The sequence below is a fragment of the Pseudomonas sp. QD4 genome, assembly GCF_049199125.1.
Classification (GTDB): domain Bacteria; phylum Pseudomonadota; class Gammaproteobacteria; order Pseudomonadales; family Pseudomonadaceae; genus Aquipseudomonas.
On sequence record NZ_JBLZOM010000002.1, the window covers coordinates 565762 to 780199 of the forward strand.

Annotated in this window: 207 protein-coding genes and 2 tRNA genes (1 of these 209 cut by a window edge); 95 read left to right on the forward strand and 114 right to left on the reverse strand. The window is 62.5% G+C overall.

Translation table 11 applies throughout. The features are described from left to right. The 4 genes from ACOZJV_RS13475 to ACOZJV_RS13490 form a co-directional block, all read right to left on the reverse strand. Nucleotides 1-1304: the start of a DUF5906 domain-containing protein gene (locus ACOZJV_RS13475; RefSeq protein WP_421547838.1), read on the reverse strand. Its footprint begins 1393 nt before the window's first position; only the first 1304 of its 2697 coding nucleotides appear in the window; the start codon lies at nucleotides 1302-1304; the stop codon falls past the left edge of the window. Then, the gene (locus ACOZJV_RS13480) at nucleotides 1301-1507 is read right to left on the reverse strand and encodes a TraR/DksA C4-type zinc finger protein (RefSeq protein ID WP_253166853.1); all 207 of its coding nucleotides are present in this window, start codon (nucleotides 1505-1507) and stop codon (nucleotides 1301-1303) included. The genes ACOZJV_RS13475 and ACOZJV_RS13480 overlap by 4 nt, the downstream gene beginning before the upstream one ends. Beyond that, complete coding sequence (locus tag ACOZJV_RS13485) at nucleotides 1500-1988, reverse strand: phage regulatory CII family protein (protein ID WP_253166852.1); 489 nt, start codon at nucleotides 1986-1988, stop codon at nucleotides 1500-1502. The genes ACOZJV_RS13480 and ACOZJV_RS13485 overlap by 8 nt, the downstream gene beginning before the upstream one ends. A 140-nt stretch (nucleotides 1989-2128) precedes the next feature. Next, nucleotides 2129-2377 (reverse strand): transcriptional regulator, encoded by a 249-nt coding sequence (locus ACOZJV_RS13490; protein WP_421547839.1) that lies wholly within the window; start codon nucleotides 2375-2377, stop codon nucleotides 2129-2131. A 106-nt stretch (nucleotides 2378-2483) separates the two neighbouring features. On the opposite strand from ACOZJV_RS13490, the gene ACOZJV_RS13495 reads away from it, so the two are divergent. From ACOZJV_RS13495 to ACOZJV_RS13555, 13 genes are all read left to right on the forward strand, one after another. Then, on the forward strand, nucleotides 2484-3251 hold the full coding sequence (locus ACOZJV_RS13495; RefSeq protein ID WP_421547840.1) for a S24 family peptidase: 768 nt from the start codon (nucleotides 2484-2486) through the stop codon (nucleotides 3249-3251). A 337-nt stretch (nucleotides 3252-3588) separates the two neighbouring features. Continuing rightward, nucleotides 3589-4161: a deoxynucleotide monophosphate kinase gene (locus ACOZJV_RS13500; RefSeq protein WP_421547841.1), complete on the forward strand. Its 573-nt coding sequence runs from the start codon at nucleotides 3589-3591 to the stop codon at nucleotides 4159-4161. A gap of 10 nt (nucleotides 4162-4171) precedes the next feature. Further along, nucleotides 4172-4447, forward strand: coding sequence for a phage antirepressor KilAC domain-containing protein (locus ACOZJV_RS13505; protein WP_421547842.1), 276 nt, complete (start codon nucleotides 4172-4174; stop codon nucleotides 4445-4447). Beyond that, nucleotides 4444-4818 carry a hypothetical protein gene (locus tag ACOZJV_RS13510; protein WP_421547843.1) on the forward strand — a complete coding sequence of 125 codons (375 nt, stop codon included), beginning with the start codon at nucleotides 4444-4446 and terminating at the stop codon, nucleotides 4816-4818. The genes ACOZJV_RS13505 and ACOZJV_RS13510 overlap by 4 nt, the downstream gene beginning before the upstream one ends. Beyond that, complete coding sequence (locus ACOZJV_RS13515) at nucleotides 4815-5057, forward strand: pyocin activator PrtN family protein (protein ID WP_421547844.1); 243 nt, start codon at nucleotides 4815-4817, stop codon at nucleotides 5055-5057. Before ACOZJV_RS13510 ends, ACOZJV_RS13515 begins: the two co-directional genes overlap by 4 nt. A gap of 53 nt (nucleotides 5058-5110) precedes the next feature. Continuing rightward, nucleotides 5111-5455, forward strand: coding sequence for a hypothetical protein (locus ACOZJV_RS13520; protein WP_421547845.1), 345 nt, complete (start codon nucleotides 5111-5113; stop codon nucleotides 5453-5455). 33 nt (nucleotides 5456-5488) lie between these two features. Then, complete coding sequence (locus ACOZJV_RS13525; RefSeq protein ID WP_421547846.1) at nucleotides 5489-6310, forward strand: YfdQ family protein; 822 nt, start codon at nucleotides 5489-5491, stop codon at nucleotides 6308-6310. Nucleotides 6311-6382: 72 nt separating this feature from the next. Then, nucleotides 6383-7024, forward strand: a complete 642-nt coding sequence (locus ACOZJV_RS13530) for a hypothetical protein (protein ID WP_421547847.1) — start codon at nucleotides 6383-6385, stop codon at nucleotides 7022-7024. After that, entirely contained in the window at nucleotides 7021-8097 is a 1077-nt protein-coding gene (locus tag ACOZJV_RS13535) for a phosphohydrolase (RefSeq protein ID WP_421547848.1), read from the forward strand. The genes ACOZJV_RS13530 and ACOZJV_RS13535 overlap by 4 nt, the downstream gene beginning before the upstream one ends. Beyond that, a complete protein-coding gene (locus ACOZJV_RS13540; protein WP_421547849.1) occupies nucleotides 8090-8986 on the forward strand; it encodes a hypothetical protein in 897 nt (298 codons plus the stop codon). Before ACOZJV_RS13535 ends, ACOZJV_RS13540 begins: the two co-directional genes overlap by 8 nt. Nucleotides 8987-9038: 52 nt before the next feature. Next, nucleotides 9039-9350, forward strand: a complete 312-nt coding sequence (locus tag ACOZJV_RS13545; RefSeq protein WP_421547850.1) for a hypothetical protein — start codon at nucleotides 9039-9041, stop codon at nucleotides 9348-9350. After that, entirely contained in the window at nucleotides 9347-9577 is a 231-nt protein-coding gene (locus tag ACOZJV_RS13550; protein ID WP_421547851.1) for a DNA-binding protein, read from the forward strand. The genes ACOZJV_RS13545 and ACOZJV_RS13550 overlap by 4 nt, the downstream gene beginning before the upstream one ends. After that, the gene (locus ACOZJV_RS13555; protein ID WP_421547852.1) at nucleotides 9574-10791 is read left to right on the forward strand and encodes an Arm DNA-binding domain-containing protein; all 1218 of its coding nucleotides are present in this window, start codon (nucleotides 9574-9576) and stop codon (nucleotides 10789-10791) included. The genes ACOZJV_RS13550 and ACOZJV_RS13555 overlap by 4 nt, the downstream gene beginning before the upstream one ends. A 112-nt stretch (nucleotides 10792-10903) precedes the next feature. Here the strand turns inward: ACOZJV_RS13555 and ACOZJV_RS13560 are convergent. The 5 genes from ACOZJV_RS13560 to dapA all read right to left on the reverse strand — a co-directional run bounded on the left by ACOZJV_RS13560 (nucleotide 10904) and on the right by dapA (nucleotide 14593). Continuing rightward, a tRNA-Ser gene (locus ACOZJV_RS13560) sits at nucleotides 10904-10993 on the reverse strand. Nucleotides 10994-11076: 83 nt separating this feature from the next. Then, a complete protein-coding gene (gene purC, locus ACOZJV_RS13565; RefSeq protein ID WP_078473194.1) occupies nucleotides 11077-11790 on the reverse strand; it encodes a phosphoribosylaminoimidazolesuccinocarboxamide synthase in 714 nt (237 codons plus the stop codon). Between the two features lie 28 nt (nucleotides 11791-11818). Continuing rightward, complete coding sequence (locus ACOZJV_RS13570) at nucleotides 11819-12577, reverse strand: MBL fold metallo-hydrolase (protein ID WP_020300482.1); 759 nt, start codon at nucleotides 12575-12577, stop codon at nucleotides 11819-11821. A 4-nt stretch (nucleotides 12578-12581) separates the two neighbouring features. Continuing rightward, nucleotides 12582-13697, reverse strand: coding sequence for an outer membrane protein assembly factor BamC (gene bamC / locus ACOZJV_RS13575; protein ID WP_078473193.1), 1116 nt, complete (start codon nucleotides 13695-13697; stop codon nucleotides 12582-12584). Between the two features lie 17 nt (nucleotides 13698-13714). Continuing rightward, nucleotides 13715-14593: a 4-hydroxy-tetrahydrodipicolinate synthase gene (dapA, locus tag ACOZJV_RS13580; RefSeq protein ID WP_421547853.1), complete on the reverse strand. Its 879-nt coding sequence runs from the start codon at nucleotides 14591-14593 to the stop codon at nucleotides 13715-13717. A gap of 327 nt (nucleotides 14594-14920) precedes the next feature. Between dapA and ACOZJV_RS13585 the strand changes: the two genes are divergently transcribed. Together ACOZJV_RS13585 and ACOZJV_RS13590 are read left to right on the forward strand one after the other, a co-directional pair. Next, entirely contained in the window at nucleotides 14921-15481 is a 561-nt protein-coding gene (locus ACOZJV_RS13585; RefSeq protein WP_020300479.1) for a glycine cleavage system protein R, read from the forward strand. A 10-nt stretch (nucleotides 15482-15491) separates the two neighbouring features. After that, complete coding sequence (locus tag ACOZJV_RS13590; RefSeq protein ID WP_201129898.1) at nucleotides 15492-15965, forward strand: peroxiredoxin; 474 nt, start codon at nucleotides 15492-15494, stop codon at nucleotides 15963-15965. Nucleotides 15966-16019: 54 nt separating this feature from the next. Here ACOZJV_RS13590 and ACOZJV_RS13595 read toward each other — a convergent pair whose 3' ends face one another. Together ACOZJV_RS13595 and ACOZJV_RS13600 are read right to left on the reverse strand one after the other, a co-directional pair. Continuing rightward, entirely contained in the window at nucleotides 16020-17090 is a 1071-nt protein-coding gene (locus ACOZJV_RS13595; RefSeq protein WP_078473190.1) for an AI-2E family transporter, read from the reverse strand. Between the two features lie 41 nt (nucleotides 17091-17131). Beyond that, nucleotides 17132-17371 carry a sulfurtransferase TusA family protein gene (locus ACOZJV_RS13600; protein WP_078473189.1) on the reverse strand — a complete coding sequence of 80 codons (240 nt, stop codon included), beginning with the start codon at nucleotides 17369-17371 and terminating at the stop codon, nucleotides 17132-17134. 97 nt (nucleotides 17372-17468) lie between these two features. On the opposite strand from ACOZJV_RS13600, the gene ACOZJV_RS13605 reads away from it, so the two are divergent. After that, entirely contained in the window at nucleotides 17469-18902 is a 1434-nt protein-coding gene (locus ACOZJV_RS13605; protein WP_078473188.1) for a M48 family metalloprotease, read from the forward strand. A 76-nt stretch (nucleotides 18903-18978) separates the two neighbouring features. On the opposite strand, the gene ACOZJV_RS13610 is transcribed toward ACOZJV_RS13605, so the two are convergent. The 4 genes from ACOZJV_RS13610 to rpoE all read right to left on the reverse strand — a co-directional run bounded on the left by ACOZJV_RS13610 (nucleotide 18979) and on the right by rpoE (nucleotide 22822). Further along, nucleotides 18979-20406, reverse strand: a complete 1428-nt coding sequence (locus ACOZJV_RS13610) for a DegQ family serine endoprotease (protein WP_043230965.1) — start codon at nucleotides 20404-20406, stop codon at nucleotides 18979-18981. A 247-nt stretch (nucleotides 20407-20653) separates the two neighbouring features. Then, nucleotides 20654-21613, reverse strand: a complete 960-nt coding sequence (locus tag ACOZJV_RS13615) for a MucB/RseB C-terminal domain-containing protein (protein ID WP_078473185.1) — start codon at nucleotides 21611-21613, stop codon at nucleotides 20654-20656. A gap of 8 nt (nucleotides 21614-21621) precedes the next feature. After that, nucleotides 21622-22209 (reverse strand): anti sigma-E factor RseA C-terminal domain-containing protein, encoded by a 588-nt coding sequence (locus tag ACOZJV_RS13620; RefSeq protein ID WP_078473184.1) that lies wholly within the window; start codon nucleotides 22207-22209, stop codon nucleotides 21622-21624. A gap of 31 nt (nucleotides 22210-22240) precedes the next feature. Beyond that, the gene (gene rpoE, locus ACOZJV_RS13625) at nucleotides 22241-22822 is read right to left on the reverse strand and encodes an RNA polymerase sigma factor RpoE (protein ID WP_019692537.1); all 582 of its coding nucleotides are present in this window, start codon (nucleotides 22820-22822) and stop codon (nucleotides 22241-22243) included. A 570-nt stretch (nucleotides 22823-23392) separates the two neighbouring features. Between rpoE and nadB the strand changes: the two genes are divergently transcribed. Next, a complete protein-coding gene (gene nadB / locus ACOZJV_RS13630; RefSeq protein WP_421547854.1) occupies nucleotides 23393-25009 on the forward strand; it encodes an L-aspartate oxidase in 1617 nt (538 codons plus the stop codon). Here the strand turns inward: nadB and ACOZJV_RS13635 are convergent. Both ACOZJV_RS13635 and ACOZJV_RS13640 read right to left on the reverse strand, forming a co-directional pair. Next, the gene (locus ACOZJV_RS13635; protein ID WP_421547855.1) at nucleotides 24978-25430 is read right to left on the reverse strand and encodes a protein YgfX; all 453 of its coding nucleotides are present in this window, start codon (nucleotides 25428-25430) and stop codon (nucleotides 24978-24980) included. The genes nadB and ACOZJV_RS13635 overlap by 32 nt on opposite strands. Further along, on the reverse strand, nucleotides 25414-25668 hold the full coding sequence (locus ACOZJV_RS13640; protein ID WP_017127583.1) for a succinate dehydrogenase assembly factor 2: 255 nt from the start codon (nucleotides 25666-25668) through the stop codon (nucleotides 25414-25416). The genes ACOZJV_RS13635 and ACOZJV_RS13640 overlap by 17 nt, the downstream gene beginning before the upstream one ends. A 150-nt stretch (nucleotides 25669-25818) precedes the next feature. On the opposite strand from ACOZJV_RS13640, the gene ACOZJV_RS13645 reads away from it, so the two are divergent. Together ACOZJV_RS13645 and ACOZJV_RS13650 are read left to right on the forward strand one after the other, a co-directional pair. Beyond that, nucleotides 25819-26760, forward strand: a complete 942-nt coding sequence (locus tag ACOZJV_RS13645) for a YgfZ/GcvT domain-containing protein (protein WP_201129880.1) — start codon at nucleotides 25819-25821, stop codon at nucleotides 26758-26760. Nucleotides 26761-26797: 37 nt separating this feature from the next. Continuing rightward, on the forward strand, nucleotides 26798-27619 hold the full coding sequence (locus tag ACOZJV_RS13650; RefSeq protein ID WP_201129878.1) for an HDOD domain-containing protein: 822 nt from the start codon (nucleotides 26798-26800) through the stop codon (nucleotides 27617-27619). A gap of 28 nt (nucleotides 27620-27647) precedes the next feature. Here the strand turns inward: ACOZJV_RS13650 and ACOZJV_RS13655 are convergent, their stop codons facing one another. Both ACOZJV_RS13655 and ACOZJV_RS13660 read right to left on the reverse strand, forming a co-directional pair. Then, entirely contained in the window at nucleotides 27648-29033 is a 1386-nt protein-coding gene (locus tag ACOZJV_RS13655) for a sensor histidine kinase (protein ID WP_078473179.1), read from the reverse strand. Continuing rightward, a complete protein-coding gene (locus tag ACOZJV_RS13660) occupies nucleotides 29026-29697 on the reverse strand; it encodes a response regulator (RefSeq protein WP_201129876.1) in 672 nt (223 codons plus the stop codon). Before ACOZJV_RS13660 ends, ACOZJV_RS13655 begins: the two co-directional genes overlap by 8 nt. A gap of 233 nt (nucleotides 29698-29930) precedes the next feature. Here ACOZJV_RS13660 and ACOZJV_RS13665 point away from each other — a divergent pair, with 233 nt between their 5' ends. From ACOZJV_RS13665 to ACOZJV_RS13685, 5 genes are all read left to right on the forward strand, one after another. After that, on the forward strand, nucleotides 29931-31223 hold the full coding sequence (locus ACOZJV_RS13665; RefSeq protein ID WP_421547856.1) for an OprD family porin: 1293 nt from the start codon (nucleotides 29931-29933) through the stop codon (nucleotides 31221-31223). A gap of 73 nt (nucleotides 31224-31296) precedes the next feature. Then, nucleotides 31297-32283 (forward strand): Bug family tripartite tricarboxylate transporter substrate binding protein, encoded by a 987-nt coding sequence (locus ACOZJV_RS13670; RefSeq protein ID WP_201129872.1) that lies wholly within the window; start codon nucleotides 31297-31299, stop codon nucleotides 32281-32283. A gap of 58 nt (nucleotides 32284-32341) precedes the next feature. Next, the gene (locus tag ACOZJV_RS13675) at nucleotides 32342-32800 is read left to right on the forward strand and encodes a tripartite tricarboxylate transporter TctB family protein (protein WP_078473176.1); all 459 of its coding nucleotides are present in this window, start codon (nucleotides 32342-32344) and stop codon (nucleotides 32798-32800) included. A 1-nt stretch (nucleotide 32801) separates the two neighbouring features. After that, nucleotides 32802-34316 carry a tripartite tricarboxylate transporter permease gene (locus ACOZJV_RS13680; RefSeq protein ID WP_421547857.1) on the forward strand — a complete coding sequence of 505 codons (1515 nt, stop codon included), beginning with the start codon at nucleotides 32802-32804 and terminating at the stop codon, nucleotides 34314-34316. Next, a complete protein-coding gene (locus tag ACOZJV_RS13685; protein WP_201129868.1) occupies nucleotides 34309-35346 on the forward strand; it encodes an AbrB family transcriptional regulator in 1038 nt (345 codons plus the stop codon). Before ACOZJV_RS13680 ends, ACOZJV_RS13685 begins: the two co-directional genes overlap by 8 nt. Nucleotides 35347-35360: 14 nt before the next feature. On the opposite strand, the gene ung is transcribed toward ACOZJV_RS13685, so the two are convergent. Beyond that, nucleotides 35361-36053, reverse strand: a complete 693-nt coding sequence (ung, locus tag ACOZJV_RS13690; protein WP_020300458.1) for a uracil-DNA glycosylase — start codon at nucleotides 36051-36053, stop codon at nucleotides 35361-35363. A 133-nt stretch (nucleotides 36054-36186) separates the two neighbouring features. Between ung and ACOZJV_RS13695 the strand changes: the two genes are divergently transcribed. Beyond that, nucleotides 36187-37299 (forward strand): enoyl-CoA hydratase/isomerase family protein, encoded by a 1113-nt coding sequence (locus tag ACOZJV_RS13695; RefSeq protein WP_020300457.1) that lies wholly within the window; start codon nucleotides 36187-36189, stop codon nucleotides 37297-37299. A gap of 62 nt (nucleotides 37300-37361) precedes the next feature. Here ACOZJV_RS13695 and ACOZJV_RS13700 read toward each other — a convergent pair whose 3' ends face one another. Both ACOZJV_RS13700 and ACOZJV_RS13705 read right to left on the reverse strand, forming a co-directional pair. Beyond that, entirely contained in the window at nucleotides 37362-37784 is a 423-nt protein-coding gene (locus ACOZJV_RS13700) for a hypothetical protein (protein ID WP_421547858.1), read from the reverse strand. Between the two features lie 260 nt (nucleotides 37785-38044). Next, on the reverse strand, nucleotides 38045-38278 hold the full coding sequence (locus ACOZJV_RS13705; RefSeq protein WP_020300455.1) for a hypothetical protein: 234 nt from the start codon (nucleotides 38276-38278) through the stop codon (nucleotides 38045-38047). A gap of 236 nt (nucleotides 38279-38514) precedes the next feature. Here ACOZJV_RS13705 and ACOZJV_RS13710 point away from each other — a divergent pair, with 236 nt between their 5' ends. From ACOZJV_RS13710 to ACOZJV_RS13750, 9 genes are all read left to right on the forward strand, one after another. Continuing rightward, nucleotides 38515-40002: a sensor domain-containing diguanylate cyclase gene (locus ACOZJV_RS13710; RefSeq protein WP_421547859.1), complete on the forward strand. Its 1488-nt coding sequence runs from the start codon at nucleotides 38515-38517 to the stop codon at nucleotides 40000-40002. Continuing rightward, nucleotides 39995-40213 (forward strand): cysteine-rich CWC family protein, encoded by a 219-nt coding sequence (locus tag ACOZJV_RS13715; RefSeq protein WP_020300453.1) that lies wholly within the window; start codon nucleotides 39995-39997, stop codon nucleotides 40211-40213. The genes ACOZJV_RS13710 and ACOZJV_RS13715 overlap by 8 nt, the downstream gene beginning before the upstream one ends. A 32-nt stretch (nucleotides 40214-40245) precedes the next feature. After that, nucleotides 40246-40938 (forward strand): pseudouridine synthase, encoded by a 693-nt coding sequence (locus ACOZJV_RS13720; RefSeq protein WP_421547860.1) that lies wholly within the window; start codon nucleotides 40246-40248, stop codon nucleotides 40936-40938. 330 nt (nucleotides 40939-41268) lie between these two features. Continuing rightward, on the forward strand, nucleotides 41269-42153 hold the full coding sequence (locus ACOZJV_RS13725) for an alpha/beta fold hydrolase (protein ID WP_078473168.1): 885 nt from the start codon (nucleotides 41269-41271) through the stop codon (nucleotides 42151-42153). 165 nt (nucleotides 42154-42318) lie between these two features. After that, a tRNA-Gly gene (locus ACOZJV_RS13730) sits at nucleotides 42319-42392 on the forward strand. 495 nt (nucleotides 42393-42887) lie between these two features. Then, the gene (locus ACOZJV_RS13735) at nucleotides 42888-43430 is read left to right on the forward strand and encodes a hypothetical protein (protein WP_421547861.1); all 543 of its coding nucleotides are present in this window, start codon (nucleotides 42888-42890) and stop codon (nucleotides 43428-43430) included. Nucleotides 43431-43745: 315 nt separating this feature from the next. Then, nucleotides 43746-43928, forward strand: a complete 183-nt coding sequence (locus ACOZJV_RS13740) for a type II toxin-antitoxin system HicA family toxin (RefSeq protein ID WP_078473166.1) — start codon at nucleotides 43746-43748, stop codon at nucleotides 43926-43928. 34 nt (nucleotides 43929-43962) lie between these two features. Beyond that, nucleotides 43963-44370, forward strand: coding sequence for a type II toxin-antitoxin system HicB family antitoxin (locus ACOZJV_RS13745; protein ID WP_020300448.1), 408 nt, complete (start codon nucleotides 43963-43965; stop codon nucleotides 44368-44370). A 148-nt stretch (nucleotides 44371-44518) separates the two neighbouring features. Next, nucleotides 44519-45436 (forward strand): SGNH/GDSL hydrolase family protein, encoded by a 918-nt coding sequence (locus ACOZJV_RS13750; protein WP_421547862.1) that lies wholly within the window; start codon nucleotides 44519-44521, stop codon nucleotides 45434-45436. An 18-nt stretch (nucleotides 45437-45454) separates the two neighbouring features. Here ACOZJV_RS13750 and ACOZJV_RS13755 read toward each other — a convergent pair whose 3' ends face one another. Then, complete coding sequence (locus tag ACOZJV_RS13755; protein ID WP_421547863.1) at nucleotides 45455-47233, reverse strand: sensor domain-containing phosphodiesterase; 1779 nt, start codon at nucleotides 47231-47233, stop codon at nucleotides 45455-45457. Nucleotides 47234-47724: 491 nt separating this feature from the next. On the opposite strand from ACOZJV_RS13755, the gene ACOZJV_RS13760 reads away from it, so the two are divergent. Next, a complete protein-coding gene (locus tag ACOZJV_RS13760; RefSeq protein WP_421547864.1) occupies nucleotides 47725-49263 on the forward strand; it encodes a DUF1800 domain-containing protein in 1539 nt (512 codons plus the stop codon). A gap of 33 nt (nucleotides 49264-49296) precedes the next feature. Then, nucleotides 49297-50493: a DUF1501 domain-containing protein gene (locus ACOZJV_RS13765; protein WP_421547865.1), complete on the forward strand. Its 1197-nt coding sequence runs from the start codon at nucleotides 49297-49299 to the stop codon at nucleotides 50491-50493. A 78-nt stretch (nucleotides 50494-50571) separates the two neighbouring features. Here ACOZJV_RS13765 and ACOZJV_RS13770 read toward each other — a convergent pair whose 3' ends face one another. After that, nucleotides 50572-50913, reverse strand: coding sequence for a YXWGXW repeat-containing protein (locus ACOZJV_RS13770; protein ID WP_421547866.1), 342 nt, complete (start codon nucleotides 50911-50913; stop codon nucleotides 50572-50574). 457 nt (nucleotides 50914-51370) lie between these two features. Between ACOZJV_RS13770 and ACOZJV_RS13775 the strand changes: the two genes are divergently transcribed. Both ACOZJV_RS13775 and ACOZJV_RS13780 read left to right on the forward strand, forming a co-directional pair. After that, nucleotides 51371-51751 (forward strand): hypothetical protein, encoded by a 381-nt coding sequence (locus tag ACOZJV_RS13775; RefSeq protein WP_078473160.1) that lies wholly within the window; start codon nucleotides 51371-51373, stop codon nucleotides 51749-51751. 176 nt (nucleotides 51752-51927) lie between these two features. Next, the gene (locus ACOZJV_RS13780) at nucleotides 51928-54096 is read left to right on the forward strand and encodes a TonB-dependent receptor (protein ID WP_421547867.1); all 2169 of its coding nucleotides are present in this window, start codon (nucleotides 51928-51930) and stop codon (nucleotides 54094-54096) included. 159 nt (nucleotides 54097-54255) lie between these two features. Here the strand turns inward: ACOZJV_RS13780 and ACOZJV_RS13785 are convergent, their stop codons facing one another. Continuing rightward, complete coding sequence (locus ACOZJV_RS13785; RefSeq protein ID WP_421547868.1) at nucleotides 54256-55269, reverse strand: Ldh family oxidoreductase; 1014 nt, start codon at nucleotides 55267-55269, stop codon at nucleotides 54256-54258. A gap of 299 nt (nucleotides 55270-55568) precedes the next feature. Between ACOZJV_RS13785 and ACOZJV_RS13790 the strand changes: the two genes are divergently transcribed. The 5 genes from ACOZJV_RS13790 (at nucleotide 55569) to ACOZJV_RS13810 (ending at nucleotide 59960) form a co-directional block, all read left to right on the forward strand. Further along, entirely contained in the window at nucleotides 55569-56501 is a 933-nt protein-coding gene (locus ACOZJV_RS13790; RefSeq protein WP_078473157.1) for a 4-hydroxyproline epimerase, read from the forward strand. Continuing rightward, nucleotides 56498-57619, forward strand: coding sequence for an NAD(P)/FAD-dependent oxidoreductase (locus ACOZJV_RS13795; protein ID WP_078473156.1), 1122 nt, complete (start codon nucleotides 56498-56500; stop codon nucleotides 57617-57619). The genes ACOZJV_RS13790 and ACOZJV_RS13795 overlap by 4 nt, the downstream gene beginning before the upstream one ends. Beyond that, on the forward strand, nucleotides 57616-57849 hold the full coding sequence (locus tag ACOZJV_RS13800; RefSeq protein ID WP_078473155.1) for a (2Fe-2S)-binding protein: 234 nt from the start codon (nucleotides 57616-57618) through the stop codon (nucleotides 57847-57849). Before ACOZJV_RS13795 ends, ACOZJV_RS13800 begins: the two co-directional genes overlap by 4 nt. Then, a complete protein-coding gene (locus ACOZJV_RS13805; protein WP_421547869.1) occupies nucleotides 57846-59090 on the forward strand; it encodes an FAD-dependent oxidoreductase in 1245 nt (414 codons plus the stop codon). Before ACOZJV_RS13800 ends, ACOZJV_RS13805 begins: the two co-directional genes overlap by 4 nt. Before the next feature lie 93 nt (nucleotides 59091-59183). Continuing rightward, nucleotides 59184-59960 carry an AraC family transcriptional regulator gene (locus tag ACOZJV_RS13810; RefSeq protein ID WP_078473153.1) on the forward strand — a complete coding sequence of 259 codons (777 nt, stop codon included), beginning with the start codon at nucleotides 59184-59186 and terminating at the stop codon, nucleotides 59958-59960. A gap of 21 nt (nucleotides 59961-59981) precedes the next feature. Here ACOZJV_RS13810 and ACOZJV_RS13815 read toward each other — a convergent pair whose 3' ends face one another. Beyond that, on the reverse strand, nucleotides 59982-60755 hold the full coding sequence (locus ACOZJV_RS13815; RefSeq protein ID WP_421547870.1) for a GNAT family N-acetyltransferase: 774 nt from the start codon (nucleotides 60753-60755) through the stop codon (nucleotides 59982-59984). A gap of 209 nt (nucleotides 60756-60964) precedes the next feature. After that, nucleotides 60965-62056, reverse strand: coding sequence for a type I restriction endonuclease (locus ACOZJV_RS13820; protein ID WP_201129842.1), 1092 nt, complete (start codon nucleotides 62054-62056; stop codon nucleotides 60965-60967). Nucleotides 62057-62261: 205 nt separating this feature from the next. Between ACOZJV_RS13820 and ACOZJV_RS13825 the strand changes: the two genes are divergently transcribed. Next, nucleotides 62262-62672 (forward strand): low affinity iron permease family protein, encoded by a 411-nt coding sequence (locus tag ACOZJV_RS13825; protein WP_020297437.1) that lies wholly within the window; start codon nucleotides 62262-62264, stop codon nucleotides 62670-62672. Between the two features lie 45 nt (nucleotides 62673-62717). Here the strand turns inward: ACOZJV_RS13825 and ACOZJV_RS13830 are convergent, their stop codons facing one another. From ACOZJV_RS13830 to yiaY, 7 genes are all read right to left on the reverse strand, one after another. Further along, a complete protein-coding gene (locus ACOZJV_RS13830) occupies nucleotides 62718-63626 on the reverse strand; it encodes an SDR family oxidoreductase (RefSeq protein WP_421547871.1) in 909 nt (302 codons plus the stop codon). A 105-nt stretch (nucleotides 63627-63731) separates the two neighbouring features. Continuing rightward, nucleotides 63732-64235 carry a DUF4142 domain-containing protein gene (locus ACOZJV_RS13835; RefSeq protein ID WP_020297438.1) on the reverse strand — a complete coding sequence of 168 codons (504 nt, stop codon included), beginning with the start codon at nucleotides 64233-64235 and terminating at the stop codon, nucleotides 63732-63734. Between the two features lie 243 nt (nucleotides 64236-64478). Next, on the reverse strand, nucleotides 64479-65825 hold the full coding sequence (locus ACOZJV_RS13840; RefSeq protein WP_421547872.1) for a diguanylate cyclase domain-containing protein: 1347 nt from the start codon (nucleotides 65823-65825) through the stop codon (nucleotides 64479-64481). 104 nt (nucleotides 65826-65929) lie between these two features. Beyond that, nucleotides 65930-66568, reverse strand: coding sequence for a LysE family translocator (locus ACOZJV_RS13845; protein ID WP_078473148.1), 639 nt, complete (start codon nucleotides 66566-66568; stop codon nucleotides 65930-65932). A gap of 244 nt (nucleotides 66569-66812) precedes the next feature. Then, entirely contained in the window at nucleotides 66813-67550 is a 738-nt protein-coding gene (locus tag ACOZJV_RS13850) for a hypothetical protein (RefSeq protein WP_421547873.1), read from the reverse strand. 25 nt (nucleotides 67551-67575) lie between these two features. Continuing rightward, nucleotides 67576-68310: a hypothetical protein gene (locus tag ACOZJV_RS13855; RefSeq protein WP_421547874.1), complete on the reverse strand. Its 735-nt coding sequence runs from the start codon at nucleotides 68308-68310 to the stop codon at nucleotides 67576-67578. A 148-nt stretch (nucleotides 68311-68458) separates the two neighbouring features. Then, the gene (gene yiaY / locus ACOZJV_RS13860) at nucleotides 68459-69607 is read right to left on the reverse strand and encodes an L-threonine dehydrogenase (protein WP_078473145.1); all 1149 of its coding nucleotides are present in this window, start codon (nucleotides 69605-69607) and stop codon (nucleotides 68459-68461) included. Nucleotides 69608-69755: 148 nt separating this feature from the next. On the opposite strand from yiaY, the gene ACOZJV_RS13865 reads away from it, so the two are divergent. After that, on the forward strand, nucleotides 69756-70775 hold the full coding sequence (locus ACOZJV_RS13865) for a DUF4917 family protein (RefSeq protein WP_421548320.1): 1020 nt from the start codon (nucleotides 69756-69758) through the stop codon (nucleotides 70773-70775). 184 nt (nucleotides 70776-70959) lie between these two features. Here ACOZJV_RS13865 and ACOZJV_RS13870 read toward each other — a convergent pair whose 3' ends face one another. Then, nucleotides 70960-71499: a helix-turn-helix domain-containing protein gene (locus tag ACOZJV_RS13870; protein ID WP_020297446.1), complete on the reverse strand. Its 540-nt coding sequence runs from the start codon at nucleotides 71497-71499 to the stop codon at nucleotides 70960-70962. 159 nt (nucleotides 71500-71658) lie between these two features. On the opposite strand from ACOZJV_RS13870, the gene ACOZJV_RS13875 reads away from it, so the two are divergent. After that, nucleotides 71659-72441: an aldolase gene (locus ACOZJV_RS13875; protein ID WP_421547875.1), complete on the forward strand. Its 783-nt coding sequence runs from the start codon at nucleotides 71659-71661 to the stop codon at nucleotides 72439-72441. A gap of 29 nt (nucleotides 72442-72470) precedes the next feature. After that, entirely contained in the window at nucleotides 72471-73358 is an 888-nt protein-coding gene (locus ACOZJV_RS13880; protein WP_421547876.1) for a dihydrodipicolinate synthase family protein, read from the forward strand. 69 nt (nucleotides 73359-73427) lie between these two features. On the opposite strand, the gene ACOZJV_RS13885 is transcribed toward ACOZJV_RS13880, so the two are convergent. From ACOZJV_RS13885 to ACOZJV_RS13955, 15 genes are all read right to left on the reverse strand, one after another. Next, complete coding sequence (locus ACOZJV_RS13885; RefSeq protein ID WP_421547877.1) at nucleotides 73428-73961, reverse strand: hypothetical protein; 534 nt, start codon at nucleotides 73959-73961, stop codon at nucleotides 73428-73430. Beyond that, nucleotides 73961-74605 carry a hypothetical protein gene (locus tag ACOZJV_RS13890; protein WP_421547878.1) on the reverse strand — a complete coding sequence of 215 codons (645 nt, stop codon included), beginning with the start codon at nucleotides 74603-74605 and terminating at the stop codon, nucleotides 73961-73963. Before ACOZJV_RS13890 ends, ACOZJV_RS13885 begins: the two co-directional genes overlap by 1 nt. Nucleotides 74606-74802: 197 nt before the next feature. Then, the gene (locus tag ACOZJV_RS13895; protein WP_421547879.1) at nucleotides 74803-75147 is read right to left on the reverse strand and encodes a YegP family protein; all 345 of its coding nucleotides are present in this window, start codon (nucleotides 75145-75147) and stop codon (nucleotides 74803-74805) included. A 77-nt stretch (nucleotides 75148-75224) separates the two neighbouring features. Further along, nucleotides 75225-76655 (reverse strand): MFS transporter, encoded by a 1431-nt coding sequence (locus ACOZJV_RS13900; RefSeq protein WP_421547880.1) that lies wholly within the window; start codon nucleotides 76653-76655, stop codon nucleotides 75225-75227. 162 nt (nucleotides 76656-76817) lie between these two features. Next, a complete protein-coding gene (locus ACOZJV_RS13905; RefSeq protein WP_020297453.1) occupies nucleotides 76818-77567 on the reverse strand; it encodes a tRNA-dependent cyclodipeptide synthase in 750 nt (249 codons plus the stop codon). Between the two features lie 4 nt (nucleotides 77568-77571). Next, the gene (locus ACOZJV_RS13910) at nucleotides 77572-78348 is read right to left on the reverse strand and encodes a 2OG-Fe(II) oxygenase (RefSeq protein WP_020297454.1); all 777 of its coding nucleotides are present in this window, start codon (nucleotides 78346-78348) and stop codon (nucleotides 77572-77574) included. 280 nt (nucleotides 78349-78628) lie between these two features. After that, nucleotides 78629-79543, reverse strand: a complete 915-nt coding sequence (locus ACOZJV_RS13915) for an aliphatic sulfonate ABC transporter substrate-binding protein (protein ID WP_078473251.1) — start codon at nucleotides 79541-79543, stop codon at nucleotides 78629-78631. A gap of 87 nt (nucleotides 79544-79630) precedes the next feature. After that, nucleotides 79631-82099 (reverse strand): TonB-dependent receptor plug domain-containing protein, encoded by a 2469-nt coding sequence (locus ACOZJV_RS13920; RefSeq protein WP_078473137.1) that lies wholly within the window; start codon nucleotides 82097-82099, stop codon nucleotides 79631-79633. A gap of 25 nt (nucleotides 82100-82124) precedes the next feature. Then, a complete protein-coding gene (locus ACOZJV_RS13925) occupies nucleotides 82125-82622 on the reverse strand; it encodes a RidA family protein (protein WP_078473136.1) in 498 nt (165 codons plus the stop codon). 90 nt (nucleotides 82623-82712) lie between these two features. Next, on the reverse strand, nucleotides 82713-84290 hold the full coding sequence (locus ACOZJV_RS13930; RefSeq protein WP_078473135.1) for a flavin monoamine oxidase family protein: 1578 nt from the start codon (nucleotides 84288-84290) through the stop codon (nucleotides 82713-82715). A gap of 228 nt (nucleotides 84291-84518) precedes the next feature. After that, nucleotides 84519-85712, reverse strand: a complete 1194-nt coding sequence (locus ACOZJV_RS13935) for a dipeptidase (RefSeq protein WP_078473134.1) — start codon at nucleotides 85710-85712, stop codon at nucleotides 84519-84521. 184 nt (nucleotides 85713-85896) lie between these two features. After that, nucleotides 85897-86865, reverse strand: coding sequence for an ABC transporter substrate-binding protein (locus tag ACOZJV_RS13940; protein WP_020297460.1), 969 nt, complete (start codon nucleotides 86863-86865; stop codon nucleotides 85897-85899). Between the two features lie 10 nt (nucleotides 86866-86875). Beyond that, nucleotides 86876-87685, reverse strand: a complete 810-nt coding sequence (locus tag ACOZJV_RS13945) for a class II aldolase/adducin family protein (protein ID WP_421547881.1) — start codon at nucleotides 87683-87685, stop codon at nucleotides 86876-86878. A 105-nt stretch (nucleotides 87686-87790) separates the two neighbouring features. Next, nucleotides 87791-88729, reverse strand: coding sequence for a D-isomer specific 2-hydroxyacid dehydrogenase family protein (locus tag ACOZJV_RS13950; protein ID WP_421547882.1), 939 nt, complete (start codon nucleotides 88727-88729; stop codon nucleotides 87791-87793). Beyond that, a complete protein-coding gene (locus tag ACOZJV_RS13955; RefSeq protein WP_421547883.1) occupies nucleotides 88726-89943 on the reverse strand; it encodes an acyl-CoA dehydrogenase family protein in 1218 nt (405 codons plus the stop codon). The genes ACOZJV_RS13950 and ACOZJV_RS13955 overlap by 4 nt, the downstream gene beginning before the upstream one ends. A gap of 415 nt (nucleotides 89944-90358) precedes the next feature. Here ACOZJV_RS13955 and ACOZJV_RS13960 point away from each other — a divergent pair, with 415 nt between their 5' ends. The 5 genes from ACOZJV_RS13960 (at nucleotide 90359) to ACOZJV_RS13980 (ending at nucleotide 96926) form a co-directional block, all read left to right on the forward strand. Continuing rightward, the gene (locus tag ACOZJV_RS13960; protein ID WP_078473130.1) at nucleotides 90359-90988 is read left to right on the forward strand and encodes a cysteine dioxygenase; all 630 of its coding nucleotides are present in this window, start codon (nucleotides 90359-90361) and stop codon (nucleotides 90986-90988) included. Beyond that, nucleotides 90985-92568, forward strand: coding sequence for a rhodanese-related sulfurtransferase (locus ACOZJV_RS13965; RefSeq protein ID WP_421547884.1), 1584 nt, complete (start codon nucleotides 90985-90987; stop codon nucleotides 92566-92568). Before ACOZJV_RS13960 ends, ACOZJV_RS13965 begins: the two co-directional genes overlap by 4 nt. Before the next feature lie 175 nt (nucleotides 92569-92743). Continuing rightward, the gene (locus tag ACOZJV_RS13970) at nucleotides 92744-93280 is read left to right on the forward strand and encodes an RNA polymerase sigma factor (protein ID WP_078473128.1); all 537 of its coding nucleotides are present in this window, start codon (nucleotides 92744-92746) and stop codon (nucleotides 93278-93280) included. Beyond that, nucleotides 93277-94242, forward strand: coding sequence for a FecR family protein (locus ACOZJV_RS13975; protein WP_078473127.1), 966 nt, complete (start codon nucleotides 93277-93279; stop codon nucleotides 94240-94242). The genes ACOZJV_RS13970 and ACOZJV_RS13975 overlap by 4 nt, the downstream gene beginning before the upstream one ends. A 119-nt stretch (nucleotides 94243-94361) precedes the next feature. Further along, a complete protein-coding gene (locus ACOZJV_RS13980) occupies nucleotides 94362-96926 on the forward strand; it encodes a TonB-dependent hemoglobin/transferrin/lactoferrin family receptor (protein ID WP_421547885.1) in 2565 nt (854 codons plus the stop codon). 132 nt (nucleotides 96927-97058) lie between these two features. Here ACOZJV_RS13980 and ACOZJV_RS13985 read toward each other — a convergent pair whose 3' ends face one another. From ACOZJV_RS13985 to ACOZJV_RS14020, 8 genes are all read right to left on the reverse strand, one after another. After that, nucleotides 97059-98270 carry an ABC transporter substrate-binding protein gene (locus ACOZJV_RS13985; protein ID WP_201129808.1) on the reverse strand — a complete coding sequence of 404 codons (1212 nt, stop codon included), beginning with the start codon at nucleotides 98268-98270 and terminating at the stop codon, nucleotides 97059-97061. Beyond that, nucleotides 98270-99274: a CobW family GTP-binding protein gene (locus tag ACOZJV_RS13990; protein ID WP_421547886.1), complete on the reverse strand. Its 1005-nt coding sequence runs from the start codon at nucleotides 99272-99274 to the stop codon at nucleotides 98270-98272. Before ACOZJV_RS13990 ends, ACOZJV_RS13985 begins: the two co-directional genes overlap by 1 nt. After that, on the reverse strand, nucleotides 99271-99570 hold the full coding sequence (locus tag ACOZJV_RS13995; protein WP_020297472.1) for a hypothetical protein: 300 nt from the start codon (nucleotides 99568-99570) through the stop codon (nucleotides 99271-99273). The genes ACOZJV_RS13990 and ACOZJV_RS13995 overlap by 4 nt, the downstream gene beginning before the upstream one ends. A 13-nt stretch (nucleotides 99571-99583) precedes the next feature. After that, nucleotides 99584-100333, reverse strand: coding sequence for an SDR family NAD(P)-dependent oxidoreductase (locus tag ACOZJV_RS14000; RefSeq protein ID WP_421547887.1), 750 nt, complete (start codon nucleotides 100331-100333; stop codon nucleotides 99584-99586). Between the two features lie 151 nt (nucleotides 100334-100484). Then, nucleotides 100485-101246, reverse strand: a complete 762-nt coding sequence (locus ACOZJV_RS14005; protein ID WP_421547888.1) for an SDR family NAD(P)-dependent oxidoreductase — start codon at nucleotides 101244-101246, stop codon at nucleotides 100485-100487. A gap of 14 nt (nucleotides 101247-101260) precedes the next feature. Then, nucleotides 101261-102601, reverse strand: coding sequence for an MFS transporter (locus tag ACOZJV_RS14010; RefSeq protein ID WP_201129802.1), 1341 nt, complete (start codon nucleotides 102599-102601; stop codon nucleotides 101261-101263). 28 nt (nucleotides 102602-102629) lie between these two features. Continuing rightward, nucleotides 102630-103511, reverse strand: coding sequence for a polysaccharide deacetylase family protein (locus ACOZJV_RS14015; protein ID WP_078473120.1), 882 nt, complete (start codon nucleotides 103509-103511; stop codon nucleotides 102630-102632). A gap of 47 nt (nucleotides 103512-103558) precedes the next feature. Further along, the gene (locus ACOZJV_RS14020) at nucleotides 103559-104920 is read right to left on the reverse strand and encodes an amidase (RefSeq protein WP_421547889.1); all 1362 of its coding nucleotides are present in this window, start codon (nucleotides 104918-104920) and stop codon (nucleotides 103559-103561) included. Nucleotides 104921-105288: 368 nt separating this feature from the next. Here ACOZJV_RS14020 and ACOZJV_RS14025 point away from each other — a divergent pair, with 368 nt between their 5' ends. Beyond that, nucleotides 105289-106290: a GntR family transcriptional regulator gene (locus ACOZJV_RS14025; RefSeq protein ID WP_078473118.1), complete on the forward strand. Its 1002-nt coding sequence runs from the start codon at nucleotides 105289-105291 to the stop codon at nucleotides 106288-106290. 845 nt (nucleotides 106291-107135) lie between these two features. On the opposite strand, the gene ACOZJV_RS14030 is transcribed toward ACOZJV_RS14025, so the two are convergent. Together ACOZJV_RS14030 and ACOZJV_RS14035 are read right to left on the reverse strand one after the other, a co-directional pair. Beyond that, nucleotides 107136-107759, reverse strand: coding sequence for a hypothetical protein (locus tag ACOZJV_RS14030; RefSeq protein ID WP_421547890.1), 624 nt, complete (start codon nucleotides 107757-107759; stop codon nucleotides 107136-107138). Beyond that, nucleotides 107756-110287 (reverse strand): hypothetical protein, encoded by a 2532-nt coding sequence (locus ACOZJV_RS14035; RefSeq protein ID WP_421547891.1) that lies wholly within the window; start codon nucleotides 110285-110287, stop codon nucleotides 107756-107758. Before ACOZJV_RS14035 ends, ACOZJV_RS14030 begins: the two co-directional genes overlap by 4 nt. 634 nt (nucleotides 110288-110921) lie before the next feature. Between ACOZJV_RS14035 and ACOZJV_RS14040 the strand changes: the two genes are divergently transcribed. Beyond that, on the forward strand, nucleotides 110922-111266 hold the full coding sequence (locus tag ACOZJV_RS14040; RefSeq protein ID WP_078470216.1) for a DUF6124 family protein: 345 nt from the start codon (nucleotides 110922-110924) through the stop codon (nucleotides 111264-111266). Nucleotides 111267-111338: 72 nt separating this feature from the next. Here the strand turns inward: ACOZJV_RS14040 and ACOZJV_RS14045 are convergent, their stop codons facing one another. Both ACOZJV_RS14045 and ACOZJV_RS14050 read right to left on the reverse strand, forming a co-directional pair. Continuing rightward, entirely contained in the window at nucleotides 111339-111644 is a 306-nt protein-coding gene (locus tag ACOZJV_RS14045; protein WP_020299022.1) for a ribbon-helix-helix domain-containing protein, read from the reverse strand. A gap of 15 nt (nucleotides 111645-111659) precedes the next feature. Beyond that, nucleotides 111660-112241 (reverse strand): DJ-1/PfpI family protein, encoded by a 582-nt coding sequence (locus tag ACOZJV_RS14050; RefSeq protein ID WP_078470215.1) that lies wholly within the window; start codon nucleotides 112239-112241, stop codon nucleotides 111660-111662. A gap of 229 nt (nucleotides 112242-112470) precedes the next feature. On the opposite strand from ACOZJV_RS14050, the gene ACOZJV_RS14055 reads away from it, so the two are divergent. Further along, nucleotides 112471-113370, forward strand: coding sequence for a DMT family transporter (locus tag ACOZJV_RS14055; protein ID WP_078470214.1), 900 nt, complete (start codon nucleotides 112471-112473; stop codon nucleotides 113368-113370). A 63-nt stretch (nucleotides 113371-113433) separates the two neighbouring features. Here the strand turns inward: ACOZJV_RS14055 and ACOZJV_RS14060 are convergent, their stop codons facing one another. The 11 genes from ACOZJV_RS14060 to ACOZJV_RS14110 form a co-directional block, all read right to left on the reverse strand. After that, the gene (locus ACOZJV_RS14060; RefSeq protein WP_421547892.1) at nucleotides 113434-114648 is read right to left on the reverse strand and encodes a class I SAM-dependent methyltransferase; all 1215 of its coding nucleotides are present in this window, start codon (nucleotides 114646-114648) and stop codon (nucleotides 113434-113436) included. Nucleotides 114649-114871: 223 nt separating this feature from the next. Continuing rightward, nucleotides 114872-116326 (reverse strand): NAD(P)-binding domain-containing protein, encoded by a 1455-nt coding sequence (locus ACOZJV_RS14065; RefSeq protein ID WP_421547893.1) that lies wholly within the window; start codon nucleotides 116324-116326, stop codon nucleotides 114872-114874. Next, nucleotides 116323-117030, reverse strand: a complete 708-nt coding sequence (locus ACOZJV_RS14070; protein ID WP_078470211.1) for an ABC transporter ATP-binding protein — start codon at nucleotides 117028-117030, stop codon at nucleotides 116323-116325. The genes ACOZJV_RS14065 and ACOZJV_RS14070 overlap by 4 nt, the downstream gene beginning before the upstream one ends. Next, on the reverse strand, nucleotides 117027-117779 hold the full coding sequence (locus tag ACOZJV_RS14075) for an ABC transporter ATP-binding protein (RefSeq protein WP_078470210.1): 753 nt from the start codon (nucleotides 117777-117779) through the stop codon (nucleotides 117027-117029). The genes ACOZJV_RS14070 and ACOZJV_RS14075 overlap by 4 nt, the downstream gene beginning before the upstream one ends. Next, a complete protein-coding gene (locus tag ACOZJV_RS14080) occupies nucleotides 117779-118783 on the reverse strand; it encodes an ABC transporter permease subunit (RefSeq protein ID WP_201129788.1) in 1005 nt (334 codons plus the stop codon). The genes ACOZJV_RS14075 and ACOZJV_RS14080 overlap by 1 nt, the downstream gene beginning before the upstream one ends. Then, nucleotides 118776-119735 carry a branched-chain amino acid ABC transporter permease gene (locus tag ACOZJV_RS14085; protein WP_078470208.1) on the reverse strand — a complete coding sequence of 320 codons (960 nt, stop codon included), beginning with the start codon at nucleotides 119733-119735 and terminating at the stop codon, nucleotides 118776-118778. The genes ACOZJV_RS14080 and ACOZJV_RS14085 overlap by 8 nt, the downstream gene beginning before the upstream one ends. Before the next feature lie 57 nt (nucleotides 119736-119792). After that, a complete protein-coding gene (locus ACOZJV_RS14090; RefSeq protein ID WP_421547894.1) occupies nucleotides 119793-120920 on the reverse strand; it encodes an ABC transporter substrate-binding protein in 1128 nt (375 codons plus the stop codon). 720 nt (nucleotides 120921-121640) lie between these two features. Continuing rightward, nucleotides 121641-122255 (reverse strand): TPM domain-containing protein, encoded by a 615-nt coding sequence (locus ACOZJV_RS14095; RefSeq protein WP_078470232.1) that lies wholly within the window; start codon nucleotides 122253-122255, stop codon nucleotides 121641-121643. 29 nt (nucleotides 122256-122284) lie between these two features. Beyond that, nucleotides 122285-123058, reverse strand: a complete 774-nt coding sequence (locus ACOZJV_RS14100) for a TPM domain-containing protein (RefSeq protein ID WP_078470206.1) — start codon at nucleotides 123056-123058, stop codon at nucleotides 122285-122287. 27 nt (nucleotides 123059-123085) lie between these two features. Then, complete coding sequence (locus ACOZJV_RS14105) at nucleotides 123086-123997, reverse strand: TPM domain-containing protein (RefSeq protein ID WP_421547895.1); 912 nt, start codon at nucleotides 123995-123997, stop codon at nucleotides 123086-123088. Then, a complete protein-coding gene (locus ACOZJV_RS14110; protein WP_078470204.1) occupies nucleotides 123997-124605 on the reverse strand; it encodes a LemA family protein in 609 nt (202 codons plus the stop codon). Before ACOZJV_RS14110 ends, ACOZJV_RS14105 begins: the two co-directional genes overlap by 1 nt. Before the next feature lie 238 nt (nucleotides 124606-124843). On the opposite strand from ACOZJV_RS14110, the gene bglX reads away from it, so the two are divergent. Then, entirely contained in the window at nucleotides 124844-127165 is a 2322-nt protein-coding gene (gene bglX, locus ACOZJV_RS14115) for a beta-glucosidase BglX (protein WP_421547896.1), read from the forward strand. A 103-nt stretch (nucleotides 127166-127268) separates the two neighbouring features. Here the strand turns inward: bglX and ACOZJV_RS14120 are convergent, their stop codons facing one another. The 9 genes from ACOZJV_RS14120 to ACOZJV_RS14160 all read right to left on the reverse strand — a co-directional run bounded on the left by ACOZJV_RS14120 (nucleotide 127269) and on the right by ACOZJV_RS14160 (nucleotide 136635). After that, entirely contained in the window at nucleotides 127269-128426 is a 1158-nt protein-coding gene (locus tag ACOZJV_RS14120; RefSeq protein WP_078470202.1) for a phospholipase D-like domain-containing protein, read from the reverse strand. Nucleotide 128427: 1 nt separating this feature from the next. Then, nucleotides 128428-129018, reverse strand: coding sequence for a YceI family protein (locus tag ACOZJV_RS14125; RefSeq protein ID WP_078470201.1), 591 nt, complete (start codon nucleotides 129016-129018; stop codon nucleotides 128428-128430). Between the two features lie 171 nt (nucleotides 129019-129189). Continuing rightward, on the reverse strand, nucleotides 129190-129960 hold the full coding sequence (locus ACOZJV_RS14130) for an IclR family transcriptional regulator (protein ID WP_201129782.1): 771 nt from the start codon (nucleotides 129958-129960) through the stop codon (nucleotides 129190-129192). Between the two features lie 85 nt (nucleotides 129961-130045). Further along, a complete protein-coding gene (locus ACOZJV_RS14135; protein WP_421548321.1) occupies nucleotides 130046-131512 on the reverse strand; it encodes an amidase in 1467 nt (488 codons plus the stop codon). Then, the gene (locus tag ACOZJV_RS14140) at nucleotides 131512-132822 is read right to left on the reverse strand and encodes a citrate-proton symporter (protein ID WP_201129780.1); all 1311 of its coding nucleotides are present in this window, start codon (nucleotides 132820-132822) and stop codon (nucleotides 131512-131514) included. Before ACOZJV_RS14140 ends, ACOZJV_RS14135 begins: the two co-directional genes overlap by 1 nt. A 96-nt stretch (nucleotides 132823-132918) precedes the next feature. Beyond that, nucleotides 132919-134094, reverse strand: a complete 1176-nt coding sequence (locus ACOZJV_RS14145; RefSeq protein WP_421547897.1) for a M20 aminoacylase family protein — start codon at nucleotides 134092-134094, stop codon at nucleotides 132919-132921. A gap of 157 nt (nucleotides 134095-134251) precedes the next feature. Further along, nucleotides 134252-134578, reverse strand: a complete 327-nt coding sequence (locus ACOZJV_RS14150; protein ID WP_421547898.1) for an amidase — start codon at nucleotides 134576-134578, stop codon at nucleotides 134252-134254. Continuing rightward, nucleotides 134575-135675, reverse strand: coding sequence for a serine hydrolase domain-containing protein (locus tag ACOZJV_RS14155; protein ID WP_421547899.1), 1101 nt, complete (start codon nucleotides 135673-135675; stop codon nucleotides 134575-134577). The genes ACOZJV_RS14150 and ACOZJV_RS14155 overlap by 4 nt, the downstream gene beginning before the upstream one ends. Nucleotides 135676-135741: 66 nt before the next feature. Further along, nucleotides 135742-136635: an acyl-CoA dehydrogenase gene (locus ACOZJV_RS14160; protein WP_421547900.1), complete on the reverse strand. Its 894-nt coding sequence runs from the start codon at nucleotides 136633-136635 to the stop codon at nucleotides 135742-135744. 141 nt (nucleotides 136636-136776) lie between these two features. On the opposite strand from ACOZJV_RS14160, the gene olsB reads away from it, so the two are divergent. Together olsB and ACOZJV_RS14170 are read left to right on the forward strand one after the other, a co-directional pair. Further along, a complete protein-coding gene (gene olsB / locus ACOZJV_RS14165) occupies nucleotides 136777-137532 on the forward strand; it encodes an L-ornithine N(alpha)-acyltransferase (protein WP_078470194.1) in 756 nt (251 codons plus the stop codon). Then, nucleotides 137532-138326, forward strand: coding sequence for a lysophospholipid acyltransferase family protein (locus ACOZJV_RS14170; protein ID WP_078470193.1), 795 nt, complete (start codon nucleotides 137532-137534; stop codon nucleotides 138324-138326). The genes olsB and ACOZJV_RS14170 overlap by 1 nt, the downstream gene beginning before the upstream one ends. An 81-nt stretch (nucleotides 138327-138407) precedes the next feature. Here ACOZJV_RS14170 and ACOZJV_RS14175 read toward each other — a convergent pair whose 3' ends face one another. Next, nucleotides 138408-138992 carry an ACP phosphodiesterase gene (locus ACOZJV_RS14175; RefSeq protein WP_421547901.1) on the reverse strand — a complete coding sequence of 195 codons (585 nt, stop codon included), beginning with the start codon at nucleotides 138990-138992 and terminating at the stop codon, nucleotides 138408-138410. Between the two features lie 153 nt (nucleotides 138993-139145). Here ACOZJV_RS14175 and ACOZJV_RS14180 point away from each other — a divergent pair, with 153 nt between their 5' ends. The 3 genes from ACOZJV_RS14180 to ACOZJV_RS14190 are packed head-to-tail and all read left to right on the forward strand — an operon-like array spanning nucleotide 139146 to nucleotide 141709. Further along, nucleotides 139146-139448 carry an ArsR/SmtB family transcription factor gene (locus tag ACOZJV_RS14180; protein ID WP_020299051.1) on the forward strand — a complete coding sequence of 101 codons (303 nt, stop codon included), beginning with the start codon at nucleotides 139146-139148 and terminating at the stop codon, nucleotides 139446-139448. A 17-nt stretch (nucleotides 139449-139465) separates the two neighbouring features. Continuing rightward, entirely contained in the window at nucleotides 139466-140632 is a 1167-nt protein-coding gene (locus ACOZJV_RS14185) for an MFS transporter (RefSeq protein WP_421547902.1), read from the forward strand. Between the two features lie 27 nt (nucleotides 140633-140659). Continuing rightward, complete coding sequence (locus tag ACOZJV_RS14190; RefSeq protein ID WP_201129771.1) at nucleotides 140660-141709, forward strand: alkene reductase; 1050 nt, start codon at nucleotides 140660-140662, stop codon at nucleotides 141707-141709. A gap of 324 nt (nucleotides 141710-142033) precedes the next feature. Here the strand turns inward: ACOZJV_RS14190 and emhR are convergent, their stop codons facing one another. Continuing rightward, on the reverse strand, nucleotides 142034-142666 hold the full coding sequence (emhR, locus tag ACOZJV_RS14195; protein ID WP_078470190.1) for an efflux system transcriptional repressor EmhR: 633 nt from the start codon (nucleotides 142664-142666) through the stop codon (nucleotides 142034-142036). A 252-nt stretch (nucleotides 142667-142918) separates the two neighbouring features. On the opposite strand from emhR, the gene emhA reads away from it, so the two are divergent. The 4 genes from emhA to ACOZJV_RS14215 all read left to right on the forward strand — a co-directional run bounded on the left by emhA (nucleotide 142919) and on the right by ACOZJV_RS14215 (nucleotide 150254). Then, nucleotides 142919-144076: an efflux RND transporter periplasmic adaptor subunit EmhA gene (gene emhA / locus ACOZJV_RS14200; protein WP_020299056.1), complete on the forward strand. Its 1158-nt coding sequence runs from the start codon at nucleotides 142919-142921 to the stop codon at nucleotides 144074-144076. Between the two features lie 3 nt (nucleotides 144077-144079). After that, nucleotides 144080-147229: an efflux RND transporter permease subunit gene (locus tag ACOZJV_RS14205; RefSeq protein WP_078470189.1), complete on the forward strand. Its 3150-nt coding sequence runs from the start codon at nucleotides 144080-144082 to the stop codon at nucleotides 147227-147229. Then, the gene (gene adeC, locus ACOZJV_RS14210) at nucleotides 147226-148686 is read left to right on the forward strand and encodes an AdeC/AdeK/OprM family multidrug efflux complex outer membrane factor (RefSeq protein WP_078470188.1); all 1461 of its coding nucleotides are present in this window, start codon (nucleotides 147226-147228) and stop codon (nucleotides 148684-148686) included. The genes ACOZJV_RS14205 and adeC overlap by 4 nt, the downstream gene beginning before the upstream one ends. A gap of 302 nt (nucleotides 148687-148988) precedes the next feature. Beyond that, nucleotides 148989-150254, forward strand: coding sequence for an OprD family porin (locus ACOZJV_RS14215; RefSeq protein WP_078470187.1), 1266 nt, complete (start codon nucleotides 148989-148991; stop codon nucleotides 150252-150254). Between the two features lie 93 nt (nucleotides 150255-150347). Here the strand turns inward: ACOZJV_RS14215 and pcaC are convergent, their stop codons facing one another. The 11 genes from pcaC to pcaR all read right to left on the reverse strand — a co-directional run bounded on the left by pcaC (nucleotide 150348) and on the right by pcaR (nucleotide 161298). Further along, nucleotides 150348-150743, reverse strand: a complete 396-nt coding sequence (gene pcaC, locus ACOZJV_RS14220) for a 4-carboxymuconolactone decarboxylase (protein WP_078470186.1) — start codon at nucleotides 150741-150743, stop codon at nucleotides 150348-150350. A 10-nt stretch (nucleotides 150744-150753) separates the two neighbouring features. After that, nucleotides 150754-151554, reverse strand: a complete 801-nt coding sequence (gene pcaD, locus ACOZJV_RS14225) for a 3-oxoadipate enol-lactonase (protein WP_421547903.1) — start codon at nucleotides 151552-151554, stop codon at nucleotides 150754-150756. A gap of 11 nt (nucleotides 151555-151565) precedes the next feature. Beyond that, nucleotides 151566-152930: a 3-carboxy-cis,cis-muconate cycloisomerase gene (locus ACOZJV_RS14230; RefSeq protein WP_421547904.1), complete on the reverse strand. Its 1365-nt coding sequence runs from the start codon at nucleotides 152928-152930 to the stop codon at nucleotides 151566-151568. A 48-nt stretch (nucleotides 152931-152978) separates the two neighbouring features. After that, a complete protein-coding gene (locus ACOZJV_RS14235; RefSeq protein ID WP_421547905.1) occupies nucleotides 152979-154274 on the reverse strand; it encodes an MFS family transporter in 1296 nt (431 codons plus the stop codon). 127 nt (nucleotides 154275-154401) lie between these two features. Next, complete coding sequence (gene pcaG, locus ACOZJV_RS14240; RefSeq protein ID WP_201129767.1) at nucleotides 154402-154968, reverse strand: protocatechuate 3,4-dioxygenase subunit alpha; 567 nt, start codon at nucleotides 154966-154968, stop codon at nucleotides 154402-154404. 1 nt (nucleotide 154969) lies between these two features. Beyond that, on the reverse strand, nucleotides 154970-155674 hold the full coding sequence (gene pcaH, locus ACOZJV_RS14245; RefSeq protein WP_078470181.1) for a protocatechuate 3,4-dioxygenase subunit beta: 705 nt from the start codon (nucleotides 155672-155674) through the stop codon (nucleotides 154970-154972). A gap of 116 nt (nucleotides 155675-155790) precedes the next feature. Further along, complete coding sequence (pcaF, locus tag ACOZJV_RS14250; RefSeq protein ID WP_201132119.1) at nucleotides 155791-156996, reverse strand: 3-oxoadipyl-CoA thiolase; 1206 nt, start codon at nucleotides 156994-156996, stop codon at nucleotides 155791-155793. Beyond that, on the reverse strand, nucleotides 156993-157775 hold the full coding sequence (locus ACOZJV_RS14255; protein WP_421548322.1) for a CoA-transferase subunit beta: 783 nt from the start codon (nucleotides 157773-157775) through the stop codon (nucleotides 156993-156995). The genes pcaF and ACOZJV_RS14255 overlap by 4 nt, the downstream gene beginning before the upstream one ends. Further along, nucleotides 157772-158629: a CoA transferase subunit A gene (locus ACOZJV_RS14260; RefSeq protein WP_078470178.1), complete on the reverse strand. Its 858-nt coding sequence runs from the start codon at nucleotides 158627-158629 to the stop codon at nucleotides 157772-157774. Before ACOZJV_RS14260 ends, ACOZJV_RS14255 begins: the two co-directional genes overlap by 4 nt. Nucleotides 158630-158821: 192 nt before the next feature. Next, a complete protein-coding gene (locus ACOZJV_RS14265) occupies nucleotides 158822-160168 on the reverse strand; it encodes an MFS transporter (RefSeq protein ID WP_201129762.1) in 1347 nt (448 codons plus the stop codon). Between the two features lie 287 nt (nucleotides 160169-160455). Continuing rightward, entirely contained in the window at nucleotides 160456-161298 is an 843-nt protein-coding gene (pcaR, locus tag ACOZJV_RS14270) for a pca regulon transcriptional regulator PcaR (RefSeq protein WP_078470176.1), read from the reverse strand. A 697-nt stretch (nucleotides 161299-161995) separates the two neighbouring features. Between pcaR and ACOZJV_RS14275 the strand changes: the two genes are divergently transcribed. Next, a complete protein-coding gene (locus ACOZJV_RS14275) occupies nucleotides 161996-162196 on the forward strand; it encodes a hypothetical protein (RefSeq protein WP_421547906.1) in 201 nt (66 codons plus the stop codon). A 377-nt stretch (nucleotides 162197-162573) separates the two neighbouring features. Then, entirely contained in the window at nucleotides 162574-164049 is a 1476-nt protein-coding gene (locus tag ACOZJV_RS14280) for an inorganic phosphate transporter (protein WP_078470175.1), read from the forward strand. 160 nt (nucleotides 164050-164209) lie between these two features. On the opposite strand, the gene ccoM is transcribed toward ACOZJV_RS14280, so the two are convergent. The 3 genes from ccoM to ACOZJV_RS14295 all read right to left on the reverse strand — a co-directional run bounded on the left by ccoM (nucleotide 164210) and on the right by ACOZJV_RS14295 (nucleotide 165115). Continuing rightward, nucleotides 164210-164326 carry a cytochrome c oxidase subunit CcoM gene (ccoM, locus tag ACOZJV_RS14285; protein WP_015634423.1) on the reverse strand — a complete coding sequence of 39 codons (117 nt, stop codon included), beginning with the start codon at nucleotides 164324-164326 and terminating at the stop codon, nucleotides 164210-164212. A gap of 143 nt (nucleotides 164327-164469) precedes the next feature. Further along, on the reverse strand, nucleotides 164470-164631 hold the full coding sequence (locus tag ACOZJV_RS14290; RefSeq protein WP_020299074.1) for a hypothetical protein: 162 nt from the start codon (nucleotides 164629-164631) through the stop codon (nucleotides 164470-164472). A gap of 142 nt (nucleotides 164632-164773) precedes the next feature. Then, on the reverse strand, nucleotides 164774-165115 hold the full coding sequence (locus ACOZJV_RS14295; RefSeq protein ID WP_078470174.1) for an aspartate-semialdehyde dehydrogenase: 342 nt from the start codon (nucleotides 165113-165115) through the stop codon (nucleotides 164774-164776). Between the two features lie 218 nt (nucleotides 165116-165333). Here ACOZJV_RS14295 and rapA point away from each other — a divergent pair, with 218 nt between their 5' ends. Then, a complete protein-coding gene (gene rapA, locus ACOZJV_RS14300) occupies nucleotides 165334-168180 on the forward strand; it encodes an RNA polymerase-associated protein RapA (protein WP_078470173.1) in 2847 nt (948 codons plus the stop codon). A gap of 310 nt (nucleotides 168181-168490) precedes the next feature. Here the strand turns inward: rapA and ACOZJV_RS14305 are convergent, their stop codons facing one another. Continuing rightward, the gene (locus ACOZJV_RS14305) at nucleotides 168491-168931 is read right to left on the reverse strand and encodes a hypothetical protein (protein ID WP_078470172.1); all 441 of its coding nucleotides are present in this window, start codon (nucleotides 168929-168931) and stop codon (nucleotides 168491-168493) included. 226 nt (nucleotides 168932-169157) lie between these two features. Beyond that, nucleotides 169158-170507, reverse strand: coding sequence for a spinster family MFS transporter (locus tag ACOZJV_RS14310; RefSeq protein ID WP_421547907.1), 1350 nt, complete (start codon nucleotides 170505-170507; stop codon nucleotides 169158-169160). Between the two features lie 293 nt (nucleotides 170508-170800). Here ACOZJV_RS14310 and ACOZJV_RS14315 point away from each other — a divergent pair, with 293 nt between their 5' ends. Both ACOZJV_RS14315 and ACOZJV_RS14320 read left to right on the forward strand, forming a co-directional pair. Continuing rightward, complete coding sequence (locus ACOZJV_RS14315; protein WP_078470170.1) at nucleotides 170801-171169, forward strand: YkgJ family cysteine cluster protein; 369 nt, start codon at nucleotides 170801-170803, stop codon at nucleotides 171167-171169. A 143-nt stretch (nucleotides 171170-171312) separates the two neighbouring features. Continuing rightward, nucleotides 171313-173598, forward strand: a complete 2286-nt coding sequence (locus ACOZJV_RS14320) for a putative bifunctional diguanylate cyclase/phosphodiesterase (RefSeq protein ID WP_421547908.1) — start codon at nucleotides 171313-171315, stop codon at nucleotides 173596-173598. On the opposite strand, the gene ACOZJV_RS14325 is transcribed toward ACOZJV_RS14320, so the two are convergent. Next, the gene (locus ACOZJV_RS14325; RefSeq protein ID WP_078470168.1) at nucleotides 173486-174385 is read right to left on the reverse strand and encodes an NAD(P)-dependent oxidoreductase; all 900 of its coding nucleotides are present in this window, start codon (nucleotides 174383-174385) and stop codon (nucleotides 173486-173488) included. The genes ACOZJV_RS14320 and ACOZJV_RS14325 overlap by 113 nt on opposite strands. A 195-nt stretch (nucleotides 174386-174580) precedes the next feature. Here ACOZJV_RS14325 and ACOZJV_RS14330 point away from each other — a divergent pair, with 195 nt between their 5' ends. Next, nucleotides 174581-176764, forward strand: a complete 2184-nt coding sequence (locus ACOZJV_RS14330) for a hypothetical protein (protein ID WP_078470167.1) — start codon at nucleotides 174581-174583, stop codon at nucleotides 176762-176764. A gap of 321 nt (nucleotides 176765-177085) precedes the next feature. Here ACOZJV_RS14330 and ACOZJV_RS14335 read toward each other — a convergent pair whose 3' ends face one another. Next, a complete protein-coding gene (locus ACOZJV_RS14335) occupies nucleotides 177086-177391 on the reverse strand; it encodes a DUF2288 domain-containing protein (RefSeq protein WP_043230208.1) in 306 nt (101 codons plus the stop codon). 349 nt (nucleotides 177392-177740) lie between these two features. Between ACOZJV_RS14335 and ACOZJV_RS14340 the strand changes: the two genes are divergently transcribed. From ACOZJV_RS14340 to ACOZJV_RS14360, 5 genes are all read left to right on the forward strand, one after another. Beyond that, nucleotides 177741-178868, forward strand: a complete 1128-nt coding sequence (locus tag ACOZJV_RS14340) for a branched-chain amino acid ABC transporter substrate-binding protein (RefSeq protein WP_020299083.1) — start codon at nucleotides 177741-177743, stop codon at nucleotides 178866-178868. Nucleotides 178869-179100: 232 nt separating this feature from the next. Next, a complete protein-coding gene (gene livH / locus ACOZJV_RS14345) occupies nucleotides 179101-180024 on the forward strand; it encodes a high-affinity branched-chain amino acid ABC transporter permease LivH (RefSeq protein WP_078470166.1) in 924 nt (307 codons plus the stop codon). Next, the gene (locus tag ACOZJV_RS14350) at nucleotides 180021-181277 is read left to right on the forward strand and encodes a high-affinity branched-chain amino acid ABC transporter permease LivM (protein WP_078470165.1); all 1257 of its coding nucleotides are present in this window, start codon (nucleotides 180021-180023) and stop codon (nucleotides 181275-181277) included. The genes livH and ACOZJV_RS14350 overlap by 4 nt, the downstream gene beginning before the upstream one ends. Beyond that, nucleotides 181274-182041 (forward strand): high-affinity branched-chain amino acid ABC transporter ATP-binding protein LivG, encoded by a 768-nt coding sequence (gene livG / locus ACOZJV_RS14355; RefSeq protein WP_020299086.1) that lies wholly within the window; start codon nucleotides 181274-181276, stop codon nucleotides 182039-182041. The genes ACOZJV_RS14350 and livG overlap by 4 nt, the downstream gene beginning before the upstream one ends. Beyond that, nucleotides 182042-182743, forward strand: coding sequence for an ABC transporter ATP-binding protein (locus ACOZJV_RS14360; RefSeq protein ID WP_078470164.1), 702 nt, complete (start codon nucleotides 182042-182044; stop codon nucleotides 182741-182743). Between the two features lie 98 nt (nucleotides 182744-182841). Here ACOZJV_RS14360 and ACOZJV_RS14365 read toward each other — a convergent pair whose 3' ends face one another. Continuing rightward, a complete protein-coding gene (locus ACOZJV_RS14365; protein ID WP_421547909.1) occupies nucleotides 182842-183750 on the reverse strand; it encodes a LysR family transcriptional regulator in 909 nt (302 codons plus the stop codon). 105 nt (nucleotides 183751-183855) lie between these two features. Here ACOZJV_RS14365 and ACOZJV_RS14370 point away from each other — a divergent pair, with 105 nt between their 5' ends. The 3 genes from ACOZJV_RS14370 (at nucleotide 183856) to ACOZJV_RS14380 (ending at nucleotide 186932) form a co-directional block, all read left to right on the forward strand. After that, nucleotides 183856-184455 (forward strand): short chain dehydrogenase, encoded by a 600-nt coding sequence (locus tag ACOZJV_RS14370; protein WP_201129750.1) that lies wholly within the window; start codon nucleotides 183856-183858, stop codon nucleotides 184453-184455. Between the two features lie 72 nt (nucleotides 184456-184527). Then, nucleotides 184528-185208 (forward strand): COG3650 family protein, encoded by a 681-nt coding sequence (locus ACOZJV_RS14375; protein WP_421547910.1) that lies wholly within the window; start codon nucleotides 184528-184530, stop codon nucleotides 185206-185208. 110 nt (nucleotides 185209-185318) lie between these two features. Beyond that, nucleotides 185319-186932, forward strand: coding sequence for an NAD(P)/FAD-dependent oxidoreductase (locus ACOZJV_RS14380; protein WP_078470160.1), 1614 nt, complete (start codon nucleotides 185319-185321; stop codon nucleotides 186930-186932). Between the two features lie 59 nt (nucleotides 186933-186991). Here the strand turns inward: ACOZJV_RS14380 and ACOZJV_RS14385 are convergent, their stop codons facing one another. Continuing rightward, entirely contained in the window at nucleotides 186992-188086 is a 1095-nt protein-coding gene (locus tag ACOZJV_RS14385) for a PLP-dependent cysteine synthase family protein (protein ID WP_421547911.1), read from the reverse strand. 319 nt (nucleotides 188087-188405) lie between these two features. On the opposite strand from ACOZJV_RS14385, the gene nhaA reads away from it, so the two are divergent. Next, complete coding sequence (gene nhaA, locus ACOZJV_RS14390; RefSeq protein ID WP_078470158.1) at nucleotides 188406-189593, forward strand: Na+/H+ antiporter NhaA; 1188 nt, start codon at nucleotides 188406-188408, stop codon at nucleotides 189591-189593. Nucleotides 189594-189668: 75 nt separating this feature from the next. Here nhaA and ACOZJV_RS14395 read toward each other — a convergent pair whose 3' ends face one another. Further along, nucleotides 189669-190133, reverse strand: a complete 465-nt coding sequence (locus ACOZJV_RS14395; protein WP_078470157.1) for a glycine zipper 2TM domain-containing protein — start codon at nucleotides 190131-190133, stop codon at nucleotides 189669-189671. A gap of 171 nt (nucleotides 190134-190304) precedes the next feature. On the opposite strand from ACOZJV_RS14395, the gene ACOZJV_RS14400 reads away from it, so the two are divergent. Beyond that, nucleotides 190305-190541 (forward strand): hypothetical protein, encoded by a 237-nt coding sequence (locus ACOZJV_RS14400; RefSeq protein WP_201129742.1) that lies wholly within the window; start codon nucleotides 190305-190307, stop codon nucleotides 190539-190541. Between the two features lie 9 nt (nucleotides 190542-190550). Here ACOZJV_RS14400 and pdxH read toward each other — a convergent pair whose 3' ends face one another. The 5 genes from pdxH to dinG form a co-directional block, all read right to left on the reverse strand. Further along, nucleotides 190551-191198 (reverse strand): pyridoxamine 5'-phosphate oxidase, encoded by a 648-nt coding sequence (gene pdxH / locus ACOZJV_RS14405; protein WP_078470155.1) that lies wholly within the window; start codon nucleotides 191196-191198, stop codon nucleotides 190551-190553. 23 nt (nucleotides 191199-191221) lie between these two features. Continuing rightward, nucleotides 191222-192529, reverse strand: coding sequence for an OmpA family protein (locus tag ACOZJV_RS14410; RefSeq protein WP_421547912.1), 1308 nt, complete (start codon nucleotides 192527-192529; stop codon nucleotides 191222-191224). A gap of 139 nt (nucleotides 192530-192668) precedes the next feature. Next, a complete protein-coding gene (locus ACOZJV_RS14415) occupies nucleotides 192669-193814 on the reverse strand; it encodes a serine hydrolase (protein WP_201129738.1) in 1146 nt (381 codons plus the stop codon). A 178-nt stretch (nucleotides 193815-193992) separates the two neighbouring features. After that, nucleotides 193993-196422: a beta-agarase gene (locus ACOZJV_RS14420; RefSeq protein WP_421547913.1), complete on the reverse strand. Its 2430-nt coding sequence runs from the start codon at nucleotides 196420-196422 to the stop codon at nucleotides 193993-193995. A gap of 93 nt (nucleotides 196423-196515) precedes the next feature. After that, nucleotides 196516-198660, reverse strand: a complete 2145-nt coding sequence (gene dinG, locus ACOZJV_RS14425) for an ATP-dependent DNA helicase DinG (protein ID WP_078470151.1) — start codon at nucleotides 198658-198660, stop codon at nucleotides 196516-196518. Between the two features lie 98 nt (nucleotides 198661-198758). On the opposite strand from dinG, the gene ACOZJV_RS14430 reads away from it, so the two are divergent. Continuing rightward, nucleotides 198759-199223, forward strand: coding sequence for a CopD family protein (locus tag ACOZJV_RS14430; protein ID WP_421547914.1), 465 nt, complete (start codon nucleotides 198759-198761; stop codon nucleotides 199221-199223). Between the two features lie 78 nt (nucleotides 199224-199301). Here the strand turns inward: ACOZJV_RS14430 and ACOZJV_RS14435 are convergent, their stop codons facing one another. From ACOZJV_RS14435 to ACOZJV_RS14445, 3 genes are all read right to left on the reverse strand, one after another. Continuing rightward, nucleotides 199302-200060, reverse strand: a complete 759-nt coding sequence (locus ACOZJV_RS14435) for a collagen-like protein (RefSeq protein ID WP_421547915.1) — start codon at nucleotides 200058-200060, stop codon at nucleotides 199302-199304. Then, entirely contained in the window at nucleotides 200053-200331 is a 279-nt protein-coding gene (locus ACOZJV_RS14440; protein WP_421547916.1) for a DUF1145 domain-containing protein, read from the reverse strand. The genes ACOZJV_RS14435 and ACOZJV_RS14440 overlap by 8 nt, the downstream gene beginning before the upstream one ends. Before the next feature lie 197 nt (nucleotides 200332-200528). Next, complete coding sequence (locus ACOZJV_RS14445; RefSeq protein WP_078470147.1) at nucleotides 200529-201221, reverse strand: OmpA family protein; 693 nt, start codon at nucleotides 201219-201221, stop codon at nucleotides 200529-200531. 193 nt (nucleotides 201222-201414) lie between these two features. Between ACOZJV_RS14445 and ACOZJV_RS14450 the strand changes: the two genes are divergently transcribed. From ACOZJV_RS14450 to ACOZJV_RS14465, 4 genes are all read left to right on the forward strand, one after another. After that, a complete protein-coding gene (locus ACOZJV_RS14450) occupies nucleotides 201415-201912 on the forward strand; it encodes a DUF6231 family protein (protein WP_201129732.1) in 498 nt (165 codons plus the stop codon). A gap of 4 nt (nucleotides 201913-201916) precedes the next feature. Continuing rightward, complete coding sequence (locus ACOZJV_RS14455) at nucleotides 201917-202393, forward strand: YchJ family protein (RefSeq protein ID WP_421547917.1); 477 nt, start codon at nucleotides 201917-201919, stop codon at nucleotides 202391-202393. Between the two features lie 72 nt (nucleotides 202394-202465). Next, nucleotides 202466-202951 carry an LEA type 2 family protein gene (locus ACOZJV_RS14460; RefSeq protein WP_421547918.1) on the forward strand — a complete coding sequence of 162 codons (486 nt, stop codon included), beginning with the start codon at nucleotides 202466-202468 and terminating at the stop codon, nucleotides 202949-202951. A 5-nt stretch (nucleotides 202952-202956) separates the two neighbouring features. Continuing rightward, nucleotides 202957-203169, forward strand: a complete 213-nt coding sequence (locus ACOZJV_RS14465) for an SEC-C metal-binding domain-containing protein (RefSeq protein ID WP_043229401.1) — start codon at nucleotides 202957-202959, stop codon at nucleotides 203167-203169. 71 nt (nucleotides 203170-203240) lie between these two features. On the opposite strand, the gene ACOZJV_RS14470 is transcribed toward ACOZJV_RS14465, so the two are convergent. Continuing rightward, on the reverse strand, nucleotides 203241-203789 hold the full coding sequence (locus ACOZJV_RS14470; protein WP_078470143.1) for a cysteine hydrolase family protein: 549 nt from the start codon (nucleotides 203787-203789) through the stop codon (nucleotides 203241-203243). Nucleotides 203790-203934: 145 nt separating this feature from the next. Between ACOZJV_RS14470 and ACOZJV_RS14475 the strand changes: the two genes are divergently transcribed. From ACOZJV_RS14475 to ACOZJV_RS14515, 9 genes are all read left to right on the forward strand, one after another. Then, a complete protein-coding gene (locus ACOZJV_RS14475; protein ID WP_421547919.1) occupies nucleotides 203935-204573 on the forward strand; it encodes a glutathione binding-like protein in 639 nt (212 codons plus the stop codon). Nucleotides 204574-204750: 177 nt separating this feature from the next. Next, nucleotides 204751-207180, forward strand: coding sequence for a penicillin acylase family protein (locus ACOZJV_RS14480; protein ID WP_421547920.1), 2430 nt, complete (start codon nucleotides 204751-204753; stop codon nucleotides 207178-207180). Between the two features lie 135 nt (nucleotides 207181-207315). Next, a complete protein-coding gene (locus ACOZJV_RS14485) occupies nucleotides 207316-208347 on the forward strand; it encodes a ligase-associated DNA damage response exonuclease (RefSeq protein WP_421547921.1) in 1032 nt (343 codons plus the stop codon). Beyond that, nucleotides 208344-210023, forward strand: coding sequence for an ATP-dependent DNA ligase (locus tag ACOZJV_RS14490; RefSeq protein WP_421547922.1), 1680 nt, complete (start codon nucleotides 208344-208346; stop codon nucleotides 210021-210023). The genes ACOZJV_RS14485 and ACOZJV_RS14490 overlap by 4 nt, the downstream gene beginning before the upstream one ends. A gap of 214 nt (nucleotides 210024-210237) precedes the next feature. Beyond that, nucleotides 210238-211020 carry a transporter substrate-binding domain-containing protein gene (locus ACOZJV_RS14495; protein WP_020297207.1) on the forward strand — a complete coding sequence of 261 codons (783 nt, stop codon included), beginning with the start codon at nucleotides 210238-210240 and terminating at the stop codon, nucleotides 211018-211020. 55 nt (nucleotides 211021-211075) lie between these two features. Then, on the forward strand, nucleotides 211076-211804 hold the full coding sequence (locus ACOZJV_RS14500; RefSeq protein ID WP_078470138.1) for an ABC transporter permease: 729 nt from the start codon (nucleotides 211076-211078) through the stop codon (nucleotides 211802-211804). After that, nucleotides 211801-212511, forward strand: a complete 711-nt coding sequence (locus tag ACOZJV_RS14505; protein ID WP_020297209.1) for an ABC transporter permease — start codon at nucleotides 211801-211803, stop codon at nucleotides 212509-212511. Before ACOZJV_RS14500 ends, ACOZJV_RS14505 begins: the two co-directional genes overlap by 4 nt. A 9-nt stretch (nucleotides 212512-212520) precedes the next feature. Further along, on the forward strand, nucleotides 212521-213639 hold the full coding sequence (locus ACOZJV_RS14510; RefSeq protein ID WP_201129720.1) for a succinylglutamate desuccinylase/aspartoacylase family protein: 1119 nt from the start codon (nucleotides 212521-212523) through the stop codon (nucleotides 213637-213639). Between the two features lie 13 nt (nucleotides 213640-213652). Then, the gene (locus tag ACOZJV_RS14515; protein WP_078470136.1) at nucleotides 213653-214417 is read left to right on the forward strand and encodes an ABC transporter ATP-binding protein; all 765 of its coding nucleotides are present in this window, start codon (nucleotides 213653-213655) and stop codon (nucleotides 214415-214417) included. Nucleotides 214418-214438 lie beyond the last annotated feature (21 nt).

The window sequence follows — 214438 nt, forward strand, 5'->3', positions numbered from 1 at the left end:
CTGACTCGCGCCTCAAACGCCGACTTCTTCATCGCCCGCGCTTGATCGCAATCCCACACGTGCGTGGTGCCCTCGATCAGGGCAAACCGCCGCAGCACCTGGTCAAACGTCAACGCCTCCCCCGCTCCCCCCATAGGAGCCGGAGCGGCCTCGCTGGGCGTTATGTCGCCGCCTTGGCTCGGCCCGCTCATGTCATCAGAAGGGGGCGGGGGAAGGTCTCGGGGATCGGGCCGCGACGAATGCTGCATGCCGAGCAAACGCGCCGCCTCTTTCACGGCCCGGGACTGATCGCCGCCATGTTCCAGCAGGCAATACACCTCAAAGGCATCATTCTGGTGACCGTTAGCCAGCGGATCGGCGCCATGGTGCGAATAGACCTTGCGCTCCTTGACCGTGATACCGGGCATGCCGGTGCTACTTTGCGCATACAGCCACTTACTGCCCCGCTTGATATAGCCATTGGCGCGCAGCAGCTCCTCGACATCGTGACAACGGTTGAACTCGTCGATCACCGACGGCTGGTCACCTTTGGGGGCCAGTCGCTTGATTGCCTTGCCTGGGTCCTTCTTGGGTTTCGGCGCCCAGGGGCAGGCCACCTCGGCGTCACGCTTGAAGATGTCCCAGTTGTTCCAGATCGTCAGCAACTCTGACGGCAGCACAGGGAAGCCATCGGCTGCATTGGGCTCTGTTCGCCAGAAATAGGGCTTACCGGTGCCTGGGTGGATCGATGGCGGTAGTAGGTCCTGCACTAGGCCGGCGCGCAGCTCCAGCACCGTGAAGCGCTGATACAGTTGCGCCTCGGCCTTGGCAGCGGCCTCCCCGGCTAAATCTCCAGCCGCCTTGGCTGCCCTGGCCTGGGCCGTCAATCGCTTATAGATCGAACCATCAGGGTCATTTTCATTCGGCCACGACAGAGAATGTCGGGTCAGATCAACGCCATCCGGCACCTGGAACATTACCCGGAAGCGCGCCGGGTTACCGACCACGGTCGGGAACACCAGCGCCATTGCATCCAGATCGATGCCTAACAGCTCGTAAAGTACGTGGCGGGTCCATTGCACATCATCGACATCAAGCGAGCAGGCCCGGCTCGGGCCCAGGACCACGCCGAGATTGTGCTCTGGGCTCTTCTGCCAGAACGCATCGGCTTTGGCGGCCTCTGTAAAGTAACCGCCGGGCTTGTTCCACCCCAGGCCCTTGGGGCCTTTCTCGCCGGGTTCGATTGGCACAAGGGCCAGACCGAAGTCTTCAATGTAGCGCCGCGCCCACTCTGCAGTGGGCGCTCCATTGGCCTGCTTACTCATCTGCGCCGCTCCCGCAACTCCTGGCAACTGACGCAGGTCTGGCAACCTTGTTTCGCCTGTTGACGAAGTAACGGGATCGGATCGTCGCAGTCTTCACAGAACTCTGCGCTGGCGGCGGTCGACGCTTGGCGCTGGCGGCGGTCCAGCGCCACCTGCAGGAAGTAGTCGGCCTGGTCGTTGGCAATATCGATGATGTCAGCCATGGTTACGGGCCTCCATCGCTTCCCTGGCCCCGGCCATGATGCCCAGCACCGCACGAATCACATCTGCTCCGTGCTTTTCCAGGCTCTCGACTTCGTGCAGCTCCCAGATGTTGTCGGCCGCCCCCTCATGCATGCTGGAGACAAACAAACCAGTCTTGTGCAGCACCTTGCTCACTGCCAACAACGCTTCTTTAGTCGGTGCCGCCGCTTCAGGCTTATACCAAACCATACCCGCCGGGCGCATAAGTGCATCCAACAGCAACGGATTGCCCGTCAACCGGATCAGCTCTTCAAGTTCATCAGGGTCAAGCCAGCGCTGTTCGAAGTCGTGCTTAACCTTCTTCTGCAGCCCGTCGTAGTCCATCACCATATCGAGCGCCAAGGCGGTTACACCGCCCCGGTAATCATGAGCTGCTCGATAGATGGCCTTGCGAAGCGAAAGAACCGGCGCAGCGGCCGGTGATTGATCTGTGCGACTCATAACCGTAAATACCCCATTTACGGTCTAGTCATAGAAACGGGCACGCCCTATCCTACGACCACGACCGATGTGCATGTGCTGTGTATCGTCGTAGCCGGGCTGGGGGAATCTTGTGGTGAGAGGCCCCAGTCCGGCACCCTTTAAGCTGCTTGCAAGTCGCTTGGCATCAAAAAGACATCTGGCCGCAGCTCGTCGCGCGGCACCCCAGTCAGTTTCTCCACCCGCAAGACCAACTCTGCAGGCAGCTCGCCTTTTCGTAACCAGTAGGAAACAAGCTGCTGCGAGACCGGCCGCTCGTCAGTTGAAACCAGTACCGCGAAAGCAGTCTGACCACCGGCTAGTTCGATAGCCTTCGCGAGGGCCAATCGCATGGATTCGGAAATACTCATAACAACCTCTGAACGATAGGTTCGAGGGCAAATTACAATAATACTTGTAAACACTCAACGCTTTTTAGCGTTTGATAAAATACAAAACCTTTTGTAGCCTCGGGCAATGACTGAAACTATCCCCGTACCAAGCCGCCTCGCTCTTTCGTTCAAGGCTCGTCGTGAAGAACTGAACCTGACGCAAGAGGATGTGGCTAGCCGCGTCACAGCCCTGCTGACTCCACCAGGAAAGCTGACCCAGCAGGTGTATGCTGCCTTTGAAAAGGGGAGGTCTCAGAGCACTAGGTACGCCCCCGCAATAGCGAAAGCTTTAGACCTTCCTATTGAAGTACTAGAAGAAGAGTGGGCATCCGCCGCCCCAGCTGAGTCATCACGCCGACCAATCCTTGCTAATGCCAAATACATCGAAGAGCCGATAGCGCTATGGGGTGACGAACCTCCATTTGGAGACGTAGTAGAGGTACCCATGCTCAAGGAAATAGCGCTGTCCGATGGCTCCGGACAAATGTCAGTAGTAGAGCAAGGCAAGGTGAAGCTGGGTTTCAGCAAGAGCGCCTTGCTCTCCATGGATATCGACATTGCAAACGTTGTCTGCATAACGGTTTCGGGCAACAGCATGGAACCTGTTATTCCCGACGGCGGAAGAGCAGGCGTAGATAGAGGCCGGACAGAGGTGAGAGATGGAGACATTTTTGCCATCAACCATGACGGCCAACTCAGGGTGAAAGTTTTGTACCGAACCCCGAGAGGCGGGCTTCGTATGCGCAGCTTTAATCGGGATGAACACCCCGACGAGGAATATTCCGCCGAAGGAATCCGAAGTGAAAACATAGAAATTATAGGGCGGGTGTTTTGGTATTCGGTCCTTAGGTAACAACAAAAACTGTCAGAGAAAGCCCGCCGAGTGCGGGTTTTTTTGTTTGCAAAGAAAGTAATTACAAGAATTGCTGTTGACCTCCTTACAAATAAAAGCGTACCGTTTGCACCGTACATCTCTCACCACGAGTACGGATCATGCAAACGACTACACAGCACAGCCCCACCCGCTGCCCGGTGTACCTACACCCGGCAGCATGCACCAGCCCCGCAGCCGTTGAAGCAATTCAGCAGCGTACCGGGCTGCTGGTGATCATCACTCCCGACCGCCGCACCGCGACAGCGGCCGCTCAACCGGCAGCCTTCGAACCCGGCCCGTTCGGGGGTGACGCAGCATGAAGCCTCTTCTGATTGGCCTCGCCGGCCCTGCCCGCTCGGGCAAATCAACCGCAGCTGACCACCTGGTGCGCAACCACCTACTGGAGCACTACGCCTTCGCTGACCCTCTGCGCTCCGGGCTCATGGAGATCTTCAACCTCGACCCGGACGACTTCGAAGGCGAGCGTAAAGAGCAGCAACTGCCCTGGCTGGGCCGTTCACCGCGTGAACTGATGCAGTCCATGGGCACCGAGTGGGCCCGCCAAATGGTTAACCCGGACGTCTGGGTGAATATCGCCGAGCAGAACCTCAACTACCTGCAGAACTCACTGTCGAGCGTCGTCGGGTTTGTCATCAGTGATGTGCGCTTCGAAAACGAAGCCGAGCTCATCCGGAAGCGGGGCGGCGCGATCATCCACATTCACCGTCCTGATGCTCCAGCAGTAAACGCACACGCCAGTGAGGCCGGCGTCTTGATACGGCAGGACGACCTGGTTGCACGCAACACATCCTGCCTGTCCTCACTGCGGGCGCAGATCGACACCTGCGTGGAGATCATCCGTTACCGCGCCCAGCGCCCAGCAGCCTGAGGTCGCCGCCATGAACCGCACCCTGGACGAAACAGCGGCAGTGCTCGGGATCAAGCCCCGCGCCTTCCGCGCAAAACTCCGCGAGCTGCGCATTCTCTCCAAGGATGGCGACCTGGCGAGCCACCACCGCGACCAAGGCCATCTGTACTCGGATCCTCGCAGCGTGCAGATCGGTAAACCCGGGAGCTACAAGCATTACGCCGTGGTGATGGTCACCGAGGCCGGCGTGCAGTGGCTGGCGAAGAAGCTCGACATCACCATCACCCATAAGGACGCCGCAGCATGAAACAGAGCGCAATCAACTCCGCTGTAGGCGCCTTGAAGCTGGTGCCGATGTACCTCAATCACCCGACAGTGATCAGCCGCGCCACGCTGATTGGCGCATCTGCTGAGGCTGTCGACCTGCTGGAGGCCCTGCCCGCCATTTCCGTCGAACTGGCTGAAGTCTTCCGCTGTGTCGATGCCGTCATTGGGCCCGACCAGGTTGCCTATGTGACCCCCGTCAAATGCCCTGAATACCCCTATGGCGCGGTCGTGGCAGACATCAAGGGCAACGTGCTCGCGGCGGCCAAGGGCAAGAGCAAAGAAGGTCTCGCCGAATTGATCCGCCTCAAGCTGCAGCCCGCCGAAGTGGGGGCCGGGGAGACAAGCACATGAGCGACACCCTCGACCAACTGCGCCGCCAGTTCGCAACCCCATGCCCGACGCTTGCTGCCGTGCGCCAGGAGTACTTCCCGCACATCCATACCGATAAGTACCTGCTCGAAGAGATCAAAAAGGGCCGGATCACGCTGAAGGTCCAGCGTGTTCACCAGTCGGTACGGGCTCCCCGGGTTGTTTATCTGTACGACCTGGCCGCCTACCTCGACGCCCAGGCAAAGAAAGAAGCGGCCTGATTCAACGGTGCCCCCTGCCGTCCAGGGGTAACTCAAGCCATGAGACACAGCACATGAGCAACGCACGACCCTTTATCGACACCCTTCGCGACATCGAAGCCGGCGGCCTACTTGATGAACTGAGCGATGCGCAGTTCGGCCTGATCGATGCCATACGCCTTTCAGGCAAAGGTGGAAAGCTTGTCATCGAACTGACCTACAAGCCCGACGGGCGCGGCCAGATGAACATCAAGGCAGACGTGAAGGTGAAAGAGCCGACCCTTTCCCGGGGTACATCGCTGTTCTTCCTGACACCGGAAGGCAACCTCACCCGGCGCGACCCCCGTCAGCAGGATCTGCCACTGCGCCCCGTTCTCGACGACGAAGGCCCAGCCAATCTGCGCAACGTTTCGCAGTAACCACCTCTCACCACCAAGACTGGAGCACATCCAATGCAAGAAGCCATTCAACACCTCGTCAGCCTGTCACAGGCGCTGGGCAAGCCTTTTGACCATCCGGGCTTGCATGCCCCGGTTGCTCTGGTTCCCGATGGCGTAACGGTAATGGACCTGGAGAAGCTGCTGCCCTCTCCCAGCCGTATCCGCCAGAAAGTGACCCTGCTGGATGCCGATAGCTTCATCGAATACGTAAATCGCTTCTCCACTTCTGCCACGTCAGTTTTCTGCAATGGGCCTGAAGGCCGCACCTTCTCAGCCGTTCTCGACTACCACCAACCCAACAGCCCAGCCTGGAGCGAGCACACGGCCAGCTACTGCTGCCCTATCACCGTTGAATGGGGCCGCTGGAAGGCAGCAGACCGCAAGAAGATGGATCAGGCGTCGTTTGCCGAGTTCATCGAAGACAATGTGAAGGACATCACCCAGCCCCAGGACTTCACAGCTGCACCCAGCGCGGCAGACATGCTGGAAATCAGCCGCACGTTGGAAGCGAAGAAGAACATCAGCTTCCGCCAAGGCACCCGTCTCGATAACGGCCAGGTCCAGCTGACCTACAACGAGGAAATCGACGGCCGCGCCGGTGAGTGCGGGCAACTCAACATCCCTGAACAGTTCTTCATCGGCGTTAAGCCCTTCCTGGGCGGCGATGGTTTCTGCATCCCGGCACGCTTCCGCTATCGCATCGCCGAGGGTCGCCTTGTGATGTGGTTTGAACTGATCCGCCCGGAAAAAGTGCTTGAAGAGGCATACAACGCCGTCCGCGCCAAGATCAAGGGCGCAATCCACGAAGTACCGCTGTACGAAGCCACCCGCTAAATAAGCTGCAACACCCCGCCGCCGTCCTCTCACCACGTATCCGGCGGCGGGCTCTAACGAGGATCACAGCACATGCAAACACAACACTTGATCATCACCACAGCTGGCCTAGCCATTGGCCTGCTGCTGATCGCCCACTTCATCCGCAAAGCGGTCCTCAAGGCCTTCGCCAGACTTGAGGCCGGCCATATCCGAGCACAGACGGAAGCTCGCCAGCGGATAGACGCGCTGAACCAGGACATCATCCGACTAAACGGCATCCGTGAAGCGCAAGACACTGAGCTCCAGGCATACCAGGAGAAAGCGCTGTTCCTGAAGGCCACCCCCTTCACCATGACCGACCATCAAACGTTGATGGATATCGCCCATATGCTGCACCTGGCTCACGACACCTGGAGGGCTATCCCAGGCACCGAAACCACCCAGGCAAAAGCTGCCACGCTGATCAAGCACGCCCAGACCCTGGCCTATAGAACCTTCAGCCACGTCACGGCAGCGAACACATTGATCGTCGACCCCCTCGACACTCAACTGATCGAATGGTTGAACAAGACGGGCGACCTGTCCGGCGATCTGGCGCAAAGCACTATTACCTTCCGCCACGAAGCAGATACCGCGGGCTATAGCCACTTGCGTGACGCGGTTCGCGAAGCATATGAGCAAGACGAGAAGTTCTATACACCAGGCCAGGCCCAAGCGGAGGCAGCAGAATGACAACACCAAAAGAAGCAACTCTCTGCATCTACCACGGTAACTGCGCCGACGGCTTCGGCGCGGCCTGGGTCGTACGCAAGGCCCTGGGGCCCGACGTTGAATTCCATGCTGCACACTATGGCGACCCAGCCCCTGACGCCACAGGCAAGAACGTCATCATTGTCGACTTCTCTTACAAGTACGACACACTGGTCGCACTTGCAGAACAAGCCGCGTCGGTTCTGGTTATCGATCACCACAAGTCAGCAATGGCCGACTTAGCCGATGTACCGCAGGCAGAGCTGCACTACGAGGCGAACAAAAAAAACAGCACCGGGAAACTTCACGCACTCTTCGACATGAATCGATCGGGCGCCGGTCTCGTTTGGGATTTCTTCTTCCCACAGCAACAGCGCCCAAGCCTGATCAGCCACATCGAGGACCGTGACCTTTGGCTTTTCAAGCTCGAAGGTACTCGCGAGATCATGGCGGACCTATTCAGCTACCCGCAAGATTTCGCGACCTGGGATATGCTCTTCGACTGCAGCACCATCGGGCTACGGCTCGACGGTGAAGCCATCAATCGCCAGCACCAAAAGACCGTGGCCGACTTGGTGCGCGCCACCAAACGCCGCATGGTCATCGCCGGGCACGATGTACCCGTCGCAAATCTTCCATACATGTTCGCCAGCGATGCCGGACATGTGATGGCTGAAGGTGAACTCTTCGCAGGCTCCTACTTCGATACTCCCGAGGGGCGAACCTTTAGCCTGCGCAGCACAGATGCCGGCATGGACGTGTCCGAGATCGCCAAACAATACGGTGGGGGCGGACATCGCAACGCCGCCGGGTTTCGGGTTTCTTTCGATCACGCCCTGGCAAATCCCGAAAGAGGCATCCGCGAAGCCGGGCAGTACGCCCCGGTCAATGAGCGAGCGGATGTGCTGGAGGGGTTGCTGTTCAGCCTGCCTGAAGACTTGAAAGCCCTGTCGGGCTGCGAGAACACAGTAGGGGTATACGCCTGCATCGACTACATCGAGCAGTGCATTGCGGGGCTTCAGCAGGTCACCGCCGAAGGCGCAAGCCATGAGTAACTTGATCAGCGTGCCGCGTGAGCTACTGGAACGAGCCTTGACGATACTGGCGCTATCGCCTTCGGGCCTGTACGGCGAGCTGCGCGCCCTTCTCGCCAAGCCTGCACCTATTCCGGTCCCTGCGGCCTGGATGCGTTTCGATCTCGACCAGAAGGCGATATTTACTCGGGGTAAACGTAGCGATGACTCGGAGCCGTTATACCCGCACCCTACCGCGTACCGCATGCCCAAGCCAGCCGCCCAGCACCAGGGCAATGCAGTAGCGGCCCGGGTATGCGCCTACACGCCAGGTTTGGGACAGGTTGAGCTGAAACTATCCGTGACCCTGCCGCAGTGGCTGGAGCTTGGCGAGGTGGTAACCGTGCTGCATGGCGCCGCCCAGCACCACGCCGCCCAGTGGCCAAAGCTCGACAAGCCGGCGCTGGTGGGCGCTGGACGATTCAGCGCCGGCTTGTCCGCTCGCCTAGTAGTCGAGGCTGCGCAGCGGCATTACGAGTACGAAATAACGTCAGAGAACGAAACACTGCGTATTGCAACAGGCGAAAACTTCCTGGCGCTGCTCGCACAACTCGAGCAACTGCGGGGGTTGCGACCGGCGTTACCTCCTCGCCCACCGGAAGGCAATGGATTGCCCCGCTATGGCCTGCGATGGAACGGCCCCCAGCAGCCACTCGCGACACCGATGGACGACGGCTACTGGACGCCGTGGCACCTGGCCAACGAGATGCGTAAGGATGGCGAGCGGTACCGGTGGCTGCGCTCCCGAGACCTGGAAACCATCAACCAGGGCGGCGTGTTCGCAGGCATAACCCCACAGAACATGGTTCTCAATGAGGAAACCCTTGACGAGGCTGTTGATGCAGCCATGGCCAAGGAGGTTCAGCCATGATCCTCCCCGCCCTGCTATATCTCGCCTGGCACATCTATTCAGGGCCAAAACCATGAGCCAAGCCACCGACTACCTGAAAGCCAGCATGCACCGCGCCATCAACCAGGGTGACAAGTCGCTAAGCATCTCAACACTCGACCTGAAAGACCTGCTGGCCGAGCTGGAGAGCTTACGCACCCGCCAGGATCCGAAGCGACCCGGCGAGCCACTGGTTGGCTGGGCCGATCCCGCGAAGATTCAGCAGATGCGCCAGGGCCAACGCCGCTATCTCACCGTCAGCCGCAAGAAAGGCGAGACATTCACCCAGCAGGTCTGCGCCTCATCTGCGCAGCAGAGCAGCGATAGCACAAAGGAGGCAGCATGAGCGCCGCAGAGAAATACGAAATCGAACTTGAATACAACTTCATCATGCCTGGCGCCTGGTTCCGAGCCCAGCTACTGCCGACGATCTTCGGCATCAGCACCGAAGCCGCCAGAAAGTACCGTGATCGCGGCAAATGGCTGGAGGGCAAGCACTACCGCACGGACCCGGCCAACGTGCTCGTCTACAACAAGGAAGCAATTGAAAGATGGATGGCCGGTCAACCATGAAGGAGAAAATGCCGCCAGGCGTCGAGATGAACGGAAAGCAACTACGCATTGCGTTCATGCTACACGGGCAGCGGTGCCGCGAACCGCTGCCCGGCATAGTTGCCGTCAACAAAGCTTCGATTGCCTATGCCGACAACAAGCGCCGGACGATCCTTACAGAGATCAAAGAGGGACGCTTTGACTACGCCGCCCACTTCCCCGACTCACCGAGGGCGGCCATGTTCTCGGGTACCGGCGGCCACTCGACGAAACGAACTGTGCAGGAAGGCATAGATAGGTGGCTAGAGGTACAGCACGCACTTCGAGCCTCAAGCACAGTCGCGAACTACGCAAGCAAATCGAAACACGTCGGCGCCAAATTCGGCAAACGGCGCATTGTCGATATCAGCAAAACCGATATCGAACTGTTCCAGGCGCAACTGCTCAAGCAGAACCTGTCCCCGAAGACCGTAAACGATATTTTCACCGTAGTCCGCGGGGTCTGGGCCGACGCGTTTGGCGACGGAATACTAAAATCAAATCCCCTAGAGCGGATCAGCAATGTCGGTACCGATTCCGACTCGGAACACGCTGACCCTTTCAGCCGCGAGGAAATCGAGCTAATTGCGACGGGCGACCCAGAGCGGCTGGAGGATGCCCGCATGCTCGCCTTCAACTGCTGGACCGGCCTGTCAATGTCCGAAATCATCGCCCTGGCCCTGGAAGACGTAGACCTCGCCGCCGGCACCGTTCACGTGCGCCGCGCCCTAGTCGTGGGGGAATTCAAAGTCCCCAAGGAACGATCACGGATACGAATCGTCGAGCTGATAGATCCGGCCCTCGACCTGATGCGCGAGATTGTTGCTGCAGCACAGACAGCACCGGCAGTTGAGATCAAAGTTATGCAGCGCGATAACATCACAGCGAAGAAACAGAAGGTCCGCTTCCTTTTCCGCAATTCAAGAAGCGCCATGCTTTGGAACGGCAAAACCCTGAGCAAATGGTTTACCGTCCATCTGAAAAAGATCGGAGTCCGGCACCGTGGCGCCAACCAATGCCGCCACACGTTCGCGAGCCAGATGCTATCGAGTTACGTTCCTGTCGAGTGGGTGGCGCGCCAGCTGGGCCACGCGGACACAACCATGGTACGAAAGCACTATGGCCGCTGGATACCCAAGGACACCAAGAGCATGGCGGGCATCGTGTCGAAAATGCTCGGGTTTCGAGCGGCCTAGAGCGGCCCGGCAGGCAGCATCTTTTGCCCTAAAAATGCCCTAACAAATACTACAGAAACGAAAAAGCCCCCGTAATCTTCAACGATTACGGGGGCTTAGTCTTGTTCAATAATGGCGGAGAGATAGGGATTCGAACCCTAGGTACCGGTGAAGGTACAACGGATTTCGAATCCGTCCCATTCGGCCACTCTGGCATCTCTCCAACGGCGCGCATCATAACAACACTTTTGCCGGAAGCGAACCCCCTAGGCGAAATTTTTCCGTGCTATCAGATGCTTGCGTCGGTTAAAGCGGTACGCCAAGACGGTTGGCGACTTCTTCGTAGGCTTCGATAACGTCACCGAGGCCCTGGCGGAAGCGATCTTTGTCCATCTTCTTCTTGGTGTCCTTGTCCCACAGGCGGCAGCCGTCCGGGCTGAACTCGTCGCCCAGGACGATGGAGCCGTCACGGAACACGCCGAATTCAAGTTTGAAGTCGACCAGCAGCAGGCCGGCATCGTCGAACAGTTTGCTCAGGACTTCGTTGACCTTGAGCGACAGTTCTTTCATGCGCACCAGTTGCTCGGCAGTGCCCCAACCGAATGCCACGACGTGGGATTCGTTGATGAAGGGGTCGCCCTTGGCGTCGTCCTTGAGGAACAGTTCGAAGGTGTAAGGATTGAGCTTGATGCCCTCTTCCACGCCCAGGCGCTTGACCAGGCTACCGGCAGCGTAGTTACGCACCACACACTCGACCGGGATCATGTCGAGCTTCTTCACCAGGCACTCGTTGTCGCCCAGCAGCTTGTCGAACTGAGTCGGCACGCCGGCCGCTTCGAGTTTTTGCATGATGAAGGCGTTGAACTTGTTGTTCACCATGCCTTTGCGGTCGAGTTGTTCGATGCGCTTGCCGTCGAACGCCGAGGTGTCGTTGCGAAACAGCAGGATCAAGCGGTCGGCGTCGTCGGTCTTGTAAACCGACTTGGCTTTGCCGCGGTAGAGTTCTTCACGTTTTTCCATGATGGGCTCCGCTTGCTAGGTAGGTGGGCTAGGCGATGTGTCGCCAGTCGAGCCCTGAATCTTGATCGGCCAATTGCAGCCAGTCCGGGTCGCACCCGAGGGTGTCGACAAAACATTGCCGGGCCAGCTGCGGCAGGTTGTTCTTGCTGCTCAGATGAGCCAGGACCAGGTGTTGCAGGTCTTGCCAGCCCAACTCGGCCACCAGGTTTGCGGCCTGGTGGTTGTTCAGATGTCCTTCTTGCCCACCGACCCGCTGCTTGAGAAAGGTCGGGTAATGCCCACGTGCGAGCAGGTCACGGCAGTGATTGGCCTCGATCATCAAGGCATCCAGGCCGCTGTAGCCCTCCAGCACGCCGGCGCAGTAAGACCCCAGGTCGGTCAGCAGGCCAAAGCGCCGCTGACCGTCACTGAAGACAAATTGCGTAGGTTCCTGGGCGTCGTGGGCGACGGCGATCACGCCGATGCTCAACGCACCGATCTGCAACTGCTCGCCACCGGCCAAAAAGCCCGCGACCTCAACCGGCTTGCGCATCCCGCGCAAGGTACCGCGACTGAGGTAGACCGGTAGATTGTAGCGCCGAGACAGCAAACCCACGCCATGCACGTGGTCGGCATGTTCGTGGGTCACCAGAATCGCACTCAGCTGCGCGGGGTGAACCCCCAGGCGCAGCAGGCGCCGCTCGGTTTCACGCAAGGAGAAACCGCAATCCACCAGCACATAGGTGTCATTGCTGACTATCAGCGTGCCATTCCCTTGGCTACCACTGCCGAGAACGGCAAAACGCATTTGATCAGCCCAGGTTGTCCTGAATCACGCCCAATACTTTGCGCGCCACATCAGCCGGCGCCACAGTGTTGATGTTTTTCTCGACGGTGACCTGGACGTTCTCGCCTACCTTGCTCAGGCGAACCTGATAACGCTCGGCGCGAGCTTCGATTTCTTCCTTGGCCGGCTTGCTGCCGAACAACTTGCCGAAGAAACCTGGCTCGTCGTTTTTCTTCTCGGCTTTTTCGGCGAGGTTGATGTAGTACAGGCCCAGGCTGCGGTTGATGTCTTCAACCCGCCATTCGCCCTGCTCCAGGGCACGGCCGACGCTCGACCAGGCACGGTCCAGGTCTGCGCCCAGGTTCAGCACCGGGTTGCCGCTGCCGTCTTCGCTGAGGCTGACACGGCTTGGGGTATCGAAATCACGCGCAGCCAGCAGGGACACCGAACCGCCCTTCTCGGAAATGCGGCTCATGCTGGCGAGCATGTCGTCGACCAGCGCGGCATCCAGACCGGTATTGACCGAACGGTTGGTGAATTCGACGTCGGCTGTGCTGCCGGCAGGACGCTCGGCGCTGACCACGTAGACTTCACTGGTATTGCGCTGCACGCCTGGCTCGATGCGGACCCGCACGCGGGTTTCGCTGTCGGCGCCGACACCGGCGCTGCTCATGCGCTTGGCCACGGAGGCCGAAAGCTCGTCGGAACGCTGCCAACTGGTGCTGAACTCGCCCGTCTGCGGACGCTGCTGATCGAGACGGAAACCGTTGTCCTGGAAGAACTGCACTGCCACGGGCCAGACTTCAGCCGGTGGATGCTGAGCCATGACCCAACGCGAGTCGCCGCTTTTCTGCAGGGTGTAGTCGCCGGCATCGGCCACGGCCGACAACGGCTGTGGACGCGGAACCACGTACTCGCCCTTGACGCTGTCGTCAGCCACGTTGCGCGGGATCGGCAACAGCGGGTCGAGGCGCTTGGCAGTCTTGACGTCAGGTGGCAATTGCATCGGTGCTGTCTGTTGCGCTTCCAGGTAGTCGCTACCACGGTCACGGAAGTAGCCTTCCGGGCCCCAAATCCAACCACAACCGCTGGTGCTGGAGATAATCAAGGCAAGTGCGGAAAGTCCGGCCATTCGCTTCATGCGTAGTACTTCCTCAATTAAACCAATACGCCGGACTGGCGCATGGCCTGCCGCAGCGGTTCGTGACAGGCAGCACTGAGCCAGGTGAGCGGCAGACGGATACCGTCCGGCATCAAGCCCATCTCGTGCAGGGCCCATTTCACGGGGATAGGGTTGGATTCGATAAACAGGGTTTTATTGAGCGGCATCAGCGTCTCGTGGATCGCCCGGGCCTTGACGGCGTCGCCAGCCATAGCCGCGGCGCACAGGTCGCTCATGGCACGCGGGGCAACGTTGGCGGTCACCGAGATATTGCCCTTGCCACCCAGCAGGATCAGTTCGACGGCAGTGGCGTCATCACCGGAGTACACCAGGAAATCGCTGCTCACACCGGCCAGGATGTCTTGGGCCCGCTGCAGGTCGCCAGTGGCTTCCTTGATCCCGATGATGTTTTTCACGGTCGACAGACGGATCACGGTCTCGGCCTGCATGTCGCAAGCGGTGCGGCCAGGCACGTTGTAGAGGATCTGCGGGATATCGACAGCTTCGGCGATGGTCCGGAAATGCTGATACAAGCCTTCTTGCGTCGGCTTGTTGTAATAAGGCGTGACCAGCAGGCACGCATCGGCGCCGGCGGTTTTCGCATTGGTGGTCAGTTCGATCGCTTCACGCGTCGAGTTGGCGCCTGTGCCGGCGATCACCGGAATACGCCCTGCAACTTGAGCTACCACGCGACGAATCACTTCAATGTGTTCGTTCACGTCCAGGGTGGCCGATTCACCAGTGGTGCCGACCGCCACAATGGCGTTGGTGCCCTCTTGCAGGTGGAAGTCCACCAGTTTGCTCAGGCTGTCCCAGTCGAGACGACCCTGTGCATCCATGGGTGTGACCAGTGCCACCATACTGCCCGCAATCATGCAACCGCTCCTGCCGGAAAAAGAGAGCGGTAATGGTACTGGCGCCAAGATGCTTGCACAAGCGAAGTACTGTGCTTGCGCCATTCCCCTTGGCGATGGTTTTCGCTACCCTTCAGGCTTTGATCGGTACTGATAAGCTTGTACGCCGGGTTCCTGCCTCCCTTTTCAGCATCCGAAGCCCCTGTCCTGCGCGGCTGACCAGCGTTTCCCTCTTTAGTGGAGCTTGTCGCAGCCTGCGGATTCCGGGACTTTGAATACGCATCCGGACGTTTGCCCAGTACGCGAGCCTACGAAAGTATCGACCGCTCATCGCTTTAGGAATGCTGCATGTCCACCCCCACAGTTCGCGAACAATTCCTTGTCATCAGTGCCCTCGGCGCCAACCCCATGGAGCTGACTAACGTCCTGTGCCGCGCCAGCCATGAAAATCGCTGCGCCGTGGTGACCTCGCGCCTGACTCGCCATGGCGAGTGCAGTGCGCTGGTCCTGCAGATTTCCGGCAGCTGGGACGCCCTGGCGCGCCTCGAGACCGGCCTGCCCTCGCTGGCCAAGAAGCATGCCTTCACGGTCAACGTGGTGCGCAGCGCCGCCCTGGAGAACCGTCCCCAGGCCCTGCCCTATGTCGCCTATGTCAGTTCTGCCTACCGTTCGGACATCGTCAACGAGCTGTGCCAGTTCTTCATCGACCATCAGGTCGAACTGGAGAACCTGACCTGCGACACCTACCAGGCCCCGCAGACCGGCGGCACCATGCTCAATGCCACCTTCACCGTGACCTTGCCCGCCGGGACCCAGATCAGCTGGTTGCGCGACCAGTTCCTGGATTTCGCCGACGCAATGAATCTCGATGCGCTGATTGAACCTTGGCGCCCACAGAACCCAATGTAAGGAAGCTTTCATGGCCGTTGCTATCGACCAGCCCATCGCCGATTTCGAAGCCCCAGCCACCAGCGGGCAGACCGTCAGCCTTGCTGCACTCAAGGGCAAGCAAGTGGTGATCTACTTCTACCCCAAGGACAGCACGCCGGGCTGCACCACCGAAGGCCAGGGCTTTCGTGACCAGTACGCCGCATTCAAGGCCGCCAACACCGAGATTTTCGGTGTCTCCCGCGACAGCCTGAAGTCCCATGAAAACTTCAAGTGCAAGCAGGAGTTTCCCTTCGAGCTGATCAGCGACAAGGACGAAGCCGTCTGCCAGCTGTTCGACGTGATCAAGCTGAAGAAGCTCTATGGCAAAGAGTATCTGGGCGTGGATCGCAGCACGTTCCTGATCGACAAGGACGGTGTACTGCGTCAGGAATGGCGTGGTGTGAAAGTGCCCGGCCATGTCGATGCGGTACTGGCTGCCGCCCAGGCGCTGAACAAGGCCTGAGCTTGAGCACCCGGGGCGGCCATTTGCACCGCCCCGTCATTGACCCCGATCACTTCAAAGCAATGGCGCGACCACCGGCTCCTGCCGTGGCCAGGCATCCAGCACCGCCTTGAACAGGGTGGCCAGCGGGATCGCGAAGAACACCCCCCAGAAGCCCCACAACCCGCCAAACAACAGAACCGCGCAGATAATCGCCACCGGGTGCAGGTTCACCGCCTCGGAGAACAGCAGCGGCACCAGCACGTTGCCATCCAGGGTCTGGATGATGCCGTAGACCGCCATCAGGTAGATAAACTGATCGCTCCACCCCCACTGGAACAGGGCAATCAGCGCCACCGGCACGGTCACCACCACGGCGCCGACGTAGGGCACCACCACCGAGACACCCACCAGCAGGGCCAGCAGCGCCGCGTAATTGAGGTCCAGGGCAACAAACGCGATGTAGGTCACGCCGCCGCAGATCACGATCTCGATCACCTTGCCGCGGATGTAGTTGGCGATCTGACGGTTCATTTCCTGGGCCACCCGCGTGATCAGCGCGCGCTCGCGCGGCAGGTAGCCGCGCACCCATTGACCGATCATTGCCCGGTCCTTGAGGAAGAAGAACACCAGGATAGGCACCAGCACCAGGTAGATCATGATGTTGACCAGCAACGGCAAGCTGGACAGGGAAAAGGTCAGCGCCCACTGGCCGAATTTTCCAATCTCGCCCCGCGCCACTTCGATGGCCTGCAGCACCTGCTCATCGGACACCAGATGCGGGTAGCGCTCCGGCAACAACAGCAGCAGCGACTGCCACTTGGCGAGCATGCCCGGCAACTCATTGAACAGGGTGATCAACTGATGCCAGAGCAAGGGCACCACCACCACGATAAACACCAGCAACAGCCCCATGAACAAGGCAAACACCAGCCCCACCGCCGCGCCGCCCGGCAGCCGCAGGCGCTCCAGGCTGACCACCAGTCCCTGCATCAGGTAAGCCAGGACCATGCCTGCCAGCACCGGCGCCAGCATGCCGCCCAGGGTTAGCACCGCGGTAAAGGCCAGGAACAACAGCACGGCCAGCACCACAGCCTCCTCGTCGGAGAAGTAGCGCTGAATCCAGTCGCGTAACACCTTGAACATCAATGATCCTTAAATAGCAGCACGGCAATTGCGAGAGGCTCTCAGGCCTTTTTCAACCAGTAGCGATAAACCCCGGCTTCGTCTTCTTCACGAAGCAGGGTATGACCGGCCAAACGGGCAAAGGTGCGAAAGTCGCGTTGCGAACCGGCGTCCGTGGCAATCACCTTGAGCACCGCGCCGCTGGCCAGGCGATTGAGTTCCAGCTTGGCCTTGAGCAAGGGCAACGGGCAGTTCAGACCGCTGGCATCCAGCTCGGCGTCATGGGCTACAGCGTCGATCATCGGGGCACTCCGGTCATGTGTTTGAGTTGCCTAGAATATCTGGTCGCAGGCCAAGTGTCCGGCTACAGTAGACTCTTTGTCGACTAAGGCTTTGTGCATGACTTTTTTGCGCCCTACCCTGCTGACGCTCGCTTGCCTGCTCGCCTCACCGGGCTTCGCCGACGACCTGCCATCACTCGGTGACGCCAGTTCTGCCATTGTCTCGCCGCAACAGGAATACCAGTTGGGCCGCGCCTGGCTCGCCCTGCTCCGTAGTCAGGTCGCGCAACTCAACGACCCGCAGCTCAAGGATTATGTTGAAACCAGTGTCTATAAACTGGTGGAAACCAGCCAGGTCAATGACCGGCGTCTCGAATTCATTCTGATCGACAGCCCGCAACTCAACGCCTTCGCCGCACCCGGCGGGATTATCGGGGTCAACGGCGGACTGTTCCTCAACGCTCAGACCGAAGGCGAATATGCCTCGGTACTGGCCCACGAATTGGCTCACTTGTCCCAACGCCACTTCGCCCGAGGCGTCGAAGCCCAGCAACGCATGCAAGTGCCGATGATGGCAGCCTTGCTGGCCGGCATCGTGATCGCTGCGGCCGGTGCCGGCGATGCCGGGATCGCCGCCATTGCCGGTACCCAGGCTGCAGCCATTCAGGAGCAACGGCGCTTCTCCCGGCAGAACGAACAGGAAGCCGACCGCATCGGCATCCTCAACCTGGAGAAGGCCGGCTACGATCCGCGCTCGATGCCGAGCATGTTCGAACGCCTGATGCGCCAGTACCGCTTCGATGCCAAGCCGCCGGAATTCCTCCTGACTCACCCGGTCACCGAATCGCGGATCGCCGACACTCGCAACCGCGCCGAGCAGGCCAAGCCCGGCGGCACCGAAGACAGCATGCGCTATCAGCTGATTCGCGCGCGGGTGCAACTGACGTACGAAGATTCGCCGGGCCTGGCAGCCAAACGCTTTCGCGCCCAACTCGACGAAAACCCGAAAAACGACGTGGCACGCTATGGCCTTGCCATCGCCCAGATCAAGGGCAGCCAATGGAACGACGCGCGGGAAAACCTCAAGCAGTTGCTGGCCAAATCGCCCAACGACATCACCTATAACCTGGCGCAGATCGAGCTGGACATCGCCAACAACCGCCTGCCCGATGCACAAGCCCGGGTCGACCGGATGCTGACCCAGTACCCAAACAACTATCCGCTGAATCAGGTTCGGGTCGACCTGCTGCTCAAGCAGAACCGCGCCGCCGACGCCGAAAAAGCCCTCGAAGGCCTGCTCAAGAGCCGCCCCGACGATCCGGACGTCTGGTACATGGTGGCGGAAACTCGCGGCCTGTCCGGCAATACCATCGGCCTGCACCAGGCCCGCGCCGAGTACTTCGCCCTGGTAGGTGACTACCGTCAGGCCATCCAGCAACTGGACTTCGCCAAACGTCGCGCCGGCAGCAACTTCCCGTTGTCCTCACGGATCGATGCCCGCCAGCGCGAGTTGATGGACCAGGAGCAAATGGTCAAGGACATGATGCGCTGACGCTTCAAGCGCACACAAAAAAGCCCGCCTCTTTCAAGGCGGGCTTTTTTATGGGGCGGATAACCTTCGCGGCAGGTTATTCAGCCAATTTGAAGGTGATGAAGCTGGCACGGCCCTGACGCAGGACGCGCATCGACACCGAACGATTCTTCGGCAAGGCCTGGGCAATCTCGGTGAAGTTCTTGGTCGAAGTGATCGCCTGATTGTTCAGGTGAGTGATCACATCGCCCGGTTGCAGGCCGATAAGAGCCGCAGGACCGTCTTGAACTTCCTTGATCACCACGCCGCCCTTGAGGTCGAAGGTCTTCTTCTGCTCATCGGTCAGCTCGGCCACGGCAACGCCCAGACGGTTGCTGCTGCGCTCGACACCGGATTTGGCCAGGGTGCCCAGCTCCTTGTCTTCTTCAGGGATCGCGCCAACGGTCAGCTCGACATTCTTGCGCTTGCCCTCGCGGATCACTTCGAGGTTGGCCTTGGCACCAGCCTTGAGCGCGCCTACCAGATGCGGCAGGTCTGCCGACATGACAATCGGCTGGCCGTTCATGCTGAGGATCACGTCGCCCACTTGCAGGCCGCCCTTGGCTGCCGGACCGTCATCCTGGATCTGTGCCACCAGGGCACCGGCCGGTTTGTCCAGGCCGAAAGACTCAGCCAGGTCTTTATTCACTTCCTGAATCACCACACCCAACCAGCCACGGCTGACCTTGCCACCGCTTTTCAGCTGGTTGGAAACGTCCATTGCCACATCGATCGGGATGGCGAACGACACGCCCATGAAGCCGCCGGAACGGGTGTAGATCTGCGAGTTGATACCCACCACTTCACCCGCCAGGTTAAACAGCGGGCCACCGGAGTTGCCCGGGTTGATTGGCACGTCGGTCTGGATGAACGGCACATAGTTTTCATTCGGCAGGCTGCGCCCGATGGCGCTTACAATGCCCTGGGTCACGGTGTGGTCGAAACCGAACGGCGAACCGATGGCAACCACCCACTGGCCGGCTTTCAGGTCCTGGGATTTGCCGAGTTTCAGTACGGGCAGATCCTTGCCATCGATTTTCAGCAAGGCCACGTCGGAACGAGGGTCGGTCCCGATCAGCTTGGCTTTGAGTTCGCTGCGATCGGCCAGGCGCACGAGAATTTCGTCGGCATCGGCAATAACGTGGTTGTTGGTCAGGATGTAGCCATCAGACGAGATGATGAAACCCGAACCCAGGGACTGCGCCTCGCGCTGACGATCGCCACGGGGCGAGCGCTGCTGGGGCATACCGCGTTCGAAGAACTCCCGCAGCATCGGCGGCAGGCCTTCAAGATCGGGCATCTGCTGGTTGGACACCTTGCGATCAGGAAGCTTCTGCGTGGTACTGATATTGACCACGGCAGGGGAAGCCTGCTCGACCAGCTGCGTAAAGTCGGGCAGTTCCGCCGCTTGCACGGCAACTGCCTGACCGAGCACAAGCACGGTGGCGAATATGGAGAGGTAAGACTTCAAGCGTGGTATCGACATACGGCTCCCGTTACAACGAGCATGATTAAGCGATATGGAGCAACAAGTAGCGAGCGGCAAGCGCCGGTACTTTTGTTCCGGGAACGACAAACAAGGCCAGAACCGAGGGGCTCTGACCTATAGAAAAAAAACCGGGGTTTTGCAAATGAAATTGCTCACCAAACATTTCATCTTCTCAATTGTGGAGTGGGCATTGCTGACCTCTTGCACAACCAATAAAGGGTCTGGTGAATGCCATGGCAGTCTGTCACTGCTTGGCGTTGGCCGTGTCGGAGCGCATGGATAGCGCAATCCGTTCAGCGGTACCAATAGGGATCTCGCCCACCACGGTGACCATCATCTCGCCTTCCGGAGTGGTCAGGCGCCGAGACACGGCAACGGTCGGGCCAAGCTGGGTGCGGGTATCGGTGACCACGGCGCCATTGAGCGGCTCGAGAAACACCGAGAAACGGGCCAGGCCATCGTCATACATCAGGCTGTTGACCATGGACTTGGTGTCCGGGTCCTTGCGCGCGGTGCTGCTGGTCAGCTCGAACCCTGGCGGCAGCCAGTCCGAGTGCCAGACCTGAGCAGCTTTCACCGCTGAAGCCTTGTCGCTGTTGATGACGACCGGGCGGCATTCAGCACTGGGCTGCAGCTCGCTGTCCTGTGGCACATCGGCAGTGTCGAGGCGGGTGAACTGGAAGCGCTCGAGCAACTGCCCCTTGTCGTTCAGCAGCAACGACTTGAGCGGCAGCCCGGTCTCGCGATCCAGGTGCAATTCGAAACCATAGCGATGTTGATCACGGGGAGTCAGCGAAACGATGACCGCCTGACGCCCAGCCACGCGCGACTTGCCGATGACGGCAAGGTCGTACCAATTCTTGAGCTTTTGCGGATCGAGGGCGCGAGCGGCAGAGTCCGGCGCGTCTCCAAGGCCTGCGACCAACTGGCCGCTGACACATTGGGTACGTCCGTCGATGCGCACCACCTCTTGAGCGGATCCATCGAGCTGAACCAACCGCTCGCGGACCTTACCATCCTGGACGCGATGCCAGATGTTGTGGGTAGAAAAACTACCGTTACGCTCATATACAAAGGTGCCCTGAAAGCTTTGCTGCTGCTCCGCTTGCCCAAGACGCTGCAACCAGTCCTGGGCTTCATCGGCATGGGCTGGAACTACAAACCAGCCACTGAGCAGAAGCGTAAGTAGAGGTATGGCGCGCATGATCCTCCTTAGCGGTTTTCCAGGCTTGCTGCACGAGCGTAAGGCAGCGCGCTTTCAGTGCCTTTGAGGGCAGCTTGTTGCGCATGCTGACGCAGGTAGCTTGGCAGACGCTGATCATGCCAGCCTTGCTGGCCTTGCAACACGCCGTTGGCCATAGGACCGGTGGCTTCGGAACTTTCGCTGTAGCCAGCCAGGACCGCAGGGCCCTTGACTTGTGGAACAGCCAGGGTCTGCTGACCCGATTGCTGAGCCAGTTCAACACCAGCAATCTCGTCCTGGTTATACAGGCGAACACCTGCCAGCACGGCCACAGTTACCGAGGCAGCAACGGCCAGGCGGCCCAGGCTGCGCCATGGGCTGCGGGAGGCCTTGGCCGGCACGGCTTCGTCAGCCAGTGCGGCAGAAACGGCCGCAGCAATGTCCAGACGTGGAAGCAGCAGTTCCTTGTGCATGGCTGCCCGAGCGATTTGATAACGAGCCCAGGTTTCACGGGCTTCAACTTCGTCGACGGCATTCAATACCCGACGCAATTCCAGTTCGTCCGCTTCGTTATCCATCACTGCGGACAGCGATTCCTGCAGGGCTTCACGACTCATGGCGGTTCCTCTCTTGGCTGTCGCCGCTGTCTCAGGATTCCTGCAACAACGGCTGCAGGGCTTTATCGATGGCTTCCCGAGCGCGGAAAATCCGGGAGCGCACGGTACCCACCGGACATTGCATGACGCTCGCAATGTCCTCGTAACTCAGACCATCGAATTCACGTAAAGTTAAAGCTGTACGCAAATCTTCTGGAAGTTGCTGGATGGTTCGATGGACAGTGCCTTCGATCTCATCCCGCAGCAGCGCCCGCTCTGGAGACTCAAGGTCCTTGAGGCCATGATCGCCGTCGTAGAACTCCGCATCTTCAGAACTGACATCGCTATCCGGCGGCCGTCGGCCGCGTGAAACCAGATAGTTTTTCGCCGTGTTGATGGCGATACGGTACAGCCACGTATAAAACGCACTGTCACCGCGGAAATTACCAAGTGCACGGTAAGCCTTGATAAAGGCTTCTTGTGCGACATCCTGGGCTTCATGGGTGTCGTGCACGAATCGCACGATCAACCCGAGAATTTTGTGCTGATATTTCAGCACCAGCAGATCGAACGCTCGCTTGTCGCCGCGTTGCACGCGTTCGACCAGCTGCTGATCCTCTTCCTGGGTTAGCATGAACACTCCTCGATAAGCTCGGAGGAAGCTTGCATCACTAATCGATCAGGCTTGCAAACATAGACTCGGGCTTTTCGCAAAAGTTCTCCCCCTCCAAGCAAGTTTCCTGCGGGCTCTGATTTGGCACGCACGAAAAACGCAGCGCGGGCAAGGCCGGCTGCGCGAATAATCCTGTCGTCGATTCCAGCGGCAAAGGCCGTGACTCAAGCCCTGCATGTCGCCGACGCTGTCCCTTCTTTCAGGCAACCTTCTATTGAGTTTGGGCCCTTGGCAAAAGTTCCCAATCTTTATAGCCGTGCAGAACGAACATTGTGTAACCGTGAAGAGAAAAAGGGTGCTACATCTTCGATACAGTCGCCACAGCGGTAAATCGGCCGCAAAACGACCTGGCGAACATGAGCTGCAAATACCCCTCTTCTGGTCACCGTAGTCTCACAATGCCACGAAGGCTCGGCTATTGTGCCGATCCACCCCTCTATATACTAGTGGGCTGTGTGGCCGCCCTGATTTGCCGAACCAGGCATCACTGTGCCATCTCCAATCTGGGTCGCTTTGAGCGGAATACTCCTAATGAGCCAACAGTTTCAACACGATGTTCTGGTGATTGGCAGCGGCGCTGCCGGCCTGAGTCTTGCGCTGACCCTCCCTGCCCATCTGCGCATCGCCGTGCTGAGCAAAGGCAACCTGGCCAATGGTTCGACATTCTGGGCCCAGGGCGGCGTCGCGGCGGTGCTGGACGACACCGACACCGTCGAGTCCCACGTCGAAGACACCCTGAATGCCGGCGGCGGCCTGTGCCATGAAGACGCGGTGCGTTTCACCGTCGAGCACAGCCGCGAGGCCATCCAGTGGCTGATCGACCAGGGTGTGCCCTTTACCCGTGACGAGCAGTCCGGCACTGAAGACGGCGGTTTCGAGTTCCATCTGACCCGCGAGGGCGGTCACAGCCATAGGCGCATCATCCACGCCGCCGATGCCACCGGCGCGGCCATTTTCAAGACCCTGCTGGCCCAGGCGCGGCTGCGACCGAACATTGAATTGCAGGAACAACGGGTCGCCATCGACCTGATCACCGAGAAACGCCTGGGCCTGGATGGCGATCGTTGCCTGGGGGCCTACGTGCTCAACCGCGGCACCGGCGAGGTCGACACCTACGGCGCACGCTTTGTGATCCTCGCCTCCGGCGGCGCAGCCAAGGTCTATCTGTACACCAGCAACCCGGACGGTGCATGCGGTGACGGCATCGCCATGGCCTGGCGTTCGGGCTGCCGGGTGGCCAATCTGGAATTCAACCAGTTCCACCCTACTTGCCTGTACCACCCCCAAGCCAAGAGCTTCCTGATCACCGAAGCCCTGCGTGGCGAAGGCGCCCACCTCAAGCTGCCCAATGGCGAACGCTTCATGCAGCGTTTCGACCCACGGGCCGAGCTGGCACCACGGGACATCGTGGCCCGCGCCATCGACCATGAGATGAAGCGCCTGGGCATCGATTGCGTGTACCTGGACATCAGCCACAAGCCGGAAGAGTTCATCAAGACCCACTTCCCGACGGTGTATGAGCGTTGTCTGGAGTTCTCCATCGACATCACCAAGCAGCCGATCCCGGTGGTACCGGCGGCGCATTACACCTGCGGCGGGGTGATGGTCGACCAACAGGGCCGCACCGATGTCCCGGGCCTGTATGCCATCGGCGAAACCAGCTTCACCGGTTTGCACGGCGCCAACCGCATGGCCAGCAACTCGCTGCTGGAGTGTTTTGTCTACGCTCGCTCGGCCGCGGCCGACATTCTTGCGCAATTGCCGCAAATATCAGTCCCTGCTGCCCTGCCCGTATGGGATGCCAGCCAGGTTACGGATTCCGATGAAGACGTGATCATTGCGCATAACTGGGACGAGCTGCGGCGCTTCATGTGGGACTACGTGGGTATCGTGCGCACCAACAAGCGTCTGGCACGGGCCCAGCACCGGGTGCGGCTGCTGCTGGACGAGATCGATGAGTTCTACAGCAACTATAAAGTCAGCCGCGACCTGATCGAACTGCGCAACCTGGCCCAGGTCGCCGAGCTGATGATTCTGTCTGCCATGGCGCGCAAGGAAAGCCGCGGCCTGCACTACACCCTCGACTACCCGCAGATGCTGCCCGAGGCGCTGGACACTATTCTGCTGCCGCCCACCTACGCCGACTGAACTTGAGCCGCACCCGCAAACGCCGGTGGATGGCCGGCGCCAGCGCATCATGGGGCACGCAGAGCGAACGCACGCGGCGCTCGCCCCGCAGGCGAAACCGCAGCACGACCATCATCGGCAAGGCCAGGCTGTCCGGACGCAATTGCACCGGCTGCCAGCCTCGCGCGCTATTGAATAGCTGCCAGCCTTCGGCATTGAGGCGCAAACCGGTGAACGCGTGGGGGTGACTCAGGAGGATCTGCCGCGGCACGACCCAACCGGCATGAACCAGGCAAGCCGCCACTGCAGTGATGCAGGACCAGACGGGAATATCGAGTACCAGCAGCGAGCCCAACGCAATCAGCTGGGCCAGGAGATAAGCCGCCAGCAAGCGCCGAGAGGCACGCCAGCGGCATTCGAAGGCGCTACTTGGGCTGGACACGGTCCAGGATCATGCGAACCATGCGCTGCAATTCCGGGTCTTCAGACTCACTGCGTTCCATGAACCAGCCGAACATGTCCTGATCCTCGCATTCGAGCAGCTTGCGATAGCATTCGCGGTCTACATCATTGAGATGGGCATACACCTCCTTCACGAACGGCACCAGCAACACGTCTAGTTCAAGCATGCCGCGACGGCTGTGCCAGTAGAGGCGATTCAGTTCAACATCTTCGACCATGGAGCGCTCCTCAAATAGAGCGCAAGTATACAGCCCGAAGAAGGCGAGAACAGTCGGCTTTGGTCGGGCACCACCGACCTTTTGTGAACTACCCATTTCAGGGGCGCCCCCTTATGATGTGCCCCAGACCCTATTACCCTGCGATGACTCATGGCTGATTCCGCTTTTTTCTGCACGCTGTCCCACGAAGGCATCCTCGCCGTACGCGGCCCTGACGCCAGCAAGTTCCTTCAGGGTCAGTTGACCTGCAACCTCAATTACCTCAGTGACACCCAGTCCAGCCTGGGAGCCCGCTGTACGCAAAAAGGCCGCATGCAGTCCAGCTTTCGCATCCTGCTGCAAGGTGACGGGGTGTTGCTGGCCATGGCCCACGAGCTGCTGGAGCCGCAACTGGCGGACCTGAAGAAATACGCAGTGTTTTCCAAAGCCAAACTCAGCGATGAAAGCGCCCAATGGGTGCGTTTCGGCCTGGGCGATGCCGGTGCCGCCCTGCTCAGCCTGGGCCTTGAGCTTGGCGAAGAAGCCGGCAACCTGGTGCGCAACAACGATTTGATCGCGGTGCGGGTCTCCCCCGGGCGCGCCGAATTATGGGCCCCGGCCGATCAGGCCGACACCCTGCGCGGCCAACTGGCGGCGCAACTGCCTGAAGGCGAGCTCAACCAGTGGCTGTTGGGCCAGGTCCGCGCCGGAATCGGCCAGGTCATGCCTGCCACTCGCGAGCTGTTTATCCCGCAGATGCTCAATCTGCAGGCCATCGGCGGCGTCAGCTTCAAGAAAGGCTGCTACACCGGCCAGGAAATCGTCGCGCGCATGCAATACCTGGGCAAGCTCAAGCGCCGCCTGTATCGCCTCTGCCTGCCGGCCGGCGACCTACCTGAACCGGGCACCCCGCTATTCTCCCCGACCCATGGCAGTTCCATTGGTGAAGTGGTGATTGCCGCACGGGCCGAGCAACAGATTGAACTATTGGCGGTGCTGCAAGCCGAAGCCGCAGAGGGGGGTGACATCCACCTCGGGACACTTGAAGGGCCAGGCCTGCAACTGCTCGATTTACCGTACCAACTGGACCGTGATCGCGAGATCCAGCGCTGATCGTCAGCACCCCTTGGCAACACCCTAGAGAACAGAAATGAGCAAGCTGGCGGATAAGGTCCAACAGGATTTAGTTGAGGCCATCGATAACGATGACCTGGTTCTGCCAACGTTACCGGAGGTGGCCCTGCAGATTCGCCGGGCCGCTGAAGATCCGGAGATCAGCGTCAGCACCCTGAGCAAAGTGATTGGCCGCGATACGGCGCTCTCGGCGCGCCTGATCAAAGTGGTCAACAGCCCCTTGTTGCGCGCGACCCAGGAAGTCACCGACCTGCACACGGCCATCACCCGCCTGGGCGTCAACTACAGCAGCAACCTGGCCATCGGCCTGGTCATGGAGCAGATTTTCCACGCCCGCTCCGAAGTGGTCGAAAAAAAGATGCGCGATGTCTGGCGCAAAAGCCTGGAAGTCGCCGGTATCAGCTACGCCCTGTGCCGCAGCTACTCTCAGCTCAAGCCGGACCAGGCGGCACTGGGCGGCCTGGTGCACCAGATCGGCGTGCTGCCGATCCTGACCTACGCCGAAGACCACTACGAGCTGCTGGCCGACCCGGTCAGCCTGAACCACGTGATCGAACATATTCATCCGCTGCTGGGCGATAAATTGCTCAAGGTCTGGGATTTTCCGGAAAAACTGGCCCTGGTGCCCGGGCAATACCTGAACCTGCAACGCGACTCGACCAAGCTCGACTATATCGACCTGGTCCAGGTGGCCACCCTGTATTGCCACAAAGGCACCGACCATCCCCTGGCGCGCATTGACGTCTCTGAGGTGCCGGCGTTCAAGAAACTGGGAATCGACCTGGACGATGAAGTGCTGTGCCGCGACCTGGAAGAGTCGCGCTCGCTCCTTTACTGATCCGCTCGGCGACGCTCAGCGTAACTGGCTAGCTCGCAATAAAACTCACCCGCACCTTCAAGCCCCGTTGCGCGCCATCGTGCAGGCTGATCTGTGCCAAGTGTGCGCGGCAGATTTCGCCGACGATCGCCAGGCCCAGCCCGGACCCCGCCACCTGCTGATTACGCCGGTAGAAGCGTTCGAACACCCGATCCCTATCTTCCAGGGGGATCCCCGGGCCGTCGTCCTCGACTTCCAGCACCCCTGGCGGCGACACACGCAAAATCACATTGCCGCCTGGCGGGGTATGGGCCAGGGCGTTATCCACCAGGTTGCTCAGCAGCTCATTGAGCAGGCTCGGCTCACCGCGCAGCCACACCGGTTCGTCGGCCTCCAGGGCCAAGGCCACGCCGCGAGCGTGGGCCAGGGGAGCCATGGCCATGCCCAGTTCACGGGCCAGTTGGCTGAGGTCGAGCGACTGCGCACCGCCCTCGGCAATCGCCCGGGCGCCGTTTTCAATGCGCGCCAGGGACAATAGCTGATTGGCCAGGTGGGTCAGGCGATCAGTGCCCTGGGCCGCGCTTTCCAGAGTGGCGCGCCAGGTCTGCGGGTCCGTGGCCCGCTGGCCCAGTTCCAGCCGCGCCTTGAGCGCCGCCAACGGCGTGCGCAACTCATGGGCAGCATCGGCGATAAACTGCGCCTGGCGCTCGAACTGGCCGCGCAGGCGTTCGGTGAAATGGTTGAGCGCCCGCACCAGCGGCCACAACTCGCGCTGCACCTCCACCAACGGCAAGGGCCGCAAGTCGTCAGGCTGACGCTCCTCGACCGCGCTGCGCAGGCGCTCCAGCGGACGCAGGGCGGCACTCACGGCAAACCACACCAGCACCAGCGCGCCAATCGCCAGCATCCCCAGGCGCAGCAAGGTGTCGGCCATCAGACTGCGGGCCATGGTTTCACGCGCCTCGTCGGTCTCCGCCACGCGAATTTCCGCCATGCCGTTCATGTTCGGCTCGCTGACCGCCTTGAGCAGGCTGACCACACGCACGTTCTGTCCCAGGTAGGAGGCATCGTAGAACCGCGCCAACGCCGGATAATCATCGGTACGCGGGGTGCCCGGCGGCGGCCCGGGGAGGTTTTCGTAACCGGAGATCAACTGCTGGTGAATGTCGTTGACCTGGTAGTAGATACGTCCGGCGCTGTCGTAGGCAAAGGTGTCCAGGGCCACATAAGGCACATTGGCACTCAGGCTGCCGTCGCGCTGGGACAAACCGGCGGCGATGGTCCGCGCCGAGGCCAGCAGAGTCCGGTCATAGGCGGTGTCGGCGGCCTCGCGCCCGTTCCAGTAGGCACTCAACCCGCTGGCCAGCATCAGCACCACTAACAGCAGCGCCAGGTTCCACAACAACCGCCAACGCAGGCTGCTGGGCTTATGCATCGCGGCTTTCCAGGAGGTAGCCGAGGCCGCGGAAGGTTACGATGGCCACCGCATGCCCATCGAGTTTCTTGCGCAGGCGGTGGACGTAGATTTCGATGGCGTCGGGGCTGGCCTCTTCATCCAGGCCGAACACCTGGGCCGCCAGTTGCTCCTTGCTCATCACCCGTCCCGGACGGGCGATCAGGGCTTCGAGCACCGCCTGCTCGCGGGAGGTCAGGGTCAGCAGCTCATCGCCCAGGGTGAAGCGCCGGGTGTCCAGGTCATAGACCAGCACCCCGCAGCGCTGCTGGCGTTCGCCGCCGAGCACGCTGCGCCGCAGCAGGGCCTTGACCCGCGCTTCAAGCTCGGTGAGTTCGAAGGGTTTGGCCAGGTAATCGTCGGCCCCCAGGTTCAGGCCATGGACCCGATCCCTGACGTCGCTGCGCGCAGTCAGCATCAGCACCGGCAGGTTCTTGCCGCGGCTGCGCAGGCGCGCCAGCACCTCGAAACCGTCCATGCGCGGCAGGCCGACATCGAGGATGACTACCGCGTACTCCTCGCTGCCCAGGGCCAGGTCCGCTGCCACGCCATCGTGCAGCACATCCACCGTCAGGCCGATGCTTTTCAGCGCCTGGGCGACACTTTCCGCCAGTTGCAGATGGTCTTCGACAAGCAGAACGCGCATGGATTGCTACCTCATTCGGGGAGGGTCGACGCCACTCTTTGGCGCGGAGTTTACAGCCGCAACCGCCGCTGTGAAGCCCGAAAACATTGAAAGTCCGCTGAAAGGTTAGCGAAAGGTTGGCCCATTAGAGTCCTGCCACGGACAGTCCCGACTGCCGTGGCCGTCACGGCCGCTTGCCCGAAAAACGCCTCGAAGCGTTTTCGCCAATAAGAACAATAACGGAGTACCACACGATGCTGTCCATGCAGCCTCAGGCTTGCCCGCCTGTTCGTTTTTCCCTTCTGCGCCAGACCACCCTTGCCAGTGCCGCCGCCCTCGCCGGTTTTTCGCCGCTTGGCCAGGCCGCGTTCTTCGAAGACAGCAGCGCCACCCTCGAAACCCGCAACATGTACTTCAACCGCGACTTTCGCGACGGCACCAGCGCCCAGCAATCCAAACGCGACGAATGGGCCCAGGGTTTCATGCTCAACCTGCAATCGGGCTACACCGAGGGCACCGTCGGTTTCGGCGTGGACGCCCTGGGCATGCTCGGCATCAAGCTCGACTCCAGCCCCGACCGCACCGGCACCGGCCTGCTGCCGACCCACGATGACGGCCGCGCAGCCGACGAATACTCCAAGCTCGGCCTGACCGGCAAGATGAAGATCTCGGCCACCGAACTGAAAGTCGGCAGCCTGATCCCCGAACTGCCGATCCTCAAGCCCAACGACGGACGCATCCTGCCCCAGACCTTTGAAGGCGGCCTGCTGACCTCCAGGGAAATCAAGAACCTGACCTTCACCGGTGGTCGCCTGTCCCGCGCCAAGGACCGTGACGACAGCAACTACGAGAACATCGCCCTCAACAATAAGAACAGCCGCTTCAGCAGCACCGCCGAGGGCAAGCATTTCGATTTCGGCGGCCTGGACTACAAGTTCACCGACAAGATCACCGGCAGCTACCACTTCGCCCAGCTGGGCGAGGTCTACAAACAACACTTCCTCGGCCTAGTAGCGTCGCGGCCCATGGGCCCTGGCACCTTTGCCGCCGACTTGCGCGCAGCCATCAGTGATGACCAGGGCCAGGCCCGTGGCGGCAAGATCGACAACAAATCCCTCAACGGCCTGGTGAGCTATGCCTTGAACGGGCATAAGCTCAGCGCCGGCTACCAGCACATGTCCGGCGACAGCGCCTTCCCTTACGTCGATGGCAGCGATCCCTACCTGGTCAACTTCGTGCAGATCAACGATTTTGCCGGCGCCCAGGAGCGCTCCTGGCAAGCACGCTACGACTACGACTTCGGCAAACTCGGGATCCCCGGCCTGAGCTTCATGAGCCGCTACATCAGCGGTGACAACATCGCCCTGAAAAACGGCGACACCGGCAAGGAATGGGAACGCAACACCGAGATCAAGTACGTGGTGCAAAGCGGCACCCTCAAGGACGTCGCGGTGCGCCTGCGCAATGCCACCTACCGCTCCAACTACTCGGCACGGGACGCCGATGAAGTGCGGCTGCTGGTGAGCTACAGCGTGGCCCTCTGGTAATTGGCCTCTCAGTTAACACACCAGGGTCGAGGACGGCCCTGGCATACCTACAACAACTCCTGTGGAGACGATCATGGACTTATCACTGCGTAAACTCGCCCTCGCCGCCGGCTGTATGCTGTTCGCCGGCCAACTGCTGGCCGCCGGTGCCGAACCCAAGCGCCCGGAATGCATCGCCCCGGCCTCCCCCGGCGGCGGCTTCGACCTGACCTGCAAGCTGGCGCAAAGCGCGCTGGTCAACGAAAAACTGCTGTCCAAGCCGATGCGCGTGACCTACATGCCCGGCGGCGTCGGCGCGGTGGCCTACAACGCGGTGGTGGCCCAGCGCCCGGCCGATGCCGGGACCCTGGTGGCCTGGTCCAGCGGCTCGCTGCTGAACCTGGCCCAGGGCAAGTTCGGGCGTTTCGATGAAAGCGCGGTGCGCTGGCTGGCGGCCGTCGGCACCAGCTACGGTGCGATCGCGGTCAAAAGCGATTCGCCCTACAAGAACCTCGACGACCTGGTCCAGGCCCTGAAAAAAGACCCGAGCAAAGTGGTGATCGGCTCCGGCGGCACCGTCGGCAGCCAGGACTGGATGCAGACCGCGCTGATCGCCAAGGCCGCCGGGATCAACCCGCGTGACTTGCGCTACGTGGCCCTGGAAGGCGGCGGTGAAATCGCCACCGCCCTGCTCGGCGGGCATATCCAGGTCGGCAGTACCGACATCTCCGACTCCATGCCGCACATTCTCGCCGGCGACATGCGGCTGCTGGCGGTGTTCTCCGACCAGCGCCTGGACGAGCCGGAAATGAAAGACATCCCGACCGCCAAGGAGCAGGGCTACGACATCGTCTGGCCGGTAGTGCGCGGCTTCTACCTGGGGCCAAAAGTCAGCGACGAAGACTACGCCTGGTGGAAAGACGCCTTCGACAAGCTGCTGGCGTCCGAAGAGTTCGCCAAGCTGCGTGACCAGCGCGAGCTGTTCCCGTTCGCCCTGACCGGCCCGGAGCTCGACACCTACGTCAAGAAACAGGTCGCCGACTACAAGACCCTGGCCAAAGAGTTCGGCCTGATCCAGTGATCGTCCCGGTCTAGCCGCCCGGCCCTCGCCCATCGAGGGCCGGGCCCAGGAGTTCCCCATGCTCTTACAACGCATTTTTGCCTCGGTGTTGCTGCTGGCCTGTGCCGGTCTGGCACTGATGGCCTGGCCGTACCAGGCGGCTTTTTCCTACGAACCGGTCGGGCCCCGGGCCTTTCCCCTGCTGATGCTGGGGTTGATGAGCCTGGGCCTGATTTACATGTTGTTTCGCCCGCAGCCGACCAAGCACACCGAAGAGGAACCGGCGCTGGACCGCGAAACCCTGATCAAGATCGGCGTCTGCGTGACGCTGTTGATCGTGTTTGCCGGCACCTTCGAACCCCTGGGTTTCATCCTCAGCAGCATGCTGGTGGGCATCCCGATGGCACGTCTGTATGGCGGCCGCTGGTGGCCCAGCGTGGTCATCGTCAGCTTGATGGCCGTGGGCCTGTATCTGTTGTTCGACAAAGCCATGGATGTACCGCTGCCCCTCGGCCTGCTTGAAGTTCTGGAGAACTGATATGGATACTTTCAGCTATTTGGGCCAGGGCTTCGGCGTCGCGCTGAGCCCGTACAACCTGGTGACCGCCCTGTGCGGCACCCTGATCGGCACCGTGGTCGGCCTGCTGCCGGGCCTGGGCCCGATCAACGGCGTGGCGCTGCTGATCCCGATTGCGTTTGCCCTCGGCCTGCCACCGGAGTCAGCGCTGATTCTGCTGGCAGCGGTGTACCTGGGCTGCGAGTACGGCGGCCGGATCAGCTCGATCCTGCTCAACATCCCGGGTGAAGCCTCCACCGTGATGACCACCCTCGACGGCTACCCCATGGCCCGCAAGGGCCTGGCGGGCGTGGCGTTGTCACTGTCGGCCTGGAGTTCGTTCATCGGCGCCTTTATCGCCACCTGCGGCATGGTGCTGTTTGCCCCCCTGCTGGCGAAATGGGCGATCGCCTTCGGCCCGGCGGAATATTTCGTGCTGATGGTGTTCGCGATTGTCTGCCTGGGCGGCATGGCCGGTGATCGGCCGCTGAAAACCTTTATCGCCGCGCTGATCGGCCTGTTCCTGTCCAGTGTCGGTATCGATGCCAACAGCGGCGTTTACCGCTTCACCGGCGACAACATCCACCTCACCGATGGCATTCAGTTCGTGGTGCTGGTGCTGGGCCTGTTCTCCATCAGCGAGATCCTGTTGCTGCTGGAGAAAACCCACCGTGGCCAGGAAGCGGTCAAGGCCACCGGGCGCATGATGTTCAACGTCAAGGAAGCCTCGGCGGTGTTCGTGGTCAACATCCGCTGCGGCCTGCTGGGCTTCATCATGGGCGTGCTGCCGGGTGCCGGCGCGACCCTGGCCAGTGCCGTGGCCTACATGACCGAAAAACGCATCGCCGGCGCCAAAGGCACCTTCGGCCAAGGCGACATGCGCGGCCTGGCGGCGCCGGAAACCGCCATCGGCGCTTCGGCCTGCGGCGCCCTGGTGCCGATGCTGACCCTCGGCGTGCCGGGCTCGGGCACCACTGCGGTGATGATTGGCGCGCTGTCGCTGTACAACATCACCCCCGGCCCGCTGCTGTTCCAGCAACAAGCGGATATCGTCTGGGGCCTGATCGCCTCGCTGTTTATCGCCAACATCATGCTGGTGATCCTCAATATCCCGATGATCCGCATCTTCACCCGCATCCTTGCCGTGCCGAACTGGGCACTGGTGCCGGTGATCGCGATCATCACCGGGATCGGCGTCTACGCGGTGCACGCCACCACCTTCGACCTGTTCCTGATGGTGGGCATCGGTATCTTCGGCTACATCCTGCGCAAGCTGGACTTCCCGCTGTCGCCGGTACTGCTGGGCTTTATCCTCGGCGGCCTGATGGAGCAGAACCTGCGCCGGGCGCTGTCGATTTCCAACGGTGCGCTGGAGATCCTCTGGTCGAGCCCGATCACCCTGGGCGTGTGGATTCTCACGGCCGTGATGCTGCTGATGCCGATCCTGCGCATCTGGCGCAAGCGTTCCGTGCAGCGCCGTGCCGTGGCCGATGTCTGAGGTCAGCTTCAAACAGTGGTGGGGAACCCCACTGGTCGGGCTGGTGGGGGGTTACCTCGCCAGCCAGATCGGCTGGCCGCTGCCGTGGATGGTCGGCTCGTTGCTGGCGATCATCCTGGTGCGCTGCCTGACGCCCTGGCAACTGGCGGAAATCCCCGGCGGCCGCAAATGCGGGCAATGGGTGGTGGGCATCGGCATCGGCCTGCACTTCACCCCGGTGGTGATGGAGCAGGTGATGAGCCACTTCGGCCTGATCTTCTTCGGCGCGCTGGTCACCAGCCTGTCGGCGGTGGTGGGTGTTTGGTTGATGCGACGTACCGGGGAAGACCGGGCCACGGCGTTCTTCTCCAGCATGCCGGGCGGCTCCGGGGAGATGGTCAACCTGGGGGCGCGCAATGGCGCGGTGCTCAGTCGCGTCGCGGCCGGGCAAAGCCTGCGGGTGCTGGCGGTGGTGCTGTGCGTGCCGGCGGCCTTCAAGTACCTGCTCGGCGAGGGTGTGCCGCAGGCGCATCCGGCGACGGTCGATTGGCCATGGTTGGCGTTACTGTTTCCGGCGGGCGCCCTGCTCGCCTGGATCTGGCAGCGCCTGCGCCAGCCCAACCCCTGGCTGTTCGGCCCGCTGCTGGTGGCGGCCACCGTGAGTATCAGCTGGAACCTGCACATCGGTCTGCCCGACGGTGCCAGCCAGATGGGCCAATGGCTGATCGGCAGCGGCCTGGGCTGTCACTTCAATCGCCAGTTCTTTCGGCGCGCGCCCTCGTTCCTGGGCCGCACCCTGCTGGGCACGGCGCTGACCATGCTCATCGCCAGCCTTGCGGCATTGGGCCTGAGCGCCCTGACCCACCTGGACCTGCGCTCGCTGACGTTGGGCATGATGCCCGGTGGTATCGCGGAAATGAGCCTGACGGCCGAGACCCTGCAACTGTCGGTGCCCTTGGTGACGGCGATGCAGGTGATGCGCTTGCTGTTTGTGCTGTTTCTGGCAGAGCCTTTGTTCCGGCACTGGAACAAAGACCCGGACCTCGACTGACCGGCAACCCAGGCTTACAAGGGCGGCAGGCGCCACTCGATGGGGGTCTCGCCATTTTGCTCGAGGTATTTGTTGGTACGGCTGAAGTGCCCGCAACCGATAAACCCGCGATAGGCCGACAGCGGTGACGGGTGCACCGAGGTCAGCACCAGGTGCTTGGTGGCGTCGATCAGTTTCTGCTTGCCCTGGGCATGGGCGCCCCACAGCAGGAACACCAGGTGCGGCTGGTGCTCGCTGACCACTTCGATGATCCGATCGGTAAAGAACTGCCAGCCCTTGCCCGCATGGGCGTTGGCGTTGGCGCGCTCCACGGTCATGGTGGTGTTGAGCATCAGCACGCCCTGCTCGGCCCAGCTTTGTAGGTAGCCGTGGTTGGGAATGTCGATGTTCAGGTCGCGCTTGAGCTCTTTATAGATGTTCACCAGCGACGGCGGCGCGGGAATCCCCGGTTGCACCGAGAAGCACAGGCCGTGGGCCTGGCCCGGGCCGTGGTACGGGTCCTGGCCGAGGATCACCACCTTGACCTTGTCCAGCGGGGTGGAATTGAGCGCGTTGAAAATCATCGGGCCCGGCGGATAGATTTCCTTGCCGGCGGCGTGTTCCTGACGCAGGAACTCGCGCAGCTGGGCCATGTACGGCTGTTCGAATTCGGCACGCAGCGCCTCCTTCCAGCTCGGTTCGAGTTTGATACGGTCGTCGGAGGTCATGGGGGTACCCGCAGAAAAACAATGGGCGCACCCTAGGAAAGCCGTCCGGGCTTGTCAATTGGTCTGACGCAGAACCAGCACTTTCTCAGGACTGGGATCATACTCAACCTTCAATTTTCTGATCGAGGTCACGATGAATCTGCACTTCGAAGAGCTGACCGGCACCGATGGCGCGCGCATTGGCATCGCCAGCCTGGATGCCGAAAAGTCCCTGAATGCCCTGTCCCTGCCGATGATCCAGGCCTTGGGCGAACGCCTCGATGCCTGGGCCAAAGACCCGCAAATCGTCTGTGTGCTGCTGCGCGGCAACGGCGCCAAGGCGTTTTGCGCCGGCGGCGAAGTGCGCAGCCTGGCTCAGGCCTGCCTGGCGCACCCGGGCGAAGTCCCAGCCCTGGCCGGACAGTTTTTTGCCGAGGAATACCGCCTCGACTACCGCCTGCACACCTACCCCAAGCCGCTGATCTGCTGGGGCCATGGTTATGTGCTGGGCGGCGGCATGGGCCTGTTGCAGGGCGCAAGCATCCGCATTGTCACCCCGAGCAGCCGCCTGGCCATGCCGGAAATCAGCATCGGCCTGTACCCGGACGTGGGCGCCAGCTGGTTCCTCTCGCGGCTGCCAGGCAAGCTCGGCCTGTTTCTGGGTCTGACGGGTGCCCATATGAACGCCCGGGATGCCCTCGATCTTGACCTCGCCGACCGCTTCCTGCTGGACGAACAGCAAGAAGAACTGGTCGAAGGCCTGCTGCAATTGAACTGGCAGGAGCAGACGCCCATGCAGCTCAACAGCCTGCTCAAGGCCCTGCAACAGGAAGCCGTGGCCCAATTGCCCGAGGCCCAGTGGTTGCCGCGTCGGCCGCAGATCGACCAATGGCTGGATGTCAGCGATGTACGCTGCGCCTGGCGCGCCATCAGCCAACTGCGCGAGCACAGTGACAGCCTGTTCAGCCGCGCCGCCAAGACCCTGAGCGAGGGCTGCCCGCTGACTGCGCACCTGGTCTGGGAACAGATCCGGCGGGCGCGCCATCTGTCCCTGGCCCAGGTGTTTCAGATGGAGTACACCCTGAGCCTGAACTGCTGCCGGCACCCGGAGTTCAGCGAAGGGGTACGGGCACGGTTGATCGACAAGGACCAGAAGCCGCATTGGCATTGGCCGGACATCAATACGGTGCCCGATGCCGTGGTCGAGGCGCATTTTCACAAGGCCTGGGAGGGCCGGCACCCGCTGGCGGACCTGTCGGACTACTAACCCCGGCACGACCGGCAGGCAAAAAAAAGCGGCGCTCGATGCGCCGCTTTTTCATTGTCGGTTCAGCGGTTGTGGCCGCCTCGGCCGTTGTCGCCGCGATCATGGTTTCCACGGTCATGATCGCCACGCCCACCGCGGTTATCGCGCCCGCCATGGCCGCCGCCGTCTCCCCAGCTCTGACGGTTATGGCCGTCCCAGCCACCGTTCGGATAAGGCCGGTACGCCGCTCGTGGCGGGGCCTGGTAATAGCGTGGGGCCGGCTGGTAATAGCGCGGCGACGCCTGGTAGTACCTGGGCGCAGGTTGGTAGTAACGCGGCGCGGAATAGCTGCGGCCCGACGAGTAGTAGCCACCACCGGAGTAGTAGGCCGGCGCCGGCGTGCTGTAGACCTCGGAACTGTAGTAGCTGGAACCTCCGTCGTAATAGGGAACGCACGCAGAAAGAGTCAAACCCAGGAACGCAGTGAGTAGAAGTCGACGATACATGGCGGCCTCCTGGACCGCGAAAGAGCCATGCCAGCGACGCTGGCCGGCGGCAGTCAAATAATGTTCTGACTGACGAGGCATCTGACCGCGAAAACCGAATCTGGTGCGACACATGCAATACATTGATACAAGTCACCCAGGCGTTTCAGCGGAGCATAAAAAAAGCGGCGCCTGATAGCACAACGCCGCTACTTTCAAGGAGCAGTCTGATCGCGACCGGCGTCCATTCAGGCCATGACCGCACTGACGATTCTTGTGACCTAATGGTGCCCGCGGCGGTATCCGCCGTAATAGTGCGGGCCGTATCCCCCGTAGTAAGGGTGGTAATAACGTGGGCCGTAATAGCCGCCATAGTCATACGGGGAGTAACCGTAGTAATAAGGCGCCGGCACCCTGTACACGTCCGTACGGTAATAGCCCGGCCCGACGTAGTACGGCACGCACGCAGACAGGCTCGATCCGAGCACAATGGCAAACAGCATTCGACGCAACATGGCGGCCTCCTGGACCGCGGGAAGCCACACCAGCGACGCTGGGCGGCGTCAGTCGAAACGGCAGGGCTGACACTGTTTAAGACCGTAAAAATTCGACCCGGTGCCCAGTGGCCCCAGGTCTCCGACAAGTGGATTTGCGCTGCGCAAAAGGGCCTGGGGCCCGCCAATAAATGACGCAGTTATTTCCGGGCAGTGCCACTAGAATGCGTGCACCGGTCATCGCCAACGGAATCGTCATGCCGCTCCGCTCGCCGCTGTATTCACAACGCTCGTTGATCATCACGCTGATTGTCTTGCTCGGGTGCGGTTTCCTCGCCACATCCTTCTTGAGCTATTACGCCTCGCGCACCTCGATCCGCGACAACATCGTCAATACCGAGCTGCCGCTGACATCCGACACCGTGTACTCGGAGATTCAGAAAGACCTGGTACGGCCAATCCTGATTTCCTCGATGATGGCCCGCGACACCTTCATGCGGGACTGGGTGGTGGCCGGCGAACATGACCCGGGGCAGATGACCCGCTACCTCAACGAGGTCATGACCCACTACGGCGCCTACACCGCGTTCTTCGTGTCCAACAGCACCCTGACCTATTACCAGGCCAAGGGCGTGCTGAAGAAGATCAAGACCGACGAACCCCGCGACACCTGGTACTTTCGCGTGCGCGACATGACGACCCCGTACGAGATCAACGTCGACCCGGACCTGGCCAACCAGGACAGTCTGACCTTCTTCATCAATTACAAGGTCCACGACTACCAGGACAACTTCATCGGCGCGGCCGGCGTCGGCCTGACCGTCGACGCGGTGATCAAGCTCATCGACAAGTACCAGCAGCGCTATCAGCGCAGTGTGTATTTCGTCGACACCTTTGGCCGCATTGTCCTGACCGGGGCCGACGGCGGCCCTCAAGGGGCCCGGGCCGGGCAGTCGCTGCACGACCTGGAAAGCATGAAAGAACTGCAGGCCAAGCTGCCCAAACCCCACAGTGGCAGCTACGAATACCTGGCCCAGGGCCAGGGGCACTTTCTCAATGTGCGGTTTATTCCTGAGCTGAACTGGTACTTGTTCGTCGACAAGCGCGAGGACGGCGCCCTCAGCGAAATCCGCCAGTCGCTGTACCTCAACCTGCTGATCTGCCTGCTGGTGACCCTGGTGGTGGCGGCCCTGCTGAGCCGGGTCGTCGGTCGCTACCAGCGGCGGATCGAAACCCAGGCCACCCTCGACAGCCTGACCGGCCTGCCGAACCGGCGCGGCTTCGACCTGCTGGCGGCCCAGGCCATCCAGGAAGCCCAGCGCGAGCCCAAGCCGCTGAGCGCGCTGCTGCTGGACCTGGACCGCTTCAAGCACCTCAACGACAACTACGGGCACATGGCCGGCGATCAGGTCCTGCGCGGTTTCGCCCGGGACCTGGAGAGCTGCCTGCGTCAATCCGATATCATCTGCCGCTGGGGCGGCGAAGAGTTCATCGTGTTGCTCAAGGACACCGACAGCGAGACCGCCCTGAAAATCGCCGAGAAGATCCGCCTGCTGATCGAACAGCGGCGCTACACCTATGAACACCATGAGTTGCAGCTGACGGTCAGCATCGGCCTGACCACCCTGCACACCGACGACACACTGCATGGCCTGCTGTCGCGCGCCGACCAGGCGATGTACCGGGCCAAACACACTGGCCGCAACCGAACCTGCGTGGAAATGCCTGACCCCAACCATGAATAAACCAGAACTCTGCCCGGCCTGCGGCGCACGCAACGACTGCAGCCTGGCCGACCCACGCAGCGCGACCAAGGCCTGCTGGTGCTACGGCGTCAGCATCGACCCGGCGGTGCTCCAGGCCCTGCCGCCGGAGCTGCGCAATCTGTCCTGCCTGTGCCCGCGCTGTGCCCAGGTCGAAGCCCAGTTGCAAGCAGCCGCCCGGCCTATCGAGTAAAATGCCCGCCCCTTGCCGACCTGCACCTGTCCATGCGCCTTGATCGATTCCTCAGTAACCTGCCGCGCTTCAACCGCCAACAGGTACGCCTGCTGCTGGTGCAAAAACGCATCAGGATCGACGGGCTGACGATCAGCGATCCCCATGCACAGGTGCGAGAGTTCAGCCGCGTGGAACTGGATGACGAGTTGCTCCAGGCCGGGACCCCACCGCGCTATTTCATGCTGCACAAACCTGCGGGCTGCGTCAGTGCCACCCGCGATCCGGAGCACCGTACCGTGCTCGATCTGCTGGATGAACCGGACAAGGAACACCTGCACATCGCCGGGCGCCTGGACTACAACACCACGGGGTTGTTGCTGATCACCAACGACGGCAGCTGGTCCCGCCGCCTGACCCAGCCGCAGACCAAACTGCCAAAGGTCTATTACGTCGAGACCGAACAGGAACTCGGCCCCGAGTACATCAGCACCTTTGCCCAGGGCCTGTATTTCGCCTTCGAAGACCTCACCACCCAGCCCGCCGAATTGCTGATCCTCGGCCCGCGCCGTGCACGCCTGGCGATCGTCGAAGGGCGCTATCACCAGGTCAAGCGCATGTTCGGCCACTTCAACAACAAAGTCGTGCGCCTGCACCGCGAACGCATGGGGCCGCTGGTTCTGGACGACGCGCTTGCCCCCGGCCAGTACCGGGCGCTGACCGAGGCCGAAATCAACCAGGTCTGAGCACTGCTCCCGGGCCTGAATGACCATTGGGCAGAACGTGTCGAACAATTTACCGGCGGCACTTGCGGGTTCGTCCTCGGCCTGCTTGAATCAGACCGTCGGCCAAAATGTGACCGATGAGTCACCACCATACTTCTAAGAAACCTTTTGCCGGCAGTGAGCCCTCAGGCTCCGCCTTCCCACCGGCAGATGCCCGCCTATAACAACACCCGTCGACCTGCCTTACCGGATCGACATGGGCCCCCCAAGATTCCCAGGCGTATGCCTACCTGTCACAAATCACGTGCAAGCTCTATTGCGCGCATACCCGCTTGCCAGGAGTCTTATGACATGAGGCCAGAAATCGCTGTGCTGGATATACAGGGTCAGTATCGGGTTTACACGGAGTTCTATCGCGCAGACGCCGCAGAAAAGACCATCATTTTGGTCAACGGCTCGATGGCCACTACTGCGTCGTTTGCCCAGACGGTGAAAAACCTGCACCCGCAATTCAATGTGGTGCTCTACGACCAGCCCTATGCCGGTCGCTCCAAGGCCCACAACCGCCATGAAAAAATGCTCACCAAGGAAGCCGAAGGGCAGATCCTGCTGGAGCTGATCGACCACTTTGCCGCCGAGCACGTGATGTCCTTTTCCTGGGGTGGAGCCGCCACCCTGGTGGCCCTGGCGCACCGCCCACGGCGCATCGAAAAGGCCGTGATCAGTTCGTTCTCGCCGGTGATCAACGAACCGATGCGCGACTACCTCGAACGCGGTGTCGATTACCTCGGCAGCCGCGACGGTCATCGGGTCGGGCACCTGGTCAACGACACCATCGGCAAGCACCTGCCATCACTGTTCAAGCGCTTCAACTACCGGCACGTCAGCACCCTGGCCGAACACGAGTACGGGCAGATGCATTTTCATATCAGCCACGTGCTCAACAGCGATCGCCTGTGCTACCTCAAGGCGGCAAAAGCCATCGACGTGCCGGTGCTGTTCATGAACGGCGAGTGGGACGAGTACACCGCGGCCAGTGATGCCAAGCTCTTCGCCAACCACGTGCAGCACTCAAGCTTCAGCACCATCCAGGCCACCGGGCACTTCCTCGACATGGAGCATAAAGCTGCCTGCCGAGACAGCCGCCAGGCACTCATGGGCTTCCTCAAGCCTTCTCAGCACGAAAGCCGTGCGCGCTATCACTACGTACAGGACCACCATGCACTGGCGATCTGAAACAGCGTCATCGCAGGCAAGCCCCCACTCCTGAGCCGCTCACCGCCGCCCCAGGAGCCGGCTTGCCCGCGATAGACTGCTCGCTGGCATTTCACGCAAATGCACGTTCTGCAAAGAAAAACTTCAAATCCGTTGCCACATCTGGTAAAAAGTCAGCCGTTCCGAGCGGGTGTCGTATAATGGCATTACTCCAGCTTCCCAAGCTGATAACGAGGGTTCGATTCCCTTCACCCGCTCCACTTCTCTTCTAACTCGCTGCTCCCCTGAATCTGCCGGGTACAGAGCGAGACCGTCACGCAGCCCTGCTCAGGGTTCATCCACGTGACGCAACACAACCACCACTGCTTATCGAACGCGGCCTGAGTCTTTCGCCACTCAGTCGCAAGCCATGCACTGCGCGCTTAAAACGGCTCGGGGCATTTGAATTGCCACCCATGGATGTTCATATCCGTGATTGCTTCATCGGTGGTGGCAACGCTCGGGCTAGGGCGTTGGCGCGCCGTTTGCTGGCGACGCAGAGTATCGACCCAGAGGGCTGAACCCATCGCTTCAAGAAAACTGATTGCACGTGGAGGGCTGATGAACTGGGGGGTCTGGATCGACCCGCCAGATTTCGACCATTTTGTGCACCTGGATCGATTGCTGTCCTGCCATCCACGCGTTGTAATAGCGCTCGCCAAAACGGCCGAGCGATCACGCTAGCCGTCTGATTCCCCCCCACCTCAGGACACGCAATGAACACAGCTCGTCTTTCCATTCAAAACTACGTGCTGGCAAAGGATGGCAATCGTCCGTACCTGCTCAACTCGGCCTTTATGCCCCAGGCCGTACTGGACATGGTGGTGAAAACAGGTTCGATTTCATTCCCGCCCCATGTCGAAGGCCTGGAGGGCATTGCCGAGGTGCTGGTCAGTCGCTTCGGCCAGACGTTCGAAAACGTCTACACCTTCTGCCTGGGCCGCCCGCCCCAGGCCGATGCCGAGACCTTCGACTGCACCTGGCTGGTGGGCATGTCCGACAAGAGCACCGGGCAGGTGCGGGTTGGCTGCGGCCTGTATCAGTGGCGCTTCCACGGGCAATCGAAACGCGTCGAGCAGTTGACCATCACCATCGAACACATGGAAACCCTGCCCGCCAGCGACCTGCCGGCCGTGATGGATTGGTTGTCGGACCTCAACTACCCCTGGAGCAACCCGGAAGAACTGGCGCGCTCCGCCCCCAGCCTCGATGCGCTGAAGCCGGTGCTCCGGTACGTACTGGATGGCGAGGCCAGCTGATAACAGCGCCCGCCATCGGTCTTGAGTCAGCCAGCACCGCGCAGTGAAAAACGCGGCCCTGGCTGATTTGCCCCAACTCCCCGCCTCCTCCAGCGGCTGCACCTGACCCGGTCGGCCGCTTCGCGCCTTGAGCCGCCGTGACCCACGCCCCTGTCCATGGCGCCCGCCATGAAGGATTCGGCAATACAGCCAGCAGCCGTCCCCGCCGGAAGTTGCCTACCCTTGAACTGCCCGCTGCAAGGCGCAGTAGTTATGGTGTTAATCATTAATATTTTGTGGGTACAGTAACCACCACTCACACCACAAGGAGGTGCTGTGAACAGTCGGTATCTGATCGGTCAGATCGTTGCGGATGGCGGGTACCTGGTGCGTATTCGAGGCAGCCACCATCACTTCAGGCACCCGAGCAAACCCGGGGTGGTGACGATCCCTCATCCGAAAAAGGACCTGCTGAAAAAGACCGCCATCAGTATTTTGAAACAGGCGCTGCTGATGTGATTCCAGCCAGCAACGCCTAGGGAGGACCTGACTCATGCTGTACCCGATTGCGATTTCCAGCGGTGATGAGCAACACGCCTGGGGCGTGGAAGTACCGGATATTCCCGGCTGTTTTTCGGCCGGCGATGACCTGGACGATGCCATGGCCATGGCCCGCGAAGCCATCGAAGGCCACTTCGAGATCCTCGCCGAAACCGGCGCCGCCATACCGGTGGCGAACAAGGTCACCCTGCATGCCAGCAACCCGCAGTACGCCGGTTGTACCTGGGCGCTGATCGATATCGATGTACACAAATACCTGGGCAAGGCCCAGAAGCTCAACATCACCCTGCCCGGCTACCTGCTGAACCGCATCGACGACTATGTATTGCATCACCCCGAGGAAAAAAGCCGCTCGGGGTTCCTGGCTTCTGCCGCGCTCAAGGTGTTGCAGCAGGCTTGAGCACTCGGCACGCCGGCGGACCGCCACCGGACCGTGTCGCCGGTGGATACCTCCCGGCGAGCACAACTACGCCCAGGTCGTAACCAGCGCAGGGGCGGGGGCAGAACCTTCTACGATAAAACCTCGCCTCCTACCGTAGACCTCGCCCATGCGCCCTTCCCTGCTCGCCCCCTTGCTTGTCCTCTCGCTGGCCGCCGGCAGTTGCCTGGCCAGCCCCCGGTTCGATCACCTCTACGCCTTCGGTGACAGCTATTCCGATAACGGTGCCAGCGACCAACTGACCCGGGAGATGCTGGCGCAGCAAGTCAAGGACGCCCAGCGCCTGCCCGGTGATCTGTACTGGAAGGCGCGCTGGAGCAATGGCCCGACCGCTGTGGAAGTGCTGGCCCAGGAGCTTGATCTGGCCCTGAGTGACTTCGCCGTCGGCGGCGCAAAAAGTGGCCACAACAACTACTACGCCTGGATGACGCCCTACCGCGACACCGGTGTTTCCGGGCAGATCGATGCCTACCTGACCAGCGCCCAGGGCGGCAAGGCTGATCCCCAGGCGCTGTACTTCATCTTTATTTCCGCCAACGACTTCTTCGAATACGCCGACTTCGCCCACAAGGAACCTGTCGCCGATCTGGCCGCCAGCAGCATCGACAATATCCGCAGTGCCGTCGGCCGCTTGGCCAAGGCCGGGGCCAGGCATTTTCTGGTGGTGGGCAGCACCGACCTGAGCCATGGCCCGGCGGTGGTCGCTGGCGGCCAGGCCGAGCAGGCCCGAACCTATCAGCAGCTGTTGCAACAACAATTGCCCGGCCGGCTGGTTGCCGATGGCAAGCAATGGGGAGTCGATATCACCTACTTCGACCACATCGCCTTCAGCGACCGGTTACGCCGCAATGCGGCGGCAGAAGGCCTGAGCCAGCTCGATCAACCGTGCCAGCCGACCTACCCGCAAGTGCAAACCGCATGCAGCCGGCCAGATGCCTATTTCTATTGGGATGAATGGCACCCGACCCGCAAGGTCCATGCCCTGGCCGGTAAGGCCATGGCCAAGGCGCTGGGCCAGGCCCAATAAGCGCCCCGGCAGCAGCCCTTAAAAGCCCCGGCCCAGGGGGAAACGATCAGCCCCGCTCCAGGCCAGGAACCGCTCCTGTTGCATCGGCCGGGCGAGAAAATAGCCCTGGGCCTCGTCGCAGCCAAATGAGCGCAACATCTGCAGGCATTTGAAGCTTTCGATGCCTTCGGCCACGGTGCGGTAACCCAGTTCGCGGGCCAGGCTGATCACCGAACGGGTGATTTTCTGGTGCTGCGCGTTGCTTTCGATGTCGGTGACCATGGACTTGTCGAGCTTCACCACATTGGCCGGGATCTGATGCAAATAGGCGAAGTTGCTGTAACCGGAGCCGAAGTCATCGATGGCCACGTCCATGCCCAACTCACGAATCTTGGTCAGTTGCGCCAGCACCCGCGGGTTGGAGCGCAGCCAGGCGCCTTCGGTGATTTCCACCTCAAGCCGCTGCGGGTCGATGCCGTGGCGTTCGCAGGCATGCCTGAGGACTTCGGCGATGTCCTGGTCTTCAAAGTCCTTGGGCGACAGGTTGATCGACAGCTTGCTGACCTGGGTCAGGCTCCAGCACTGCAACTTGCTCAACACCGCATCGATCACCCAATGGGTGACGCGGTGGATCAGCGCGTTGCGCTCCATCACCGGAATGAACTCGGCCGGCGAGATCAGGCCGAGGCGCGGATGCTCCCAGCGGATCAGCGCCTCGGCACTGACCTGCGCCCCATCAGGCAGGGCAAAGCGCGGCTGGAACATCAGGTAGATCTGGCCCGTTTCCAGGGCTTCGTTGATGTCCGACGCCAGGTTGAATGCCCGGCGATACGCCTGGTCGCGCACCACATCGTAGTGGGCCCAGCACGTGCGGCGCATGTTCGCCAGTTCCAGGGCGAACATGGCCTTGCGCAACGCATCCTGGACCGATGGCGAGTCGATGCCGAACTCCACCGTACCGGCACAGACGCCTGGCACGATCGGCAGATCCAGCTTCGGCGGCCGTCGCCGCAGGCGGCTGACCAGGGCATCGAGAAACTGATCAAGGCTCGCTGTACCCGCTGGCAGCAGGAAACCGAAGCGCTTGACCGACACGTGATAAATCCGCACGTGGCGCCCCAGGTAATTCTGCAACTGCTGCGCCACGAAACGAACGATGGTCTCGAACGGCGACATGCCCATCGCCAGGGTCAACTCGTGGGCCAGGGCCATGTCCACCGCATCGATCAGCACCAGCACGCGTTTTTCGCCGGGATGCTGCTCGACCAGGTCCAGCAGGTCACTATGGAACTGCTCGCGATTGGGCAGGCCGGTCACCGGGTCAAGGCGGCGCAGGCGCTGGCGCAGCTCGATCTGCTCCATCACCATCGAGGCCAGGTCACGCAGTTGCTGACGCTCGGCAGCGTTGAGCTGCTGTGGCGACTTGTCGATCACGCATAAACTGCCAATCGCATGCCCCGAGGACGTCAGCAACGGCGCGCCGGCATAGAAGCGAATGCCCGGCTCCTCGGTAACCAGCGGGTTATTGAAAAAACGCACATCGCGGTAGGCGTTCTCCACCTCGAACACCTCCCGCGCATTCACCGTGTAAGCGCAGAACGACTGTTCGATCGGGGTCTCATCGACCGTGAACCCCACCCGTGACTTGAACCACTGCCGGTCACGGTCCACCAGGGTAATCAGGGCCATGGGCACCTTGAAATACTCGGCGGCCATACGGCAGATCCGATCAAAATTCTCGCAACGGGCAGTGTCCAGCAATTCCAGAGCATAGAGAGCAGCCAGCCGCTGCTCCTCGGCCAGAGCCTTATCGGGCATACAAGCGCTTGGACAGGGATAAGCGGATTTTCACGACAAAAACCTATCTCGCAGGGGTGCCAGGTTGGCACTGGGAAAGGGGAGCAATAGTGTTGCGGTAATGGCATTGCGATACTAGCCGACAGGATGCCGCAGTCACCTAAGCTTGCCAATTCCGTCCGTCGGACCGACGGTCTTTTTCCGCCCCTGGGGCACAGGCCTGAAACACAGGTTCCAGACCCTTCGCCAGAGCCCGGGCCGGCTGAAAAATCCTTGGCGCAACACCGTCAAAACCGGCAACGCCTTGAAAACCGTGCCTTGCATCAAACAAGCCGTATTTCAATCTGGCGCCTGACGCTTATGGAGCAACCAATCACTCGCCTTGCCGAGGCGTTACTCAAGCCCCGGTACGCACGTAAATAAATAGTCGATCTTCAGCAACGCGTCAGCCCGGGAGGTAGACACTGAACGGGCGGGTGTCGATGTCTTCTCCAGCCTGGGAACGGCCTACTATGCATGTGCCATTACTGATCAAGCAGGCCCTGAGCCGGACGGCCTGCCTGCTGCTGATACTCCCCACCCTGGCCCTGGCCAGCCAGCCCGCGGCCCTGAGCGCGGACGATATTGCCTGGCTGCGGCGCGACGGTTTCGACCTCGACGCCGCCAACCTCAAACGCTTGCACAGCCTCGGGCGCCAGGGCCTGCTGGAGGCCCAGTTGGCCGACCGGATCAACGACCCGCTGCCGGCCCCGATCAATGATCTGCTGCGCAGCTACCCGGCGTTGACCACCCCGGCGGCGGAGCTGTTGCAAAACTACATGGAGCGTCAGGAGCAGCTCAAGGCCCTGCCCGATGGCGACGCCAAAATCGCAGCCCGGAAGGCCGACCAGCAGCAGGCCAATGCCCTGGCCGAGCAGGCGCGCGCTGGCGTGCTGCTGCACGCGATCTATGGCCCCAACCAGCTCAAGGAGCAGTTGGTGGTGTTCTGGCTCAACCACTTCAGCGTCTTCCAGGGCAAGGGCCAGGTGCGGATCCTCAGTGCCGATTACGTCGAAAACGCCATTCGCCCCCACGCCCTGGGGCGCTTCCAGGACCTGCTGCTGGCCACCCTGAAAAGCCCGGCCATGCTGCAATACCTCGACAACGCACAAAACGCCAAGGGCAAGGTCAATGAAAACTACGCCCGCGAACTGATGGAGCTGCACACCCTGGGCGTCGGCGCCGGCTACAGCCAGCAGGACGTCCAGCAACTGGCGCTGATTCTTACCGGTGCCGGCCTGACTCCGCTGGACGGTCGGCCGCAAAATTTTCCGCCACGGCTGCAAGCGCTGCTGGTGCAACAAGGCCTGTTTCAATTCAACCCGCGACGCCATGACTTCAGCGACAAGCTGCTGCTGGGACAGCCGATCAAGGGCCGCGGTTTCGACGAGATTACCCAGGCCGTGGAACTGATCACACGCCAGCCTGCCTGCGCGCGTTTTATCTCCCAGCGCCTGGCCGAATACTTCGTCGCCGACAGCCCACCGCCCGCGTTGGTGGCACGCATGGCCAAGACCTTTGAAGACAGCGACGGCGATATCGCCCAGGTAATGCGCAGCCTGTTTCAGGCCCCCGAACTGCTGCACAGCGCCGGTGGCAAGTTCAAGGATCCGCAGCAATTCGTGATCTCCGCCGTACGCCTGGCCTACGACGGCAAACCTCTGGCCAATGCCCGGCCTTTGATCAACTGGCTCAACCAGTTGGGCCAACCGCTGTTCGGGCGGGTCACGCCCGATGGCTGGCCCCTGGTTGCCAGCGCCTGGTCGAGTTCCGGGCAGATGTCCAAGCGCTTCGAGATCGCCCGCGCCATCGGTCGAGGCGACAACAAGTTGTTCACCGCCGAAGGCAGCACAGTCGCCGGGCCCGGTTTCCCGCTGATCACCACCCCGTTGTTCTACGAGGCGATGGCGCCGCGCCTTTCCCGGGCAACCCGCGATGCCCTGGACAAGGCCGTCTCGCCGCAGGAATGGAACACCTTCCTGCTGTCCTCGCCCGACTTCAACAATCGTTGACTGCCAGCCGATCAGACCTGATCAGGAGCCGCCATGAACCGTCGAGAATTGCTGCTGGCCGCTATCGCCAGCGCCACCCTGCCAAGCCTGTCGTTTTCCGCCCGATTATTTGCCGCTCCCGCCAGCACGCCACGCCTGCTGGTGGTGTTTCTCCGGGGTGGCTACGACTGCAACAACCTGCTGGTGCCTTACGCCAGCGACTTTTATTACGAGTCTCGGCCCAGCCTGGCGATTGCCCGCCCGGACCCCGCCAACCCCGACAGCGCCATTGCCCTGGACGGCCACTGGGGCCTGAACCCGGTGCTGCGCGACTCGCTCTACCCACTGTGGCAACGCAAGCAATTGGCCTTCGTGCCCTTTGCCGGCACCGACGATCTGTCCCGCAGCCATTTCGAAACCCAGGACAACATCGAATCCGGCGAACCGACCCGGCAACGCGGGGGCTACGACTCGGGTTTTCTCGGCCGCCTGGCACGACTGATGCCGGACAGCGCGCCCATCGCCTTCACCGATGCAATGCCCCTGAGTTTCCAGGGCGCCAGGGACATTCCCAACCTGTCGCTGCGCGGCGTGTCGAAGCCGGCCTTTGACGATCGCCAGGCGGCGATTCTTTCGGCCATGTACAAAGACACGCCTTATGCCGCTTCGGCCGCCGATGGCCTGGAACTGAGGCAGAAAGTCTCCCGGGAGTTGCAGGCCGAGATGCTCGCGGCCAATCGCGGCGCGGCCAATGCCCAGGACTTCGCCACCCAGACCCGGCGCATGGCCAGCCTGATGCGCGATCAATACCGATTGGGTTTCGTCGATGTCGGCGGCTGGGACACCCACGTTAACCAGGGCAGTACCCGGGGGCCGCTGGCCAGCAACCTGGCCAACCTCGGCCAGGGCCTGGCAGCTTTTGCCGACGCCCTCGGACCGCACTGGCAGCAGACCACGGTGGTGGTGGTTTCCGAGTTTGGGCGGACCTTCCGCGAAAACGGCGCCAAGGGCACTGATCACGGGCACGGCACGGTGTACTGGGTGCTCGGCGGGCATGTGCGTGGTGGGCGGATCGCCGGTGAGCAAGTCGCGGTCAACCCGCAAAGCCTTCTGCAAAACCGCGATTACCCAGCGCTCAACAACTACCGCGACCTGCTCGGCGGCGTGCTGGCGGGGACTTGGGGGCTGTCTGCGGCCCAGGTGCAAACGGTATTCCCGGGAGCCCGGCCCAACGCCCTGCAACTGGTCTGAGGCGAGCCTGTCGCCCGGTGCGCAGGCACAAAAAAAGCGATCCCGGGATCGCCTTTTTTGCTCACGCCCAACCTGGGCTCAGTTGACCCAGACCCCGACCCGCAGATGCCAGCCATCGTTGCGCTGTTCCCAATGCGGGTGCACATAGCGATAGCCGGCGCGTACCGGTTCCCAGTGACCATGCACGGCGACGTAGCGCCGACCGTCCCAATGCCAGTAGCCGCGCGACCAGACGTAACCCGGGCGGCCCATGGGTTCGACCTCGACGATGCGCTCCGGCGGCGGCTGTGGCGCCACCACTTCGACGTACTGGGTCGGCGGCGGACGCTCGACCACCCGCCGCTCATGCACCACCCGTTCCTGGACACACCCGGAGGCCATCACGACCACCGCCAGCAAAGCTGCGTAACGTAACACCATGCTGCCTCCTCGGCGCCAATGGCCAAGACTTCTGTGTAACAACGCCCCCTTGTTTCCACCCTGCTCCTGCCGGGTATAAATCTTGTAACAGCTGCGAACTGTCTGATTGCTGAACCTGATGCCGACAGACACCCCGGCCGCTGAAAGTGAGGCGCACGGGCAGGTGCATCCGATCAGCGGCCAAACAACCCCGCGCAGACACTTGGTAACGAACTCGCCGCTTCCAGCCATTTAAAATTGGCATAATTTTTGCTATGGTCCGCCATCGCAATTCAGCCACGGCGCGCTCGCCCGAGAGAACGCCCTTCCAGGTGTGGCCAGCTTGATGCCCCACCTGATACCGCTGCCTGATTGAGTGCCTCTCCCTGCCAACCGCTCGACCCAACATCGACGAGGCAGGGGTACAAACCGGGTGGGCCCTCCCAGGCAGGAGCACTGATGAGGTGATCCGATCAATATGAGCAGTACCGCACACATCTATAGCGCTGGATGGATCCTGGTGTTTCTGGCGGGGTTCCTGTCCCTGGCCATTCAGGTTTACCTGGCCTGCTTCAAGCTCGACGAAATGCTCGCCCACCTCAGCCGCTGCCGCGCGGTGCTGGTGCGCAAACCACTTCTGGGCAACGACCCCCTCAGCCGTTATTTCATGCTGACCTGCATTGGCAGCCTGTTCGCCCTGCCCCACACCTTCCTGCGCAATGGCGGCCTCAACGTCAAGGACTACAAGCGCTTCCCGCTGGGGCTCAAGTACCTGATCACCAGCTTTCAACTGCTGGCCGTGATCGCCGGCCTGACCTGGCTGGCTCTGTGGCGCATGGGCCATTACCTGGTGCCCTGATCCCCCACCAAAGGCACGTTGATGGACCTGGATCGAGCGCCAGCCACGCGCCACTGGTTGGCCAAGAGTGCGCAGAATCATTTACAGATTCATGGCTGGCACTGATCAGATTCGTCTGATTGTTTGGCCCCTAAATGCAGATGAGAATCGCTTCCAAATAAATGGAGGCACTTTGAATGTCCAAGCAAACCCGCTCGCAAACCTGGCGCCTGTGGTCCACCTCGTTGGGGCTGATGGCCGCCAGCCAGGTCGGTGTCGCAGCCGAAGCCAACGAATCGATCTCAGGCAAGAAACGCTCCTCGCCGGCACTGACCCTGGAGGCGACCGATGTGGTCGGCGAGCACCGTGAAGGCTACAAGCGCGATAGCGCCAGCTCGCCGAAATTCACCGCGCCACTGCGTGAGACCCCCAGGTCGATCACCATCATTACCGAAAGCCTGATGCAGGACCGTGCCGTGACCTCCCTGGCCGACGCCCTGCGCACCACACCGGGCATTACCTTCGGCGCCGGCGAGGGCGGTACACCACTGGGGGACCGCCCCTTCATTCGAGGTTATGAGGCCAGCACCGACATCATGATCGACGGCATTCGTGACGTCGGCCGCATGACCCACGAAGTCTTCAATATCGAGCAGGTCGAGATCCTCAAGGGCCCGGGCTCGGCCTACTCCGGACGCGGCTCGACCGGCGGCAGCATCAACCTGGTAAGCAAGGCTGCCCAACAGGAAGACTTCATCGCCGGCAGCCTCAAGCTCGGCACCGACCAACTGCGCCGCAGCACCCTCGACATCAACCAATACCTGCCTGAGCAGAACATGGCGCTGCGCCTGAACGCGATGAAGCACGAAGCCGACACCCCGGGCCGCGACCATGTCGAAGTCAGCCGCTGGGGCATCGCCCCTACCTTCTCCTTCGGCCTCAATACCGACACCCGCGGCACCCTCAGCTACTACCACATGCAGAGCGATGACATGCCCGACCTGGGCCACCCGTTTTCGCCAAGCCGCAACAAGCCGGCCAAGGTCGACCGCGACAACTTCTACGGTTTCACCGGCCGCGATTTCCGCAAGACCTCAAGCGACCAGGCCAGCCTGCAACTGGAGCACGATTTCAACGAACACCTGACCCTGCGCAACACCACCCGTGGCGGGCGCGGCATGCAGGACTACATCATGACCCGGCCCTTTATCGACACCCCGGCCCAGGAACAAAGCAACCAGGTGATGCTCGCCTCCCGCGCGCGCAATGTGGTCAACACCTCACTGATCAACCAGACCGATGTCTTCGGCAAGTTCCAGACCGGTGCCATCGGCCATAGCTACAGCGCCGGGGTCGAGTTCTCCCGCGAGCGTATCGACAACAAGGCGCGCTATGGCTCGGTGCGCAACCCGGACAAAGGCAACCTTGCAGACCCCGACACGCATGCCCGCTATACCCCGGTGCCGGCCGGCGACGGCAGCCATACGGTGGTCAAGCACAACAACCGCGCACTCTATGCCATGGACACCCTGGCCCTGCACGAGCAGTGGGACCTGAACCTGGGGCTGCGCTACGACAACTACCACGCGCGTAATGCCACACAGAGCAACCGCGCCAACCTGTGGAGTTATCAGGCCGGCCTGGTGTTCAAGCCAGTGCACTACGCCAGCATCTACCTGAGCTACGGCACCTCGTTCAACCCGTCCGGGGAAACCGCCGGGCAATCTGGCGGTGCCGACGGTCCTGCCGGGGGTGGCTTGAAAGCCCAGAACCTGGATCCGGAAAAAAGCCGCAGCCTGGAACTGGGAACCAAGTGGGACCTGCTCGACGAAAAACTGTCGCTGACCGCCGCCGTGTTCAAGACCGAGAAAACCAACGCCCGCTCCTACGACCCAGTCACCGGTGAAGTGGCCCTGACCGGCAATAACGAGGTGCAAGGCTTTGAAGTCGGCGCTACCGGGCACCTGAGCGAACGCTGGGAAGTGATGGCCGGCTACACCTACCTCGACGCAAAAACCACCCGATACGCTGATTCCACGGCGAACTTCGACGGCAACCGCTCCAAGTTCATCGCCCCCAACAGCGCCAGCCTGTGGAGTACCTACATGCTCACCGAGCGCTGGAAGGTCGGCGGCGGCGCCACCTACATGGACAAACGTTATGTGGACGACGCCAACCTCAAGAGCCTGGATGCCTACTGGCGTTACGACGCCATGGTCGCGTACCGGGTGAACAAAAACCTCGACCTGCAATTCAACGTGCTGAACCTGACCGACGAAACCCTCTACGACGCCTCCCACGTCGGCATCTTCGCCACCGTGGCACCCGGTCGTTCGGCGGAAATGACCGCTAACCTGCGGTTCTGAAACCCCACTGTTGCCTCGCAACCTGTAGCCGCTGCCTCAGGTTCGGGCGGCGTTCGGACGCGGGCCCTAAGCAGCGATACAGAGCTCCCGGACTAGCGGCGCCTGTTAGGGGCAGCGCAGCCTCTCGGTGCTCGGCAGCGGCTACGGGCGATCTTTGCGCTACCCCAGCAACGCCTGAATATCCCGATACAACGCCTGCGGAATCTGCACCCCGTGTCGCTCGCTTCGCTTCCGCGCCTCGAAGCGCCGTTGCGAAGGCAGGCGCGCGCCTTGCCCGGTGATCGCCTGGAACAACCCTTCGGCACGGGCCAGGCCCTGCTCGTAATCCGCCCCCAGAAACACCTTGGGATCGAACGCCAGGATCAACTCGCCATGGCAAGGCGCAGCGCCGACGCCTTCGTCGAACGCCATGGACTCGGCGCTGGTGAGGTCGCCGATCAGTGCCCCGGCCAACAACTCGATCATCGCTGCCAAGGCTGAGCCCTTGTGCCCGCCGAAAGTCTGCATGGCACCCTGCAACGCAGCCTTGGCATCAGTGGTGGGCTGGCCCTGGGCGTCTATGGCCCAGTGCTCGGGGATGGGCTTGCCCTGGCGGGCGTGGAGTTCGATATCACCGCGGGCGATGGCGCTGGTGGCAAAGTCGAACACAAACGGATGGCCGCCCGGTCGCGGCCAGGCGAAGGCCAGGGGGTTGGTGCCGAACACCGGCTGCTTGCCGCCCGCCGGGGCCACCCAACTGTGGCTGGGGTTCATCGCCAGACCCACGAGCCCGGTGGCGGCAACGGCCTCGACTTCTGGCCACAAGGCCGAAAAGTGAAAACAGCGCTTGATCACCATCGCCGCAATGCCCTGGCTGCGGGCCTTTTCGGCCAGCAAGGGCAGGCCGGTCTTGAAACTCAGCAGCGAATAGCCGTAATGCGCATCCACCTCCAGCACCCCGGCGCTGATGTGGCGCACGCTGGGTTCGGCCTGGGGGTCGACCTTGCCTTCGCGCACCGAACGCACGCAGCCGAGCAAGCGATAGACGCCATGGGAGTGGCACTCATCGCGCTGGCCCTGGGTCACCACCTCGGCAATCGCCTGCGCGTGGGCCTCCGACAGCCCGTGGCGGGCCAGCACCTGCAGCGACAGGGCGTGGACTTGATCCAATGACAAGGTGACGTGTTCAGACATGGCAGGGCCTCATGACCTGGGAACGGTGGTCCCGGCCTAGGGACCAGGGCGCCGTGATGAGCGGGGCTCGCGTGAGCCGGCGAATGCAGCAAAAGACACAGGGTCGCCGTTTCCCCCAGAACGGGCTTGAGCCTTTTCGCCCCTATCAGTGACGAAATCAGCACAGACCCTGGCTCGATGGGGAGGTGTCGGCCCGAGCCTGAAACTATGCCGATTTCGTCATCAACAGCGATGAAAACCCACAAGCGACCACACCCGATCGCGGCTCACTCTGTAGGCCTTTCTTGCCAGGTGATGCCATGAAACGAATTACCGTCATCGATTCACACACAGGGGGCGAACCCACTCGCCTGGTTATCGACGGCTTTCCCGAACTGGGCAATGGCTCGATGGCCGAACGCCTGGCGCTGTTGCAACGCGAGCACGACCACTGGCGCACCGCCTGCGCCCTGGAACCTCGGGGCAGCGACGTGCTGGTGGGCGCGCTGCTGTGCGAGCCGCAGGCGGCCGACGCCTGTGCCGGGGTGATCTTCTTCAATAACAGCGGTTACCTGGGCATGTGCGGCCACGGCACCATCGGCCTGGTGCGCTCGCTGCATCACCTGGGGCGCATCGAACCTGGCGTGCACCGCATCGAAACCCCGGTGGGCACCGTCGAGGCCACGCTGCACGACGACCTCTCGGTCAGCGTGCGCAACGTCCCCGCCTACCGCCATCGCCAGGCTGTGGCGCTGGACGTGCCCGGGCACGGGCGGATCCATGGCGATATCGCCTGGGGCGGCAACTGGTTCTTCCTGATCAGCGACCATGGCCAGCGCATTGCCCTGGATAACGTCGAAGCCCTGACCCAGTACACCTGGGCCGTGCGCGAAGCCCTGGAGGCAGCCGGAATCCGTGGCGCCAATGACGGGCTGATCGACCATATCGAACTGTTCGCCGACGACCCCGATGCCGACAGCCGCAACTTTGTGCTGTGCCCCGGCAAGGCCTATGACCGCTCGCCCTGCGGCACCGGCACCAGCGCCAAGCTGGCGTGCCTGGCGGCCGACGGCAAACTCGCCCCCGGCGCTACCTGGCGCCAGGCCAGCGTGATCGGCAGCCAGTTCAGCGCCCACTATGAGCAGGCCGGCGAACAGATCATCCCGACCATTCGCGGCACCGCCCATATCAGTGCCGAAGCCACCCTGCTGATCCAGGCCGACGATCCCTTCGGCTGGGGCATCCTGCCGTGACCCAAGCGGCCCAGGCCGATGTGATCGTGATCGGCGCCGGGATCATCGGCGCCGCCTGTGCCCATGAATTTTCCCGGCGCGGCCTGCGGGTGCAGGTGCTGGACAACGCCAGCGGTGGCGCCACCGGCGCCGGCATGGGCCACCTGGTGGCGATGGACGACAACGCCGCCGAACTGGCCCTCAGTCATTACTCCATAGGCCTCTGGAGCCAACTGCGCGAGCACCTGCCGGCCGCCTGCGCCTATCGCAATTGCGGCACCCTGTGGCTGGCTGCCGATACCGGGGAAATGGACCTCGCGCGCAGCAAGCAACGAACCCTGGCCGAACATGGGGTGGCCGGCGAACTGCTCGGTGCAGACCAATTGGCTGAACTCGAACCCATGCTCCGCAAGGGGCTGGGCGGCGCCTTGAAGATTCCCGGCGACGGCATCCTCTACGCACCGGCCACCGCCAGCTGGCTGCTGCACAACCACCCAAGCATCAGTCGCCAGGTCGCCACGGTGACAGCGGTCGCGGCCAATCGGGTCGAGCTCGACGATGGCCGCGTGCTGCACGCGGAATACGTGGTGCTGGCCAACGGCTTTGCCGCCCGGCAACTGCTGCCCGAATTGCCCCTGCGGCCGAAAAAGGGCCACCTGCTGATCACCGATCGCTACCCCAGCCAGGTCACGCACCAATTGGTGGAACTGGGCTATGCCGCCAGCGCCCACGCCAGCGACGGCACCTCGGTGGCGTTCAACGTGCAGCCGCGCCCCACCGGGCAATTGCTGATCGGTTCGTCGCGCCAGTTCGACACCCTGGACCCGGCTGTCGAACCGGCGGTACTCGCGCCCATGCTGCAACGGGCGGTGGATTACCTGCCGGCGCTGGCCGAACTCAACGGCATTCGCGCCTGGACCGGCTTTCGCGCCGCCAGCCCCGACGGCTTGCCGCTGCTGGGCCAGCACCCCAGACAAGCAGGCCTGTGGCTGGCCCTCGGGCATGAAGGCCTGGGCGTGACCACCGCCCCCGGCAGCGCGCGCGTGCTGGCAGCGCTGATGCTCGGCGAGACATCGCCCATCGACCCTCGTCCCTATTTGCCCGAACGCTTCGGCGTACTGACCGGAGACCCGCGATGATCATCTACCTCGAGCATCAGGCCCTCACCGTGCGCGATGGCCTGACCGTCGCCGCGGCCCTGGCCCACAGCGGCGATGAGCGCACTCGCCGCTCATGCAGCGGTGCCCCGCGCGCGCCGTTCTGCGGCATGGGCATTTGCCAGGAATGCCGTATGACCATCGACGGCCGGCGCCAACTCGCGTGCCAGACCCTGTGCCGCGAAGGCATGCACGTGGAGCGCAGCCTATGACCGAACAACGACTGGACTGCGACATCCTGATCGTCGGCAGCGGCCCGGCCGGTCTCGCCGCCGCCCAGGCCGCCAGCCGCAGTGGCGCCTCGCTGGTGGTGATCGACGACAATCCGCGCCCCGGTGGGCAGATCTGGCGCAACGGCCCGGACACCCGGCTCGATCCGGCCGTGCGCGAGCGCTTCAAGGTGCTGGACTCGCCGCAACTGCGCTACCTCAGCGGCACCCGCATCATCGGCGCCGCCGGCCCTCAGGCGCTGCTGCTGGAGGATGCCGAACACGCCTGGATCATCGATTACCGACAACTGATTCTGTGCTGCGGCGCCCGTGAGTTGCTGCTGCCCTTCCCCGGCTGGACCCTGCCCGGGGTCACGGGGGCCGGGGCCTTGCAGGCGCTGCTGAAAAACGGCCTGCCGCTGCGCGGTGAGCGCGTGGTGGTGGCGGGCAGCGGCCCGCTGCTGCTGGCCAGCGCCGCCAGTGCGCGTCAGGCCGGCGCCCGGGTGATCCGGGTCCTGGAACAGGCGCCAAGCGCTGCGTTGGCCGGCTTTGCCACGGGCCTGTGGCGCTGGCCGAGCAAAATCCGCCAGGCCCTGACCCTGGCCACCCCGGCCTATCGCAGCAATGCCCATGTAATGGAAGCCCTGGGCGAGCAACGGCTGGAAGCGGTGCGCATCCGCCAGGGCGAGCGCACCCTTGAACTGCCCTGCGAGCGTCTGGCCTGCGGCTTTGGCCTGGTGCCCAACACCCTGCTCGCCAGCCACCTGGGCTGCCAGTTACACGAACACGCCATCGCTGTCGACCACCAGCAACGCACCAATGTCTCCGGGGTCCTGGCGGCGGGTGAATGCACCGGGGTCGGCGGCAGCGAGCTGGCGCTGATCGAAGGCGAAATCGCCGGGCTGGTCGCCAGCGGCCAGGACGCCGCCGCGGCGGCGCTGAGTCAGCGGCGCCAGCATTGGCAGGCGTTTGCCGATCAGGTTCGCAGCACCTTCACCTTGCGGCCGGAGGTGCTGCAACTGGCGCGCCCGGATACCCTGCTGTGTCGCTGCGAAGACGTGGCCTTTTCCGCCATTGCCGAGCAACCCGGCTGGACCGCCGCCAAGCTGCAATCGCGATGCGGCATGGGGGCCTGCCAGGGCCGGGTCTGCGCCACGGCGGCGCAAGCCCTGTTCGGCTGGGACCCGCCCCGACCACGCACGCCCCTGGTGCCGGCGCGCATCGGGACTCTGCTCAAGCGCTAGCCGAGCGGCATGCGGGTCGCCGCCCTTGCCACAGCCCGGTGCCTCGCCATAATGAGCAGCGGCTGACAGCCAGGTCATTCAAGGAACGGCAGCATGATCGAACCCGCCACCCTGCACCGGCTGCCCGCAGCCCTGGCGCGCCAGCGCCCCGAAGACATCGAGAGCCTGCTGGGCAGCATGGCGCTGATTGCACCACTGCTCGACACCATTGCCAACGCGGTGTTTTTCATCAAGGACCTGCAGGCCCGCTACCTGATCGCCAACCTGACCCTGGCCCAGCGCTGCGGCTTCAAGAACATCGAGCCGCTGCTGGGCAAGACGTCCGCCGAGGTATTCCCGGCGGTGCTCGGCCCGGTCTATACCGAGCAGGACCAACGGGTGCTGCGCCACGGCATCAGCATCAAGGGCCAACTGGAACTGCACCTGTACGGCAGCCGCGAACCCGGCTGGTGCCTGACCCATAAATTGCCCCTGCACGGGCGCGCGGGGCAGATCATCGGCATGGCCGGCATCTCCCTCGACCTGCAGGCGGCCCACGATACCCACCCGGCCTATGAACGCCTGGCGGCAGTGGACCGCTATATCCGCGAACACTACAGCGAAGCGATCCGCCTCGAGCAATTGACCGAAATTGCCGACCTGTCGATTGCCCAGCTGGAACGCTACTGCAAGCGCATCTTCCACCTCACGCCACGGCAGATGATTCACAAGGCACGCCTGGAACACGCCTCGCGCCTGCTGCTGGGCGAGTTGCCCATTACCGAGGTGGCGCTGCAATGCGGCTACACCGACCACAGCGCATTCAGCCGCCAGTTCAAGGCCCTGACCGGCATCAGCCCAAGGCAATTTCGCCACAACGCCACACGCTAGCCAGCGGGCCCGGGTGATCTGTCACTCGCGGCAAAAGGTGGTGTATTCAAACAGGGTGGCAAAGCCCGCCCGACGGTAGATCGACAAACCGTCGATCGAAGCCTCAAGCACACAACGCTGCGCGCCCTCGACCTTGGCATACGCCAGGGCGTGCTGGATCAATGCACTGGCATAACCCCGATGCTGGTACTCGCGTTGGGTGCCGATGTCATCGAGCCGGGCCACCCCAGGCCCCAGGGACAAGGTCAGCGAACACACCGGCAATTGCTCGACATACAGGCTGAAATGGCGCAACGAGCGCCCCGCCGCCAGCGCCGCCCGATGCCGTGCCAGGTATTGGCCAATGCCCTCCTCGCCCGACTCGAAAGCACTCGCCACCGGCCGCGACCAGTCATCCAGGTGCTGGTCGGTGCAACGGATATCGACCTGGCCGGGGGCCGCCCCCGCCGCCTGCCAGGTTGTGAGGTCCAGGTGCATGCAGGTGGTCTGGTCGTTCGCCAGCAGCTGCTGTTGCTGCAACTGCTCATGCACCTGCGCCACCAGCGTGTCACGCACCACCACGCAGAACGGCATCTGCGTGCGTTGCAGAAAGTCGATGCCCTGGGCCAGCTGCGACGCCAGCTCGGGGTCGGCCTGCTTCACCAGCAGCAGGTTCAGGCTGCTGGCCTCGACCCCGGTGCAGTAAGCGCTGAGGCTGCTGCCGAACTGTCGATACAACTGGGAAATGGCGACGAAGAAATCATCCTCCGCCTGGTGATAAAGCTCGATAACCGAAGTATCCGCGCTGGACCTCATGCCTGCCTCCCTGAAACCGTCGCCCCATCATCGGCGCGACAGGCCACACGGTAAGCCCGCAGCCAGGGCGATTCCAGCCTTGCCCTGTTTTATTGTGCGAAGAAGTATTTTCATCTGTAAGCGCAGTTCAACTGCTGAACCCCAGAGTTGCCAATATCCACCAGGCTCATCCCTGACGCCCGTTGCAGGCGTCAGGAGCAATGCCGGCGTTATTCGTAATAGCCGATGGTCTTTTTCAGGGAATCCGAATACTCGTAGATATCATCGATGGAGTTGAGCGGATGGCGGGTTTCATTTTTGTCTTGGTCGAAAATCCCGATGTACTTTTGTGAGCGATTGAAATGCAGGCGGCAGATGGGTTTGCGGTTGTTGTCATCGAGCAATATGCCGAAGTAGCTCTGGGTATCTCGCTGCACAATGCGCTTGGCATCGACCACAGAACGCACTACTGCACGCACGATGTGGTAACCCTCCAGTTCCTCCAAGGTGGTAAACACCTTGTCCTCGATCTGGTCGAGTTCCTCTTCCTCCGCGCCCCCAGCAGCCCTCCCGGTAGTGGCCATGACAGCAATCGGCGGTTGAATCGCGCCACTCATTGCCGACTTGAGCCGATCGTTGATCTGGTCATTGAGAAATTGCCCCAGGGCCTTTCTCGTCAGCTCATAAAACTGCTCGCGAACCTTCTGGGTAATCACCCCGTCATAGACCCGCGAAGCAAAGACTTTGACAAAGTCGTCGTCGGGTTTGCTGACCTGCGAAGCGATGACCTTTTTAATCTGACTGACATACTTCAACTCCCCCGCTGCATTGATGATCGACTCGACATCAAAGGCTGACTTGGTGAGTTTTGTCAGTTCCGGCACCGCGTATTCATCGATATCCAACAGGTCGAGTTCGAGAAACGGTTTCTCGTCCATCTTGTTCGGCGCATCCAGGTCCGTAAAAAATTTGTAGACCTGACCATTGGTCAAAATGGATATCCGCGCACTGGTCACGTGAAAGTAGCGAAAGAGTTGCGAGGCATGATTGATATGCAAAGGCTCGCCGATCTTTTTGCACTCGATCAAGATCTGGACTTCACCTTCCTTCATAACGGCGTAATCGATTTTTTCGCCTTTTTTGGTCCCGATGTCACACACGAACTCAGGGGTCACTTCCGTTGGATCGAATACGTCGTATCCCAGCACCGTACTGATGAAAGGCATGACAAAGGCATTTTTTGTCGCCTCCTCAGTTTGAATGGCAGCTGCTTGCAAACGTACCTTGGCAGCGAGACTGGCTAACTTTTCGAAGAATTCCATGGGTGACCTCTTACCTTTTCCGATCCGTGTATGAACATGCTGGCAATTTGCCGGCCAACTGATACTAGACACAAACCGACACAAAGAAAGATTTCCCCTCATATAGCGCTGCAACCTAGGGCCGCTAGGCCTCGCGCAGTTAAAAGAAATTCCGCCACCGCGCTGCGGTCAGAAGTTCAGGTCCATTCTGATAAGGAATCCGCTCATGAAGTTTTCCAAGATCTCGCAATCGTTGTCGATGTGGGCCGGGAGCCCGAAGACGTTTCTGGTGGCGGTCGGCCTGATTGTGCTGTGGGGGCTGAGTGGGCCGATTTTCCATTTCAATGACACCTGGCAGCTGATCATCAACACCTCGACCACCATCATCACGTTTCTGATGGTGTTCCTGATCCAGAACACCCAGAACCGCGACAACGACATTTTGCATATCAAGATCGATGAGTTGCTGCGCGCCACCCAGGATGCGCACAACGCGGTGCTGAGCCTCGATGGGCTGGACCTCAAGCAGTTGGAGAAACTGCGCAGCCAGTACAAGGAAATCGGCCGTGGCGATTCCCTCAACCTCGACGCCTCGGGCGCCGAAGACGGTCGCAAGACCGATTTGAATCAGTGCTGAATTCGCCCCGGGGCTGGTCAGCGACCGGCCCCGAAGCGCTGGGGCTTATGGCAGTGGATTGCCGCCGGTGACGCCGAACACTTCGCCGGTGATGTAGCTCGACTCCTGGGACGCCAGCAGCACATAGAGCGGCGCGCACTCTGCCGGTTGGCCGGGGCGTTTCATTGGGGTTTGCAGGCCGAATTCGGGAATTTTATCCCGCGGCTGGCCGCCACTGGGCTGCAGCACGGTCCAGATCGGACCGGGTGCCACCGCGTTGACCCGGATCCCCTGCTCGATCACTTGCTTGGCCAGGGCCTTGGTGAAGGCCACGATCGCCGCCTTGGTGGTGGCGTAGTCGAGCAAGGTGGCCGAGGGCTGATACGACTGGATCGACGCGGTGTTGATCACCGTGGCCCCGGCCGGCATCAGCGGCAACGCCGCCTTGCAGATCCAGAACATGGCGTAGACGTTGGTTTTCAGGGTGGCGTCGAACTGCTCGGTGCTGAGTTCGGCGATGTGTTGCTGCGCCACCTGCTTGCCCGCCACATTGACCAGGATGTCCAGGCCACCCAGTTGCTGATGGGCGCTGCGCACCAGTTCCAGGCAGAAGGCTTCGTCGCGAATATCGCCGGGCAGCGCCACAGCCTTGCGCCCCTCGGCCTGGATCAGTTCGATGACCTGGCGCGCGTCCCGCTCTTCCTCGGGCAAATAGTTGATCGCCACATCGGCGCCCTCCCGGGCATAGGCAATGGCGGCCGCCCGACCAATGCCCGAGTCGCCGCCGGTGATCAGTGCCTTGCGTCCCTTGAGTCGGCCAAAACCCTGGTAGCTCTGCTCACCGTGGTCCGGCCGGGGCGTCATGTTCTGGTCGATACCGGGGGCGGTTTGTGGCTGATCGGGAAATTTCGGCTGTGGGTACTGGGTCAGGGGGTTTTGCATTTCGTACTGATTGCGCACGTGTTGAGTCGACATCGCCGGTCTCCTTGGAAGGGCTGATCAAAATCTGACAGTGGGCTGGGGGCCTGGAACAGGTAGCGGGTGAGCGGCCAAGGCGGCTCACCCACAGGCCTCAGGAAATCAACGGCTGGCTTGCAGGGCCCGGGCCATTTGCAGGTGATTTTCCAGCTTGGGCAGGGTTTCCTCGGCAAACGCCTGGAGCTCGGGAACCTCGCTGGTCTGGGCCTGCTGCTGGATCTGCTCGATGGCTTCTTCAGTGGCCTTGACCTGGCTGGCGGCGTAGGCGGCGTCGAAGGCTTCGCCTTCGGGCACCTGCGGCATCATGGTTTTGGCCTTGCTCAGCACTTCTTCACGGGGCGCCACCGGCAGGTCCAGTTGCTTGGCGATCTTGGCCAGGTGCTGGTTGGCTGTGGTGCGGTCATTGATCACCACGATGGTGTAATCCTTGACCTCCTTGGACGAGGTTTTCTGGTGCGCCATGCGGCTGGCTTCAATGTCGGCGATGCCCTTGGCCGAGGCGTCGTCGATAAATGCGGCTGGCGACTGCGCGAAGGCGCTGGTCGCGCCCAGGCTCAGCAGCAGTGCCAGGCTGGCAGTGCGTAATGGGTTGGCCATGCGGCTCATGGTTTCGCCCTCCTTACTCAGGGGTGAACAACTCAGGGTGTGATAACGCGACTCGGTAGTGCCGCCTGTATGGCATGTGAAATTTCGCGGCGACAAAGGTTTAGAAAAATCCCCCTTGCCGCGACGAACGGTGCCTGGCCGCGCCGCCCAACACCCGCCAATCGCCACGCGAACCGCGGACACAGGATGGGCCCCAGGTGCAGGGGCCAGCCACCTCGGGCAAGGTGCTTCAGGCGGCGGCAATCACGCTCGGGAGTGGGCCTTGCGCGCCCGCTTGGCCCGGTACATCGCGTCGTCGGCGTGCTTGAACAGTGACTGTTCTTCCAGGCCATGCTCGGGGTACAGGCCGATGCCGATGCTGGGCCGGATGCTCAGGGAGTGGCCGTCCAGGCGCAGTGGGTCGCCCAGCACCTGACAGATTTTGTCGGCCACGGTGTCGGCGTCCGCGGCCGCCTGCATGCTTTCAAGCAGAATCACGAACTCGTCGCCGCCGATCCGCGCCACGGTATCGCACTCACGCACACAGCCCTTGAGCCGGCTGGCAACGGCCTGCAGCAGCATGTCGCCGACGGCATGGCCGTAGGTGTCGTTGACCTGCTTGAACTGGTCGAGGTCGATGTACAGCAGGGCCATGCGCCCCGATTCGCGCCGGGCCCGGGCCAGTGAATGGCGCAGGCGCTCCTTGAGCAGCTCGCGGTTGGGCAACTGGGTCAACTGGTCGTATTCGGCCATGTATTGCAGGCGGGCCTGCAACTGCTGGCGTTCGATGGCGGTGGTCAGTTGGGCGCAGACGTACTGCAGCAGTTCCTGGTCCTGCTCGGTATAGCGTTCGCCCGGCGCGCTCCTGACCACCAGCGCTCCGATGGTGCCTTTCTGCGAGTTGAGCGGCACCCCGAGCCAGCACGTGCTGTCCGGCTCCGGCATGGGTGGGAAAGACTCCGGCAGCGGCTCGCCGGAGTCTGGGGTCAGGCGCAACGGCAGGCCGCTGCGGATCACTTCGGCACACACCCGGCCGGTGAAACTGCCCGTGCGTTCCGGCTGCTGCTCGCTGGGGTCGACATGGTAGGCAAAGCTCATGGCCTGGGAGTGCGGGTCCTGCAGGGCCACTGAAAAATTCAGTGCCGGCAGCCATTCACCGATGATCCGATGCACCCGCTGGAACAGGCCGAGCAGGTCTTCGGCGCCCTGGGCCGCTTCGGAAATCGCATACAGCGCAGCCTGCCTGGACTCGGCCAGCTTGCGCTCGGTGATATCCCGGGCCACGGCAATGCGCAGTTGATCGACCTCCGACCAGCGCGCCGACCAGAGGATATGGGCGATGCGCCCATCCTTGCGCAGGTAGCGGTTTTCGAAATTGGGCATCGGCACCCCGGCCATGATCTCCCGCGCGGCCTGCAGGGTGCGCTCGCGATCTGCCGGGTGCACCAGTTCGATCATGGCAGTGCCCACCAGCTCTTCGGGGGTGTAGCCGAAAATCCGCTCGCAGGCGGCGCTGACAAAGACGAAGCGGCCGTTGCTGTCCACCGCACACACGGCATCCAGCAACAGGTCGATAAAGCTGGCCAGAGGCGCTGAATTCTTGGTTGCCATCAGGGAAGGGACTGCCTTGCAAATGAAACGCCGAGTATCAATCCCTGGGCCTGGTCAAACGGCATCGGCCGCTGACGCTTCGCTGCTGCAGCCTTGCAGCGCGGTTATCCCTTGTTGCTGATCAGCCCCGGCAGCGCATGCACCAGGGCATTGATGGCGAAGCCGATGAACATTACTCCGCAAACCCGCGTAATAGCCAGCTCATGGCGCTGGTACAGGGTGCGTATCTGACGGGCACCGACCACGCCGATCAGGATCGCGTAGGCCACCACACCGCCCAGGAAACTCAGCAGAATCAGCCACGGCAGCATCGACCAGGTCAAGAGCTCGGCGCGGCTGGAGAGCAGTGCGGTAAAGGTCGCCACCGCCACCGGGTAGGCCTTGGGGTTGGTCAGGCCGAACAGAATGCCGTGCCAGAACGGTTGCCGCGCCGCGCCCTGGGGGGCGTCGCTGCCGGTACTGCGGGTGCGGATCGCACGCAGGCCGAGCCAGAACAGGTACAGGCCGCTGAGCACGCCCAGTACATCAAAGGCACTGCTGCCGATCTCACGGGCGCCGACAATGGCGACCAGCGCGGTGCTGCACCAGACCACATCCCCCAGCAGATGGCCACAGAGAAACCCGGCCCCGGCCCGTCGGCCCCGGGCGGCGCCAATACCGAACACCGCCAGCACGCCCGGGCCGGGGGTGATGCCATAGATAAAGCCGGAAGCGAGCACGGCCAGCAACAGTGATGCAGTCATCGACAAAACTCCGCAATGTGCCCCGCAGACAATGCCTGGCACAGAATCAAGGGGGGGATTCTGCACGAAGCCTGGCGCTGATCACCAGCCGGTTCGATCAAAAGACCAGGTCCGGCCGGTAGACCGCAACGCCCTCCTTCGCGACTCGGGCTGGGGCATCAACCCGGCCTCGGCGTCGAGCGCCAGCACGGCCGCGAGCCGGCCGTGGATCGGGCAGGCACCACGCATGGGTTCGCCGCAGCCCTCAGCGCCAGGCCTTCAGACCTGGGGGCACGCTGTAGCGCTGGCCGTCATAACGCAAGGTGGTGGTGGCGGTACGGGTGTGGCTGGAGGCCGTGGTGCAATCGGCGCCCTGTTCAAGGGCTTCGCTGTCGGTGGCCACGGTGGTGACGATCAGGTCGGCGTACCCCTGACTGCGGGTCTTGGCCACGGCCACGGTACTTTTGCTGTCGGAGAAATGCCCGTTGCAGCGGGTATCCCATTCACCACTGGAAGACTCCACCACCAGCTTCTCCAGGATCGGACGCAGCGTCTTGCCATCGCGCACGTACAGGGTCAGCCAGGTTTCGCCATCGGGGTTGGCGCGGGAGGTGCCTTCGAAAAAACTGCGGATGCCAAAGGCCCGCACCTGCTCGTTCAAGCGATAGCGCGCCGTGTCGATACCCAGGCCACGGAAGGTGCTGGTGTCGGAAAGAATCGCCGCAGGCAGGGAGTAAGACGCCTGGACGCTGCCGTCGCGGCTGGACACCAGCGCCAGCTGCAGCTCATAGCTGCCGGGCTCTTCGGGCGGCAAGGCCTGTTGCGGATGCTCCAACCGCGCCTGCCCGGTGATTCGGGTGCCGGGGTAGGCTGGCCAGTCCTTGCACACCTCATACAGCACCTCGGCCCCGGAATAGGCACTGGCTCGGCATTCGGCCGCAGCCTGGACGGCGACGCCACACAGGCCCAGCGCGATCACGCCACGCAGGCAAAACCGCTTCATGTTCATCCACACCTCTTGAAAATGTTCATTCGTCACGCAGGCCCTGAGGCACCACGTAGCGTTGGCCGTCGTAACGCAGGGTGACCTGGCTGACCTGTGGCGGGCTGTTTTTTTCCAGGCATTGGTCGCCGCGCTGGGTGGCTTGGCGCTTGACCACAGAGGTCTTGACGATCAGGTCGGCGAAGCCGTGGCTGCGGGTGGTGGCCATGGCCAGGGTACGTTTGCGGGTGCTGAATTGGCCCTGGCAGCGACCTTCGCTTTCGCCCCCGTACTGATACACGTTGAGGTCGCTTAACAGCGGGCGCAGTGCTTGCCCCTGGACCACGAACAGCGAGAGGTTTTCACTGGCGAACGGGTTGTACATCGATTCGTGGCTGAAATGGCTGCGAATGCCGAAGGCGCGAACACCTTCGCCCACCTGATAACGCGCGGTGTCCACGGACAACCCATCGAAGGCCACGGCATCGGAGCTGATGGCTTGTGTCTGCGTGTAAGACGCCTTGACCTGCTGGCTGCCGGCATCGACCAGGGTCACGAGCAGGTCGAACAGGCCGGCCTGCGTTTCGCCCGTGACGTTATCGGGCGCGGTGGCCAGGGCGCGGATCTGCACCCCGGCCTGGGCCGGCCAATCCTTGCACGCCCTGTACCCCAGGGTGCCCGGTGGCAGCGGCGGTTCCTGGCATTGCGCGTGACTCTGGCTGGCCAACAGCAGCAGGCCACTGGCGGCCAGGCCTGTCAGCAAAGGGTGGTTGAAGATCATGCCTGCTCCCTGCGTTACCCAAAAAAGCCCGTTTCGGCGGCGCACTATCGCCGCTCAGCCGATTGCTTTCAATGGTGCAGGCCAGGGAGTGTGAGGGCAGGCCGGCCCCTGAGGTTCAGGGGCCGGCGTGGGGTGCGGGGTCAGCGGATCAGAAGGCGCTGCGGAAGATTTCTTCGATCTGCCGTTGGTCCGCCGCCCGAGGGTTGGTCAGGCCGCAGGCGTCTTTCAGGGCGTTGGCGGCGAGGATCGGGATGTCCGGCAACTTGGCGCCCAACTGGCGCAGGCCGGCCGGGATGTCCACGTCCCGAGCCAGGCTGCGAATCGCGGCGATGGCCGCCTGGGCGCCCTCTTCCGGGCTGAAGCCGCGAATGTCGGCGCCCATGGCGTGGGCCACATCGGTCAGGCGTTCGGCACAGACCGAGGCGTTGAAACTCTGCACATGGGGCAGCAACACCGCATTGCACACACCGTGGGGCAGGTCATAGAACCCGCCCAACTGGTGCGCCATGGCATGCACGAAACCCAGGGAGGCATTGTTGAAGGCCATGCCGGCGAGGAACTGGGCGTACGCCATGTTCTCCCGGGCCGTGAGGTCGGAGCCGTCGTGCACCGCCTGGCGCAGGTTGTTGCTGATCATGTCGATGGCTTTCAACGCACAGGCGTCGGTGATCGGGTTGGCCGCAGTCGACACATAGGCTTCGATCGCGTGGGTCAGGGCGTCCATGCCGGTGGCGGCAGTCAGGCCCTTGGGCATGGCGACCATCAGCGCCGGGTCGTTGACCGACAGCAGCGGCGTGACGTTGCGGTCGACAATGGCCATTTTCACGTGGCGCGCTTCGTCGGTGATGATGCAGAAGCGGGTCATCTCGCTGGCAGTGCCGGCGGTGGTGTTGATGGCGATCAGCGGCAGCTGCGGTTTGGCCGACTGGTCGACGCCCTCGTAGTCACGGATATGCCCGCCATTGGTGGCGCACAGGGCAATGCCCTTGGCGCAGTCATGGGGCGAACCGCCGCCCAGGGAAATCACGAAATCGCAGTTGCCCTCGCGCAGGCGCAGCAGGCCCTGTTCGACGTTATCAATGCTCGGGTTGGGCTTGGCGCCGTCGAACACCAGCGAGTCGATGTCCTGCATCGCCAGCTTCTCGGCGATCATGCTCGCCACCCCGGCTTTGGCCAGGCCGGCATCGGTGACGATCAGCGCCTTGCGAAAGCCGTAGTTGCGAATCGCGTTCATGGCCTCGTCGAGACAGCCAATGCCCATGATGTTGACCGCGGGAATAAAAAACGTGCTGCTCATGGAAAATCCTCTTGGCTGGGCCGAACCGCGAAACGCCAATTCAGCAAATGCCTACAGGATCGACCCATCGGTCACCGCCGATCTTGACCTGGCTCAACAGTCGGTCGTGATAAAGTCGGCGCCCTGTGCCTTGAGACGACGAACCGCGATGATGGATTTCCAGGAATTTGACGCCAACCTTGGAGACTGGGAGGCCTTGCGCGCCAGCACGCCGATTGCCGGGCTGCTGATCGGCAATGGTGCCAGCCGTGCGGTCTGGGACGATTTCGCCTATGACTCGCTGTTCGAAAACGCGCGCACCGTCGAAGAAAAACCCTTGAGCCAGTCCGAACTGAGTGTGTTCGACGCCCTGCAGACCCGCAGCTTCGAACAGGTGCTCGGCGCCCTGAAGACCACCAGCCGGGTCAACAAGGCCCTGGCCGTGAGTTCGGCAGCGCCGCGCAATCGCTACTACGCGATCAAGGAAGCGCTGATCAACACCGTGCACGCGGTGCACATCCCCTGGCGCCTGGTGCAACCGGCGAGCCTGGCCTTGATCAATCAGGAACTGCGCCGCTATCGCACGGTGTTCACCACCAATTACGACCTGCTCAACTACTGGGCGATCCAGCATGACAACCCGGGTATCGACGACCTGTTCCACGGCAGCGAACCGATGTTCGATGTGCGCGATACCGCCAGCAGCGACACGCGCTTTTTGTACCTGCACGGGGGCCTGCACCTGGTGCGCAACGTCGACGGCAGCGCACGCAAACTGACCTCCACCGAGGGCACGCTGCTGGGCAGCTTCGCCATCAACAACACCATCAAGACCCTGGATGACGTGCCGCTGTTCGTCACCGAAGGGCCGCTGGCAGACAAGCTCAAGACCATTCGCAGCAGCGATTACCTGTCGTTCTGCTACGAGCAACTGCTGGGCCACGGCGACGCCTTGTGCATCTTCGGCCACAACCTCGGCCCCCAGGACAACCACCTGGTGCAAGCCATCCGCCAATCCGGGAGCAAGACCCTGGCGATCTCGATCCACCCGCGCAGCAAGGCCTTTATCCAGCACCAGAAACGCCACTACGCCACGCTGTTCGACGGCATGGACGTGACGCTGCGTTTCTTCGATGCCAAGAGCCATGCGCTGGGCAATCCGAAACTGTCGGTGCCTGTCGAACGTTGAATGCGTAACCCCGCGCATCCCCCTGTAGCCGCTGCCGCAGGCTCGGAGCCGCGTTCGGACGCTGGCCCTTACCGGCGCCGTGAGGCGTCAGGCAAATGGAGGTCGTTGCAGATGGCCTGCGCAGCCTCGCACGCTCGGCAGCGGCTACAACGCTCAACGACGGCGTTGTGTGTCATGCAGGTCGCTACTGCTCCCCGCTATGCACCACCACCAGCAACTGCGCCTGGACCTCGCCCACCGAGCGGATGCGGTGGGGTTTCTGGGCGTTGAAGTGCAGGGCGTCGCCGCGATTGAGCAGCACCCGTTCGTTCATGAAGTCGACTTCGACCTGGCCTTCGTGGACAAACAGAAACTCCTCCCCCAGGTGCTCCTTGAAGGTCTTGTCGCTGAACTCCCTGGCCGGATAAATGATGAACGGCAACAGGCTGCGCTCGCTGACCTGATGGGCCAGCACCGCATATCCCGGCTGGTCGCCGGCCGCCAGGGACTGGCGCTGGTCGCTGCGTACCAGGCTGTAGCTGTCGAGGCTGACGGCGTCTTCGGCGAACAGTTCCTCGACCTTGACGTTCAATGCCTTGGCCAATTTCAGCGCCGCGGCAATCGATGGCGTGTTCAGCCCGCGCTCGACCTTGGACAGGTAACTCTTGGTCATCCCGGATTTTTCAGCCAGGGCCTCCAGAGTCACGCCAAGTTTTTTTCTGAGTAATTTCAAACGGATAGACATGTAGAGCGGTTAATCCATTGAGGAGGCGACGATTTGTGCTTGCCAATGACACAAAGTGTCATATAGCCTCTTTAGTGTCATTTGCTTTAACCCAACGACCTCGCGAGCAGCGGGGGCTGGCAAATCCGACGTCCAAAAGACTCAGTAAAGGACACCGATATGGCCAAGACATTAGCACTACCCAAAGAGCAACTGGTCAAGCAGGCGCTGACCCAGATGCAAAACACCCTGGCGGATAATACGTGGACCGACCGGCAAAAGCTGGCCCTGACCTGCCGCATCCTGTTCGAGAACGGCCACGACTCCGGCCTGGCCGGGCAGATTACCGCCCGCGGCCCGCAACCCGGGACCTACTACACCCAGCAATTGGGCCTGGGTTTCGACGAAATCACCGCCAGCAATCTGTTGCTGGTCAACGAAGACCTGGAGGTGCTCGAAGGCCACGGCATGCCCAACCCGGCCAACCGTTTCCACAGTTGGGTGTACCGTGCGCGGCCGGATGTGAACTGCATCATCCACACGCACCCGACCCACGTCGCCGCGCTGTCGATGCTGGAAGTGCCGCTCGAGGTGTCGCACATGGACCTCTGCCCGCTGTATGAAGATTGCGCGTTTCTCGAAGGCTGGCCGGGGGTGCCGGTGGGCAATGAGGAAGGCGAAATCATCGCCTCGGCCCTGGGCGACAAGCGCGCCATCCTGCTCTCGCACCATGGCCAACTGTCCAGCGGTGCGAGCATCGAGGAGGCCTGTGTGATCGCCCAGTTGATCGAGCGTGCGGCCAAGTTGCAGCTGCTGGCCATGGCCGCCGGCCGCATCAAGCCGATCCTTCCGGAACTGGGGCGCGAAGCCCATGACTGGATTTCCCGGCCCAAACGCCACGCCGCCGCCTTCAACTATTACGCTCGGCAGAACCTCAAGCAGCACGCCGATTGCCTGAACTGAAACCACCCGGACATTAAAGGAGCGACCCCATGTCGACCCCACGCATTCACGGCATCATCGGCTACACCATCACCCCCTTCAGCGCCAACGGCGAACAACTGGACCTGGACGCCCTGGGTCGCTCCATCGACCGCCTGATCGACAGCGGCGTGCACGCCATCGCGCCCCTGGGCAGCACCGGCGAAGGCGCCTACCTGAGCGACGCCGAGTGGGACCAGGTCAGCGAGTTCAGCATCCGCCACGTGGCCAAGCGCGTACCGACCATCGTCAGCGTGTCCGACCTGACCACCGCCAAGGCCGTGCGTCGCGCGCGCTTTGCCGAGCGCCACGGCGCCGACGTGGTGATGGTGCTACCGGCGTCGTACTGGAAACTCAGCGCGGCGGAAATTCTCGCCCACTACCAGGCCATCGGCGCCAGCATCGGCGTGCCGATCATGCTCTACAACAACCCGGCCACCAGCGGCACCGACCTGCCGGTGGAGCTGATCCTGAAAATCTTCCACGCCGTGGAAAACGTGACCATGGTCAAGGAGAGCACCGGCGACATCCAGCGCATGCACCAGCTGCAATTGCTCGGTGAAGGCCAGGTGCCGTTCTACAACGGTTGCAATCCCCTGGCGCTGGAAGCCTTCGCCGCCGGTGCCGCCGGCTGGTGCACCGCCGCGCCGAACCTGATCCCCGAGCTCAACCTGGCGCTGTACCAGGCGGTGCTGGCCAACGACCTGAACCAGGCCCGCGCGCTGTTCTACCGCCAGTTGCCGTTGCTCGACTTCATCCTCAAGGGCGGCCTGCCGACCACCATCAAGGCCGGCCTGGAGCTGACCGGGCTGCCCGTCGGCGAGCCGCGCCGGCCGCTGTTTGCCCTGGACGACGCCGGGCGCCACCAGTTGCAGCAGTTGCTCAACACCCTGGGTTGAATCCAGGCCGAAAAAAAACCCGGGCGCATCTGCGCTCGGGCTTTTGCCTGGGCGATGGCCAGCCACTGCTCAGTGGCTGTTCAACGCCGCCGCCGGCACCGGCTTGAAGATCGGGTCCTTGAGCATCTGCGCGATAAAGTCATCGGTGATGCGCTGCACGTGCGGGTACTGGCCGCCATCGAGATTGACCCAGCCGCGCCAGGAGCTGGTGTGATTGCTGATCAGGTATCGGGCCAGCGGCTGGTCGCCACGGCTGACATGAAAAACCACCTGGCTGTCCCAAGTAGCCGGGGCCGGCACGATAAACAGGGTCAGGGCGCTGAGCAGGCCCAGGGGGATATTCTGCCAACCGAAGTAATCACTGTTGGCCGCCACGATCACGTTGTAGCCCTCGGCGCTGTGGCCATCGAGCACCTGTTCGAAGGTGCCACGGCGCCGCAGTTCATTGCGGATCAGCGCACCGGGAATGGGGCCGATCACGCTGACATTGATCGGCGGCAGCGACTGGCGGTAATCGACCTCGGCCGGCTTGAGGCTGTGAGTGGTCTGGCATCCGCCGAGGCCCAGCATCAGCAGCACCCACAAGCAAAACGTACTGCGCATCACAGGTCTCCCGACAGCATGGCTTTAAGCATCGAGGCCTTGGGCCCCTGCTCCTTGACGATCAACGGCGTGGCTTCTTCCATTTTCTCCAGGTCGACCCGTTGCAGGCTTGGCACCTGCGGGTACTTGGCCCGCACCAGGGCGGCATCGCGCTCCAGATGATCGCTGTGCAGGAAGATGCATTTGGCGCCACCAGCCGACAGACACCCGGCGCGGAAATCACCGACGTAATAGGCCTTGCCGGCTTCCAGCTCCAGGGGGATGGAGAAGTCTTCACGGCTCCAGGAGGTGGCGTTGCCGCGATCGAAATGCAGGTTGTAGATCTCATAGCGCCCGGGCTTGAGCGGCATCACGAACAGGCTGCCGATGCCGTGCCAAGTCTCGCGCACATCACGTGGGGTACGGGCATAGAACTGGTTGTACAGACGCGCGGTGGCAAAACCGTCGCCACCCCGTGGACGGATCAGCAGCATCTGTTCGTTGGCGGTGTACAAAGCCTGCGGCCAGATACCGACCACACCCACCACATAAGCCACGCCCGACTGCGGGTCGGGGTTCATGCTGTCGGCAATTTTGGTGGGAGACAGGCTGTAGCAGCCGCTCAGGGCCAGCAGCGCGGCGAGTAAGACGAGAGGGCGAATCATGAGGTCGCAGGTCCCTTGGACGATGATCGATAACGTCAGCCAGGGCACCAGGCATCCCCACTTCCCTGTGACGGGCGCGGAGGATAAAGCAAGCGATAGCATTTCGCCATAATTCGGTCGTCAAACCGCTGACGGTTTATCTCGAAGACAGCCAGGCTGCGCCGCCCCTGGGAGCGGCGAGCCTGTCAGGACGCGGCCTACAGCGCCGGCACGGTCTTGTCCTTGATCGGACCGACGGGGCCATTGGCCTTGACGCTGGCGATGCCTTTTTCCAGCGCAGCGCTGGAGGAATAGGCCTCGCCGTTGCCGATGACCTGGTGGTTGGCGGCCTTGAGGTTGAAGTACGGATGACCGTCCTTGGTGGTCTTGCGTTCGTAGCGCTCATCCAGTGCGCTGTTGGTGCGTACCGCAGCGATGCCATTTTCGGCAGCGCTGCGGGTGGTATACAGCTCGCTGGTGAGCAGGGTTTCGGCATTGGCCGCCTTCAGGACAAAACGGAACTGGCCATTGCTGCTTTTGCTCAACTCGTACCATCCGGACATAAACGTGCTCCTTGGGTGATCAGGCAGTGAAGGTGCCTTGAGAGTAAAGACCCTGGCCAAACTTTAGCCACCCGCCCTCAACCACCCCTCGCGCCCTCCTCCACCACGCCCAGGCCCTGGGGTTGACGCTGGCGCAGCAGCACACTCACCGCCGCCCACACCGCCAGGGTCACACCGGCCAGAAACAGCATCACGGCGCGGTAACCGTTGAGAAAGGCAGCGTGCCCATCGTCCACCGGGGTCGCGGAAAAGTGGTGATACAGGCCCACCCCCAACGCCAGGCCCAGGCCGCCGCCGACGTTGTGCAAGGTCATCAGCGAGCCCATGGCCACCGAGCCGACCTCCTGGGGCACCGAGGAAATCCCCAGTACCGTCGACGGTCCGAGAATGCTCGCCCAGCCCAGGCCCATGATCACAAAGGCGGCCAACAGGTACGGCAGCGAGGTCTGGCCATCGAAACCGGCCTGCAACAGCGCCGACAACACAAACAACAGCAACCCGGTCTTGATCAGCAGCGCCGGGCCCTTGCGGTCCACCAGGCGTCCCACCAGGGGCGAGAGCACGGCCACGCCGAGGGTGGTGGGCAGCAGCAGCCAGCCGCTGGCCTGCACGCTTTCGCCACGGATCAACGCCAGGTACAGCGGCATGACAAAGAACGCCACGCAATAGAACACCGCCAGGCCAAAGCTGGCCAAGACCCCGGCGACAAAGCGCCGGTTGGCGAACAGTTTGAGGTCGATGATCGGCGCCGCGACCCGTTGCTCCACCGCCACAAAGGCCGCCAGGGCCAATACGGCAATGGCGATCAGCGCCAGGGTGGTCGACGACTCCCAGCCCCAGGCCGCGCCCTGGACGATCACCAGCACCAGGCTCGGCAAGCCGATCAGCAACAGCAGCGCCCCCAGCCAATCCAGGCGTGCCCCGCTGGCGGGTGCCCGCGATTCGTCGACGCTGACGCTGCAAATGGCCAGGCTCAGGAGCACGAATGGCACGTTGATCAGGAAGATCCACTGCCAGCCAAAGGCGCTGGTGATGACACCGCCAAGCACCGGCCCGATGGCCAGGCCCACGCCGTTGACCCCGAACAGCACGCCAAACGCCTTGCCCTGTTCGGCGCTGTCGAAGGTGCTGGAGACAATCGCCCCCGACGCGGTGTAGAGCACCGCGCAGGCCAGGCCCTGGACGATCCGGGCGACGATCAGGCCGTCGATCCGGCTGGCCAGCCCGGCCGCCAATGACGCCAGGCCAAACACCGTCAGGCCGATAAACAGCACGCGCTTGCGCCCATGCAGATCAGCCAGGCGCCCCACCAGCACCATGAAACTTGAAAGGGCGAGGATAAAACCGTTGATCACCCATTGCAGGCTGTCGACCGAGGCGCCGAGGTCGGTTTGCAGTGCCGGCAGCGCGGTGTTGACGATGGTGAAATCGACACACCCGAGAAAACTGGCAATGCTCACTCCGAGCAGTGCCCACCATTTGCGTTGCTGTTGCGCAAAAACGCTCATGGAAACTCCTTAGCGAAAAATCATGGAAATCTGCTGCCGCTGCGGCCGGCCGGGCGGGCCCTGGGCTGGACGATGGGCGGTTGGGCCGAGATCGTCCGGGGGCTGAGGGCCAGCGCAGCCTCGTACCTTGGCAGCGGCTACAGATTGCGGGTTGCAGGGGGGCTAGATGGCGATGGCTCCACTGGACCAGTTGGGGTGGATGACGCCGGGCAAGGTGAAGGGGATCGGGATCCCGCGTTTCTTGAACTTGAGCGGCAGCCAGCGCACCCGGTCCGGGCTGTGGGGCTCGATCAACAGGTCGCGGCTGGTGGCCATGGCGGCGGTCATCTGCTGCGGGTACAGCACGTAGTCATACCCCTCGGCCGCCCACAGCGGCAGGATGATCGGGATTTCCTCGAGGATGTATTCGCGGCACTGGGCCGCCGCGCGCTCGATGTCGGCGTGTTCGTCCCGTAGACGCAAGCGATCGGTAAACACCGCGATGGTGCTTTCAATCGCTTCGCGCAGTTCGTGGCGCTCGTGGTAGACCAGGTTCAGTTGCTGGCGCAGTTCGGCGTAGTGATCGCTGGCCAGTTCCTGGTTCCAGCGGGTGATCTGGTACGGCACCCGCAGGCCATCGAGGATGCTCTGGTTGCGCGCCAGCCAGGCATCGCCGTCGCGGATCGAGGCCGACAGCGCTTCGCCCGGGGATTTGCCGTGCTTGTTGTGGCGCTGCAAGGTGTCGGCCACCACCACTTTGACATGGCTGAAGCCGGACTGATTGATCAGGTGAATGGTCGAACGCAGCTTCTGGTCCTCGTGGTATTCCTGGCCGACGCTGACCGCCAGCACCACACGCTTGCCTTCGAACTCATGTTCTTCGCCGCCCTTGTTGAAGTAGGCCTTGAGGTTGATTTCCTGCACGTTGCTCATGGGGTTAGCTCCAGTAGGCCAAAGGCTGGTGTTCGCCGTAAAAACCGATAAAGACGCCGAGGGTGATCCGGGTGCTGCTCGCCGAAGGGCGGACCGCGTGGATCAGCCGTGGGTTGAGCAGGATCAGGTCGCCCGGTTCCGGCTTGATCACAAAATCCGGGGGCGGCAGCAGGTGGCGTTCGATGCCGTAGGCGCGCTCGCCGCGCAGGCGGTTGTATTCCTCCTCGTCGGGCTCGATGCCCCAGATCTCCAGCTCGCCGCCGTCTTCAGGTATCTCCAGGTAAATGTTGGTCGACAGTTGGCTCAGCAGCGGCTGGCTATGGCCCTCGGGCGCATTGCGTTCGAGGTTGTCGGTGTGCGGCGTCAGGTCCACGCCGCTGCCCTGGAAACGGGCGATGCCGACGAAGCATTTCTGCCCGTCCACCTGCAACAGGTGCGCGCCCTGGGGCCAGACTTCGTCCAGCAACAGGCGCAACTCGTCGATGGGTGAGGCCAGCGGGCGGAACACCTGGCGGATCTTGCGGATATTGCCCAGCGCCTGGGCGTGGTACTCGGCGCGGCTCTGCTCGTCCTGGATTTCGATGTAGGCCTTGCCGATGCGCACGAATTCCTTTTGTTCGCTGAAGGCGCTGCGCAGCTCGTGCTGGTACAGATGATCGCGCGCCACCTGCAAGGTATCCGGTGGGCAGAAACCTTTGAGCTGCACCCCATAAGAGCGCTTCTCCACGACATCGAGGATATGCCGTGCTTCAAGTTGATCGGCAGTAATGACTGTAAACATGCAAGCTCCCTTATTCCCTGGAAGTAGTGCGAAGAGAACAACGTAATATTTTGTTGCAAAGCCACCTTAGTCAGCCAAAAGTCCGTTGTGAAATACCCTTTACCTCTATTATCCAAACTTAAAAATGTATTGAAAAAAGAGCGCAAAAGGCCCTGCAACAGCCTTTACAGGCCGAGCAACAACATACTTTCAAATACACTAAGAGCGCACGAGCAAATAACTTCATTCGCCGCACATAACAGCAAAACTCCCGAATTTAATTAATGAAGGCTTCATCTTCTTACTTCACTTCATTGAAGCGGTCATCAAAGTAGGCCGGTGCATCGAATGTGCTCTGGATAATGCCCTCCTCGCGATACAGATCGGCGGTGTGCTGGACGTCCTCGATCACCGCCGGGCCGATGGCGATCCGTTGCGGTCGTGAATAACGATTGGAACGTTCGTGGATTTCCACCGGCAGACCGCTGTACACCGCCTGGATCCGGGAGAACTCTTCCTGGTGCTGGTCGGCCCAGACATAGGCCCGCGCCAGGCGCCGCAGGAAATCGTCGATCTGCGGCGCCTTGTCCTGGATCGCCTGATCGCTGGCCACCAGCAACATATGCCCGGCGAACAAGCCCTCGCCGCTGATCAGCACCCGGGTTCCACCGGCCATCTGCACCATGCTGGTGTAGGGGTCCCAGGTCGACCAGGCATCGGCCTGACCGTTGGCCAGCACGCTGCGCGAGTCGCCGGGCTGGAGGAAAATAAACTGCGCATCGGTGCCATGCAGGCCCACCGAGCGCAGGGCCGCCAGGGCCAGGAAATGGCCGATGGAACCGCGGGTAGTGGTGATGCGCCGGCCCTTGAGGCTGGCGGCGTCGGTCAGGGGCGAATCCTGGTTGACCACGATTGCCACCGCGGTCGGCGTGACCTTGAGTTTGATCACCCCGACGGTCTTCATCGCCGCCCCGGCCGCCGCCGCAAACACAAAGGGCGCATCGCCCAGGGCACCGATGTCCACCGCCCCCGCCGACAGTGCCTCGGCGGTCGGTGCCGCGGCGGCAAAGGAGGCGAATTCGATCGGGTACGGCACCTGCTCCAGCTCGCCGGCGGCCTGCAGCAGAATCTTCAGCGACTGCTTCTGGCTGGAGACCCGCAACCGGTTGTCGGCCTGGGCTGCGGTGCCCAGCAAACACAGAATCAGCAACAGCATCCTGTAGCCGCTGCCGAGCCCGCGAGGCTGCGCCGGCCCGGCCAGGCACCGCAACGCAGCACGCACACCCCACTGCATACCCACCCCTTAAAACGCCAGGCTGACGCGGCTGTAGTAATAACCACCGCCCAGCCCATACGGCGAAAACATCCCGTACTCATAGGTCCCGGCCCACGCCTTGAGGCCGATCTTGTCCGGGTACTCGTCGAACAGGTTGTTGGCGCCCAGGGCCACGGTGAGGTTCTTGGTCACGTCGTAGGCCACATCGATATCGGTGATCCACTTGGCGCTGTAGGTACGGTCGTTGGCCGGAATGTTCGAGCCTTCGGTGTACTCGCCAAAACGCGTCAATTGCAGGTTGGTGGTCCAGTCGCCGACCTTGTAGTTGGTCGACAGGATCCACTTGTCCTTGGGCGTGGACTTGGTCAGGTCGATCTGCTGCTGGCGGTCGAACAGCACATAGTTCGAACCCAGCCGCGCCAGGGCCGCCGGGGTGTCGGCCAGATCACGGATGGTGGTCTTGTTGTGGTTGTAGGCAACACTCCACTTCGCCGTGCCGTATTCACCGAACGACTGGCTGTAGTCGGCCACCAGGTCCACGCCCTTGGTCCGGGTGTCGGCGGCATTGGTGTAGTACTGCCCGGCCAGGTTCGGCGACAGGCCGTTTTCCACCAGGATCTGCGAGACCTGGGTGCCTTGCAGCAGGCCGGTCTGGAGAATCCGCTTGTCGATGTCGATCAGGTAGAAGTCGGCGGTCAGGCGCAGGCGCTCGGCCGGTTCGGCGGTAAAGCCCAGGCTGTAGTTGCGCGAGGTTTCCGGCTCCAGGTCGCGGGCACCCAGGGCCACGGCTTCCGCCGAGTTGGGGCGCATCTGCTTGGTACGCACCGAGGTGGTGGTGCCGCCCGCGCCGAACTGGGTCACGGTGCTGGTGGTGGAGAACACGCTCTGGGCCAGGGACGGCGCGCGGAAGCCGTTGCTCACCGCCGCCCGCACCGCATACCCGGGGATGAACTCATAACGGGTGGTGAGCTTGCCACTGGTGGTGTCGCCGACCCCGAGGTTGTACTTCTCGTAGCGCCCGGCCGCGCCGACATACCAGTTGGGGGTGATGTTGAGGCCAAAATCGACATAGGCCGCTTCGCTGTGACGCTCCAGGCTGTAGGCGTCCTCCGGGGTGGTGCCGTTGACCGAGAACAGCCCCGGGTCCGGGCGCACCCCGGCGAACGGGCCGACATTGGGCACGTAGCTGCCGTAGTTGTAGGAGTTGGGTTCACCGCTTTCGAGGGCGTATTTCTCCCGCCGGTATTCCAGGCCGAAGGAGGTTTCCAGCGGGCTGCTCCAGCCGATGTCCAGGGCCCGGGAGAAGTCCAGGTTGTTGGTCCACTGGTCGAACACCAGGTTGCCGAGGTGGAAGTCATGCTGGCCGTAGGGGCCGTTGGAAATGTTCAGGTTGTTGGCGGTGTCCAGCACGCCGCGGTCCTTGCCGTAGGTGCTCGACAGGTCCCAGTCCCAGCCGCCGGCCAGGCCCTTGGCGCCGCCGGCAACCTGGAAGTCGGTCTCGTGGATCTCGCGCCGCGCCTGGCCGCCATTGGGGTATGGCGCGTTCGGCACACCGGCCAGGCTGGTGATGTCGGTGGGCTTACGGTGGCCCAGATCCTTGTTGCTGTTGCGGTAGCTCAGGGTCGAGAACGAATACAGCTTGAGGTCGTCCTGCAACGGCAGTTCGGCGTTGTAGGCGACGCTGGTGGTGCGGTCGCGGCCCAGGCCGTACTCGGTGCCCCAGCCCTGGCGATTGCTTTCACGGGGGTCGGGGGAACCATCGGCCTGGTTGAAATACAGCTGGCCGGTGGCGGCGCTGGAGCGCTCGTAGGGTTCCTGGATCTTGGCGTCCCACGACAGGTTGAAGAAGCCCCCGTTCTCCCCCAGCTTGTTGCCCCAGTTGAAGGCTTCGTGGCCGGTGGTGCCGTCGCCGTCGTAGTACTGGCCCAGGCTGGTGTCGGAAGTCAGGCCCTCGGCATTGCGCTTGAGGATGATGTTGATCACCCCGGCAATCGCGTCCGAACCGTATTGCGCCGCCGCGCCGTCGCGCAGCACTTCGATGCGCTCGATGGCGGCGGTGGGAATCAGGTCCAGGTCCACCGGCACCGAAGCGTTGCCGACCCGCGCGCCGTTGTTGATCAGGGCCGAGTTGTGCCGGCGCTTGCCGTTGATCAGCACCAGTACCTGGTCGCCGCCCAGGCCGCGCATGCTGACGCCGCGCACCAGGAACGCCGTGCCGCCGCCGTTGATGGTCGGCACGTTGAACGACGGCAGCAGCCGCGCGAGCATTTCCTTGAGGCCGTTCTGGCCGATGGTGCGCAGTTGTTCGCTGTCGATCACATCGATCGGCGCCGGGCTGTCGGTGACGGTGCGCTGCTGGCTGCCGCGAACCCCGGTGACCACTACGGTGCCGAGGGTTTCATCGGCAGCCAGGACGTTGGGCGGCAAGGTCAGGCCGAGCAGGCCAAAGCTGAGCGGCGCCACGCCGACGAGGGTTTTGTGCAAGTTGGAACGCATGGCTGAAGATCCTTTTGAGCGGCGCTTAGTGCGACCTGGCGGCAACGGTTTCGACTTCGATCAAGGCCCCGGGCAATACCAGCCCGGCTACCTGCACCGTGGTTCGCGCCGGTTTCAGCGGCTGTTTTTCAGTGCCGAAGAACTCGCGGAAGGCCCGTTGCAGGCCATCGAAATCCAGCTTGCCGCCCAGGGCCGGGTCGCCCACCAGGTAGATCCGCAGTTGCACCACATCGCCCAGCTTCAGGCCCTTGCCGGCCAGGATCGACTCGACCTTGTGCAGCACTTCGCGGGTCTGGGTTTCGGTATTGCCGGCGGCGCGGATCTGCTCCTTGCCGGCCTTGGGGTCGACCGGGTCCGGCAGCAGGCCGGAGAGGTAGGTCACTTCGGTGCCGGCGGGCAAGGTCACCGATTGCAGGATCGGCGAATTCGGATAGGTCGACGGCACACGCTCGATGGACGCGGCCCAACTGCTGCTCGCGGCAAAAACGATCCCCAACCCCAACAAGGCTTTTTTAAAAGGCATGACAGACGCTCCAAGGTTATTTAATGCCAGCCTCGGAGGTCCGCTACCTGGCAAATCAGTGACTGCTGTTTTGATGAAAGCGCGGCTTTTTCAGGCCGTTTGCTTGAGTGGCGAGCTTTGCGCCCGCTCGAATAAATGGCGCACTACGCGCCGCGCGGCGCCGGCAGCGGCTTCCTGCCAGATGCCGACGCCGCTGTGGGCCAGGCCGTCGCTGGTCAGGTAGACCCGGCCCTGGGCCTGGTTCAGCAACTGGTAATCGGGCTCGGCCACGGCGTGGTTGATCCAGGGCCCGAGGTTGTAGGGGATCTTGCTCCAGGCAATCGCCAGGGGCTTGCGCAGTTCATGGCTGTGGCCGGGGTGCAGCAGCTCCACGGCCTGGCGGGAAATCTCGATCTGCTCGGCCAGGCTTCGTTCGCCGAATCTGCGCGCAGTTTCGCCATTGTTGTAAGCCGCCACCAGCACCCCTTCGGCCTGGTTGAAGCCACCGCTGGGGTACCACAGGCCGGAGGCTTCCTGATTGATAAAGGACAGGCCGCCGTAGATCTGGTAGTCGCTTTCCCAGAAGCGCCGCGACTGCCAGGCCACCTTGTTTGCGTAGCCGAACTGCACCTGAGCGATGGCCTGGCGCACCGGGGTGCTGAGGTTGTTTTCGACCTTGGCCAGCAACGGCAGCGGCAGGGAACTGATCACGTAGTCGGCGCGCAGGCTCTGCTGGCGGCCGCTGCGCTTGTCCAGATACGCCACTTCGACACCCTCGGCCTGGTTGTGGATGCCAAGCACTTCGGCGCCCAGGCGCAATTGGCCCTGCAACTGTCGGGCAAAGGCTTCGGGGATGCGGTCCATGCCACCCACCGGCTGGAACATGGTGGGCGAGAATTCGGGGTATTCGTCGATCATCAGCGCGGTGGTCAGCGCCGGATTGAGCAGGGTCTGCAACGGCAGCGGGTCATTCTTCTGCGCCAACTGGTCACCGGCACCGGGCCAGACCTTATAGCCGGAACGGGCCGAACCCAGGTATTCGAGCTTGTCGGAGAGGTCGCCCCAGGTCTTGAGAAAACTCAGCAGATTGCTGCGATCGGCGGGGCTGAGTTCCTGATCCAGCGCATTGCGATTGACCGCCTTGGCCAGCAGCTCGGAGAAGTGCCCACGGCTGTCATTGACCGCCTGGCGAATCTGCAGCGCCGGCTGGTTCAGGTCCGGCCGCACCAAGGCGTTGCGGCTGGTGTTGACCAGCACTTCCAGCTCCACCCCCAGTTCGCGGCAATAGCCGAGCATCAATTGGTGGTGGCTGGGCAGGCGCCCGGGGCCGGCATTGAGGTAGAAGCCATCGGCGAAATCCGCCACCTGCACGCTGCCATCGGTGTACTCGACCCGATCGCCGCGACGCACCGTCCAGTTGCGCCCGCCTACCCGCTCCCGGGCTTCGAGCAGGGTCACCTTGAACCCGGCTTTCTTCAACTCGTAGGCGCTGACCAGGCCTCCGATACCGGCGCCGATCACCACCACGCTGGCACCGTGGCCGACACTGGCCGTCGGCAGCGCGGCGTAGTTCTCTTCAGCAGCCTGCGCCCCGTCGCTCACCCCGAGCATGCCCATCACCGCACTGGCGGCCTGCAAGCCACCGACGGCGGCCACTCGGGCGATCAATTGTCTTCTGGTCAACGGCATGCAAGGGCTCCCTGCCTGGCGGATGGATAGTGCATTCGGTTATAGCCCAGCGCTACGATCAGTCACTTGGGTCTATGGGAAGCCATCCTAGGGGGAGCACTTTAATAAGAGAAATACATTTTAAGCATATGCAAATATTACTTTGTTTCATATTTACCCGAGCGGATTGTGCGCCGCGTGCATAGAGCCGGGCTGACCCGCGAGTCACCCTCGCCAGCGGGCATTTGCCTAGCGCGTAGCCCTGCCCTGGGCCGCCGTCAAAACCCGCAACAGGTTGCCGCCCCAGATATTGACCAGGTCCTGCTCGCCGTACCCCGCCGCCAACAGGCGCTCGGTGATCCGCGGCAGTTGGGTGACGTCCGCCAGGCCCTCGACCCCACCGCCACCGTCCCAGTCGGCGCCGATGCCGACATGCTCGGGGCCTACCACTTGCAGGATGTGCAGCAGGTGCTGCATGTAGTCGTCCAGGCTGGCCTGGGGTTGCGGGTAGCGCGCCTCGACCTCGCGGATACGCGCGGCGAGGTCGGCGACCTGCTCCGGGCTCATGCTTGCCGCCAGGCGAAACTCGCGGTACAGCGGCCCCAGGGCCTTGTCGCGCTCGGGGCTGGGCGGGCGCTGGATCAGGTCACTGCCGAAGCTGTTGACCTGCACCACCCCGCCTTTGGCCGCCAGCTCTCGCAGGCGTCGGTCATCGAGGTTGCGCGGGTGGGGGGTAATCGCCCGACTGCTGGAGTGGGAAGCGATGATCGGCGCCGTGGACAGCGCCAGCACCTGATCGAACACCTGATCCGAAGCATGGGACACGTCCAGCAGGATCCCCAGGCGGTTAGCCTCGGCCACCAGCTCGCGCCCTGCCGGACTGAGGCCGCGCCATTGCGGCAGGGCCGTGGCCGAGTCGGCGAAGTCGTTATTGGCCGAATGCACCAGGCCGAGCATGCGCAGGCCCAGCCGCTGGTAGGTCTGCAAGCGCTGGGGGTCGGCGGCCAGGGGCTCGGCGTTTTCCATGCTGATAAACACCACCCGCTGCCCACGGGCGACGATCGCCGGAACGTCTTCGGCGCGCAGGGCCAGGGCGAACTCCGCCGGGTGCGCGGCGATCAGGTCGCGGATCCGCGTGATTACCGCCAGCCCGTGCTCGCTGGCCAGGGTCCGGCCTTCGGCAGTCAGCGGGCCCTGGGGCGTGAAGACCGCCCAAAAGCCGCCGTCCAGGCCACCTTCGCGCATCCGGGGCAGGTCGACCTGGGACAAATCGGCCGCGAAACTGTGGCGCTGAGTGATGTCCCAACCCGGGCGCGCGAGTTGCATCGGGGTGTCGAGGTGGCTGTCGAGGACGGTCAGGCGTTGGTGCAGTTGCAGCGGGGTTTCAGCGGCCAGGGCCAGGGGGCTGGCCAGCGCGAGCACTAAAAGAGAGTGGGCAAACATCGAGGCCTCCGTGGCCTTGGGGGAATGGATAGACGTACTCCCATAGCCGCTACCGAGCCTGCGCTGGCCCTCTCAAGCGCCGGAATATGCAGGACAGATACGCGGCGTTATGGACGGACAGCGCAGCCTCGCAGGCACGGCAGCGGCTACAGGTCATTGGCACGCGGCTACCGGTGGCGAGGGTTCAGCTCCAGCGGAAGCTGCGGTCCCACAGGCCGGAGACGTCCAGCGCCTGGGGCAGGACGCCGGCTTCGAAAAACAGGTCGGCCACGTCCTGCTGCGATTTGACCGCCGCGTCGTCCACCGGCTGCAAAATCCGTGGCCCGCTCTGGGCCCGGTACTGGGCCAGGAATACTTCACGCGGCATGCCGAGGATCTTCGCGCTCTTGCTCGCCCACTCCTCCGGGTGGCTGGCAATCCATTGCCAGGCGCGGTACTCGCGCAGGATGTAATCGGTGATCGCCGCGTGCTTGAGCGGGTCGGCGATGCTCGCCTGGTTCGCCGCAATCACGTAGTTGCCGGACAGATAACCCTGCCCGGTCTTGAGCACCCGGGCCTCGGCGCGCAACTCGGCGAGCTGGATGAAATAGCCAAAGCTGACCCAGGCATCCAGCGCGCCATGTTGCAGCGCGGCAAAGCCGTCCTGGGGAGTCAGGGCCAGGGGGATGATGTCGTCGAAACCCAGGCCCTGTTCCTTCAGGGCCTTGAGCAGGAAGTAGTGCGAGCTGGTGGAGCGGATATAGCCGATGCGCTTGCCCTTGAGCTCGGCCACCGACTGCACCGTCGACCCCTTGGGCACCAGGAACGCCTGGTTGTTGACGTCGCCGGTGAGCACCGCGATCAACTTGACCGGGGCGTGGTTCTTGATGCCGAAGATTGGCGGGATCTCACTCATCGGCGAGATATCCAGCGTGCCGCTGACCAGTGCCTCGAAGCTCAGGTTGCCGCCCGTGAATTCGGCGTACTTGACCTTGTACGGCGGGGTTTCGATGCCGGCCTCGGGAAAAAAGGTCGGCGCCGCGCCCTTGTAGGTGGCCACGTTCAGGGTCACGCCACTGAGGTCCGGGGCCGCCAGGCTCAAGCGCGGCATGCCGCCGGCGACACTGGCCAGGCCGGCCAGGGCCGAGAGTTGGAGAAAACGACGACGCTGCATGGGCACATCCTTAATCGAGAAAGTCCGGCTCATCACGCAAGATCCGCGCGTGATAAGGCTGAAAACTGAACCAGCCACCGAATTCGGTGCCGACCTGGCGTGCGGTGTGGCGCGCCACGTCAGGGGGGATCGGCCGCGGCGTACCGGCAGCCTCGGCCAACAGCTGGGTCTGGGCGGCGTTGTCCATGGCGATAAAACGCCAGGCCGCGGCCTCCACGGTCTGGCCCACGGTCAGCAGGCCATGGTTTTGCAGGATCAAGGCCGGGTGCTGGCCCAGGGTCTGGGCAATACGCGCGCCTTCGCTGCTGTCGAGCACCACGCCGGAAAACTGGTCGAACAACGCGTGCTTTTCATAAAAGGCGCAGGCGTCCTGGGTCAGCGGATCCAGCAGGCGCCCCAGGCTCGACCAGGCCTTGCCGTACAGCGAATGGGCGTGGGCCGCGGCCACCACTTCCGGGCGCGCTTCGTGCAGCGCCGCATGGATGGCAAAGGCCGCCAGGTTCAGCGCGCCCTCGCCTTCGACAATCTCGCCCAGGGGGTTGACCAGCAGCAGGTCCGACACCCGCATATGCCCGAAATACACCCCCACCGGGTTGACCCAGAAATGATCCGGCCGCCCCGGGTCGCGCACGGTGATATGCCCCGCGCCACCCATGTCGAAACCGTGCCGGGCAAACACCCGGAACGCCGCCGCCAGGCTTTGCTTGCGCTGCACCCGCTCCAGCTCGACCGTCGCCTGCTGCGGCGGCTGCTCCCAACGCAACACCGTGTGCCCCTGGCGCGGCAAGTCATACACCGCCGGGCGCTTATATGCCGTCATGCCCGCTCTCCCCCTGCAAAAAATTCCACGCCCCTCGTAGCCGCTGACGAGCCTCGCCAGGCTGCGCGGGCCCAGTTGGCCGCTGAAGATCCGCAACTGCCCAGTTCAATACCCACGCCCCACCTCCACCCGATTCTCCAGCTCCAGCCCCTGGTCAAAACGCTGGATATTGCGCACCAGCAGCTGCGCGATATTCAGATAGACCTGAGGCGAATTGGCTGAGGTATGGGGCGACAGGCGTACCCGCGGATGGCGATAAAAGGCATGCCCGGCCGGCAACGGCTCAGGGTCGGCGACGTCCAGGCTGGCAAGCGCGACCGCCCCCGAATCCAGGGCCGCCAGCAACGGCGCCTGCTGGATCAACGCCCCGCGCGCAATATTGATCAGGTGCAAACCCGGCTTGGCCGAGGCCAGGACCCGGGCATCGATGATGTGCCGCGTCTGCGCAGTCAGCGGCACCGCCAGCACCAGGTGATCGGCCCGGGCGAACAGCTCTTGCAAATCAGCCACCGCCTGCACCCCCGGCACTTCGAACGGCCGCGTCGATTGACGCAGGGCCAGCACCTGCATGCCCAGCGCCTGGGCCTTGGGTGCCAGGCTCTGGGCGATGCTGCCAAAGCCGAACAGGCCCAGGGTGCTGCCCGCCACCGCCGCCAGCGGACGTTGCTGCCAGTGCTCGGCAGCCTCGATCCACACCTGGGGCAATTGCTTGGCTGCTGCGAAAATCGCGGCCAGGGCAAACTCGGCGATGGTCTCGGCGGTGCTGCCCCGGGCGCTGGCCACTGGCAGGCTGTCGAACAGCCAGCGGGGAAAATAATCCAGGCCCGAGGTCACCAGTTGCACAAACTGCAAGCCGAAGGGCCAGCCCGCTGGCGGCTCCACGGCATCGCGAAAATCGCCATGGGGCGCTGCCAGCAAGACCCGCACATCCGCTGGCAACGCCTGGGGCAGCCCCCGGGGCAATTCCAGCACTTCGACATCCGGCAGCAGCACCCGCAGGCGGGCATTGAAGGCCGCGTCCAGCTGGCTGGCGATACGGGTCATGCCTGGGCTCCCCGGGCGGGCAAGGCAAACGCGGCACGCCCGGCGGCGCTGAGGATCGCGTCGTTCTGCGGGGTATGAATCCGGCTGCAGAGCACGTCGCGGTAATGGCGCTCGATCGGATTGCCCCGGGCCAGCCCCGGATTGCCAATGGCTTCAATACCCAGTTCGACGGCGCTGATGGCGTTGCTGGTGACCAGGTACTTGATCTGGGTCGCCTCACCCGGGGCGATCCGCCCTTCGGCGGCGGCATCCAGCAGCACCCGGTTGTTCAATAGCAGGGCGTCGATGCGTCCGATCAACTCCTGAAAACGTGGCAGGCTCGCCAGCGGCGCGCCGAGGTTGGCCGGTGTGCGCTCGGCGAGCCAGGTCACCAGCCAGTCGCGCGCGGCGCGGGCCACCCCGTCATAGATCGACGACAGCAGCACTGCCAGCCACAGCACCCCATTGCTGTCGAGCTCGGACGGGCGCGGCACGTTGGCCGGCTGGATATCCACCGCCTGCTCCAGGGGCACGAACACCTCATCGAAAATCACGTCGTGGCTGCCGGTGGCGCGCATGCCCAGGTGATCCCAGGTTTCTTCGACGCTGATCCCCGGGGTCTCGCGGTGCACCAGCCAGGTGCCCACTTGCGGCTCGGCGTCGTCGCTGCGGGCCCAGACCGAGAGCCAGGTCAGGCCGGGGATCCCGGTGGAATAAATCTTGCGCCCGCTGATGCGCCAGCCGCCTTCAACGCGGCGTGCCAGGGTCCCGGGCAAGCCGCCACGGGCCGGGGTGCCCAGGTCTGGCTCGACCCGCAGGGCATTGATCAGCGCCCCCGACTCCACGGCCTCCCGCGCCACACGCTGGCGCAGGTGCAGGGGCCAGGCCTGGTTGTGTTGCAGGCGGGTGTGTTGCAGGTATTGCATCACCAGCACCAGGGCAGTGGACGGCTCACCCCGGGCCACGGCGCTGATGACCCGCCGTGCCTGGGCCAGGCTGGCCTCGCTGCCGCCCAACTGGCGCGGCACGGTCAGGGCCAGCAAGCCATGTTCATGCAGGCGCTGCAGGTTGGCATGGGGAAACTCGCTGTGCCGGTCGTAGTGCGCGGCACTGGCGGCAAACTCGCTGGACAGGTTTTGCAGCAGTTCGGCGAATTCAGGCGAGTCGAGGCCGGCGTGGGATAACGCCACCTGCGGCCCCGCCGGCGGGCGCTGGGCCACGGTAGAAAGGCTCATGGGTGGCTCCTGCGCGACCGCTGCCGATGCACGGAACCTGGCAGGAATGCGGACAAGACTGAGTAATGGGGGGCTTGCGCGGGCATCTCGACTTCCCTTTTTCGACGCGTTGAGCCCCATGCTAACTACATAAAAAACCCTCGTGAAATTCGTTTTGGTTCTAACTTAATATACAAAAAATGCATTTATCCTAATTTTAGATATGCAATAAGCGGATGAATCAACCGACGCTTGCGGGCCATGAGCCGGCGTTGCGCGGCACGGCGCCCTGGGGTTCCGGCAGAACCTTGAAAATCATCTATATTCATTCTTTTTTAGCATAATAAATCACTGGAAAAATACCCAAAAAGAATAATACCTTCTAGCGCACAGCGGTCGTTCGCCTCGAACTTTCCAGCTTCCACGGAGGGAGCCCATGCCCCACAACGCATTAACCGCCCAACCCGCCCCGGCCAACCTGGGACGCCTGCGGCTGTTCGTCCAGCAACTGGCGCAACTGCTTGAACAGCAGCCTCCCGAGGCACAGATCCTGGACCACGGCGCACGCCTGCTGCGCGAGCTGGTCAGCCATGACGATTGGCTGCCCGAGGCCTTCGCCCAGCCGGACCCCGAGCGCTACCAGCAGTTCCTGTTGCATGCCGATGCGCTGCAGCGTTTTTCCATCGTCAGTTTTGTCTGGGGCCCGGGGCAGCGCACGCCGATTCACGATCACCGAGTCTGGGGGCTGATCGGCATGCTGCGCGGTGCCGAGTACTCCCAGGGCTTCGCGCGCCAGGCCGATGGCCGCCTGCAAGCGGCGGGCGAAGCACTGCGCCTGGAACCCGGGCAGGTGGAAGCGGTGTCGCCGCAGATCGGCGATATCCATCAGGTGGCCAATGCCTATGCCGACCAGGTGTCCATCAGCATCCACGTCTACGGGGCCAATATCGGCGCGGTCAAACGGGCGGTGTATGGCCTGGACGGCACTGAAAAACCCTTTATCTCCGGCTACTCCAACAGCCTTTTGCCAAACTTCTGGGACCTGTCGAAGGAGCCCCCGCAATGACCGATTTCCCCACCCGCAGCCACGCCCAGATCCGCCAGGCCCTGCTCGACCGCCAGGAACTGGCGCTGCTCGACGTCCGTGAAGAAGCCCCCTTCGCCGAAGCCCACCCGTTGTTCGCGGCCAATATCCCGCTGTCGAAACTGGAGCTGGAGGTGTACGCGCGCATCCCGCGCAGCAACACGCCGATCACCGTCTACGACCAGGGTGAAGGGCTGGCGCAGCTGGCCGCGCAACGCCTGCGAGCCCTGGGTTACCACGATGTGGCGCTGCTCGAGGGCGGCCTCGACGGCTGGCACGCGGCGGGCGGCGAGCTGTTCAAGGACGTCAATGTGCCGAGCAAATCCTTCGGCGAACTGGTGGATGCGCAGCGCCACACGCCGTCGCTGGCGGCCGAGGAAGTCCAGGCCCTGCTCGACGCCAAGGCCGACCTGGTGGTGCTCGATGCACGGCGTTTCGACGAGTACCAGACCATGAGCATCCCCGGCAGCACCAGCGTCCCCGGTGCCGAATTGCTGCTGCGGGTGCGCGAACTGGCGCCCGACCCGCAGACCCAAGTCATCGTCAATTGCGCAGGGCGTACCCGCAGCATCATCGGCACCCAATCCCTGGTCAACGGCGGCATCCCCAACCCGGTGGCGGCCCTGCGCAACGGCACCATCGGCTGGACCCTGGCCGGGCAGCGCCTGGAACACGGGCAGCAGCGCCGCTTCAAGGCCGCCACCCCGGGCAACCAGGCCCTGGCGCAACAGTCGGCACGGGCCGTGGCCGACCAGGCCGAGGTGGCGCGCATCGACCGTACCCAGTTGCACCAGTGGCAAGCCGACGGCCAGCGCACCACCTACCTGTTCGATGTACGCACCCCGGAGGAGTTTGCCGATGGCCATTTACCCGGCGCCCGCTCCACCCCTGGCGGCCAGCTGGTACAGGAGACCGACCACGTCGCCAGCGTGCGCGGCGCGCGGCTGGTGCTGGTGGATGACGACGGCGTGCGCGCCAACATGAGCGCTTCGTGGCTGGCGCAAATGGGTTGGCAGGTGGCGGTGCTTGATGGCCTGCAAGCGGCCGACTTCAGTGAAACCGGAACCTGGCAGGCCCCCTTGCCCGCCGTGCCCGTGGCCGAGGAAATCAGCCCGCAGACCCTGGCCCAGTGGCTGGAAACGCCCGGGACCCTGGTGCTCGACTTCACCGCCAGCGCCAACTACGTGCAGCGCCACATTCCCGGGGCCTGGTGGGCCCTGCGCAGCCAACTGGCCGAGTCCCTGGCCGGCATCGATGCACCGCAGCGCTTTGTCCTGACCTGCGGCAGCAGCCTGCTGGCGCGCTTTGTGGTGCCCGAACTGCAAGCCCTGACCCGGCGTCCGGTATTTGTGCTCAAGGGCGGCACCACGGCCTGGATCGCCGCCGGCCTGCCCGTGGAAGAAAGCCGCCAGCATCTGGCCGCGCCACGCATCGACCGCTATCGCCGGCCCTACGAGGGCACCGACAACCCACGCGAAGCCATGCAGGGTTACCTGGATTGGGAATACGGACTGGTGGCGCAATTGGGGCGTGATGCGACCCATGGCTTTTTTGTGATCTGAGACAAACGCTGTGTCCAGCCGGTCGCTTGACCGGCTGTTCAGCGCTCCTCCCCGAGCCGCCTGCCCATGGCTCGATGCCCTCATGACGGGCAGCCCTGATAAAAAATGACAAATAATAATAGTTCTCGATATCATTCGCGACTTTCGCGTCCTTGCGTTGTCCAGAAGGGTATCCATGTCTCGTCTCAAGCCCGACCCTATGTCGGCTGACACCGTTCGCGGGTTTTATGCGGACATCCTGCATTTCCTGCGCAAGCGCACGGACAACGCCAGCGACGCGGCGGACATGACCCAGGACGTGTTCACCCAATGGCTGGACTACCGCGACCAGGCCAAAGTCGAACAACCCCGTGCCTTCCTGTTTCAGATGGCACGCAACCTGCTGCGCGATCACTGGCGACGCCAGCAGGTTCGCCATGGCGTGCACGGCGAAATCGGCAGCGACAGCGAGCCGCTGGCCGATGAACACAACGAGCCACTGCCCGCCGCCCAACGCCTGCAGAGACTGGAACAGTTGAAAGACGTCCTGGCAGAACTCTCGCCGCGCCGGCGAGAAGCCCTTATGCTGCACCGCTTCGAAGGCCTGAGTCAGGCGCAGATCGCCGAGCGCATGGGGATTTCATTGAGCATGGTGGAAAAACACATCGCCTCTGCCCTGTTGCACTGCAAGCAGCGCCTTCAACAAGCACACGGCAAGGAGCAGCCCGAATGACCCGCCTTCCCGGCACACACAGTGACATCGACAGCGACAGCATCGATGCCCAGGCCGCCAGTTGGTTTGCACGCAACCGCAACGACCCCGACCGCGACACCCGTCGCAGCTTCGAAGCCTGGGTTGCGCAGCCGTTGCATGCGCGGGCCTATGCCGAATTCGAGCAACTGTGGGCCGACCTTGCCGAGCTCCAGCAACTCAACCGCCCAGTGCCGTTGCCGGTGCGCAAGACGCCGCTCTGGCGCCCGGCGCTGGCCGTGGCTGCGGCCCTGGTGTGCGCGGTACTGGCGCTGAACCTGGGCACGCCGCAGTCGGCGTACACCCAGGAGGTCGCGGCCCAGGCCAAGGGCAGTCGCACCCTGAACCTGCCCGATGGCAGCACCTTGTACGTCAACGCCAACACCCGCTTGCGCATCGATTTCAGCGCCCACCAACGGGAAATCTACCTCGACCAGGGCCAGTTGTATGTGGAGGTCGCTCCCGACAAGGAACGCCCGTTGTGGGTGCACGCCGGCGAGGCCAAGGTGCGCGTGGTCGGCACCGCCTTCGATGTGCGACGTGGCCAGCGGCAGTTGGTGGTCAGCGTCGCCCACGGCCAGGTGGCGTTCACACCGGACGGCAACCCGGCCGACAACACCCTGCTCGGCGCCCGGCAACAGGCCATCTATGACCTGGCCAAGGGCACCTTGCAACGCCAGACCCTGGCCAGCGATGACGTGGCCGACTGGCGCAACGGACGCCTGGCGTTTCGCAACCGCGAGCTGATCGGCCTGGTGGACGAACTCAACCTCTACCGCCGCCAACCGGTGCAATTGGCAGACGGCGCCCTGGGCGCATTCAAGGTGTCGGGCAACCTCGACATCAACGATCCGGACGCCTTGATCAAGGCCCTGCCAGCGCTGATACCGGTACGCACCGTGGCCCTGGCCGATGGCAAGATCCGCATCGAAGCCCGTCCCTGAAACTCATATGCGAATATTTTGCATTCGCATATGAGGTTTTTTTCCAGCGCCGCGTCTTCTTCCCGTCTGCGCCGTCATTGCGGTGCTTTTGGCCTTTGTTGCCATACCGGGGGGAAGTCATGTTTCGCGTGCATCAGCATCTTCAGTTCGTTTGTTCCCGTCCAACTCTGCTGGCGGTCTGCATGGCGTTCAGCCTCCAGGCCCAGGCCGAGTCGATCCATTTCCAGCTGCCGGCACAGGCACTGGCCAGCTCGCTGAGCCAGATCGCGCAACAGGCGAAGATCCAGTTGCTGTTCGACGAAGAGCTGCTGCGCAACATCAAGGCCCCAGCCCTCAACGGCGACTACAGCCCCGAGGCGGCGATTGGCGCGCTGCTCAAGAACAGTACCTTCAGCCTGGTCAAGGTCGACAACACCTACGTCGTGCGCCCCGCTGAAAACGACAGCAGCACCAGCGGTTCGGCGTTGCAGTTGGGGGCCATGAGCGTGATCGGCAATGGCCAGGAAGTGGATGCGGCCACCGTCGGCCGCTCGACCCTGAACCAGGAAGAAATGGACCGCCATCTGGCCAACAACATCCCGAGCCTGATCAACACCCTGCCCGGCGTGACTCTCGGCGGCTCGCTCAAGCCCGGCGGCCAGACCGTCAACATCTGGGGCCTGGGGGATGCCGAAGACGTCCCGATGAGCGTCGACGGTGCGACCAAGAGCGGCTTCGAGCGTTATCAGCAGGGTTCGATCTTCATCGAGCCGGAAATGATCAAGCGCGTCGAAGTGGAAAAAGGCCCGCACTCGCCCCAGACCGGCAACGGCGGCTTTGGCGGCACCATCCGCATGGAAACCAAGGACGCTCCGGACCTGTTGCAGGAAGGCCGCGATGTCGGGGCCATGGTCAAGTACGGCTACAGCAGCAACAGCCATGAACAGGCCTACACCTCGGCTGTGTATGGCCGCACCGAGGACCGTCGGTTCGACGTGCTGGCCTACTGGACCAAGCGCGACGGCGACGACATGAAAATGGCCAGCGCCCAGCCCGACCCGCGCAACGTCTATCCGGTCAACCCCAAGCGCCTGCCCAACACCGCCCAGGACCTGGAGGGCGAGCTGTACAAACTCAATATGCAGCTGACCGACGAGCACCGCCTGGGCTTTACCTACATGCGCTCCGACAGCGATATCTTCGCGCCGTTTTCGGCCAAGAGTTACCCGTCGCCGCCAAGCCAGTCCGACATCAATCGCTTCGGTTATGACGGTGCCACCAAGCGTTACCTGGCCCAGCGCAACACGGTCGATACCACCTGGCAGACCAAGTACGAATACACCCCGCTGGACAACCCGTGGATCGACCTGGAGCTCAAGTATTCCAACTCCAAGACCGAGCAGACCGACGAGCGCGGCCCGACCGCCTTCTATCAGCCGACCTCGGGCGGACGCAAGATCACCGTGGGTTATGAAGACAAGATCCTCGAGCTGAAGAACGTCAGCCGCTTCGAAACCGGCCCGCTGCAACATGCATTGACCAACGGCGTGCAGATCCGCAAGCACACCCGCGAAGTCGACATGTGGATGCCCGGCAAAACCTACGAGGTGGCCCAGTACAACTACGGCCATTACCAGCCGGGCTTCATGCCCCATGGCAAGGTCGACAACAACGCCTTCTACATCCAGGACGCGGTGAGCCTGGGCAACTTCACCCTGACCCCGTCCCTGCGCTACGACTATGTGCGCAACCGCGGCGAGAAAAACGACGCGCCGCTGTACAACAGCCCAGATCCCAAGGCCGGTCACGACTACAGCGACAAGACCTACACCGGCTGGTCGCCGCGCCTGTCGGCCTTCTGGACGGTGACCCCGGAGGTTGCCCTGTTCGCCGACTACAGCAAGACCTGGCGCGCGCCGGTGATCGACGAACAGTATGAAGTCCAGTCCCCAAGCTCGACCCGCTCGGCCACCAGCCGCAACCTCGACCCGGAGCGGATCACCGCCCTGCGTGCAGGTAACGTCACCAGCTTCTCGAAGATCCTCACCGACTCCGATGCGGCGCAAATCCGCACCACGCTTTATCACAACACCATCAAAGACGAGATCATGAAAAACCTCGGGATCGGTTGCCCGGAGCAATTGATCAACGGCCAGAGCATCAGCCAGGTGTGCAGCGGCTCGCCGATCTCGGTGTACCGCAACATCGGCGACCTGACCATCAAGGGCATTGATATCGAAAGCTTCTACGACTCGACCTATGTGTTCGGTTCGCTGTCGTATTCCTGGATCACCGGCAAGCACGAGGGCGCCTACACCAACCCGTGGGGGCCGAATGTCTGGGCGCGGGATATTCCGCCGAGCAAATGGGTGGCGACCCTGGGCTTTAAAATCCCGCAGTGGGATGCGCAAGTGGGCTGGCAGGGGATGTGGATGCGCCAGACCGACCGCGTGCCGAGCGACAAGTACGCCAAGGGCCCGGCCAGTGTCCTGGGCGACAGCAGCTGGGACCAGTACGAGAATGATCGCTTCAACGTGCAGGGCCTGTTCGCCAGCTGGAAACCGCAGCAGGCGTACCTCAAGGGCACCGAGGTCAACTTCACCCTGGATAACATGTTCAACCGCGACTACCGCCCGCCGCTAAGCGGCGAAAACGCCACCAGCCTGGGCCGCAACGCCAAGGTCAGCGTGACAAGGTTCTTCTGAACCGCTGTAGCCATCACGGACGCCGTGGCGTTTCAGGAAACCAACGGCGTCTTCAAGGGCCAACGTCCGAACGTGGCCCGAGCCTTCGGCAGCGGCTACAGATGCGGGTGCGCGGGGTTTAGGGAAAGAGGGTCAACCCTTCCCGCGACCTGCGCTTTTGCTCCCGGCGCGCAGGAAATCGCCCCAGCGGCGCACCAGATAATTGTGCTCATCCATCACCGAATTCCACACCGCGATATGCCCCATGCGCTGCTCGTAGGAGCCGCCGTCGCGGGTCTCGCCGATTTCGATCAAGGGCTCGCCATCGCTGCCCGGCAACTGCTCGCGGGCCGGCTTGCCGGCGTACCAGTAATCCCATTCGGCACTGCTCAGGTGGTCGCGGCTGCGAGCCGGGTTGCCGATGTAATAACCCTGGCGCGCCATTACCGCGCCGGGCCAGCCCGACAACCACCAATTGAGGTAGGCGTAGGCCGCATCCAACACCGGACCCTGGGCATGGCGCGACAACGACAACCCGCCAAACCACGCGCGGTACCCTTCGCGCGGCACCGCCAGGCGGTATTTGACCCCGGCCCGATGCAGGCGCATCAGGGTCGGTGACCACAGGCTCTGGATATCGATGCACGGGCTGAGCATCAATTGCGCGGCTTCTTCATCGTCCGACCAGAACGCCGCAAAATGCCCCTCGCGCTGCTTGCGCACAAGGATCTGCGCCAGGCTGTCGATCTCCTCGATGCTCAGGTTGCCGATGTCCTTGAACGACGCCAACCCACTGCCCTGAATCGCCAGGGCCGCGTCCAGCGCACCAATCGCCGCGTCGCTTTGCAGGGCGATTCGCCCGCTCCAGGCCGGGTCGAGCAACCAGCCCCAGCTCTCATTGGCGCAACTCAAACCGGCCGGCAAGCGCTCCGGGCGGTAGGCAAAACTGTCGGCATTGTGGGTCAGCGGCAACATGCTGATGCGCTCGCTGACCGCACTGCCGAGGCTGCCGTCGTGCTGCACGAACAGCCGCTCGCTGGGCACGCTGCCACTGCCCAGGCGATCGCTGGCCGACAGCCGTCCGCGCTTGGGCAGATCGTTGATTTCATGCCACAGGGCAATGCGCCGGGTATCGATCGGCTGGATCGCCCGCGCCGGCCAGACAAAGTCGACGTTGTGAAACCACTGGTCATAGAGGTCGTAGCTGTCGGGCTGCATCACCGCGATGCGCTGCGCCTGCTCGACGTCGTGCACCTGGTACACCAGACGGATGCCCAGGTCCTGCTCGGCGCGGACCCGCAGCGATTCCAGCAAGGTCACCGAGGTGCCCAGGACCCGTAACGTGATCGGTTGCGTGCCACTCATCAGGCAGGCTCCCCGGGGGCCGGGGCAAAACTGCGGGCAAACACCTCGAAGGAACGGCGCAGCTGGGCCGGGTCCAGCCCACGCAGAATAAACACCAGCCGCGAATGCCGATCGCTGCCGGGCCAACGGGCAAGGTGCACGGGAGCGTGCAGGCAATGCTGCACACCATGGATGACGATAGGGGCTTGGCTGGCGTTCACGTTGAGCAATCCTTTGACGCGCAGAATACGTTCGCCGTGGCATCTTAGCAGCATCGACAGCCAGACCCCGAAGCCGACCCAATCCAGGGGCTGCTCGAACTCCAGGCAGCACACCTGCGCCGCGCCATGCTGCGCAGTTACAGGCTGCGCGCGTTGCAACTGCCAGCGCGCGACCTCGACTTCAGGCTGTGCGCTGCGCACGCCCTCGCCCAGCAACAGTTGCTCGCCGCTGTGCACGGCATGGCTGTCGAGCATCGGTGCGCCGGGGTTCAGTACCTGCAACCGCTCGCGCAACCGCGCCACCAACGCGGGTTCGGTGCAGTCGGTCTTGCTCAGCAGCAGACGATCGGCTGCTGCCACCTGGGCCAGCCATTCCGGGTGAATCCGTTCTTGCAACTGGGCATGACTGGCGTCCACCAGGGTCACCACCAGGCCGATATGAAAGCGCCCGCGCAGCTGCGGGTCGTTGTTCAAGGTGGCGAGGATCGGCGCCGGATCGGCCAGGCCGGTGGTCTCCAGAATCACCCGGCGAAAGGCCGGGATCTCGCCGCGATTGCGGCGCGCCAGGAGGCCGAGCAACGCGTCCTTGAGCTCGCCGCGAATCGAGCAGCAGATGCAGCCGCTGGGCAGCAGCACGGTGTCGGGCGCGACCTCCTCCACCAGCAGATGGTCGATGCCGACGTCGCCGAATTCGTTGATCAGCAGCGCCGTGTCGCCCAGGCTTTCGCCCTGCAACAGGCGGTTGAGCAAGGTGGTCTTGCCGCTGCCGAGAAAGCCGGTGATCACGTTCAGGGCGATGCTCATCGGCCGTGCTCCAGGTGCTGTAACAGGCCGGGATCCAAGGGATCCAGCGGGCGGCCGAGCATGGCTTCGGCCTGGCCCCAGAGCTGCTCCAGGCCGCTGGCCAGTTCCTGGCGTCCGGTGGCGCCGAGCAGCAGGTAGGCCGAGCCCTGGAAGTCCTCGACCTTGAGCCGCCAGGGCGCCAGTACCCGGTTGATCGCGGCGATCCGCCGCAAGCGTTCGCGGCGCCGGGGCAGTTCACCGCCCAGGGGGTCGCTCCAGTGCACGTCCTCGCCCAACAAACCGCACAAACCACACATGTTCAGGCCTCCTTCAGGGCATGACGTCGCCGGAGTTCGGGCCCAGGGTCTGGCCGACAAACAGGTTGCCCCCCGGCTCGCTGGCCAGCAGCACCGCGACCGGCGCCACTTCATCGGCCAGGCCGAAACGCCCAAGGGGCAGCTCGGCGGCCTTGGCGGCTTTCCAGGCGCTGCTGATGCCGGCCACCAGCGGTGTCTCGATCGGCCCCGGGGCAATGGCGTTGACCAGCACATTGTCCTTGGCCACTTCCAGGGCCAGGGACTTGGTAAAGCCGATCACCCCGGCCTTGGCCGCGGCGTAGTGAGTCAGCTCGGCGCCGCCCTTGATCCCCAGTTGCGAGGCGACGTTGATGATCCGCCCCCAACCTTGCGCCAGCATATGCGGCAAGGCGCGTTGGCTGGCGACGAAGACGCTGGTGAGGTCGACCCGCAGCATGTCGTTCCACATCTCGATGCTGAGGTCGACGCAGCGGGCCTGGGTCAGCATGCCGGCGTTGTTCACCAGGATATCGATGCCGCCAAACTGCGCGACACAGGCATCGACCCCGGCCTGGGCGCCTTCGACGCTGCCGACATCGGCCACGCATTCGAACACCTGCGCCCCCAGGTCGCGGCAGGCCCGGGCGCTTTCGGCCAGGCGGGCGGGGTCGCGATCAGCCAGCACCAACCGCGCACCGGCCACCGCATAAGCCCGGGCGATGGCCGCCCCGATACCACTGCCGGCCCCGGTGATCACGGCGCGGCGATTGGACAGTTGAGACATGGGAAACTCCTGTAGCAAAAATTCTGTGACCGCTGCCGCGAGGCTGAGCGGGCCTGAAAAAACACCCCTTATTTAACCGACACTCCTATGGCGTTCGTTATGGCCAGCGCAGCCTGGTGGCAGCGGCTACAGGTAGATGTCGGGTGGTCGGTCAATCAGGCCAGCGCACGGTCAGGCCGCCGTCGATGATGATGCTTTGCCCGGTCAGGTAGCTGGCTTCGTCACTGGTGAGGAAGCGCACCAGCGACGCCACTTCATCGGCGCGCCCGACCCGCCCCAGGGGGATGGCCTTGGCGGCTTTGGCCAGGCCTTCCGGGCCCAGGGAGTTTTGCCTGTCCAGGGACTGCGGGGTTTCGATCAGCCCCGGGATCACCGCGTTGCAGCGGATGCCGCGCCCTGCCAGTTCCACCGCCAGCGAACGGCACAAGCCCGGCACACCGGCCTTGGCCGCCGCGTAATGAGCGTGGTCCTGCCAGCCATATACGCCGCCGGCAATCGACGAGATCGCCACCAGCGCGCCACCCTCGCCCATGTGCCGTACCGCTGCGCGAAAGGTGCGCATGACCCCGGTCAGGTCGACGTCGAGCATGGCGTTCCAGGCCTGATCGGTCATCTCCAGCAACGGCGCGCGGCGCAGCAGGCCGGCGTTGGCCACCGCGTAATCCAGGCGGCCAAAGGTCTGCACCGCCTGCTCGGCCAACTCGTCCACCGACTGGCTGTCAGTAACATCCAGGGGCAGCATCAGGCACTGGCCGCCGGCCTCCTCAACCAGGTTCCGGGTGATCTGCGGGTCATGGGGATCGGCCGGGAAATACCCGCCGACCACCGCCACCCCACGCTGGGCATACGCCACTGCCAGGGCCTGACCGATGCCGCTGGCGGCACCGGTGATCAATGCGACTTTCTGAGTCATGGGAGTCTTTTTCCTTATTTCACGGTTTCAGGACGCACATGGCGTGCAGCGAACATCAGCGCCCCCGAGAGGAAGCAAGGCAGTGCGCCGAAGTACAGGGCCGAGGTCTGCCAGTCGCCACCGGCCGACAGCACCTGAGTCGCGCCAAAGCCCGCCACCACCGCGCCGATCGGGCCCATGGCGTGAATGATCGCGCCGCCGGTGGCGCGGATGCTGGTGGGGAAGCTTTCACTGATGAAGAACAGCGCCGCCGAGTAAGGGCCGATCAGGAAGAACAGGCCCAGGCTGTACAGCCCGACCACCGTCGGCATGTTGCTCGGGCCGTAGAGCATGCCGGCGAACGACAGGCCGCCGAGCATCCAGCCCAGGCCGATAACGTTGCGCCGGCCGATCTTGTCGCCCATCCAGCCGTGACTCAGGTAGCCGCAGTACCCCACCAGGTTCGACAGCACGAGGATGATCAGCGAGTTCTCGAACGAGAGGTGATGCACGCTGACGATCACCGAAGTGCCGAGCACGCTGAACACCTGGATCGCCGCCCAGTTGAGCAGGATCGCCGCGCCGATCACCAGGGTCGCGCGGCGCGAGGTGCCGCGAAATGCCGCCTTGAGGCCGGCCTTGCTGTGTTCGTCGTAGTCCACGCCGTAGGTGCTGGCCACCGCTTGCGCTTCGCTGACCGCGCCGCTTTTACGCAACTGGGTGATGCGTTGGTGAATCTGGAACTGCGGGCTCTCCTTGAGCTTGCGCGCCATGAGCGCGATGACGATGGCCGGGATCGCGGCGAAGATAAAGCAGCCCTGCCAGCCAATGATCGGCAGCAGCACCGCGGTCAACCCGGCAGCGATCAAGGCCCCGACCGGCCAGCCGCCCTGCACCAGGCTGTAGATAAAGCCCCGGCGCTTGGCCAGCTTCGGGTCATCCGAGGCGGCGTAAAGCTCGCTGAGGTAGGTGGCGTTGACCGTCTCCTCGGCATACCCCAGGCCGCCCAGGGAACGGATCAGGATCAGCGGCGACTTGCCCCAGGCACCGCCGATGGCGGTCAAGGCCGAGCACAGGGCCGAGCCGGCGACGGTGAAGATAATCCCGGTGCGCCGCCCCAGTTTGTCCACCAGCGGGCCGATGGCCAGGGCCACCACCGCGGTGCCGACCGCGACCCAGGTAGCGATCTCGGCCTGCTCGACCTCGCCCCAGCCAAAATGCCGGCCGATTTCCGGGAGCAAGGTGCCAAACAGAATGAAGTCGTACACCGCAAACACCCAGGCGAAAAACGCGATCCAGGTGGCAAAGCGCACTTGGGCCGGGGTCAACTGCTGGGGTTTCCAGCCAGTCAGGTCGAGCTTGTTGTAGATAGACATGGATCGCGCCTCAAGTAAGTTGCTGTGATCAGCGGTTACGGGGGTTACGGCGGATAAAGTCGTCGGCGATCTCGTCGAAGGTGACGAAGCGCACGCCGGCATGGCTCTGGATGTGTTCGATCAGGCGTTCGAGCATCAGCAGCACTTGCGGGCGGCCGGAAACGTCGGGGTGGATGGTCATGGTGAACACCGCGTGTTCGTGCTCGCGGTAGACCCAGTCGAACTGGTCGCGCCACATTTCTTCGAGGTGACGCGGGTTGACGAAGCCGTGGCTGTTGGGCGATTTCTTGATAAACATCATCGGCGGCAGGTCATCGAGGTACCAGTTGGCCGGGATCTCCACCAGCTCGGTTTCCTGGCCGCGCACCAGGGGCTTCATCCAGGTGTCGGGGTGCTGGCTGTAGTCGATCTTGGTCCAGCTGTCGCCGACCCGCACGTAGTACGGATGGAAGTCGTTATGCATCAGGCTGTGGTCGTACTTGATGCCCTTTTTCAGCAGCAGTTCGTTGGTCACCTTGCTGAATTCCCACCAGGGCGCGACGTAGCCGGTGGGGCGTTTGCCGGTGACCTGGGTGATCAGCTCGATGGACTTGTCGAGGACGATTTCTTCCTGCTCGGCGGTCATCGCAATCGGGTTTTCATGGCTGTAGCCGTGCACGCCGATTTCATGGCCGGCGTCCGCCACGGCCTTCATTTGCTCGGGGAAGGTTTCCATCGAGTGCCCGGGAATAAACCAGGTGGTACGCAGGCCGTAGCGCTCGAACAGCTTGAGCAGGCGTGGCGCGCCGATCTCGCCGGCGAACAGGCCACGGGAGATATCGTCCGGGGAATCTTCACCGCCGTAGGAACCGAGCCAGCCGGCCACCGCGTCCACGTCGACACCAAATGCACAGAGAATTTCTTTAGCCATGAGCGGCCTCCAATCGTTGCGTGTTGTTGGAAAGGGCAAAGGGAATTTCAGGAATCGAGCAGCGCTGCCTCCACCGACAACGCAGCGCGCAGCAGGCGCGCGTCCTCGCCCTGGGGCAGGCTGAGCAGCACGCCAGTGGGCAGGCCCTGGGCATCGCAGCCGCTGGGCAGGCTGACGCCGGGCATATCCAGCAGGCTGCCGGGCATGGTCAGGCGCAGGGTGGCGAGGTTGGTCTGGGCAAACAGTGAGTCGTCGGCCTCAAGCGGCGCCAGGGGCGGCGCAACATGGGCCACAGTCGGGGTCAGCAGCAGCGCGCCGTCGAGCTCGGCCTGCAACTGTTGCTGCAACACCCGGCGCGCCTGGTACAGCTTGAGCAACTGGCTGGCCGGCATCGCACGCGCGGCCTCCAGGCGCCGCCGTACGCGGGGGTCGAGGTGCTCGGCTTCGGGGCTGTCGAGCAGGCTCTGATGCAGGGCAAAGGCTTCGGCCGCGCCCAGCCAGCCGTGGTCGGCGATCAGTTGCAGGCTGGCCTGGAACGCCGGCAGCGGGCGCACTTCCAGCAGCGCTCCGGCACTGCGCAGGCGTTCAACCGCCGCCAGCAGATTGGCCCGCACTGCGGGCTCGACGCGGGCATCTTCCAGCACTGTTTGCTCAACCCACACCCGTTGCCCGGCCAGGCTGCGCACCGGTGGCGACTGGCGTGGATCATGGCCGCGCAGCAGTTCATCGAGCAGCCAGGCGTCACGCACGCTGCGGGTCAACGGACCAAGGCTGTCGAGGCTGCGGGCCAGGGGGAAGACCCCATCGCGGCTGTAGCGCCGGCAACTGCTGCGAAACCCAACCAGGCCATTGAACGCCGCCGGGATGCGAATCGAACCGGCAGTGTCGGTGCCCATGGCCAGCGGCACGATTCCGGCCGCCACCGCCACCGCCGAGCCCGACGACGAACCGCCAGGCACCCGCGGCTGGGCATCGCTATGGGGGTTGAGCGGCGTGCCGAAGTGCGGGTTCAGGCCAAGCCCGGAATAGGCGAACTCACTGAGGTTGGTCTTGCCCAGGCTGACCAGGCCGGCGCGGCTGAGCTGAGCCACGCTGTGGGCATCCAGCAGGGCCGGGGCGATTTCGCGGCGCACCGCCGCGGCCGCCGTGGTGCGACTGCCGGCGAGGTCGAACAAATCTTTCCAGGCCAGTGGCACGCCATCCAGGGCGCTCAGGGGTTGCCCATCACGCCAGCGCGCGGCAGCGGCTTCGGCTTCCCGCCGCGCCCGCGCCGGGCTCAAGGCAATAAAGACGTGGGGCGTACGTTCGGCCTGCTGCAGCGCCTGTTCCAGCACCTGCACCGGGTCGTTGCGACGCTGGGCAAACTCGGCGGCCAGCGCAGTGGCGTCCAACAGCGGTGAAGGGGTCATGGCGGGTACTCCAAATCCAGATAAAATGTACTAATTATTAAAATGTACGTTTTATACAGAGCAGGTTCCGTGCCATCTGGAGTTCGCCTTGGGCAGGCAGGGTCTGTCGAATCATGCCGAATGGGGCAACAGGACCGGTGTAGAGAGGATGAATAAGGAGGACGGGATGCCGACGGACGGAAAATCGATTCGGCAAAAGACTCGTTATTGAAATAATGTACCTTTTACTAAAAAGTACATTTTAGTGCAGAAAAGTAACATTCCCCCTCTCCAAGCCCCAGGACGGGGCACAAAAACGTGGCGCGCAGTGACACTGGCCAACTGTGAGAGAATCCCCGGCCATCGCCGCACAGCCCCCAGAGGAACCGATGAAAGCAGCACCCGCCGAGGATCCACGCACCGCATCGCGCTACGCGATGATCCGTCAGGTATTACGTGACGCGATCATCCAGGGAACCGCCTTGCAGGGCCTGGTGTTGCTGGAGGCGCCGCTGGCGGAACTGTTCGGCACCAGCCGCGTGCCGGTGCGCAAGGCCCTGAACCTGCTGCACGACGAAGGCCTGATCAGCCGCTTCGATGGCCGCGGCTACCTGATCAACCCCGAAGGCCTGGCCATCGAGCCATTGCGCCTGCCCTTGAGCCATACCCACCTCGGCCTGGACAGCGGCGAAGAGCTGGTGGACACCCGGCCCCTGGGGGAACGGATCTACGAGGAAATCGGCAGCGCGCTGTCGACCTGCATCGCCTTCGGCCATTACCGCCTCGACGAACAGGCCGCCGCCGAGCACTACGGCGTCAGCCGCGCGGTGGTGCGCGAGGCCTTGATGCGCCTGCGCGATCGCGGGCTGGTGGAAAAGGAACCCTACTCGCAATGGCTGGCCGGGCCGCTGACCGCTCGCGAAGTCACCGAAGACTACGAACTGCGCGCCTGCCTCGAACCCGAAGCCCTGCGCCAGAGCGCCCCGGGGCTGAGCCGCGACGTCTTGGAAGCCATGCTGGAACGCATCACCCAGGCACAACAGGTCGAGCATTGCAGCCTGCAACAACTGGAACGCATCGAAGAAGACCTGCACCAGCACTGCCTCGCCGGCCTGCAGAATCGCAAAATGGCAACCCTGATCCGCCAGGCCCAGAGCCCGATGATCATCAGTCGGATTTTCTACCGCCTGCTGGGCATCGGCGCCGACCCGGCGATGCTCGCCGAACACCGCCTGATCCTCGAACTGCTGCTGCACGGCGCCTTCGACGCCGCCGCCCTCAACCTCAAGGAACACCTGCAACGCGCCCGCCAACGCATGCTGCAACGCCTGAAAGTCCTGTCGGTCGTCCCCGAACAGGAACTGCCGGCCTTTCTCAGCAAAATCAGCTAAGCCCTAGCCCGCCCTGATAACGGGGTTGTCACCAATCTGTAGCCGCTGCCGTCAGGCTCGGGCCGCGTGTGGGCGCTGGTCCGAACAGACGCCGTGGTAATCCGGAAGGAATGCGGTGTTTCGAAGGGCCAGCGCAGCCTCGCCTTTCACTCGCTGCCTGCCGGTAAAAAGTGGATGGAGCGAATAATGTCGAGGACCTCCGGTAAAGCCTCCTCTGAAGTGGGAAGAACCGGTTTGTTTCGGGCTTGCCAGATTTCGCGAGGGTCGGCGCCGAGCCGGATACCGCCATTTCTGGTGATTAGCGTATGGTTTTCATCGCCCATACATAGGCTGAGGATGCGTGGTCGAGGCGGGGCGACACCGGTGTAAGTTGAATATAGGCTTCAGTGTAATAGTACGAATTAAGTGAGCCTAACTTCCGTATCTGAATATCGCGAATATCTTCTGCAAATAGTTCACGGTACTCCTTAAACTCCATCGGACATACCTTAGTGGCTGCGCCTGGTCGGAAACCAAAGTAGAGCGATGGCGGCTTCTTGCCATTCACACGCCGCACACCGTGGCAGCGGGAAAGATACTTTGATCAAGTAACAGCGCTTGCGTGTAGGCATGGGCGCGATAACGCTCGTCCAAGTCGTTGAGCTACGGGCGGGTACGGGTAACTTGAACGGACAGTTTGATCAAGCAACTCAAGCATCGGAAGAATACATGTTAGTAACAGGTGAGATGTAGCCCTGACCATTGTTGGCTGCGGGCATGAAAAAACGGTGAAAATCAATATACCAGCCACAGCAAATCAACATAATAAAACTCGAAAATAAATATTGATAAACCCTATAAATTCATCACTCAACAGAAAGGCTTTTGATGACCTCGGCTTGCCAGCTTTTTTGTGATGCAAACCCACTATTCCTGGCCGAACCAAGACTGCATAGAGCTAGAGAAATTGCGGTAGTTTTGCCGTAAAGTACGCCATCCCAACATTCGTATATCTCTTTGACCGGCGTTAATATTTGCCCGCTTTTATCTGGCTTATCATAAGTAACTTCAAGCTCGGAAACGATGACAATATCTCTCTTCCCTTCTGTGAGCCCAAGAAGCTTCTGAGATCTTACTTGATGCTGCGTGACATCTCTCTGAGCATCGTAGTAATCGGTTCGCGTCGACATCGGAGACTCTTCAGACAATCGAATTGCCCCTACAAGTTTTTTCTCAGTCAAATACTCTTTATTGGATGACACTGATCCGTAGAAGAAGGGACTGTGTGTTTTATCTTGATATATAAATCCACATATTTTCTCGTCATAAACAAACGTACGTGCTGAACTGAAGGAGAAGCCGCATGCCGATAGCAAGTCATAATAGTGTTTCTGCAAAATATCGAATGATGATTTATGTGCACCGCCCTCCGAAGCGGTGGAAAAAATCGAGACCACAGAGAGAAAGAAAAACATTAATACCTTACTCATGGTTTTAAGTTCCCATCTGGAAGATTGGTAGTCACATCATCACTGAGCATTTTGTAAGCGTACTTGAAATATCTGATGCGTCGATCCAGGTGCAACGCAGCCCTGTTAACTTGGCGCGTTACATTTAAAACGTCTGCTGACACCGTCTGTTCATCAGTGAGCACCTGAAATATCGAGCTGTCGGCCCGGGTGTTTATATTTGTCTTGCCATCTAATACCCATCTATAGGGTTTCAAGCTGCCCGGAGGGTTGGCATATCTATCTCGTGTGGCTTCAGCTGCCCAATAGAAGCCGGATGCGTCGACTGCAACGTACGCATCTGACTGCAGGAGGAGCTGATTTGGCTCGTTGGTGTAAGTGGCATTGCGATATTTCTCATATCGATCGTAGTTCACACGCCCTGTTACCTGGATGACTCCTCTCCCTCGGAACCGAACGCCGTCTCCAGGTTGCGTATTTCCGAGATCTGCTCGACCTTCGTACGCGGCACCACTCGCATATTCGCGGACTGTCTGAAGACCGTCCGTTTCTTGCGCGATCTGTCCCCAGAAATGTGCCGTCCGCAGCGCGGATAGAAGATAGTATTTCCTTCTGACCAGATTCAGTACCACCCACATACGTGGAGGCAGTAAATGCTGTTCAGTAGATTGGCCATTACGGATGAGGGTTATCGCTCGGTCGTATGTTAGGCCGATACCTTTAGCGGGCAGCAGTTGTACCGTCTCCAATTGGCTCAACCACCCACACCGCTTGAACACCTCAATAAACCGCAACGGATGAAAGTGATAATGCACCTTGCCCAAGGCCAGCCCCTCTTTCACCGCGTCCTCCCAAAACGCCAGCGCTCCATGGTGGCGCTTGAGCTTGTCGTAGGCCTCAGGTGACAGGCACAGGCTGAGCAGCACGTTGGCCGGAACGTCGTTTGGATCGTCGCCTTTGATCCAGCCCCAGCGCTGGTCGAAGTCGTCGCGCGACCACTCGGTAGGGAGTTTGGCCACGCTGTAGCTCAGGCGCTTGCGCATGCTGGCGTTGTGGATCTTGGCGTAGGCTCGGGCGAGGCGGTCTTTGTAGTGCAGGGCCGTGTCCAACGCCTTGGCGGCGGCATGCACGGCTTCGCCCAGCACTCCCGGCAAGCTCGGCGCGGGGTTGGGGGTGGGCGCCATGGGCTCGATCAGGTCCAGTAACTGTTTCGAGTCGCAGCGACTGTTGCCATCGGTGTCGTCGTCGATAAAGGTCCAGCCGAGCCAGTCGGGGAAATCGGCGTCGCTGTACACCTTGACCCCTGCCGGGTTGAGGTCGACGAACGCTTGCACGCCGCCCGGGGTGACGATCTTGCGCACATGGGGCAGACGCCCGCCTTGCATGTCCGTTGCGGCAGGTGCATCGGGACCGAGGATGCGTCCGAAGCGCAGCATTTCATAACCGGCGCTGGGGCAGCCGGGGTAGTGTTTGACCGCGGTTTTATACAGGTTGTAGCCACCCTCGGGTTCCGTACAGCGGCCGATCACGGCACCCTCGCGGTCGCGGGTAGTGAGGAGGATGGTTCCTCGCACTTCGCTCAGGCTGATGATGAGATCAGCCGGTGTCCGACCACTGCGGGTGGCGTGCCAGTGACGCCAATCTTCCAGGGACAGGTCCGCGGGCGGTGCGTTCGCTGCGGCGCCGTACTGGGCTGGTACGCGAATAGTGCGCTGGGCGACCGTGGTTGCCGCCGCCACCGTTAACCACCAGTTGGCCGCTTGGGCGGCTGTGCCGTTGAGCCGGCGGATGTGCTCAGGCGTGGTGTGGAAGCGTTGCGCGACCGAATTGAGGCTGTCGTTGATGCCCCCTGAGCCCGGGTGACTGGTGCGCACCACATAAGCCTTGCTCTCGGTACGAGGGTCCTGGGCGTAGAGCACCGTGTTGGCGGGCAGCACGATATGCATATCGCCCCATACGCTGGTGCGCCGGCCTTGCGGGGCGGTCAGTGGACCGGCACTGCGGCCCATGAGGGCTTCCACGTTGCGCTGGTCGGCGACGATCTCGAAGTGGATACGATTGGGTTTTCCGTAGACGGCCCCGGCCTTGCCGATCGAGTCTTTGCGATAAACCTTGTCGCCTTTTTTCAGCGGCGTTTCGGTGCCCGGTTTGTTGGCCACGGTGTGCAGGTGCTGGTAGATGGAATAGAAGGTCACGCTCACCCCTTCGCCGATCTCGGTTTGGTGCTTGATGAGCATGACGCCATTGCTGGTCCAGCCGGTGTAGTACAGCAGTGGGTGGGCAACCTGGACCTCGGCGCTGGCGCTGTTGAGCGGCATCGGGTCGCTGTGACGGGCAAACACGACCTCACCATCGGCGATGGCGCGGACGGGCTCGGGATCGCTCGGTGCGCCTGGGGCTACCAGGTGCACGCCGCCATGCCAGCCGAACTGGTGGCTGACGGGAAAGGCCCCTTTGCCGCTTTTCTCGCCCAGATTGAAGGTGCCATCGTCGATCGTATCTGTCTCTTGAAGATCGGCGTTGCGCAGGAAGGGGAAGCTGACAAGCATCTAGATGCACTCCTGGGGCCGGGCCGCTACTCGGACAGTGGCAGGCTAGTCGGATCGAGAGGGAGAACCGGCATCGGCTGACCATCAGTAACTCCCTGTCACTGAGTCCTTGGGTTTTAGAGATCTGAGCCTATGCAGGTGTGCAGGACCTTCCATGGCTGAGGGAATCTAGGGCTGAGGTCGAGGGCGGGGATATAAGGAAAATCTGAAACTCTCCTGGGCCGGAGACGGAGTGCGTTGGCAGTAAGGGGAAGCTCCCTCGCCATAGGTGCCAGGGCCATATACCGCTGAGCTGTGAAGAGGTTTCGCTTTGTTTTGTAGGGTATTTCCTAGAGAATCCAAAACGCCTTTGAGCGGCTTGTACCCTCTTCTGGCCTCAGGCAGTCTTCAGCCGTCGCTGCAAAAACAGCGGCCCGGATGTGGAAGTCTGGAGCTAAAGACGTGCAGCCGTTTCATTCGAACACCTCTACCGACTCGGTGCTGGTGACCTCGATTTATGGCGGCTGTGCGTAGGGCACCTTCGGGTGCGCCGGGATCCTTTAGCTCCGGTCTTCCACACCTGCGCATGGCTGCCACCCTCTCATGTGGAAGTGAGATCTGGCGGTTCTCCTTAAATGCTAAAGGAACCAATCTCATGAAAAAGCTCGTCCCCGATCCACCCCACCAGCAACGCCGTGACCCAGACTTGGATCGCGCCAACGCCCACCTGCTCCAATCCCTGAAAAACACCCGGCCTCGCCCCTTTGGCCTGCGCGATGCCCAGGGTCATGCGCTGTTCGCCGTGCAACCCGGGGTCAATGCCGAAGACGCGCTGATGCACGTCGCGCTGCTGCTGAAATGCGCCGAAGAGGTGTCCGATGAAATCACCGAGCGCGCCAGCGGCATCGAGCGCGGGCTGATCTGGTCCATGGTGCACTCGGTGGAGATGGCCCGAGCGGTGGTGGAAGCATTGCTCGATGGTGCCCGTACCCGCGATTGACGCCGCCTTGTAGCCGCTGCCGCAGGCTGCGCTGGCCGGGGGCTGACGTCACCGTCAGCTCAAGGCCAAGGGCTACAGGGCGTTGCGCCGAACCACGCTGAGTTCCGGCGTGGCGCTGCGGCGCTGGCTGAGGTAGCGGGTGCAACTGACGCGCAGGAAGGAGGCGAAGTTCACGACTTCACCGCGGTAGTCCATGACCTCTTCATACAGCTTGGCGATCAACTGGTTGGTGGTCATGCCGTCTTCCCCGGCGATTTCGCTGAGGATGTCCCAGAACTGGTTTTCCAGGCGCAAGGTGGTGACCACGCCGCAGATGCGCAGCGAGCGTGAACGGGATTCATAGAGAATCGGATCGGCTTTGACGTACAGCTCGCACATGCGCAGGGCCCTCCGTTACAGGGTGATTCGGGTGCCCAGCAGGCCGAGGAAGCCCGCCAGCCAGCTTGGGTGCGCCGGCCAGGCCGGGGCGGTGACCAGATTGCCCTGAACGTGGCCCTCGGTCACGGGAATATCGATGTACGTACCGCCCGCCAGTCGCACTTCCGGGGCGCAGGCCGGGTAGGCGCTGCATTCCCGGCCTTCAAGCACACCGGCTGCCGCCAGCAGTTGCGCGCCATGGCATACCGCGGCGATGGGCTTGCCCGCCTGGTCGAATTCCCTGACCAGTTGCAGAACTTTTTCATTCAGCCGCAAGTATTCCGGAGCCCGTCCGCCAGGAATCAGCAGCGCGTCGTAATCGGCAGCCTGCACCTTGGCAAAATCGAAGTTCAAGGCAAACAGGTGACCCGGCTTCTCGCTATAGGTCTGGTCGCCCTCGAAATCATGGATCGCGGTGCGTACGGTCTGGCCGGCGTTTTTGTCCGGACACACGGCATGCACGGTATGCCCCACCATCAGTAGCGCCTGAAACGGCACCATCACTTCGTAGTCTTCGACGTAATCGCCGACCAGAATCAGGATCTTTTTAGCGGCCATGGGATGACTCCTTTTACAGAAACACGTGGGCAGAAAGAATATTCAAGGTAGTCCTAATCTGCCGGCCCAGGTAATACGCGGGTACTACACGAGCAGCGGCAAGTTTCAAGCTTGTAGCTTGCCGCTGCCCCACCAACTGTACCTCCAAGTCTGTGCCCAGCTGTAACAGCGCCGATTTGCGGCTTTATGGCTAGATACGCCCTGCCCTCCCCTTGATCTGGTTGCCCTTATGTCTTCCCGCGAAAACACCGGCATGGCCCTCGGCTTGCTGGGTGTCATCATTTTCAGCCTGACCCTGCCCTTTACCCGCATCGTGGTGCTGGAGATCCACCCGCTGCTCAATGGCCTGGGGCGGGCGCTGGTCGCGGCGATTCCGGCGGCGTTGCTGTTGCTGTGGCAGCGGGAGAAGTGGCCGACCTGGCGTCAGATCAAAGGCCTGAGTTTGGTGATCCTCGGGGTGATTCTGGGTTTTCCGGTGTTGTCGGCCTGGGCCATGCAGACTCTGCCCGCGTCCCACGGCGCACTGGTCAATGGCTTGCAACCGTTGTGCGTGGCGCTGTATGCGGCGTGGCTGTCCCATGAGCGGCCGTCGAAAGCCTTCTGGGCCTGCGCCGCCCTGGGCAGCGCGCTGGTGCTGGGGTATGCGTTGATCAGCGGCGCCGGGAGCATTCAGGCCGGCGATGTGTTGATGCTGGGGGCGATTGCCGTCGGCGGCCTGGGTTATGCCGAGGGCGGCCGCCTGGCCAAGGAGATGGGTGGCTGGCAGGTGATCTGCTGGGCCCTGGTGCTGTCGACGCCCCTGCTGATTGGCCCGGTGTGGTACCTCGCGATGCAGCATCAAGGGGCGATTTCCAGCCGCACCTGGTGGGCCTTTGGCTATGTGTCGCTGTTTTCGCAGTTCTTTGGTTTCTTCGCCTGGTACGCCGGGTTGGCCATGGGCGGCATTGCCCGGGTCAGTCAGATCCAGCTGTTGCAGATATTTTTCACCATCGCCTTTTCCGCGCTGTTTTTTGGCGAGCACATCGAACCGATCACCTGGGTGTTCGCAGTGGGCGTGATTCTGACCGTGATGCTCGGGCGCAAGACCAGCGTACGCCCGGCCCAACCCGCGCCAGCCCGGGCCCTGTAACCCCACACCATCCTGTAGCTGCTGCCGCCAGGTTGCGCTGGCCAACATAGACGCCGCGTTGGGTTACAGGTACCCATCCGCCTTGAGCAGGGTTTCCAGGCAGTGTTCGCTGATGTGGTAGAAGGCTTTGAGCTCTTCGATTTTCAGCAGCAACTGGGCCGGATCTGCGGGTTCGGCGCGTTTGACGGCGAGGATCATTTTGTTTTTGTTGGTGTGTTCCAGGGAGATGAATTCGAAGACTTTGGTTTCATAACCACAGGCCTCAAGGAACAGTGCGCGCAGGCTGTCGGTGACCATTTCTGCCTGCTGGCCCAGGTGCAGGCCGTATTGCAGCATCGGTTTGAGCAGCGCCGGGCTCTGGATCTGCAGGCGGATCTGTTTGTGGCAGCACGGCGAGCACATGATGATCGCCGCGCCGGAGCGGATCCCGGTGTGGATCGCGTAGTCGGTGGCGATATCGCAGGCATGCAGGGCGATCATCACATCCAGCTCGCTGGGGGCCACACTGCGCACGTCGCCACACTTGAACACCAGCCCCGGATGCTCCAGGCGCGCGGCGGCGGTGTTGCACAGGGTGACCATGTCCTCACGCAGCTCGACCCCGGTGACTTCACCCGGCGCCTGCAAGGTGTTGCGCAGGTAATCGTGGATGGCAAAGGTCAGGTAGCCCTTGCCGGAACCGAAGTCCGCCACCCGCACCGGCTGCGCGAGATTGATCGGCGACGAGGCCAGGGCGTGGCTGAAGACTTCGATGAACTTGTTGATCTGCTTCCACTTGCGCGACATCGCCGGGATCAGCTCGTGCTGCTTGTTGGTCACCCCAAGATCAGCGAGAAACGGCCGGTTGAGGTCGAGAAAGCGATTCTTCTCGCGGTTGTGCTCGGCCGACGGCACTTCACGCTGCTGCTGGGGCTTGCCCTTGAACAGCGAACTCTTGCCCTTTTTGCTGTATTCCAGCTGCACTTCATCGGTTAGGGTCAGCAGGTGCGCGTTCTTGAACGAAGCCGGCAGCCACTCGCCAATCAACGCCGCGCCCTCCTCCAGGGAGAAGTTCTTGGTGATGTCCCGGGTCTTGTAGCGGTAGACGAAGGACAGGCACGGCTGCTCCTTGACCGTCAGTTGCTTGATGATGATGCGCTGCAAATCCGCTTCGTCGCCCACGTACTTGGCCAGCACCAGTTTGATAAAGGCGTTCTGCGCCAGGCTGGTGTCCAGCAAGGCCAGAAACTGGGCATGGTGATCCGGCGCCGGACGGGTGGAGGTTGCAGTGACAGACATGGGGGACGGTGCCTCGGGCGATACGCGCGGTGATTCAAAAGTGGCGGGTATTTTAGGGGGGATGGCCCGTCGGGGCACGGAGTTATTGACCCAGCGGTGTTTTTTCCGCGAGCCGGGGCGCGATCAGGGCAGGCAATCGAGCCGCGCTCCCGCTGGTTATCGGTTGCCGAACGCCCGGCGCAACGGGCGACAAGGAATCGCCCGGCGCCTGGCAACCTGAGGCTTAAAGCGCCTTTTGAGCGCCTGATGCGGGGTGGAAATAAGGGGTGGGTTCCAGCTCCCACTCATTTTCCCAATCCACCAGCCGTTGCTGATACGCACTGAAACCCTCATGAAAAAGCTGGGCCACAATGTGCAGGGCAAGGCGTTCGGCGGCGGCGGAAATCGCCGGGATATCCGAGGCAATCGAACCAAAGCTCAGGCTCGCGGCGTGGTTGAGCAGGTGCACCCGGTTCAGTTCGGAAGCACCGTCGGCCAGTCCGCGCTCTTGCAGTTCAAACCCCGCCCCCAACCACGGAAACAGGCCCAGGTGCGGCCGTTCGGAACCGGCAGTCGGTTCAAAGCGATCGCGCCACAGGGCCACGCGCCCGGCCACCTGGTCAAACAGCGGTTCACGGGCCAGGTCGACGCGAAAGCCGGTCCCGGCAATCAGGAAGTCCGCGTGATCGGTGCGCTCGGCCAAGGTCAGTTGCACCTGCCCGGCCACCTCGGACACGGCCTCGAACCGCGAGTCGAAATTAAGGGTAAAGCGCTCGCCCCCAGCCGCCAGGGTTCGCAGCACGGTTTCATGGGGCGGTGGCGGCGGCGTGTCGTCGAGGTAGGCCGAGACCGCCCACTTCTCCTGCGCGGCCAGCCCGTGCCAGCCCTCGATAAAGCCCGGATAAATATAGCCCCGGGCCTTGTTGATCTGCGGCAAATAACTGCGCCGGGCATACAGGGTGACCTGCGCCGCGCCGTGCTCCAGCGCTGTCGCGGCGTTGTCCCAGGCCGAGGAACCGGCACCGATCACCGCCACGCGACGCCCGGCCAGGGCGGCAAAGTCGATCGGGTCGCAGCTGTGGGCCGCGCGGGTTGGAAACAACCCCGGATCGATAAATCCAGGCAGGCTCGCGCCCCCCGTCCCCGAGCGCCCGGTGGCGATCACCAGGCGCCGGGCAATCAGGCTGCGCCCGTCCTCGTGCTGCAGGGTGACGGTCTGCGGCCCCACCGAAAAACGTCGGATCACCGCGTTGTGTTCAATCGGCAGGTCAAAGGCCTCGGCGATCCATTCGAGGTAGTCCTGCCACACCGCATTGGGAATCTTGTACAGCGCCTCCCAGGCCTCGGCGCTGTAGGTCGCTTCGTACCAGGCGCGGAAGGTCAGCGCGCGGATCCCGAAACTCAGCCCCGGCAGGTCTTTGGGCGAGCGCAGGGTCGGCATCCGCGCATAGGTGGTCCAGGGCCCGCTGCGGCCCGGCGGCTGGCTGTCGAACAGGCGGATGTTGTGCACGCCCTTGAGGATCAGGGCCACGGCGGCGGCAATGCCAAACATGCCCGCGCCGATAATCGCGACATCGGGCAGGTCGAGTCCGTCAGGGCCCTTGCCCGCCGCCGTCCAGGCCGCACTGGGCAATTTCAGGTAGGCCAGTTCTTCACGCAGGCGGCTCGTGGCCAGGGCGTTGGACGTTGTGTGCGTCATGGGTGGTAATGACCTCCGAGGTAAGCGTCGACAATGCGTGGATCGGCGGCAATCTGCGCGGCCGGTCCTTCAAGCGTGATATGGCCGCCGTCCAGTACCGCCGCATAGTCGGCGACCCGCAACGCGGCCTTGGCATTCTGTTCCACCAGCAACACGGTGAGGCCGGTGGAGCGGATGTGCTGGATCAACCGAAAAATCTCCCCCACCACTTTAGGTGCCAGCCCCAATGAGGGCTCGTCCATCAGCAAAATCCGCGGCCGGCGCATCAATGCCCGGCCGATGCACAGCATCTGCTGCTCGCCGCCGGACAACGAGCCGGCCAGTTGGTGAAAGCGCTCGCCGATCACCGGAAACAGATCCAGAACCGATTCAGCCTCACGCATGCCATAAGGCCCACCGCCCACCAACAGGTTTTCGCGCACGGTCATGTTGGAGAAAATCTGCCGCCCTTCCGGCGTCTGCAGAATCCCCTGCTGCACCCGTTTGTGGCTGGGCAGGCGGTTGATGTCCTGCCCATCGAACAGGATCTTGCCGGCGCTGGCCTGGTAGATCCCGGAAATCGCGCGCATCAGTGTGGTCTTGCCCGCCCCGTTGGCCCCCAGTACGGCAATGATGCTGCGCTCGGGCACGGCCAGGCTGATGCCGTGCAGAATGTCGTGGGTGCCCAGGTTGATCTTCAAGCCCTGGATGTCGAGGATGTTCATTCCCAATCAGTCCCCAGATAGGATTCCAGGACCGCCGCGTCGCAGCGGATGGCCGCCGGCGGTCCATCGGCGATCTTTCTGCCGGAGGCGAGCACCAGAATCCGCTGACAGATCGACATCACCAGGTTCATGTCGTGTTCCACCAGCATCACGCTGAGCCCGCTGCCGTGCAGGCGCTGGATACAGGCCGCAAGCTCGGCGGTTTCGGTGTCGTTGAGCCCGGCTGCCGGCTCATCCAGGATCAACAGCTCAGGCTGCATCGCCAGGGCCCGGGCAATTTCCAGGTACTTGCGCTGGCCGTAGGAGAGATTGGCCGCCAGCTGGTTCGCCAGGTGCTGCAACCCCACCGACTCCAACGCCTGCCAGCTCTGCTCCGAGATCCGTCGGCGACGCTCGCCGCGGCCGAAAATGGTTTCGACCAGGCCCTGGCCGATCATCCCTGTGGCGCCGACCGAGACATTGTCGAACACGGTCATGTTGGGGAAGATCCGCAGGTTCTGGAACGTGCGCGACAAACCGAGCCGAGCGACCACATGGGGTGGCTTGCCGGTCACATCGCGGCCAGCGAAATGCACCGTGCCGGCACTGACCGGGACGAACCCGGTGATCAGGTTGAACAGGGTGGTCTTGCCGGCCCCGTTGGGGCCGATCAGCCCCAGCAACTCGCCCTTGGCCACATGCCCCGAGACGTTATCGATAGCGGTAAGCCCGCCGAATCGGCGAGTCAGTCCGTTGAATTCAAGGAGCATTATTTCCAGCCCACCTTTTTGCCCGCATCGGTTTTCCAGGCGCCGCCCAACAGTCCGCGCGCCAGGCTGATCGCCGGCACTTCACCGCACAGGCCCTTGGGCAGGAACAGGATGGAGAGGAACATGACGCTGCCGACAATGATGTTGCGCAAGTCGCCAAAGCCGCGCAGCGCTTCCGGCAGCAGGACCAGCAGCAGCGCGCCGATGATTGCCCCCGGCAGGCTACCCAGGCCGCCCACCACCACCATGGCCAGGATCAGGATGGTTTCCGAGAATTTGAAATCGTTTGGCGAGATATAGCCCGTGGTGTAGGCCCAGAGCGCGCCGGCAATCCCGGCAAAGAACGCCGCCACCGTGAACACCTGGGTCTTGAGCCGCACCGCATCGATGCCCATGGCCGCCGCGCATTGATCGTCTTCGCGCAGGGCACGCAGCGCGTTGCCGTAATAGGAGTAACTGAGGCGGTAGATGGCCCACACCGATAGCGATACCGTCACCGCCACCACGTAATAGATGCCGGTGTTGTCGGTGATCTCCCAGCCAAACAGGTCCATGGGGGCAAACAGCGTGACCCCGTTCGGGCCCCCGGTGACCGGGACCCAGTTCATCAGGATGATGTTGATCATCTGCCCGATGGCCAGGGTCGCCACCGCAAAATAGATACTGACCAGGCGCATGGTGGGCAGCGCCACCAGCAGGGCGATCAACGCCGAGCCCAGGCCCGCCAGGGGCAGCGCCAACCAGAACGGCACGTGATAGGCCACACCGGCCAGCGCCGCCAGGTAGGCGCCGACCCCGTAGAACGCCGCTTGCCCAAGGTGCAGCAGCCCGGTCACTCCCGACACCAGGTGCAGGGACGAGGCCAGCAGGATGAAGATCAACGCCAGGCTGGCGAGCTGGTAGTAATAGCCGCCACCGTGAGCGTGCAGAGCCAGGGGCACGGCAACGAATACCAGCACCACCAGCGCGGCGATCACGGCGGCGGGAACAAAGCGCTCAGACACGTTCGCGCCCTCCGCCGAACAGGCCCCGGGGAAAGAAAATCAGGGTCAGGATCAGGAACAGGTACGGCACCATGTCCGCCCACGCCGAGGGCATGAAGGTGGTGGCCATGCTTTCAGAAACGCCGAGAATCAACGCACAGATCACCGCGCCGGGGATCGACACCAGGCCGCCCATGACCATCGCCACGAATGCCTTGATGCCCGGGGCAAAACCCATCGAAGGAAACACCGAACCGTAATAGAGCCCCACCAGCAATCCGGCCACCGCGCCCATCAACGAACCCAGGACAAAGGTCGAGACGATGGTGCGGTCGACATTGATCCCACTGTATTTGGCACCCAGGGGGTTATTGGACACCGCGCGGATCGACAGGCCGATCCGGGTCTTTTTCAGCAGCAGTTGCAAGCCGATCAACATGCTGGCCGACACCGCGAAGATCACCACATCGCCACTGACGATGGTGATGCTGCCCAGGACAATCGGCGTATTGAGCATGTAGTTGAAGGGGACGGGCTGCATCTGCGAGCCCATGACCAGCTCCAGGCCCTCGCGCACGATGATCGACAGCGCCAGGGACGACATCAGCGTCGACTCGCGCATGGCCCTGGACTTCAGCGAGGCCTCGTCGGAAAAACGCCGGAACGGCTTGAACGCCAGCCGCTCCAGGCCGAACCCGAGCGCCGCGCCCACCGCGGCCACCAACAGCACCACGCCGGCCAGGGGCGGGGCGTAGGCACCGATGACGAACAGCCCGGCCACGGCGCCAATGGTGTAGACCTCGGAATGAGCGAAGTTCACCGCGTTCAGCACACCAAAGATCAGGGTGAAGCCAATAGCGACCAGCGCGTAGGTCATGCCTTGCGACAGGCCGATCACCAGTTGCTGGAAATAGTAGGAATCGATCACGGGAAACGCCTCGAACAGGTACGGCTTTATCGCCGACGCAGACACCTGCGCCGGCTCCTGGGTGTTTCCACACAGTTGAATGCAAGGATTGCCGGCGACCGATCAGTACGCCGAGGGCTCGAATTTGCCGTTCACGACTTCAACCTTGACCAGGGACTTGTGCGGCTCGCGGTCAGCATCAAAGGTGGTGGAACCGGTGACCCCGGGAAAGTCCTTGGTCTCTGCCAGCGCCTGGCGCACCTTGTCGCGCGTGGCGTCAGGGTAGGTCCGCGCCACGGCGGCGAGCATGATGTTGGTGGCGTCGTAGGCCTGGGCCGGGAATTGTCCGGGCTCCTCGCCGTTGCGCACGGCCTTCCACGCGGTCACGAAGTGGCGCACGTTTTCCGCATCCACGGTTGGCAGGAAGGTCGAGGTCAGGCGCAAGCCATCGGCGTCTTTACCCGCCAGCTTGATCAGTTGCTCGTTGTAGGCCGCCGAACTGGAGAACACCGGGGCCTTGACCCCCAGTTGGTGCAGCTGCTTGAGAAACTGCGCCGCGTCCTCGTAGAAAATGGCGCCGTAGATGGCGTCGGGGTGCACCCGGTCGACCTTGGTAATCAGCGAACGAAAATCGGGAATGCCACGGTTGAAGTACTCGGAAAAGACCACCTCGATCCCGTTTTCCTTGGCCTTTTTCTCAAATGCCTGCACTGCTGACTGACCCCAATCGGTCTGCTCACCAATCACCGCGACCTTCTTGAAACCCTGGGACGCGATCCAGTCCGCGTTGAACGGCCCCTCCTGGTCCTGGTTGGTGATGTTGCGAAATTGCCACTTGGAGATTTTCGTGTAGTCGGGATGGGAAGCGGTCTGGGACAGTTGCGACAGACCGGCACGCTTGTACACCTGCGCCGAGGCCATCGACACCGTCGAGGTGAAATCCCCCAGGACCCCGACAATGCTCGGGTCGTCGGCGAACTTGCGGGCAATCGACACGGCCTCCTTGGCATCGGACCGCGAGTCTTCGAACACGATTTCAACTGGCACCGGGATCCGACCCGACGCGTTGAACTCCTTGAGGGCGATTTCAGCGGCGGCCTTGAAGTCCTGCCCGTATTGGGCGGTGTTGCCGGTCAATGGCAATTGATAGCCGATGCGCACGCTCGGCTGCGCGGCATGGGCCATGCTCGCCCCGGCCAACGCCAGCGTCAGGAGCGCCAGGCTCGATACGGCTTTTTTACGAATATTCATTAATCCCCCAAACCCTTAAGTTAAAAAACCGTCACAGACCGTAAACAGCAAGCACACAGCCACCTGGCCGCCATTGAAGAAACACTAAGTTCCCCGGCAGTTACCCGATACAAACACGTGACTAATCGACCTCGGCACACTCACTGCGAAGTTGCGCCGCCCTGGGCAACTTCAATAATAAGAAGACCGATCTGCAAGACACCCACTCCGAACTCGATGATTAATTCCCGGCTGCTCCCTCCCTATCTTTAACCGATACGGACAACTCGGGTTCGAGTAGCGACAACCAGGAAAGGCCGCCGCGCAATGGATGGGTCCAGCGGCGGCAACCGCTCAACGACGCCCTGCGGAGCACAGGATAACGACTACACTTATTCCGCTCTAATATTATTTTTTACTTTTATATTCAATTATCGAATAAGAAAAGATGTGTTTCCTGCTTGTTACAACACAGAAAAAAGTCGGCAGATATAGGTTTGAATCCAGGCCATGCCGGATGGTGGTATTCAAATGTGGGAAGAAGTGCCTGAACTCGGGGACTACTATTTTTACTACTTTAGTCGTAATTAACGGCATTACACCGGCCTGAAAAGCATTGCACTTTTATCAGCCTGGCAACCGGCAATAGCCCGCCTGGCAGGAACTATTGCCGTTTAATCAATGCTTACTGCAAACAGCCCCCGCCTACTACTTTCGAACCATAAACCACCGACAATCGATTCAACCCAGCACCACCAGGCGATTGGGCAGTTCATTACGCACCTGGGTCACCGGCACGTGGACCTTAAGTAATTCGCCGCAAGCGTCGATGCAGTTGATAAAGCCTTGCAAGGTCTGGCCCTGCTTCACCTGCTGAGTGAAGGCTGCCACCAGCGGCGCCCAGGTCTGGTCAGGCAGGCGCCGGGAGATTCCTTCATCCACCAGGATCTCCACGTAGCGCTCAGCCTCGCAGACGAAAATCAGCACCCCGGTGCTGCCCACGGTGTGGTGCAGGTTCTGCTCGAGAAATTGCCGGCGGGCCAGGTTCGACGCGCGCCAGTGGCGGACCGAGCGCGGGATCAGGCGGGTGGTGACCTTGGGAATGCGAAACACCAGGCACAGCACAATAAAGGTCGCCCATTGCGTCAGCAGCAAGGTGTAGGTGCCCATCCAGCCGAACAGGTGGATGACCCCGGGCACGATCAGCGCCAACAGGCTGGCCCAGAGCAGCGGAATATAGGCGTAATCATCAGCGCGGGCGGCGAGCACGGTCACCAGCTCGGCGTCGGTCTGCTGCTCGACCCGGGCAATCGCCTCGGCGACCTGCCGTTGTTCGTATTCACTCAGTAATGCCATGTCGTCCAATACTCGCTGATTATTGTTGGTTACCAACCGCCCGACGCGCCACCGCCGCCGAAGCTGCCGCCCCCGCCACTGAAACCACCGCCGCTTGAGCCGCCACCCGAACCGCCGCTGAACCCGCCGCTGCTTGAGCCACCGCTGGAACCTCCTCGGCCACCGCCGCTGGGCAAGATCCCGAGGAACTGCAAAACCATCAGCGCGAGGATAAACAGCATCACCAGGAAGATGAAAAAGAACGAGTGCCGCTCGACAAAATCCTTGTCACTGACGCCGTCATCGGAGCCCGAGTCGTAGGCCGTGCTCGCCTGCTCCAGCGGCGTACCGCCCAGCACCAGCAACATGGCGGCCACACCGTCCTTGATGCCTTTGCTGAAGTCGCCGGCCTTGAACGCGGGCGTGATCACCTGGTTGATGATCACCGAGGCCTGCGCGTCCGTCAGCCGGTCCTCCAGGCCGTAGCCCACCTCGATGCGCAGCTTGCGTTCGTCGCGGGCCACGATCAGCAGCGCGCCGTTGTTCTTGTCCTTCTGGCCGATGCCCCAATGGCGCCCCAGCAAGTAGCCAAAGTCCTCGATCCGGGCGCCCTGCAGGTTGGGCACAGTCACCACCACCAACTGCTCGCGGGTGGCCTGTTCGTGGGCTTGCAGCTCCTGGGTCAGGAAGGCTCGAACCGCCGGCTCGATCAGTTGCGCGTCGTCCACCACCCGACCGCTCAACTCCGGGAACTTCAGCTCGGCCCGGGCCGTCACCGCCAGCACCCAGAGCAACAGCACCAGGCTCACTTTAATTGCTCGCATCAGCACCTCGTCCTTTCGTGATCGCCGTTACCAACTGCCGGACGCTCCGCCACCGCCAAAACTGCCGCCGCCGGAGCGCAGGCTGTCGCCGCTGTCGCTGGAACCTGCCGAACCGCTTGAGCCCTCATAGCTGCCCGTACTGGCAGAAGCGCTGTCACGGCTGCTGCTGTTCGAAGAACGCCTGGAGACGCCCGGTTGATACTTGCCCCGGACAAACTCGATATCCACCACCTGACGCAACAACAGAAACAGCAACCCGAGGACCACCGCCAGCAAGCCAAACAGGAAAAAATCCTCGCGGCGCTCGCTCTTGAGCTGCTCCTGGTAGGTTTCGACCCTGGCCATCGCTGGCCGACCCAAGGTGTCCAGAATAGCCTGGGTCCCGTTGATGATCCCCTGGGCGAACTCGCCCCGGGCAAAGTCCTGACCCATGCCGGCAATAATCTGCGAAGCCAGGGCATCGGTCAGCAGGCCCTCAAGCCCGTAGCCCACCTCGATGCGCATCTTGCGCTCGGCGCGGGCGACGATCAGCAGCACGCCATTGTTCAGGTCCCGCTGGCCAAGGCCCCAATGCCGCCCCAGTTGCACGCCGAACGCTTCAATGCTGTTGCCGCGCAGGCTGTCGAGGGTGACCACCACCACTTGGTCGCCGGTGCGCTGTTCATGGGCCGCGAGCAACGGCGCCAGGTAGCGGATGCTGGTGGAGCCGAGCATGCCTGCGCCATCCACCACCCGCCCGCTCAACTCGGGAAACAGGCTTTCCAGGGGCGCAGGCGTTTCATCTCGCGGCGCCGGCTCGGGCACCGGTTCAGGAGCGGCTTTGCGCAAATACAGCCCCGGTTTTTTGGCCGGGGCCTCAAGTTCGGCAGCGATTGCACCACTGGTCAGCAGCGCCAGCGCCAGCAGCACACCGTGCAGCACGCGCGGCAAGCGGCCCATCAGAATTTGACTTGCGGTGCTTTGTCGGCGTCGGGGCTGGTGGCCTCGAAGGTTTCACGAATCGGCAGGTCGCTGTACATCATGCTGTGCCACAGGCGGCCGGGGAATGTACGGATCTCGGTGTTGTACTTCTGCACCGCCAGGATGAAGTCGCGACGGGCCACGGCAATACGGTTTTCCGTGCCTTCGAGCTGGGATTGCAGGGCCAGGAAGTTCTGGTTGGCCTTGAGATCCGGATAGCGCTCGGAGACCACCATCAGCCGGCTGAGTGCACCGCTCAACTGATCCTGGGCCTGCTGGAATTGCTTGAGTTTTTCCGGGTTGTCCAGGGTCGAGGCATCGACCTGGATCGAGGTTGCCTTGGATCGCGCCTCGATCACCGCGGTCAGGGTGTCTTCCTCGTGCTTGGCGTAACCCTTGACGGTCTCCACCAGGTTGGGAATCAGGTCGGCGCGACGCTGGTACTGGTTCTGCACCTGGCCCCAGTCGGCTTTTACCTGCTCGTCGAGGGTCGGAATGTTGTTGATGCCGCAGCCACTGAGCAGGCTGGAGAGCAGCAACAAAACGGCGACGGGCCAGGTCGAACGCAGGCGTTGGGTGATGTTCATGGGTGGGGCTCCTTGCACAACCTGATTGAGATGAAGCTTTTGCCCGGTTTCACACATCCTGTGGGCAAAAACTGCCTGCGCCACTGGAATGCATCGGGCTGATGGGCTAAAAGATGCCCAGCGCAAAAAAGAGTTCAGAAGTGTGCGGTATTTATCCGAACAACAATAGGCGCTCCCTAAATTTCGGCTGTTCGACCCGTCTCACCGGTGTCGGCTTTAGCCCTTGAGAACAATATTCATGAAGAAGCTGTGTTTGCTGGGCCTGTTGATCAGCCTGGCCAGTCACCCCGTATTGGCCGCGACCTCGGTGGCCACCGTGCAAAACCAGCCGGCCCAGGGCGCGGCCTTGCAAGACAAGGACGCCTTTGTCGCCAACCTGCTACAGCAGATGACCCTCGACGAAAAGATCGGCCAGTTGCGCCTGATCAGCATCGGCCCGGAAATGCCTCGCGAGCTGATCCGCAAGGAAATCGCCGCCGGCCGTATCGGTGGCACGTTCAACTCTATCACCCGCCCGGAAAACCGGCCGATGCAGGACGCAGCCATGCGCAGCCGGCTGAAGATCCCGATGTTCTTCGCCTATGACGTGATCCACGGCCACCGGACCATCTTCCCCATCAGCCTGGCCCTGGCCTCGAGCTGGGACATGGAAGCCATTGGCCTGTCCGGGCGCATTGCCGCCCAGGAAGCCAGCGCCGACAGCCTGGACATCACCTTCGCGCCGATGGTCGATATCTCCCGCGACCCGCGCTGGGGCCGGACTTCCGAAGGCTTCGGCGAAGACACCTACCTGGTCTCGCGCATTGCCAAGGTGATGGTCAAGGCCTACCAGGGCGTGAGCCCGAACGCCGCCGACAGCATCATGGCCAGCGTCAAGCACTTCGCCCTGTACGGCGCGGTGGAAGGTGGGCGCGACTACAACATCGTCGACATGAGCCCGGTCAAGATGTACCAGGACTACCTGCCGCCGTACCGTGCCGCGATCGACGCCGGGGCCGGTGGGGTGATGGTCGCGCTGAACTCGATCAACGGCGTGCCGGCCACTTCCAACATGTGGCTAATGCAGGACCTGTTGCGCAAGGAATGGGGCTTCAAGGGCCTGGCGGTCAGCGACCACGGCGCGATCATCGAACTGATCCGCCACGGCGTGGCCAAGGACGGACGTGAAGCCGCGAAGCTGGCGATCAAGGCCGGCATCGACATGAGCATGAATGACTCGCTGTACGGCAAGGAACTGCCGGGGCTGCTCAAGTCCGGGGAAATCGCCCAGAGCGATATCGACAACGCGGTGCGCGAGGTGCTCGGCGCCAAGTACGACATGGGCCTGTTCAAGGACCCCTACCTGCGCATCGGCAAGGCCGAGGATGACCCGGCCGACACCAATGCCGAAAGTCGCCTGCACCGCAGCGAAGCCCGTGATGTGGCTCGCCGCAGCCTGGTGCTGCTGAAGAACCGCAGCGAAACCCTGCCCCTGGCCAAGACCGCGAAAATCGCCCTGGTCGGCCCGCTGGCCAAGGCGCCGATCGACATGATGGGCAGTTGGGCCGCCGCTGGCGTGCCGGCACAATCGGTGACCCTGTTCGACGGCATGAGCCGCGCCCTGGGCGACAAGGCGACCCTGATCTACGCTCGCGGCTCGAACATCACCGCCGACAAGAAGGTGGTCGACTACCTCAACTTCCTCAACTTCGACGCACCGGAAGTGGTGGACGATCCACGCTCGGCGCAACAGATGATCGACGAAGCGGTGAAAGCCGCCCAGGCCTCGGACGTGGTCGTAGCCGCCGTGGGCGAGTCGCGGGGCATGTCCCACGAATCGTCGAGCCGCACCGACCTGCACATCCCGGCCAGCCAGCGTGAGCTGATCAAGGCCCTCAAGGCCACCGGCAAACCCCTGGTGCTGGTGCTGATGAACGGCCGTCCGCTGTCGTTGCTGGATGAAAACGAACAGGCCGACGCGATTCTGGAAACCTGGTTCAGCGGCACCGAAGGCGGCAATGCGATTGCCGACGTGCTGTTCGGCGACTACAACCCGTCGGGCAAGCTGCCGATCACCTTCCCGCGCTCGGTCGGACAGATCCCGACCTACTACAACCACCTGACCATCGGCCGGCCGTTTACCCCAGGCAAGCCGGGCAACTACACCTCGCAGTATTTCGATGACACCACCGGGCCGCTGTTCCCGTTCGGCTATGGCCTGAGCTACACCAGCTTCAGCCTGTCGGACATGGCCTTGTCCTCCACCACCCTGAACAAGAGCGGCAAGCTCGACGCCAGCGTGACGGTGAAAAACACCGGCAAGCGCGACGGTGAGACCGTGGTGCAGCTGTATATCCAGGACGTGGCGGGATCGATGATCCGGCCGATCAAGGAACTGAAGAACTTCCAGAAAATCATGCTCAAGGCCGGTGAAGAGAAAGCCATTCACTTCACCATCACCGAGGACGACCTGAAGTTCTACAACGCCCAACTCAAGTACGCGGCTGAACCGGGTGACTTCAACGTGCAGATCGGCCTGGACTCACAGGACGTCAAACAACAGAGCTTCGAACTGCTCTGACTCTGTAGCCGCTGCCGCCAGGCTCGGGCCGCGTTCGGACGCTGGCCCGAAAGGGCGCCGCGATAATCCGGAGTGGGCGCCGTGTTATTCGCAGGCAACGTGCTCAACTCCGACGATTGAGCATATTGACCACCAGCCGGTCGACCCAGCCCCAGATGCGTTGCTTGATACGGCGCCACAGCGGTCGCTGCTTCCAGGCTTCGAGGCTGACTTCCTGGCTCTGGGCAAAGTCGGCCTCGAAACTCGCGGTCACCGCCCCGGTCAGTGGCGGGTCCAGGGCCTCGAGGTTGGCTTCCAGGTTGAAGCGCAGGTTCCAGTGGTCGAAGTTGCAGGAACCAATGCTCACCCAGTCATCCACCAGCACCATCTTCAGGTGCAGGAAACACGGCTGATACTCGAAAATCTTCACCCCCGCCTTGAGCAACCTCGGGTAGTAGCGATGCCCGGCGTAGCGCACCGAAGGGTGATCAGTCCGTGGCCCGGTCAGCAGCAGCCGCACATCGACACCTCGCGCCGCCGCCCGCCGCAACGAACGGCGCACCGACCAGGTCGGCAGGAAATACGGGGTCGCCAGCCAGATCCGCCGCTGGCCGCTGTTCAGGGCACGAATCAACGAATGCAAAATATCCCGATGCTGACGGGCATCGGCGTAGGCCACCCGGCCCATGCCCTCGCCCTGCGCCGGGACTTTCGGCAAGCGCTGCAAACCGAAATTCGCGGCGGGTTTCCAGGCCGTGCGGTGGGGGTTGGCGAGCCACTGTCGATCGAACAGGATCTGCCAGTCGAGCACCAACGGGCCGACGATCTCGACCATGACTTCATGCCACTCGCTGTGATCGGCCTCCGGGTCCCAGAACTCATCGGTGACCCCGGTGCCGCCCACCACTGCCAGGGACTGGTCGACCAGCAGCAGCTTGCGGTGATCGCGATACAGGTTGCGCCCCCCCCGGCGCCAGCTCAGGCGATTGTAGAAACGCAACTCAACCCCGGCCCCGGTCAGGCGCTGACGCAAGCGCAGGGTAAAGGCCAGGCTGCCGTAGTCATCGAACAGGCAGCGCACCCGTACCCCACGTTCGGCGGCGTGCACCAGGGCCTGGACCATGGCTTCGGCGCAGGCCCCCGCTTCCACCAGGTACAGCTCCAGCTCGACCTGCTCGGTGGCACGATCGATGGCCGCCAGCATCCGCGGAAAGAAACGCGGGCCGTCGATCAGCAACTCGAAACGGTTGCCTTCACGCCAGGGAAACACCGCGCCGACCATGTCAGCGCGCCGTGAAGATCAGTACCGCACCCACCGGTACCGACAAACTGATGGCCGACAAGCCCGCGGCCTTGCGCAAGGTTTCGACGCCCGGCGCCAGCTTGAAGTCTTCGGCATCGAGCACCAGCGGCTCCAGGGTCACCACCTGAAACCGCCGATCATCCAGGCGCGTCGCCAGCAACTCGGCGTTGTAGGTGTGCTGCTGGCCATGCAAGTCGACGGTCACCGGCAGCAGCAGCTCGATCTGCGCCCCGGGCGCCAGGTCCTTGATCGGTTGCAGGTTGAGCTGGGCGCTGATCGCCGCTTCGGGGTAGGCCTTGATCTCGAACAGCTCTTTGCGCACGCGCTCGTCGCGCAGCGGGATGGCGCTGTTGACCGACTCCAGCTCGACCTGCAACTGGGCCTTGCCCTGTTCATCGACCTTGCCGTGCAGCACGAGAAAGCGCTGCACCTCGGCAATACTGGAGTTCTTGGTGCTGACGAACGACAGGCGGGAAGACTCGTTATCCAGGTACCAGTCGGCGTGGGCCGGCACGGCCGCGCACGCCATTAGCAGCAAGGCCAGGGCTTTGGGGAAGGACGGGTTGAACATAAACACTCATGGGCAGATAAACCTGAGCCGAACCTTAGCCTGCTTGAATGGCCTTGCAAACAGCAGAATGCTTCCCGTGCCCTGGCAGCGAGCATTGATGCGCAAACGCAGACCCAAGCGGCTTCTTTTCGAACAGACCGGCAGCCCTCCAGTGCACGCACTCACCGGCGCTCAGGCCAATACCCGTTGCACATCGTCAACGGTGGCCGCGAGGCTGGCCATGTGCAAGCTCAACACCCGCTCCACCGGTGCCTGATCCATCGGCCAATGCAGGGCCATACTGCCCACCAGCCGACCTTCGGCCCAAATCGGAAGCGCCACCGCGCGAATCAGGAACGGCAGGCGCACCGGGTACTCCCAATAACCTTCGGTACGCTGGCCAAACCCCTGGTGCTGCGACTGCTCGCAGGCCTGGTACTGATCTTCCAGGGGCACTTGCTCGCGGGCAGCAAGGCGTTCGACTTGCTGCGGCTCCAGTTCGGCCAGGCAGGCCTTGCCCATGGCCGAATGAAACAGGCTCGAATAATGCCCGACGATCTGACAGTTGTTCGGGTAGCGCTTGCGCAACACCGTCGGAATCGAGCTTTCCATGACCTCCAGCCGCTCGCCGTCAAAACACGACAGGTCAGTCACCAGGCCGGTGCGCTCGCTCAGCTCCTGCAACCAGGGCGCGGCCTGCTCCACCATGTGCCGCTTGAAACGCAGCTGGCTGTCACCAAACAGGCGCTTGGCGCTCAGTCGGTAACGCCGGTCGCTGAGCCCACGATAGATCCAGCCTTGCTCCTGCAAGGTCAACAACATGCGCGAAGCGGTGGCCTTGGGCAGCCCGGTCAGGTAGTGCAGCTCTTCAAGCCCCAGGGCCTGATGCAGCCCCAGCAGTTCGAGGATCGCCAAGGCGCGCTCGACCGAACGTACGCTACCGCTTTCTACCTTGCTGGCCATGTTCGGACCTCCCTGGAACCTGATAGGTAAGCCATTGATGCAGCAAGATGCGGGCCCACCGAGCGGCGTGGGCCGTGCGCTGCGGTTACAGCAGATTGCCAGGCCGGCGACGCTGGACCCAGCGGGTCAGTTGTTCATGGGCGAACGCCAGTTGCAGCACCGCACGATCAGCCTGGGCCGGGCCGATGATCTGCATGCCCATGGGCAATCCGGCCGAATTGAAGCCTATCGGCACGCTGATACTCGGCAAGCCGGCCAGGGTCGGGCCGATCACCACCTCCATCCAACGGTGGTAAGTGTCCATGGGCTGCCCCCCGACGACGCTCGGCCATGGCTGGCGTGCATCGAAAGGGAACACTTGGGCCGAGGGCAGCAATAGAAAATCGTAACGCTCGAACAAATGGCTCAAGGCCCGGTACCAGTCACTGCGGGTCTGCGAGGCCTGATAAACCTCAGCCCCGCTCAAGGCCATGGCACCTTCGATCTCCCATTGCGCCTCAGGCTTGAGCCGCTCGCGCTTCGCCGGGTCGGCATACAACGCCCCGATCGAACCCTGGACCAACCAATGGCGATGCACCAGCCAGCACTGCCAAAGCTGCGCCATGGAAAAAGCCGGCTGGCAGGCCTCGACCTCGCACCCCAGCTCGGCAAAATCCGCCAAGGCCGTTTCACACAGACCCAGGACGCCATCGTCCATGGCCAGATACCCCTGGTAGTCACCCAGCCAACCCAGGCGCACGCCGTCGAAATCACGAGTCAACGGCTGACTGAACACACTGGCGTCTTCCTTGAGCGACAGCGGTACCCGTGGGTCGAACCCGGCCTGGGTACCGAGCAAGCGGGCGAGATCAGACACACTGCGCGCCATCGGTCCCTCGGTGGACAGTTGCTGCACGAACAGCTCCGGCGCCGGGCCGTGGGGGACCCGACCGTGGGACGGGCGCAGGCCGAAGACATTATTGAAGGCCGCCGGGTTGCGCAGCGAACCCATCATGTCGCTGCCATCGGCCACCGGCAGCATGCGCATGGCCAGGGCCACCGCCGCCCCGCCGCTGCTGCCGCCGGCACTGAGTGTCGGGTCGTAGGCGTTGCCGGTGGTGCCGAACAGCGGGTTGTAGGTGTGCGAACCCAAACCGAATTCCGGCACGTTGCTCTTGCCCACCAACAGCGCCCCGCTCGCCCGTACCCGTTCGACACTGATGGCGTCATGGGCAGGAATCTGCTCGGCGAACAGCGGCGAACCCAGGCTGGTGCGCAGTCCAGCGGTCGCCGCCAGGTCCTTGATCGCCTGGGGCATGCCGTGCATCCAGCCCAGGGATTGGCCCCGAGCCAACTGCCGATCGCGCTGATCGGCTTCGGCCAGCAGCACCTGCGGCTCACGCAAGGACACCAGGGCATTGACCTGCGGGTTGAAGCGTTCGATCTGTGCCAGATAGGCCAGCATCACCTCGCGACAGGAAACCTGCCGGGCATGAATCGCCTGCGACAGCGCCAGGGCGTCCAGCTCGACGATCGGGTTGTGCCAGGGTCCAGGGTGCTCGGTGGTCTTGATCAAGGTTCGACTCCATAGGTCATTACGCCGGGTTTCTTTACCCTGGGGGTTTCCTGCAGGCAATAGGTGCCCAACAAGGTCAGCAGGCAGGCGAACAGCACATAGAAAGCCGGCGCCACCGGCGTGCCCAGGACCTTGCTGAGCCAGGTCACGATCAACGGCGCGAACCCGCCAAAGACCATGACCGCCACGTTATAGGCCACCGATACGCCCGTGGACCGCACCTCCACCGGAAACTGCTCGGCCAGGGCGGTCGGCGCCGGTCCGAAGAACCCGCCAATCGCGGTGCACAGCAGCACCTGCATCACCAGCAAGCGCTCGATCGACGGCGCCGCGGCCACCCACACATACAACGGATACACCATGACAAAAAACGCCAGGCTGAAGGCCAGCAATACCGGGCGCCGACCAAGGCGGTCCGACAGGGCACCGGACAGCGGAATCACCACGGTCATCAGCGCCACCGCCAGCATCTGCACCAGCAGCACCTGGTCCAGCGGCAAGCCGAGGTTCTTGTGGGCAAAGGTCGGCATGTTGACCAGCACCACATAGAAGGACACGGTCGAGCCACAGCACAAGCCCATGGATACCAGGATGCTGCGCCGATGATCACGCACTACCTGCATCAGGGTCGGCCCTTTGCCGCGCACTTGCCTGCGCGCCTCGATAAAGGCTTGCGGCTCGTCCATGTGCTTGCGGATCCACAACCCCACCGGGCCGATCAGCAGGCCGATCAGGAACGGCAGGCGCCAGCCCCAGAGGTCGAGTACCTCGGGCGAGAACAAACGGGTCACCAGCGCCACCATCGCCGCGCCACCGAACACCGCGAGGCATTGCCCCACCAGTTGCCATGAACCGTACAGGCCCTTGCGATGCGCCGGCGCACTCTCCACCAGAAACGCCGTGGCGCTGGCATATTCGCCGCCGGTGGCAAACCCCTGGAGCATGCGCGCGACCACGATCAACAGCGGCGCCCCCATGCCGATGGCGGCGTAGTTGGGCGCAAAGGCGATCAGGGCAATGGACACGGTCATCAACAGGATGATCAGTTGCATCGCCGCCTTGCGCCCCTTGCGATCCGAATAGATGCCCAGGAGGATGCCGCCCACCGGGCGCATGAAGAAGCCGACACCGAAGGTCGCCAGGGCCATCAGCAGCGAGGCGTACTCATCTTCGGCGGGGAAAAACTGGCGGGCGATGATGCTGGCCAGAAAACCGTAAACGATAAAGTCGTACCATTCCAGGGCGTTGCCGATCACGGCGGCAACCACCTGCCGGGTACGGGAAACGCTGACTGTCGAAGTGCTCATCGGGACGTTCCTTCAATGCTCGTGGGTCATGCAACCCAATCGGGAAGTGCCGGGCACTGGCAGGCACCCGGTTCAGCGGCAGAAGAAAGGAAAAACTCAGGCCGGCTTGAGCCAGCTCTCTGCCAACGCACCCCAGTAGGCAGCGCCCGTGAGCAGGATGTCGTCGTTGAAGTCATAGCCAGGGTTGTGGACCATCGGCCGCGCCAGGCCGTTGCCGATAAACAGGTAGCTGCCGGGGCAGCGTTGCAGCATCCAGGCGAAGTCTTCGCTGCCCATCAGTTTCGGCGTATTGCCATCGACCGCCTGCTCCCCCAGCAACGCCACACCGACCTGGCGGGCGAACTCGGTTTCCGCCGGGCTGTTGACCAGCACCGGATAGGCCGGCCGGTGGTCGATGCTGGCGGTGCAGCCATAACTCTGTGCCTGGCTGCGGATGATGGCCCTGACCCGTTCGAGCATCAGCTCGCGCACCGGAGCATTCAGCGCGCGCAGGCTCAGGCGCAGCAACGCCTGTTGCGGGATGACGTTGGCGGCTTCACCGGCCTGCAATGCCCCTACGGTCACCACGGCCGCCTCCTGGGCATCGATATTGCGTGCCACCACCGTCTGCAACGCCATGACCATGCTCGCTGCCGCCACCAACGGGTCCACCGCCAGGTGCGGCATGGAGCCGTGGCCGCCAACGCCTTCAATAGTCACGGTAAGCAGGTCCTGGGACGCCATCATCGGCCCCGTGCGAAAACCCAGGTGCCCGGCCGGCAGCCCTGGCATGTTGTGCAGGCCGAACAGCGCATCGCAGGGGAAACGCTCCAGCAAACCATCGGCCAGCATGGCCTCGGCCCCGCCCTGGCCTTCTTCGGCCGGCTGGAAAATCAGGGTCAGGGTGCCGTCGAAACGGCGGGTAGCTGCCAGGTAACGTGCAGCACCGAGCAACATTGCCGTGTGCCCGTCATGGCCACAGGCATGCATGCAACCCTGGTGCTGGCTGCTGTAGCCGAGCCCGGTGTTTTCGATGATCGGCAAGGCGTCCATGTCGGCCCGCAGGCCCAGCCGACCGGGGCCATTGCCATTGCGCAGCACGCCGACCACGCCGGTATGGCCAACGCCGGTGTGAACCTCGAACCCCCACTCTTCCAGGAAGCGCGCCACCAGCGCGGCGGTGCGCTGCTCTTCAAAGCCCAGTTCAGGGTGGGCGTGAATATCCTGGCGAATGGCGTGCAACTCACTGGCGACGTCATTGAGCCAGGCCAGGATGTGCGGGTGTCGGGTCATGCTGGGTCTCCTTGGGTCGGGTGTGTTCCCGTTCTTTTTCGGAGCGCTTCACGGCGTAGCAAGACGTGATCACGGCTCTGCGTCAGATAACCGCGAGCCGGATCAGAGGACAATCAAATGTGGTTCCACTGGGTGGAACAGGCTTGGGTGGGGTGGTTCAGGGAGCCAGCCGGCATCCCTCGCGCTCGCCGATCCAGGCCGCGCTGTGGCTGCGTCCCAGGCCACTGGCCGTGACCCGGCGGTGCTCCGGCTCATCAACAAATTGGCTCAGGGGCAAGTATTGCCGCACGTAACCCAGGCAATAATCGGCCGGGTTCTGCATCACATAACGGCAGGAGCAGTACTCCTTGGCGCTGTAGGCACCGAGGATGTCCGGGAATGCCCGCAGCGCCAGCCGTTCATGCCAGACCCAGGCCAGCAGCGCCGCCAGCAGCAACAGCAGCAGGCCGGAAACAGGTCGGCGCCGAACCCATGGACGGCTCACGGCCGACCCTGCCGTCCGAACGCCAGCAGGGCCCGCTTCAGCAGTTCGTTGTGCCGGTAGCTGCCATCGCGATCGTCGGCGTAGCGCACGATGACCAGGTTTTCACTGGGCACTATGTACAGCGCCTGGCCCCAGTGCCCCAGGGCGGCAAAGGTGTCGCTCGGCGCATCGGGCCAGGGTGGCGCGGCGCTTTGCACGGCGCGGTTGAGCCACCAGTGGGCGCCCGGCACCGCCTCGTCCTGGTGGGCCTGGTAGCCACTGAAGGGCGTGCGACAGAATTCGACCCAGGCCTTGGGCAGCAACTGGCGCTCGCCCCACCGCCCGTCGCGCTGCATCAACAGGCCGATGCGCGCCAGGTCGCGGGCGCGCAGGTAGGCATAGGAGGAGCCGACGAACGTCCCGGCAGCATCGGTTTCCCACACCGCCTGCCTGATTCCCAGGGGGTCGAACAACGCGGTCCAGGGGTAATCGGCATAGGCGGGCGCGCCGAGCATGTTCTTCAAGGCCGCAGACAGCAGGTTGCTGTCGCCGCTGGAATAACGGAAAGCCTGCCCTGGCGCGCTGAAGGCGGCATGGCCTGCGGCGAAGGCCGCCATATCCTGATGGCCGCGGGTGTAGAGCATGGCCACCACCGAGGAGTTGAGTGGAGCGTATTCATAGTCCTCCTGCCAATCCAGGCCCGAGGCCCAATGCAGCAGGTCGGCCATGCTGATCTGCGGGTGTTGTTGCAGGGCGGGATAGAAGCTCGCGGCCTTGTCCTCCAGCTGAAAGCGCCCTTGGCCATAAGCCACGCCCAGCATCACCGCGAGCAGGCTCTTGCTGATGGACCAGGTCAGGTGCGGGGTGTTGGCGGTGGTCGGCCCGGCGTAACGTTCGTAGATGAGCTGGCCATCGCGGATCACCAGCAGGGCGTCGGTGCGAATACCGGCACGGGTCGTGTCATCCCGCGGCACGAAGGCATAGGCCTCCAGCGCACCGAGTGCCGGGCCACTGGCTGCCGGACCCTGGCTCCATTGTTCGCCGGGCCAGTGTTCGGCGCGCACCGGCACAGTGACCAGCAAGAGCAAGGTGAGCAACAGGGTCGAGCCTTTGAACATTGCAGAAAACCCGGGGCCGGAAACCTGCACAGCCTAGCCCCGGCAGATGACAGTTTCAGCAGCGCCTCATGCCGACAGCGGCGCCAAGCCGGCCAAGGCCTTGGCCAGGCGTTTGGCCCGGGCGCCGCCGGCGATCTCAAGCACGGATTGGTCGCGGGACCACAACTGTGCCCACTCCTGGGAGCCTTCGGCAAAGGCCTGCTGGATCTGCACCTTGAGCCCATCGAACTGAGCGAACAACCCGCCCAGCAGAATATGTGTGCTGCTGGCCGAGGGATTTTGCCGGCTGGCTTCGGCACACCCGGCGAGCAGGGCCAGAAGTTGCAATTGCAGAGCCTGCGGCCATTGGCTGTCCTGGCCGACGCCATACAGCCAGGCGCCCAGGGCACTGAGGACATAGATGTCCTCCAGGCTGCGAAAGGGTTTGACGTAGGCATCCCAGCCATCGCCGGCCAGCCGTTCGCAGAGTGCGTGTTCGAGGTGCAGGCGACCGTGGCTGATGTCGGGCATCAGCGGCAGGGGTGGGAGTTTTTCCACGCTGACCCCAGGCTCGCCGGCGTAGACCACCGCCAGGCTCAGGCGCGGATCTTCGCCGGGTGCTTCGCTACGCGCGGCAATCAGCAGCCAGTCGGCGGCATCGCCTGCGGTGACGAAATCCTTGCGCCCGCTCAGGCGCAGATCCGCCAGCCGGGTCTGCATGTCCGCCGCGCGCAGGCTGCGCTGCTCGGTGGCGCACAAGGCGCCCAGGCTCGGCGGCGCACTGGGCCAGAGCACGCGCAACGCGGCTTGGTAACCCACCAGAAACGCCAGCCCCGGGCTGCTCATCAAGCGCCCGCCGCGCAGCGCCAGGTCGAACGGGATGACCGGGCCCAGGTGCTCCAGCAGCGCGGCGTAACCCTCCGCCAGGTCCGGGTTGGCCGGCAGTCGTTCGCGGCAGTTGAGCAGGTCTGGCCAAGGCATGGGGGGGCTCCTTCTGGGCTGTCATATAAGCATCACCAAAGCTTAATGGCGATGACACCGGGGCTACATAGCCTGACTTTGCACAACAAAGTCGATCGGCTGCAACCCAAGGCGGGTCAGCGGCCCGCACGGAGATTCACAATGACTCAGATCGCCCGCATCAGCGACACCGGCAGTGAACGCCGCCTGCAAGCCGAACGTCTGGTCGGCGCCCACGCCCTGCAAGAAGCCCAGGCGCTGCGCTTCACCGTCTTCAGCGGCGAGTTCAACGCCAAGCTCAAGGGCGCGGAATTGGGTCTGGACATGGATGACTATGACGTCCACTGCAGCCATATCGGTGTGCGTGACCTGAACACCGGGCGCCTGGTCGCCACCACTCGCCTGCTCGACCACCAGGCCGCCAGCAGCCTGGGGCGCTTTTACAGCGAAGAGGAATTCAGCCTGCACGGGCTGGTGCATCTAAAGGGCCCGATCCTGGAAATCGGTCGCACCTGTGTCGACCCGGCCTACCGCAACGGCGGCACCATTGCCGTGCTCTGGGGCGAGTTGGCCGAAGTGCTCAACCAGGGCGGCTACAGCTACCTGATGGGCTGCGCCAGCATCCCGATGCAGGACGGCGGCGTGCAGGCCCACGCCATCATGCAACGCCTGCGCGAGCGCTACCTGTGCACCGAACACCTGCGTGCCGAACCGAAAAAACCGCTGCCGAGCCTCGATATCCCGTCCAACGTGATCGCTGAAATGCCGCCGCTGCTTAAGGCCTACATGCGCCTGGGCGCGAAGATCTGCGGCGAGCCGTGCTGGGACGAAGACTTCCAGGTCGCCGACGTGTTTATCCTGCTCAAGCGCGACGAGTTGTGCCCCCGCTACGCCCGGCACTTCAAGGCGGCCGTGTAATGAGCCGGCTACGGGTCTACGGGCGGATTGCCCGGGTGCTGCTGGTGGTCGCGCTGGGCTTGAGCATGGCCACCGTGTTTGGCTTGTTCGAACGCCTGGGCGTGGCCAATTCCATGGTTCGGCGCCAGCGCTGGTCGCGCTTCTTCATGGCCCGCCTGAGCAACGCCCTGCCCTTTGAAATCACGGTACACGGCGAGGTGCCGCGGCAGCCGATGCTGTGGGTCAGCAACCACGTGTCCTGGACTGATATCCCGTTGCTTGGCGCGCTGAACCCGTTGTCATTCCTGTCCAAGGCCGAAGTGCGGACCTGGCCGGTGGCGGGCTGGCTCGCGGCCAAGGCCGGCAGCCTGTTTATCCGCCGTGGCGCGGGCGACAGCCAGTTGATCCGCAAGCAGATGACCCGGCACCTGCAGCAGCAACATCCGCTGTTGATGTTCCCTGAAGGCACCACCACCGATGGCCGTGGCCTGCGCACCTTTCACGGGCGTTTGCTGGCCAGTGCCATCGACGCCGACGTGGCGCTGCAGCCGGTGGCCATTCGTTACCTGCGTGACGGGCAAATTGACTCTCTGGCACCGTTTATCGGCGATGACGATCTGCTCTCGCACCTGATGCGCCTGTTTGCCAACGACCAGGGCCAGGTCGAAATCCACCTGCTCAAACCCATTGCCTGTCGCGGCCAGGAACGCGCGGCGCTGGCCTTCCAGGCGCAGCAGGCGGTGCAGAAGGCGCTGTTTGGCGAGGTGCCCAAGGGCGTTGAGGTTGGGCGCGGCGAGGAATGGGTGGCGGCCTGAGGAATTGGTTTTTAGCGCGCCAACCCAGTGCATCGCCAGCAAGCGCCTTCGTCACAGGACGCTTCCTGGGAAGCCGGCAGGTCAGCCGGTTTCCCTGAGGCGTTCTTGGGCAAACAGCTGCAACTGCGGGTAGAACTGCCGAAAATCCTCGCTCAATGGCTGATACAGCCGCTCCAGTTCGCCCATCGCCTGCGCCAGCTCCTCCGGGCGTGACAAGCGACGCGAAATCCCTCGCAGCACTTGCTCCAGCACCTCGAACTCCCGATAGGAACCCAGCCAGTCATGGGCCGCCATATGCGGCGCGATCTGCGCCAGGCGTCCCGGCAGTTGCGGTTCACTGGCCAACACCCGGTACACGTCCGAGGTGAACAGCGCCAGCGGCTGCGTGGCGTACAGAGCCCAGTCGCGCGCCAGGCAGTGATCGAAAAAGACGTCGATGACAATGCCGGCATAGCGCCTGCGGGTCAGGGAAAAACGCGACAGCGCAGCGCCCACCAGTGGGTGGCTGTCGGTGTAAGTATCGATGCTGCGATGCAACGCAATCGCGGCTTCGATCTCCGGGTTGAACTGGCCTTGCAGCCGACCTTTGACGAAGTCGCCGTACAGACTGCCGAGCAATTGACCGGGGCGCTGGCCGCCGAGGTGCAGATGTGCGAGATAATTCATGGGCGCAGCTTAGCACCGCGCGACACGCATCGTTATAACCCGATATACCGATAAAGAATGATTTAAGACCAAAATCATATTGGTATATCGCGAAATACCGATTTAAAGTTCGCTTCATCGCGATATAACGTTTTACCCAAACCGAGCACTGCCATGCCTATCGATCTCGACGAAATAATAAAAGCCCTGGCGCACCCAGTACGGCGAGAAATTCTTCACTGGCTCAAAGACCCGACTGTTGAATTCCCTGATCAGAGCCACAGCAATGAACACGGCGTATGCGCCGGGCAGATCGATCAACGCTGCGGCCTGTCGCAGTCGACGGTCTCCGCCCACCTCGCCACCTTGCAACGAGCGGGACTGATCAGCAGCCGCAAAGTCGGCCAATGGCATTTCTTCAAACGCAATGAGGAAAACATTCAGCTGTTCCTCAAACAAATGAGCCAAGAGCTCTGATCTGACAAGGACCCACAATGCCCCTCTCGCTACTTATCCTGGCCCTGAGCGCCTTCGCCATCGGCACCACCGAGTTCGTCATCATGGGTTTGCTGCCCGATGTGGCGAACGACCTCGGTGTGTCGATCCCGGGCGCCGGCTGGCTGGTGACCGGTTACGCCTTGGGCGTGGCCATCGGTGCGCCCTTCATGGCACTGGCCACCGCCAAGCTGCCGCGCAAGGCTGCCCTGGTAGCCCTGATGGGCATTTTCATTGTCGGCAACCTGCTGTGTGCGCTGGCCAGTGACTACAACGTGCTGATGTTCGCCCGAGTGGTCACTGCCCTCTGCCACGGCGCCTTCTTTGGTATCGGTTCGGTGGTTGCCGCCGGCCTGGTGCCCGCCAACAAGCGCGCATCGGCCGTGGCCCTGATGTTCACCGGCCTGACCTTGGCCAACGTCCTCGGTGTTCCACTGGGCACAGCACTGGGCCAGGAAGCCGGCTGGCGCTCGACGTTCTGGGCCGTGACCGTGATCGGTGTCGTTGCCCTGATCGGCCTGATCCGCTTTCTGCCGGCCAAGCGCGACGAGGAAAAACTCGACATGCGCTCGGAACTGGCCGCCCTCAAGGGCGCCGGGATCTGGTTGTCACTGAGCATGACCGCGCTGTTCGCCGCGTCCATGTTCACCCTCTTCACCTATGTCGCGCCGCTGCTGGGTGACGTCACCGGGGTGTCGCCCAAAGGCGTGACCTGGACCCTGCTGCTGATCGGCCTGGGCCTGACCGTGGGCAACATCATTGGCGGCAAGCTGGCGGATAAACGCCTGGCGGCCACCCTGATCGGCGTGTTTATCAGCATGGCCGTGGTCTCCACCGTCCTGAGCTGGACCAGCGTCGCGCTGATCCCGACCGAGATCACCCTGTTCCTCTGGGCCACCGCCTCGTTCGCCGCCGTACCGGCGCTGCAAATCAACGTGGTGACCTTCGGCAAGGCCGCGCCAAATCTGGTGTCGACCCTCAATATCGGCGCCTTCAACATCGGCAACGCCCTCGGCGCCTGGGTCGGCGGCAGCGTGATCGCCCATGGTTTCGGCCTGACCAGCGTGCCTCTGGCCGCAGCAGCCCTGGCGGTACTGGCGCTGCTGGTGACCCTGATTACTTTTCGCCAGGGCGGCAATGCCGATCTGGCCACAGCGACCAACTGATACGTTTATTTAAGAAGGGTGTATTTCATGACAACTATTTTTGACCCGATCAAACTCGGCGACCTCGAACTGGCCAACCGCATCATCATGGCGCCCTTGACCCGCTGCCGCGCCGATGAAGGCCGAGTGCCCAACGCGCTGATGGCCGAGTACTACGTACAACGTGCTTCCGCGGGCCTGATCCTCAGCGAAGCCACTTCCGTGACACCCATGGGCGTCGGCTACCCGGACACCCCGGGCATCTGGTCCAACGACCAGGTTCGCGGCTGGAGCAACGTGACCAAGGCGGTCCACGGCGCGGGCGGCAAAATCTTCCTGCAACTGTGGCATGTCGGCCGCATTTCCCACCCGTCCTACCTGAACGGCGAGGCGCCAGTGGCACCGAGCGCCATTCAGGCCAAAGGTCACGTCAGCCTGGTGCGTCCGCTGGCCGACTACCCGACTCCGCGCGCCCTGGAAATCGCTGAAATCGCCGACATCGTCGACGCCTACCGCGTGGGTGCGGAAAACGCCAAGGCCGCCGGTTTCGACGGTGTGGAAGTACACGGCGCCAACGGCTACCTGCTCGACCAATTCCTGCAAAGCAGCACCAACCAGCGTACCGACCATTACGGCGGTTCCCTGGAAAACCGTGCGCGCCTGCTGCTGGAAGTGACTGATGCGGTCATCGAAGTCTGGGGCCCGGGCCGGGTTGGCGTGCACCTCGCACCCCGTGCCGACTCTCACGACATGGGTGATGACAACCTCAGCGAAACCTTCACCTACGTCGCCCGTGAGCTGGGCAAGCGCGGCATTGCCTTTATCTGCTCGCGGGAAAAAGAAGGCGCCGACAGCCTCGGCCCACAATTGAAAGCCGCATTCGGTGGCCCGTACATCGCCAACGAACGTTTTACCAAAGACAGCGCAAACGCCTGGCTGGCTGCCGGCAAGGCCGATGCCGTGGCCTTCGGTGTGCCATTTATCGCCAACCCGGACCTTCCCGCCCGCCTAAAAGCCGATGCACCGTTGAACGAGCCGCATCCGGAAACCTTCTACGGTAAAGGCCCGGTCGGCTACATCGACTACCCGACCTTGTAAGCACAGCGCTAAAAACAAAGCCCCGACTCGTGAGAGCCGGGGCTTTTTCATTACCTGTTCAACAGGATCCTGGATTGCCTATCGTGGCTGGCAGCATGCAGATCAGGGCTATCCCTTTGATCGGCTGCTCGGTGCCCTTGAGCAATGAGGGTTCACACTCGTTCACACACCCGACACAAAATCCCTACAAAATACGTAGCCCGCTATCTATAAAGAAAGGGCCGGTGCGTATATAAAAGCACCCCATCGAAATAAGGCGAGCACCAGAATGATCTATGCTCGCCTTAACTGTTGACACAAGCGGTGGCAATTACGCATTTTGTCTTAAGTGCGCAAGCTGGGGCTCAGACGCAGCATATCCAGCCCGATGTCGGTCCAGCGCTCAGCCTGCTTATCAAGCTCGAAGCTGTCCGGGGCCAGAAGCCACTGATAAAGGATGCCGTCGATATAGGCGTGCATGCTGATGGCAGCGCGGGCAGTGTCGAGATTCGACGGCAGCTGTCCACGGTTCACTGCATTGCGCAACGTCAATTCGATACGCACGTTGCAGTCAATACTGGCAGCCCGGCGCTGATGGCGCAGGTCGCACATTTCATCGGTGAACTCGCACTTATGAAACAGAATTTCGTTGATTCGCCGAGTCTTTGGATCCAGAGCGACCTGATGGAACAGATGAATCAGCAGCTTGCGCATGCAGCCCAGCGGGTCGAGCTCTTCCTCGCTTTCACTGGCCCTGGCCAGTTCTTCCAGCGGCTCGCGCAAGGTATCCAGCATGGCCTGCACCAGATCCGCCTTATTGCTGAAATGCCAGTAGATCGCGCCACGAGTCACCCCTGCCAAGGTGGCAATGTCCGCCAATGTCGTACGGGCGACTCCGCGTTCATAGAAAGCCTTTTCTGCTGCCTCAAGTATTTGCTTGCGCGTTTCTTGAGCTTCCTCTTTGGTACGACGGGCCATGGCAGCAAAACCTCAATCAGGATGGCTCGGGGCGCACGAGGCCTTAATCCGAGCTTAATTACGGACGGCGATTGTTATGTGTTTATCGTCCGCCAACTCATGTTTTGTATTAAACCGGGTACGCGACCCGCTGTTTACAAACAACCATGAATGTAAGTATATTCCATAGCAAGCTACTTATCCACTCAGCGCACTTTTTTGACCCTTCCACCTTTCGAGTGCGCGTCTTGCGCGCCTGACCCGAGGATTTTCATGCAATTCAAGCCAGCTGTTACCGCTCTGGTCACTGCCGTCGCCCTGGCATCGCTGCTCAGCGGATGTAAAAAGGAAGAGGCGGCCCCTCCCCAACAGGCCCCTCAGGTCGGCGTAGTCACCCTGAAAACCCAACCCTTCACCCTGACCTCGGAACTCCCGGGGCGGACCACCGCCTACCGCATCGCCGAAGTGCGACCGCAGGTCAACGGCATCATCCTCAAGCGTCTGTTCAAAGAAGGCGGGGATGTCAAAGAAGGCCAGCAGCTGTACCAGATCGACCCGTCGGTCTACGAGGCGACGCTGAAAAGCGCCCAGGCCAACCTGCAATCGACCAAGTCGATCTCCGACCGCTACAAGCAACTGGTCGACGAACAGGCCGTAAGCCGCCAGGAATACGACACTGCCGTAGCCAACCGCCTGCAATCGGAAGCCACGCTGCAAAGCGCGCAGATCAACCTGCGCTACACCAAGGTGCTTGCGCCACTGACCGGCCGTGTCGGTCGCTCCTCGGTCACCGAAGGCGCGCTGGTCAGCAATGGCCAGGCCGACGCCATGGCCGTGATCCAGCAGCTCGATCCGATCTACGTCGACGTCACCCAGTCCTCCGTGGAGTTGCTGGAACTGCGCCGCGAGCTGGAAAGCGGTCGCCTGCAAAAGGCCGGCGACAACTCGGCCAAGGTCAAGCTGACCCTGGAAGACGGCAGCCAGTACCAACAGGACGGCAAACTTGAGTTTTCCGAAGTCTCGGTCGACGAAACCACCGGCTCCGTGACCCTGCGCGCCGTGTTCCCCAACCCTAATCACACCCTGTTGCCAGGCATGTTCGTGCACGCGCAATTGCAGGCCGGGATCAACGCTGCGGCCATTCTTGCCCCGCAACAAGGCGTGACCCGTGACCTCAAAGGCACGCCAACCGCCCTGGTGGTCGGCCCGGACAACAAGGTCGAACTGCGTCAGCTCAAGGCCAGTCGCACCGTCGGCAGCCAATGGCTGGTGGAAGACGGCTTGAAAGCCGGCGATCGACTGATTACCGAAGGCCTGCAGTTCGTCAAGCCAGGCATTGAAGTCAAGGCGACCGAAGCGACCAATGTTCCGGCGACCAACCCGGCCCCTGCACAGGCAACAGACAAAGCTGCAGGCGGCAAAGGGGAGTAAACCATGTCGAAATTTTTCATCGACCGTCCGATTTTCGCCTGGGTAATTGCCCTGGTGATCATGCTGGTCGGGGCTCTATCGATCCTCAAGTTGCCGATAAACCAGTATCCAAGCATCGCGCCACCGGCGATCGCTATCTCCGTGACCTACCCAGGCGCCTCTGCACAAACCGTGCAGGACACCGTGGTTCAGGTCATCGAGCAGCAGCTCAACGGTATCGATAACCTGCGTTATGTGTCCTCGGAAAGTAACTCCGACGGCAGCATGACCATCACCGCGACCTTCGAACAAGGCACCAACTCCGATACCGCTCAGGTCCAGGTCCAGAACAAACTGAACCTGGCCACCCCGTTGCTGCCGCAAGAAGTGCAGCAACAGGGCATCCGGGTAACCAAGGCAGTGAAGAACTTCCTGCTGGTTATCGGTGTGGTTTCCGAAGACGGCAGCATGTCCAAGGACGACCTGTCCAACTACATCGTGTCCAACATGCAGGACCCGGTGTCGCGGACCGCAGGTGTCGGCGACTTCCAGGTGTTCGGTGCACAGTACGCCATGCGTATCTGGCTCGATCCGGCCAAGCTCAACAACTACAGCCTGACCCCCGTGGACGTGAAAACCGCCGTTGCGGCGCAGAACGTCCAGGTGTCGTCCGGCCAGATCGGTGGTTTGCCGGCGCTGCCTGGCCAGCAACTGAACGCCACGATCATCGGCAAGACCCGCCTGCAGACTGCCGAGCAGTTCAAGGCGATCCTGTTGAAGGTCAACAAGGACGGCTCGCAGGTTCGCCTGGGTGATGTCGCCGACGTTGCGCTGGGTGGTGAAAACTACGCAGTCAGCGCCCAGTTCAATGGCAAGCCGGCTTCCGGCCTGGCGGTCAAACTGGCCAACGGCGCCAACGCCCTGGATACCGCCAAGGCGCTGCGCAAGACCATCAGCGACCTGGAACCCTTCTTCCCGTCCGGGATGAAAGTGGTATTCCCGTACGACACCACCCCGGTGGTGACGGAGTCCATCAGCGGTGTGGTTCACACCCTGGTCGAAGCCATCGTGCTGGTGTTCCTGGTGATGTTCCTGTTCCTGCAGAACTTCCGCGCCACCGTCATCACCACCATGACCGTTCCGGTGGTGTTGCTCGGGACCTTCGGGATCCTTGCGGCAGCCGGCTTCAGCATCAACACCCTGACCATGTTCGGCATGGTGCTGGCCATCGGTTTGCTGGTGGACGATGCCATCGTCGTGGTGGAAAACGTCGAGCGGGTGATGCAGGAGGAAGGGCTATCGCCCAAGGAGGCCACGAAAAAGTCCATGGGCCAGATCCAGGGCGCACTGGTGGGTATCGCCCTCGTGCTGTCCGCGGTACTGCTGCCAATGGCGTTCTTCAGTGGTTCCACCGGGGTGATCTACAAGCAGTTCTCGATCACCGTGGTTTCGGCCATGGCCCTGTCGGTACTGGTTGCCCTGATCTTCACCCCGGCCCTGTGCGCCACCATGCTCAAGGCTCACCCACAAGGCGAGCACGCCACCGAGAAACGCGGTTTCTTCGGCTGGTTCAACCGCACCTTCGACCGCAGCGTCAAAAGCTACGAGCGCGGCGTGGGCAATATGCTGCGTCACAAGGTGCCGTACCTGTTGGCGTACGTGCTGATCGTGCTCGGCATGATCTGGCTGTTCACCCGTATTCCATCGGCGTTCCTGCCGGAAGAAGACCAGGGCGTACTCTTCGCCCAGGTGCAGACGCCAGCCGGCTCCAGTGCCGAGCGGACCCAGGTGGTGGTCGATGAAATGCGCGCCTATCTGCTGGACAAGGAGAAGGACACCGTAGCCTCGGTATTCACCGTGAACGGGTTCAACTTCGCCGGTCGCGGCCAGAGTTCGGGTATGGCGTTCATCATGCTCAAGCCGTGGGGCGAGCGCTCTTCGGAAAACAGCGTGTTCAACCTCGCGGCCCGTGCCCAGCAGCACTTCTTCAGCTTCCGCGACGCGATGGTGTTTGCCTTCGCTCCGCCAGCCGTACTGGAGTTGGGTAACGCCACCGGTTTCGACGTGTTCCTGCAGGACCGCGCCGGTATCGGGCACGAGAAACTGATGGCAGCACGCAACCAGTTCCTCGGCATGGCCGCGCAGAGCAAGATCCTGAGCCAGGTGCGTCCGAACGGCCTGAGCGATGAGCCGCAGTACCAGTTGACCATCGACGATGAACGCGCCAGTGCCTTGGGCGTGACCATCTCCGATATCAACAACACCCTGTCGATCGGCCTGGGCAGTAGCTATGTCAACGACTTCATCGACCGTGGTCGAGTGAAGAAGGTGTACATCCAGGGTCAGCCCGGCGCTCGCATGAGCCCGGAAGACCTGAAGAAATGGTACGTGCGCAACAGTGCCGGGACCATGGTGCCGTTCTCCTCGTTCGCCAAGGGTGAGTGGATCTACGGTTCGCCGAAGCTGGCGCGCTACAACGGTGTCGAGGCGATGGAAGTCCTGGGGGCTCCGGCGCCTGGATACAGTACCGGTGAAGCCATGGCCGAAGTCGAAGCCATTGCCGCGAAGCTGCCGGCGGGCGTGGGTATTTCCTGGACCGGCCTGTCCTATGAGGAACGCCTGTCGGGTTCCCAGGCACCAGCGCTGTATGCCCTGTCGCTGCTGATGGTGTTCCTGTGCCTGGCGGCGCTGTATGAAAGCTGGTCGATTCCGATCGCGGTCATGCTCGTGGTACCCCTGGGGATCATCGGTGCACTGATGGCCACCAGCCTGCGGGGTCTGTCCAACGACGTGTACTTCCAGGTGGGGCTGTTGGTGACCATCGGTCTGGCGGCGAAAAACGCCATTCTGATCGTCGAGTTCGCCAAGGAACTGCATGAGCAGGGTCGCAGCCTGACGGACGCGGCGATCGAAGCCTGCCGCATGCGTCTGCGACCGATCATCATGACCTCGCTGGCCTTCGTGCTGGGTGTGGTCCCCCTGGCCATCTCCACCGGCGCGGGCTCGGGCAGCCAGCACGCCATCGGTACCGGGGTGATTGGCGGTATGCTCACCGCGACGATTCTGGCGATATTCTGGGTGCCTTTGTTCTTCGTCACAGTGTCTGGCATGGGTCGCAAGAAAAACGCGGACTCGGCAGAAACATCTGAAACTCCTAAAGAGGCTGGCCAATGAGCAAGTCGCTACTCTCCCTGGCAATCACCGCCGCCGTGCTAAGCGGCTGCTCGCTGATACCCGATTATCAGCAGCCGCAAGCACCGGTGGCCGCGCAATACCCGCAAGGCCCGGCCTATTCGCCAACGGAGGCCGCCAACCAGGCGGCCGCCGAACAGGGCTGGCGGCAGTTCTTCCATGACCCGGCGCTGCAACAGCTGATCCAGACCGCGCTGGTCAACAACCGCGACCTTCGGGTGGCGGCGCTGAACATCGACGCCTATGCCGCGCAGTACCAGATCCAGCGCGCGGACCTGTTCCCCGCGGTATCGGCCAATGGCAGCGGCAGCCGCCAGCGGACCCCGGCGCGCATGTCGCAAACCGGCGAGTCGGGCATCACCAGCCAGTACTCGGCCACCCTGGGTATCAGCGCCTATGAGCTGGACTTGTTCGGCCGCGTTCGCAGTTTGAGCGAGCAGGCCCTGCAGACCTACTTCTCCAGCGAAGAAGCCCGGCGCAGCACCCAGATCAGCCTGGTGGCCAGCGTGGCCAACGCCTACCTGACCTGGCAGGCCGACAAGGAACTGCTGAAGCTGACCCAGGACACCCTGGGCGCTTTCGAGGAGAGCTACCGGCTCACCTCGCGCAGCAACGAAGTCGGGGTTGCCTCGGCGCTGGACCTGAGCCAGTCGCGGACCTCGGTCGAAAACGCCCGGGTGCAACTGGCGCGCTACACGCGCCAAGTGGCCCAGGACGAAAACAGCCTGACCCTGCTGCTGGGCACCGGCCTTCCAGCCAACCTGCCTGGCGCACAGCCCCTGGCGGCCGACCTGTTGAGCGAAATGCCAGCGGGCCTGCCTTCGGAGCTGTTGCAACGGCGTCCGGACATCCTTGAAGCCGAACACAAGCTCAAGGCGGCCAATGCCAATATCGGCGCGGCCCGCGCGGCGTTCTTCCCGAGCATCAGCCTGACCGCCAATGCCGGCACCTTGAGCCCGGACCTGTCCGGCCTGTTCAAAGGTGGTTCGGGGACCTGGCTGTTCCAGCCGCAGATCAATCTGCCGATCTTCAACGCCGGCAGCCTGCGCGCCAGCCTGGACTACTCGAAGATCCAGAAAGACATCACGGTTGCGCAGTACGAGAAATCCATCCAGACCGCCTTCCAGGAAGTCTCCGATGGCCTGGCGGCACGTCAGACCTACAACCAGCAGTTGCAGGCCCAGCGTGATTTCGTCACCGCCAACCAGGACTACTACCGTCTGGCCGAGCGCCGCTACCGCATCGGGGTCGACAGCAACCTGACCTTCCTCGACGCCCAGCGTTCGTTGTTCAGCGCGCAACAGGCGCTGATCAGTGACCGCCTTTCGCAGCTGACCAGCGAGGTCAATCTGTACAAGGCCCTGGGTGGCGGCTGGAACGAGCAGACCGCGAAGAACGAACCGGTGGCCGAACAGGCACCGAAGCTGCGCCTGTTCTAAGCACCTCCCGGCTGTGAAAAAACCCACCTCACGGTGGGTTTTTTTTGGCCTGTGCTCAGCCTGTCACTTGTGTTCGTTTATCGCCCAAAACCCGCTCATGCCCGATTGAATCGCCCTATCTGGCACCGCACCATTCCCCGCAGCGATAAAAACCAATAACAACAGGCTCTGCACCATGACCCCTCGCCCTGCCCTCTCCGGCTGATTTGCAGCCGTTTCACCACGCCCACTTTCCACCTGGCTCTGCGACTGACGTAGCGGCAGTGCCGTGCTGCGCCCTAACAATTAGAGAGACCGACAACATGAAGCCAACGACCCCCACTTCTCCTTTCCTCCTGCCTGGCCTGCTCGGCGTGGCGCTGGCCGCTGCCGCCCTGCCGGCGATGGCCGAAGAGTCCGGTTTTCTCGAAGATGCCAAGGTCAACCTGAACCTGCGCAACTTCTACATCAACCGCAACTTCACCAACCCGACCAAGGCCCAGGGCAAGGCCGAAGAGTGGACCCAGAGTTTCATCCTCGATGCCAAGTCCGGGTTCACCCAAGGCACCGTGGGTTTCGGCATGGACGTGCTGGGCCTGTACTCGCTGAAGCTCGACGGCGGCAAAGGCACCGGCGGCACTCAGTTACTGCCCCTGGACCGTGACGGGCGCCCGGCCGACAACTTCGGGCGCCTGGGGGTGGCGTTCAAGGCGCGCTTGTCGCAGACCGAGGTCAAGGTGGGCGAATGGATGCCGGTGCTGCCGATCCTGCGTTCCGATGACGGCCGCTCGCTGCCACAGACCTTCCGTGGCGGCCAGATCACGTCCAAGGAAATCGACGGCCTGACCCTCTACGGCGGCCAGTTCCGCGCCAACAGCCCGCGAGACGACAGCAGCATGAGCGACATGTCGATGACCGGCAAAGCCGCGTTCACGTCCGACCGTTTCAACTTCCAGGGCGGCGAATACAGCTTCAACGACAAGCGCACCCAGATCGGCCTGTGGAACGCCGAACTCAAGGACATCTACAGCCAACAGTTCATCAATCTGGTTCATACCCAACCCGTTGGGGACTGGACCCTGGGCGCGAACCTCGGTTTCTTCTACGGCAAGGAAGACGGCAGTGCCCGCGCCGGCGACCTGGATAACAAGACCTGGTCCGGCCTGTTCTCGGCCAAGTACGGCGGCAGCACCTTTTATGTCGGCCTGCAAAAACTCACCGGGGACAACGCCTGGATGCGGGTCAACGGCACCAGCGGCGGCACCCTGGCCAACGACAGCTACAACTCCAGCTACGACAACGCCAAGGAAAAATCCTGGCAGCTGCGCCACGATTACAACTTCGCCGCCGTCGGCGTACCGGGCCTGACCCTGATGAACCGCTACATCAGCGGTGACAACGTGCACACCGGCACCATCACCGATGGCAAGGAATGGGGCCGCGAGTCGGAACTGGCCTATACCGTGCAGAGCGGCACCCTGAAGAACCTCAACTTCAAATGGCGCAATTCCAGCATGCGTCGCGACTACAGCAACAACGAGTTCGACGAGAACCGCGTGATCGTCAGCTACCCGATCAGCCTGCTGTAAGTCGTTTCGCCAGGACCTGCTCCGGCAAAACCCACCCATGAAAAAGGCCAGCCCGGTTTACCGGTGCTGGCCTTTTTTATCGGCGTGCGGGGTTCAGGCCTCGCGGGACTCGACACCCAATTCATCCCACACCGACTCGGCGAGATGGAAGGTCGCATTGGCCGCAGGAATGCCGCAGTAGATCGCGCTCTGCATGATCACTTCCTTGATCTCGCCACGGGTCACCCCGTTGTTGGCGGCGGCACGCAGGTGCAGCTTGAGCTCTTCATTGCGGTTCATGCCGATCAGCATGGAAATGGTGATCAGGCTGCGGGTATGCCGCGGCAGGCCCGGACGGGTCCAGATATCACCCCAGGCGTGGCGGGTGATCATCTCCTGGAACTCCGAGTTGAACTCGGTCAGGGCATTCAGGCTGCGATCGACGTGGGCATCACCCAGCACCGCGCGGCGCACCTGCATCCCCTCGTCATAACGTTGTTTCTCGTCCACAAGCGACTCCTCAAATGCTCTTGTCGGCCAGCAGGAATTCCACGACCCGGTCGCTGAATGCGGCGCCAGCCTGCACGTTGGACAAGTGCGCGGCGTAGAACTCGGCGTACTCGGCGCCCAGCACATGTTCCTGAATGTAGTGCCCGCCCGACGGCGGCGTGACCGCATCTTCGGTACCGGAAATCACCAGGGTCGGAACCTTGATCGCCGACACCTGGTCACGGAAGTCTGCATCACGCACAGCCGCGCAGTTGGCTGCATAGCCCTCGGGCGAAGTCGCCGCCAGCATGTCGGTGATCAACTTGGCCTGGTCAGGGTGAGCTTCGGCGAAGTCCGCGGTGAACCAGCGGGCGATCGAAGCATCGCGCAACGCCACCATGGCTGCCTCGCCGTCACGCAGTACGGTTTCGATGCGCGGGTTCCAGATCGACGGCTCGCCAATCTTCGCCGAGGTGTTGCACACCACCAGCTTGTGCAGGCGCTCGCCGGCATTGATGCCCAGCCATTGGCCGATCAGGCCGCCCATGGACAGGCCGCAGAAGTACGCGCGTTCGATGTGCAAGGCATCCAGCAGCGCCAGCACGTCATGGCCCAACTGTTCAATGGTGTAGGGCCCCGGGGTGACCAGCGACTTGCCGTGGCCTCGGGTATCCATGCGCAGCACACGGAAGTGTTGGGTAAAGGCCGGGATCTGGATATCCCACATGCGCAGGCTGGTGCCCAACGAGTTGGACAGCACCAGTACCGGAGCGTGTTCCGGACCATCAAGCTGGTAGTGCAGTTCGCCATCGGCGAGTTTTACGAATGCCACAGCAGTCTCCTTCAGGCGTTCAAGGCAAAGTGTTCGGCCACCGCGCGTTCGACCCAGGTCTGGGCCTGGCCGAGGTAATGGGCCGGATCGAGCAGGCGATCCAGTTCAGCGGCCGAAAGCTCGGCACCGACCTGGGGTTCATCGCCCAGTACCGCACGCAGGTGGCGCCCTTCGGCCACCGCCCGCTTGCAGCATTGTTCCAATAGATGATGGGCCGTCTCGCGTCCCAGGCGCTGGGCCAGGGCGATGCTCACGGCTTCGGCCAATACCAGGCCGCGGGTCAGGTCGAGGTTGCTGGCCATGCGCTCGGCGTCGACCTCCAGGCCCTCGGCCACCAGCAAGGCTTGTTGCAGGGCACCGGAAACCAGGCAGCAGATCTCCGGCAGGGTTTCCCACTCGGCATGCCACAGGCCCAGGCTGCGTTCGTGCTCCTGGGGCATGGCGCTGAACATGGTCGCCAGCAGCCCGGGAACCCGGGTCGCGGTACTGATTAAAACCGCCGCGCCCACCGGATTGCGCTTGTGGGGCATGGTCGATGATCCGCCCTTGCCCGGCGCCGAGGGCTCGAACACTTCCGCCGCTTCGGTCTGCATCAACAGGCTGATATCCCGTCCCAGCTTGCCCAGGCTGCCGGCGATCAGGCCAAGCGCAGCGGCGAACTCCACCAGACGGTCGCGCTGGGTGTGCCAGGGTTGTTCCGGCAGGCCCAGGTGCAGCTCGCCGGCCAATGCCTGTGCAATCGGCAATGCCTGCTCGCCGAGGGCCGCCAGGGTCCCGGAGGCGCCGCCGAACTGCAGCACCAGCAGCCGCGGCTTCAACTCCTGCAGGCGTTGCCGGCTGCGGCTGACCGCCCCCAGCCAGCCGGCGATTTTCATGCCCAGGGTGACCGGGGTCGCATGCTGCAACCAGGTCCGCCCAGCCAGCGGTGTGCCAGCATAGCGGGTGGCCTGGGCCGCAAGGATGTGCCCCAGGCGCCCCAGGTCGGCTTCGATCAAGCCCAGGGCCTGGCGCAGTTGCAGCACCAGCCCGCTGTCCATCACGTCCTGGCTGGTCGCCCCCAGGTGCACATAGCGCTCGGCCTCAGCGTCGCGTTGGGCAATCTGCTTGCCCAGTGCCTTGACCAATGGAATCGCCGAGTTGCCGGCCGTGGCAATGGCTTCGCCGAGGGCCGCGAAATCATAGAGCTCGGCGCGACAGGCCGCCTCGATCGGCGCCACCGCACTCTGCGGAATCTGCCCGACGCGGGCCTCGGCTCGGGCTAGGGCCGCTTCGAAATCCAGCATGGCCTGGACCCGGCCCTGATCACAAAACACTTCACGCATGCTGCGAGCAGTGAAGTAAGCATCGAACAATTGGTTGCTCGCCGGTGTACTCATAAACAATCCCTTGGAGGCACGCGCCCGTGATGGGCGCGCGCGGACAGGTCAAAGATCGTGGTGCAGATACGCCGCCTGCTTGGGCAGGCGCAGACTGAACAGGAACGCCACCGCCATCATGACCGTGACGTACCAGTAAAAGGTGTTTTCCATGCCCAGGGTCTTCAGGCCCAGGGCGACATACTCCGCCGAACCGCCGAAAATCGCATTCGCCACCGCATAAGCCAGGCCAACCCCAAGGGCCCGCACCTGAGGTGGGAACATCTCGGCCTTCACCAGACCGCTGATGGAGGTGTAGAAACTCACGATCGCCAGGGCCAGGGTGATCAGGACAAAGGCCAGGAACGGGCTGGAAACGGTTTTCAGGGTCATCAGGATCGGCACAGTGAACAAGGTCCCCAGAGCCCCGAACCAGAGCATCGAGTTCCGGCGGCCGATCTTGTCGGCCAGCATGCCGAACAACGGCTGCATGCACATATAGAGAAACAGCGCACCGGTCATGATGTAGCTGGCGGTCTTGGCGTGCATCCCGGCGGTGTTCACCAGGTACTTCTGCATATAAGTGGTGAAGGTGTAGAAAATCAGCGAGCCGCCGGCGGTGTAGCCCAGCACGGTGATAAAGGCGGCGCCGTGACTCTTGAACAGCGCGACAATACTGCCCGCGTCCTTGTCTTCACGCATTTCCTTGCTGGTGGTTTCTTTCAACGTGCGGCGCAGCAACAACGAGATCACTGCGGCAATCGCACCAATCACAAAGGGTACTCTCCAGCCCCAGGCCTTGAGCTCCTGCTCATCGAGGAACTGCTGCAGGATCACCACCACCAGTACCGCCAGCAATTGCCCGCCGATCAGGGTCACGTACTGGAAGGAGGCGAAGAAGCCGCGCTGGCCCTTGAGCGCCACTTCACTCATGTACGTGGCAGTGGTGCCGTACTCGCCGCCCACCGACAAACCCTGGAACAGCCGCGCAACCAGCAGCAACGCCGGGGCCCAGGCGCCAATCGTGGCGTAGGTCGGGAGGAAGGCGATGACCAGGGAGCCGGCGCACATCATCAGCACCGAGATCATCATCGAATTCTTGCGCCCGTGCTTGTCGGCTACCCGGCCGAACAGCCAGCCGCCGATGGGACGCATCAGAAACCCGGCGGCAAATACGCCGGCGGTGTTGAGCAACTGCACCGTGGGATCGTCGGAGGGGAAAAATGCCGGGGCGAAATAGATCGCACAAAAGGCATAGACATAGAAGTCGAACCATTCGACCAGATTGCCCGAAGACGCGCCGACGATCGCGAAGATCCTCTTGCTGCGTTCTTCACCGGTGTAGTGACTGGTTGTGCTTGTCATGGGTTTTCACTCTTTGGGGACAGTGTGAGTCTAGACACACTTGGCAACAGTCCCGTTCCCCTGTCTGCCGCCGCTGCTTGCGGCAACCCCGAAGGGCCGCCGCAGACACCGGCACCGGCGTCGCCGGTCAGTAATCGAAAAACACCGTCTCGGCCTCAGTGCCTTGCAGGATCACGTTCCACTGATACGTGCCGTCGGCATCGGCCTTGGCCAGCAAGGTGCTACGGCGCTCGGCCGGCACGCAGGCCAGCAACGGGTCGGCGGCGTTGGCCGGTTCGCCGTCGAAGTAAATGCGCGTCAGCAAGTGCTTGACCAGGCCACGGGCAAACACCAGCACCACCAGGTGCGGCGCCTGGGTCGCGCCCTTCAGGCCCGGCACCGTACCCGGCTTGATGGTGGTGAAACGGAAGCGCCCTTCGGCGTCCACCGGCACCCGGCCAAATCCCTGGAAGCTCGGGTCCAGGGCCTTGGGCTGGTCGTCTTCAGGGTGGTCGTACTTGCCTGCGGCATTGGCCTGCCAGATCTCCAGCATCGCGTCGTTGACGAAATCGCCATTGCCGTCCACCACCTGCCCGGTGATCGCCACGCGCTGGCCAAGGGTCTCGGCCTGGGTCAGGTCTTCGCGGTTCAGCCAGGTCAGGCCGATGTGGTAGTAGGGGCCGACGGTGTGTGAAGTGGTCGCGGTCAGCGTCATCTTATTTCTCCATCGGCGTGGCATCGCGGCCGCGCAAAACGATGTCCCAACGGTAACCGAGGGCATAGGAAGGAATGGTCTTGTCCAGGTCGAAACTGGCGATCAGGCGTTCCTTGGCGCGGGTGTCCGGCACGCAGTTGTAGATCGGGTCGTAAGCCAGCAGCGGGTCACCCGGGAAATACATCTGGGTCACCAGGCGCGTCAGCACGCTGGGACCGAACAACGAGAAGTGGATATGGGCCGGGCGCCAGGCGTTTTCGTGGTTACCCCACGGGTAGGCACCGGGCTTGATGGTCTGGAACTGATACCAGCCGTCGGCATCGGTCACGGTGCGCCCGGTGCCGGTGAAATTCGGGTCCAGGGGGGCGTCGTGCAGGTCGCGGTCATGGTTGTAGCGGCCGGCGGCGTTGGCCTGCCAGATCTCCACCAAAATGCCCGGTACCGGCAGGCCGTTCTCGTCCAGGACCCGGCCGTGGATGATGATGCGCTCGCCCTGGGGCTCGCCGGCGTGTTGTGCGGTCAGGTCGTTATCACCCTCGTGCAGCGACTCGGCACCGATGGTTGGGCCGGTGATTTCCGACAGCGAATGGGGCAAGAACACCAGCGGCTTGGAGGGCGAGCGGGTGTTGGTCGACTTGTAGGCCGGGTGCAGATAATCAGGCTGAGTACCCGCTTGCGGGCGCCGGTAACCGGGCTTGTCAATCATGGTCAATCCTCTTTTCTTATTAGAACCTGGTCACGATCTGCTGCGCTTGGCTCAGGCGGCGTTGAACATGCCTGAGGGTCGCTGGCCAGATCGTGAACAGGCTCCTGGAGCAGGCGTCAGACGCGTTCGATGGCCAGCGCCAGCCCTTGGCCGACACCCACACACATGGTCGCCAGGCCTTTTTTACCGCCGGTTTTTTCCAGTTGATGCAGCGCCGTCAGCACCAGACGTGCACCGCTCATGCCCAGCGGATGACCCAGGGCGATGGCGCCACCGTTCGGGTTGACCTGCGGCGCATCGTCCGCCAGGCCCAGCTCACGCAGGACCGCCAGGCCCTGGCTGGCAAAGGCTTCGTTGAGTTCGATCACGTCGAAATCGCTGATTGCCACACCCAGGCGCTCGATCAGCTTGCGCACCGCAGGCACCGGGCCGATGCCCATGACCCGTGGTGCGACACCGGCGCTGGCCATGCCCAACACCCGGGCGCGGGCAGTGAGGCCGTGTTTCTTCACCGCTTCGGCCGACGCCAGGATCAGCGCCGCGGCACCGTCGTTGACACCCGAGGCATTGCCGGCGGTGACGGTCTTGTCCGGGCCGTTGACCGGCTTGAGCTTGGCCAGGGTTTCCAGGGAGGTATCGGCACGTGGGTGCTCATCCTGCTCGACCACGCTTTCGCCCTTTTTATGGGCAATGCGCACCGGCACGATTTCCTCGGCAAAGAACCCGGCCGCCTGGGCCGCCGCCGTACGTTGCTGGCTGCGCAGGGCAAAGGCGTCCTGGTCGGCGCGGGACACCCGGTAATCGTCCGCCACGTTGTCGGCGGTCTGTGGCATGGCATCCACGCCGTACTGGGCCTTCATCAACGGGTTGATAAAGCGCCAACCGATGGTGGTGTCTTCCAGCTTCATGTTGCGCGAAAAAGCGCTGTCGGCCTTGCCCATGACAAAGGGCGCACGGGACATCGACTCGACGCCACCGGCAATTGCCAGTTCCATCTCGCCGCTGGCAATCGCACGGAAGGCGGTGCCGATGGCGTCCATCCCCGACGCGCACAGGCGGTTGAGGGTGACCCCCGGAATGCTTTCCGGCAGGCCGGCCAGCAGCAAGGCCATGCGGGCCACGTTGCGGTTATCTTCGCCGGCCTGGTTGGCGCAGCCGAGGAACACCTCGTCTACCGCGCTCCAGTCCACCGATGGGTTGCGTTCCATCAGCGCCTTGATCGGCACCGCCGCCAGGTCGTCGGCGCGCACGGCCGACAGGCCACCGCCGAAACGGCCGATCGGGGTACGGATCGCATCACAGATAAAGACTTCGCGCATCAGGCTTCTCCCGGTGCCTGGCCATGGGCCGCGGCGGTACGTGCTTCCAGATCGCGCAGTGCGGTCAGTTCGACTTCAGTCGGCTCGGCGGTCTGCTCGACATTCTCGGCAAAGCGAATCGCCCAGCCGGTGGCGGCAACCACCTGCTCACGGGTCACGCCCGGGTGCAGCGCGGTGACCACGAATTCATGGCTGCCGGCTTCCGGTTCCATGATGCACAGGTCGGTGATGATCCCCACCGGGCCGGCACCCGGCAAGCCCAGGCGTTTGCGGGAGTCGCCGCCTTCGCCATGGCCCACCGAAGTGATGAAGTCGAGCTTGTCGACGAACGAACGCGACGACTGCTTGAGGATGATCAGTACGCTTTTCGCCGAACCGGCGATTTCCGGGGCGCCACCGGCGCCGGGCAAGCGCACTTTGGGGTGGTGATAGTCACCGACCACCGTGGTGTTGATGTTGCCGAAGCGGTCGACCTGGGCCGCGCCGAGGAAGCCGACGTCGATGCGCCCGCCCTGCAGCCAGTAGCGGAAGATTTCGCCGGTCGGCACCACGGTGTCGGCGGTTTCGGCCAGTTCGCCGTCACCGATCGACAGCGGCAATACGCTGGGCTTGGCACCAATCGGGCCCGATTCGTAGATCAGCACCACGTCCGGCGACGACGTCAGGCGCGCCAGGTTGGCGGCCTTGGACGGCAGGCCGATGCCGACGAAACACACCGAACCGTTCTTCAGGCGGCGGGCGGCGGCAACGGTCATCATTTCATTGGTGGAGTAAGTCATTATTTGGCCTCCGAAGCGCGGGCCAGCTTGGCCTGGAATTCACTGAAATCGGCGCTGCCGTGGATGTATTCGTTGATCCACGCGGTGAAGGTTTCACGGTCGCGAGCGATCGGATCCCAGGCCTGGTAGAAAATATTGTCGCGCTCGGTGTAACCGTGGGCGTAGGACGGATGTGCACCGCCAGGTACGTGGCAGACCGCGCTCAGGGCCCAGGTCGGCAGCACACAGGCGTTCATCGGGGCGTTGAGGTCGTCGACGATTTCTTCGACGGTGACGATGCAGCGCTTGGCCGCCAGTGCCGCCTCTTTTTGCACCCCGAGGATGCCCCACAGCAGCACGTTGCCCTTACGATCGGCCTTTTGCGCGTGAATCACGGTGATGTCCGGACGCACCGACGGCACTGCCGCCAGCACTTCGCCGGTGAATGGGCAGGTCACGCTCTTGATCAGCGGGTTGACCTTGGGCAGGTCGGAACCGGCATAAGCGCGCAACACAGCAAACGGCAAGCCCGAGGCACCGGCCACGTAGGCATTGGCCAGGTCGGCGTGGCTGTGCTCTTCGATTTCCAGGGCGTGCGGCCACTGTTTTTCCACAGCGTCGCGCAGGCGGTGCAAAGAACCGACACCGGGGTTGCCACCCCAGGAGAAAATCAGCTTGCGAGCGCAACCGGCACCGATCAACTGGTCGTAGATCAGATCAGGGGTCATCCGAACCAGGGTCAGGTCTTTCTTGCCTTGGCGGATGATTTCATGACCTGCGGCCGTAGGAATCAGGTGGGTGAAGCCTTCGAGCGCGACGGTATCGCCGTCGTTGACGAACTGCTTCACCGCGTCGTGCAGCGAAAGGATTTCAGCCATTGGGGGGCTCCCGATTGTTATTGAGCGACTGGACGAAAAAGGCGCGACAAGCGCTGCCTGCGTGCCCTGAAGATTAAGCCGGGGCCATGGCCCAAACAATCCGATAATCGACTGAGTGTTCGTTTATCGAACATATTGTTGTCGAGCTATCGATCCCCATGCCCTCCCCCTTTACCTTAAAACCAACCGCACTTAAGTCGCATCCGCGTGACTCACCATGCCCTTGATCACCACCGCCGTCGCCGCCAGGCCCGCCGGAATCACCAGAGCAGTCAGCACCTGCTCGAAATTCCAGCCGAGCCCCAGCAAGGTGGCGCCCATCCAGGCCCCGAGAATCGCACCGAAGCGCCCGATTCCGAGCATCCACGACACGCCCGTGGCACGCCCCTGGGTCGGATAGAACCGCGCCGCCAAGGACGGCATGGCCGATTGCGCGCCGTTGACGCACATACCCGCGATCAGCACCAAGGTCGCCAGCAGGGTGATATTGCCCAGGCTCTGACCCACCGCGTAGGCAAAGACCCCAGCCAGCAGGTAAAAGGTGCCAATGACCTTGTGCGGATTGAACCGATCCATGGCCCAGCCCACCGCCACTGCGCTCAGCACTCCACCGAACTGGAACAGCGCACCGATAAACGCCGCCTGCTCCATGCTCGCGCCACTGTCACGCATCAGGGTCGGCAGCCAGCTGGTGAGCAGGTAGACGATCACCAGCCCCATAAAATAGGTCAGCCACAGCAGCAAGGTGCCGACGCTGTAGGTGCCGGAGAAAATCACCGCAAACACATTGCGCGCCTTGACCGTCTTTTGTTCCGGCACACTGAAGCTCGCGGCCTGACCGACGATGGTCGGCTCAATAGGCGCCAGGGCCTTGCGCACCTTGTCGGCTCCTCGATTGCGCACCACCAGGTAACGCGCCGACTCCGGCAACCAGACCAGCAGCACCAGCGCCAGAATCAGCGGCAGGATCCCGCCGATCAGCAACAGGCTGTGCCAGCCAAACGCCGGGATCAATTTGGCGGAAATGAAACCACCACCGGCCATGCCCAGGTTGAAGCCGCAGAACATGCTGGTCACCAGCAGCGACTTGTGCCGCTCCGGGGTGTATTCGGACAGCAGCGTGGTGGCGTTCGGCATGCCCGCACCCAGCCCCAGGCCCGTGAGGAAGCGCAGTACCAACAGTTGATCGACGTTAGTGCTGTAGGCCGAGGCCAGGCTGAAGGCGCCGAACAGCAGCACCGCCCCCACCAACACCACCTTGCGCCCGAAACGATCGGCCAGCGGGCCCGAACCCAGGGCACCGAACACCATGCCGATCAGCGCCGCACTCATCACCGGCCCGAGGCTGGCGCGGTCGATGCCCCAATCCTGGGACAGTGCCGGGGCGATAAAGCCCATGGCTGCGGTGTCCAGGCCGTCGAGGAAGACAATCAGGAAGCACAGGATCACCACTCGCCACTGATAACGCGACAAGGGCTGGGCATTGATAAAGGACTGCACATCGAGGCAGTTGCCAGAAGCTGACAGGGGTTGGTTCATTATTTTTATTCCAGGGTAAAACGCAGGCGCGCCGAAGCTCGCCGAGGGTTGGTCAGGTCATTGCAAAGGAGAGAATTCCGGGATCAGGCGGCCAGGGGTCGAAGGCAGCTTCGATGACGGCGCAGGGGGAGCATGCTCATGGGATTGGACCTCTTCTTTATTATGGGGTCGCCGTACGGCCGCCCGCTGAAACAGGGGCGGCGGCCGATGACGCTGCCGCGACATTAATAAGGCAAGGGAAAGAGCGTCAATTCGCCAAATGCGTAGTTGTGCGTTTATCGAACAGGTTAGGAAAACAGCTGGGCGCTCAGGTCTCGGCTGGCACTGAGCAGACCCGGCAGAAAACGCTGCTCCAGCTCGGTACGGCTGACCCGGCCGGCGTGGGTGCTGACGTTCAGCGCCGCCAGCACCTGGCCCGAAGCGTCATAGACCGGCACCGCGATAGAGCGCAGGCCCTGTTCCAGTTCCTGGTCGACAATGCACCAGCCCTGCTGGCGAACCTGCTGCAGGCATTCGAGCAAGGCCTCTGCGGTGTGCAGGGTACGGCTGGTCTTGGCTTGCAGGTCGGCGTGCTCGAGGTATTCACGCAGGGAAGCGTCGTCCAGTGCCGCCAGCAGGATGCGGCCCATGGACGTGCAGTAGGCCGGCAGCCGTCCACCGACGGAGAGGTCCACCGAAATCAGGCGCTGGGTGGTGGCTGAACGGGCGATATATAAAATGTCATCTCCCTCCAGGGTCGCCATGTTGCAGGCTTCGTGAAGCTGCTCGCTCATGCGGTCCAGGTAAGGCTGGGCAGACACCGCCAGCGGCGTCGACGACAGATAGGCGTGTCCCAGGGTCAGCACCTTGGGCAGCAGCGAATAGGTCCGCCCGTCGGTGGTGGCGTAGCCGAGCTTGATCAGGGTATGCAGGCAGCGACGCACTGCCGCCCGGGGGATCTCGGTGCGGTGGCTGATCTGGGCGATGGTCAGGTGGCGCTTGCGCTCTTGAAATGCCTGGACCACGGCCAGGCCACGGGCCAGAGAGGTCATGAAATCCGGATCACCGGTCAACGCCTGAATCCTCTTCGCCGGAGAGGCAACAATCGGAGGCGCCACCGAGGCGAAGGAATTGCGCAATTGATCGTTCATTTCATGCTCTCTGCGTCGAAGTTCGGCCTTATTACAAGCCGTATTGGAGAAAATGCACAAGCCGGTACAGCCAACATTGGGCGATTATCGAACCATCGGCCGATAATCGCAATCAGATGAGGTTCAGCATCAAAAACCGCCATTTGCGCCGGGCGTCATAAAAAATCCATAGGGCGACGTTATCTTCCCCGCACTGCAACATTGCCGCGCCCTTGATTTATCCGATAACTTGCCCCATCTAACCTCAAGACCCCACAGCCTGTAGTGCCTGGCAACAGACGGCATTAATGATTAAAACTTTCGTGTAATAAAAACCTCATATGTAATGATGCTTTTTAACTTCTCGACGATAGAGTTGTTCATGACCCTCGCTATAATGTAAAACGGTGAGGTTCACAGCGTTCTTTGCTTTGATCACTCCATCACCCAGGCAACGCATCATTGCATGCTGTTTCCTGTCGCAAGTGTCTGCCCCCCGTCATTGACCCGGTAAAAGCGCTTGCAGGAAGTAAATGAAGACTGTTGCTACGACAGTTGTTCTTGAATCGGTGGCGTGGCCGCGTGCAACAAGGACATGACTTGGCGAACTCCAATGGCAACCTCGGTGCTGCAATGGATCCGAGTACCCGTGAGTTGATGAGTCATGCACCGGGCAATGCGTATCACCGATTTTTAGCCCACTTAATTAGGTAACACTGTGACGAAAGACGAACTGCGCGCGGAACTTGAGCGCCAGGAACAACGTTACAAGGAAGTTTACGGCGGGGAAGTCACCACCTACGCCGCTCAGCCTGAACCGGAACGCAAGCCATGGCGTAAACGCGCCAGCATTCTTGACCAAGCCTTCACTCAAGAACTGCAAAAGATGGAACAAGAACTCAAGGCCGATCATTCTTGACGACTGTTGCCTGAACTCTTCAAGGCTGGCCACCTGTTCGACCCGATTACCGCGGACGACAGGGCTGGCCACCGGCGCTCGTTACCCTCGGGCGACCTATTGCCTCCATCGACCGGAGCGAGGCATTTGGCCGCGGCCAGCCCTGAAGAGTAAATTTCATACAGGCGTTTGAATGATCAACTGCCCCCGCCCCGCGCCGTCTCCCGGGACTGCACCCTGCAAAATCAATGACTTGCCCGACCTTCCGGCAACCCGAGGAAAAGCTGCCCTGGGTCAGTTTTTTCATTGAAGAATGTTACCGATGAGCACCTTGTGCATTGATTACCAGGGTTTTCTGGCATAATCGCGCCCCCTTATGACCGGGTCAGAAAACCTTCATGATCGATTTATTCAGCGGACTGGATGCTTGGGTTCTTGTGAGCCTGTTGCTCGCCCTGGCCTTTGTCCTCGCCTTCGAGTTCATCAACGGCTTTCATGACACCGCTAACGCGGTTGCCACTGTTATCTACACCAAAGCCATGCCTCCTCATCTGGCAGTGTTCTTTTCCGGGGTGTTCAACTTCCTCGGGGTGCTGCTCGGCGGTGTTGGCGTGGCGTATGCCATCGTCCATTTGCTGCCGGTCGAGCTGCTGATCAACGTCAACACCGGCCACGGGCTGGCGATGGTGTTCTCGCTGCTGGCCGCCGCCATCACCTGGAACCTGGGCACCTGGTACTTCGGTATCCCGGCTTCCAGCTCCCACACCCTGATCGGCTCGATCCTGGGGGTCGGCCTGGCCAACGCCCTGATCAACGACATTCCGCTGGCGGATGGGGTCAACTGGCAGAAAGCGATCGATATCGGCGCCTCGCTGGTGTTCTCGCCGATGGCCGGTTTCCTGGTGGCTGGCCTGGTACTGGTCGGCTTGAAGTGGTGGCGCCCGCTGTCGAAGATGCACAAGACCCCGGACCAACGCCGCAAGCTGGACGACAAGAAGCACCCACCGTTCTGGAATCGCCTGGTGCTGGTGATCTCCGCCATGGCGGTTAGCTTCGTGCACGGCTCCAACGACGGTCAGAAAGGCATCGGCCTGATCATGCTGGTGCTGATCGGTATCGTGCCTGCGCAGTTCGTACTCGACCTGGGCAGCACCACTTACCAGATCGAGCGCACCCGCGATGCCACCTTGCACCTCAATCAGTTCTATCAGCGCAATAACGAGACCCTGGGTGAATTCCTGGCCCTGGGTAAAAGCGTAAAAGATGACCTGCCGGGTAAATTCCGTTGCAATCCGCAACAGACCGAACCGACCATCAACGCCCTCCTCGGCACGCTCAAGGGCGTCTCCGACTACCACTCGCTGAGTTCCGAGCACCGCATCGAAGTTCGCCGTTACCTGCTGTGCCTGGACGACACCGCGAAGAAAGTCGGCAAGTTGCCAGGGCTTGATGCCCGTGAAAAATCCGACCTCGACAAGCTGCGTAAAGACCTGACCGCCACCACCGAGTACGCCCCGTTCTGGGTGATTCTCGCCGTTGCACTGGCCCTGGGCCTGGGCACCATGGTCGGCTGGAAGCGCGTGGTACTGACCATCGGCGAAAAAATCGGCAAGCAGGGCATGACCTACGCCCAGGGCATGTCGGCGCAGATCACCACGGCCAGCATGATCGGCCTGGCCAACATCTTCAGCCTGCCGGTGTCGACCACCCATGTGCTGTCCTCGGGTGTGGCCGGGACCATGGTCGCCAACAAGAGCGGGCTGCAGGGCGGTACCGTGAAGACCATCCTGATGGCCTGGGTCCTGACCCTGCCGGCAACGGTCGGCTTGTCGGCCGGTCTGTTCTGGCTGGCATCGAAGGCCCTCGGTTCCTGATAGCTCAGGCCGAACACAAAAAGGTGCGCCCTGTGGGTCGCACCTTTTTTTATGCCTGGCCGCCAGCCGGGCATCTGGTTTTTTCAAGGCAAAAAAAAGGGCAACCGAAGTTGCCCAAAATGCCTTGCGTGCTCGTGTAACTGGAAAGATCGACGTTGATCTATGGTTTTTTACGCTTGTTCGCGTCTTTCCAGATAAAGAATCCAAACCCTGCGAAAAACAGAACCATGAGGCCGACAGTCAGCACTCCGGCGATCACCACATTATCGAAAAACATGACTGGCCTCCTGCTCTTGCCCTGTTGCGATGGGGCTAAGTTAACCAAAGAGGCGGGGGGATAAATTGACCGGGGTCAATGTCGCCCAAGACAGGGCGACAGGGAGGGGGAATAACTGATCCACATCAACAGAAACCGCCTGTTCAGCGCTTTTTCGGTTTGTTTTTCGGTTTTTTCTTGGCTTTGCCCAACGGCATCGCCTGCTCGAATGCCTGGCGCACTTCATTCAGGCGCTTGTCATTGAGGTCATGCACCCGCTTGGCACGTTCGGTGTTGAGATCGATCAGTTTGTCGTCTTGGCTCATGGCGTCGGCTTGCGTCTAGTAAGGGTCAATGCCCGCCGCGTGCTCATCCTGGATGAGAGCTGCGGCTGAGGCGAATGCGCCAATAATGCGGCGCCCGGCAACGCTTGACCAGCCATGAGGGACTTGCCGGAGTGGCAGTGCCTCAGACTTCGACGTCGACCCACAGCCCCTGGCGCGGCGCATCTTCCATCAGCGGTACCACGGGCACCGTGTTGTCGGCGTTGAGTTCATCACCGGGGATCGCCAGGTGCTCCTCGGGATCGTCCTCGGCTTCGCGCTGGCGTTTTTGCCGTTCCTGCTGGCGTTGCTGCTCTTCGCGCAACAGCAGCGCCGACTGCTCGGTGTCGCGCTTTTTCAGGTCGATCGTGCTTTCGTTGGAGCTCTGTTGCACAGGCACCACTGGCGGGATGTCCGGACGTGGCCGGATCGGGTCCTGCTGTGAAGTGATGGGCACGGCACTCAAGGGGAGCATCGGTGGCAGCATATTATTGGTCTCCTGTCGGCAGGCTGTCGGCTGCGGCAACGACGACTTGAGCCATCTGTCGCAAACTTGTGACCCAGTCGTCAGCCAATGGTGCCCCAGAGCCCGACAAATAATGCGATGCGCTACCTTTTATCCAGGCTGTTTTGATCAGAGTTCTTTGGTCTCGGGGCCTCGTTCCGTTAAGATAGTCGGCTTTTTCAAGGCGGGAGTCAGGCAGCATGGCGCAGCAGTATCAACCGGGGCAACGCTGGATTAGTGACAGCGAAGCTGAGCTAGGTTTAGGCACCGTTCTGGCACAGGACGGTCGCTTGCTCACCGTGCTCTATCCGGCCACTGGCGACACTCGCCAGTATGCGCTACGGAATGCGCCCCTCACTCGCGTGAGGTTTTCGCCGGGTGACAGCATCACCCACTTCGAAGGCTGGAAAATGACCGTGCAAGAAGTCGACGACGTCGACGGCCTGCTGGTCTACCACGGCCTCAATGGGCAGAACGAGCAGGTCACCCTGCCGGAAACCCAGCTCTCGAACTTCATCCAGTTCCGCTTGGCCAGCGACCGGCTGTTCGCCGGCCAGATCGACCCCCTGGCCTGGTTCTCCCTGCGTTATCACACCCTGGAGCACACCAGCCGCCAGTTGCAGTCTTCGCTGTGGGGCCTGGGCGGCGTACGCGCCCAGCCAATCGCCCACCAGTTGCACATTGCCCGTGAAGTCGCCGACCGCATCGCCCCGCGCGTATTGCTGGCCGACGAAGTGGGCCTGGGCAAGACCATCGAAGCCGGCCTGGTGATCCATCGCCAACTGCTGTCGGGCCGCGCCAACCGGGTGTTGATCCTGGTGCCGGAAAACCTGCAGCACCAATGGCTGGTGGAAATGCGCCGCCGCTTCAACCTGCAGGTCGCGCTGTTCGACGAAGAACGCTTTATCGAAAGCGATGCCAGCAACCCCTTCGAAGACACCCAGCTCGCACTGGTGGCCCTGGAATGGCTGGTGGACGACGAAAAGGCCCAGGACGCGCTGTTCGCCGCCGGCTGGGACCTGATGGTGGTCGACGAAGCCCACCACCTGGTGTGGCACGAAGACCAGGCCAGCCCTGAGTATTCGCTGGTCGAGCAACTGGCCGAAACCATTCCCGGCGTCCTGCTGTTGACCGCGACCCCGGAACAACTGGGCCAGGACAGCCACTTCGCCCGGCTGCGCCTGCTTGACCCCAATCGTTTCCACGACCTCAAGGCATTCCGCGCCGAGAGCGAGAACTATCGCCCGGTGGCCGAAGCCGTGCAGGAGCTGCTGGATCAGGGTCGCCTGTCGCCAAAAGCGCACAAGACCATCCAGGGTTTCCTGGGTAATGAAGGCGAAGCCCTGCTGACTGCGGTCAACGATGGCGACACCGAAGCCAGCGCGCGCCTGGTGCGTGAGCTGCTCGACCGCCACGGCACCGGTCGCGTGCTGTTCCGCAACACCCGCGCCGCCGTGCAAGGTTTCCCCGAGCGCAAACTGCACCCTTACCCGCTGCCGTGCCCGGACGAATACCTCGAACTGCCCCTGGGCGAGCACGCCGAGCTGTACCCGGAAGTCAGCTTCCAGGCCCAGCCGGACACCGACGAAGAACAACGCTGGTGGCGCTTCGACCCACGGGTCGAGTGGCTGATCGACCAGCTGAAGATGCTCAAGCGCACCAAGGTCCTGGTGATCTGTGCCCACGCCGAAACCGCCATGGACCTGGAAGACGCCCTGCGCGTGCGCTCCGGCACCCCGGCCACGGTATTCCACGAAGGCATGAACATCCTTGAGCGCGACCGCGCCGCCGCGTACTTCGCCGATGAAGAATTTGGCGCCCAGGTGCTGATCTGCTCGGAAATCGGCAGTGAAGGTCGCAACTTCCAGTTCGCCCACCACCTGGTGCTGTTCGACCTGCCTTCGCACCCGGACTTGCTGGAGCAACGCATCGGCCGTCTGGACCGGATCGGCCAGAAGCACGTCATCGAAGTCCACGTGCCGTACCTGGAAACCAGCCCGCAAGAGCGCCTGTTCCAGTGGTACCACGAAGCGCTGAACGCCTTCCTCAACACCTGCCCGACCGGCAACGCCTTGCAGCATCAGTTCGGCCCACGCCTGCTGCCGCTGCTGGAAAACGCCGATGACGGCGAGTGGCAAGCCCTGATCGACGAAGCCCGTGCCGAGCGCGAGCGTCTGGAACAGGAGCTGCACACCGGCCGCGACCGCCTGCTGGAGCTCAACTCCGGCGGTGCCGGCGAAGGTGATGCGCTGGTGGAGGCGATCCTCGAACAGGATGATCAATTCGCCCTGCCGATCTACATGGAGACGCTGTTCGACGCCTTTGGCATCGACAGCGAAGACCATTCGGAAAACGCCCTGATCCTCAAGCCGAGCGAGAAAATGCTCGACGCCAGCTTCCCCCTGGGCGACGACGAAGGCGTGACCATCACCTACGACCGCAACCAGGCGCTGTCTCGCGAAGACATGCAGTTCATCACCTGGGAACACCCAATGGTGCAGGGCGGCATGGACCTGGTGCTGTCCGGCTCCATGGGCAATACCGCCGTGGCGCTGATCAAGAACAAGGCGCTCAAACCTGGCACCGTGCTGCTTGAGCTGTTGTATGTCAGCGAAGTGGTCGCCCCGCGCTCCCTGCAACTGGGCCGCTACCTGCCACCGGCCGCCCTGCGCTGCCTGCTGGACGCCAATGGCAACGATTTGTCGGCACGCGTCGCCTTCGAGACCCTCAACGAGCAGCTGGAAAGCGTGCCGCGGGCCAGCGCCAACAAGTTCATCCAGGCCCAGCGCGATCAGCTGACGCCCCGGATCAACGCCGGCGAAGAGAAAATCGCCCCGCGCCATGCCGAGCGTGTGGCCGAAGCCCAGCGTCGCCTGGCAGCTGACACCGACGAAGAACTGGCGCGCCTGACCGCCCTGCAAGCGGTCAACCCGACCGTGCGCGACAGCGAACTGGTGGCCCTGCGCCAACAACGCGAGCAAGGCCTGGCCATGCTCGACAAGGCGGCGCTGCGACTGGAAGCGATTCGGGTGCTGGTAGCCGGTTGATCACCGCCCTGCCCTGCTAAAACAAAAGGCCCGCGCAATGCGGGCCTTTTTTTGCCTTTGCGGGCGGCTTCCAAGGATAAAAAAGCCCGCTGGGGAGGCGGGCTAACGGGGTTCATTAACGGTAGGGAGCTGAACCTGTGTCGCCAAGGACGCTGGCGGGCAAACCAGTTTCAGCCTAGGCGCAACAGCATTCAGCCCTGGAAACACCCCGCGAAGGAGGATTATCTTCGCGGCAATGACAACAGCTGAAAACCAGGGCCACACGACCATCACCAGATAGAAGTCTTTGTGTGCGGCCTTGGTTGATCGCTTAACGAATGCTGCGGATGCTGCCTTTGTTACCTTTAACCGTCACCGAGACCTTCTTGAATACGAAGTAGTCTTCTTCAGTGACTTCATAACGAGGCGCAACAATCAGGTCGGCACCGGAAGCTTTGACTGCTTTGAAAGCCGCTGCCGATTTGACGGCTGCAACGGGATCAAGCCCCAGACCACCTAGACCACCCGAAGATTGGCCGCCGTAGGAAACACCATCGGCAAATTGGCTATCACCGCCGAACTTGAACACACCAAAAAGCACATTGACCGAAGACTGGCCGGATATCGCCTCCCCGACCGCAACATCGGCCTTGAGGTCGGCTTTGACTTGGCTGTCAATCGGCGCCGAAGGTTGACTCATGTTGTAGCTCACGCAACCAGTGGCGCTAGCGATGATAGTGGAGAGAGCAATGACCTTGAAAACCGTTTTCACGAAAACTTTCCTTATTGCCTAAGTCAGACGAACGCATCCGAAGCTGGACACCTTTCCCGATGAAGCCGGGGTCCAGACACTAGCAATACAAAAAAGCCACCAACATGAGAAATTTCCCAAATAACCGCCAGAAACAACTGACGCATAGTGCGGCCTGAGCGCCTCTACAGCCCTGCCCTTCCCCCGAAACGCCCACCGATGACTGGGCGATTCCGACCATTGGGACTCACGAGACCACGGCTGCCACGATCGGCCTTTCACTCGCCACCAACCCCTCCTTCATCTGCTTCGCATCCTTCACAAAACTGCGCGAGGCCTGGAACAGAAACAGCATGGTCAAAAACAGTGCAACCGGAATCAGGTACATGGCGTCATGCAAGCCGACGGCCTTGAAGGCCTCGGTCATTTGCTCGGCACCGGCGGCGTACATCGCCGAGTGGGCAAAATGGTCGGACAGCCCGCCCACCACCACCGGCCCCAGGCCACCACCCAGCAGGTACAGACCGGCAAAAAACAGGGCCATCGCCGTGGCCCGCAGCCGTGGCTCGACCACGTCCTGGATCGCGGTGTAGACGCAGGTGTAGAAGTTGTAGGCAAACAGCCAGCCGACACTGAACAGCGCGACAAACACGCCGATCTCGATCCGCCCGGCATGCAGCGCCCAGGCGGTGCACAGGGTGGAGATGATCAGACTGCAGGCGGCAAACAGCAGGCGCCCATTGGCTACGCGCTGGTGAATCTTGTCGGCGATCCAGCCGCCCAGGGTCAGGCCGATCAGGCCGGTCACCCCGACGATCACCCCGGTGGCCACGGCGGCCTCCTGCAGTGGCATCAGGAAATAACGCTGGAGCATCGGCACCAGGAACGAGTTGCAGGCATAGGTGGCGAAGTTGAAGCACAGGCCGGCCAGCACCAGCCAGAGAAAGGTCGGGATCGCCAGTACCCGGCGGATCGGCCGGTCCACCGGCTCCTGGGAAATCTTTACCGTCTCGGCGGCGCCTCGTGCCGGCTCCTTGATGAAGAACATGAATACCGCCAGCAGCAGGCCCGGCACGGCGGCGATAAAGAACGGCGCGCGCCAGCTGTCGAAGGCCTTGACCATCGCGCCGATGGTGAAGAACGCCAGCAGCAGCCCCAGGGGCAGGCCCAGCATGAAGATGCCCATGGCCCGGGCCCGACGGTGCGCGGGAAACAGGTCACCGATCAGCGAGTTGGCCGCCGGGGCATAACTGGCCTCGCCAATGCCCACCCCCATGCGCACGATCAGAAAGCTCCAGAAACTGCCCACCAGCCCGTTGACCGCCGTCAGCCCGCTCCACACCGCCAGGCCCCAGCCCATCAGCTTGCTGCGCGAGCCGGTATCGGCCATACGCCCCAGGGGCAGGCCGGCAATGGCGTAGACGATGGTAAAGGCGGTGCCGATGATCCCCAGCTGGAAGTCACTGAGGTGCCATTCCATGCGGATCGGCTCGATGATGATGGCCGGGATGGTGCGATCGAAAAAGTTGAACAGGTTCGCCAGAAACAACAGGAATAGAATGCGCCAGGCATTCGCCGCTTGGGTCGAGTTGTGCATGGTTCGGTCTCTTTATTGTTATTCGGCCAGACGCAAGCGAGCCTGGAAACTGCAATCTAGTCAGCCCTGCCGCACCTGTCTGTGATCATTCGCCATCCTGATATCAGGCCATGGCATCTTGCCCCGGGCTGAAGGCCGCGCCCCTTGGACCAAGCCCGAAAATCCGCAATCAAATTGCCACCTTTATAGGCAGAAAATATAGTCCTCGCCCCCCCTTCCCAAGGCCAATGCGAAGCCTAGAATGGCGGCCTTGCCTCCCCCCTCTCTTCCCCCTTTTTCTATTGATGACGCCCATGTCCGAAGCCAGTCCGTGTCTGAGTTGCGGTGCCTGCTGTTCACACTTTCGCGTGTCTTTTTTCTGGGGAGAATGCGCCTCGGCCGGGGGCTCGGTGCCCGACGACCTGGTGGCGTCCATCAGCCCCAGCCGGGTGGCCATGCTCGGCACTGACTGCAAACCCACGCGCTGCGTGGGGTTGGTCGGTGAAGTGGGCAGCCAGGTCAGTTGCTCGATTTACCATGAGCGCTCCAGCACCTGCCGCGAGTTCGAGGCCTCCTGGACCGATGGCCTGGCCAACCCCGATTGCGATGCCGCGCGTGCCGCGTTCGGCCTGCCCCCCCTTGAGCCGCGTTTCGACGAGCTGTATTTCGAACAGAGCGCTTAGCGCCAAACGCTATCGGGCCCATAACCAAATCATTAGAACCAGTTTGCCATCACCGCTTGCAGGCTACGGGCGAGCTCTATACTCAAGGCATTCGTCGGCGCCGGGATCCGCCAGGGCGAGCAAATTCCGTGATGGGGCATGCTATGGGATGGCTTGGGGCGCATTTTTTTACCGAGCTTCCGGAAGGTGGTCAGGTATTGCTCGAGTGCAGCCATAACCCCTTTCTGGTGCTGCTGGCTTATCTGGTCGCCTGTGCGGCCAGCTTCGCCACGCTGGACATGGCCGAGCGCGTGGGCCACGTGGATAACCCCGCAGCCCAGCGGCTGTGGCGCTGGATAGGTGCCGCCTGCCTGGCGGGTGGGATCTGGGCCATGCATTTTATCGGCATGCTGGCCTTCCAGCCGCCGATCGAGGTCAGCTACGACCTGCCAATTACCGTGCTCTCACTGCTGACAGCCCTGGTCGCCTCCTGGCTGGCGATGAATACCCTGAGCCAACCCGAACTGCGGTTGGGGCGCTACATCAGTGCCTCGATCTGGATCGGCCTGGGCATCTGCGCCATGCATTACGTGGGCATGGCCGCCATGCGCTCCAGCGCCGTGGCCATCTATGACCCGACCCGCTTCGCCCTGGCGGTGATCGTCGCCATTACCTGCAGCTTCGCCGCCTTGCTGCTGTCCAGTTTGTTGCGCGAAGGCAGCGGCATGTTCCATCAATTGCTCAAGTACGCCAGCAGCCTGGTGCTCGGCGCCGGGATCGTCAGCATGCATTTTCTCGGCATGTGGTCCATGACCCTGGCCCTGCCCCTCGGCGCGCCGCAACTCGCCCCCCAGGACAACAACCATATGCAGTTGGGGCTGACCATTGCGGTGATCATCCTGCTGCTGATCGGCAGCTGCATCAGCGCCGCCCTGGCCGACAAGAAACTGCAACACAAGGAGCGCGACCTGCGGCGGGTCAACGCCCTGCTCAGCCAGCTCGATCAGGCCCGTGTTTCCCTGCAGCAGGTGGCCCACTACGACGCCCTGACCAGCCTGATCAACCGTCGTGGCTTCAATCAGCTGTTCGCTGAAAAACTCATCGAAAAAACCGCATGCGGCGGCATGCTGGCGGTGATGTTTCTGGATATCGACCACTTCAAGCGCATCAACGACAGCCTCGGCCATGACGCCGGCGACGAGTTGCTCAAGGTGCTGGCCGGGCATATCAAGGGTTCCACCCGCAGCCACGAGGACGTGGTCGCACGTTTTGGTGGCGATGAGTTCTGCATCCTGATCAGCCTGCATAACCGCGACGAAGCGCGGCATATGGCCCAGCGCATCATGCAAAAGATGAAGCTGCCCATCGAGCTCGCCGGCCGGCGCATGGTCATGACCACCAGCATCGGTATCAGCGTGTTCCCCGACGACGGCCGCACCTGCGAAGAGCTGCTGAAAAACGCCGACCTGGCGCTGTATCAGTCCAAGGGCGCGGGTCGCAACAGCCTGCATTTTTTCAGCTCCAACCTGAAGACCCGCGCCACCCTGGAGCTGCAACTGGAAGAAGAACTGCGCCACGCCCTGCGCAGCGAAGCCGGGCTGACCGTGTATTACCAGCCGATCTACGACTTGAAGAACGCCCGGGTCAGCAAACTCGAAGCGCTGATCCGCTGGCAGCACCCGGTACATGGGTTGCTGGCGCCGGACCGTTTTATCAGCATTGCCGAGGCCAACGGCCTGATCGCCGAACTCGACAATTGGGTGTTGCGCCGGGCCTGCGAGGACCTGGCCATGCTCAGGCGCCAGGGTTTCAACGAGCTCAAGGTGGCGGTCAATTGCTCGGCGCTGAACCTGATGCGCGACGAGCTGACCGACGAGATCAAGATGGCCCTGCACCACGCCGGCCTTCCGGCCCAGTGCCTGGAGCTGGAGGTCACGGAGAACGCCCTGATGGGCAACATTGCCAATACCCTGACGCTGCTCCAGCAGATCCGGGCCCTGGGCGTATCGCTGTCGATCGACGATTTCGGTACCGGCTATTCATCCCTGGCCTATCTCAAGCGCCTGCCCCTCAACACCTTGAAGATCGACCGCTCGTTCATCCAGGACATTCCCCATTCGACCCAGGACATGGAGATCGTCCAGGCCATTATCATCATGGCCCACACCCTGCATTTGCAGGTGGTCACCGAAGGCGTCGAAACCGTGCAGCAGTCCGCGTTCCTCAGCCATTACGGCTGCGACTTCATCCAGGGGTATCTGCTCAGCCGACCGGTGTCCCTGGAGCTGCTGCCGGCATTGCTCAGCGAACTCCAAGAGCACCAGCCGGCCTGGGCCGCTACGCGTCTTCACTCCCCGACTGGCGATAGAGATGGATCAGGGTCGCCGGGTCTTTTTCCAGATAGCCCTGGGCCCCATGCAGGCGCATCAACTGTGCTGCCAAGCCGCTGATGGGCGTAGCCGAGCCCTGCTCGCGGGAAAACTTCACCGCCCCGTCCAGGTCCTTGAGCAAGGTCCGCACATGCCACTTCACCGGTTCGAAACGGCTTTCAGCCATTTGCGGGGCGAGGATCTGCAGCGGCCGCGAGTCAGCAAAACCTCCGGCCAGGGCCTCGGCAATCAGGCTGGCATCGACCCCGGAACGCTCGGCCAGGGCCACCACTTCGGCAATCACCAGGGCATTGCAGGCAACAATCATCTGATTGCAGGCCTTGGTCACCTGGCCGGCGCCTACCGGCCCCATGTGGGTCACCCGCTGCCCGAGGTTGAGCAGCAGCGGTCGAATCCGCTCGATATCCGCCACCGCACCGCCTGCCATGATCGCCAGGCTGCCGCTTTCGGCACCCGCCGTGCCGCCGGAAACCGGCGCATCGACCCAGCCCATGCCGGTCGCCTCGGCCAACTGGGCGGCCATTTCACGGGTGGCAGTGGGCTCTAGGCTGGAGAAGTCCACCAGCAACTGCCCGGCCCGGGCACCCTGGGCGATGCCCTGGTCACCGAACACCACCTCGCGCACCACCTCGGTATTGGCCAGGCATAACAGCACCAGGTCACTGGCCTCGCACAGCTGGGCCGGTGTGGCGACTTGTCGCGCCCCGGCGGCTACCAGTGGCGCGCACTTCTGCGGATTGCGGTTCCACACGGTCAGCGGATACCCCGCAGCCAGCAGGCGCCGGCACATGGGCAGCCCCATCAGGCCGATACCGGCAAATCCGAGTGAGGGTAACGCTGCCATCATCTTGCCTCCTTTTGATTAAAGATCGCCGGATATTGGCCGATTTATCTGGACGAAGGAAAGGATTCCCCCCTGCGTCCATAGGCACGTCCCCTGACGCGGGGGCCAATATCGCACTGTAAAAGTCGCGAAACCCACTCCGTGATGGCTCGATGACATTTTGTCGACGAGCCGACCAGTTCAGGCACATGGCGCACAATGACTTCTAAAAACAACTCTGCCGACGCAGTATCCGAGCTGACGCTGGCCTCTCCGATTCCAAGCCCCTCGATTTCGAAGCCATTGTCCAGCTCCCGCCCGCTGGCCACCCAGCAGTACCTGTATTTCACGGAGACCAACACCGACCGCATCCTCGACAACCTCGACGGCCTGCGCGACAGCGTGTTCCCGCGCCCACCGCACCTGGAAGGCGACAACGAGATCCGCCGCGACCAGGAATTCCCGTCGGTGTGCCTGATCGGCCTCGGCCGCTGCGGCTCGAACATTGCCCTGGATGTCGCGGAACTGGTGTACAACGCGCGTAAGTTCTACCTCAACGAATTCAATAACGAAGACAAATCCTACGAAGCCAAGGGCTACAGCCCGGGCCAATGGATTCGCAACAACCTGCGCCTGGGCCAGAACAAGGCCAGCAAGCCGGTGTTCCTGGTGGAACCGCTGGTGATGCTCGGCGACCTGGACAAGGACATCGCCGGGCGCATCCGCTTCTCGCGCAAGGGCGAAAAAAGCGGCTTTATCCGCGACTACAGCAAGATGAAGATCATGGACCTCTCGGAAGTCCATGCCGGCGGTGCCGGTAACGCGCCGATCCTGGGTCAGTACCTGGCCAAGATCATCCTCAACAAGGACACCCAGCGCTTCTCCAGCCCCGACTGGAAAATGATCCACTCGTACCTGATCGATTCCTGCGGGATCAAGGCCAACCAGTCGCGCCTGTATTTCTCGATCTTCAGCGCCGGCGGCGGTACCGGTTCGGGCATGGCGTCGGAGTTCGGCCTGGCCCAGCAGTACTCGTACATGAACAAGACGTTCGACACCAAGCCGGTGGATGAGCACGACAGCAAAAGCGGCCATTCCTTCGTCTTCGAGCCGATCTTCACCAGCGGCATCTGCGTGCTGCCGAATATCTCCGACCACCGCAGCGAAATGTCCGAGGCGCTGCATATCAACGCCGGCCGCCTGCTGTGCAAATACCTGTCGGAAGAGTGGGACTTCTCCTACAACTTCGACAACGAAGACAGCAGCGAAGCCAGCGTCATGGGCCGGATCCGTCCCTGGAACGCGATGATGCTGATCTCCAACGACATCATGCGTTACGCCGAAGAAAGCGATGACGGCAACATCCAGAACATCGATGTCAACGCCATGGAGAAGCACGCCAACCAGTACATCTCCCAGCAGATCTTCAACATCCTCACGGCGCAGGCGGTGACCACCGACTACGACCAGAACTACTTCCGCCGCGCCGGCATCGACATTGGCGAAACCATCCGCCTGGATGCCAACGACCTGTTCATGAGCCTGGCCGGCCCGGTGGCGATTGCCTACGCCGAATCCGTGGTGCCCGAGCAGCCAGCGCCGTCGGGGGACAAGTTCAAGGTGTTCGAGAAAGAGCCGCAGCGCCTGAACATCGACGACCTGTTCTTCCGCTCGATCGATTTGCCGCACTTCAACAAGGTGACCCAGGCCATCGAGGGCATCAGCCTGCTGCCGATCGAGTCCAAGCGCTATCGCGCAGCCCTGGAGCAATACAAGGCTTCGGGCTACGACGCAGCGGCACTGCACGACCTGCACTTCTTCAAGAACTGCTCGTCGGTGGTCTCCATCGTCTCGCTGCCCAAAGACTACAAGCTGTCGTATATGGATCTGAATCGACTCAAGACCCATCTCAACAGCCTGTTCCCCAACACCACCCTCAAGCGCTATGCACTGGTGATCGGAGCTTCGGCCAACCTGTCGCTGACCACCCTGATTGCCAAGAGCCCGTGCCTGTCGGACGACTTCCTGACGCTGATCGTGGCCTTTATCAAGCGTTGCTTCGCGCGTAACCCGTACCGTTTCGACGAGACCCTGGACAACTCGATCCTCGACTTCATCGTCAGCGAGCACTTCGATGAAAGCCTGATCGACGACCTGCTGAACGAGTTCGAGAACCCGGCGAAGATCCTCGATACCAACTGGTACGCGATCAAACCGATGTACGAGAAGAAATACCGCGAGCTGATCAACGACAAAGACAAGTTCGTCTCGATCAATGACATCCGCCTGTCCCGCGATTGCGTGAAAAAAGCCATCAAGTACCTGCGCGAGATCTACCGTCACCGCATCGGCAAGACCAAGGTCATCTCCCTCAACAACCACACCGGCAAGACCGACCACTGATAGCCGCCGTGGTACGCCGGCTCCCGCCATTGCCTGGGGGAGTCGGTGTCAGCGGCCATTGCGTCGTTCCCCCCCTCTCCCTGCAAGACCAAGGCCTGGCGTTGATGGCACTTTTAGTGGCCGCGCGCCCTGCCAACTCACAATCCGAAACAATTAAGCAGCCCGTCGGCTGGGCTTGAAACTGTTCCCCTTCCGTGAACGTCATCCAGGCTGAAAAAGCGGTGGGGCCTTTCTTCACGGCAAGATGCCATCACCCGGATCGCGGTTACTCCGCTACACACTTTCTGTCGGGAAAAATGCGCACCATGAAGGTGCGCAGCATCAGGCAGACGCCCTTTCCTGGACCATAATCCACGGCGATACCACCACCGCCCACAGCTGCGGATCTCGTTCCACCAGATCCAGCGCCCGCGTCGCAGACACTTTGGCAACCTTCTCTTCGGCCAGCCAGGCAGCCACTTTCTCGGCCTGGTTCTCGGCCATGGCCTGCGCCGCTTCGATCAGATCCAGCCCGGGGTCGACCCACAATAGGGCACCCTTGGCGAAGAACGGTTCCAGCTCCTTCCAGGTAATAGATGCGGTTTCACCAAGCAGCTTGGCATAGAGGGTGCTAGGTTCTTGAGTCATGGGACTGTCCAGAAAAGAAATCGGCGCAATCATAACGTCGGTGATCTGGCAGAAAAACCCAGATGCCAACGCGTCAACGATAGAGAACTCCAGAAACGCCAAGGATTGCCCTCCAACAAGGCCGCACTACAGCGAAAATCCCGCCGCAATTCTGTCTTTTTCTTTCAATAAAGCGACACCCTATGGTTTTGCCCCCAGCAGCCAGCTTTTCAAGCGAACAACCGGCGCTCTACACTGTACCGGTACAGTTGCCAGGGGCATTTCCGGGGATAACAAAGATCTATCTGACCCGGTTCTGCGTCTCTGGCCGCCAGAACTATAAAAATTACAACAGTAAGAGTGGAGCACTATGAATAAGGCTACTAAGCAGATTTCCAAACTGTTTGCCGCTATGGTCCTGGCCGGGGTTGCCAGCCATTCGTTCGCAGCTGACACCATCAAGATCGGCATTGCCGGCCCTAAAACCGGCCCTGTAGCCCAGTACGGCGACATGCAGTTCAGTGGCGCCAAAATGGCCATCGAGCAAATCAACGCCAAGGGCGGCGTCAACGGCAAGAAACTCGAAGCCGTTGAATACGACGATGCCTGCGATCCGAAACAAGCCGTGGCCGTGGCCAACAAAGTCGTCAACGACGGCGTCAAGTTCGTGGTCGGTCACCTCTGCTCCAGCTCCACTCAACCCGCTTCCGACATCTACGAAGACGAAGGCGTGATCATGATCACCCCGGCTGCCACCAGCCCGGACATCACCGCCCGTGGTTACAAAATGGTGTTCCGCACCATCGGCCTCGACAGCGCCCAGGGCCCTGCCGCCGGTAACTACATCGCCGACCACGTGAAGCCGAAAATCGTCGCCGTGCTGCACGACAAACAGCAATACGGTGAAGGCATCGCCACCGCCGTGAAGCAGACCCTGGAGAAAAAAGGCACCAAGGTTGCCGTGTTCGAAGGCATCAACGCCGGCGACAAAGACTTCTCCTCGATGATCGCCAAGCTCAAGCAAGCCAACGTCGACTTCGTCTACTACGGCGGCTATCACCCAGAGCTGGGCCTGATCCTGCGTCAAGCCCAGGAAAAAGGTCTGAAAGCCAAGTTCATGGGTCCGGAAGGCGTGGGTAACGACTCCATTTCCCAGATCGCCAAGGACGCTTCCGAAGGCCTGCTGGTGACCCTGCCGAAATCCTTCGACCAGGATCCGGCCAACGTCGCCCTGGCAGATGCCTTCAAGGCCAAGAAAGAAGACCCAAGCGGCCCGTTCGTGTTCCCTGCCTACTCCGCTGTTGAAGTCATCGCCGGTGGTATCACTGCCGCCAAGAGCGAAGATGCCGCCAAGGTGGCTGAAGCCATCCACGCCGGCACGTTCAAAACCCCAACTGGCGACCTGAGCTTCGACGCCAAGGGTGACTTGAAAGACTTCAAATTCGTGGTCTACGAGTGGCACTTCGGCAAACCTAAAACCGAAGTCTCGCCTCAATAAGGCCCTGTCCTACTGAGCGTCCAATAAAGCCCACGGCGTGCCGTGGGCTTTGTTTTACGAATGTAATGGGCCGTGCTTCCGTGATCCGGGGCCTCCCCACCTGAAAATCTCAAAACCGTCATCAGCGGTTCGCTGGCAAAACTTGCACCCGAAGTGGATGCAGATCTACGGGGTCCAAGCGGGAAAATGACTCCACCAGTGAAATGCGTATCAGGTTTTTAGGAGCGTTGTAATGCCTGACATCTATCACTTTTTCCAACAGCTGGTTAACGGTCTGACCGTTGGCAGCACGTATGCCCTGATCGCCATCGGCTATACGATGGTTTACGGCATCATTGGAATGATCAACTTCGCCCACGGCGAGGTATACATGATCGGCTCCTACGTGGCGTTCATCGCCATCGCCGGGCTGGCCATGATGGGACTCGACAGTGTCCCGTTGTTGATGACCGCAGCCTTTATCGCGAGCATCGTCGTCACCAGTGCCTACGGCTACAGTATCGAACGGATCGCCTACCGCCCCTTGCGTGGCAGTAACCGCCTGATCCCGCTGATCTCGGCCATCGGCATGTCGATCTTCCTGCAGAACACGGTTCTGCTGGCGCAGGACTCCAAGGACAAATCCATCCCCAACCTGATCCCGGGCAACATCTCCATCGGGCCAGGCGGCGCACATGAAGTGCTGATCTCCTACATGCAGATCGTGGTGTTCGTGGTGACCCTGGTGGCCATGCTCGGCCTCACGCTGTTCATCTCCCGTTCTCGCCTGGGTCGCGCCTGCCGTGCCTGTGCCGAAGACATCAAGATGGCCAACCTGCTGGGTATCAATACCAACAACATCATCGCCCTGACCTTTGTCATCGGTGCGGCACTGGCGGCTGTGGCTGCGGTGTTGCTGAGCATGCAATACGGCGTGATCAACCCGAACGCCGGCTTCCTGGTCGGTCTCAAGGCCTTCACCGCAGCGGTTCTGGGCGGTATCGGCAGCATCCCGGGAGCCATGCTCGGCGGGCTGGTGCTGGGGGTGGCTGAAGCCTTTGGCGCCGATATATTCGGTGACCAGTACAAGGACGTCGTGGCTTTCGGCTTGTTGGTTCTGGTGCTGTTGTTCCGGCCGACCGGCATTCTGGGCCGTCCGGAGGTTGAGAAAGTATGACTAGGAATCTTAAATCGGCGCTGTTCAGCGCCCTGTTGGTCTGGGCCGTCGCCTACCCGGTACTCGGCCTGAAACTGACCATCGTCGGCATTAACCTGGAGGTCCACAACACCAGCAACACCACCCTGGCAATCATTGCGATCTGCTCGGTGCTGATGTTCCTGCGGGTGCTGTTCAACCACCAGATCAGCGCGGCCTGGAAATCCTCGCCAAGCATGCCGTTGATCCCGGCCAAGGCCAGCAACTTCCTGACCCTGCCAACGACCCAGCGCTGGATCATTCTCGCGCTGATCGTCGGGGCCCTGGTGTGGCCGTTCTTCGGCTCGCGGGGCGCGGTGGATATCGCCACCCTGATCCTGATCTACGTGATGCTGGGCCTGGGCCTGAACATCGTGGTCGGGCTCGCCGGCCTGCTGGACCTGGGTTATGTCGGTTTCTACGCCGTGGGCGCCTACAGCTACGCGCTGCTGTCGCACTACTTCGGCCTGAGCTTCTGGATCTGCCTGCCCATCGCCGGGATGATGGCCGCCACCTTCGGCTTCCTGCTGGGTTTCCCGGTACTGCGGCTGCGTGGCGACTACCTGGCGATCGTGACCCTGGGCTTTGGTGAAATCATCCGTCTGTTGCTGCGCAACATGACCGACCTCACCGGCGGCCCGAATGGCATCAGCAACATCGAGAAACCCACCTTCTTCGGCCTGACGTTCGAACGTAAAGCCGCTGAAGGCATGCAGACCTTCCACGAGTATTTCGGCCTGCAATACAACTCGATCAACAAGGTGATCTTCCTCTACCTGGTTGCGCTGTTGCTGGCATTGGCGGCCTTGTTCGTCATCAACCGCCTGCTGCGCATGCCGATCGGGCGTGCCTGGGAAGCGCTGCGTGAAGATGAAATCGCCTGCCGTGCCCTGGGTCTGAACCCGACCGTGATTAAACTCTCGGCCTTTACCCTAGGCGCCAGCTTCGCCGGTTTCGCCGGCAGCTTCTTTGCCGCGCGTCAGGGCCTGGTCACGCCCGAGTCCTTCACCTTCATCGAGTCGGCGATCATTCTCGCCATCGTGGTCCTGGGTGGCATGGGCTCGCAGCTGGGGGTGATCCTCGCTGCCGTGGTGATGATCCTGCTGCCGGAAATGATGCGCGAGTTCAGTGAATACCGCATGTTGATGTTCGGCGCCTTGATGGTGCTGATGATGATCTGGCGTCCACAAGGTCTGCTGCCGATGCAACGCCCACACATGGAGTTGCGAAAATGAGCCGCGAGATCCTTAAAGTCGAAAACTTGAGCATGCGCTTCGGCGGCCTGCTCGCGGTCAACGGCGTGGCCCTGACCGTCAAGGAAAAACAGGTCGTGGCCCTGATCGGCCCCAACGGCGCCGGCAAGACCACGGTCTTCAACTGCCTGACCGGTTTCTACAAGCCCAGCGGTGGCAGCATCCAGCTCGACGGCCAGGCCATCGAAGGCCTGCCCGGCCATGAGATCGCCCGTAAAGGCGTGGTGCGCACCTTCCAGAACGTGCGTCTGTTCAAGGACATGACCGCGGTCGAGAACCTGTTGATCGCCCAGCATCGGCACCTGAACACCAACTTCCTGGCGGGGTTGTTCAAGACCCCGGCGTTTCGCAAGAGCGAGCGCGATGCCATGGAGTTCGCCGAGTACTGGCTGGACAAGGTCAACCTCACGGAGTTTGCCAACCGTACCGCCGGGACCCTGGCCTACGGTCAGCAACGGCGCCTGGAAATCGCTCGCTGCATGATGACCCGGCCGCGGATCCTGATGCTCGACGAACCTGCCGCCGGCCTCAACCCCAAGGAAACCGAGGACCTCAAGGCGCTGATCAGCATGTTGCGTGAAGAGCACAACGTCACCGTGCTGCTGATCGAACACGACATGAAACTGGTCATGAGCATTTCCGACCACATCGTCGTGATCAACCAGGGCACGCCCCTGGCCGACGGCACGCCGGAGCAGATCCGCGACAATCCTGAAGTGATCAAAGCCTACCTGGGGGAAGCGTAAATGCTGCAATTCGAAAACGTTTCCACCTTCTACGGCAAGATCCAGGCCCTGCACAGCGTCAACGTGGAGATCCGCCAGGGCGAAATCGTGACCCTGATCGGGGCCAACGGCGCGGGTAAATCCACCCTGCTGATGACCCTCTGCGGTTCGCCCCAGGCCCACAGCGGCAGCATCCGTTACATGGGTGAAGAACTGGTGGGGCAGACGTCGGCGCAGATCATGCGCAAGAGCATTGCCGTGGTGCCGGAAGGTCGTCGGGTGTTCGCGCGCCTGACCGTGGAAGAAAACCTCGCCATGGGTGGTTTCTTCACCGAAAAGGGCGACTACCAGGAGCAGATGGACAAGGTGCTGCACCTGTTCCCCCGGCTCAAGGAACGCTTCACCCAGCGCGGCGGCACCATGTCCGGCGGTGAACAGCAAATGCTCGCCATCGGCCGTGCGCTGATGAGCAAGCCCAAGCTGCTGCTGCTCGACGAGCCGTCGCTGGGCCTGGCACCGATCATCATCCAGCAGATTTTCGACATCATCGAACAGCTGCGACGTGATGGGGTGACGGTGTTCCTGGTGGAGCAAAACGCCAACCAGGCGCTGAAAATCGCCGACCGCGCCTACGTGCTGGAAAACGGCCGGGTGGTGATGCAAGGCTCCGGTGAAGACCTGCTGACCGACCCCAAAGTGCGCGAAGCGTACCTGGGCGGCTAGCCGCATGCGTCAACCAAAAACGGCCCTTCGGGGCCGTTTTTTTATGGCTCCGCTGCCCACTCCCAGCGTCCGAACACGGCCCGGGCCTGCGGCAGCGGCTACAGGCGGTCGAGGGCTTCGCCGCTGCGCTTGAACCAGCCGATCAGGTAATCGGCCAGGACCTGGGTGCGCTTGGGCAGGCCGCCCTGGTAGGGGTGCACCAGGTACATCGGCATGCTCCGGGTCTGGTAATCGCGCAGCAGCCAGCGCAGGCGGCCGTCGGCCAGTTCGGCCTGCAACAGGTAGGACGGTAGTCGCGCAACGCCGGCGCCCGCCAGTGCGGCCTTCTTCAACAGGTTGTAGTGATTGCTGGCAAACGGCCCGGAAACACGCACCCGCAACAACTCGTGCTGTTGGTGATAAAGCCACTCCTCGCGGCCGCTGTAGTGGCTGTTGAGCAGGCAGCGATGCTCGGCCAAGTCCCGGGGCGCCAGGGGCTCGCCGTGCTCCTCGAAGTAGGCCGGGCTGGCGCAGGTCAGCTCACGCCAGGCCAGCAGCGGCCTGGCCACCAGGCGCTGGTCATTGGCCACCTCGGAGCGGATCGCCAGGTCGAAACCGTCCCGTGACAGATCGCGGTAGAGGTTATTGAGCTCCAGCTCGATCTGCACCTGAGGGTAGCGCCGGGAAAACTCCAGCAGCAGGCCATCGAAAAACGTCTCCCCCAACGACACCGGCACCGTGATCCGCACCGGCCCGGCCATGTCGTCCTTGAGCCGCGCCAGGGCTTGGCGCGCGCGTTCCACCTGCACCACCAGCGCCTGGGCCTGAGGCAGCAAGGCAGCGCCGGCGGCGGTCAGGCTCAGCTTGCGGGTGGTGCGCTGCAACAGCACCACGGCGAATTTGGCCTCCAGCTGACTGATGCGCTTGGACAGTTGCCCCTTGCTGCAGCCCAGCTGCTGGGCGGCCAGGGTAAAGCTGCCGGCTTCGATCAATACGGCAAACGCCGCCAAGTCATCCATCTCGCTCATGGATTGTTTCCATTTGAAAACCAAAGGTTGCCTATTAGCGCGTTAATCAACAGAAAAAACCACCTTAGACTGCAACTTCGTCCACCCACCCTCAGGAACCTCAACATGAAAATTCTCTTGATTGGCGCTCACGGCACCATTGGCTCGGCCGTTGACCATGAGCTCTCGCAACGTCATGAAGTGATCCGCATCGGTCGCACCAGTGGCGAGTTGCAGGTGGATATCAGCGACAGCGCCTCGATCCGCCGCCTGTTCGAACAAACCGGCAAATTCGACGCCCTGATCAGCGCCACCGGCAGAGTGACCTTCGCCCCCCTGGGGGACATGAGCGCCGACGACTTCACCCTGGGCCTGGAGAACAAACTGATGGGCCAGGTCAACCTGCTGCTGATCGGCCGTGAGTTCGCCAATGACGGTGCATCCTTCACCCTGACCTCGGGCATCCTCAACCGCGACCCGATCCGTACCGGCGCCTCGGCGGCCTTGGTCAACGGCGCCATCGATGGTTTCGTACGCTCTGCCGCTCTCGAATTGCCCCGCGGCCTGCGAATCAATGCCATCAGCCCCACCGTGGTCCAGGAAGCGATGGGCAGCTATGCCCCGTACTTCCGAGGCTTCAAGCCGGTGAATGCCGCCGAAGTCGCCCTGGCCTACGCCAAGAGTGTCGAAGGTCTGCAAACCGGCCAGGTCTACCAGGTCGGCTAGGCATTGCCGGAGCGGGGTTGTGATGCGCGGCCAGCCTGCGTAACGTGGCGGCACTTGTCTGGAGACCCGATAATGCGCGCCGCCCGTTCACTGCTTTGTATCGCCCTGCTCCCTCTGTTTTCCGGCTGCCAGATGCTGCCGATGCTCAATGGCCAACCCCAGGCCCCGTCCATGGCGGGCCTGACCCGGATGCAAGGCGAACTCACCGCCGCCGACGGGCAACTGCTGTTCAAACCGTGCAATGAACAGCGCCGCTATGTGGTCAAGGACAGCGGCGGCACCAGCGTGCTGCAGGAAGCCGCGACCCTGGCCGACCAACAGGGCAAGCTGTTCGCCGATCTGCGCGGCAGCTTCTCCTCGAACAAGGCCAGCGGTGATGGCCAGGTGGAGCTGCGCCAGCTATACCGCGTCGAACGCTCGGGCAACGCCTGCAACGACCCCAACTTCCAGCGCCTGATCCTGCGTGCCAGTGGCAAGACCCCGGCCTGGAACCTGGACGTCAGCGCCAAGGGCATGATGCTCGAACGCGCCGGCCAGCCGGCCCTGGCGCTGCCCTACCTGGAAGAGCAATTGGGTGACGGCCGCTTCAACCTCACCAGCGAAGCCAACAACCAGCACGTCGAGCTCTGGGTTGCGCCCCAGCGTTGCGTCGACAGCCAGACCGGCAGCGTCCAGCACCTGACGGCCGAGCTGCGGATCAACGGTGAAGTGCAGCGCGGTTGCGCCTATTTCGGCGGTTCGCGCAACGACTGATTCGACGGGCGACCGTTTTAACCTCACGGGATCCGGGCTTTGCGGCTTATAATCGCCGGTTTGTAAAACCGCCCTGACGCATTTGTGCGTCCCGCGAATCGGATCCCGTCATGTTACGAATCACTGAACTCAAGTTGCCGATCGACCATCCTGAAGAAGACCTGCGGCCTGCCATCGCGCAGCGCCTGGGCGTCGCCAGCGATGACCTGCTCGACTTCACCCTGTTCAAGCGCAGCTACGATGCGCGCAAGAAGTCTTCCGAACTCTGCTTCATCTACACCATCGACGCCCAGGTGCGCGACGAGGCCAAGGTGCTGGGCAAGTTCGCCGATGACCGTAACGTCAACCTGGCGCCGGATGTCAGCTACAAGGTGGTGGGCCAGGCCCCGGCCGATTTGAGCCAGCGCCCGATCGTGGTCGGGTTCGGCCCGTGCGGCATCTTCGCCGGCCTGCTGCTGGCGCAGATGGGCTTCAAGCCGATCATCCTCGAACGTGGCAAGGAAGTGCGCGAGCGCACCAAGGACACCTGGGGCCTGTGGCGCAAAAGCGTGCTCAACCCCGAGTCCAACGTGCAGTTCGGTGAAGGCGGCGCCGGGACCTTCTCCGACGGCAAGCTCTACAGCCAGATCAAGGATCCGAAACACCAGGGCCGCAAGGTCCTGCACGAGTTCGTCAAGGCCGGCGCGCCGGAAGAGATCCTCTACGTCAGCAAGCCGCACATCGGCACCTTCCGCCTGACCGGCGTGGTGGAGAACATCCGCCAGCAGATCATCGCCCTGGGTGGTGAAGTGCGCTTCGGGCAACGGGTGACCGACGTACTGATCGAAGACGGGCAATTGACCGGTGTCGAGCTCAACAGCGGCGAACAGCTGCACTCCGAGCACGTGATCCTGGCCCTGGGCCACAGTGCCCGCGACACCTTCCGCATGCTCCACGGCCGTGGCGTGTTCATGGAAGCCAAGCCGTTCTCGGTAGGCTTCCGGATCGAACACCCGCAGTCGCTGATCGACAGCGCACGCCTGGGCAAATACGCCGGGCACCCGAAACTCGGCGCCGCCGATTACAAGCTGGTGCACCATGCCAAGAACGGCCGCACGGTCTACAGCTTCTGCATGTGCCCCGGCGGCACCGTGGTTGCCGCAACCTCCGAGCCGAACCGGGTCGTGACCAACGGCATGAGCCAGTACTCGCGCAACGAGCGCAACGCCAACTCCGGGATCGTGGTCGGCATCACCCCGGAAGTGGACTACCCGGGTGGCCCGCTGGCCGGCATCGAATTGCAGGAGCGCCTGGAATCCCTGGCCTTCGAACTCGGCGGCAACAACTACGAAGCACCGGCGCAGCTGGTGGGCGACTTCATCGCCGGCAAACCTTCCACCGCCCTGGGCAGCGTCGAGCCCTCCTACAAGCCGGGTGTGGCCCTGGGCGACCTGGCCCTGGCCCTGCCGGACTTTGCCATCGAAGCCATTCGTGAAGCGCTGCCGGCCTTCGACCGCCAGATCAAGGGTTACTCGCTGCACGACGCGGTGTTGACCGGGATCGAGACCCGCACCTCATCGCCGCTGCGTATCACCCGCAACGAAGCCATGCAAAGCCTGAACGTCAAAGGCCTGTACCCGGCCGGGGAAGGCGCCGGTTACGCCGGCGGCATCCTCTCGGCGGGCGTCGACGGGATTCGCATCGCCGAAGCCGTAGCACGCAACATGCTTGGGCTCGAAGCTTAAGTCACAAGCCTGCATTGCCCTCGCCACGGTCCTGACCCAGGACCGTGGCGCCGGGTCGATCAGATGCCGGCGCGCAATACGCTGGCCGGTAGCGCAACGCCCTGCTCCACGCTGGCGGCTACCGCGTCGATCAAACCACTCAACTCATACCCCTGGGCGGCCAGCCACGGCTGATCGTAATAGGTGGTTGCATAGCGCTCGCCGCCGTCGCACAGAATCGCCACGATCGAACCCGACTCTCCCGCCTCCTTCATCTGCTGCGCGGCGATCAGGGCGCCAATCAGGTTGGTGCCGCTGGAGCCCCCTACCCGCCGCCCCAGGCGCTGGGCCAGGTAATGCATGGCCGCGAGCGACAGCGCATCCGGCACCTTGACCATTGCATCGATCACCTTGGGCAGGAACGAAGCCTCGACCCGTGGCCGACCGATGCCTTCGATCCGCGAACCGCACTCCAGGCGCAAGCTGGCATCGCCGCTCTGGTAGTAATCGAAAAACACCGAACGCTCGGCATCGGCGCACAGGACCCGGGTGCAATGCTGGCGATAACGCACATAACGCCCCAGGGTCGCGGTAGTGCCGCCGGTGCCGGGGCTGGAGATCAGCCAGCTTGGCTCCGGGTAACGTTCGCAGCGCAGTTGCTGGAAGATCGACTCGGCGATGTTGTTGTTGGCGCGCCAGTCGGTGGCCCGCTCGGCGTAGGTGAACTGGTCCATGAAGTGCCCGCCGCTTTCCCGGGCCAGACGCTCGGACTCGGCGTAGATCTGCGTCGGGTCCTGCACCAGATGGCTCTTGCCGCCGTAAAAGGCGATCTGCGCGATCTTCTCCTGGGAGGTGCTGGCCGGCATCACCGCAATGAACGGCAAGCCCAGCAGGCGTGCGAAGTAAGCTTCGGAAATCGCCGTCGAGCCGCTGGAGGCCTCGATCACCGGCGCGCCAGGCTTGAGCCAGCCATTACACAGCGCATAAAGGAACAGCGAGCGCGCCAGGCGATGCTTGAGGCTGCCGGTGGGGTGGCTGGACTCATCCTTGAAATACAGTTCGATCCCGGGCAGGCCAGGCAACGGCAGGGGGATGAGGTGGGTATCGGCGCTGCGCTGGAAGTCGGCTTCGATAATGCGAATGGCCTCGCGGGCCCATTGTCGGTTGTCGCTCATGGTCGGTTCTCGCTGGATCGAACGCCACGGCGGCGCAAGAGGAGGATAGTGGCCCGGAGTGGGAACCCGGCCCCCTTGAAACAGGCTGCACGACGGCGGCGATGGACTATGTTCAAGGGGCTATTGGGCGCCATGGTAGGAAAAATCCCGCGTGCCTCACAGGTACAGCTATGAAGCAATTGGATACACAACTGACAGGCCGTATTTTCAGCAGCGCGCTTTCCTCATGCTTATAACAAAAAAGAATATAACTTTTGTTTTAACAACTAACGGTACGGGTTAGGGTGTGCCACCTTTAGCGTTTTTATGGAGAGCGACCTTGCCTCTGCGTAGTACTTTCACTCGTTTCTTTCAGTTGGAAGCTGCCAGCGGTCTGTTATTGATTGCCGCCGCAGTTCTGGCTCTGATCATCAATAATTCACCGCTGTCCTGGCTGTACAACGGCTTGCTGGACACCCCCGTGGTGGCCCAGATCGGCGCCCTGAAAATCGCCAAACCCCTGCTGCTGTGGATCAACGATGGCCTGATGGCGCTGTTTTTTCTGCTGATCGGGCTTGAGGTCAAGCGCGAAGTCCTCGAAGGCCATCTGTCCAAGCCGTCGCAGATCGTGCTCCCGGGCGCCGCGGCAATCGGCGGCATGCTGGTGCCGGCGCTGATCTACTGGTTCCTCAACAAGGACAACCCGCCGGCGCTGAACGGCTGGGCGATCCCGACTGCCACCGACATTGCCTTCGCCCTCGGGGTCCTGGCCCTGCTCGGCAAGCGAGTCCCGGTATCGCTGAAGCTGTTCCTGATGACCCTGGCGATCATCGACGACCTGGGCGCGATCATTATCATCGCGGTGTTCTACTCCGGGGCGCTGTCGACTCTGTCGCTGATGCTGGCGGCAGCCTGTGTGGCGGCGCTGGTGGCCATGAACCGGCTGGGGGTGGTCAAGCTCGGGCCCTATATGATCATTGGCCTGATCCTCTGGGTCTGCGTTCTCAAGAGCGGCGTGCATGCCACCCTGGCCGGCGTGACCTTGGCCCTGTGCATCCCACTGCGCACTCGCAATGCCGAACCGTCGCCGTTGCGCAACCTGGAACACGCCCTGCACCCTTGGGTGGCCTACGGCATCCTGCCGCTGTTCGCCTTCGCCAATGCCGGGCTGTCCCTGACCGGGGTCACCGCCGAGAGCTTCACCCACTTCGTGCCTATGGGCATCGCCGTCGGCCTGCTGCTGGGCAAGACCGTCGGGGTATTCGGCCTGACCTGGCTGGCGGTCAAGAGCGGCCTGGCCGCGCTGCCCAGTGGCGCCAACTGGGGGCAAGTGTTTGGCGTGGCGATCCTGTGCGGGATCGGCTTCACCATGAGCCTGTTCGTCGGCTCCCTGGCCTTTGTTCCGGGCAGCAGTGAATACGCCGGCATGGACCGCATGGGCATCCTCACCGGCTCGCTCTTCGCCGCCCTGATCGGCTACGCGGTGACTGCCGCCGCCAGCCGCAAGAGCAACGCCCTGCCCTCCTGAGCCAGGGTTGGCCCAGGCTGAAAACAAAAAACCCCGGTCAGGCAACTGACCGGGGTTTTTTTTTGCAGGATGCGATCAACGAGTAACGCGGCTGGTGCCATCGACCGTCATGATGCGCACGCGATCACCGACGCGGAACACTTCGTTTTCCTGCACCTGCTGCACATAGGCACGCATGCTGCCGTCGTCTTCACGTACGGTGATTTCCACGCCCTGGGTACGGGTCAGGCCTTCCTCGGTGGCCGAGCCCAGCAGGCCACCGGCGACTGCGCCGATCACCGCAGTGACGATGCTGCCGCGACCGCCACCGATGGCGCTGCCGCCGACACCACCGATCACGGCGCCAGCAGCGCCGCCGATTGGGGTCTTGGTGCCTTCGATTTTCACCGGACGCAGGGATTCAATGGTGCCCATGCGAACGGTCTGCACACGACGCGCTTCATCACGGGAGTAAGAGTCACCGGTCAGGTTCGAGGCACAGCCACCGAGCAACATCGCCATCGTGGTGAAGGAAGCAACTAGCAGAACAGACTTACGCATAGGATCAACTCCAAAGGACAGATCGTCATTAAACTCCGCAGCTTGATACCTGTCACGGCATCGCCCGGATAAAATTGCTTTCATTCAGTCTCAGTACAGACTACGCAGACTGCCAAAACGCTCAAAAAAGCTCAGGCAACATTTACGCGCACCCCAGGTACAGGACTTCTCATGGATTACTTCATCATCATTGCCACCACCGCCGCCGGCTTGTACTTCCACTGGTGGTTGTATGTGCGGATCAAACGCTGGATGGACCGCGACCTGGCGCTTTCCCTGGCCGGTGCGGATGAGCAGAAAAAAGCCTTCATGCTGCAACAACTGGCTAATGCCCATCAGCAGAAAGTAAAACGCCGGGACCTGCCGCAGTGGCTGGCAGCCGCCGCGACCGGTTATCCCGGCGCCTGACCTGAAACCTTAAGGTGCCAGGCGTTCACGCACCCAGTCAGCGCCCTGTACACGATAGTTCAGGCGATCGTGCAGACGGCTTGGGCGACCTTGCCAGAACTCGATACGCTCGGGCAGCAGGCGGTAACCGCCCCAATGCTCCGGACAATCGGGCTGACTGTCACTGAAGCGCGCCTCGGTCGCCTTGAGCAATTGCTCCAGCTCCCCGCGCCCATCGATCACCCGACTCTGGGGCGATGCCCAGGCCCCCAGGCGGCTGCCCAGCGGACGTACCTGGTAATAATCGTCGGACTCCTGCGGGCTGACCTTGACCACCCGGCCCTCGATGCGCACCTGACGCTCGAGAGTCGGCCAGAAGAAGGTCATGGCCGCAAAGGGATGAGCCGCAAGCTGCTCACCCTTGGCGCTCTGGTAGTTGGTGAAGAAGGTAAAACCCTGCTCATCCAAACCCTTGAGCAACAGGATGCGGCAATGCGGGCGGCCATCGGAGTCGACGGTCGCCAGCGTCATGGCATTGGCCTCCACCGGTGGCTGTTCGGTTTTCACCGCGTCTGCGAACCACTGGTGAAACAAGGCGAAGGGCTCGGCCGGAGCCTGGGCTTCGGTCAGTCCATCACGCGTGTAGTCGCGGCGCATATCAGCCAGGGCCTGGGTCATGGCAGCTTCCTTTCGCTAAAGAATCAGTTCTGTGCGGTGGTCGCCGGCGCTTTTGCCGGAGCGGCTGCCTTGGCCGGGGCCACCTTCTTCGCTGGTTCTTTCTTGGTCGCTGGCTTCTTCGCAGGAGTGGCGGCCTTTTTCGCAGGAGCAGCTTTTTTGGCAGGTGCGGCTTTTTTCGAGGCAATGGCCGGCACAGCTGGCTTCACGTCCTGCACAGCTACCATTTCAGTTTCCGAAGGGGTTGGCTGGTTGTACTTGCTCAGCAGGCCGAGCATGGTGCTGCGCTGGGTCAGCATGATTTCCACGCGGCGGTTCAAGGCACGGCCCTGCGGGCTGTCATTGGCCGCACGTGGCATGACCGAACCCATGCCGCGCAGCATCAGACGGTCTTGTTTCAGGCCGCTGAGGCTGAAGATCGCTGCTACCGATTGCGCACGGTCACGGCTGATTTTCTGGTTCAGGGCAGTCGCACCAACAGTATCGGCGTGACCCAGCACCAGGACCGCAGTCTTGGAGTCGCCTTCAACCGCCTTGGCGACGCGGGTGAATGGACCCAGGGTCACCGGCAGCAGCATGGCTGGACGGTCCGGGTTGAACGAACCGTCGACCAGAGCGGTGACCACCAGTACGTTTTCGCGGCGTTCCAGTTGCAGCTTGCTGTCCTTGATCGCTTCACGCAGGCGAGGCTCGTAGTCATCCAGCCAGGCTTGGGTGATTTTCGGATCAGGCATCGGGATATCAGTGACATCGACCTTGCTCAGCGGCTTTGGCTCGCTCGGGCCAAATGGCCACCACCAGTTCTTGCCGGTGTCAGCCTTGGCAACGCTTGGAGCAGGTGCCGGTGCTGGTTCAGCTTTCTTGGCTTCGGCTACCGGCTTGTCGCCAGCGTCGTCCTTGGAGGAAAACGGCCACCACCAGCTGCTGCTTTCGCTCTTGGCTGCTGGAGCAGCGGCGGCGGCCGGTGCAGGCTCGACAGCGGCAATCGCGGCGGGCTTGGCAGTTGGGGCTGGCGCGGCGGCGGCTTTGACGGCGGGGGCTGCAGGCTTGGCGGCGGCGGTGGCCTTGCCGGCGGGGGCTGCAGGCTTGGCGGCGGCGGTGGCCTTGCCGGCTGGGGCTGCTGCTGCAGGCTTTGCCGCCGGAGCTGGAGCCGGGGCCGGGGCCGGGGCTGCAGCCACGGGGGCTTTTTGTGCAGGCTCTGCGGCGCTGTTGTTGGTCGCCTTATCGGAACCGAACGACCACCAATGGCCACCTTCTGCGTCATTTTGCGGCGTTTGAGCACAACCGGTAACTGTGAGGCAAATGGCCAGGGCTAAAGACTTGTTCGACGACATGGGATATCCACAAAATGAGATAAATAATTACGGTCTGAGCGACCCGTAAACAGACGCTTGGAAATTATAAAAGCCACAAGGTTCCACCTTGCAGCTATTCCAGCATGTTTAAGCAAAAAAGTTCTTAACAGCAACCTTTTTACAGACAATCCGACAAAACCCTCGCCAGCTTCTGCGCCCGCGGATCCATCAATACATAAGGCCCCAAGGTGTTTGTCACAAAACCGAAGGCCACATCATGCTCCGGGTCAGCAAAACCGGTGGAACCGCCCGCCCCCGGATGACCAAAGGCCCGGGCACCCAGGCCAAAAGTCGCATTTGGCACATCCGGTTGGTCCAGCATGCAGCCCAGGCCGAAACGGGTCTGGGTCAGCAGAGTCTTGTCCATGCCAATGCTGTGCTCACGGGTCAACTCGTCGAGCATGTCCGCTTCCAGCAGGCTGCCATCGAGCAGGCCACTGTAAAAACCGGCCAGGCTGCGGGCATTGCCATGCCCATTGGCCGCCGGCTGCTGCATACGTCGCCACTCAGGTTTGTTGGTGCTGGTCATGATAGACGGCGGATTGGTAAACGCCCGGGTGGTCATGGCAGTGGGCTCGCGCATGGTCACTTGCAGCAGGCGCTGGGCGGCGGCATCACCGACATTGCCCTTGCCCCGGGCAATATGCGCCACCCGGTAGAACTCCGAATCCGCCAGGCCGACGTGAAAATCCAGGCCCAATGGCTTGGCCACGCGAGCCACGATCGACTCCCCCGGCCCCCGGCCATCGGCTCGGCGCAGCAATTCGCCGACCAGCCAGCCGTAAGTGATAGCGGCATACCCATGGCCTTCACCCGGCGTCCACCAGGGTTGCTCCGCGGCCAGGGCGTCGACCATGGTCTGCCATTCGTACAGCGCCTCTGGCGCGAGCATCTCGCGCAGCGCCGGCAGGCCGGCCTGATGGCACAGCAACTGACGCAGGGTGATGGCCTGTTTGCCGGCGGCGGCGAATTCCGGCCAGTACTGCGCCACCGGCGCGTCCAGCTTGAGCTTGCCTTCGGCCACCAGTTGCAGCGCGGTCACTGCGGTAAAGGTCTTGGTGCAGGAGAACAGGTTGGCAATGGTGTCGCTGTGCCAGGCCTCGGCGCCGTCTTTGTCGGCAGTACCGGCCCAGAGGTCGATCACGGTTTCACCGCCGACCTGAATGCACAGCGCCGCGCCGCGCTCCTGGGAATCTTCAAAGAGGGCCGCGAAGGCTTCACGCACGGCCTCGAATTTAAGCTCGTAATGACCTTGAATCTGCACCCGTGACTCCCCCCGAACCCATGCTCTACAAAGTGGCACGCATTGTTTCAGCCCCAGGCGGTTTTGGGAACAGATGCCAGCCGGTGATGAAATTCGCGCGAACCTGAGACGCCCGCGGCGTTTTGCCCGATGCCCCAGCGGAGACGAAAGGGGCAGCCTGCAAGCTGCCCCCTCGTGATCAATGACCGTTGCCGGAATGCCCGCCTGCGCGGCCGGCGCCGCCGTCCTTGCTGTCATGAGCCTTTTTGCCACCGTCGCCACCATGGCTTTCGGCAGCGGCAGCCTTGTCGGCTTCAGCCTTGGCCTTTTCGACCTCGGCGCCCAGTTGATCGACGGTCAGCAGGTTGCTCTTGCGCACGCTGTCGACGAACCCCTGGAACGGCAGGTCGGTGATGCCCACCAGGCCGAAGTGGCCATTCTCGCCATCCAGCAGGCGACCGGTCACCGGCTGGTCGAGGTACTGGAACCAGTGCACACCGACAATCGACGGCTCGCTGATCGCCTGCTTGAGGAAATTGGCATAGGCCGGCGCGCGATCTTCTTCACGGGCCAATTCGGTCACGCCACCCCAGAACGGGCCACGGTCACGGGAGCCGAAGTTGAACTCGGTGATCAGTACCGGCTTGTCCAGGCTGCGCAGTTGGGCGAAGTCATAACCGTCCTGGGGCTTGAGGGTGTACATGTTGAAGCTCAACACGTCGCAGTACTGGGCACAGGAGGTCACGGCCTCCGGGGTGCTGATGGCGAAACGACCGCCCAGCAGCAAGTGGTTCGGCGCATGCCACTTCAGCGAATCGGAGATGGTCTTGAAGTAGGTATCGGCAAACACTTTCTGGAAGTATTTGAAGTCGGCTTCGATTTCCGGGTGCTCGGGGTTCGGCAGCGGCGGCTCGAAACCCGGGTCTTCCATCAGCTCCCAGGCAGGCAGATCAATGCCCCAGGCCTTCGACAGGCCGGCCTGGTTACGGTATTTGTCGCGCAACTGCTTGAGAAACGCCCGTTTGGCCGGCACGTCGGTGGTCATGCGCAAGGTGCCGTAGGCCAGGGCGTAGCGGGCTTTGGGGCCATCACCGGGACCGGCCCAGGCCAGTTCGTTGTCGGCAAAGTAGCCGATCAACCAGGGGTCATCCCGATGGTCGCGGGCAGCGATGGCTACCGCACGCTCGGTGGCCATGGCAAAACGCGGGTCGAACGGGTCGGGCATGCCGCCCCACCAGTCGCTGCCGGTGCTGATGCTGGCGTAGTCGCCGACGATCGACAGCGGCAAGGTGTAAGGCACCCGCGCTTTGTCTTCAAGCGCCGAGGCGCTCCAGTTGCCGACGGTGTTGAAGCCCCAGGCCTGCAAGCGATCCTGGGTGTGACTGACCCAGCGCTTGGTGTCCAGGGCCTCAGGAGCGCACGGCGCGGTCGTCGCAGTGGCAGGCGCGGCTGTCTGTTGCGCCTGCCGGGCATCGGCCTTGGCCGCGTCGGCTATCCCGGGCTGGGTTTCGCTGCCGGCTGCACAAGGCACGCCGTAGGTGCGCTGCAAGTTGGCCGCGTAAAAGTCGTACCAGCGGCCACTGTTATAAGCGCGGCCCTGGTCGGCGCCGTTGCCGCCACGGTTATCGCCCTCGCCGTAAAAACCGGCCAGAGGCTCACCGGGCTTGGGCAGGGCCGGGAACATCCATTCGCGGCCGGCTATATAGGTCTGGCTGTTCTCGGCAGTGACCGCATTGACCCCCAGGGAATAAAACGGATGGCCTTCGGGGGTGACCAGGTACCAGCGCCCGTCACGCTTCTCGGTGCGGAAAAAACCGCTGGCCTTGAAGGGTGCGCCCTTGTCCCAGCCGCCGAACTTGTCCAGGGCACTGCGTTCGCGCTCGGCCAGCCAGGTCTTGAGCTGCTGCTGTTCCTTGCTCGCCGCGGTCTTCAACTGATCGTCGCTGCTGATTTTTTCCGGCCAGCGGGCGCGGGTCGACTGGCCGTAGCCATCCACTAGCGAACCGTAGACCGCCTTGACCACGCCCTCACCGTCCTGCACGCCGAAGCGCTCAAGCAGAATGCTCTGGGCGGCCTTGGGTTGTTCCATCGACAGGGTGACCGACACCACCTGACTGCGATCCAGCTCGCCTTGGCTGCTGGCCAGCAGAATGCGCTGCCCGTCCACGGTCGTCGGCATCGGCGGCCCGGCCTTCATGCCCTGGCTCAACGGCGAGCTGGCCACCAGCGGTACCAACAGGGTTTGCGCCGGCCCGGCCGGCAGATCGATGCGGCTGACCAGGGTCTTGCCGTCATTGCTCTGGATTTTCACGTAGAGGGTCAGGGCCCAGTTCATCGCGCTCTGGATGCGCAGGCTCATCATTCCCGATTGCGACCAGTCCCAGGCACCACTTTGCGGGCTCAAGCGCAGGCTCGGCTGCGCCGCCGGGTTGAAGGTGACCCGCCGCAGCACTTCACCTTCGGCCGTTTGCTCTGCATTGGATTGCGGCAGGCCGGCATCCTGTGTCGTCACCTGGACCACAGCCGCGGGCCGGACAAAGTTGAACAGCGTCTGCTGTCCGGCAGGCGCGGCAAGCAGCGGCGCGGCGAACATCAGAGCCAATACGGCGGGCAACGAACGGCGAATCATATGAACCAGGTTCTCCCTAATGACCGATAAACGGCCTGTGTTGAATCGGTGACATGAAATAGACAGCGCGGGAAGCCAATCTGCAGACCGCGCTCAAGAAATTTCCCGCCGGAACGGCGGCAAGGCATTGAGGATAGCCTTGCCGTAGCGCTGGGTGACCAGGCGCCGGTCCAACAGGGTGATGGTGCCGCGGTCCTGCTCGGTACGCAGCAGGCGACCGCAGGCCTGGACCAGCTTGAGCGAGGCATCGGGCACGGAGATTTCCATGAACGGATTGCCGCCCCGGGCCTCGATCCACTCCGCCAACGCAGCCTCGACCGGATCATCCGGCACCGAGAACGGGATCTTGGCGATCACCACGTGCTCGCAGTACGCCCCGGGCAAGTCCACGCCTTCGGCGAAACTGGCCAGGCCGAACAGGACACTGGAGTCACCACCATCGACCCGCGCCTTGTGCTTGTTCAGGGTTTCCTGCTTCGACAGGTTGCCCTGAATGAACACTTGCTTGCGCCAGTCGCGGTCCAGGCCGTCGAACACGTCCTGCATCTGCTTGCGCGAGGAGAACAGCACCAGGGTGCCGCGCGAGCCTTCCACCAGTTCCGGCAGGTCGCGGATGATGGCCGCGGTATGGGCCGGCGCGTCCCGCGGGTCGGCCTTGAGGTCCGGGACCCGCAGCACACCGGCATCGGCGTGATGGAAGGGGCTGGGGACCACGGCGGTCACGGCTTTTTTCGGCAGGCCGGCGCGCATGCGGAACCGATCGAACGTGCCGAGGGCCGTCAGGGTGGCCGAAGTCACCAAGGCGCCATAGGCCACGTTCCACAGGTTACGTCGGAGCATTTCCGCAGCCAGGATCGGGCTGGCGTTGACTTCGATATCGAACAACGAGCCACTTTCAGCCAGGGTCAGCCAACGGGCCATGGGCGGGTTGTCTTCCGGGTCTTCGGTGGTGAAGGCGGTCCACAGCTCCCAGTTGCCCTGGGCCCGGGACAACAGGCTGCCGAACAGTGGGTACCATTCTTCGGCCTGGTTGCTGGCGATGCCGATATTGACCTCGCCATCCATGCCTTCCTTGAGCAGGTCGGTGAGGCGGGTGAACAGGTCGGTCAGGCGTGAAAAGCCCTTCTTCAGCTCGATGCCCATCTCGCGCATGTGCTCGGGAATGACCCCGCCGACAAACCGATGGCGCGGCCGCTCGCGGCCCTCCATGTCTTCGCCGGTCTTGAAGTCCGCCAGTTGTTCACACGCGGTGAACATGAACTGCTGCTGGGTCTTGATCTCCCGCGCCAGCTCCGGCACCTGCTCGATCAGCTTGCCGAGGTCGCCCGGCAGCGGATGCTGGGCCAACAGCTTGGTCAGGTTCTTGGCAGTCTGCTCCAGCCAATCGGCGGTGGAACGCAGGCGGGTGTAGTGGGCGAAGTGGCCGATGGCCTTGTCCGGCAGGTGGTGGCCTTCGTCGAACACATACAGCGTGTCACGCGGGTCAGGCAGCACGGCACCGCCGCCCAGGGCCAGGTCGGCCAGGACCATGTCGTGGTTGGTGACAATCACGTCGACCTTGCCCATGCCTTCGCGGGCCTTGTAGAAGGCGCACTGGCCGAAGTTCGGGCAATGGCGATTGGTGCACTGGCTGTGGTCGGTGGTCAGGCGTGCCCAGTCGGAATCTTCGAGGGCGGTGGGCCAGCTGTCGCGGTCGCCGTCCCATTTATTGCCGGCGAGTTTCTCGATCATGCTGGTGAACAGCTTCTGGCTGGCTTCATCGACTTCGATCTTGAAGCCTTCTTCCTCGAACAGCTGGGCAGTGGCGGTTTGCGCGTGGCCTTCCTGCAGCAGCATGTCGAGCTTGGACAGGCACATATAGCGCCCGCGGCCCTTGGCCAGGGAGAAGGTGAAATTCAGCCCGCTGTTGCGCATCAGGTCGGGCAGGTCTTTGTAGACGATCTGCTCCTGCAGGGCGACGGTCGCGGTGGCGATCACCAGGCGCTTGCCGGCGGCCTTGGCGGTGGGGATGGCGGCCAGGCTGTAGGCCACGGTTTTCCCGGTACCGGTGCCGGCTTCCACGGCCACTACGGCCGGGTCGCCACTGCGCCGACCTTCTTCATCGGTATCGATGTCGCCAAGGACCTTGGCCACTTCGGCGATCATCAGGCGCTGGCCGTAACGCGGCTTGAGGCTCTTGGCTTCGAGAAAACGCGAGTAAGCGCCCTGGATCGTGGTTTTGAGTTCGTTGCTGATCATGGTCTTTGGGCGCGAAAAACGCTGGATAAATTTTCAGTGGTTCGGATCGGCCGCTATCATAACCCGCTAATTCATCCCGCGCAGAACGGAGTACCCGAATGACAGCCTTTGCCCTTGCTTACACCCTGCATGTCCTGGCGGCCCTGGTCTGGGTCGGCGGCATGTTTTTCGCCTGGATGGTGTTGCGTCCGGCGGCTGGGGCGGCACTTGAAGGCCCGACGCGCCTGAAGCTCTGGGTAGAAGTGTTTCAGCGTTTTTTTGTCTGGGTCTGGGTCGCGGTGGCGGTTTTGCCGATCAGCGGCGTCGGCCTGATCCAACTGCGCTTCAACGGCTTCGAGACCGCACCGCGTTATGTGCAGGTGATGATCGGCCTGTACCTGGTGATGACCGCACTGTTTATCCGCATCCAGTCGTTGCAGTTGCCGGAGCTGCGTAACGCGGTGGTGGCCGAGGACTGGCCGGCAGGCGCTACAGCCCTAGGCAAGATCCGCCGACTGGTTGGCTGCAACCTGATTATCGGCCTGGTGCTGGTGGCCTTGGCTGCGGCACGGCCGATGTTCTAGGGCCTGTACGAAAACGGGCCGGCACGTGTAAGGAAACGTACCGGCCCGCCTTAACGCCCTGACAGGCGCCCGTCTGTCTTACAACCGCTGGAGCGTCACCGAACCTGCTGGCCCTGCGGGCCCCGGCTGGCCTTCAGCCCCCGGGCGGCCACTCTTGCCACCGTCGGCACGATAGACGTAGCAGCCCTTGGACTTGCCACCTGCGCCCGGCTTGCCCGCAGGCCCCGCCAGACCGCCGGCGCCGCCATCGACCACGACCTTGATCTGCTCGGCCGGATAGTCACGCGGCAGTTCCACCCGAACCTGTGCCCCCGGCGCGCCCGGGCGGCCATCGCCGCCGTTGTCGCCATCGGCACCGCGCCCGGCCTGGCCCCAGGTGCAGCCCGGTTCCTGGCCATTGGCCCCATCCAGGCCGACAAAACCCGGAGCCCCGGCACCGCCACGGGCATCCACCGACAACTCCGGGCCATTCAGCGATTCGATGCGCAACGCAAGATTGCGCCCGGCCTTGGCCGGTTTTTGATAAGTGCCCGGGGCACCGCGCGAGGTGATCTGGCTGCCCGGTTCCAGTTCGGCACGCCGCACCTTCAGTTGCAGTGCCTGTTCGGCAGGGACAATGGCGATCCGAGCCTCACGGCCCAGGTGCAATTCACCGACCTGAAGCTCGGTGACATTGGACGGGATCAACAAGGTGCCGTAGTCGGACACCTCCAGGCGCTCCAGTTGCAGGGTGCTAGTGGTGTTGGGCAAGCGCATCAGGGAGTTGGTTTCCACCGTCACCACTTGGGCCACGGCCAGGGGGCTGCACAGCAGCGCCAGCAGGCAGAATTTACGCATGATCAGCCTCCAGGCGGGACGAATGGGGGATGCCTTGCAGGTGAAAAATCCCCACCAACAGGATCTGCAGGCGATCCCGCCAAGGGTTGCTGCGACCTTTGAGGCTGCCGTTGAACAGCACCAGCTCCAGCAAATGGGTGAGCAACAGCAGGCTGCCCGCCAGATTGACCAATAAATGCAGCGGATTGATCAACGGCTTGGCCAGGTTGATCAGCACCACCAGCCAGAACACCAGGGTCAAGATTTTCCCCAGCCCCCAAAAGACCTTCATACGCTCCCCCTATGTGAATTTTTCTTTGCGCGCACAGTAACGACTAATCCCGGGAATTAGCCAGCGCCTGGGAAAAATTCTTCGACATAGAGGTTCAAGGACCAGCGGCAAAGCGCTGCAGGGGGCAACAAACAGGGGAGGCCCCTGGATAGCCGCAATCACGGCCACCCCGGGGCAAGGCTGCTTATATAGAAGGATCAGCGGTTGATCTTGATTTCCGTCCGCCGGTTCAGGGCGCGCCCCTCAGCGGTTTTGTTGTCGGCCACTGGCTGGCTTTCACCGGCACCGGACACCGAGACGAAGCTGCTGCGTGGCACGCCGGCGTTGATCAGGTAATCGGTCACCGAATGCGCACGTTTATCCGAAAGCCGCTGGTTATAGGCATCACTGCCGACACTGTCGGTGTGCCCGGTCACGCGCAGTTGCGCCGACGCGGCTTCCTGTTTCAAGCGTGTGGCGATGGTGTCGAGCTTGGTTTTATCGGCGCCGGTCAGCCTGGCCGAGTCGAACTCGAAGTGCACATCGCGGATGACGATGGTTTCTTCCTTGACCACTACGACCTCTTCGACCACCGCCACCGGAACCGGTGGGCAGCCATTGGCATCGACCGGCACGCCTTTAGGCGTGTGCGGGCACTTGTCGCGGCTGTCCGGCACACCGTCGCCGTCTTCGTCGCCATCGCCGTGGACCCAGCAATAGGCACCGGCCAGGCCGCCTACCACCAAGGCGCCACCGCCGGCCCAGGACGCGCTTTCGGTCGCACCGAGCGCCGCACCGGTGACGCCCCCGACGGCGGCACAGGTCGGCCAGTCGGTTTTCTGCAAACCTGCGCAACCAGTCAACACACTGGTTAGCAGAACCAAGGGTAGTGCTGTGCGAACTATGCTCATCAAGGTGTTCTCCGTAGGGGATCGGCCCGGAGCCGATTCAGGGAGTAAAGACCGCGCTTTTAATCTGCGCCAGCAATAGGCCATGGCGGTTTGGGTCCTGTATTTGTTGGGGGCTTCGGCTATTTCGAGACAAGCGCTCTAGGCCCGGGCGTTCGGGCGCGCTAGTCTCTGCAGTTCTGATTGAGGATCTTCGATGACTGCTGGTATTTCTTCGCGCACGCCCCAGCAAGCCCTGGCGGCGCTGCTGGACCGCTATGCCCCACAACACCTGCTGCTGATCGGCGCCAGCGACTTCCCGGCCCTCGCCGCCTTCAAGCTGGCGCACCCCGACTGCCAGGTTGCCCAAACCGCGCCCGGCCCCTTGCCGGCGGAACTGGCGGCACGCCGTTTCGACCTGGCGGTGGTGGTCGATTGCCTGGAACACCTGCCCAAGCGCGATGGGCTGAACCTGCTCGGCGGGATCCGCAACCTCAACGCCAGCCGCATCGCGGTGCTGGCCGACCTGGCGGCCTGCGGCTGGCAGGAGACGGATTTCTTCTCCCTGGCGTTGCAGGCCAGCGAACGCTTCCAGCGTGAAGAGCAGGTGCTGACCCTGTTTACCTACGATCTGCTTGAATACAAGCAAGTGCCGGACTGGCTCAACTCACGGTTCTGGGCCAACCCGGAAAACTTCGGAAAGTATTGGTGGTAACGCAATGAGTATGTCGATTTGTCCTTGTGGTAGCGGCACCCTGCTGGATGCCTGCTGCGGCCATTACCACGCCGGCCATCCGCCCCCCTGCGCCGAAGCGCTGATGCGTTCGCGCTACAGCGCCTATGTTCTAGGCTTGGTGGACTACATTGTGGCCACCACCCTGCCGGTGCAGCAGGCCGGCCTGGACCGCCAGGCCATCAGCGACTGGAGTGCTCAAAGCACCTGGCTCGGGCTGGAGGTGGAAAGCTCCGAAGTCTTCGGCGGCCAGCCCGAACACGCCTTCGTCACCTTCACCGCGCGCTGGCATGACAGCAACGGCGAGCACAGCCACCGCGAGCGCTCTTCGTTCGTGCAGAACAACGGCCACTGGTACTTCATCGACCCGACAGTCGGGTTCAAGGCCGGCCGCAACGACGCCTGCCCCTGCGCCAGCGGGCAGAAGTACAAGAAATGCTGCGCCAGCTACCTCACCCCTTGAGCCCCTGGCCGTGACCCAACCCTTACCCCGCGCCCACGGTTGCTAGACTGGGAGTTCAAACGGAGTAATGGCATGGTTTCTGAGCTGCGCGTATTAAGGACAATCAGCCTGCTTTGGGTGCTAGGCCTCTCGGGGTGCGCGTCCTGGTTCGTCGATGACACCGTCGATCCCCAGGTGCACCTGGTGAAGGTCGAAGTGATTCGCGCCAATATGCTGGAGCAGCGCTTTCGCCTGCTGTTTCGCGTCGACAACCCCAACGACTCCGACCTCACGGTGCGCCACCTGTCGTACCGGATCCACCTCGACCGCCTGCTGCTGGCCGAAGGCGAGCACGAACACTGGTTTACCGTGGGCCCCAAAAGCAGCGGTTATTTCAGGGTGGCGGTGCGCACCAACCTCTGGCCCCAGGTGCGCGACGTGGTGAAATTGCTGCGCAACCCGCGGCAACCCATCCCCTATCGCCTGGAAGGCGAGTTGGAAACCGGATTATTCATCGGCTATGACGTGCACCTGAAGCGCAATGGCGAGATAATTCCCGGCGATTTTATTCCGGAGTGACACCGATGACCCAGCAACCCCATGTCCATGGCCCTGACTGCAACCACGATCACGATCATGATCACCACGCCCATGATCACGACCATGGCCATGTACACGGTCCGCATTGCAACCATGCGCCCCAGGAACCGGTGCGCAATACCCTGAAAGATGTCGGTCGCAACGACCCATGCCCGTGCGGCAGCAGCAAGAAGTTCAAGAAGTGCCACGGCGCTTGATGCACTGATCCTCATGCGCGACCATGACAACCCGGTGCGACCTGCACCGGGTTGTCACGGCTATCCGGCTTTTATAGAAGCTCGGCGCTATTGATCACGGTGGCATATTCGCCGTGCAGGTTGCCCAGGGACATCCCGTGCACCTCATGCGCCGAACGCAGCCGACCAAAGAAGTCGACCTTGTCGAAGGTGTAGCAGGCGTCCTCGACCACCCAGGTCGCAAACCCCAGATTGCCCGCGGTACGCGCCGTCGCCTCCACTGAGTTGTGGGTGGCCACGCCGACGATGACCAATTGCCCGATCCCTGCCTTGCGCAATAGCCCTTCCAGCCCGGTGCCAGAGAATGCATCCGGCACCTGCTTCTGAATCAACTCCTCGCCGGCCCCCGGCACAAACTGCGGCTGGAACTCCACCCCCGATTGCTCGGGCCAGAACACCGAATCCGGCGAACGGGACAGATGCTGCACGTGGATCACCGGGCGCGCGGCCTGGCGCCACCTGGCCAGAAGCTCGGCCATGCGCTCCTCGGCCTCGGGATTGTTACGCGGGCCGAGCCTGGGCTGAAGGATTCCCTGTTGCTGGTCGATCAGAATCAGCGCTGCGTTGGCATCGAGTTCCATGCTGATTTTCTCCGGGTTGGGCTATTGAATTCTGCGCACTTCAGCATCACCTCCCATGACAGGCAAGCCGACGCGCGCAAACAGGACGATCTAATGCCATTGTTTGCTTTCCCTATTTGAAGACCCGTCCCAGCTGGAGAGCTCCATGATCGACCTGTATTACTGGACCACCCCCAACGGCCACAAGATTTCACTGTTCCTCGAAGAAGCCGGCCTGCCCTATGAGGTTCACCCGGTGAATATCGGCCAGGGCGAACAGTTCAAGCCGGACTTTCTCAAGATCGCCCCCAACAACCGGATCCCGGCGATTGTCGATCACCAGCCCGAGGATGGCGGCGCGCCGCTGTCGCTGTTCGAGTCCGGGGCAATTCTTTTGTACCTCGCAGAAAAGACCGGACAGTTCCTGCCCAAGGACCTGCGCGGACGCCAGGAGGCCCTGCAGTGGCTGTTCTGGCAAATGGGCGGGCTGGGGCCAATGGCGGGCCAGAACCATCACTTCAGCCTCGCCGCCCCGGAGAAAGTCCCCTACGCGATCAAGCGCTACATCGACGAAACCGCGCGCCTGTATGGGGTGCTGGACCGGCGCCTGGCCGACCGCGACTTCGTAGCCGGCAGCGAGTACAGCATTGCCGACATGGCGATCTTTCCCTGGATCGTTTCCTACAAGAAGCAGAGCCAGCATCTGCAAGACTTCCCCCATGTGCAGCGCTGGTTCAACCGCATCCAGGCGCGACCTGCCACCGAACGCGCCTATGCCATCGTGCAGCGGGTCAACCCGAGCTGATACCCCGGCGCATTGACCCATCGCCGGCTGGCCGCGTCCCCCTGAACCCGGACGCGGCCTGCCTTCGATCGCTATTTGCCCGGCAAAGCACAAATACCCGCTGCCCCGGCTTGCGCGGCACTCGCCTGCTCACTAACGTAGCGCCTTTATTGACGCTACCCCCGCAGGAGCTTTGCCATGGCCTCGCCAGCCCTCACACATTTTCTTCCCCGGTTCGGCGTTGCCGCGGCAGTGGCCGGCGTTCTCAGCCTGGCCGGTTGCCAGTCATGGAACACCCAGGACACCGTGCCCCCCTCCTCCGGCGTGCAGCCGCTCAAGGGCCTGGCGCAGAACGTTTCGGTGCGGCGCAATGCCATGGGCATGCCGCTGATCGAGAGCAACAGCTTCCACGATGCGCTGTTCACCCTGGGGTACGTGCACGCCAGCGACCGCATCAATCAGATGGTGACCCTGCGCCTGCTGGCTCAGGGTCGCCTGGCAGAAATGTCCGGTGCCGAGGTGCTGGACGTCGACCGCCTGATGCGCAGCGTCAACCTGAAAAAGAGCGCCGACGAGCTGTACAAGGCCTCCTCGCCGCGCATCAAACGCTTCTTCGAGGTCTATGCCCGCGGCGTCAACGCCTACCTGTTCCGCTACCGCGACAAGCTGCCGCCGGACCTGGCGGCCACCGGCTACAAGCCTGAGTACTGGAAACCCGAAGACTCGGCGCTGATCTTTTGCCTGCTGAATTTCGGCCAGTCGGCCAACCTGCAGGAAGAAATCAACGCCCTGGTACTGGCGCAGAAAGTCGGCGCCGACAAGCTGGCCTGGCTGACCCCAAGCTACCCGGACGAGCCGCTGCCCTTTGCCGAGGCAGAAAAACTCAAGGGCATCGCCCTCAATGTGCCGGGCCTGGCGCAAGTCAGCGGGGCCGCCGAGCGTCTGAGTGCGCTCAACCCGCTGGGCATCACCAGCGCCAGCAACCTGGCCATCGCCCCGCAGCGCAGCCGCAGTGGCCGCAGCCTGCTGGCCGCCGACAGCCACATGCAGGCCTGGAACTACGTGCAGATCCGCGCGCCGAAGTACCAGGCTGCTGGCGCTTCGATTGCCGGCCTGCCGGCGATTATCCAGGGCTTCAACGGCAAGGTGGCCTGGAGCCTGAGCGCAGTCAACGGCGACAACCAGGACCTGTTCTTGGAAAAACTCAAGTTCCAGGGCAACGCCCTGTACTACCTGGCGGGCGGCAAATGGCAGCCGGCCGGCGTGCGTAACGAGACCTTTTTCGTCAAAGGCCAACGGCCGATTCGCGAAGCCGTGTACGAAACCCGCCACGGGCCTCTGCTCAACAGCGGCCAGGGCACAGCCCTCGGCAGCGGCTACGGTTTGGCCCTGCAAATGCCGGACCTCAAGGACGACAAGAGCCTGGACGCGTTCTTCGACCTGTCCCGGGCGCAAAACGTCGAAAAGGCCTCGGATGCCAGCCGCGAGATCCGTGCCATCGCGCTGAACATGGTGTTCGCCGATGCCAGCAATATCGGCTGGCAAGTGACCGGGCGCTTCCCCAACCGCCGTGAAGGCCAGGGCCTGCTGCCTTCGCCAGGCTGGGACGGGCGCTACGACTGGGACGGTTACGCCGATCCAATGCTCCACCCCTACGACCAGGACCCGGCCCAGGGCTGGCTCGGCACCGCCAACCAGCGAATCATCACCCAGGGCTACGGCATGCAGCTGTCCAACTCCTGGCACGCCCCGGAGCGCGGCGAGCGCATGGCGCAACTGGCCTCGAGTGGCAAGCAGGACAGCCGCAGCCTGATCGCCCTGCAATACGACCAGGGCACCACCTTTGCCGCCAAGCTGAAGAAAATGTTCGAAGCGCCGGGCATGTCCCAGCCGCTGAAAAAAGCCATCGACGCCCTGCCTGAAGCCGACCGCAGCAAAGCGCGCGAGGCCTACAGCCGCTTGCTGGCGTTTGATGGCAAGCTCAGCGCCGGCTCGGCGGATGCGGCGATCTACGAGCTGTTCCTCCAGGAAAGCGCCAAACAGATCTTCCTCGACAAGCTCGGCCCATCCACCAGCGGCACCTGGAAAGCCTTTGTCGCCAACGGCACATTGTCCTACTCGGCCCAGGCCGCGCACCTGCTCGGCGAAGAAGACAGCCCGTTCTGGGATGACTCGCGCACCGCGCAAAAGGAAGACAAACCGGCGATCCTCGCCCGCAGCCTGGCCGCTGCCATCAGCGCCGGCGAAACCCAGCTCGGCGCCGACCGCAAGGCCTGGCAGTGGGGCAAGTTGCACAGCTACAGCTGGACCAACGGCAGTGGCCAAACCATTCGTGGCCCGCTGCAAATGGGCGGCGACCACAGCACCCTGAACGGCGGCGCCTACCGCTGGGGCCAGGACTTCGCGGTCACCGACACGCCCGCACTGCGCTTTATCGTCGACTTCGGCCAGAGCGAGCCGCTGATGGGCGTCAATAGCAGTGGCCAGTCCGGCAACCCGGCCAGCCCGAACTACGCCAACGCCATCGACCCGTGGCTCAAGGGCCAGTACCTGAGCCTGCCGCTGCAACCGCAGAACTTCGAGCGCAGCTACGGCAAGACCCGCCTGACCCTGGTCCCCGGCAAGTAAGCCGCCCCGCCCGTCCGGCACTCCAGCGCCGGGCGGGCGTCCGGCCTTGAGCCGCGCCTTCACCCCACACCCGATCGAACTTCTCCCGCGCCGCCCGCCTCCTACTTAGCAAGCCCACTGCTCCTGGCACTTTCCATGGACCTTGTGATTGCGCGCCCTGAAGGTTTGTACTGCACGGCCGGGGATTTCTATATCGACCCCTGGCGCCCGGTCGAGCGCGCCGTGATTACCCACGCCCATGGCGACCATGCCCGCGGCGGCAATCAGCATTACCTGGCGGCAACCCCGGGTGAAGGCATTCTGCGCTCGCGCCTGGGCCCGGCCATCAACCTGCAAACCCTCGAGTACGGCGAACGCCTGCTGCATCACGGCGTGACCTTGAGTTTTCACCCCGCCGGGCATGTGCTGGGCTCGGCCCAGGTGCGCCTGGAATACCAAGGTGAAGTCTGGGTCGCCTCCGGTGACTACAAGGTCGAGCCCGATGGCACCTGCGCGCCGTTCGAGCCGGTGCGGTGCCATACCTTTATTACCGAGTCGACCTTTGGCCTGCCGATTTATCGCTGGCAGCCACAGGCCGAGATCTTTGCCGAGATCAATCAGTGGTGGCAGGGCAACATCGGCGCGGGCAAAGCCAGCGTGTTGTTCTGTTATTCGTTCGGCAAAGCCCAGCGCATTCTCCACGGCATCGATGCCAGCCTCGGGCCGATCCTGGTCCACGGCGCGGTGGAACCACTGAACCAGGTGTATCGCGCAGGTGGCATCCACCTGCCACCGACGCTGTACGCCGGCGATGTCGACAAGAACGACCCGTTGATGCGCCAGGCACTGGTACTGGCGCCGCCCTCGGCCGGCGGCAGCAGCTGGATGCGCCGCTTTGGCGATTACAGCGATGCCTTTGCCAGCGGCTGGATGCGCTTGCGTGGCACCCGCCGGCGGCGCGGCGTCGATCGCGGTTTCGTGCTGTCTGACCATGCCGACTGGCCCGGGCTGCTCTGGGCCATCCAACAGACCGGCGCCCAACGGGTGCTGGTGACCCACGGCTCGGTCGCGGTGCTGGTGCGTTACCTGTGCGAACAGGGCCTGGACGCCCAGGGCTTCAGCACCGAATACGGCGATGACGAAGACGACAACGCCACCCCGGAACCCGCCACCGAGGGCGCGCCATGAAAGCCTTTGCCAGCCTCTATGCCGACCTGGACGCCACCACCTCGAGCAACGCCAAACTGGCCGCCATGCAGGCCTACTTCGCCCAGGCGGCGCCGGAAGATGCGGCCTGGGCGGTGTACTTTCTTTCCGGCGGCCGGCCCCGGCAACTGGTACCCACCCGCACCCTGCGCGAGCTGGCCGTGGCCCTGTCCGGGCTTGAGCCCTGGCTGTTCGAAGAGAGCTACCAGGCCGTCGGCGACCTCGCGGAAACCATCTCCCTGGTGCTGCCCGAATCTCCCCAGGGCTCGAACGAAGGCCTGGCCCTGTGGATCGAGGACAAACTCCTGCCCCTGCGTGGCGCACCGGCCGAGACCCTGGCCGCCCAACTGCCCCGACTCTGGGCGCAACTGGACCGACAAAGCCTGATGCTGTGCATCAAGTTGATCACCGGCAGCTTCCGCGTCGGCGTCTCCAAACTGCTGGTGACCCGGGCCCTGGCGGCCATGGCCGGACTCGACAGCAAACGGGTGGCGCAGCGCCTGGTGGGCTACACCGATTTGTCGCACCGCCCCGACGCCGCCAGCTACCTCAAGCTGATCGCCCCCGAGTCGGCCGATGAGCACGCACAACGCGGTGGCCAGCCTTACCCGTTTTTCCTGGCCCACGCCCTGGCCCAGCCGGTGGAAAACTTCGAAGCCTTGCTGGGCCCGGTCAGCAACTGGCAAGTGGAATGGAAGTGGGACGGCATCCGCGCGCAACTGGTCAAGCGCGAGGGCCGGCTGTGGATCTGGTCCCGGGGCGAAGAGCTGGTCACCGAACGTTTTCCCGAACTGCTGATTCTGGGCCAGCGCCTGCCGGATGGCACAGTCATCGACGGCGAGATCCTGGTCTGGAAAGCACCCGCGCCGGATGACGCCGCGCCCGGCGCGGTGCCGGCCCCGTCAGTGCAGCCCTTTGCCCTGCTGCAACAGCGCATTGGTCGACGCAATGTGAGCAAGAAGGTCCTCGCCGACGCCCCGGTGGTGCTACTGGCCTACGACCTGCTGGAATGGCAGGGCCAGGACTGGCGCAACCAGCCCCAGGCGCAGCGCCGCAGCCAACTCGAGCAGGTGATCAAGGAGTGCGCCAGCCCGCTGCTGTTGTCCTCCGAGGTTTTGCAGGGCCGGGACTGGTTCGACCTGGCGCGCCAGCGCGAAGCATCCCGCAGCCTGGGGGTCGAAGGCATGATGCTCAAGGCCCGCGACGCGCTCTATGGGGTTGGCCGGACCAAGGACATGGGCGTGTGGTGGAAGTGGAAGGTCGAGCCGTTCAGCGTCGATGCGGTGCTGATTTATGCCCAGCGCGGCCATGGCCGGCGCGCCAGTCTCTACAGTGATTACACCTTTGCCGTGTGGGATGGCCCGCCCGGCGCCAGCGAGCGCAACCTGGTGCCGTTCGCCAAGGCCTATTCCGGGCTGACCGATGAAGAGATGCGCAAAGTCGACAGCATCGTGCGCAAGACCACAGTCGAGAAGTTCGGCCCGGTGAGCAGTGTTACCCCAAGCCTGGTGTTCGAGCTGGGATTCGAGGGCATCGCCCTGTCCAAGCGGCATAAAAGCGGAATTGCCGTGCGCTTCCCGCGCATGCTGCGCTGGCGCCAGGACAAGCGCGTCGAGGACGCCGACAGCCTCGCCACCCTCCAGGATCTATTGGGCTGAACCCCTGTCAGCCCGCCTTGCACCTTATTGATGCGGCGCCTGGCGCGCGCCCTGTTTCGGCGCATGGGTCGCAGCGGCCAAACACTCGTGCCACCTTTTAAAACACTTGTTCGGGACTCTGGTTCGGAAATTGCTACTTTCATTGAGTCTGCTGCATTCCAGTAACAGTACCCATGCGCCACAAGCGCTCATATTGGTTTTTAGGGATTGAATAATGAAAAAAGCATTGCTGACCCTTTCTGCACTGGCTCTCTGCATGGCCGCCGGTTCCGCGCTGGCCAAGGAATACAAGGAACTGCGTTTTGGCGTCGACCCCTCCTATGCACCTTTTGAATCCAAAGCCGCCGACGGCAGCCTGGTGGGCTTCGATATCGATCTGGGGAATGCGATCTGCGCCGAGCTCAAGGTCAAGTGCAAATGGGTAGAAAGTGACTTCGACGGCATGATCCCTGGCCTCAAAGCCAACAAATTCGACGGTGTGATCTCTTCCATGACCGTCACTCCGGCCCGTGAAAAGGTCATCGATTTCTCCAATGAACTGTTCTCCGGCCCGACCTCCTTCGTGTTCAAAAAAGGCGCAGGCCTGAGCGAAGACCTCGCGTCCCTCAAGGGCAAGACCGTCGGCTACGAGCAGGGCACCATCCAGGAAGCCTACGCCAAGGCCGTGCTGGACAAGGCTGGGGTCAAGACCCAGGCCTACCAGAACCAGGACCAGGTCTACGCCGACCTGATCTCCGGGCGTCTCGATGCGTCGATCCAGGACATGCTGCAAGCCGAACTGGGCTTCCTCAAGTCGCCACAAGGCGCGGATTACGAAGTCAGCAAGCCGGTGGACAGCCCATTGCTGCCAGCCAAGACCGCCGTCGGCATCTCGAAAGGTAACAAAGACCTCAAGGCCCTCCTCGATAAAGGTATCAAAGCGTTACACGATGATGGCACCTACGCCACCATCCAGAAAAAGCACTTCGGCGACCTGAATCTCTACAGCGGTAAGTAATGCTCTGGCGCCCATCTTCGATGGGCGCTTTTTTATCGCCACAGGTCCCTGATTTATGTTCGAAGAACTCTTGCAAACCCTAGGGCTTTCCGCCTTCAGCCTGAAGGGTTTCGGCCCCCTGCTGCTGGAAGGCACCTGGATGACGATCAAGCTGTCCGTGTTGTCGCTGTTGGTCGCCGTACTACTCGGCCTGATCGGCGCCAGCGCCAAACTTTCCAGCCTGGCCCTGCTGCGGGTCCCGGCCCAGCTCTACACCACGCTGATTCGCGGGGTGCCGGACCTGGTGCTGATGCTGCTGATTTTCTACAGCCTGCAAACCTGGCTGACCTCCTTCACCGACTTGATGGAATGGGAATACATCGAAATCAACCCATTCAGCGCCGGGGTCATCACCCTGGGCTTTATCTATGGCGCCTACTTCACCGAAACCTTTCGCGGCGCAATCCTCGCCGTGCCCCGGGGCCAGGTCGAAGCCGCCACCGCCTATGGCCTCAAGCGCGGCCAGCGCTTTCGCTTCGTGGTGTTTCCGCAAATGATGCGTTTCGCCCTGCCGGGCATCGGCAATAACTGGATGGTGATGCTCAAGGCCACCGCCCTGGTCTCGATCATCGGCCTGGCCGACCTGGTCAAGGCTGCCCAGGATGCGGGCAAGAGCACCTACCAGCTGTTCTACTTCCTGGTCATCGCGGCGCTGATCTACCTGTTGATCACCAGCGCCTCGAACGTCGTCCTGCGCTGGCTCGAACGCCGCTACGCCGCCGGTTCCCGGGAGGCCGTACGATGATCGAGCTCCTGCAGGAATACTGGCGGCCGTTCCTCTACAGCGACGGCTACAACATCACCGGGCTGGCCATGACCATGTGGCTGCTCAGCGCCTCGATCTGCATCGGCTTTCTGGTGTCGATCCCGCTGTCCATCGCCCGGGTCTCGCCCAAGCGTTACATCCGCTGGCCGGTGCAGTTCTACACCTACCTGTTTCGCGGCACCCCGCTCTATATCCAGCTGCTGATCTGCTACACCGGGATCTACAGCATTGCCGCGATCCGCGCGCAGCCGGTGCTGGACGCGTTCTTTCGCGATGCCATGAACTGCACCATCCTCGCCTTCGCCCTCAACACCTGCGCCTACACCACGGAGATCTTCGCCGGGGCGATCCGCAGCATGGCCCATGGCGAAGTCGAGGCGGCCAAGGCCTATGGCCTCAGCGGCTGGAAGCTGTATGCCTACGTGATCATGCCCTCGGCTCTGCGCCGCTCGCTGCCCTACTACAGCAACGAAGTGATCCTGATGCTGCACTCCACCACCGTGGCCTTCACCGCGACCATCCCGGATGTGTTGAAAGTCGCGCGCGATGCCAACTCGGCCACCTTCCTGACCTTCCAGTCGTTCGGGATTGCCGCGGTGATCTACCTCTGCGTGACCTTCGCCCTGGTCGGCCTGTTCCGCCTGGCCGAACGTCGCTGGCTGGCCTTCCTCGGGCCGACCCACTAGGACTTGCACATGCGCCACCAGATCCACGACTTGCTCGCCCCGCTGCCCGGCACTGCGCGGCAGATCCACAGCTTCCACTTCGGGCCGCAGCACGCCGCCGGCAAAATCTATATCCAGGCGTCCCTGCACGCCGATGAAATGCCCGGCATGCTGGTGGCCTGGCACCTGAAACTGCGCCTGGCGGAGCTCGAAGCCGCCGGCCAACTGCTCAGTGAAATCGTCCTGGTGCCGGTGGCCAACCCAGTGGGCCTGGAGCAGGTGCTGATGGACGTACCCCTGGGGCGCTACGAGCTGGAAAGCGGGCAGAACTTCAACCGCTGGTTCGTCGACCTTGGCGAACAGGTGGGCAACGCCCTCGAAGGCCAGTTGGGTGACGACCCGCAACTCAACCTGGAACTGATCCGCGCCAGCCTGCGCCAGGCCCTGGACCTGCACAGCGCGACCACCCAACTGCAATCCCAGCGCCTGACCCTGCAACGCCTGGCCTGCGACGCCGATATGGTGCTCGACCTGCACTGCGACTTCGAAGCCGTGGCCCACCTCTACACCACCCCCGAAGCCTGGGAGCAGGTCGAGCCCCTGGCGCGCTACATCGGTGCCGAGGCCAGCCTGCTGGCCACCGACTCTGGCGGACAGTCGTTCGACGAATGCTTCACCCTGCTCTGGTGGCAGTTGCAGCAGCGCTTCGGCGAACGTTTCGCGATCCCCCAGGGCAGCTTTTCCGTGACCCTGGAACTGCGCGGCCAGGGCGACGTCAACCACGGCCTGGCCAGCCTCGACTGCCAGGCCCTGCTGGATTACCTGACCCACCACGGCGCCATTGCCGGCGAGGCGCCGCCCTTGCCCGAGCTGCCCTACCCGGCCACGCCCCTGGCGGGCGTTGAGCCGGTGACGACCCCGGTCGGCGGCCTGCTGGTGTTCACCGCCTTGCCGGGGGAGTACCTGGAAGCCGGGCAACTGGTGGCGCAAGTCATCGACCCGATCCACGACCGGGTGACCCCGATTCATTGTCGCCACGCCGGGCTGCTGTATGCCCGTTCGCTGCGGCGCATGGCCACCGCCGGCATGGTCATCGCCCATGTCGCCGGCCGCGAAGCCTATCGCAGCGGCTACCTACTTTCGCCTTGAGGATGTTCGCTCCATGTACAAACTAACCATCGAAGGCCTGCACAAGTGCTACGGCGACAACGAAGTGCTCAAAGGCGTTTCGCTCAAGGCCAGGACCGGCGACGTGATCAGCCTGATCGGTGCCAGCGGCTCGGGCAAAAGTACCTTCCTGCGCTGCATCAACTTTCTGGAGACCCCCGACGACGGCGCCATGAGCCTGGACGGCCAGCCGATCCGCATGGTCAGCGACCGCCACGGCATGCGCGTGGCCGACGATGACGAGCTGCAACGGATCCGCACCCGGCTGGCCATGGTGTTCCAGCACTTCAACCTGTGGAGCCACATGACCGTGCTGGAAAACATCACCATGGCCCCGCGCCGGGTGCTGGGGGTGAGTAAAAAGGACGCCGAAGACCGCGCCCGGCGCTACCTGGACAAGGTCGGGCTGCCGGCGCGGGTGGCCGATCAGTACCCGGCGTTTCTCTCGGGCGGCCAACAGCAGCGGGTGGCCATCGCACGCGCCCTGGCCATGGAACCGGAGGTGATGCTGTTCGACGAACCGACCTCGGCCCTGGACCCGGAGCTGGTGGGCGAAGTGCTGAAAGTGATCCAGGGCCTGGCCGAAGAAGGCCGGACCATGATCATGGTCACCCACGAAATGAGCTTTGCGCGCAAGGTTTCGAGCCAGGTGCTGTTTCTGCACAAGGGCCTGGTGGAAGAAGAAGGCACCCCGGAAGACGTGCTGGGCAATCCGAAAAGCGAGCGCTTGCAGCAGTTCCTCAGCGGCAACCTCAAGTAACCGGGGGCGCCGCCTTGAGCG

Excerpts from the sequence above, each read along its gene's own strand:
- ACOZJV_RS13480 (WP_253166853.1), bottom strand. The coding sequence starts at position 1,507 with ATGGCTGACATCATCGATATTGCCAACGACCAGGCCGACTACTTCCTG.
- ACOZJV_RS13485 (WP_253166852.1), bottom strand. The coding sequence starts at position 1,988 with ATGAGTCGCACAGATCAATCACCGGCCGCTGCGCCGGTTCTTTCGCTT.
- ACOZJV_RS13490 (WP_421547839.1), bottom strand. The coding sequence starts at position 2,377 with ATGAGTATTTCCGAATCCATGCGATTGGCCCTCGCGAAGGCTATCGAA.
- ACOZJV_RS13495 (WP_421547840.1), top strand. The coding sequence starts at position 2,484 with ATGACTGAAACTATCCCCGTACCAAGCCGCCTCGCTCTTTCGTTCAAG.
- ACOZJV_RS13500 (WP_421547841.1), top strand. The coding sequence starts at position 3,589 with ATGAAGCCTCTTCTGATTGGCCTCGCCGGCCCTGCCCGCTCGGGCAAA.
- ACOZJV_RS13505 (WP_421547842.1), top strand. The coding sequence starts at position 4,172 with ATGAACCGCACCCTGGACGAAACAGCGGCAGTGCTCGGGATCAAGCCC.
- ACOZJV_RS13510 (WP_421547843.1), top strand. The coding sequence starts at position 4,444 with ATGAAACAGAGCGCAATCAACTCCGCTGTAGGCGCCTTGAAGCTGGTG.
- ACOZJV_RS13515 (WP_421547844.1), top strand. The coding sequence starts at position 4,815 with ATGAGCGACACCCTCGACCAACTGCGCCGCCAGTTCGCAACCCCATGC.
- ACOZJV_RS13520 (WP_421547845.1), top strand. The coding sequence starts at position 5,111 with ATGAGCAACGCACGACCCTTTATCGACACCCTTCGCGACATCGAAGCC.
- ACOZJV_RS13525 (WP_421547846.1), top strand. The coding sequence starts at position 5,489 with ATGCAAGAAGCCATTCAACACCTCGTCAGCCTGTCACAGGCGCTGGGC.
- ACOZJV_RS13530 (WP_421547847.1), top strand. The coding sequence starts at position 6,383 with ATGCAAACACAACACTTGATCATCACCACAGCTGGCCTAGCCATTGGC.
- ACOZJV_RS13535 (WP_421547848.1), top strand. The coding sequence starts at position 7,021 with ATGACAACACCAAAAGAAGCAACTCTCTGCATCTACCACGGTAACTGC.
- ACOZJV_RS13540 (WP_421547849.1), top strand. The coding sequence starts at position 8,090 with ATGAGTAACTTGATCAGCGTGCCGCGTGAGCTACTGGAACGAGCCTTG.
- ACOZJV_RS13545 (WP_421547850.1), top strand. The coding sequence starts at position 9,039 with ATGAGCCAAGCCACCGACTACCTGAAAGCCAGCATGCACCGCGCCATC.
- ACOZJV_RS13550 (WP_421547851.1), top strand. The coding sequence starts at position 9,347 with ATGAGCGCCGCAGAGAAATACGAAATCGAACTTGAATACAACTTCATC.
- ACOZJV_RS13555 (WP_421547852.1), top strand. The coding sequence starts at position 9,574 with ATGAAGGAGAAAATGCCGCCAGGCGTCGAGATGAACGGAAAGCAACTA.
- purC (WP_078473194.1), bottom strand. The coding sequence starts at position 11,790 with ATGGAAAAACGTGAAGAACTCTACCGCGGCAAAGCCAAGTCGGTTTAC.
- ACOZJV_RS13570 (WP_020300482.1), bottom strand. The coding sequence starts at position 12,577 with ATGCGTTTTGCCGTTCTCGGCAGTGGTAGCCAAGGGAATGGCACGCTG.
- bamC (WP_078473193.1), bottom strand. The coding sequence starts at position 13,697 with ATGAAGCGAATGGCCGGACTTTCCGCACTTGCCTTGATTATCTCCAGC.
- dapA (WP_421547853.1), bottom strand. The coding sequence starts at position 14,593 with ATGATTGCGGGCAGTATGGTGGCACTGGTCACACCCATGGATGCACAG.
- ACOZJV_RS13585 (WP_020300479.1), top strand. The coding sequence starts at position 14,921 with ATGTCCACCCCCACAGTTCGCGAACAATTCCTTGTCATCAGTGCCCTC.
- ACOZJV_RS13590 (WP_201129898.1), top strand. The coding sequence starts at position 15,492 with ATGGCCGTTGCTATCGACCAGCCCATCGCCGATTTCGAAGCCCCAGCC.
- ACOZJV_RS13595 (WP_078473190.1), bottom strand. The coding sequence starts at position 17,090 with ATGTTCAAGGTGTTACGCGACTGGATTCAGCGCTACTTCTCCGACGAG.
- ACOZJV_RS13600 (WP_078473189.1), bottom strand. The coding sequence starts at position 17,371 with ATGATCGACGCTGTAGCCCATGACGCCGAGCTGGATGCCAGCGGTCTG.
- ACOZJV_RS13605 (WP_078473188.1), top strand. The coding sequence starts at position 17,469 with ATGACTTTTTTGCGCCCTACCCTGCTGACGCTCGCTTGCCTGCTCGCC.
- ACOZJV_RS13610 (WP_043230965.1), bottom strand. The coding sequence starts at position 20,406 with ATGTCGATACCACGCTTGAAGTCTTACCTCTCCATATTCGCCACCGTG.
- ACOZJV_RS13615 (WP_078473185.1), bottom strand. The coding sequence starts at position 21,613 with ATGCGCGCCATACCTCTACTTACGCTTCTGCTCAGTGGCTGGTTTGTA.
- ACOZJV_RS13620 (WP_078473184.1), bottom strand. The coding sequence starts at position 22,209 with ATGAGTCGTGAAGCCCTGCAGGAATCGCTGTCCGCAGTGATGGATAAC.
- rpoE (WP_019692537.1), bottom strand. The coding sequence starts at position 22,822 with ATGCTAACCCAGGAAGAGGATCAGCAGCTGGTCGAACGCGTGCAACGC.
- nadB (WP_421547854.1), top strand. The coding sequence starts at position 23,393 with ATGAGCCAACAGTTTCAACACGATGTTCTGGTGATTGGCAGCGGCGCT.
- ACOZJV_RS13640 (WP_017127583.1), bottom strand. The coding sequence starts at position 25,668 with ATGGTCGAAGATGTTGAACTGAATCGCCTCTACTGGCACAGCCGTCGC.
- ACOZJV_RS13645 (WP_201129880.1), top strand. The coding sequence starts at position 25,819 with ATGGCTGATTCCGCTTTTTTCTGCACGCTGTCCCACGAAGGCATCCTC.
- ACOZJV_RS13650 (WP_201129878.1), top strand. The coding sequence starts at position 26,798 with ATGAGCAAGCTGGCGGATAAGGTCCAACAGGATTTAGTTGAGGCCATC.
- ACOZJV_RS13655 (WP_078473179.1), bottom strand. The coding sequence starts at position 29,033 with ATGCATAAGCCCAGCAGCCTGCGTTGGCGGTTGTTGTGGAACCTGGCG.
- ACOZJV_RS13660 (WP_201129876.1), bottom strand. The coding sequence starts at position 29,697 with ATGCGCGTTCTGCTTGTCGAAGACCATCTGCAACTGGCGGAAAGTGTC.
- ACOZJV_RS13665 (WP_421547856.1), top strand. The coding sequence starts at position 29,931 with ATGCTGTCCATGCAGCCTCAGGCTTGCCCGCCTGTTCGTTTTTCCCTT.
- ACOZJV_RS13670 (WP_201129872.1), top strand. The coding sequence starts at position 31,297 with ATGGACTTATCACTGCGTAAACTCGCCCTCGCCGCCGGCTGTATGCTG.
- ACOZJV_RS13675 (WP_078473176.1), top strand. The coding sequence starts at position 32,342 with ATGCTCTTACAACGCATTTTTGCCTCGGTGTTGCTGCTGGCCTGTGCC.
- ACOZJV_RS13680 (WP_421547857.1), top strand. The coding sequence starts at position 32,802 with ATGGATACTTTCAGCTATTTGGGCCAGGGCTTCGGCGTCGCGCTGAGC.
- ACOZJV_RS13685 (WP_201129868.1), top strand. The coding sequence starts at position 34,309 with ATGTCTGAGGTCAGCTTCAAACAGTGGTGGGGAACCCCACTGGTCGGG.
- ung (WP_020300458.1), bottom strand. The coding sequence starts at position 36,053 with ATGACCTCCGACGACCGTATCAAACTCGAACCGAGCTGGAAGGAGGCG.
- ACOZJV_RS13695 (WP_020300457.1), top strand. The coding sequence starts at position 36,187 with ATGAATCTGCACTTCGAAGAGCTGACCGGCACCGATGGCGCGCGCATT.
- ACOZJV_RS13700 (WP_421547858.1), bottom strand. The coding sequence starts at position 37,784 with ATGTATCGTCGACTTCTACTCACTGCGTTCCTGGGTTTGACTCTTTCT.
- ACOZJV_RS13705 (WP_020300455.1), bottom strand. The coding sequence starts at position 38,278 with ATGTTGCGTCGAATGCTGTTTGCCATTGTGCTCGGATCGAGCCTGTCT.
- ACOZJV_RS13710 (WP_421547859.1), top strand. The coding sequence starts at position 38,515 with ATGCCGCTCCGCTCGCCGCTGTATTCACAACGCTCGTTGATCATCACG.
- ACOZJV_RS13715 (WP_020300453.1), top strand. The coding sequence starts at position 39,995 with ATGAATAAACCAGAACTCTGCCCGGCCTGCGGCGCACGCAACGACTGC.
- ACOZJV_RS13720 (WP_421547860.1), top strand. The coding sequence starts at position 40,246 with ATGCGCCTTGATCGATTCCTCAGTAACCTGCCGCGCTTCAACCGCCAA.
- ACOZJV_RS13725 (WP_078473168.1), top strand. The coding sequence starts at position 41,269 with ATGAGGCCAGAAATCGCTGTGCTGGATATACAGGGTCAGTATCGGGTT.
- ACOZJV_RS13735 (WP_421547861.1), top strand. The coding sequence starts at position 42,888 with ATGAACACAGCTCGTCTTTCCATTCAAAACTACGTGCTGGCAAAGGAT.
- ACOZJV_RS13745 (WP_020300448.1), top strand. The coding sequence starts at position 43,963 with ATGCTGTACCCGATTGCGATTTCCAGCGGTGATGAGCAACACGCCTGG.
- ACOZJV_RS13750 (WP_421547862.1), top strand. The coding sequence starts at position 44,519 with ATGCGCCCTTCCCTGCTCGCCCCCTTGCTTGTCCTCTCGCTGGCCGCC.
- ACOZJV_RS13755 (WP_421547863.1), bottom strand. The coding sequence starts at position 47,233 with ATGCCCGATAAGGCTCTGGCCGAGGAGCAGCGGCTGGCTGCTCTCTAT.
- ACOZJV_RS13760 (WP_421547864.1), top strand. The coding sequence starts at position 47,725 with ATGCATGTGCCATTACTGATCAAGCAGGCCCTGAGCCGGACGGCCTGC.
- ACOZJV_RS13765 (WP_421547865.1), top strand. The coding sequence starts at position 49,297 with ATGAACCGTCGAGAATTGCTGCTGGCCGCTATCGCCAGCGCCACCCTG.
- ACOZJV_RS13770 (WP_421547866.1), bottom strand. The coding sequence starts at position 50,913 with ATGGTGTTACGTTACGCAGCTTTGCTGGCGGTGGTCGTGATGGCCTCC.
- ACOZJV_RS13775 (WP_078473160.1), top strand. The coding sequence starts at position 51,371 with ATGAGCAGTACCGCACACATCTATAGCGCTGGATGGATCCTGGTGTTT.
- ACOZJV_RS13780 (WP_421547867.1), top strand. The coding sequence starts at position 51,928 with ATGTCCAAGCAAACCCGCTCGCAAACCTGGCGCCTGTGGTCCACCTCG.
- ACOZJV_RS13785 (WP_421547868.1), bottom strand. The coding sequence starts at position 55,269 with ATGTCTGAACACGTCACCTTGTCATTGGATCAAGTCCACGCCCTGTCG.
- ACOZJV_RS13790 (WP_078473157.1), top strand. The coding sequence starts at position 55,569 with ATGAAACGAATTACCGTCATCGATTCACACACAGGGGGCGAACCCACT.
- ACOZJV_RS13800 (WP_078473155.1), top strand. The coding sequence starts at position 57,616 with ATGATCATCTACCTCGAGCATCAGGCCCTCACCGTGCGCGATGGCCTG.
- ACOZJV_RS13805 (WP_421547869.1), top strand. The coding sequence starts at position 57,846 with ATGACCGAACAACGACTGGACTGCGACATCCTGATCGTCGGCAGCGGC.
- ACOZJV_RS13810 (WP_078473153.1), top strand. The coding sequence starts at position 59,184 with ATGATCGAACCCGCCACCCTGCACCGGCTGCCCGCAGCCCTGGCGCGC.
- ACOZJV_RS13815 (WP_421547870.1), bottom strand. The coding sequence starts at position 60,755 with ATGAGGTCCAGCGCGGATACTTCGGTTATCGAGCTTTATCACCAGGCG.
- ACOZJV_RS13820 (WP_201129842.1), bottom strand. The coding sequence starts at position 62,056 with ATGGAATTCTTCGAAAAGTTAGCCAGTCTCGCTGCCAAGGTACGTTTG.
- ACOZJV_RS13825 (WP_020297437.1), top strand. The coding sequence starts at position 62,262 with ATGAAGTTTTCCAAGATCTCGCAATCGTTGTCGATGTGGGCCGGGAGC.
- ACOZJV_RS13830 (WP_421547871.1), bottom strand. The coding sequence starts at position 63,626 with ATGTCGACTCAACACGTGCGCAATCAGTACGAAATGCAAAACCCCCTG.
- ACOZJV_RS13835 (WP_020297438.1), bottom strand. The coding sequence starts at position 64,235 with ATGAGCCGCATGGCCAACCCATTACGCACTGCCAGCCTGGCACTGCTG.
- ACOZJV_RS13840 (WP_421547872.1), bottom strand. The coding sequence starts at position 65,825 with ATGGCAACCAAGAATTCAGCGCCTCTGGCCAGCTTTATCGACCTGTTG.
- ACOZJV_RS13845 (WP_078473148.1), bottom strand. The coding sequence starts at position 66,568 with ATGACTGCATCACTGTTGCTGGCCGTGCTCGCTTCCGGCTTTATCTAT.
- ACOZJV_RS13850 (WP_421547873.1), bottom strand. The coding sequence starts at position 67,550 with ATGAAGCGGTTTTGCCTGCGTGGCGTGATCGCGCTGGGCCTGTGTGGC.
- ACOZJV_RS13855 (WP_421547874.1), bottom strand. The coding sequence starts at position 68,310 with ATGATCTTCAACCACCCTTTGCTGACAGGCCTGGCCGCCAGTGGCCTG.
- yiaY (WP_078473145.1), bottom strand. The coding sequence starts at position 69,607 with ATGAGCAGCACGTTTTTTATTCCCGCGGTCAACATCATGGGCATTGGC.
- ACOZJV_RS13865 (WP_421548320.1), top strand. The coding sequence starts at position 69,756 with ATGATGGATTTCCAGGAATTTGACGCCAACCTTGGAGACTGGGAGGCC.
- ACOZJV_RS13870 (WP_020297446.1), bottom strand. The coding sequence starts at position 71,499 with ATGTCTATCCGTTTGAAATTACTCAGAAAAAAACTTGGCGTGACTCTG.
- ACOZJV_RS13875 (WP_421547875.1), top strand. The coding sequence starts at position 71,659 with ATGGCCAAGACATTAGCACTACCCAAAGAGCAACTGGTCAAGCAGGCG.
- ACOZJV_RS13880 (WP_421547876.1), top strand. The coding sequence starts at position 72,471 with ATGTCGACCCCACGCATTCACGGCATCATCGGCTACACCATCACCCCC.
- ACOZJV_RS13885 (WP_421547877.1), bottom strand. The coding sequence starts at position 73,961 with ATGCGCAGTACGTTTTGCTTGTGGGTGCTGCTGATGCTGGGCCTCGGC.
- ACOZJV_RS13890 (WP_421547878.1), bottom strand. The coding sequence starts at position 74,605 with ATGATTCGCCCTCTCGTCTTACTCGCCGCGCTGCTGGCCCTGAGCGGC.
- ACOZJV_RS13895 (WP_421547879.1), bottom strand. The coding sequence starts at position 75,147 with ATGTCCGGATGGTACGAGTTGAGCAAAAGCAGCAATGGCCAGTTCCGT.
- ACOZJV_RS13900 (WP_421547880.1), bottom strand. The coding sequence starts at position 76,655 with ATGAGCGTTTTTGCGCAACAGCAACGCAAATGGTGGGCACTGCTCGGA.
- ACOZJV_RS13905 (WP_020297453.1), bottom strand. The coding sequence starts at position 77,567 with ATGAGCAACGTGCAGGAAATCAACCTCAAGGCCTACTTCAACAAGGGC.
- ACOZJV_RS13910 (WP_020297454.1), bottom strand. The coding sequence starts at position 78,348 with ATGTTTACAGTCATTACTGCCGATCAACTTGAAGCACGGCATATCCTC.
- ACOZJV_RS13915 (WP_078473251.1), bottom strand. The coding sequence starts at position 79,543 with ATGCTGTTGCTGATTCTGTGTTTGCTGGGCACCGCAGCCCAGGCCGAC.
- ACOZJV_RS13920 (WP_078473137.1), bottom strand. The coding sequence starts at position 82,099 with ATGCGTTCCAACTTGCACAAAACCCTCGTCGGCGTGGCGCCGCTCAGC.
- ACOZJV_RS13925 (WP_078473136.1), bottom strand. The coding sequence starts at position 82,622 with ATGCCTTTTAAAAAAGCCTTGTTGGGGTTGGGGATCGTTTTTGCCGCG.
- ACOZJV_RS13930 (WP_078473135.1), bottom strand. The coding sequence starts at position 84,290 with ATGCCGTTGACCAGAAGACAATTGATCGCCCGAGTGGCCGCCGTCGGT.
- ACOZJV_RS13935 (WP_078473134.1), bottom strand. The coding sequence starts at position 85,712 with ATGTTTGCCCACTCTCTTTTAGTGCTCGCGCTGGCCAGCCCCCTGGCC.
- ACOZJV_RS13940 (WP_020297460.1), bottom strand. The coding sequence starts at position 86,865 with ATGCAGCGTCGTCGTTTTCTCCAACTCTCGGCCCTGGCCGGCCTGGCC.
- ACOZJV_RS13945 (WP_421547881.1), bottom strand. The coding sequence starts at position 87,685 with ATGACGGCATATAAGCGCCCGGCGGTGTATGACTTGCCGCGCCAGGGG.
- ACOZJV_RS13950 (WP_421547882.1), bottom strand. The coding sequence starts at position 88,729 with ATGACCCGTATCGCCAGCCAGCTGGACGCGGCCTTCAATGCCCGCCTG.
- ACOZJV_RS13955 (WP_421547883.1), bottom strand. The coding sequence starts at position 89,943 with ATGAGCCTTTCTACCGTGGCCCAGCGCCCGCCGGCGGGGCCGCAGGTG.
- ACOZJV_RS13960 (WP_078473130.1), top strand. The coding sequence starts at position 90,359 with ATGCCCCACAACGCATTAACCGCCCAACCCGCCCCGGCCAACCTGGGA.
- ACOZJV_RS13965 (WP_421547884.1), top strand. The coding sequence starts at position 90,985 with ATGACCGATTTCCCCACCCGCAGCCACGCCCAGATCCGCCAGGCCCTG.
- ACOZJV_RS13970 (WP_078473128.1), top strand. The coding sequence starts at position 92,744 with ATGTCTCGTCTCAAGCCCGACCCTATGTCGGCTGACACCGTTCGCGGG.
- ACOZJV_RS13975 (WP_078473127.1), top strand. The coding sequence starts at position 93,277 with ATGACCCGCCTTCCCGGCACACACAGTGACATCGACAGCGACAGCATC.
- ACOZJV_RS13980 (WP_421547885.1), top strand. The coding sequence starts at position 94,362 with ATGTTTCGCGTGCATCAGCATCTTCAGTTCGTTTGTTCCCGTCCAACT.
- ACOZJV_RS13985 (WP_201129808.1), bottom strand. The coding sequence starts at position 98,270 with ATGAGTGGCACGCAACCGATCACGTTACGGGTCCTGGGCACCTCGGTG.
- ACOZJV_RS13990 (WP_421547886.1), bottom strand. The coding sequence starts at position 99,274 with ATGAGCATCGCCCTGAACGTGATCACCGGCTTTCTCGGCAGCGGCAAG.
- ACOZJV_RS13995 (WP_020297472.1), bottom strand. The coding sequence starts at position 99,570 with ATGTGTGGTTTGTGCGGTTTGTTGGGCGAGGACGTGCACTGGAGCGAC.
- ACOZJV_RS14000 (WP_421547887.1), bottom strand. The coding sequence starts at position 100,333 with ATGTCTCAACTGTCCAATCGCCGCGCCGTGATCACCGGGGCCGGCAGT.
- ACOZJV_RS14005 (WP_421547888.1), bottom strand. The coding sequence starts at position 101,246 with ATGACTCAGAAAGTCGCATTGATCACCGGTGCCGCCAGCGGCATCGGT.
- ACOZJV_RS14010 (WP_201129802.1), bottom strand. The coding sequence starts at position 102,601 with ATGTCTATCTACAACAAGCTCGACCTGACTGGCTGGAAACCCCAGCAG.
- ACOZJV_RS14015 (WP_078473120.1), bottom strand. The coding sequence starts at position 103,511 with ATGGCTAAAGAAATTCTCTGTGCATTTGGTGTCGACGTGGACGCGGTG.
- ACOZJV_RS14020 (WP_421547889.1), bottom strand. The coding sequence starts at position 104,920 with ATGACCCCTTCACCGCTGTTGGACGCCACTGCGCTGGCCGCCGAGTTT.
- ACOZJV_RS14025 (WP_078473118.1), top strand. The coding sequence starts at position 105,289 with ATGAAAGCAGCACCCGCCGAGGATCCACGCACCGCATCGCGCTACGCG.
- ACOZJV_RS14030 (WP_421547890.1), bottom strand. The coding sequence starts at position 107,759 with ATGAGTAAGGTATTAATGTTTTTCTTTCTCTCTGTGGTCTCGATTTTT.
- ACOZJV_RS14035 (WP_421547891.1), bottom strand. The coding sequence starts at position 110,287 with ATGCTTGTCAGCTTCCCCTTCCTGCGCAACGCCGATCTTCAAGAGACA.
- ACOZJV_RS14040 (WP_078470216.1), top strand. The coding sequence starts at position 110,922 with ATGAAAAAGCTCGTCCCCGATCCACCCCACCAGCAACGCCGTGACCCA.
- ACOZJV_RS14045 (WP_020299022.1), bottom strand. The coding sequence starts at position 111,644 with ATGTGCGAGCTGTACGTCAAAGCCGATCCGATTCTCTATGAATCCCGT.
- ACOZJV_RS14050 (WP_078470215.1), bottom strand. The coding sequence starts at position 112,241 with ATGGCCGCTAAAAAGATCCTGATTCTGGTCGGCGATTACGTCGAAGAC.
- ACOZJV_RS14055 (WP_078470214.1), top strand. The coding sequence starts at position 112,471 with ATGTCTTCCCGCGAAAACACCGGCATGGCCCTCGGCTTGCTGGGTGTC.
- ACOZJV_RS14060 (WP_421547892.1), bottom strand. The coding sequence starts at position 114,648 with ATGTCTGTCACTGCAACCTCCACCCGTCCGGCGCCGGATCACCATGCC.
- ACOZJV_RS14065 (WP_421547893.1), bottom strand. The coding sequence starts at position 116,326 with ATGACGCACACAACGTCCAACGCCCTGGCCACGAGCCGCCTGCGTGAA.
- ACOZJV_RS14070 (WP_078470211.1), bottom strand. The coding sequence starts at position 117,030 with ATGAACATCCTCGACATCCAGGGCTTGAAGATCAACCTGGGCACCCAC.
- ACOZJV_RS14075 (WP_078470210.1), bottom strand. The coding sequence starts at position 117,779 with ATGCTCCTTGAATTCAACGGACTGACTCGCCGATTCGGCGGGCTTACC.
- ACOZJV_RS14090 (WP_421547894.1), bottom strand. The coding sequence starts at position 120,920 with ATGAATATTCGTAAAAAAGCCGTATCGAGCCTGGCGCTCCTGACGCTG.
- ACOZJV_RS14095 (WP_078470232.1), bottom strand. The coding sequence starts at position 122,255 with ATGGCATTACTGAGTGAATACGAACAACGGCAGGTCGCCGAGGCGATT.
- ACOZJV_RS14100 (WP_078470206.1), bottom strand. The coding sequence starts at position 123,058 with ATGCGAGCAATTAAAGTGAGCCTGGTGCTGTTGCTCTGGGTGCTGGCG.
- ACOZJV_RS14105 (WP_421547895.1), bottom strand. The coding sequence starts at position 123,997 with ATGGGCCGCTTGCCGCGCGTGCTGCACGGTGTGCTGCTGGCGCTGGCG.
- ACOZJV_RS14110 (WP_078470204.1), bottom strand. The coding sequence starts at position 124,605 with ATGAACATCACCCAACGCCTGCGTTCGACCTGGCCCGTCGCCGTTTTG.
- bglX (WP_421547896.1), top strand. The coding sequence starts at position 124,844 with ATGAAGAAGCTGTGTTTGCTGGGCCTGTTGATCAGCCTGGCCAGTCAC.
- ACOZJV_RS14120 (WP_078470202.1), bottom strand. The coding sequence starts at position 128,426 with ATGGTCGGCGCGGTGTTTCCCTGGCGTGAAGGCAACCGTTTCGAGTTG.
- ACOZJV_RS14125 (WP_078470201.1), bottom strand. The coding sequence starts at position 129,018 with ATGTTCAACCCGTCCTTCCCCAAAGCCCTGGCCTTGCTGCTAATGGCG.
- ACOZJV_RS14130 (WP_201129782.1), bottom strand. The coding sequence starts at position 129,960 with ATGGCCAGCAAGGTAGAAAGCGGTAGCGTACGTTCGGTCGAGCGCGCC.
- ACOZJV_RS14140 (WP_201129780.1), bottom strand. The coding sequence starts at position 132,822 with ATGAGCACTTCGACAGTCAGCGTTTCCCGTACCCGGCAGGTGGTTGCC.
- ACOZJV_RS14145 (WP_421547897.1), bottom strand. The coding sequence starts at position 134,094 with ATGACCCGACACCCGCACATCCTGGCCTGGCTCAATGACGTCGCCAGT.
- ACOZJV_RS14155 (WP_421547899.1), bottom strand. The coding sequence starts at position 135,675 with ATGTTCAAAGGCTCGACCCTGTTGCTCACCTTGCTCTTGCTGGTCACT.
- ACOZJV_RS14160 (WP_421547900.1), bottom strand. The coding sequence starts at position 136,635 with ATGCCTTGGCCAGACCTGCTCAACTGCCGCGAACGACTGCCGGCCAAC.
- olsB (WP_078470194.1), top strand. The coding sequence starts at position 136,777 with ATGACTCAGATCGCCCGCATCAGCGACACCGGCAGTGAACGCCGCCTG.
- ACOZJV_RS14170 (WP_078470193.1), top strand. The coding sequence starts at position 137,532 with ATGAGCCGGCTACGGGTCTACGGGCGGATTGCCCGGGTGCTGCTGGTG.
- ACOZJV_RS14175 (WP_421547901.1), bottom strand. The coding sequence starts at position 138,992 with ATGAATTATCTCGCACATCTGCACCTCGGCGGCCAGCGCCCCGGTCAA.
- ACOZJV_RS14180 (WP_020299051.1), top strand. The coding sequence starts at position 139,146 with ATGCCTATCGATCTCGACGAAATAATAAAAGCCCTGGCGCACCCAGTA.
- ACOZJV_RS14185 (WP_421547902.1), top strand. The coding sequence starts at position 139,466 with ATGCCCCTCTCGCTACTTATCCTGGCCCTGAGCGCCTTCGCCATCGGC.
- ACOZJV_RS14190 (WP_201129771.1), top strand. The coding sequence starts at position 140,660 with ATGACAACTATTTTTGACCCGATCAAACTCGGCGACCTCGAACTGGCC.
- emhR (WP_078470190.1), bottom strand. The coding sequence starts at position 142,666 with ATGGCCCGTCGTACCAAAGAGGAAGCTCAAGAAACGCGCAAGCAAATA.
- emhA (WP_020299056.1), top strand. The coding sequence starts at position 142,919 with ATGCAATTCAAGCCAGCTGTTACCGCTCTGGTCACTGCCGTCGCCCTG.
- ACOZJV_RS14205 (WP_078470189.1), top strand. The coding sequence starts at position 144,080 with ATGTCGAAATTTTTCATCGACCGTCCGATTTTCGCCTGGGTAATTGCC.
- adeC (WP_078470188.1), top strand. The coding sequence starts at position 147,226 with ATGAGCAAGTCGCTACTCTCCCTGGCAATCACCGCCGCCGTGCTAAGC.
- ACOZJV_RS14215 (WP_078470187.1), top strand. The coding sequence starts at position 148,989 with ATGAAGCCAACGACCCCCACTTCTCCTTTCCTCCTGCCTGGCCTGCTC.
- ACOZJV_RS14230 (WP_421547904.1), bottom strand. The coding sequence starts at position 152,930 with ATGAGTACACCGGCGAGCAACCAATTGTTCGATGCTTACTTCACTGCT.
- ACOZJV_RS14235 (WP_421547905.1), bottom strand. The coding sequence starts at position 154,274 with ATGACAAGCACAACCAGTCACTACACCGGTGAAGAACGCAGCAAGAGG.
- pcaG (WP_201129767.1), bottom strand. The coding sequence starts at position 154,968 with ATGACGCTGACCGCGACCACTTCACACACCGTCGGCCCCTACTACCAC.
- pcaH (WP_078470181.1), bottom strand. The coding sequence starts at position 155,674 with ATGATTGACAAGCCCGGTTACCGGCGCCCGCAAGCGGGTACTCAGCCT.
- ACOZJV_RS14260 (WP_078470178.1), bottom strand. The coding sequence starts at position 158,629 with ATGGCTGAAATCCTTTCGCTGCACGACGCGGTGAAGCAGTTCGTCAAC.
- ACOZJV_RS14265 (WP_201129762.1), bottom strand. The coding sequence starts at position 160,168 with ATGAACCAACCCCTGTCAGCTTCTGGCAACTGCCTCGATGTGCAGTCC.
- pcaR (WP_078470176.1), bottom strand. The coding sequence starts at position 161,298 with ATGAACGATCAATTGCGCAATTCCTTCGCCTCGGTGGCGCCTCCGATT.
- ACOZJV_RS14280 (WP_078470175.1), top strand. The coding sequence starts at position 162,574 with ATGATCGATTTATTCAGCGGACTGGATGCTTGGGTTCTTGTGAGCCTG.
- ccoM (WP_015634423.1), bottom strand. The coding sequence starts at position 164,326 with ATGTTTTTCGATAATGTGGTGATCGCCGGAGTGCTGACTGTCGGCCTC.
- ACOZJV_RS14290 (WP_020299074.1), bottom strand. The coding sequence starts at position 164,631 with ATGAGCCAAGACGACAAACTGATCGATCTCAACACCGAACGTGCCAAG.
- ACOZJV_RS14295 (WP_078470174.1), bottom strand. The coding sequence starts at position 165,115 with ATGCTGCCACCGATGCTCCCCTTGAGTGCCGTGCCCATCACTTCACAG.
- rapA (WP_078470173.1), top strand. The coding sequence starts at position 165,334 with ATGGCGCAGCAGTATCAACCGGGGCAACGCTGGATTAGTGACAGCGAA.
- ACOZJV_RS14310 (WP_421547907.1), bottom strand. The coding sequence starts at position 170,507 with ATGCACAACTCGACCCAAGCGGCGAATGCCTGGCGCATTCTATTCCTG.
- ACOZJV_RS14315 (WP_078470170.1), top strand. The coding sequence starts at position 170,801 with ATGTCCGAAGCCAGTCCGTGTCTGAGTTGCGGTGCCTGCTGTTCACAC.
- ACOZJV_RS14320 (WP_421547908.1), top strand. The coding sequence starts at position 171,313 with ATGGGATGGCTTGGGGCGCATTTTTTTACCGAGCTTCCGGAAGGTGGT.
- ACOZJV_RS14325 (WP_078470168.1), bottom strand. The coding sequence starts at position 174,385 with ATGATGGCAGCGTTACCCTCACTCGGATTTGCCGGTATCGGCCTGATG.
- ACOZJV_RS14330 (WP_078470167.1), top strand. The coding sequence starts at position 174,581 with ATGACTTCTAAAAACAACTCTGCCGACGCAGTATCCGAGCTGACGCTG.
- ACOZJV_RS14335 (WP_043230208.1), bottom strand. The coding sequence starts at position 177,391 with ATGACTCAAGAACCTAGCACCCTCTATGCCAAGCTGCTTGGTGAAACC.
- ACOZJV_RS14340 (WP_020299083.1), top strand. The coding sequence starts at position 177,741 with ATGAATAAGGCTACTAAGCAGATTTCCAAACTGTTTGCCGCTATGGTC.
- livH (WP_078470166.1), top strand. The coding sequence starts at position 179,101 with ATGCCTGACATCTATCACTTTTTCCAACAGCTGGTTAACGGTCTGACC.
- ACOZJV_RS14350 (WP_078470165.1), top strand. The coding sequence starts at position 180,021 with ATGACTAGGAATCTTAAATCGGCGCTGTTCAGCGCCCTGTTGGTCTGG.
- livG (WP_020299086.1), top strand. The coding sequence starts at position 181,274 with ATGAGCCGCGAGATCCTTAAAGTCGAAAACTTGAGCATGCGCTTCGGC.
- ACOZJV_RS14360 (WP_078470164.1), top strand. The coding sequence starts at position 182,042 with ATGCTGCAATTCGAAAACGTTTCCACCTTCTACGGCAAGATCCAGGCC.
- ACOZJV_RS14365 (WP_421547909.1), bottom strand. The coding sequence starts at position 183,750 with ATGAGCGAGATGGATGACTTGGCGGCGTTTGCCGTATTGATCGAAGCC.
- ACOZJV_RS14370 (WP_201129750.1), top strand. The coding sequence starts at position 183,856 with ATGAAAATTCTCTTGATTGGCGCTCACGGCACCATTGGCTCGGCCGTT.
- ACOZJV_RS14375 (WP_421547910.1), top strand. The coding sequence starts at position 184,528 with ATGCGCGCCGCCCGTTCACTGCTTTGTATCGCCCTGCTCCCTCTGTTT.
- ACOZJV_RS14380 (WP_078470160.1), top strand. The coding sequence starts at position 185,319 with ATGTTACGAATCACTGAACTCAAGTTGCCGATCGACCATCCTGAAGAA.
- ACOZJV_RS14385 (WP_421547911.1), bottom strand. The coding sequence starts at position 188,086 with ATGAGCGACAACCGACAATGGGCCCGCGAGGCCATTCGCATTATCGAA.
- ACOZJV_RS14395 (WP_078470157.1), bottom strand. The coding sequence starts at position 190,133 with ATGCGTAAGTCTGTTCTGCTAGTTGCTTCCTTCACCACGATGGCGATG.
- ACOZJV_RS14400 (WP_201129742.1), top strand. The coding sequence starts at position 190,305 with ATGGATTACTTCATCATCATTGCCACCACCGCCGCCGGCTTGTACTTC.
- pdxH (WP_078470155.1), bottom strand. The coding sequence starts at position 191,198 with ATGACCCAGGCCCTGGCTGATATGCGCCGCGACTACACGCGTGATGGA.
- ACOZJV_RS14410 (WP_421547912.1), bottom strand. The coding sequence starts at position 192,529 with ATGTCGTCGAACAAGTCTTTAGCCCTGGCCATTTGCCTCACAGTTACC.
- ACOZJV_RS14420 (WP_421547913.1), bottom strand. The coding sequence starts at position 196,422 with ATGATTCGCCGTTCGTTGCCCGCCGTATTGGCTCTGATGTTCGCCGCG.
- dinG (WP_078470151.1), bottom strand. The coding sequence starts at position 198,660 with ATGATCAGCAACGAACTCAAAACCACGATCCAGGGCGCTTACTCGCGT.
- ACOZJV_RS14430 (WP_421547914.1), top strand. The coding sequence starts at position 198,759 with ATGACAGCCTTTGCCCTTGCTTACACCCTGCATGTCCTGGCGGCCCTG.
- ACOZJV_RS14435 (WP_421547915.1), bottom strand. The coding sequence starts at position 200,060 with ATGCGTAAATTCTGCCTGCTGGCGCTGCTGTGCAGCCCCCTGGCCGTG.
- ACOZJV_RS14440 (WP_421547916.1), bottom strand. The coding sequence starts at position 200,331 with ATGAAGGTCTTTTGGGGGCTGGGGAAAATCTTGACCCTGGTGTTCTGG.
- ACOZJV_RS14445 (WP_078470147.1), bottom strand. The coding sequence starts at position 201,221 with ATGAGCATAGTTCGCACAGCACTACCCTTGGTTCTGCTAACCAGTGTG.
- ACOZJV_RS14450 (WP_201129732.1), top strand. The coding sequence starts at position 201,415 with ATGACTGCTGGTATTTCTTCGCGCACGCCCCAGCAAGCCCTGGCGGCG.
- ACOZJV_RS14455 (WP_421547917.1), top strand. The coding sequence starts at position 201,917 with ATGAGTATGTCGATTTGTCCTTGTGGTAGCGGCACCCTGCTGGATGCC.
- ACOZJV_RS14460 (WP_421547918.1), top strand. The coding sequence starts at position 202,466 with ATGGTTTCTGAGCTGCGCGTATTAAGGACAATCAGCCTGCTTTGGGTG.
- ACOZJV_RS14465 (WP_043229401.1), top strand. The coding sequence starts at position 202,957 with ATGACCCAGCAACCCCATGTCCATGGCCCTGACTGCAACCACGATCAC.
- ACOZJV_RS14470 (WP_078470143.1), bottom strand. The coding sequence starts at position 203,789 with ATGGAACTCGATGCCAACGCAGCGCTGATTCTGATCGACCAGCAACAG.
- ACOZJV_RS14475 (WP_421547919.1), top strand. The coding sequence starts at position 203,935 with ATGATCGACCTGTATTACTGGACCACCCCCAACGGCCACAAGATTTCA.
- ACOZJV_RS14480 (WP_421547920.1), top strand. The coding sequence starts at position 204,751 with ATGGCCTCGCCAGCCCTCACACATTTTCTTCCCCGGTTCGGCGTTGCC.
- ACOZJV_RS14485 (WP_421547921.1), top strand. The coding sequence starts at position 207,316 with ATGGACCTTGTGATTGCGCGCCCTGAAGGTTTGTACTGCACGGCCGGG.
- ACOZJV_RS14490 (WP_421547922.1), top strand. The coding sequence starts at position 208,344 with ATGAAAGCCTTTGCCAGCCTCTATGCCGACCTGGACGCCACCACCTCG.
- ACOZJV_RS14495 (WP_020297207.1), top strand. The coding sequence starts at position 210,238 with ATGAAAAAAGCATTGCTGACCCTTTCTGCACTGGCTCTCTGCATGGCC.
- ACOZJV_RS14500 (WP_078470138.1), top strand. The coding sequence starts at position 211,076 with ATGTTCGAAGAACTCTTGCAAACCCTAGGGCTTTCCGCCTTCAGCCTG.
- ACOZJV_RS14505 (WP_020297209.1), top strand. The coding sequence starts at position 211,801 with ATGATCGAGCTCCTGCAGGAATACTGGCGGCCGTTCCTCTACAGCGAC.
- ACOZJV_RS14510 (WP_201129720.1), top strand. The coding sequence starts at position 212,521 with ATGCGCCACCAGATCCACGACTTGCTCGCCCCGCTGCCCGGCACTGCG.
- ACOZJV_RS14515 (WP_078470136.1), top strand. The coding sequence starts at position 213,653 with ATGTACAAACTAACCATCGAAGGCCTGCACAAGTGCTACGGCGACAAC.